The 226285-nt window shown below is 58.8% G+C and carries 222 protein-coding genes, 4 tRNA genes and 2 pseudogenes; 133 read left to right on the forward strand and 95 right to left on the reverse strand.

The genetic code is table 11. The annotated features are described in order from the left end of the window. From rpmG to LF599_RS05930, 43 genes are all read left to right on the forward strand, one after another. Nucleotides 1–150, forward strand: a complete 150-nt coding sequence (gene rpmG, locus LF599_RS05720; protein WP_269941391.1) for a 50S ribosomal protein L33 — start codon at nucleotides 1–3, stop codon at nucleotides 148–150. Between the two features lie 12 nt (nucleotides 151–162). Next, nucleotides 163–239, forward strand: a tRNA-Trp gene (locus LF599_RS05725). A gap of 84 nt (nucleotides 240–323) precedes the next feature. Continuing rightward, a complete protein-coding gene (gene secE / locus LF599_RS05730) occupies nucleotides 324–581 on the forward strand; it encodes a preprotein translocase subunit SecE (RefSeq protein ID WP_279522615.1) in 258 nt (85 codons plus the stop codon). A 33-nt stretch (nucleotides 582–614) separates the two neighbouring features. Continuing rightward, nucleotides 615–1172: a transcription termination/antitermination protein NusG gene (gene nusG, locus LF599_RS05735; protein ID WP_269941390.1), complete on the forward strand. Its 558-nt coding sequence runs from the start codon at nucleotides 615–617 to the stop codon at nucleotides 1170–1172. Nucleotides 1173–1215: 43 nt separating this feature from the next. Next, on the forward strand, nucleotides 1216–1641 hold the full coding sequence (rplK, locus tag LF599_RS05740) for a 50S ribosomal protein L11 (protein WP_279522616.1): 426 nt from the start codon (nucleotides 1216–1218) through the stop codon (nucleotides 1639–1641). Nucleotides 1642–1655: 14 nt separating this feature from the next. After that, entirely contained in the window at nucleotides 1656–2363 is a 708-nt protein-coding gene (gene rplA / locus LF599_RS05745) for a 50S ribosomal protein L1 (RefSeq protein WP_279522617.1), read from the forward strand. Nucleotides 2364–2515: 152 nt separating this feature from the next. After that, entirely contained in the window at nucleotides 2516–3037 is a 522-nt protein-coding gene (gene rplJ, locus LF599_RS05750) for a 50S ribosomal protein L10 (protein ID WP_279522618.1), read from the forward strand. 40 nt (nucleotides 3038–3077) lie between these two features. Beyond that, entirely contained in the window at nucleotides 3078–3464 is a 387-nt protein-coding gene (gene rplL / locus LF599_RS05755; RefSeq protein ID WP_279522619.1) for a 50S ribosomal protein L7/L12, read from the forward strand. Between the two features lie 287 nt (nucleotides 3465–3751). After that, nucleotides 3752–7885: a DNA-directed RNA polymerase subunit beta gene (gene rpoB, locus LF599_RS05760; RefSeq protein ID WP_279522620.1), complete on the forward strand. Its 4134-nt coding sequence runs from the start codon at nucleotides 3752–3754 to the stop codon at nucleotides 7883–7885. Nucleotides 7886–7969: 84 nt separating this feature from the next. After that, the gene (rpoC, locus tag LF599_RS05765) at nucleotides 7970–12124 is read left to right on the forward strand and encodes a DNA-directed RNA polymerase subunit beta' (protein WP_279522621.1); all 4155 of its coding nucleotides are present in this window, start codon (nucleotides 7970–7972) and stop codon (nucleotides 12122–12124) included. 215 nt (nucleotides 12125–12339) lie between these two features. Continuing rightward, the gene (rpsL, locus tag LF599_RS05770) at nucleotides 12340–12711 is read left to right on the forward strand and encodes a 30S ribosomal protein S12 (protein ID WP_269941384.1); all 372 of its coding nucleotides are present in this window, start codon (nucleotides 12340–12342) and stop codon (nucleotides 12709–12711) included. Between the two features lie 98 nt (nucleotides 12712–12809). Beyond that, nucleotides 12810–13280 (forward strand): 30S ribosomal protein S7, encoded by a 471-nt coding sequence (gene rpsG, locus LF599_RS05775; protein ID WP_272700323.1) that lies wholly within the window; start codon nucleotides 12810–12812, stop codon nucleotides 13278–13280. Between the two features lie 15 nt (nucleotides 13281–13295). Beyond that, the gene (gene fusA / locus LF599_RS05780) at nucleotides 13296–15368 is read left to right on the forward strand and encodes an elongation factor G (protein ID WP_279522622.1); all 2073 of its coding nucleotides are present in this window, start codon (nucleotides 13296–13298) and stop codon (nucleotides 15366–15368) included. Nucleotides 15369–15498: 130 nt separating this feature from the next. Further along, complete coding sequence (gene rpsJ / locus LF599_RS05785; RefSeq protein ID WP_014324026.1) at nucleotides 15499–15819, forward strand: 30S ribosomal protein S10; 321 nt, start codon at nucleotides 15499–15501, stop codon at nucleotides 15817–15819. A 10-nt stretch (nucleotides 15820–15829) separates the two neighbouring features. Further along, on the forward strand, nucleotides 15830–16462 hold the full coding sequence (gene rplC, locus LF599_RS05790) for a 50S ribosomal protein L3 (RefSeq protein WP_279522623.1): 633 nt from the start codon (nucleotides 15830–15832) through the stop codon (nucleotides 16460–16462). A gap of 12 nt (nucleotides 16463–16474) precedes the next feature. Beyond that, entirely contained in the window at nucleotides 16475–17095 is a 621-nt protein-coding gene (gene rplD / locus LF599_RS05795) for a 50S ribosomal protein L4 (protein ID WP_279522624.1), read from the forward strand. Beyond that, on the forward strand, nucleotides 17095–17388 hold the full coding sequence (rplW, locus tag LF599_RS05800) for a 50S ribosomal protein L23 (RefSeq protein WP_272700319.1): 294 nt from the start codon (nucleotides 17095–17097) through the stop codon (nucleotides 17386–17388). The genes rplD and rplW overlap by 1 nt, the downstream gene beginning before the upstream one ends. 3 nt (nucleotides 17389–17391) lie before the next feature. Next, complete coding sequence (gene rplB / locus LF599_RS05805) at nucleotides 17392–18222, forward strand: 50S ribosomal protein L2 (protein WP_279522625.1); 831 nt, start codon at nucleotides 17392–17394, stop codon at nucleotides 18220–18222. A gap of 11 nt (nucleotides 18223–18233) precedes the next feature. Further along, the gene (gene rpsS, locus LF599_RS05810; protein WP_014324031.1) at nucleotides 18234–18503 is read left to right on the forward strand and encodes a 30S ribosomal protein S19; all 270 of its coding nucleotides are present in this window, start codon (nucleotides 18234–18236) and stop codon (nucleotides 18501–18503) included. A 12-nt stretch (nucleotides 18504–18515) separates the two neighbouring features. After that, the gene (gene rplV / locus LF599_RS05815; RefSeq protein WP_269941382.1) at nucleotides 18516–18848 is read left to right on the forward strand and encodes a 50S ribosomal protein L22; all 333 of its coding nucleotides are present in this window, start codon (nucleotides 18516–18518) and stop codon (nucleotides 18846–18848) included. A 1-nt stretch (nucleotide 18849) separates the two neighbouring features. Then, on the forward strand, nucleotides 18850–19491 hold the full coding sequence (rpsC, locus tag LF599_RS05820; protein WP_279522626.1) for a 30S ribosomal protein S3: 642 nt from the start codon (nucleotides 18850–18852) through the stop codon (nucleotides 19489–19491). Beyond that, the gene (gene rplP / locus LF599_RS05825; RefSeq protein WP_279522627.1) at nucleotides 19491–19904 is read left to right on the forward strand and encodes a 50S ribosomal protein L16; all 414 of its coding nucleotides are present in this window, start codon (nucleotides 19491–19493) and stop codon (nucleotides 19902–19904) included. The genes rpsC and rplP overlap by 1 nt, the downstream gene beginning before the upstream one ends. A 1-nt stretch (nucleotide 19905) precedes the next feature. Then, nucleotides 19906–20097: a 50S ribosomal protein L29 gene (gene rpmC / locus LF599_RS05830; RefSeq protein WP_269941379.1), complete on the forward strand. Its 192-nt coding sequence runs from the start codon at nucleotides 19906–19908 to the stop codon at nucleotides 20095–20097. A 3-nt stretch (nucleotides 20098–20100) separates the two neighbouring features. After that, nucleotides 20101–20367, forward strand: a complete 267-nt coding sequence (gene rpsQ / locus LF599_RS05835; RefSeq protein WP_014324036.1) for a 30S ribosomal protein S17 — start codon at nucleotides 20101–20103, stop codon at nucleotides 20365–20367. 18 nt (nucleotides 20368–20385) lie between these two features. Then, on the forward strand, nucleotides 20386–20754 hold the full coding sequence (gene rplN, locus LF599_RS05840; protein ID WP_269941378.1) for a 50S ribosomal protein L14: 369 nt from the start codon (nucleotides 20386–20388) through the stop codon (nucleotides 20752–20754). A gap of 7 nt (nucleotides 20755–20761) precedes the next feature. Further along, entirely contained in the window at nucleotides 20762–21085 is a 324-nt protein-coding gene (gene rplX, locus LF599_RS05845) for a 50S ribosomal protein L24 (protein ID WP_269941820.1), read from the forward strand. 8 nt (nucleotides 21086–21093) lie between these two features. Continuing rightward, the gene (gene rplE, locus LF599_RS05850) at nucleotides 21094–21633 is read left to right on the forward strand and encodes a 50S ribosomal protein L5 (RefSeq protein WP_279522628.1); all 540 of its coding nucleotides are present in this window, start codon (nucleotides 21094–21096) and stop codon (nucleotides 21631–21633) included. Between the two features lie 11 nt (nucleotides 21634–21644). Next, nucleotides 21645–21830 (forward strand): type Z 30S ribosomal protein S14, encoded by a 186-nt coding sequence (locus LF599_RS05855; RefSeq protein WP_014324040.1) that lies wholly within the window; start codon nucleotides 21645–21647, stop codon nucleotides 21828–21830. 15 nt (nucleotides 21831–21845) lie between these two features. Next, complete coding sequence (gene rpsH / locus LF599_RS05860) at nucleotides 21846–22229, forward strand: 30S ribosomal protein S8 (RefSeq protein WP_269941377.1); 384 nt, start codon at nucleotides 21846–21848, stop codon at nucleotides 22227–22229. Between the two features lie 12 nt (nucleotides 22230–22241). After that, a complete protein-coding gene (gene rplF, locus LF599_RS05865) occupies nucleotides 22242–22778 on the forward strand; it encodes a 50S ribosomal protein L6 (RefSeq protein ID WP_269941376.1) in 537 nt (178 codons plus the stop codon). Nucleotides 22779–22788: 10 nt separating this feature from the next. Beyond that, nucleotides 22789–23148 carry a 50S ribosomal protein L18 gene (gene rplR / locus LF599_RS05870; RefSeq protein ID WP_269941375.1) on the forward strand — a complete coding sequence of 120 codons (360 nt, stop codon included), beginning with the start codon at nucleotides 22789–22791 and terminating at the stop codon, nucleotides 23146–23148. 16 nt (nucleotides 23149–23164) lie between these two features. Next, complete coding sequence (gene rpsE, locus LF599_RS05875) at nucleotides 23165–23656, forward strand: 30S ribosomal protein S5 (protein ID WP_279522629.1); 492 nt, start codon at nucleotides 23165–23167, stop codon at nucleotides 23654–23656. Between the two features lie 12 nt (nucleotides 23657–23668). After that, the gene (gene rpmD / locus LF599_RS05880; RefSeq protein ID WP_269941374.1) at nucleotides 23669–23842 is read left to right on the forward strand and encodes a 50S ribosomal protein L30; all 174 of its coding nucleotides are present in this window, start codon (nucleotides 23669–23671) and stop codon (nucleotides 23840–23842) included. Then, a complete protein-coding gene (gene rplO, locus LF599_RS05885) occupies nucleotides 23839–24285 on the forward strand; it encodes a 50S ribosomal protein L15 (protein ID WP_269941373.1) in 447 nt (148 codons plus the stop codon). Before rpmD ends, rplO begins: the two co-directional genes overlap by 4 nt. A gap of 32 nt (nucleotides 24286–24317) precedes the next feature. Then, a complete protein-coding gene (gene secY / locus LF599_RS05890) occupies nucleotides 24318–25619 on the forward strand; it encodes a preprotein translocase subunit SecY (RefSeq protein WP_279522630.1) in 1302 nt (433 codons plus the stop codon). A gap of 2 nt (nucleotides 25620–25621) precedes the next feature. Then, complete coding sequence (gene map, locus LF599_RS05895) at nucleotides 25622–26392, forward strand: type I methionyl aminopeptidase (RefSeq protein WP_269941372.1); 771 nt, start codon at nucleotides 25622–25624, stop codon at nucleotides 26390–26392. Nucleotides 26393–26523: 131 nt separating this feature from the next. Beyond that, nucleotides 26524–26637 carry a 50S ribosomal protein L36 gene (gene rpmJ / locus LF599_RS05900; RefSeq protein ID WP_014324049.1) on the forward strand — a complete coding sequence of 38 codons (114 nt, stop codon included), beginning with the start codon at nucleotides 26524–26526 and terminating at the stop codon, nucleotides 26635–26637. Nucleotides 26638–26649: 12 nt separating this feature from the next. After that, on the forward strand, nucleotides 26650–27021 hold the full coding sequence (gene rpsM / locus LF599_RS05905) for a 30S ribosomal protein S13 (protein WP_269941371.1): 372 nt from the start codon (nucleotides 26650–26652) through the stop codon (nucleotides 27019–27021). Between the two features lie 78 nt (nucleotides 27022–27099). Further along, nucleotides 27100–27486 carry a 30S ribosomal protein S11 gene (gene rpsK / locus LF599_RS05910; RefSeq protein ID WP_014324051.1) on the forward strand — a complete coding sequence of 129 codons (387 nt, stop codon included), beginning with the start codon at nucleotides 27100–27102 and terminating at the stop codon, nucleotides 27484–27486. A 15-nt stretch (nucleotides 27487–27501) separates the two neighbouring features. Further along, nucleotides 27502–28128, forward strand: coding sequence for a 30S ribosomal protein S4 (gene rpsD, locus LF599_RS05915; RefSeq protein ID WP_269941370.1), 627 nt, complete (start codon nucleotides 27502–27504; stop codon nucleotides 28126–28128). Between the two features lie 12 nt (nucleotides 28129–28140). Next, entirely contained in the window at nucleotides 28141–29181 is a 1041-nt protein-coding gene (locus tag LF599_RS05920) for a DNA-directed RNA polymerase subunit alpha (protein WP_279522631.1), read from the forward strand. Then, a complete protein-coding gene (gene rplQ, locus LF599_RS05925) occupies nucleotides 29171–29650 on the forward strand; it encodes a 50S ribosomal protein L17 (RefSeq protein ID WP_279522632.1) in 480 nt (159 codons plus the stop codon). The genes LF599_RS05920 and rplQ overlap by 11 nt, the downstream gene beginning before the upstream one ends. Before the next feature lie 77 nt (nucleotides 29651–29727). Then, nucleotides 29728–30612, forward strand: a complete 885-nt coding sequence (locus LF599_RS05930; protein ID WP_279522633.1) for a selenium metabolism-associated LysR family transcriptional regulator — start codon at nucleotides 29728–29730, stop codon at nucleotides 30610–30612. Here LF599_RS05930 and LF599_RS05935 read toward each other — a convergent pair. The 4 genes from LF599_RS05935 to LF599_RS05950 all read right to left on the reverse strand — a co-directional run bounded on the left by LF599_RS05935 (nucleotide 30609) and on the right by LF599_RS05950 (nucleotide 34342). Further along, nucleotides 30609–31442 carry a menaquinone biosynthetic enzyme MqnA/MqnD family protein gene (locus tag LF599_RS05935; protein WP_279522634.1) on the reverse strand — a complete coding sequence of 278 codons (834 nt, stop codon included), beginning with the start codon at nucleotides 31440–31442 and terminating at the stop codon, nucleotides 30609–30611. The two genes, LF599_RS05930 and LF599_RS05935, sit on opposite strands and share 4 nt — an antisense overlap. After that, entirely contained in the window at nucleotides 31442–32512 is a 1071-nt protein-coding gene (gene mqnC / locus LF599_RS05940; protein WP_269941366.1) for a cyclic dehypoxanthinyl futalosine synthase, read from the reverse strand. The genes LF599_RS05935 and mqnC overlap by 1 nt, the downstream gene beginning before the upstream one ends. An 89-nt stretch (nucleotides 32513–32601) precedes the next feature. Further along, nucleotides 32602–33696, reverse strand: a complete 1095-nt coding sequence (mqnE, locus tag LF599_RS05945) for an aminofutalosine synthase MqnE (RefSeq protein ID WP_269941365.1) — start codon at nucleotides 33694–33696, stop codon at nucleotides 32602–32604. A 4-nt stretch (nucleotides 33697–33700) separates the two neighbouring features. Further along, entirely contained in the window at nucleotides 33701–34342 is a 642-nt protein-coding gene (locus tag LF599_RS05950) for a TetR/AcrR family transcriptional regulator (protein ID WP_279522635.1), read from the reverse strand. A gap of 123 nt (nucleotides 34343–34465) precedes the next feature. On the opposite strand from LF599_RS05950, the gene LF599_RS05955 reads away from it, so the two are divergent. Then, nucleotides 34466–35293, forward strand: a complete 828-nt coding sequence (locus LF599_RS05955; protein ID WP_279522636.1) for a 1,4-dihydroxy-6-naphthoate synthase — start codon at nucleotides 34466–34468, stop codon at nucleotides 35291–35293. Here the strand turns inward: LF599_RS05955 and LF599_RS05960 are convergent. From LF599_RS05960 to LF599_RS05990, 7 genes are all read right to left on the reverse strand, one after another. Continuing rightward, complete coding sequence (locus LF599_RS05960; RefSeq protein ID WP_279522637.1) at nucleotides 35290–36195, reverse strand: DMT family transporter; 906 nt, start codon at nucleotides 36193–36195, stop codon at nucleotides 35290–35292. The two genes, LF599_RS05955 and LF599_RS05960, sit on opposite strands and share 4 nt — an antisense overlap. A gap of 171 nt (nucleotides 36196–36366) precedes the next feature. Beyond that, nucleotides 36367–36636, reverse strand: a complete 270-nt coding sequence (locus LF599_RS05965; protein WP_279522638.1) for a hypothetical protein — start codon at nucleotides 36634–36636, stop codon at nucleotides 36367–36369. A 140-nt stretch (nucleotides 36637–36776) separates the two neighbouring features. Beyond that, entirely contained in the window at nucleotides 36777–37304 is a 528-nt protein-coding gene (yjgA, locus tag LF599_RS05970; RefSeq protein ID WP_279522639.1) for a ribosome biogenesis factor YjgA, read from the reverse strand. Beyond that, a complete protein-coding gene (locus LF599_RS05975) occupies nucleotides 37304–37921 on the reverse strand; it encodes an ABC-type transport auxiliary lipoprotein family protein (RefSeq protein ID WP_279522640.1) in 618 nt (205 codons plus the stop codon). The genes yjgA and LF599_RS05975 overlap by 1 nt, the downstream gene beginning before the upstream one ends. Before the next feature lie 12 nt (nucleotides 37922–37933). Next, nucleotides 37934–39085, reverse strand: a complete 1152-nt coding sequence (locus tag LF599_RS05980) for an MlaD family protein (RefSeq protein ID WP_279522641.1) — start codon at nucleotides 39083–39085, stop codon at nucleotides 37934–37936. A 3-nt stretch (nucleotides 39086–39088) separates the two neighbouring features. Beyond that, nucleotides 39089–39892 carry an ABC transporter ATP-binding protein gene (locus LF599_RS05985; protein WP_279522642.1) on the reverse strand — a complete coding sequence of 268 codons (804 nt, stop codon included), beginning with the start codon at nucleotides 39890–39892 and terminating at the stop codon, nucleotides 39089–39091. Between the two features lie 9 nt (nucleotides 39893–39901). After that, nucleotides 39902–41041, reverse strand: a complete 1140-nt coding sequence (locus LF599_RS05990; protein WP_279522643.1) for an ABC transporter permease — start codon at nucleotides 41039–41041, stop codon at nucleotides 39902–39904. A gap of 162 nt (nucleotides 41042–41203) precedes the next feature. Between LF599_RS05990 and LF599_RS05995 the strand changes: the two genes are divergently transcribed. The 9 genes from LF599_RS05995 (at nucleotide 41204) to LF599_RS06035 (ending at nucleotide 52305) form a co-directional block, all read left to right on the forward strand. Continuing rightward, nucleotides 41204–41677, forward strand: a complete 474-nt coding sequence (locus LF599_RS05995; RefSeq protein WP_269941357.1) for an Lrp/AsnC family transcriptional regulator — start codon at nucleotides 41204–41206, stop codon at nucleotides 41675–41677. A gap of 18 nt (nucleotides 41678–41695) precedes the next feature. Continuing rightward, nucleotides 41696–44716, forward strand: coding sequence for a proline dehydrogenase family protein (locus LF599_RS06000; RefSeq protein ID WP_279522644.1), 3021 nt, complete (start codon nucleotides 41696–41698; stop codon nucleotides 44714–44716). A 376-nt stretch (nucleotides 44717–45092) separates the two neighbouring features. Continuing rightward, nucleotides 45093–45674 carry a TetR/AcrR family transcriptional regulator gene (locus LF599_RS06005; protein ID WP_269941356.1) on the forward strand — a complete coding sequence of 194 codons (582 nt, stop codon included), beginning with the start codon at nucleotides 45093–45095 and terminating at the stop codon, nucleotides 45672–45674. Between the two features lie 17 nt (nucleotides 45675–45691). Continuing rightward, nucleotides 45692–47818 (forward strand): SulP family inorganic anion transporter, encoded by a 2127-nt coding sequence (locus tag LF599_RS06010; RefSeq protein ID WP_279522645.1) that lies wholly within the window; start codon nucleotides 45692–45694, stop codon nucleotides 47816–47818. A gap of 20 nt (nucleotides 47819–47838) precedes the next feature. Next, complete coding sequence (locus tag LF599_RS06015) at nucleotides 47839–49056, forward strand: response regulator (protein WP_279522646.1); 1218 nt, start codon at nucleotides 47839–47841, stop codon at nucleotides 49054–49056. Nucleotides 49057–49077: 21 nt separating this feature from the next. Then, a complete protein-coding gene (locus LF599_RS06020) occupies nucleotides 49078–50826 on the forward strand; it encodes a sensor histidine kinase (protein WP_279522647.1) in 1749 nt (582 codons plus the stop codon). A gap of 1 nt (nucleotide 50827) precedes the next feature. Beyond that, nucleotides 50828–51178 (forward strand): response regulator, encoded by a 351-nt coding sequence (locus tag LF599_RS06025; RefSeq protein WP_279522648.1) that lies wholly within the window; start codon nucleotides 50828–50830, stop codon nucleotides 51176–51178. 16 nt (nucleotides 51179–51194) lie between these two features. Next, nucleotides 51195–51845, forward strand: coding sequence for a sensor histidine kinase (locus LF599_RS06030; RefSeq protein ID WP_279522649.1), 651 nt, complete (start codon nucleotides 51195–51197; stop codon nucleotides 51843–51845). A gap of 31 nt (nucleotides 51846–51876) precedes the next feature. After that, nucleotides 51877–52305: a response regulator gene (locus LF599_RS06035; RefSeq protein ID WP_269941354.1), complete on the forward strand. Its 429-nt coding sequence runs from the start codon at nucleotides 51877–51879 to the stop codon at nucleotides 52303–52305. Between the two features lie 76 nt (nucleotides 52306–52381). On the opposite strand, the gene LF599_RS06040 is transcribed toward LF599_RS06035, so the two are convergent. The 19 genes from LF599_RS06040 to LF599_RS06130 form a co-directional block, all read right to left on the reverse strand. Further along, on the reverse strand, nucleotides 52382–52882 hold the full coding sequence (locus LF599_RS06040) for a GNAT family N-acetyltransferase (RefSeq protein WP_269941353.1): 501 nt from the start codon (nucleotides 52880–52882) through the stop codon (nucleotides 52382–52384). Continuing rightward, the gene (locus LF599_RS06045; protein WP_279522650.1) at nucleotides 52882–54807 is read right to left on the reverse strand and encodes an ATP-binding cassette domain-containing protein; all 1926 of its coding nucleotides are present in this window, start codon (nucleotides 54805–54807) and stop codon (nucleotides 52882–52884) included. Before LF599_RS06045 ends, LF599_RS06040 begins: the two co-directional genes overlap by 1 nt. 62 nt (nucleotides 54808–54869) lie before the next feature. Beyond that, entirely contained in the window at nucleotides 54870–55520 is a 651-nt protein-coding gene (gene rpe / locus LF599_RS06050) for a ribulose-phosphate 3-epimerase (protein ID WP_279522651.1), read from the reverse strand. 80 nt (nucleotides 55521–55600) lie between these two features. Next, nucleotides 55601–55927 (reverse strand): hypothetical protein, encoded by a 327-nt coding sequence (locus LF599_RS06055; protein WP_279522652.1) that lies wholly within the window; start codon nucleotides 55925–55927, stop codon nucleotides 55601–55603. 17 nt (nucleotides 55928–55944) lie between these two features. Continuing rightward, complete coding sequence (gene ahbA, locus LF599_RS06060; RefSeq protein ID WP_279522653.1) at nucleotides 55945–56394, reverse strand: siroheme decarboxylase subunit alpha; 450 nt, start codon at nucleotides 56392–56394, stop codon at nucleotides 55945–55947. Between the two features lie 283 nt (nucleotides 56395–56677). Further along, complete coding sequence (gene ahbD, locus LF599_RS06065; protein WP_279522654.1) at nucleotides 56678–57829, reverse strand: heme b synthase; 1152 nt, start codon at nucleotides 57827–57829, stop codon at nucleotides 56678–56680. 1 nt (nucleotide 57830) lies between these two features. Then, nucleotides 57831–58811 (reverse strand): porphobilinogen synthase, encoded by a 981-nt coding sequence (gene hemB, locus LF599_RS06070; protein WP_279522655.1) that lies wholly within the window; start codon nucleotides 58809–58811, stop codon nucleotides 57831–57833. 189 nt (nucleotides 58812–59000) lie between these two features. Next, entirely contained in the window at nucleotides 59001–60194 is a 1194-nt protein-coding gene (gene ahbC, locus LF599_RS06075) for a 12,18-didecarboxysiroheme deacetylase (RefSeq protein ID WP_269941348.1), read from the reverse strand. A gap of 154 nt (nucleotides 60195–60348) precedes the next feature. Next, the gene (locus LF599_RS06080; protein WP_279522656.1) at nucleotides 60349–61515 is read right to left on the reverse strand and encodes an OmpA family protein; all 1167 of its coding nucleotides are present in this window, start codon (nucleotides 61513–61515) and stop codon (nucleotides 60349–60351) included. Nucleotides 61516–61618: 103 nt separating this feature from the next. Next, nucleotides 61619–61954 carry a hypothetical protein gene (locus LF599_RS06085; RefSeq protein WP_279522657.1) on the reverse strand — a complete coding sequence of 112 codons (336 nt, stop codon included), beginning with the start codon at nucleotides 61952–61954 and terminating at the stop codon, nucleotides 61619–61621. A gap of 9 nt (nucleotides 61955–61963) precedes the next feature. Next, nucleotides 61964–63178, reverse strand: coding sequence for a YIP1 family protein (locus LF599_RS06090; protein ID WP_279522658.1), 1215 nt, complete (start codon nucleotides 63176–63178; stop codon nucleotides 61964–61966). Nucleotides 63179–63266: 88 nt separating this feature from the next. After that, entirely contained in the window at nucleotides 63267–64481 is a 1215-nt protein-coding gene (locus LF599_RS06095) for a glycosyltransferase family protein (protein WP_279522659.1), read from the reverse strand. Next, nucleotides 64478–65551 carry a glycosyltransferase family 4 protein gene (locus LF599_RS06100; RefSeq protein ID WP_279522660.1) on the reverse strand — a complete coding sequence of 358 codons (1074 nt, stop codon included), beginning with the start codon at nucleotides 65549–65551 and terminating at the stop codon, nucleotides 64478–64480. Before LF599_RS06100 ends, LF599_RS06095 begins: the two co-directional genes overlap by 4 nt. An 85-nt stretch (nucleotides 65552–65636) precedes the next feature. Continuing rightward, on the reverse strand, nucleotides 65637–66260 hold the full coding sequence (gene fliS, locus LF599_RS06105; protein WP_279522661.1) for a flagellar export chaperone FliS: 624 nt from the start codon (nucleotides 66258–66260) through the stop codon (nucleotides 65637–65639). A gap of 12 nt (nucleotides 66261–66272) precedes the next feature. Further along, nucleotides 66273–68015 (reverse strand): flagellar filament capping protein FliD, encoded by a 1743-nt coding sequence (gene fliD, locus LF599_RS06110; protein ID WP_279522662.1) that lies wholly within the window; start codon nucleotides 68013–68015, stop codon nucleotides 66273–66275. A gap of 160 nt (nucleotides 68016–68175) precedes the next feature. Continuing rightward, complete coding sequence (locus LF599_RS06115; protein ID WP_269941335.1) at nucleotides 68176–69063, reverse strand: flagellin N-terminal helical domain-containing protein; 888 nt, start codon at nucleotides 69061–69063, stop codon at nucleotides 68176–68178. Nucleotides 69064–69355: 292 nt separating this feature from the next. Further along, entirely contained in the window at nucleotides 69356–71029 is a 1674-nt protein-coding gene (locus LF599_RS06120; RefSeq protein ID WP_279522663.1) for a CgeB family protein, read from the reverse strand. A 110-nt stretch (nucleotides 71030–71139) separates the two neighbouring features. After that, a complete protein-coding gene (locus LF599_RS06125; protein ID WP_279522664.1) occupies nucleotides 71140–71913 on the reverse strand; it encodes an AsmA family protein in 774 nt (257 codons plus the stop codon). Between the two features lie 68 nt (nucleotides 71914–71981). After that, complete coding sequence (locus LF599_RS06130; protein ID WP_279522665.1) at nucleotides 71982–72968, reverse strand: zinc dependent phospholipase C family protein; 987 nt, start codon at nucleotides 72966–72968, stop codon at nucleotides 71982–71984. Nucleotides 72969–73053: 85 nt separating this feature from the next. Here LF599_RS06130 and LF599_RS06135 point away from each other — a divergent pair, with 85 nt between their 5' ends. The 3 genes from LF599_RS06135 (at nucleotide 73054) to dnaA (ending at nucleotide 76379) form a co-directional block, all read left to right on the forward strand. Then, nucleotides 73054–73581 (forward strand): hypothetical protein, encoded by a 528-nt coding sequence (locus LF599_RS06135; RefSeq protein WP_279522666.1) that lies wholly within the window; start codon nucleotides 73054–73056, stop codon nucleotides 73579–73581. Nucleotides 73582–73672: 91 nt separating this feature from the next. Further along, nucleotides 73673–74407 carry an FAD-dependent thymidylate synthase gene (gene thyX, locus LF599_RS06140; RefSeq protein ID WP_279522667.1) on the forward strand — a complete coding sequence of 245 codons (735 nt, stop codon included), beginning with the start codon at nucleotides 73673–73675 and terminating at the stop codon, nucleotides 74405–74407. Nucleotides 74408–75017: 610 nt separating this feature from the next. After that, entirely contained in the window at nucleotides 75018–76379 is a 1362-nt protein-coding gene (gene dnaA / locus LF599_RS06145; RefSeq protein WP_279522668.1) for a chromosomal replication initiator protein DnaA, read from the forward strand. Between the two features lie 281 nt (nucleotides 76380–76660). Here dnaA and LF599_RS06150 read toward each other — a convergent pair whose 3' ends face one another. From LF599_RS06150 to LF599_RS06210, 13 genes are all read right to left on the reverse strand, one after another. Continuing rightward, a complete protein-coding gene (locus tag LF599_RS06150; protein WP_279522669.1) occupies nucleotides 76661–77104 on the reverse strand; it encodes an arsenate reductase ArsC in 444 nt (147 codons plus the stop codon). Nucleotides 77105–77201: 97 nt separating this feature from the next. After that, a complete protein-coding gene (locus LF599_RS06155) occupies nucleotides 77202–78782 on the reverse strand; it encodes a hydantoinase B/oxoprolinase family protein (RefSeq protein ID WP_279522670.1) in 1581 nt (526 codons plus the stop codon). Nucleotides 78783–78830: 48 nt separating this feature from the next. Next, the gene (gene tsaB, locus LF599_RS06160; protein WP_279522671.1) at nucleotides 78831–79619 is read right to left on the reverse strand and encodes a tRNA (adenosine(37)-N6)-threonylcarbamoyltransferase complex dimerization subunit type 1 TsaB; all 789 of its coding nucleotides are present in this window, start codon (nucleotides 79617–79619) and stop codon (nucleotides 78831–78833) included. Nucleotides 79620–79627: 8 nt separating this feature from the next. After that, entirely contained in the window at nucleotides 79628–80686 is a 1059-nt protein-coding gene (gene rseP / locus LF599_RS06165) for an RIP metalloprotease RseP (protein WP_279522672.1), read from the reverse strand. 73 nt (nucleotides 80687–80759) lie between these two features. Next, nucleotides 80760–81962: a 1-deoxy-D-xylulose-5-phosphate reductoisomerase gene (gene dxr, locus LF599_RS06170; RefSeq protein ID WP_279522673.1), complete on the reverse strand. Its 1203-nt coding sequence runs from the start codon at nucleotides 81960–81962 to the stop codon at nucleotides 80760–80762. Between the two features lie 15 nt (nucleotides 81963–81977). Next, nucleotides 81978–82787, reverse strand: coding sequence for a phosphatidate cytidylyltransferase (locus tag LF599_RS06175; protein WP_279522674.1), 810 nt, complete (start codon nucleotides 82785–82787; stop codon nucleotides 81978–81980). 101 nt (nucleotides 82788–82888) lie between these two features. Continuing rightward, a complete protein-coding gene (gene uppS / locus LF599_RS06180) occupies nucleotides 82889–83596 on the reverse strand; it encodes a polyprenyl diphosphate synthase (RefSeq protein ID WP_279523081.1) in 708 nt (235 codons plus the stop codon). 20 nt (nucleotides 83597–83616) lie between these two features. Further along, on the reverse strand, nucleotides 83617–84171 hold the full coding sequence (frr, locus tag LF599_RS06185) for a ribosome recycling factor (protein ID WP_269941325.1): 555 nt from the start codon (nucleotides 84169–84171) through the stop codon (nucleotides 83617–83619). Nucleotide 84172: 1 nt separating this feature from the next. Beyond that, nucleotides 84173–84892: a UMP kinase gene (gene pyrH / locus LF599_RS06190; protein WP_279522675.1), complete on the reverse strand. Its 720-nt coding sequence runs from the start codon at nucleotides 84890–84892 to the stop codon at nucleotides 84173–84175. A gap of 114 nt (nucleotides 84893–85006) precedes the next feature. Further along, entirely contained in the window at nucleotides 85007–85816 is an 810-nt protein-coding gene (tsf, locus tag LF599_RS06195; protein ID WP_279522676.1) for a translation elongation factor Ts, read from the reverse strand. Then, on the reverse strand, nucleotides 85816–86625 hold the full coding sequence (gene rpsB / locus LF599_RS06200) for a 30S ribosomal protein S2 (protein ID WP_269941324.1): 810 nt from the start codon (nucleotides 86623–86625) through the stop codon (nucleotides 85816–85818). The genes tsf and rpsB overlap by 1 nt, the downstream gene beginning before the upstream one ends. A gap of 182 nt (nucleotides 86626–86807) precedes the next feature. Continuing rightward, a complete protein-coding gene (locus LF599_RS06205) occupies nucleotides 86808–87917 on the reverse strand; it encodes an SPL family radical SAM protein (protein ID WP_269941323.1) in 1110 nt (369 codons plus the stop codon). Further along, nucleotides 87910–88872, reverse strand: a complete 963-nt coding sequence (locus LF599_RS06210; RefSeq protein WP_279522677.1) for a hypothetical protein — start codon at nucleotides 88870–88872, stop codon at nucleotides 87910–87912. Before LF599_RS06210 ends, LF599_RS06205 begins: the two co-directional genes overlap by 8 nt. Nucleotides 88873–89135: 263 nt before the next feature. Between LF599_RS06210 and LF599_RS06215 the strand changes: the two genes are divergently transcribed. The 5 genes from LF599_RS06215 (at nucleotide 89136) to LF599_RS06235 (ending at nucleotide 95020) form a co-directional block, all read left to right on the forward strand. Beyond that, nucleotides 89136–91196, forward strand: a complete 2061-nt coding sequence (locus tag LF599_RS06215; protein WP_279522678.1) for an elongation factor G — start codon at nucleotides 89136–89138, stop codon at nucleotides 91194–91196. A 361-nt stretch (nucleotides 91197–91557) separates the two neighbouring features. Further along, nucleotides 91558–92280, forward strand: a complete 723-nt coding sequence (locus tag LF599_RS06220; protein ID WP_269941320.1) for a lysophospholipid acyltransferase family protein — start codon at nucleotides 91558–91560, stop codon at nucleotides 92278–92280. Nucleotides 92281–92287: 7 nt separating this feature from the next. Beyond that, nucleotides 92288–93943 carry a ribonuclease J gene (locus tag LF599_RS06225; protein WP_279522679.1) on the forward strand — a complete coding sequence of 552 codons (1656 nt, stop codon included), beginning with the start codon at nucleotides 92288–92290 and terminating at the stop codon, nucleotides 93941–93943. 76 nt (nucleotides 93944–94019) lie between these two features. Then, nucleotides 94020–94490 carry a lipoprotein gene (locus LF599_RS06230; protein ID WP_269941319.1) on the forward strand — a complete coding sequence of 157 codons (471 nt, stop codon included), beginning with the start codon at nucleotides 94020–94022 and terminating at the stop codon, nucleotides 94488–94490. Nucleotides 94491–94552: 62 nt separating this feature from the next. After that, on the forward strand, nucleotides 94553–95020 hold the full coding sequence (locus LF599_RS06235) for a hypothetical protein (protein WP_279522680.1): 468 nt from the start codon (nucleotides 94553–94555) through the stop codon (nucleotides 95018–95020). Nucleotides 95021–95242: 222 nt separating this feature from the next. On the opposite strand, the gene LF599_RS06240 is transcribed toward LF599_RS06235, so the two are convergent. Together LF599_RS06240 and LF599_RS06245 are read right to left on the reverse strand one after the other, a co-directional pair. Continuing rightward, a complete protein-coding gene (locus tag LF599_RS06240; RefSeq protein WP_279522681.1) occupies nucleotides 95243–96559 on the reverse strand; it encodes an L-cysteine desulfidase family protein in 1317 nt (438 codons plus the stop codon). Between the two features lie 2 nt (nucleotides 96560–96561). Further along, entirely contained in the window at nucleotides 96562–97083 is a 522-nt protein-coding gene (locus LF599_RS06245) for a hypothetical protein (protein WP_279522682.1), read from the reverse strand. A 188-nt stretch (nucleotides 97084–97271) separates the two neighbouring features. Between LF599_RS06245 and LF599_RS06250 the strand changes: the two genes are divergently transcribed. The 3 genes from LF599_RS06250 (at nucleotide 97272) to LF599_RS06260 (ending at nucleotide 100525) form a co-directional block, all read left to right on the forward strand. Continuing rightward, on the forward strand, nucleotides 97272–99038 hold the full coding sequence (locus LF599_RS06250; protein WP_279522683.1) for a chloride channel protein: 1767 nt from the start codon (nucleotides 97272–97274) through the stop codon (nucleotides 99036–99038). A gap of 110 nt (nucleotides 99039–99148) precedes the next feature. Beyond that, nucleotides 99149–99670, forward strand: a complete 522-nt coding sequence (locus LF599_RS06255; RefSeq protein WP_279522684.1) for a hypothetical protein — start codon at nucleotides 99149–99151, stop codon at nucleotides 99668–99670. Nucleotides 99671–99979: 309 nt separating this feature from the next. Then, complete coding sequence (locus LF599_RS06260) at nucleotides 99980–100525, forward strand: hypothetical protein (RefSeq protein WP_279522685.1); 546 nt, start codon at nucleotides 99980–99982, stop codon at nucleotides 100523–100525. Between the two features lie 310 nt (nucleotides 100526–100835). Here LF599_RS06260 and LF599_RS06265 read toward each other — a convergent pair whose 3' ends face one another. The 5 genes from LF599_RS06265 to gcvH all read right to left on the reverse strand — a co-directional run bounded on the left by LF599_RS06265 (nucleotide 100836) and on the right by gcvH (nucleotide 105857). Continuing rightward, nucleotides 100836–101279 (reverse strand): YhcH/YjgK/YiaL family protein, encoded by a 444-nt coding sequence (locus LF599_RS06265; RefSeq protein ID WP_279522686.1) that lies wholly within the window; start codon nucleotides 101277–101279, stop codon nucleotides 100836–100838. Beyond that, entirely contained in the window at nucleotides 101276–102640 is a 1365-nt protein-coding gene (locus tag LF599_RS06270) for a dihydrolipoyl dehydrogenase family protein (RefSeq protein WP_279522687.1), read from the reverse strand. Before LF599_RS06270 ends, LF599_RS06265 begins: the two co-directional genes overlap by 4 nt. After that, a complete protein-coding gene (gene gcvPB, locus LF599_RS06275; RefSeq protein ID WP_279522688.1) occupies nucleotides 102630–104072 on the reverse strand; it encodes an aminomethyl-transferring glycine dehydrogenase subunit GcvPB in 1443 nt (480 codons plus the stop codon). Before gcvPB ends, LF599_RS06270 begins: the two co-directional genes overlap by 11 nt. Next, a complete protein-coding gene (gcvPA, locus tag LF599_RS06280) occupies nucleotides 104069–105403 on the reverse strand; it encodes an aminomethyl-transferring glycine dehydrogenase subunit GcvPA (RefSeq protein ID WP_279522689.1) in 1335 nt (444 codons plus the stop codon). Before gcvPA ends, gcvPB begins: the two co-directional genes overlap by 4 nt. Before the next feature lie 73 nt (nucleotides 105404–105476). Then, complete coding sequence (gene gcvH / locus LF599_RS06285) at nucleotides 105477–105857, reverse strand: glycine cleavage system protein GcvH (RefSeq protein WP_269941310.1); 381 nt, start codon at nucleotides 105855–105857, stop codon at nucleotides 105477–105479. A gap of 390 nt (nucleotides 105858–106247) precedes the next feature. Here gcvH and LF599_RS06290 point away from each other — a divergent pair, with 390 nt between their 5' ends. The 8 genes from LF599_RS06290 (at nucleotide 106248) to amrB (ending at nucleotide 115848) form a co-directional block, all read left to right on the forward strand. After that, on the forward strand, nucleotides 106248–106865 hold the full coding sequence (locus tag LF599_RS06290) for a class I SAM-dependent methyltransferase (RefSeq protein ID WP_404823738.1): 618 nt from the start codon (nucleotides 106248–106250) through the stop codon (nucleotides 106863–106865). Between the two features lie 14 nt (nucleotides 106866–106879). Then, nucleotides 106880–107299 carry a nickel-responsive transcriptional regulator NikR gene (gene nikR / locus LF599_RS06295; protein WP_269941813.1) on the forward strand — a complete coding sequence of 140 codons (420 nt, stop codon included), beginning with the start codon at nucleotides 106880–106882 and terminating at the stop codon, nucleotides 107297–107299. Between the two features lie 167 nt (nucleotides 107300–107466). After that, a complete protein-coding gene (folE2, locus tag LF599_RS06300; RefSeq protein WP_279522691.1) occupies nucleotides 107467–108237 on the forward strand; it encodes a GTP cyclohydrolase FolE2 in 771 nt (256 codons plus the stop codon). Nucleotides 108238–108416: 179 nt separating this feature from the next. Further along, nucleotides 108417–108743 (forward strand): flagellar basal body rod C-terminal domain-containing protein, encoded by a 327-nt coding sequence (locus LF599_RS06305; protein WP_269941309.1) that lies wholly within the window; start codon nucleotides 108417–108419, stop codon nucleotides 108741–108743. Between the two features lie 160 nt (nucleotides 108744–108903). Continuing rightward, entirely contained in the window at nucleotides 108904–110322 is a 1419-nt protein-coding gene (locus tag LF599_RS06310) for an NAD(P)/FAD-dependent oxidoreductase (protein ID WP_269941812.1), read from the forward strand. A 374-nt stretch (nucleotides 110323–110696) separates the two neighbouring features. Beyond that, the gene (locus LF599_RS06315; protein WP_279522692.1) at nucleotides 110697–111713 is read left to right on the forward strand and encodes a sigma-54 interaction domain-containing protein; all 1017 of its coding nucleotides are present in this window, start codon (nucleotides 110697–110699) and stop codon (nucleotides 111711–111713) included. Nucleotides 111714–111945: 232 nt separating this feature from the next. Continuing rightward, a complete protein-coding gene (locus LF599_RS06320) occupies nucleotides 111946–114906 on the forward strand; it encodes a tetratricopeptide repeat protein (RefSeq protein WP_279522693.1) in 2961 nt (986 codons plus the stop codon). A 132-nt stretch (nucleotides 114907–115038) separates the two neighbouring features. Further along, the gene (gene amrB, locus LF599_RS06325; protein WP_279522694.1) at nucleotides 115039–115848 is read left to right on the forward strand and encodes an AmmeMemoRadiSam system protein B; all 810 of its coding nucleotides are present in this window, start codon (nucleotides 115039–115041) and stop codon (nucleotides 115846–115848) included. 191 nt (nucleotides 115849–116039) lie between these two features. Here the strand turns inward: amrB and uxx1 are convergent, their stop codons facing one another. The 12 genes from uxx1 to LF599_RS06385 form a co-directional block, all read right to left on the reverse strand. Further along, nucleotides 116040–116243, reverse strand: a complete 204-nt coding sequence (gene uxx1, locus LF599_RS06330; protein WP_269941305.1) for a UXX-star selenoprotein family 1 — start codon at nucleotides 116241–116243, stop codon at nucleotides 116040–116042. Nucleotides 116244–116415: 172 nt separating this feature from the next. Further along, complete coding sequence (pnp, locus tag LF599_RS06335) at nucleotides 116416–118629, reverse strand: polyribonucleotide nucleotidyltransferase (protein WP_279522695.1); 2214 nt, start codon at nucleotides 118627–118629, stop codon at nucleotides 116416–116418. A gap of 255 nt (nucleotides 118630–118884) precedes the next feature. After that, nucleotides 118885–119154 (reverse strand): 30S ribosomal protein S15, encoded by a 270-nt coding sequence (rpsO, locus tag LF599_RS06340; RefSeq protein WP_269941304.1) that lies wholly within the window; start codon nucleotides 119152–119154, stop codon nucleotides 118885–118887. Nucleotides 119155–119220: 66 nt separating this feature from the next. After that, the gene (gene truB, locus LF599_RS06345; protein WP_279522696.1) at nucleotides 119221–120162 is read right to left on the reverse strand and encodes a tRNA pseudouridine(55) synthase TruB; all 942 of its coding nucleotides are present in this window, start codon (nucleotides 120160–120162) and stop codon (nucleotides 119221–119223) included. After that, entirely contained in the window at nucleotides 120163–121131 is a 969-nt protein-coding gene (locus LF599_RS06350) for a DHH family phosphoesterase (protein ID WP_279522697.1), read from the reverse strand. Next, nucleotides 121106–121447 carry a 30S ribosome-binding factor RbfA gene (gene rbfA / locus LF599_RS06355; RefSeq protein WP_279522698.1) on the reverse strand — a complete coding sequence of 114 codons (342 nt, stop codon included), beginning with the start codon at nucleotides 121445–121447 and terminating at the stop codon, nucleotides 121106–121108. The genes LF599_RS06350 and rbfA overlap by 26 nt, the downstream gene beginning before the upstream one ends. An 11-nt stretch (nucleotides 121448–121458) precedes the next feature. Next, nucleotides 121459–121752 carry a DUF503 domain-containing protein gene (locus LF599_RS06360; RefSeq protein ID WP_279522699.1) on the reverse strand — a complete coding sequence of 98 codons (294 nt, stop codon included), beginning with the start codon at nucleotides 121750–121752 and terminating at the stop codon, nucleotides 121459–121461. A gap of 75 nt (nucleotides 121753–121827) precedes the next feature. Beyond that, complete coding sequence (infB, locus tag LF599_RS06365; protein WP_279522700.1) at nucleotides 121828–124779, reverse strand: translation initiation factor IF-2; 2952 nt, start codon at nucleotides 124777–124779, stop codon at nucleotides 121828–121830. 4 nt (nucleotides 124780–124783) lie between these two features. Further along, nucleotides 124784–125020: a YlxR family protein gene (locus LF599_RS06370; protein WP_279522701.1), complete on the reverse strand. Its 237-nt coding sequence runs from the start codon at nucleotides 125018–125020 to the stop codon at nucleotides 124784–124786. Between the two features lie 20 nt (nucleotides 125021–125040). Further along, nucleotides 125041–126402, reverse strand: a complete 1362-nt coding sequence (nusA, locus tag LF599_RS06375) for a transcription termination factor NusA (RefSeq protein ID WP_279522702.1) — start codon at nucleotides 126400–126402, stop codon at nucleotides 125041–125043. A gap of 52 nt (nucleotides 126403–126454) precedes the next feature. Next, on the reverse strand, nucleotides 126455–126880 hold the full coding sequence (locus LF599_RS06380; protein WP_269941301.1) for a ribosome maturation factor RimP: 426 nt from the start codon (nucleotides 126878–126880) through the stop codon (nucleotides 126455–126457). A 148-nt stretch (nucleotides 126881–127028) separates the two neighbouring features. Next, nucleotides 127029–127104, reverse strand: a tRNA-Gly gene (locus LF599_RS06385). Between the two features lie 140 nt (nucleotides 127105–127244). Between LF599_RS06385 and LF599_RS06390 the strand changes: the two genes are divergently transcribed. The 11 genes from LF599_RS06390 to fliW all read left to right on the forward strand — a co-directional run bounded on the left by LF599_RS06390 (nucleotide 127245) and on the right by fliW (nucleotide 137646). Beyond that, complete coding sequence (locus tag LF599_RS06390) at nucleotides 127245–128021, forward strand: flagellar hook-basal body protein (protein ID WP_279522703.1); 777 nt, start codon at nucleotides 127245–127247, stop codon at nucleotides 128019–128021. 16 nt (nucleotides 128022–128037) lie between these two features. Next, entirely contained in the window at nucleotides 128038–128820 is a 783-nt protein-coding gene (flgG, locus tag LF599_RS06395; RefSeq protein WP_279522704.1) for a flagellar basal-body rod protein FlgG, read from the forward strand. 42 nt (nucleotides 128821–128862) lie between these two features. Next, nucleotides 128863–129861, forward strand: a complete 999-nt coding sequence (gene flgA / locus LF599_RS06400; RefSeq protein ID WP_279522705.1) for a flagellar basal body P-ring formation chaperone FlgA — start codon at nucleotides 128863–128865, stop codon at nucleotides 129859–129861. Between the two features lie 15 nt (nucleotides 129862–129876). Next, nucleotides 129877–130572, forward strand: coding sequence for a flagellar basal body L-ring protein FlgH (locus tag LF599_RS06405; protein ID WP_279522706.1), 696 nt, complete (start codon nucleotides 129877–129879; stop codon nucleotides 130570–130572). Nucleotides 130573–130618: 46 nt separating this feature from the next. Continuing rightward, nucleotides 130619–131776, forward strand: a complete 1158-nt coding sequence (locus tag LF599_RS06410; RefSeq protein WP_279522707.1) for a flagellar basal body P-ring protein FlgI — start codon at nucleotides 130619–130621, stop codon at nucleotides 131774–131776. A gap of 1 nt (nucleotide 131777) precedes the next feature. After that, nucleotides 131778–132515 (forward strand): rod-binding protein, encoded by a 738-nt coding sequence (locus LF599_RS06415; RefSeq protein ID WP_279522708.1) that lies wholly within the window; start codon nucleotides 131778–131780, stop codon nucleotides 132513–132515. A gap of 78 nt (nucleotides 132516–132593) precedes the next feature. After that, a complete protein-coding gene (flgN, locus tag LF599_RS06420) occupies nucleotides 132594–133073 on the forward strand; it encodes a flagellar export chaperone FlgN (RefSeq protein ID WP_279522709.1) in 480 nt (159 codons plus the stop codon). Next, a complete protein-coding gene (gene flgK / locus LF599_RS06425; RefSeq protein WP_279522710.1) occupies nucleotides 133073–135208 on the forward strand; it encodes a flagellar hook-associated protein FlgK in 2136 nt (711 codons plus the stop codon). The genes flgN and flgK overlap by 1 nt, the downstream gene beginning before the upstream one ends. Nucleotides 135209–135222: 14 nt before the next feature. Then, on the forward strand, nucleotides 135223–136884 hold the full coding sequence (flgL, locus tag LF599_RS06430) for a flagellar hook-associated protein FlgL (protein WP_279522711.1): 1662 nt from the start codon (nucleotides 135223–135225) through the stop codon (nucleotides 136882–136884). A 100-nt stretch (nucleotides 136885–136984) separates the two neighbouring features. Next, nucleotides 136985–137227 carry a carbon storage regulator CsrA gene (csrA, locus tag LF599_RS06435; protein ID WP_207262444.1) on the forward strand — a complete coding sequence of 81 codons (243 nt, stop codon included), beginning with the start codon at nucleotides 136985–136987 and terminating at the stop codon, nucleotides 137225–137227. Next, nucleotides 137227–137646: a flagellar assembly protein FliW gene (fliW, locus tag LF599_RS06440; RefSeq protein WP_269941290.1), complete on the forward strand. Its 420-nt coding sequence runs from the start codon at nucleotides 137227–137229 to the stop codon at nucleotides 137644–137646. The genes csrA and fliW overlap by 1 nt, the downstream gene beginning before the upstream one ends. 12 nt (nucleotides 137647–137658) lie before the next feature. Here the strand turns inward: fliW and flgM are convergent, their stop codons facing one another. Together flgM and LF599_RS06450 are read right to left on the reverse strand one after the other, a co-directional pair. After that, nucleotides 137659–137967 (reverse strand): flagellar biosynthesis anti-sigma factor FlgM, encoded by a 309-nt coding sequence (gene flgM / locus LF599_RS06445; protein WP_279522712.1) that lies wholly within the window; start codon nucleotides 137965–137967, stop codon nucleotides 137659–137661. Nucleotides 137968–137994: 27 nt separating this feature from the next. Then, entirely contained in the window at nucleotides 137995–138405 is a 411-nt protein-coding gene (locus tag LF599_RS06450) for a DVU0524 family FlgM-associated protein (RefSeq protein ID WP_279522713.1), read from the reverse strand. 163 nt (nucleotides 138406–138568) lie between these two features. On the opposite strand from LF599_RS06450, the gene LF599_RS06455 reads away from it, so the two are divergent. The 9 genes from LF599_RS06455 (at nucleotide 138569) to LF599_RS06495 (ending at nucleotide 150225) form a co-directional block, all read left to right on the forward strand. After that, nucleotides 138569–139420 (forward strand): NAD(+)/NADH kinase, encoded by an 852-nt coding sequence (locus tag LF599_RS06455; protein WP_279522714.1) that lies wholly within the window; start codon nucleotides 138569–138571, stop codon nucleotides 139418–139420. A gap of 2 nt (nucleotides 139421–139422) precedes the next feature. Continuing rightward, nucleotides 139423–141186, forward strand: coding sequence for an ARMT1-like domain-containing protein (locus LF599_RS06460; protein ID WP_279522715.1), 1764 nt, complete (start codon nucleotides 139423–139425; stop codon nucleotides 141184–141186). A 24-nt stretch (nucleotides 141187–141210) separates the two neighbouring features. Further along, nucleotides 141211–142620, forward strand: coding sequence for an MltA domain-containing protein (locus tag LF599_RS06465; protein WP_279522716.1), 1410 nt, complete (start codon nucleotides 141211–141213; stop codon nucleotides 142618–142620). Continuing rightward, nucleotides 142613–143257: a DUF4254 domain-containing protein gene (locus LF599_RS06470; RefSeq protein ID WP_269941284.1), complete on the forward strand. Its 645-nt coding sequence runs from the start codon at nucleotides 142613–142615 to the stop codon at nucleotides 143255–143257. The genes LF599_RS06465 and LF599_RS06470 overlap by 8 nt, the downstream gene beginning before the upstream one ends. Before the next feature lie 9 nt (nucleotides 143258–143266). Next, nucleotides 143267–144700 carry an Asp-tRNA(Asn)/Glu-tRNA(Gln) amidotransferase subunit GatB gene (gene gatB / locus LF599_RS06475; protein ID WP_269941283.1) on the forward strand — a complete coding sequence of 478 codons (1434 nt, stop codon included), beginning with the start codon at nucleotides 143267–143269 and terminating at the stop codon, nucleotides 144698–144700. A 189-nt stretch (nucleotides 144701–144889) separates the two neighbouring features. Beyond that, a complete protein-coding gene (gene mtnA, locus LF599_RS06480) occupies nucleotides 144890–145930 on the forward strand; it encodes an S-methyl-5-thioribose-1-phosphate isomerase (RefSeq protein WP_279522717.1) in 1041 nt (346 codons plus the stop codon). Between the two features lie 154 nt (nucleotides 145931–146084). Then, entirely contained in the window at nucleotides 146085–148409 is a 2325-nt protein-coding gene (locus LF599_RS06485; protein WP_279522718.1) for a methyl-accepting chemotaxis protein, read from the forward strand. Nucleotides 148410–148526: 117 nt separating this feature from the next. Then, complete coding sequence (der, locus tag LF599_RS06490; RefSeq protein WP_279522719.1) at nucleotides 148527–150044, forward strand: ribosome biogenesis GTPase Der; 1518 nt, start codon at nucleotides 148527–148529, stop codon at nucleotides 150042–150044. 87 nt (nucleotides 150045–150131) lie between these two features. Further along, nucleotides 150132–150225, forward strand: a tRNA-Ser gene (locus LF599_RS06495). A gap of 167 nt (nucleotides 150226–150392) precedes the next feature. Here LF599_RS06495 and LF599_RS06500 read toward each other — a convergent pair. The 15 genes and pseudogenes from LF599_RS06500 to LF599_RS06570 form a co-directional block, all read right to left on the reverse strand. Next, nucleotides 150393–151574, reverse strand: coding sequence for a tyrosine-type recombinase/integrase (locus LF599_RS06500; protein ID WP_207262423.1), 1182 nt, complete (start codon nucleotides 151572–151574; stop codon nucleotides 150393–150395). 591 nt (nucleotides 151575–152165) lie between these two features. Further along, nucleotides 152166–152372 (reverse strand): hypothetical protein, encoded by a 207-nt coding sequence (locus tag LF599_RS06505; RefSeq protein ID WP_207262422.1) that lies wholly within the window; start codon nucleotides 152370–152372, stop codon nucleotides 152166–152168. Nucleotides 152373–152569: 197 nt separating this feature from the next. Next, nucleotides 152570–153605, reverse strand: a pseudogene (locus LF599_RS06510) (IS481 family transposase). Between the two features lie 93 nt (nucleotides 153606–153698). Continuing rightward, nucleotides 153699–154127, reverse strand: coding sequence for a hypothetical protein (locus LF599_RS06515; RefSeq protein ID WP_279522720.1), 429 nt, complete (start codon nucleotides 154125–154127; stop codon nucleotides 153699–153701). Nucleotides 154128–154256: 129 nt separating this feature from the next. Then, nucleotides 154257–154535: a hypothetical protein gene (locus tag LF599_RS06520; protein ID WP_279522721.1), complete on the reverse strand. Its 279-nt coding sequence runs from the start codon at nucleotides 154533–154535 to the stop codon at nucleotides 154257–154259. A 102-nt stretch (nucleotides 154536–154637) separates the two neighbouring features. Continuing rightward, nucleotides 154638–155021 (reverse strand): hypothetical protein, encoded by a 384-nt coding sequence (locus LF599_RS06525; RefSeq protein ID WP_279522722.1) that lies wholly within the window; start codon nucleotides 155019–155021, stop codon nucleotides 154638–154640. Continuing rightward, the gene (locus LF599_RS06530; protein WP_279522723.1) at nucleotides 154990–155214 is read right to left on the reverse strand and encodes a hypothetical protein; all 225 of its coding nucleotides are present in this window, start codon (nucleotides 155212–155214) and stop codon (nucleotides 154990–154992) included. Before LF599_RS06530 ends, LF599_RS06525 begins: the two co-directional genes overlap by 32 nt. Nucleotides 155215–155280: 66 nt before the next feature. Then, nucleotides 155281–155529, reverse strand: coding sequence for a hypothetical protein (locus LF599_RS06535; RefSeq protein ID WP_207262418.1), 249 nt, complete (start codon nucleotides 155527–155529; stop codon nucleotides 155281–155283). Further along, entirely contained in the window at nucleotides 155522–156199 is a 678-nt protein-coding gene (locus tag LF599_RS06540) for a hypothetical protein (RefSeq protein ID WP_279522724.1), read from the reverse strand. The genes LF599_RS06535 and LF599_RS06540 overlap by 8 nt, the downstream gene beginning before the upstream one ends. Before the next feature lie 331 nt (nucleotides 156200–156530). Beyond that, nucleotides 156531–157100 (reverse strand): hypothetical protein, encoded by a 570-nt coding sequence (locus LF599_RS06545; RefSeq protein ID WP_279522725.1) that lies wholly within the window; start codon nucleotides 157098–157100, stop codon nucleotides 156531–156533. A 280-nt stretch (nucleotides 157101–157380) separates the two neighbouring features. Then, nucleotides 157381–157761, reverse strand: coding sequence for a hypothetical protein (locus LF599_RS06550; protein ID WP_279522726.1), 381 nt, complete (start codon nucleotides 157759–157761; stop codon nucleotides 157381–157383). After that, nucleotides 157761–158186 carry a hypothetical protein gene (locus LF599_RS06555; RefSeq protein WP_279522727.1) on the reverse strand — a complete coding sequence of 142 codons (426 nt, stop codon included), beginning with the start codon at nucleotides 158184–158186 and terminating at the stop codon, nucleotides 157761–157763. Before LF599_RS06555 ends, LF599_RS06550 begins: the two co-directional genes overlap by 1 nt. Next, on the reverse strand, nucleotides 158186–158434 hold the full coding sequence (locus tag LF599_RS06560; RefSeq protein WP_269941268.1) for a hypothetical protein: 249 nt from the start codon (nucleotides 158432–158434) through the stop codon (nucleotides 158186–158188). Before LF599_RS06560 ends, LF599_RS06555 begins: the two co-directional genes overlap by 1 nt. Further along, entirely contained in the window at nucleotides 158434–158658 is a 225-nt protein-coding gene (locus LF599_RS06565; RefSeq protein ID WP_279522728.1) for a hypothetical protein, read from the reverse strand. The genes LF599_RS06560 and LF599_RS06565 overlap by 1 nt, the downstream gene beginning before the upstream one ends. Nucleotides 158659–158739: 81 nt before the next feature. After that, a complete protein-coding gene (locus LF599_RS06570) occupies nucleotides 158740–159312 on the reverse strand; it encodes a hypothetical protein (protein ID WP_279522729.1) in 573 nt (190 codons plus the stop codon). Nucleotides 159313–159507: 195 nt separating this feature from the next. On the opposite strand from LF599_RS06570, the gene LF599_RS06575 reads away from it, so the two are divergent. Beyond that, nucleotides 159508–159660 carry a hypothetical protein gene (locus tag LF599_RS06575; RefSeq protein WP_279522730.1) on the forward strand — a complete coding sequence of 51 codons (153 nt, stop codon included), beginning with the start codon at nucleotides 159508–159510 and terminating at the stop codon, nucleotides 159658–159660. A 117-nt stretch (nucleotides 159661–159777) separates the two neighbouring features. Here the strand turns inward: LF599_RS06575 and LF599_RS06580 are convergent, their stop codons facing one another. Continuing rightward, nucleotides 159778–160416, reverse strand: coding sequence for a hypothetical protein (locus LF599_RS06580; protein WP_279522731.1), 639 nt, complete (start codon nucleotides 160414–160416; stop codon nucleotides 159778–159780). A 202-nt stretch (nucleotides 160417–160618) separates the two neighbouring features. On the opposite strand from LF599_RS06580, the gene LF599_RS06585 reads away from it, so the two are divergent. Beyond that, nucleotides 160619–161101 carry a hypothetical protein gene (locus tag LF599_RS06585; protein WP_279522732.1) on the forward strand — a complete coding sequence of 161 codons (483 nt, stop codon included), beginning with the start codon at nucleotides 160619–160621 and terminating at the stop codon, nucleotides 161099–161101. 115 nt (nucleotides 161102–161216) lie between these two features. Here the strand turns inward: LF599_RS06585 and LF599_RS06590 are convergent, their stop codons facing one another. Then, nucleotides 161217–162473 (reverse strand): replication initiator protein A, encoded by a 1257-nt coding sequence (locus LF599_RS06590; protein WP_279522733.1) that lies wholly within the window; start codon nucleotides 162471–162473, stop codon nucleotides 161217–161219. Nucleotides 162474–163474: 1001 nt separating this feature from the next. Here LF599_RS06590 and LF599_RS06595 point away from each other — a divergent pair. From LF599_RS06595 to LF599_RS06625, 7 genes are all read left to right on the forward strand, one after another. Next, a complete protein-coding gene (locus LF599_RS06595; protein ID WP_279522734.1) occupies nucleotides 163475–163966 on the forward strand; it encodes a hypothetical protein in 492 nt (163 codons plus the stop codon). 1059 nt (nucleotides 163967–165025) lie between these two features. Beyond that, the gene (locus tag LF599_RS06600; protein ID WP_269941260.1) at nucleotides 165026–165418 is read left to right on the forward strand and encodes a hypothetical protein; all 393 of its coding nucleotides are present in this window, start codon (nucleotides 165026–165028) and stop codon (nucleotides 165416–165418) included. Nucleotides 165419–166004: 586 nt separating this feature from the next. Then, entirely contained in the window at nucleotides 166005–166205 is a 201-nt protein-coding gene (locus tag LF599_RS06605; RefSeq protein WP_269941259.1) for a hypothetical protein, read from the forward strand. 1542 nt (nucleotides 166206–167747) lie between these two features. Beyond that, a complete protein-coding gene (locus LF599_RS06610; protein ID WP_279522735.1) occupies nucleotides 167748–168905 on the forward strand; it encodes an efflux RND transporter periplasmic adaptor subunit in 1158 nt (385 codons plus the stop codon). 46 nt (nucleotides 168906–168951) lie between these two features. Next, nucleotides 168952–172080 carry an efflux RND transporter permease subunit gene (locus tag LF599_RS06615; protein ID WP_279522736.1) on the forward strand — a complete coding sequence of 1043 codons (3129 nt, stop codon included), beginning with the start codon at nucleotides 168952–168954 and terminating at the stop codon, nucleotides 172078–172080. 110 nt (nucleotides 172081–172190) lie between these two features. Further along, nucleotides 172191–172865, forward strand: a complete 675-nt coding sequence (locus LF599_RS06620; RefSeq protein WP_279522737.1) for a response regulator transcription factor — start codon at nucleotides 172191–172193, stop codon at nucleotides 172863–172865. After that, nucleotides 172862–174136, forward strand: coding sequence for a sensor histidine kinase (locus tag LF599_RS06625; protein ID WP_279522738.1), 1275 nt, complete (start codon nucleotides 172862–172864; stop codon nucleotides 174134–174136). The genes LF599_RS06620 and LF599_RS06625 overlap by 4 nt, the downstream gene beginning before the upstream one ends. Before the next feature lie 250 nt (nucleotides 174137–174386). Here LF599_RS06625 and LF599_RS06630 read toward each other — a convergent pair whose 3' ends face one another. The 3 genes from LF599_RS06630 to ccsA form a co-directional block, all read right to left on the reverse strand. After that, nucleotides 174387–174845, reverse strand: coding sequence for a peroxiredoxin family protein (locus LF599_RS06630; RefSeq protein WP_279523082.1), 459 nt, complete (start codon nucleotides 174843–174845; stop codon nucleotides 174387–174389). 202 nt (nucleotides 174846–175047) lie between these two features. Then, a complete protein-coding gene (locus LF599_RS06635) occupies nucleotides 175048–175410 on the reverse strand; it encodes a hypothetical protein (protein ID WP_269941246.1) in 363 nt (120 codons plus the stop codon). An 81-nt stretch (nucleotides 175411–175491) separates the two neighbouring features. Further along, nucleotides 175492–175929, reverse strand: a complete 438-nt coding sequence (ccsA, locus tag LF599_RS06640; RefSeq protein ID WP_279522739.1) for a cytochrome c biogenesis protein CcsA — start codon at nucleotides 175927–175929, stop codon at nucleotides 175492–175494. A gap of 589 nt (nucleotides 175930–176518) precedes the next feature. Here ccsA and LF599_RS06645 point away from each other — a divergent pair. The 9 genes from LF599_RS06645 (at nucleotide 176519) to LF599_RS06685 (ending at nucleotide 183899) form a co-directional block, all read left to right on the forward strand. Next, nucleotides 176519–176977, forward strand: coding sequence for a Spy/CpxP family protein refolding chaperone (locus LF599_RS06645; RefSeq protein ID WP_269941244.1), 459 nt, complete (start codon nucleotides 176519–176521; stop codon nucleotides 176975–176977). A 61-nt stretch (nucleotides 176978–177038) separates the two neighbouring features. After that, nucleotides 177039–177737, forward strand: coding sequence for a response regulator transcription factor (locus LF599_RS06650; protein WP_279522740.1), 699 nt, complete (start codon nucleotides 177039–177041; stop codon nucleotides 177735–177737). After that, a complete protein-coding gene (locus tag LF599_RS06655; protein WP_279522741.1) occupies nucleotides 177703–179034 on the forward strand; it encodes a sensor histidine kinase in 1332 nt (443 codons plus the stop codon). The genes LF599_RS06650 and LF599_RS06655 overlap by 35 nt, the downstream gene beginning before the upstream one ends. A 78-nt stretch (nucleotides 179035–179112) precedes the next feature. Further along, on the forward strand, nucleotides 179113–179694 hold the full coding sequence (locus LF599_RS06660; protein ID WP_269941240.1) for a TetR/AcrR family transcriptional regulator: 582 nt from the start codon (nucleotides 179113–179115) through the stop codon (nucleotides 179692–179694). Nucleotides 179695–179732: 38 nt separating this feature from the next. After that, a complete protein-coding gene (locus LF599_RS06665; RefSeq protein ID WP_279522742.1) occupies nucleotides 179733–180659 on the forward strand; it encodes an NAD(P)-dependent oxidoreductase in 927 nt (308 codons plus the stop codon). A 74-nt stretch (nucleotides 180660–180733) separates the two neighbouring features. After that, complete coding sequence (locus LF599_RS06670) at nucleotides 180734–181249, forward strand: SRPBCC domain-containing protein (RefSeq protein ID WP_269941237.1); 516 nt, start codon at nucleotides 180734–180736, stop codon at nucleotides 181247–181249. A 114-nt stretch (nucleotides 181250–181363) separates the two neighbouring features. Then, nucleotides 181364–182035, forward strand: coding sequence for a type 1 glutamine amidotransferase domain-containing protein (locus LF599_RS06675; RefSeq protein WP_279522743.1), 672 nt, complete (start codon nucleotides 181364–181366; stop codon nucleotides 182033–182035). A gap of 65 nt (nucleotides 182036–182100) precedes the next feature. Then, nucleotides 182101–182751, forward strand: coding sequence for a nitroreductase family protein (locus LF599_RS06680; protein WP_319023434.1), 651 nt, complete (start codon nucleotides 182101–182103; stop codon nucleotides 182749–182751). Between the two features lie 41 nt (nucleotides 182752–182792). Continuing rightward, the gene (locus LF599_RS06685) at nucleotides 182793–183899 is read left to right on the forward strand and encodes an NADH:flavin oxidoreductase (protein ID WP_279522744.1); all 1107 of its coding nucleotides are present in this window, start codon (nucleotides 182793–182795) and stop codon (nucleotides 183897–183899) included. 99 nt (nucleotides 183900–183998) lie between these two features. On the opposite strand, the pseudogene LF599_RS06690 reads toward LF599_RS06685, so the two are convergent. Continuing rightward, a pseudogene (locus tag LF599_RS06690) lies at nucleotides 183999–185077 on the reverse strand (IS481 family transposase). A 1055-nt stretch (nucleotides 185078–186132) separates the two neighbouring features. Here LF599_RS06690 and LF599_RS06695 point away from each other — a divergent pair. The 21 genes from LF599_RS06695 (at nucleotide 186133) to LF599_RS06795 (ending at nucleotide 205088) form a co-directional block, all read left to right on the forward strand. After that, nucleotides 186133–186405, forward strand: a complete 273-nt coding sequence (locus LF599_RS06695; protein ID WP_279522745.1) for a hypothetical protein — start codon at nucleotides 186133–186135, stop codon at nucleotides 186403–186405. Between the two features lie 14 nt (nucleotides 186406–186419). Next, the gene (gene fabG / locus LF599_RS06700; RefSeq protein ID WP_279522746.1) at nucleotides 186420–187136 is read left to right on the forward strand and encodes a 3-oxoacyl-ACP reductase FabG; all 717 of its coding nucleotides are present in this window, start codon (nucleotides 186420–186422) and stop codon (nucleotides 187134–187136) included. Nucleotides 187137–187149: 13 nt separating this feature from the next. Then, nucleotides 187150–188364, forward strand: a complete 1215-nt coding sequence (locus LF599_RS06705; protein ID WP_279522747.1) for a beta-ketoacyl-[acyl-carrier-protein] synthase family protein — start codon at nucleotides 187150–187152, stop codon at nucleotides 188362–188364. Continuing rightward, nucleotides 188364–189851 (forward strand): phytoene desaturase family protein, encoded by a 1488-nt coding sequence (locus LF599_RS06710; RefSeq protein WP_279522748.1) that lies wholly within the window; start codon nucleotides 188364–188366, stop codon nucleotides 189849–189851. Before LF599_RS06705 ends, LF599_RS06710 begins: the two co-directional genes overlap by 1 nt. 20 nt (nucleotides 189852–189871) lie before the next feature. Then, nucleotides 189872–191074 carry a beta-ketoacyl-[acyl-carrier-protein] synthase family protein gene (locus LF599_RS06715; protein ID WP_319023439.1) on the forward strand — a complete coding sequence of 401 codons (1203 nt, stop codon included), beginning with the start codon at nucleotides 189872–189874 and terminating at the stop codon, nucleotides 191072–191074. Then, nucleotides 191067–191324 carry an acyl carrier protein gene (locus LF599_RS06720; RefSeq protein WP_279522749.1) on the forward strand — a complete coding sequence of 86 codons (258 nt, stop codon included), beginning with the start codon at nucleotides 191067–191069 and terminating at the stop codon, nucleotides 191322–191324. Before LF599_RS06715 ends, LF599_RS06720 begins: the two co-directional genes overlap by 8 nt. Before the next feature lie 20 nt (nucleotides 191325–191344). Continuing rightward, on the forward strand, nucleotides 191345–191935 hold the full coding sequence (locus LF599_RS06725) for a hypothetical protein (RefSeq protein ID WP_279522750.1): 591 nt from the start codon (nucleotides 191345–191347) through the stop codon (nucleotides 191933–191935). A gap of 4 nt (nucleotides 191936–191939) precedes the next feature. Beyond that, nucleotides 191940–192710 (forward strand): lysophospholipid acyltransferase family protein, encoded by a 771-nt coding sequence (locus LF599_RS06730; RefSeq protein ID WP_279522751.1) that lies wholly within the window; start codon nucleotides 191940–191942, stop codon nucleotides 192708–192710. Between the two features lie 25 nt (nucleotides 192711–192735). After that, nucleotides 192736–193137 carry a hypothetical protein gene (locus LF599_RS06735; RefSeq protein WP_269941807.1) on the forward strand — a complete coding sequence of 134 codons (402 nt, stop codon included), beginning with the start codon at nucleotides 192736–192738 and terminating at the stop codon, nucleotides 193135–193137. Nucleotides 193138–193320: 183 nt separating this feature from the next. Beyond that, the gene (locus LF599_RS06740) at nucleotides 193321–193701 is read left to right on the forward strand and encodes a 3-hydroxyacyl-ACP dehydratase (protein ID WP_279522752.1); all 381 of its coding nucleotides are present in this window, start codon (nucleotides 193321–193323) and stop codon (nucleotides 193699–193701) included. Then, nucleotides 193698–194327 carry a LolA family protein gene (locus LF599_RS06745; protein WP_279522753.1) on the forward strand — a complete coding sequence of 210 codons (630 nt, stop codon included), beginning with the start codon at nucleotides 193698–193700 and terminating at the stop codon, nucleotides 194325–194327. The genes LF599_RS06740 and LF599_RS06745 overlap by 4 nt, the downstream gene beginning before the upstream one ends. A 26-nt stretch (nucleotides 194328–194353) precedes the next feature. Next, nucleotides 194354–196687 carry an MMPL family transporter gene (locus LF599_RS06750; protein ID WP_279522754.1) on the forward strand — a complete coding sequence of 778 codons (2334 nt, stop codon included), beginning with the start codon at nucleotides 194354–194356 and terminating at the stop codon, nucleotides 196685–196687. Nucleotides 196688–197321: 634 nt separating this feature from the next. Continuing rightward, nucleotides 197322–197708 carry a hotdog family protein gene (locus LF599_RS06755; protein ID WP_269941218.1) on the forward strand — a complete coding sequence of 129 codons (387 nt, stop codon included), beginning with the start codon at nucleotides 197322–197324 and terminating at the stop codon, nucleotides 197706–197708. Next, nucleotides 197705–198166 carry an acyl-CoA thioesterase gene (locus LF599_RS06760; RefSeq protein WP_279522755.1) on the forward strand — a complete coding sequence of 154 codons (462 nt, stop codon included), beginning with the start codon at nucleotides 197705–197707 and terminating at the stop codon, nucleotides 198164–198166. Before LF599_RS06755 ends, LF599_RS06760 begins: the two co-directional genes overlap by 4 nt. Then, a complete protein-coding gene (locus LF599_RS06765; protein ID WP_279522756.1) occupies nucleotides 198166–199545 on the forward strand; it encodes a lipid biosynthesis B12-binding/radical SAM protein in 1380 nt (459 codons plus the stop codon). The genes LF599_RS06760 and LF599_RS06765 overlap by 1 nt, the downstream gene beginning before the upstream one ends. After that, the gene (locus LF599_RS06770; protein ID WP_279522757.1) at nucleotides 199542–200711 is read left to right on the forward strand and encodes a DUF2062 domain-containing protein; all 1170 of its coding nucleotides are present in this window, start codon (nucleotides 199542–199544) and stop codon (nucleotides 200709–200711) included. The genes LF599_RS06765 and LF599_RS06770 overlap by 4 nt, the downstream gene beginning before the upstream one ends. Beyond that, nucleotides 200708–201613: an LpxL/LpxP family acyltransferase gene (locus tag LF599_RS06775; protein WP_279522758.1), complete on the forward strand. Its 906-nt coding sequence runs from the start codon at nucleotides 200708–200710 to the stop codon at nucleotides 201611–201613. Before LF599_RS06770 ends, LF599_RS06775 begins: the two co-directional genes overlap by 4 nt. A gap of 5 nt (nucleotides 201614–201618) precedes the next feature. Beyond that, nucleotides 201619–201870, forward strand: coding sequence for a phosphopantetheine-binding protein (locus LF599_RS06780; RefSeq protein WP_279522759.1), 252 nt, complete (start codon nucleotides 201619–201621; stop codon nucleotides 201868–201870). 1 nt (nucleotide 201871) lies between these two features. Next, nucleotides 201872–203059, forward strand: coding sequence for a beta-ketoacyl-[acyl-carrier-protein] synthase family protein (locus LF599_RS06785; protein ID WP_279522760.1), 1188 nt, complete (start codon nucleotides 201872–201874; stop codon nucleotides 203057–203059). Beyond that, nucleotides 203056–203913, forward strand: coding sequence for a beta-ketoacyl synthase chain length factor (locus tag LF599_RS06790; protein WP_279522761.1), 858 nt, complete (start codon nucleotides 203056–203058; stop codon nucleotides 203911–203913). Before LF599_RS06785 ends, LF599_RS06790 begins: the two co-directional genes overlap by 4 nt. A gap of 5 nt (nucleotides 203914–203918) precedes the next feature. Beyond that, the gene (locus LF599_RS06795) at nucleotides 203919–205088 is read left to right on the forward strand and encodes an AMP-binding protein (protein ID WP_279522762.1); all 1170 of its coding nucleotides are present in this window, start codon (nucleotides 203919–203921) and stop codon (nucleotides 205086–205088) included. Between the two features lie 378 nt (nucleotides 205089–205466). Here LF599_RS06795 and LF599_RS06800 read toward each other — a convergent pair whose 3' ends face one another. From LF599_RS06800 to LF599_RS06820, 5 genes are all read right to left on the reverse strand, one after another. Beyond that, on the reverse strand, nucleotides 205467–206075 hold the full coding sequence (locus LF599_RS06800; protein ID WP_279522763.1) for a hypothetical protein: 609 nt from the start codon (nucleotides 206073–206075) through the stop codon (nucleotides 205467–205469). A gap of 306 nt (nucleotides 206076–206381) precedes the next feature. Continuing rightward, entirely contained in the window at nucleotides 206382–207245 is an 864-nt protein-coding gene (locus tag LF599_RS06805) for a hypothetical protein (RefSeq protein ID WP_279522764.1), read from the reverse strand. A gap of 14 nt (nucleotides 207246–207259) precedes the next feature. Continuing rightward, a complete protein-coding gene (locus LF599_RS06810) occupies nucleotides 207260–207637 on the reverse strand; it encodes a hypothetical protein (protein WP_269941205.1) in 378 nt (125 codons plus the stop codon). Nucleotides 207638–207648: 11 nt separating this feature from the next. Further along, complete coding sequence (locus LF599_RS06815; protein WP_269941204.1) at nucleotides 207649–207984, reverse strand: hypothetical protein; 336 nt, start codon at nucleotides 207982–207984, stop codon at nucleotides 207649–207651. Nucleotides 207985–208702: 718 nt separating this feature from the next. Next, nucleotides 208703–218992 carry a VCBS domain-containing protein gene (locus LF599_RS06820; protein WP_279522765.1) on the reverse strand — a complete coding sequence of 3430 codons (10290 nt, stop codon included), beginning with the start codon at nucleotides 218990–218992 and terminating at the stop codon, nucleotides 208703–208705. Nucleotides 218993–220045: 1053 nt separating this feature from the next. Between LF599_RS06820 and LF599_RS06825 the strand changes: the two genes are divergently transcribed. Beyond that, nucleotides 220046–221032: a hypothetical protein gene (locus LF599_RS06825; RefSeq protein WP_279522766.1), complete on the forward strand. Its 987-nt coding sequence runs from the start codon at nucleotides 220046–220048 to the stop codon at nucleotides 221030–221032. Here LF599_RS06825 and LF599_RS06830 read toward each other — a convergent pair whose 3' ends face one another. Beyond that, a complete protein-coding gene (locus LF599_RS06830) occupies nucleotides 221033–221464 on the reverse strand; it encodes a Fur family transcriptional regulator (protein WP_279522767.1) in 432 nt (143 codons plus the stop codon). Between the two features lie 197 nt (nucleotides 221465–221661). Between LF599_RS06830 and LF599_RS06835 the strand changes: the two genes are divergently transcribed. Then, nucleotides 221662–221753: transfer RNA gene (locus LF599_RS06835), tRNA-Ser, on the forward strand. Between the two features lie 178 nt (nucleotides 221754–221931). Here LF599_RS06835 and LF599_RS06840 read toward each other — a convergent pair. From LF599_RS06840 to LF599_RS06855, 4 genes are all read right to left on the reverse strand, one after another. Next, nucleotides 221932–223665 carry a SulP family inorganic anion transporter gene (locus LF599_RS06840; protein WP_279522768.1) on the reverse strand — a complete coding sequence of 578 codons (1734 nt, stop codon included), beginning with the start codon at nucleotides 223663–223665 and terminating at the stop codon, nucleotides 221932–221934. Nucleotides 223666–224232: 567 nt separating this feature from the next. Then, a complete protein-coding gene (locus LF599_RS06845) occupies nucleotides 224233–224931 on the reverse strand; it encodes a molybdopterin-dependent oxidoreductase (RefSeq protein WP_279522769.1) in 699 nt (232 codons plus the stop codon). A 183-nt stretch (nucleotides 224932–225114) separates the two neighbouring features. Beyond that, nucleotides 225115–225456, reverse strand: coding sequence for a DsrE family protein (locus LF599_RS06850; RefSeq protein WP_269941195.1), 342 nt, complete (start codon nucleotides 225454–225456; stop codon nucleotides 225115–225117). A gap of 36 nt (nucleotides 225457–225492) precedes the next feature. After that, the gene (locus tag LF599_RS06855) at nucleotides 225493–226143 is read right to left on the reverse strand and encodes a peroxiredoxin-like family protein (protein WP_279522770.1); all 651 of its coding nucleotides are present in this window, start codon (nucleotides 226141–226143) and stop codon (nucleotides 225493–225495) included. Nucleotides 226144–226285 lie beyond the last annotated feature (142 nt).

Raw genomic sequence — 226285 nt, forward strand, 5'->3', positions numbered from 1 at the left:
ATGCGAGTCAACATTCAGCTGCAATGCACCGAGTGCAAGCGTAAGAACTACGCTACGCAGAAGAACAAGAAGAATACTACCGGACGTCTGGAAGTGTCCAAGTATTGTCCCTGGGACAAGAAGCACACTCTCCACAAAGAGTCCAAGTAGATTCGATAGAGCAGGGGCATAGTTCCAACGGCTAGAACGCCGGTCTCCAAAACCGGATGTTGGGGGTTCGAATCCCTCTGCCCCTGCCAACTAAGTCTTTGAAAGCGGTGCGGGGTCTTGCTCGTAAAACGGCAGGACCCCGCCACACGCTCAATAATTTGGGATAAAGAGATATGGCCAAAAAGAAAGGCAAGAAGGCCGCTGAAAAGCAGGCCGTACAGTCCCAGGCAGCCGGTCTGAAGGGCAAACTCACGGAACTCAAGGAGTTCTTTGAGGAGTCCAAAGTCGAGATCAAAAAGGTAGTCTGGCCGACCCGCAAGGAGACCGTCACCACGTGCATCGCCGTGCTGGTCGTTTCCGTGGTCATCGCTCTCTACTTGGGCGTTGTGGATTTGGCGCTCTCCAAGATCGTCGAGACCATCCTCTCCTAGGACCAAAGCTACTTGCAAAGGCTGGAACGCAACATGGATGCCATAATGGAACACGCAGCGCCTCGTGCACGCTGGTACATAGTTCACACCTACTCGGGTTTCGAGCAGCGCGTGGAACAGACCGTGCGTGAAATGATGCGCACCGGACAGGACAAGGGCCTTATCGAAGAAGTCGTCATGCCCACCGAAAAGATCGTCGAGATGGTCAAGGGTGAGCGGAAGACTTCGACCCGCAAGTTCTATCCGGGCTACATCATGATCAAGATGATCCTGACCGACGATTCCTGGCATCTCATCCAGTCCATCCCGCGCGTGACCGGATTCGTCGGCGGCAAGAACCGCCCGACTCCCATGCGTGATAGCGAGGCGGAGAACATCCTCAACATGATGGAGAGCCGCCAGGAAAAGCCTCGTCCCAAGTTCAACTTCGAACGCGGCGACGAGGTCCGGGTCATCGATGGCCCGTTTTCCGGGTTCAACGGTGTTGTGGAAGAAGTCAATTACGACAAGGGCAAGCTCAAAGTATCCGTCTCTATCTTCGGGCGTCAGACTCCTGTGGAGCTTGATTTTGTCCAGGTGGACAAGGGATAGCCCGGATTGTCGCTAACAGCGAAATTTCTCATCGAGGAATACAATGGCTAAGAAAGAATTAGGAAAGATCAAACTGCAGATTCCCGCTGGCAGTGCGAACCCTTCTCCGCCGGTCGGTCCGGCCCTGGGTCAGCACGGCGTGAACATCATGGAGTTCTGCAAGGCGTTTAACGCCAAGACGCAGGACCAGAAGGGTCTGATAATCCCGGTTGTCATCACCGTGTACGCGGACCGTTCCTTTGATTTTATCACCAAGACCCCTCCGGCTGCCGTGCTTCTGTTGAAGGCCGCCAAGCTTGAGAAGGGTTCCGGTGAACCGAACAAGGTCAAGGTCGGCAAGGTCACCAAGGCGCAGATCAAAGAGATCGCCGAGTTGAAGATGGCCGATTTGAACGCCAATGACATCGAGCACGCCATGCTTCAGATTGAGGGCACCGCCCGCAGCATGGGCCTCGAAGTCAAGGCCTAGTGAGGTGGAGAAGTATGCCTAAGCATGGAAAAAAATACCGCAACGCCGTTGGTGATCGTGACACCGCAGTGCGCGTCGATGTGGAAGAGGGCGTGAAGGCCGCTGTGGCCGGTGCCTATGCCAAGTTCGACGAGACCGTGGATGTGGCCATCAACCTGGGCGTCGATCCGAAATACTCCGATCAGATGATCCGTGGCGCCGTCAGCCTGCCCAACGGACTGGGCAAGGACATCCGCGTCGCCGTCTTCTGTCGGGGCGAGAAGGAAAACGAGGCCAAGGAAGCCGGTGCCGATTTCTACGGTTCCGATGAACTGGTCGAGAAGATTCAGTCCGGCTGGCTCGATTTCGACAAGGCCGTGGCTACACCCGATATGATGGCCGTGGTCGGCAAGATCGGCCGCGTGCTCGGTCCCCGTGGGCTGATGCCCAACGCCAAGACCGGCACCGTGACCATGGACGTGGCCAAGGCCGTGTCCGAACTCAAGGCCGGTAAGGTCGAGTTCAAGGTCGACAAGGCCGGCGTGCTGCACGCCCCCATCGGCAAGGTTTCCTTCGGCGCTGATAAGCTGCTTGAGAACCTCAAGGCTCTGCTGGATATCGTCGTGCGCATGAAGCCCTCCTCCGCGAAGGGTACTTACATGAAAGCGCTGGCCGTTTCCTCCACCATGGGCCCTGGCGTCAAGATTGACCCCTTGACGGTTCGCAAGTTTCTCGAAGTTTAATTAACCAATGAAATGCCGGACCCCTTCGGGGGTCCAGTAGATAATCGCACGGAAGGTTGAGTCAGAGAAGGCAGGTGGGGCTGTGTCCCCTTAATCATCCTGCTCAGACAACGCTTTGACCTGCTTTCCGGGCCTAAGACGAGGAGTGGTAGATGAACAGGCAAGAAAAAGCCCAAATCATCGAGCAGCTGCACGAAAAAGCTTCGCGCGCCAGCATCGCCGTCGTCACCGACTTCAAGGGCATGACCGTTGAGGAAATGACCCAGTTGCGCTCCAAGTGCTACGAAGTCGGCGTCGATTACCAAGTCGTCAAGAATACCCTGGCCCGGTTGGCTCTCAATGACACCGATCATGGTGTATTGAGCGAACACCTTAAAGAGAACTGCGCCATTGCGCTCGGGTACGAAGATCCCGTTGCCCTTGCCAAGGCGCTGTCCGATTACGCCAAGACGAACAAAAAGTTCGCCATGCGTTTCGGTACCCTCGAAGGCCAATTTCTTGACAGCGACGCCGTGAAGGAACTCGCCAAGATGCCCAGCAAGCCTGAGCTCTTGAGTTCCCTCCTCGGCACGATGCAGGCCGTACCTCGCAATTTCGTCTGTCTGTTCGCCAACATCGAGCGCAAATTCCTGTATGCCTTGACCGCCATCAAGGAACAGAAGGAAGCCGCGTAAACCCAAGGTTCAAAGCGAATCAATTTCAAGGAGATTTATCATGGCTGATATCACCAAAGAGCAGGTTGTCGAATTCATCGGCAACATGACCGTCCTGGAACTTTCCGAATTCATCAAGGAACTCGAAGACGTGTTCGGCGTTGAGGCTGCTGCCCCCGCCGCTGCCGTCATCGCCGCTCCGGCCGCCGGTGGCGAAGCCGCCGCCGAGGAAGAGAAGACCGAGTTCGACGTTGTCCTGACCTCCGCCGGCGGCAACAAGATCGCCGTCATCAAGGCTGTCCGCGCCATCACCGGCCTGGGCCTGAAGGAAGCCAAGGCTCTGGTCGACGAAGCTCCGAAGGCCCTGAAGGAAGGCGTCTCCAAGGATGAGGCCGACGAGGCTGCCAAGCAGCTGCAGGAAGCCGGCGCCGAAGTTGAAGTCAAGTAACTTCAACGCGTTAAGCTAACATAGCAAAGAGCGCTCGCCCTCTTGAAAAGGGCGTTGCGCTCTTTGCTCTGTATGTATATATAATCGTTTAATCGCCTTTCGACATTGGGTTTCAGCGCTGTATGATGCGAATCTGCTCCTCGTCGGTGTGCCGGGTTTTTGGTTCCGGCTACAGCTTATCTACCCAATTTCCGCATCGGTCTTTCTGACAGGCCGCTGCGCCAGACAGAGGGTAAGGGCTCCCCGCCCCGCGCCCCAACCATCAACCGCTCATGCATGAGGGTACAATGGGTCAACTGAGAAAAAAATTCGGCAAAATCGTCAACACGCTCCCCATCCCGCATCTGCTGGAGCTCCAGGTGGATTCGTACAATCGTTTCCTCCAGGCAGATACCCCGCCGGCCAGCCGGGGCGACTTCGGGCTTGAGGGTGTGTTCAGGTCCGTTTTTCCCATTGAAGATTTCAACAAGACCGCTAGCCTTGATTTCGTGTCCTATGAAATCGGCGAACCAAAATACGACGTCGATGAGTGCATCTCCAAGGGTCTGACCTTCGAGACGCCCATCCGTATCACCGTCCGTCTCGTAGTTTTTGACGTGGATGAAGAGACCGACAACCGCACGATTCGCGACATCAAGGAACAGGACATATACTTCGGCACGCTTCCGCTGATGACAGAGAAGGGCACCTATGTCATCAACGGCACCGAGCGTGTCATTGTTAACCAGTTGCAGCGTTCCCCGGGCATCATTTTCGAGCATGACTCGGGCAAGTCCCACTCCAGCCGCAAGGTCCTTTATTCGAGCCGCATCATCCCCATGCGCGGGTCCTGGCTCGATTTCGATTTCGATCACAAGGATATCCTGTACGTGCGCATCGACCGTCGCCGCAAGATGCCCGTGACCATTCTGTTGAAGGCCATGGGACTCTCCCGCGCCGATATTCTCGACTACTTCTACGACGTCGAATCCTATACCTTGCTCAAGAGCAAGGTCATGCGCAAGGTCGTGGCTGAGCAGTACCGCAAGGAAACCGCCTACACCGATGTGGAAGTCGACGGCAAAGTCATTCTCAAGAAGGGCGTCGACATCACCAAGGGCGCCTGGAAAAAACTCGTTCGCCACGAAGTGAAGGCTATCGAGGTTGATCCAACTTCCCTGATCGGCCTGTTCCTGGCCCGCGATATCGTGGACAAGAACGGCGAGGTCATCGCCGAGGCCGCCGAGGAACTGAGCCAGGATCTCATCGACCGCCTTCGCGACGCCAAGATCAAGGATCTGGATGTTCTGCACACGCATGGCATGGAGGTATCCTCCTCCCTGCGCGACACGCTGCTGCTCGACAAGACCACGGACATGGAGACTGCACAGATTGAGATCTACCGCAGGCTTCGGCCGAGCTCCCCGCCCACGCCCGAGATTGCGGCCAGCTTCTTTGAGAACCTGTTCCGCTCTTCCGACTACTATGACCTTTCCAGCGTGGGTCGGTACAAGCTCAACTCCCGTCTGAACCAGGATGTGGACCTTTCCATCCGTACCCTGACCAACGAGGACATTCTCCTTGCGGTCAAGGAACTGATGCGCCTCAAGGATACCCACGGTCCGGCCGACGATATCGACCACCTGGGCAACCGCCGTGTCCGCCCTGTTGGCGAATTGGTCGAGAACCAGTACCGCATCGGCCTCGTCCGCATGGAGCGCGCCATCAAGGAGCGTATGTCCCTGCAGGAAGTGGCCACCCTGATGCCCCATGATCTCATCAACCCCAAGCCGGTTGCCGCTGTGCTCAAGGAATTCTTCGGAACCTCCCAGCTCAGCCAGTTCATGGACCAGACCAACCCGCTCTCCGAGGTCACTCACAAGCGCCGACTGTCGGCGTTGGGACCCGGCGGCCTGACCCGCGAGCGTGCGGGCTTCGAAGTGCGCGACGTGCATACTTCCCACTACGGCCGTATCTGCCCCATTGAGACCCCGGAAGGTCCGAACATCGGTCTGATCGTTTCCCTGACCACCTACGCCAAGGTCAATGACTACGGTTTCATTGAGACTCCGTATCGTAGGGTGGTGGACAAGAAGATCACCAACGATATCTCCTATATGGACGCCTCCAAGGAGGCCAAGGAAGTGGTGGCCCAGGCCAACGCTCCCCTGGACAAGAACGGCGTCTTCATCAACGCCCGCGTCAACGCGCGTCTGGCTGGCGATGTCCAGCTGACCGCGGCCGAGGACGTTACCTGCATGGACATCAGCCCGAGCCAGACGGTTTCCATCTCCGCCGCGCTGATTCCCTTCCTGGAGCACGATGACGCCAACCGCGCGCTCATGGGCTCCAACATGATGCGTCAGGCCGTGCCGCTTCTCCAGGCCGAGGAGCCGCTCGTCGGCACCGACATGGAAGGCCCGGTCGCCCGTGATTCCGGGGCCTGTGTCCTGGCCCAGGAGGATGGCGTGATCCACTACGTGGACGCAGAGCGCATCATCATCAATTACGATAATGGATTGTACCCCAACTCCGGCGGTTCCAAGCATTACGAACTGCAGAAGTGGCACAAGTCCAACCAGAACTCCTGCTTCGGCCAGACGCCTCGCGTTCAGGTCGGGCAGCGGGTAAAGAAGGGCGATGTCCTGGCCGACGGTCCGGGCATCGATCACGGCGAGCTTGCCCTGGGCAAGAACCTGCTGGTTGCCTTCATGCCCTGGTGCGGCTTCAACTACGAGGACTCCGTTCTTATCTCCGAGCGCATGGTCAAGGAGGATGTCTATACCTCCATCCACATCGAGGAGTTTGAATTGGTCGCTCGCGACACCAAGCTCGGACCCGAGGAAATCACCCGAGACATCTCGAACGTTTCCGAAGAGATGCTCCGTAACCTCGACGAATGCGGCATTATCCGCATCGGCGCCCGGATCAAACCGGACGACATCATGGTCGGTAAGATCACGCCCAAGGGCGAGACCCAGTTGACCCCCGAGGAGAAGCTGCTGCGCGCCATCTTCGGCGACAAGGCACGCGATGTGAAAAACACCTCCCTGAAGGTTCCGCCGGGAATCTCCGGCACCATCGTCGACGTGAAGGTCTTCAACCGCCGTTCCGGCGAGAAGGACGACCGCACCAAGGCTATCGAGGACGCCGAGCTGTCGGCCTTCGACGTCAAGGAGCAGAAGCACATCGCCGCCCTGACCGACGCCATCCGCGAAAAGGTTTGGACCGTGCTGGAGGGTGCGAAGCTGAAGAAGGACCTCGCCGGTCCCAAGAAAGCCACCCTGGGCAAGACCGGGGAGGTTATCGACCGCGAGGCCGTGGACTCCGTTCCGGTCAAGAAGCTCATCGGCCTGTTCGACCGCGAGGTCAACGATCAGCTCAAGCTGGTCGTGGCCGACTACGAGCAGCAGGTCGCCTTCATCAAGAACATCTATGATGTGAAGCGCGAGAAGGTGACCGAGGGCGACGATCTGCCTCCGGGTGTCATCAAGATGGTCAAGGTCTACGTCGCGGTGAAGCGTAAGCTCTCCGTGGGCGATAAGATGGCTGGCCGTCACGGTAACAAGGGTGTCGTATCCTGCATCCTGCCCGAAGAGGATATGCCGTTCTTCGAAGACGGCACTCCCATGGACATCGTTCTGAACCCCCTGGGCGTTCCCTCCCGTATGAATATCGGGCAGATCATGGAAACGCACCTGGGCATGGCCGGACGCAAGCTTGGCCAGCAGCTTCAGGCGACGCTTGAAGAGGGTGAAAACTCCATCGCGGCCATTCGCGAGGAGGTCAAGTCCATCCTCGACACCGGCGACATGAATGAGCTTATCGACAGCATGTCCGATGAGGAGTTCGTGGAAGCGGTCAAGAAGCTCAAGAACGGCATCGTCGCCAAGACTCCGGTTTTCGACGGCGCCGAGGAAGAGGGCATCTGGAACTGGCTGGAAAAGGCCGGACTCGCTTCGGACGGCAAGTTCATCCTGTATGACGGCCGTACCGGCGAACCGTTCCACAACCGGGTCACCGTGGGCATCATGTACTATCTCAAGTTGCACCACCTGGTTGATGAAAAGATCCATGCCCGGTCCACCGGCCCCTACTCCCTGGTTACGCAGCAGCCTCTGGGCGGTAAGGCTCAGTTCGGCGGCCAGCGACTCGGTGAGATGGAAGTCTGGGCCCTTGAGGCCTATGGCGCCGCCTATCTTCTGCAGGAATTCCTGACCGTCAAATCCGATGACGTGCAGGGCCGTGTGAAGATGTACGAGAAGATCGTCAAGGGCGACAACTTCCTGGAAGCCGGTCTGCCGGAATCCTTCAACGTCCTGGTCAAGGAACTCATGTCGCTGGGTCTTGATGTGACCCTGCACTACGAGGACCGCAAGCGTCCCGGTCAGCCGCAGCAGCCCGCAGCCGTTCCGGCGGGGCCTCAGCCGCTGGTGGACTAGGCCCGGACAAAACAAGGTAATTGGCCCGGCCGGCCTTATTCGGCCGGCCGGGCATGATATAACTTTTTACGATAGGGGATATCCATGACGTTGGACGATCTGTTCACCTTGCGTGGAGCGCCGAATGCGGCTGCCCAAGGCCGTAACCTGAAGGCTATCCAGATATCCATCGCCTCGCCCGAGACCATTCGCGAGTGGTCCTACGGCGAGGTCAAGAAGCCCGAGACCATCAACTACCGAACCTTCAAACCGGAGCGTGATGGTCTTTTCTGCGCCAAAATCTTCGGTCCCGTGAAGGACTACGAGTGCAACTGCGGTAAATACAAGCGCATGAAGCACCGTGGCATTGTCTGCGAAAAATGCGGCGTTGAGGTCATCGCTTCCAAGGTTCGCCGCGAGCGCATGGGTCATATCGAACTGGCCGCGCCTGTGGCGCACATCTGGTTCCTGAAGACGCTGCCGTCCAAGATCGGCACGCTGCTCGACATCACCATGGCCGACCTGGAAAAGGTCCTGTACTTCGACTCCTACATCGTGCTTGATCCGGGCGAGACCCCGCTCAAGACGCACCAGGTGGTCAGCGAGGATCAGTACTTCCAGGTCATCGACCATTTCGGTGAAGACGCCCTGACCGTGGGCATGGGCGCGGAAACCGTTCGCACCATGCTCCAGGCCCTCGATCTGCCGACCCTGCGCGCCGAATTGCGCGAGGAGTCCCAGACCACCCGGTCGCAGACCAAGAAGAAGAAAATCACCAAGCGACTCAAGATCGTCGAGGCCTTCCTGGAGTCCGGCAACAAGCCCGAGTGGATGATTATGGAAGTGATTCCCATCATTCCGCCCGAGCTGCGTCCGTTGGTTCCTCTGGATGGCGGCCGTTTCGCCACCTCCGACCTCAACGATCTGTACCGCCGCGTCATCAACCGTAACAACCGGTTGAAAAGGCTGCTTGAACTCGGCGCGCCCGAGATCATCATCCGCAACGAGAAGCGCATGTTGCAGGAGGCCGTCGACGCATTGTTCGACAACGGCCGCCGCGGCCGCGCCATCACCGGCACCAACGGCCGTCCGCTCAAGTCCCTGTCCGACATGATCAAGGGCAAGCAGGGCCGGTTCCGCCAGAATCTGCTCGGCAAGCGCGTCGACTACTCCGGCCGTTCGGTCATCGTTGTCGGCCCGAAGCTGAAGCTGCACCAGTGCGGCCTGCCCAAGAAGATGGCCCTGGAACTCTTCAAGCCGTTCATCTATTCCGAGCTTGAGAAGCGCGAAATCGCCACCACCATCAAGTCGGCGAAGAAGATGGTCGAGCGCGAAGACCTGGTCGTCTGGGATATCCTGGAAGACGTGGTCCGCGAATACCCGATCATGCTCAACCGCGCCCCGACCCTGCACCGCCTCGGCATTCAGGCCTTCGAGCCGCTGCTCGTCGAGGGCAAGGCCATCCAGCTGCACCCGCTCGTCTGTTCCGCATACAACGCGGACTTTGACGGTGACCAGATGGCTGTGCACGTTCCGCTTTCGGTCGAGGCGCAGATCGAGTGCCGCGTGCTGATGATGTCCTCCAACAATATCCTCAGCCCGTCCAACGGTTCGCCGATCATCAACCCGTCGCAGGATATCGTCCTCGGCTTGTATTACCTGACCACGCCGCGTTCCTTCGAGAAGGGCGAGGGCATGATCTTCTCTTCTCCGGAAGAGGTTATCTCCGCCTACGACTTCGGTGCGGTGGGAATCCACGCCAGCATCAAGGTGCGCATCAACGGCGAGATCGTCGAGACCACAACCGGCCGCATTATCGTTTCCGAGCTGCTGCCTGAGAAGGTCCCGTTCGAGCTGGTCAACACCGTCCTGAACAAGAAGAACATCGCTGCCCTGGTTTCCGGCGCCTACCGTCTGGCGGGCACCAAGGCCACGGTCATTCTTTGTGACCGCATCAAGGACCTGGGTTACGAGTTCGCCACCCGCGCCGGTGTGACCATCGGCGTCAAAGACCTCAAGATCCCGGACAACAAGCCGAAGATGCTGGCCACGGCCAACGCCGAGGTGGACGAGATCGAGAACCAGTTCCAGGACGGCATCATCACCCGTACCGAGAAATACAACAAGGTCGTCGACGTCTGGACCAAGGTGACCAACGACATCTCCAACGAAATGATGAAGGAGATGTCCACCGACGTTCTGACCGATCCGAAGACGGGCAAGACCGAAGTCAATTCGAGCTTCAACCCGATCTACATGATGGCCACGTCCGGCGCCCGAGGCAACCAGGACCAGATGCGTCAGTTGGCCGGTATGCGCGGACTCATGGCCAAGCCTTCGGGCGAGATCATCGAGACCCCGATCACCGCGTCCTTCCGCGAAGGTCTCTCGGTCCTGCAGTACTTCATCTCCACCCACGGCGCACGAAAGGGTCTGGCCGATACCGCGCTCAAGACCGCCAACTCCGGTTACCTGACCCGTCGTCTGGTTGACGTCGTCCAGGATGTGACCGTGTCCGAACTGGACTGCGGCACCGTGGACGGTCTGGAACTGACTCACTACATCAAGGGCGGCGAGATCAAGCAGCGCCTGGCTGAGCGCGTTCTCGGCCGCGTGACCATGTTCGATACCTATGACGAGGAGACCGGCGAGCTGGTCATCCCCGCCAACACCATGATCGACGACGAATACGCCAAGAAGCTCGACGCTTCCGGCGTGAACTCCATCGTCATCCGCTCCGGCCTGACCTGCAAGGCCGCGCACGGCGTCTGCGCCATGTGCTACGGCCGAGACCTGGCCCGCGGGCATCTGGTCAACGTCGGTGAGACCGTCGGCATCATCGCCGCACAGTCCATCGGCGAGCCCGGTACTCAGTTGACCATGCGTACTTTCCACATCGGTGGCACCGCATCCAAGGAAATCGAGTCCTCCAGCATCGAATCGCAGCACAACGGCCGCGTCATCACTTCGCGTATGCGCACCGTCGTCAACTCCGAGGGCGACAAGATGGTGCTCGGCAAGAGCTGCCAGGTCGGCATTGTCGACGAGCAGGGCCGCGAGCGCGAGAAGTACGTGCTGCCTTCCGGCGCGCGTCTGCTGGTCGATGAAGGGCAGGAGGTCAAGAAGGGCACCCCGCTGGCGGAATGGGATCCATACATGGAGCCGTTCATCGTCGACGTGTCCGGTACCATCAAGTTCAAGGACATCATCGAAGGGAAGACCGTCCAGGAGGACCGTACCTCCAAGGCGTCCTTCACCATCATGGAATACCGCACGACCAACTTCCGTCCGGCCGTGACCCTGTTGGGCGAGGACGGCAAGGCCGTGCATCGGCCCGGTACGGATATCGATGCCAACTTCGCCATGCCTGTCGGCGCCATTCTCATGGTCAAGGACGGCGACACGGTCCGAGCGGGTGACGTCATTGCGCGTAAGCCGCGTGAGTCCTCCAAGACCAAGGACATCGTCGGTGGTCTGCCGCGCGTTGCCGAGCTCTTCGAAGTGCGCAAGCCCAAGGATCTGGGCGTGCTTTCTTCCATCGACGGTATTGTCACCTTCGGTGCCGAGACCAAGGGCAAGCGCAAGGTCGTCGTTACTCCCGAGACCGGCGATGCTCAGGAATTCCTCATTCCCAAAGGCAAGCACATCACCGTCCAGGAGTCCGACTTCGTCGAGGCCGGCGATCTGCTGACCGAAGGCTCCCCGGAGCTGCACGACATCCTGCGGATCAAGGGCGAGAAGTTCCTGGCCCGCTATCTTGTCGAGGAAATCCAGGACGTGTACCGCTTCCAGGGCGTCAACATCAACGACAAGCACATTGAAATCATCGTGCGTCAGATGCTCAAGAAGGTCTCCATTCTGAATCCGAATTCCACGTCTTTCCTCATGGGAGAGCAGGTGGACAAGCAGCGGTTCATGGAGGAGAACTCCAGGGTCATTGCCGAGGGCGGAACGCCCGCCGTGGCCGAAACCCTGGTGCTTGGCATCACGCAGGCCTCGCTGTCCACGGACTCCTTCATTTCGGCAGCTTCGTTCCAGGAGACCACCAAGGTCCTGACCGAGGCGTCGCTGAAGGGCAAGTCCGACCAGCTGCGCGGCCTGAAAGAAAACGTTATCGTGGGTCGGTTGGTGCCCGCCGGAACCGGTTTCCGCAAGTACACGGATGCCGAGATCAGCGTTCCCGACCAGACCGAACGTCCCGACAAATTCCTGGAGGAGTTGGAGGAAAGACCGCTTCTCGTGGACGTGCCGTCGGCGTAGCGCTGCTGGAATTATAACTCCGCAGCAATTGATATAACAGATTGAAAAAGTTGGAGAGGCCCTGCCTCTCCAACTTTTTTGAAGGTCTTGACCGAAAAGTACACCCAATCTCCGGGCGAAACACCTTGACAACGTCCGGTTGAATGGAGTACTTCCGGTCCTCTTTGCGCATGATTTGCGCACAGGTAGCGTATTAACTAATGATTGGAGGATGAATGCCCACTATTAACCAGCTCATCCGTAAAGGCCGCGAAGCGCAGCCCAAGCGGAAGAAGACCCCGGCCCTGATGGAATGCCCTCAGCGCCGCGGTGTTTGCACCAGGGTGTACACCACGACCCCGAAGAAGCCGAACTCCGCACTTCGTAAGGTTGCCCGTGTGCGTCTGACCAACAGCATGGAAGTCACCGCCTATATCGGTGGTGAGGGCCATAACCTGCAGGAACACTCCGTGGTTCTGATCCGCGGCGGCCGTGTAAAGGACCTTCCCGGTGTCCGTTACCACATCGTCCGCGGTACTCTCGATACCTCCGGTGTCGACGATCGTCGCCGCGGCCGTTCCAAGTACGGCACCAAGCGCCCGAAATAAGGTTATAGCTTCATTTTCATTGCCCGGGGAGGGATGACAAAGTAGGGCGGAGGCTGCCCGAAATAATGTCCCCCCGGCCGAAACTCAAGGAGAAAGAAATGCCTCGCAAAGGTCCTGTCGCCAAGCGGCAGATCCTGCCGGATCCCGTATACGGCAGCAAGCTCATCACTCGCTTCATCAACCGTCTGATGCTGGACGGCAAGAAGTCTACTGCGGAAAGAATTTTCTACAAGGCCATCGACATCCTGGCCGAGAAGACGAACGAAGATCCCCTGCGCGCTTTTGAAAAGTGCCTCGAAAACATCCGTCCGGCCCTGGAAGTCAAGTCCCGCCGTGTTGGCGGCGCCACTTACCAGGTGCCCATGGAAGTTCGTCCCGACCGTCAGACCGCCCTGGCCATTCGCTGGGCCATCGCCTACGCACGCGGCCGCGGCGAGAAGGGCATGGTCGCCCGCCTGTCCGGCGAGCTGCTGGACGCTTACAATAACCGTGGCGGCGCTGTGAAGAAGCGTGAAGATACCCACAAGATGGCTGAAGCCAACAAGGCTTTCGCTCACTACCGTTGGTAGTCACGGAGTAGTACAGTGGCGAGACAAGTACCCAGAGAGAAACAACGCAATATTGGTATCATGGCCCACATCGATGCGGGCAAGACTACCACTACTGAGCGAATTCTGTTTTACACCGGCGTGTCCCACAAGCTCGGTGAGGTCCATGACGGCGAGGCCACCATGGACTGGATGGTTCAGGAGCAGGAACGCGGCATCACCATCACTTCCGCCGCGACCACCTGTTTCTGGCGCGATCATCGCATCAACATCATCGACACGCCCGGCCACGTTGACTTTACCATGGAAGTCGAGCGTGCCCTGCGCGTTCTGGACGGCGCTGTCGCCGTCTTCGACTCCGTTGCGGGCGTCGAGCCTCAGTCCGAGACCGTTTGGCGTCAGGCTGACCGCTACCACGTTCCCCGCATGGCGTTCGTCAACAAGATGGACCGCATCGGCGCCAACTTCTTCCGTTGCGTCGACATGATGAAGACCCGCCTCGGCGCCAAGCCGGTTCCTCTTCAGCTTCCCATCGGAGCCGAAGACGATTTCGATGGCGTCGTCGACCTCATCGAAGGCAAGGCCTACATCTACGATCACAAGGACCACGGTGCCAGCTTCACCACCACCGAGGTCCCGGCCGAGCTTCAGGACCAGTACGAAGAGATGCGCGCCGAGATGATCGAAGCCATCGCAGAAGAGGATGAAACTCTCCTCGAAAAGTACATGGCCGAAGAGGAGCTGACTCCGGAAGAACTGCGCGAGGGCGTGCGCAAGGCCACCACGAGGCTGGCCATCTGCCCCGTGCTGTGCGGCACCGCGTTCCGCAACAAGGGTGTGCAGCCTCTGCTCGACGCCGTCGTCGATTATCTGCCCAGTCCCTTGGACATCGAAGTCATGAAGGGCACCGACCCGAGGACCGAAGAGGTCGTCGAGTGCCCCTGCGACGACGACGTGCCCATGGCCGCCCTGGCCTTCAAGCTCATGACCGACCCGTTCGTCGGTCACCTGACCTTCCTGCGTCTCTACTCGGGCAAGATCGAGTCCGGCGCCACGTTCATGAACGCGGCCACCGGCAAGAAGGAGCGCATCGGTCGTCTTCTGAAAATGCACGCCAACAAGCGTGAGGAAATTAAAGAGGCATACGCCGGCGACATCGTTGCCGCCGTCGGCCTCAAGAACATGGCCACCGGCGATACCTTGTGCGACCTCAAGCGCGCCGTGGTTCTGGAGTCCCTGGACATCCCGGAGCCGGTTATCGAAGTGGCGATCGAACCCAAGACCAAGGCAGACCGCGACACCCTGTCCGCCGCTCTCGTCAAGCTGGCCAAGGAGGATCCTTCCTTCCGCGTCAAGGGCGACGAGGAGACCGGACAGACCCTGATCGCCGGAATGGGTGAGTTGCATCTCGAAATCATCGTTGACCGCCTGCTGCGCGAGTTCAACGTGAACGCCAACGTGGGCGCTCCCCGCGTGGCCTACCGAGAGACCATCTCCGCGCCGAACAAGGTTGATGTCAAACATGCCAAGCAGTCTGGTGGCCGTGGTCAGTACGGCCATGTCGTCATCGAAATCGAGCCCAACTCCGAGAAGGGCTACGAGTTCGTTGACGAGATCAAGGGCGGCGTGATTCCCAAGGAATACATCCCCGCCGTTGACAAGGGCATCCAGGATGCCATGAAGAACGGCATCATGGCCGGTTTCCCGGTCGTTGATGTTAAGGTCAAGCTCGTTTTCGGCTCCTACCATGAAGTCGACTCCAGCGAGCAGGCCTTCTACATCGCCGGTTCTCTGGCCATCAAGGAAGCCTGCCGAGGCGCCAAGCCGGTGCTGCTCGAACCGATCATGTCGGTTGAAGTTGTTACCCCCGAGGACTACCTCGGCGATGTCATGGGCGACTTGAACGGCCGCCGCGGCCGCGTGGGCGAAATGGAAGCCCGCACCGGCGTGCAGGTCATTCGGTCCTTCGTGCCGCTGTCCGAGATGTTCGGTTACGCCACTGATCTTCGTTCGAAGACTCAGGGCCGGGCCACCTTCACCATGCAGTTCGATCACTACGAGCGGTTGCCGAACAACTTGGCCGAAGAATTGATGAAAGGAAACGATTAAACGTAGAGCCGAGGATTTTCCCTTTGCTTGACAGTGCGGTGGCGTGGGTGTATTCATCCCGTCCGCCGCATGGTTCGGCGCCTTTTTCTTTCGGGCGCGGTAAAGATAAATCCTTTGAGGAGAAAGCACTATGGCTGCTTCGATGGCGAGCGATCGCATCAGAATTAAACTGAGAGCATACGATTACCGTATTCTGGACAAGGCTGTCACCGAAATCGTTGACACCGCCCGGAATACTGGTGCGGCTATTGCCGGCCCCGTGCCGCTGCCCACCGACATTCATCGTACCACCGTCCAGAAATCCGTTCACGTGGACAAGAAGTCCCGCGAGCAGTTTGAAATGCGCATTCACAAGCGTCTTCTGGATATCCTTGAACCCACTCAGCAGACTGTTGACGCTCTGGGCAAGCTTTCGCTGCCCGCCGGCGTGGACGTCGAGATCAAGCTCTAGGAGTATAGTTATGGCTAAGACTCTCGGATTGCTTGGCAGAAAGCTGGGCATGACCCGCATTTTCAAGGACGATGGTACCATCTGCCCCGTGACCGTTATCGAGGCGGGACCTTGCCCGGTCATGCAGATCAAGACCACTGACAAGGAAGGCTACAACGCCTTGCAACTCGGCTATGATTCCATTCCCGAGCGCAAGGTGAACAAGCCCATGAAGGGCCACATGGCCAAGGCAGGCAAAGACCTGTACCGCCTCCTCAAGGAATTTCCCCTTGAGGCCGTGGAAGGCTATGAACTGGGCCAGGAGATCACCGTCGATATCTTTGCCGCCGGTGAAAAGGTCAAGGTTACCGGTACCTCCAAGGGTAAGGGGTTCCAGGGCGTCATGAAGCGTCACAACTTCGCTGGCTCCCGCGCCTCCCATGGTGCCGAGAAGGTGCATCGCGTTCCCGGTTCCGTCGGTAACGCGACTTTCCCCGGCCGTGTTTGGAAGGGCAAGAAGATGCCCGGCCAGATGGGTAACGCACGCGTGACCTTGAGCAACGTGGAAATCGTCGATGTCAGGCCCGAGGACAATGTTCTCGTGGTGAAGGGCCAGGTTCCCGGCCCGAACAATGGCCTCGTCATGATCCGCAAGAACGGCTAAGAGGTATACGTCATGGCAAAAATTCAAGTTGTAGATCAGAATAACAATAAGGTGGGCGACATCGAGCTGGCTCCCGAGGTTTTCGAGGTTGAAATCATGCCTGAAATCCTCAACCAGGTCGTCCGCGCCCAGCGCGCTTCCCAGCGCCAGGGCACCCATGCCACCAAGAACCGTGCCCTGAAGACCGGCGGCGGCCGCAAGCCGTGGCGCCAGAAGGGCACCGGCCGCGCCCGCGCCGGCTCCACCCGTTCGCCCCTGTGGCGCGGTGGTGCCACCGTGTTTGGCCCGCAGCCCCGCGACTACACCTTCAAGGTCAACAAGAAGGTGCGCAAGCTGGCCCTGAAGATGGCCCTGTCCTCCCGCGTCTCCGAAGCGAAGATGACGGTGGTCAAGTCCATCGATCTCCCCGAGATCAAGACCAAGGCCTTCGCTGAAGTCGCCAAGAACCTCGGCCTGAACAAGACCTTGATCGTCGCCAAGGATGCCGATTCGACCCTGACGATGTCTGCGCGCAACATGCCGCACATCAAGGTCATCGAGGCCGACAAGCTGAATGTTTACGACGTGCTGCTGTACCCCGAGCTGGTTATGCTCGAGTCCGCCGCCCAAGACGTTCAAGAGAGGTTGAAGTAATGGATTATTCGAAAGTCCTGCTCAAGCCCGTGGTCTCCGAGAAGGCCAACGACGCCAAGGAGCAATCCAATCACGTCTCTTTTTACGTCCACCCCGATTCCAACAAGATCGAGGTGAAGAAGGCCGTTGAAGCAGCCTTCGACGTCAAAGTCGAGTCCGTGAATATCGTGAGCAAGAAAGCCATGCCCCGCAAGAAGTTCGGCCGACTCACCGGTGGTCGCATCCCCGGTTACAAGAAGGCCTACGTCAAGCTTGCCGCTGGTGATAAAATCGAAATCTTCGAAGGAGTGTAACCCATGGCAACCCGTAAGCTGAAGCCTACTTCTCCGGGACGCCGGTTCCAGACCGTTTCCGATTTTGCGGAGATTACCCGGACCACTCCCGAGAAGTCGCTGACCAAAGGCCTGACCAAGAAGGCCGGACGCAACAACAACGGCCGCGTGACCATGCGTCGTCGCGGCGGCGGCAACAAATCCCTGTACCGTTTGATCGACTTCAAGCGGAACAAGATCGGCGTGCCCGCCAAGGTTGCTGAGATCGAGTACGATCCGAACCGCAGCGCCCGTATCGCCCTGCTGCATTATGCGGACGGCGAGAAGCGTTACATCCTGGCCCCTGTCGGCCTGACCCAGGGCGATGTCATCGCCGCTGGCGAGGGTGCCGACATCAAGCCCGGCAACGCTATGCCTCTGACTCAGGTCCCGACCGGTACCATCGTGCACAACATTGAGTTGTACCCGGGCAAGGGCGGCCAGTTCTGCCGCGCCGCCGGTACCTATGCCCAGCTGATCGCCAAGGAAGGCAAGTACGCTCTTCTGCGTATGCCCTCCGGCGAGGTTCGCAAGGTGCTGGCCACCTGCTGCGCCACCATCGGCCAGGTTGGAAACATTCATCACGAGAACATCAAGATCGGTAAGGCCGGACGCAATCGTTGGCTTGGCCGTCGCCCGAAGGTCCGTGGTGTGGCAATGAACCCGATCGATCACCCGTTGGGTGGTGGTGAGGGCCGTAGTTCCGGTGGTCGCCATCCGGTGTCCCCGTGGGGTACCCCGGCCAAGGGTTACAAGACCCGGAACAGGAAGAAGGCTTCCTCGAAGCTCATCGTCAAACGCCGCGGCCAGAAGTAGGAGTATAACCAATGCCTAGATCTCTTAAAAAGGGTCCGTTCCTCGACGGTCACCTGATAAAGAAAATCCAAGTGGCTGCCGAAAATCAGGATCGCCGCGTGATCAAGACCTGGTCCCGCCGTTCCACGATCGTCCCCGAGATGGTCGGTATGACTTTCGCAGTCCACAATGGCCGTAAGTTCATCCCCGTGTTTGTGACCGAAAATATGGTCGGTCACAAGCTGGGTGAATTCTCCCCGACCCGTACCTACTTCGGCCACGTTGCCGACAAGAAAAAGTAGGGGGAGTAAATAATGGAAGCCAAAGCAGTTGCCAAGTTCATCCGCGTGTCTCCGCGTAAGACCCGCATCGTTGCCGAGAACATCAAGGGCAAGGGCGTCGAAGATGCCCTGAACATCCTGCGGTTCACTCCGCAGAAGCCCGCCGCCATTCTCAGCAAGGTGCTGTATTCCGCCGTTTCCAACGCGGAGCAGATGCCTGGTGTTGACGTTGATTCTCTGATCGTCGATTCGGTCGTTGTCAACGAAGGTCCTACCTGGAAGCGTATCCAGCCGCGTGCCATGGGCCGCGCCTACCGCGTCCGGAAGCGTACCAGTCACATTACCATCGTAGTCAAGGAACAGTAGTATGGGACAGAAAGTACATCCTTACGGTTTTCGTCTGGGGTATAACAAGAACTGGCTGTCCCGCTGGTACAGCAAAAAGGATTACCCTGCGTTCGTCTTCCAGGACGACCAGGTCCGCAAGTTCGTCAAGAAAAAACTGTATCAGGCCGGCGTTTCCCGTCTCGAAATCGAGCGGGCCGGCGGCAAGATTCGCCTGATCATCCACACCGCGCGTCCCGGTATCGTCATCGGCCGCAAGGGTGTAGAGATAGAAAAGTTGCGTGAAGAATTGCGCAACAAGTTTCAAACCGAGTTCACCATTGAGGTCAACGAGATCCGTCGACCGGAGGTTGAAGCTCAGCTCGTAGCTGAGAACATTGCCCAGCAGCTCGAACGTCGTATTGCCTTCCGCCGTGCCATGAAGCGCACGGTGGGCCTTGCCAGGAAATTCGGCGCCGAGGGTATCAAAGTCGCGTGTGCCGGCCGTTTGGCCGGAGCTGAAATCGCACGTGGCGAATGGTACCGTGATGGGCGTGTGCCCCTGCACACCCTTCGTGCCGACATCGACTACGGTTTCGCCGAAGCGGCCACCACTTACGGCGTCATCGGTGTCAAGGTCTGGATCTTCAAGGGTGAGATTCTGGACAAAGAGGTACAACAGTAATGCTCGCTCCAAAAAGAGTTAAATTCAGAAAGCGGCAGAAAGGCCGCCTCAGAGGCAAGGCCCAACGGGGTAACATAGTGTCCTTCGGCGATATCGGCCTGAAGGCATTGGAGCACGGAAAGATCACCAGCCAGCAGATTGAGTCCGCTCGTGTCGCCATCATGCGTCACATCAAGCGCGGCGGTAAGGTCTGGATCCGCATCTTCCCTGATTTCCCCGTCACCTCCAAGCCCGCGGAAGTCCGCATGGGTAAAGGTAAGGGCGCTCCCGACGGATGGGTTGCGCCGGTGAAACCGGGCCGCATCATGTACGAAGTGAAGGGCGTCGATATCGAGCTCGCCAAGGAAGCCCTCAAGCGCGCTTCCTACAAGCTGCCGATCAAGACGACCATCGTTGTGAAGGAGGGTCTGTAAGATGACTTCCAAAGAACTTCGTGAATTGGATGACGCCAAACTGGCTGAGAAGCTGAAGGAATCCCGGCACGAGCTGTTTTCCATGCGTTTCAAGCATGCGACCGCTCAGCTGGAGAACACCAAGGCTCTCTCCGGCGTCAAGAAGACCATCGCCCGTATCCTGACTATTCAGCAGGAACGACAGGGAGCTTAAGAAATGGCTGAGTTCAAATACCAAGGCAACAAGCGCCTGCTCACCGGCCTGGTGATCTCCGACAAGGCCGACAAGACCATCGTCGTCCGTGTCGAGACCCTGGTGAAGCATCCGCTGCTGAAGAAGTACATCCGCCGCCGCAAGAAATTCATGGCCCACGATCCGGCCAATGATTGCGGTGTTGGCGATACGGTGCAGATTGTCGAATCGAGGCCCATGTCCAAGCGCAAGCGCTGGCACCTGGTTAAGATCCTCGAAAAAGCCGTCTAGGGATTAGGAGGAAATCACATGATTCAGGTTGAATCCAATCTCGATGTCGCTGACAACTCCGGGGCCAAGAAGGTCGCCTGCATCAAGGTGCTCGGTGGTTCCAAGCGCCGCTATGCCAGCGTCGGAGATATTATCGTAGTGTCCGTCAAAGAGGCCATGCCCCATTCCAAGGTGAAGAAGGGCTCGGTCATGAAGGCGGTTGTCGTTCGCACGAAGAAGGAACTCGGTCGTCCCGATGGCTCCTTCATCAAGTTCGACAACAATTCCGCCGTGCTGCTCAACAACAACCTTGAGCCCGTCGGGACCCGTATCTTCGGTCCCGTGGCTCGTGAGCTGCGCGCCGCCGGTTTCATGAAGATCGTTTCCCTCGCTCCCGAGGTTCTGTAAGGAAATGATGATGAAGACTAAAATCCGTAAAGACGACAAGGTCATGGTCATCGCCGGGAAGGATAAGGGAAAGGTCGGTAAGGTCTTGAAGATCTTCCGTAAACAGGACAAAGTCCTGGTCGAGAAGGTCAATATGGTCCAGCGCCATACCAAGGCCAACCCCTATGCCCAGCAGCCCGGCGGCATTATCGAGAAGGAAGCCCCTATCCATGTATCCAATGTGGCTGTGGTCTGCGATGCATGCACCAAGCCCACGCGGGTAGGGTACAAGAAGACTGAAGACGGTAAGAAGGTGCGCTTCTGCAAGAAGTGCAACGAGACCTTCAAATAGGTATCAGTATGACACGTCTCGAAAAGTTGTATAACGAAAAGGTCGTCCCCGAACTCCAGAAGGAGTACGGCTACACCTCGGCCATGGAGATCCCCAAAATTGTGAAGATCTCCCTGAACATCGGCCTCGGCGTCGCCAGCCAGAACAGCAAGCTCATTGATGCCGCTGTTGACGAGCTGACCGCCGTTTCCGGTCAGAAGGCCGTGGTCACCCTGGCCAAAAAGTCCATCGCGCAGTTCAAACTGCGCGAGGGCCAGCCGGTCGGTTGCCGCGTCACCCTCCGTGGCGATCGCATGTGGGACTTTTATGACAAGCTCGTGAGCTTTGCTCTGCCCCGGGTCCGCGACTTTCGCGGTATTCCCGACCGTGGTTTCGACGGTCGCGGAAACTTTACCTTGGGTATCAAGGAACATACCATCTTCCCTGAGCTTGACATCGACAAGGTGGAGTTGGTGAAGGGCATGAACGTGACCGTGACCACCACGGCCAAGACCGACAAGGAAGGCAAGACCCTTCTTGACCTCCTTGGCATGCCCTTTAAAAAGTAGGAGGACGGAAAGTGGCCAAAACAAGCTTACGCGTTAAGGCAAGCCGCAAACCCAAGTTCAAGGTCCGCGCTTACAATCGGTGCCCGATTTGTGGCCGTCCTCGGGCTTTTCTGAGGCGGTACGGCATTTGTCGTATCTGCTTCCGCAACAAGGCTCTCGCCGGCGAACTGCCCGGCGTCCGCAAGGCGAGCTGGTAATTAAGGAGAATTGAAATGGCTGTTGTTGATCCTGTAGCCGACATGTTGACCCGCATCCGGAATGCGTACTGCGCCTATCACACTGATGTCGCCGTACCGGCTTCCAAGATGAAGTCCTCGATCGCGGGTATCCTGAAGGAAGAAGGTTATATCACCGACTACGCTGTCGAGGACAGGGACATCAGTATTACCCTCAAGTACGCCGACGGCAAACCGCTTATCACTGGCCTTCGTAAGGTCAGCAAGCCCGGTCGCCGCGTGTACGTTGGTGCTTCTGATATCCCCCGAGTCCAGAACGGCATCGGTATTTGTATCGTGTCCACCTCCAAAGGGCTGCTTGAAGGCGCCAAGGCCAAAGAGGCCAATGTCGGCGGCGAGCTGCTCTGCGAAATCTGGTAAAGAGGTTCCGTTATGTCTCGTATAGGAAAGAATCCCATCGACATCCCCTCGGGTGTCGAGGTGTCTGTCGGAGCCTCCGAAATCCAGGTCAAGGGTCCCAAGGGCTCCTTGAATACTCCGGTCGATCCGTCCGTTGAGTATAAGGTGGAGGATGGCAAGGTGTACGTTTCCCGCGTGGATGATTCCCGTCGCTCCTGCGGCCAGCACGGTCTTCGTCGGACCCTGCTCGCCAACTGCGTGGACGGCGTGACCAAGGGCTTTAGCAAGACCCTGGAAGTCATCGGCGTTGGATACAAGGTGTCCGTGCAGGGCAAGAAAATCGTGCTCAACGTCGGATATTCCCATCCGGTCGAGTTCGATCTTCCCGCAGGTCTGGACGCCAAGGTGGAAGGCTCTAAGCTGACCATCGAAGGCATCGACAAGCAGCTTGTCGGTGAAGTTGCGGCTCGGATTCGTCGTGTGCGTCTGCCGGAACCCTACAAGGGCAAGGGCATCAAGTATCTCGACGAAGTCATTCGCCGCAAGGCCGGTAAGTCCGGTTCCAAGTAGGGGTAAAGTCATGAGCAAAAGCAAGAATGCACAGCGGCTTCTTCGCAAGCCCCGCATTAGAAAGAAGATCTCCGGCACCGAAGCCCGGCCCCGTTTGGTCGTCTATCGCTCCAACCAGCATCTCTATGCTCAGTTGGTCGATGACGTGAACGGTGTGACGCTCGTCTCGGTCAGCACCCAGGTGCTGAACAAGGACGGCGAAACTCTGAAGGCCAACAAGGACTCCGCCGCCAAGGTGGGCAAGGCTGTCGCCGAAGCCGCCCTGGCCAAGCAGATCGAGACCTGTGTCTTCGACCGGAACGGATATATCTATCACGGCAAGGTAAAAGCTCTTGCCGACGGCGCCCGTGAAGGCGGGCTGAAATTCTAGTCACCAGGAAAGAACAATGGAACAGAATGAAAGTGGATTGATTGAAAAAATCGTCTACCTCAATCGCGTCGCCAAGGTTGTCAAGGGTGGCCGCCGTTTCAGCTTCAGCTGCCTGGTGGTCGTCGGCGATGGTGAGGGAGGAGTCGGTTACGGGCTTGGTAAGGCCAACGAAGTGCCCGAAGCCATCCGTAAGGCCAGCGAGCGAGCCAAGAAGAACATGATCAATGTTCCTCTGCTGGACGGCACCCTGCCGTATGAGGTTCTGGGACGCTATGGTGCTGGCCGGGTTGTGCTCAAGCCTGCCAGCCGAGGCACCGGCATCATCGCCGGCGGCCCCGTTCGTGCGATCATGGAGGCTGTCGGCGTCCATGACATCCTGACCAAGGCCATCGGCACTAACAACCCGCATAACGTGTTGCGTGCCACCATGGCCGGATTGGAGTCCCTGCGTAGCGCTGAAGAGGTTTCCTCCCTGCGCGGCGTGTCGGTATCCACTCCCAGAAAGTAGAAGGATAGCGCCGTGATTAAAGTCAAGCAGATCAAAAGCAAGATCGCATGCAAGCCCCACCAGGTGAAGATCCTGGAATCCCTGGGCCTGCACAAGATCAATCAGGTCAAAGAGCACGATGACAATCCTGTCATCCGCGGAATGATCTACAAGGTCAGACACCTGGTGGAGGTTACTGAATCATGAGACTTCATGAACTCTACGCCTTCCCGGAAGAATACAAGAACCGCAAGCGCATAGGCCGGGGCTCTGGCTCCGGTTCCGGCAAGACTGCCGGAAAGGGCCACAAGGGTCAGAACGCCCGCTCCGGCGGTGGCGTTCGTCCCGGCTTCGAGGGCGGCCAGATGCCTCTGGCCCGCCGTCTGCCCAAGCGCGGGTTCAAGAATCCCTTCCGTGAAGAATACGAAGCCGTGAACGTGGGCCGTCTGATTGCCCTGTTCGAAGGCAAGGACGAGATCACCCTGGCCGACATGTACGAGCGCGGCGTCGTCAAAGACGGCGCTCCGGTCAAAGTGCTGGGCACCGGTGAAGTCGAGAAGGCCGTGACCATTGAAGCCCATCGCTTCAGCGCGTCCGCTGCCGACAAGATTGCCAAGGCCGGCGGTACCGCCAAGGCCATTGAAGCATAAACTCACTATTGATTCGGAAGGGTACTGATACGATGTCAGGAGTTGATAATATTGCCCGGTTGCCGGAGCTGCGGAAAAAGCTGCTCTGGACGTTCGCACTGCTCGCTGTCTACCGGTTGGGCATACACATACCTATTCCAGGCGTCGATAGTGCTGCGCTTTCCGAGTTCTTCGCTCAGGCGCAGAACACTCTCTTCGACATGTTCTCCGGCGGTGGACTCAAAAGGATGTCCATTTTCGCCCTGGGTATCATGCCGTACATTTCGGCCTCGATTATCCTTCAACTTCTGACCGTGGTCAGCCCCGAGCTGAAGCGGCTCCAGAAGGAGGAGGGCGAGGCCGGCCGCAAGAAGATCACCCAGTACACCAGATACGGCACGGTGCTTATTACCATCGTGCAGGGTTTTGCCATCGCAACCGGTTTGGAGTCCATGAGTTCGCCCACGGGCGCGCCCATGGTTCTCTATTCCGGGATCGGCTTCAAGCTGATGACGATCCTTACCCTGACCGCGGGCACCGTGTTCCTGATGTGGTTGGGTGAACAGATGACCGAAAAAGGCATCGGAAACGGCATCTCCCTTATCATCTATGCAGGTATCATCGCCGGCCTCCCGGCCGCAGTGATAAACACCCTGCAACTGATGACCGTTGGCGAGATTTCGCTGTTCATCCTGCTCCTTCTTATCGTCGTGATGGTGGCCACTCTGGCCTTCATCGTGTTCATGGAGCGCGGACAGCGCCGTATTCCGATTCACTATGCCAAACGTCAGCAGGGGCGGCGCATGTTCGGCGGCCAGACTACGCATCTGCCGTTGAAGATCAACACCGCAGGTGTTATTCCGCCGATCTTCGCCTCTTCTATTCTCATGTTTCCTGCAACGCTTGCCCAGTTCTCTAGCAACAAGTATTTGCAGGACTTCTCCGCCTACTTCCGGCCTGATTCCGTCTTGTACAACATCCTGTACATCGGCATCATCATCTTCTTCTGCTATTTCTATACGGCGATCATGTTCGATCCCAAGGGAATTGCGGAGAATATCCAGAAGCAGGGCGGCTTCATCCCGGGCATCCGCCCGGGTAATCGCACCCGCGAATACATCGACAAAGTGCTTGCCCGCATCACCCTGTGGGGCGCACTGTATGTCTCCGCGGTCTGCGTCTTGCCCATGTTCCTGATTAGCAAGTTCGGCGTCCCGTTCTACTTCGGCGGCACCTCGCTGCTGATCGTGGTCGGCGTGGCCATGGATTTCATGGGCCGGATCGAATCCTACATGATCTCTCGCCAGTACGAGGGATTAATGGGGAAAGGTAACAAACTTAAAGGCAGGCGCTAGTTTTGAAAAAGTTCCGGGGCGTCTTCGTCAAGAACGATAAAGAGATTGGCCTCATGCGTGAGGCCAATCGTATTGTTTCCAAGATACTCGACGAGCTGGGAGAGAACGTCCGACCGGGCGTTCCCACCATGCTTTTCGAGGAAATTTGCCGGAAGCGGTGCGACGAATTCGGCGTCCGTCCGGCATTCCTCGGGTACCAGGGCTTTCCATATGCCCTGTGTTGCTCGGTTAATGAAGAAATTGTGCATGGTTTTCCGTCCAAGACCCGCATCATCGAAGAGGGCGACATCGTCAGCTTCGACATGGGCGTAGTCTACCACGGATTTTACGGCGACTCCGCCCGCACCTTCGGGGTGGGCCAGGTCTCCGAGGAAAGCCAAAAACTCATGGATGTTACCCGTGAGTCTCTGTATAAGGGTATCGAACAAGCCGTGCCCGGTAACAACCTCTATGACATTTCCGCGGCAATCCAGTCATATGTTGAAGGGTTCGGTTTCGGTATAGTCCGTCGTTTTGTAGGACATGGGATCGGAAGTCATCTCCACGAGAAGCCTGAGATCCCCAACTTCGTTCCCAAGGGCATCTCCGGCGTTCCTCTCAAGGCCGGAATGGTGCTTGCCATTGAGCCGATGGTCACGGTTGGGTCGTATGAGGTTGACGTTCTAGAGGACAAATGGACGGCTGTGACCAAGGACCGGAAGTACTCCGCGCACTTTGAGCACACCGTCGCTGTGACCTCCGATGGACCAAGAATACTGAGCGTGTCCGACTAGCTCCTGCGGGGGCCTGAAATTCGGGCTTGCACTTTATTCGAAAAGGCTGTAGAAAACACAGCTTCGTTTAAAAGGCCACCCCCCGAGAGGGGGGTATGGGCATTATTGTTATTTAGACATTGGAGATGGTCATGAAAGTCAGACCTTCTGTTAAGAAAATGTGTTCCAAGTGCAAAGTAATTCGGCGCAACGGTGTGCTGCGGGTGATCTGCGAAAATCCCCGGCACAAGCAGCGTCAAGGATAGAGGGTAATAACTATGGCACGTATTGCTGGCGTTGATCTGCCGAGGAACAAGCGCATCGACATCGCGTTGACGTACATTTACGGCATCGGCCGGACCATGGCCCTGCAGATTCTCGACTCCACCGGAATCGACTGGAAGACCAGCAGTGATGACCTCACTGCCGAAGAAGTCAACCAGATCCGCGTCGAGATCGAAAACAACTACAAGGTTGAGGGTGACCTCCGTCGTGAGATTACCACCAACATCAAACGGCTGATGGACATTGGTTGCTATCGCGGCCTGCGTCATCGCCGCGGCCTGCCCGTTCGCGGTCAGAAATCCAAGACCAACGCCCGTACCCGCAAGGGTCCCCGTCGTTCCGTCATGGGCCGCAAGAAGAAATAACTCGACATGCGACTATCGCCAGCGCGTTCCTGAACGTGCGGGCGTTTTACAAGACTTTTATTCAACGGAGAAAAGGCAATGGCTAAACCCCGTCGCTCTGGGAAGAAAAAAGAAAAGAAGAATATTCCCGTCGGTATTGCCCACGTCAAGGCCACGTTCAACAACACGATCGTGACCTTTACCGACGTGAAGGGCAATGTCGTCAGCTGGGCTTCTGCCGGTGCTCACTTCAAGGGTTCCCGCAAGTCCACTCCTTTCGCGGCTCAGATGGCTGCCGAGGCTGCCGCCAAGCGCGCCCAGGATTCCGGCATGCGTACCGTCGGCATTTACGTCAAGGGCCCCGGGTCCGGACGTGAAGCCGCCATGCGCGCCATCAACAACGTCGGCTTCAAGGTCACTTTCATCAGGGACATCACTCCGATTCCCCACAACGGTTGCCGGCCGCCCAAACGCCGCAGGGTCTAATTAAGGAGAAAAATCGTGGCAAGATATACTGAAGCAAAATGCAAGCTGTGCCGCCGTGAGGGGGAGAAGCTCTTCCTCAAGGGTGATCGCTGCTACACCGACAAGTGCGCTTACGAGAAGCGCCCCTATCCTCCGGGACACGCCGGTCGGATGCGCCACAAGATGTCCGACTACGCCATCCAGCTTCGCGAGAAGCAGAAGGTCCGCCGCATGTACGGCGTCCTGGAAGGACAGTTCCGGATGTATTACCACCGTGCCGACGCCATGAAGGGCGTGACCGGTCACAATCTGTTGTTCCTTCTGGAACGCCGACTCGACAACGTCATCTACCGCCTCGGCTTCGCCAACTCCCGCGACCAGGCTCGCCAGTTGGTCCGCCACGGCATCTTCAAGCTCAATGGCCGCCGCGTGAGCATCCCGTCCATGCAGGTCAAAGCCGAAGACGTCATCGAAGTTCGTGAGGAAGCCCGGAAGATCCCTGTGATCAACGAGGCCCAGGAAGTCATTGCTCGCCGCGGTTGCCCCGAGTGGCTGGAGTCCGACGGCGCCAACTTCAAGGGCACGGTTAAGGCCATGCCGAGCCGGGAAGACATCCAGTTCCCGATCAACGAGCAGCTGATTGTCGAATTGTACTCCAAGTAAATAGGGGACTACATGCTTATTGAGAACGGCGACAAACTCATCAACACCCGCAATTGGAGCGAATTGGTCAAGCCCGAGGCTCTCTCGCGCGATCCCAAGTCCTCCAAGACGTACGGTAAATTCATCTGCGAACCCCTGGAGCGCGGCTATGCCACCACCATCGGCAACGCCATGCGCCGGGTTCTTCTCTCCTCCATGCAGGGGTGTGCCATCGTGTCCGCCTCCATTGAGGGAGTGCAGCATGAATTCACTACGATGCCCGGGGTTCTTGAGGATATGACCGAGGTAGTGCTTAACCTCAAGCAGGTTCGCATAGCCATGACCACGGACGAGCCTCAGCGCTTGGTCCTCGAAGCCGACAAAAAGGGGCAGGTCACGGCAGGTATGATCCAGGAGAATCAGAATGTCACCATTCTGAACAAGGATCAGCTTATCGCCACCCTGACCGAGAATCGCCCCCTCAAGATGGAGTTGGAAGTCCGCATGGGCAAAGGATACGTTCCGGCCGACATGCATGAGGGACTGACCGACGAAATCGGCTCCATGGTCCTCGACGCCAGCTACTCCCCCGTCAAGAAGGTCGCATACTCCGTCGAACAGGCGCGTGTCGGCCAGATGACGAACTATGACAAACTGATCCTGGAAGTGTGGACCGACGGTTCCGTCACTCCCGAGGATGCCTGTGCATACAGCGCCAAGATCCTTAAGGACCAGCTCTCGGTGTTCATCAACTTCGATGAATCCGCTTCCGAAACTCATGAGGAAGAAGACGATTCCATCGATCTGAACCCGAACCTCTTCAAGTCCATTGACGAGCTCGAACTCTCGGTTCGCGCCACCAACTGCTTGAAGGCCGCCAACATTCAGCTTGTGGGCGAACTGGTCCAGCGTACCGAACAGACCATGCTCAAGACCAAGAACTTCGGCCGCAAGTCTCTGGACGAAATTCGCCGTGTTCTGGACGGCATGGCCCTCAAGTTTGGCATGTCGGTCGAGGATTTTGACAAGAAATACCAGGAATGGTTGAAGAGGAAAGAGAAAAATGAGGCATAGAAAGTCCGGTCGCAAACTGAATCGGTCCAATTCGCACCGTGCCGCCATGTTCAAGAACATGGCTCGCGCGCTCCTGACCTACGAGCAGATTCGCACCACTGAAGCCAAGGCCAAAGAGCTCCGCCGCATTGTCGACAAGCTCATCACCATGGCGCTGCGCAATGACCTGCATACTCGCCGCCAGGCTTATAAGGTCCTCGGCAGCCATCAGATGGTTCAGCGTCTCTTCGACGAAATCGGCCCGCGCTTCGAAGGCGGCGTCGGCGGCTACACCCGCATCGTCAAGCTGTCCCAGCCCCGCAAGGGCGACTGCGCTCCGATGGTCATCATCGAACTGACCAAAAAGGCCGATAAGTCGGCTTCTGCAACTCCGGCCAAGGAAGAGCCCAAGAAGGCTCCCGCCAAGGCCGAGAAGAAGGAAGAGCCCAAGGCTCAACCTGAAGCCGAAAAAAAGGCTGACGAAGAATAAATAAGAAAGGGCAGGCTCCGCGCCTGCCCTTTTTTTGTTTCCTATTATAGATTTTGTCAATTTATAGGATTGGTTACATGGACATCAGAAAGCTTGAAGCATTTTGCAAGGTGTACGAACTTCAGAGTTTTTCCAAGGCCGGGGAGGCCATGTTCCTCTCGCAGCCGACAATCAGTTCCCATGTGGCCAATCTTGAGGACGAGTTGGGCGTCAAGCTGTTCGACCGGCTTGGCCGCAAGATCATGCCTACTCAGGCCGGTGACGTCCTTTACGAGAGCATGGTAAGTGTCTTCCGCAGCCTGGATCGGGCCAAAGCGGCCATCGAGGTCCTGCGTGACCGGGTTGTGGGCGAACTTCAGGTCGGTTGCAGCACCATCCCCTCTCACACCATTTTGCCGGAGCTTCTCAAGTCCTTTTCCGCAAAATTCCCAGAAGTTTCGTTCATCGTCCATACAGCGGACTCGTGCGAAGTCATCAGGCGGGTGGCCAGCGGCGACTGGCCTGTCGGCATTGTCGGCAAACGGCCCGAAGAAGAGGAGTTGACCTCCACGCTGCTGGCCCGCGACGAGACCATTCTGGTGGCTTCGCCCGACGCTCCCTGGCTGCCTGCTGAACGTGAGCCGTCTTTGGACCGGCTGGTCGAACTGCCGTGGGTCATGCGGGTCAAGGGGTCGGCCACGCGGATGGTTTTGGAAGACGCCTTGAAAGGCGCCGGTTATTCCCTGCAGAATCTGAACGTTCGTTGCCGGGTTGAAGGTACGTGCGAGAGTCTGGCGCACGCCGTGCACGGCGTGGGCGTTTGCTTCACGTCCAAGCTGGCGGCCCAGTCGCTGCTCGACAGCGGCGAGGTGGTGCGCATCAACGCCCCGGCCCTGGAAGGGCGCAGAGAGTTCTATCTCATCCACCACGGCGGCCGGTACATGTTCCCGGCGTTGAAGGCATTCGTCGGTTTTGTTCGCTAGATCGCTTCCGGCAGGAAGACTAGCTCCGGAACGCGGTCGATGATCCCGGTTTCCACAAGGCTTTCGTAGAAGGTCTTCATCCCTATTTGCTCCTCGGCGCCGAGATCGTAGACCAGGCCGTCGAAGTAGGAGCACATTTCCTTGTCGTTCAGGCAGCTCTCTTCGGCAGCCATCACGCAGACGTCGCCGATGTTTTCCACGCCCCAGCGTTTGCCTTTCAGGAGCATCTCCGCTGCCTTTTTAACTTTTTCCCGATCCCGGTCCCAGCTTTCACGCTGCACGATCCAGACGCCGAAGATGAAGGGCAGTCCGGTCAGTTCGCGCCATGCCTCACCCAGGTCGATTCGGTGGGGATAGTCCGGGTGGTACCGAAGGTTCAGCGCCTCGTCGCCGATGCACAGGATGGCTTCGGGACGTTCGCCTTTGTCGAGGATTGCAGTGGCGTTGTCAGTCACGAAGCCGGTTTTGATCTTCCACAGCTTGGCTTGCAGCACGCGGAGCAGGGCGGCGGAGGTGTGTGACTGAGAGCTTACCAAGATGGTTTCGGCGTCCAGTTCCTCCACCGGGCGGCGGCTCAGGAGCAGCACGGATTGCACGGGGCCCCGGCTGCCGATGGCGATGTCCGGGATGAGGTAGTATTTATCCGCGTGGCGGGCGTATTCCACGCTGGAGGCAGCGGAAAGGTCGAGCTTGCCAGCATCCATGAGCCTGTTCAGTTCGGCGGGTGGGCCGGAGGTCACTTCGCAGTCGAGGGGAAGGATGCCGGATTCCAGGGGATGATAGATGGGCAGGACATTGAGATAGCCGATTTTTCCGAGACGAACGGACATTACTTTGTCTCCATCAGTGTGTAGTCCATCGTGCGTTGCCGGGGAATGAACCCGGCGCCCTCGACGAGGCGGTGGATTTCCTCGCATGAGAGGCGGAAGGCGACGCCTGCGGCCTTGACCACGTTTTCCTCGATCATGGTCGAGCCGAAGTCGTTGCCGCCGAAATAAAGGGCCAACTGAGCGATTTTCGGCCCCATGGTCACCCAGGAGACCTGGATGTTGTCCACGTTGTCGAGAACGATGCGGGAGACGGCCAGGGTGCGCAGATATTCCACGCTCGTGAGCTTGCGGCAACGGGAGAGGGCGGTGTGGTCCGGCTGGAAGGTCCAGGGAATGAAGGCGGTGAATCCGCCGGTCCTGTCCTGAACTTCCCGCACACGGAAAAGGTGTTCCAAACGTTGCGCCGGTGTTTCCAGGTGGCCGAACATCATGGTCGCGGTTGTGCGCAGCCCCTGGTTGTGAGCTTCTTCCATGACGCCGAGCCATTGGTCGGACGGACATTTGTTGGGAGCCACTCGGGAGCGGACCTCGTCCACCAGGATTTCAGCCCCGCCGCCGGGAATGGAGTCCAGTCCGGCAGCGCGCAGCCTATGGATGACCTCGGCCACGGTGATGCCTTCCTTTTCGCTCCAGAAGACTACCTCGGGCGGAGAAAAGGCGTGGATGTGCACGGGGTGATTCGCCTTGATCCAGCGGAGCATTTCCTCGTACCAGGTCAAGGGCAGGTCCGGATGGTGCCCGCCCTGCATCAGGATTTGGGTGCCGCCGAGGGCGACCGTCTCGTCAATCTTGCGCCCGATTTCCTCGAAGGAGAGAACATACCCGTCCTTGTCGCCCGGTTCGCGGTAGAATGCGCAGAACTTGCAGCAGCAGACGCAGACGTTGGAATAGTTGATGTTCCGGTCCACCACATACGTGACCAGCGGCTCAGGATGCTTGTTCAGCCGTACCTGGTGCGCCAACTGGCCGAGGGCGTGAAAATCCGCTTCGGCATACAGCAGTTCGGACTCCTGGAAATCGATGCGTTCGCCGTCCAAAACTTTTTCGAATATCTTCTTCAGTTCACTCATGGTGTTTCTCGCAAGCGCTAGCCTGTCGTCCCTGCCCGCCCCGAAGTATTTCAGAAGGCTCGCGTCGGGTGGAGGAGGCGAAGGTGTTGTTACACTTCGTTGAAAAAGCCGTCGCGTTCGACGGGAGTGCAGCCGCAGCCCCGAATCATGTCTTCGAGTTCGGATCTGGTCAGTCCCTGTTCGGAGGTGGCTCCGGCCTCATGCCCGATCTTTTCCTCGATGACGGTGCCATCGAAGTCGTCCGCCCCGAATTTGAGTGCGGCCTGGGCCTGCTTGACGCCGAGCATGACCCAGTAGGCCTTGATGTGCGGGATGTTGTCGAGGAGCAGGCGGGACACGGCGATGGTTCGCAACTCTTCAAGTCCGGTCAGCGGGTTATCGATCTTGAGCTGGCTGTTTTCGGTCAGGAAGGGGAGCGGGATGAAGCAGGTATAGCCGCCGCCACGATCCTGGGATTCGCGGAGCCGGATAAGATGGTCCACGCGGTCCTCCAGGGATTCGATGTGGCCGAAGAGCATGGTGGCGTTGGTCTTGAGACCGAGTCCGTGGGCTTCTTCGTGGATGGCCAGCCATTCGTCCGCCGTGGCCTTGCGCGGGCAGAGCCGTTCCCTGACATCCGGAGCGAAAATCTCGGCTCCGCCGCCGGGCAGCATACCGAGTCCGGCTTCCTTGAGGTGAGAGAGGACCTCGCGGGTGGAGATGCCCTCCAGGCTCGCGAAGTGGGCGATTTCCACGGCGGTGAAACATTTGAGAATCGCGTCCGGATAGCGGTCGCGGACAGTGCTGAGGAGGTCCTCGAAATAGGCCAGGCCGAGCCTTGGGTGGCAGCCGCCCACGACGTGGACCTCGCGCGGCGGAAGCGGGGCCGCTTCAAGCTTGGCAAGGACATCCTCGCGGGTGAGGACGAAGCCGCCGCTTTGCCCCTCCTCGCGTTGGTAGGCGCAGAAGACGCAGCCGTTGACGCAGACGTTGGTGTAGTTGATGTGGCGGTTGACCACATAGAACGCCTTGTCGCCATGCAGGCGGGTGCGCGCGCGATGGGCCAGCGCGCCCACGGCCAGCGGTTCCGGGCAGCGGAAGAGACGCAGGCCGTCCTCGAAGGAGAGACGTTGGCCCGTCTCGACCTTGTCCCGGATGTCGGCCAGATTCATGTTGTCGAAATAGTCGCTTTTGAACAGGTTCATGCGGTTACTCCTGTGAAGGGGTGTCGGCCAGGCCATGGCGCAGGAATGCGGCCAGGGCGCGGGCGCGGGCCTGCAGGTTGGCTGCCGGGGCGAGCCCGTTGTCCAGTGAGGGCACGGCGTATCCCTGGAGGAAGCGGTCCATGACCGCGTGCAGGGTGAAGACTGCCATGTCCACGTCCAGAGAGACCGGAAGCTCTCCGGCCTTGATGCCGTTCTCGATGAGCTGGCGGAGGTACTTGGCGTTGGCCCCCCGGATTTCGCCGAGAAAGCGTTCGCGCAACGGAAAATTCTCGTTGAAGAGCATCTTCAGATAGATGCGGTAAAGGTTGGGGTGCTCGTCCACGAACTTGGCCCCGGCCAGAAAACTCTGCTCAATGCGCTCGAAGAAATCGAGGTCGGGCGTGGCGCGGATGGCTTTGAGCGGTTTTTTGAAACCGGCCACGGCGTGGCCGAAGATGTGCTCGAACAATCCCTGTTTGGTGCCGAAATATTTGAACAGCGATCCCTTGGCGATACCCAGACGGTCCACAATGCGGTTGATGGACGCCTGATGATAGCCGTGCTCGGCGAATTCTACCGTCGCTTCGTCCAGAACGCGACGTTGCTTTTCTTCCGGCAGGTTTTCAAAGGTTTTTTTTGTTGTCATACTATACGTACTTGCGCTTTTCGTTTGCTTTCGTTAGTGGTGACCAAGTGGTCACTTTGATTACAGGCACGCGGCAATCGTGTCAAGTATGGTGGTGAAAATCAGTAAAAGCGGTATGTTGTGATGCAAGAAACACTGACTCTCGGCTATTCTCCCTGTCCCAATGACACATTCATCTTTCATGCGCTTACAACCGGGCTTGTCCCATGGCCGGGCGGGCTCGACGTGACTCTGGCTGACGTGGAGGAACTCAACGGACTGGCGGCGCAAGGCGCGTTGGACGTGGTCAAGGTATCCACGGCTGCCGCCGCGTCCATTCTAGATGATTACGTGCTTTTGCGCGCGGGCGGAGCCATGGGCTACGGGGCCGGTCCCGTGCTGGTGGCGGGGAGGTCAAGGCCGTTCGCGTCCCTGGACGGCTGCAAGGTGGCCATTCCGGGCGAGCGGACAACGGCCAATCTGATTTTCGGCCTGTGCTGTCGTGAGGTCAACATATCGGTCACGCGCTTGCCCATGGTCTTCGACGAGGTCATGCCCGCCGTCGAGGCGGGGCTGGCGGACGCGGGCGTGGTCATTCACGAGGGACGATTCACCTTCGCCGGGCGCGGTCTGTACCGGGTGCTTGATCTGGGGGCGTGGTGGGAGGCGCATACGGGACTTCCCATCCCGTTGGGTGCCATCGCCATCAAGCGGTCGCTGGGCGAGGAAACGGCTCGGCGCATGAACGAAGCCATTCGCCAGAGCCTGCTGTACGCCCGCCGCAAGCCCGAGGCCGGGCGTGACTATATTCGGGGGCACGCCCAGGAGTTGAGCCCCTCGGTCATCCGTACCCACATAGAGACCTTTGTTACGGACTACAGCTTGGATGTCGGAGAGGCCGGGATACAGGCGGTTTCGCGTCTGCTGACCGAAGCAGGCTGTGGACGCGAGGATATTTTCATCCGGATTTAGTCGGTCGAAGCGGCTTTTTTCGACTTGGCGTCCTGGCTGACATAGACACCGGCGATGACCAGGGCCGAGGCCGCGTACTGCATCCAGTTGAGTCGTTCTCCCAGCAGGACAAACCCCATGCCCAAGGTGATGACCGGGATGAGGTTGATGAACGCCGACGCCTGGGCCGTGGGAATCTTGGACATCCCGTAGTTGTACATCCCATAGGCGCCGAGGCTCACGAATACTCCCAGATAGAGTACGGCGGCGACTCCGGTGAAGTCGAAGGCCGTGGGCAGCTCGGTGGAGGGCAGAAACAGGAGCGGGAAATAGAACGCCGAGCCCACGAACGCCTGGACCATGGTCAGGAACCACGGGCTGTAGCGGGGAGTGAGCTTCTTGAGGGAGATCATGTAGCCGCAGGCGCAGACCATGGCCAGAAACTCAAGGAAGTTGCCGAGCGTCGGGTTGGAGGCAGTGGCCGTTGGCTCGGCTACGCTGGACAGGATCACCGCGCCGACGATGGCCAGGCAGAATCCGGCGACGGTTCGCCATTTCAGCGGCTCCTTCAACGTCAGGCGGGCAGCCACGGCCACCATGAGCGGCAGCAGGGCGCAGATCATTCCGGCCTGAGAGGCGTCCGTGTAGGTCAGGGCCATGGCTTCGAATACGAAATAGAGCCCGGGCTCGCAGATGCCCATGAAAGCAAGCAGCTTCCAGTCGCCCGGCTGATAGTCGATCCTTCGCAGGTTCTTGAAGACCAGCAGAAAGCAGAGCGAGGCCACGAACATGCGGCCGAAAATGACCACCATGGGATCGAAGCGCTGAAAGGCGATCTTGAGAACTATAAACGAACTGGCCCACAGCAGCACAGCGGCCCAAAGTGCCGCCAATGCGCGCGTTTTCCCTTCGATAAACACCATGAACATACTCCTGACAATGTGATCGAACCATCTAACATTGTTCATCTGTGAAGGGAATAGCGGCCGCCATCACATATTCGGATGAAGCGTATCGGCGGTTTCGGATTTTGAAACGAGAAAAGGGCCCCGCTTTCGCTGGACCCTTTTCTCGGTGTTCTATGAAATATGACCCTAGTGGGGGCAGACGGCGAGCACGTTGACCGGCTTGAATCCGTTGGCCGGGTCTTCCGCGTAGCGGCAACCCAGATGAGAATCGTCGCGTTTGTGCAGGATGTCGGTCTCGGAGCCGATATAGTGCGGGCAACTGTTGTTGTTGCAGATGAGGATGACCCCCCAACCCGTTTCAGGCGGCGCCAGCCAGGCGTCCAGCCGCTTTCCGCAATGCGGGCAATCCCTGTCGGGCAATTCCGTGACGATGCCGGCGTATTCGTGGATAACCATCTATATCATCTCCTTGGATGCGGCGATCAGGCCGTCGTTGATTCAATAAGCAAAGATAATCCTTGAAACCCCGCCGTCAAGGCCCTCATCCGATTTTTCGGGTCTCCGGCGGCTGGATATGAAGCATTTTGATCGTCCGGTCAGTTCTCGTCCGGCAGACTGCGGAGAAGGCGAAACAGGGCGCGGGAATTCTTGGGGGGCTTGCCGTTGGCGTTTTCGCGGCGCGCGCCGAGGGTCAGTTGGCGGAGTTGCCGTCCCTCTTCCGGGTGGTGTTCGAAAAGGGTCTGGAGCAGGTCGTCGTCGCCGCCGACGAGGCGGTCGCGGAGGGATTCCACCCGTTTGAACTCGTTGGTTTTGATGGAGTGGCCAAGTTTGGCGGCCTCCACCAGCTCGCATACGTGGGTGGTGTCGAAGGTGCGCATGAGCTTGCCCACATACTGCATGTGGCGTCGTTTGGCCTCGTGCTTGGTCATGGTCTTGATGAGCAGCAGAGCCTTTTCCACCTCGGGAGGCAGGTCGGCTTCCTTGACGATCTTGTCGCCCAGCGCCGCCAGGTCGGCTCCGAGTTGTTGCAGGGCGATCATGTCGCGCTTGAGTTGGGAGCGGCTTGGGCGATCTTCGAACTCGTCGAATTCCTCAGGACGATAGGTGCTTTTTCTCTTGGCCATCAATCTTTGAGCGGCGCGGCGGCCATGTCGGTTTCAAGGTTTGCGTAAATATTTTGGACGGCCACGGTCATGGCTTGGACCAGGGCGTCCGGGTCGGTCGAGGACATCGGGATGCGTTCCTTGTACGACCCTGAAAAGACGATCGCGTTGTCCTGGGTGGACTCGTCCACCGCGAAGAACTGCATCTCGACCACGGCTGCGGGCTGTTCGGCGGAGTAGTCGCCGTACAGGGCGTTGACCGCCCCTTCCACAGTCAGCCCCGGCACGACCATGCTGCCCGGTTCGATGACATGCTTGAACAGGCCGGACGCGCTCAGCCAGCGGCGTAGTTCCGTGGTCAGCATGTTGGATGGGGGAACGAAGAACTTGTTGTAGAAGTCGGATTCGATATGCCCGTCGGCCCCCCTGTAGACCAGCTCGCGGGTATTGTACAGGTCGGAGGCCGACAGACGGCGGACCAGAAGGATGATGTCCTTGGGGGCGTCGGCCTTTTGAGCGGTTCGCACAGGGGATATCTGGTAGAATCGCTTATCCAGGGGCTGAGCGCCCAGCTTGACGCAGGCGGACGCTGCCAGGGCCGCGATCAGCGCGGCGGCGAGTATGACGTATCGTTTCATGGCGGACACCCTTTAGTTGTTCTCGGGGTGAGGTTTGCTCGGCGGAGTGCCGAAAAACAGACCGGACGGATACCGCTTGGCCTCGTCCGTGAGTTCCTTGACGTTCAGCATTATTTCCCTGGTGTCTTCAAGGATGGAGCGGATGTTCGTCTCCTCGGAGGCGACAACCCCATTGAGGCGATTGACCAGGATGTGGACCTTGCCCACGGCTGCGGCCAGGGCCGCCGACGCCTTGGAAATGTTGTCCAGGGTGGGGGCTATGTTGTCCATGGCTTCGTCCATGCGGGGGTCGGCCATGGCCTTGCTCAGGTTGAGAGTGGCTTGCTTGAAGCCCGCGATGGCCTGTCTGGCTTCGGCGGCCGTTTGGATGATGTCGTCCGCCGATTCCTCGGTGATCCGGTTGACGTTTGCCAGGACCGAAGCCGTGTTCGGGATGATGGTTTCGGCTGCGGGATCAGCGAGGATCTCGTCCGAGCGGGCCAGGATGCTTTCGGTGGATCGGAGGATGTCGAGGATTTTGGCGCCCGCTTCCTTGCCCCCCTCGGCCTTCATGAAGTTGTCGAGGGTGTTGACGATGGATTTGACGTCCGTGATGATGGATTCGATGTCTTCCTGTTTCAGGCCGCTCAGCGTCTTGCTGATGGTGGTGAAGGCTTCCTCGATCCGGCTCAGGGTGGACGGCACCGACGGGACATAGGCATATCTCGGGGTCCATTTGATGGGCAGGGGCGGATTGGCCTTCGGGTCTTCGTAGATCGTGTTCAGGAAAAGCTGGCCGGTCAGGCCCAGGGAGGTGGTCCGGATGCGCATTCCGCGTTTGGTTTCTCGTTCGATATGGGCGTTGAATTCCTTCTCGGTCATTTCCTCGAAGAGGTCCGGGTTGACTTCACACCGGACGTAGACGTAGCGCACTTCGTGGGTGTGGGAAAGTTCGTAGATGTTCGTCACGAAGTTGATCTCGGCCACGCGGCCTACCTGGACGCCGCGCAGTTTCACCGGGGAGCCGACGGACAGCCCGTTGACGGATTCGTCGAAGTAGGTTTCCAGGGGATAGGACGTCTGGAAGTAGCGTCCGGCTCCGAGGATGATGACGACCGCCAGGAGCATTCCCGTGCCGAGGACGATATAGAGTCCGAGCTTGAAGTAATCTTTTTTGCGTACCATGGCCTATCCTTGGGCTGACGGTTGTTCGGCCGGATCGTGTTCGGGGACGCCTATGTTCGGCTGCCGGTGGAAGAATCGTTTGACGAACAGGTTGTCCGATGTGTCCCGCAACACGCGGGGATCGCCTTCGGCCACGATGGATTTGACCGCTTTGTCGAGCATGATGACTCGGTCCGCTATTTTGTAAATGCTTTCCAATTCATGGGTAACAATGACGAAGGTGATGCCGAGGTTTTTTGAAAGATCGAGGATCAGGTCATCCAGGACCGCGCTGGAAATGGGGTCCAGGCCCGCGCCTGGCTCGTCCAGAAAGAGGATGCCTGGATCGAGCGACATGGCCCGGGCGATGGCGGCCCGTTTTTTCATGCCTCCCGACAGTGCCGAGGGCATCTTGTAGGCCGCGTGCTCCATGTCTACCATGGCCAGCTTTGACAGGGCGACGAGTTCGATGGCCTCGGGCGGAAGGTCGGTGAATTCCTCCAGCGGGAGCATGACGTTCTGGAGTACGGACATGGACCCGAAAAGCGCGCCCATCTGATACATGACTCCGAATTTGCGCATGATGGCCTGACGCGCGTCGTCGCTGGCCGAGGTTAGTTCATCCTCGCCGAAATGGACCTGGCCGGACATGGGCTCCACCAGGCCGATCATGTTCTTGAGCAGGGTCGACTTGCCGCAGCCCGAGCCGCCGAGGATGATGAAGACTTCGCCTCTGTGGACATCGAAGGTGACGTTGTCCACCACTACGTGGTCGCCGTAGCCGCAGGTCAGGTTGCGCACGCTGATGATTGGGGTTTCGTCCGTCATGCCGCCCATCTATATTCCCAAGTAGTAATACACCACGGCGAAGAGGCCGTCGGCAAAGGCTATGAGGATGATGCCGGAGACCACGGCGCTGGTGGTGGACAGGCCCACGGCGCTTGCGCCGGAACGTGTCTGGATGCCCCGCAGGCAGCCCACGCCCGCCACCAGGAAGCTGAAGACCAGTCCCTTGACCATGCCGCCCCAGAAGTCGGTCATGCTGAGGTAGGAGAAGACGCGCGAGGTGAATGTCACCAGGGGGTAGCCCATGGAGAGCATGACCACCGCGCCGCCCACCAGGCTGGCCAGGTTGAAGAACATGGTCATCAGCGGGACCATGAGAATCGTAGCGATAATCTTGGGAACCACAAGAAAACGCATGGGGGAAAGCCCCATGGTTGTCAGGGCGTCCAGTTCCTCATTGATCTTCATTGTTCCGATTTCGGCGGCGAAGGCCGAGCCGGAACGGGCCGCCAGGAGAATGGAGGTGACCAGCGGGCCCATCTCCCGAAACATGACCAGGCCGAGCATGTTGGGGACGAATATCTCGCCGCCGAACCGTTGCAGGCTGATGGCGGACTGGAAGGACATGATAAGCCCCATGAGGAAGCCTATGAGCACGATGATGAACATGGACTCCACGCCCACGTTGATGCAGGCCAGGGCTACGTCTTTCCATCGGATCTGGCGCGGGTGGGCGATCACCTGGCCGATCAGGGAAAAGGATTCGCCCACGAAGGCGATCATTTCGCGGGTGTTGCGCCAAAGATCTCCGGCCGAAGTCCCGTCGTCGGCGTCGCGCCTTTCCGTGTCACCGTCGCGCCGTTCCGGAAGAGTGGATTCCCAGGTCAGGGAAATCAGTCCCCTGTCCTCTTCGCTCAGGTTGGCGAGATCGATGGCGGCCTTTTTCCCGGCGCAAAGTTCTTTCAGTTTGAGGAGCAGGGCCACGCCCGAGCCGTCCATATAAGTCACTCCGCCGCAGTCGGCGATCAGCCTGGCAAATCCTGCGGAAGACGCGCCCTTGACGGCCTCGTTCCAGACCGAGGCCGTGCCCGCCGCATCCAGGCGGCCGGACAGGGCTATGGTCAGCCCGTCGCCCTGGACGGCGATGGAGACCTGCGCGTCGGTCCGGTTGTGGTTGTCTTTGGCTTTCATGAGGCTCTGTGTCCTTTTTGGGGCTATGGGGTTGGCCCAACCCTGTCTATTTGTAAGATTATCCGAGGACGCGGAAAAAGAAAAGCTGTATGTGCGGCCGCGTTCTTTGGGGGGGCGGAAGATGCTTGACAAGATTGTGGAAGAATATTATTCCTTTATTCTATGAATAACAGAAAGATTGACAAATTGGATTTGGAGATTCTGAATATCCTTCAGGAAGACGGAAAGGTATCCAATGCCGAGATCGCCCGGAAGGTCGGCAAGGCTCCTTCGGCCGTTTTGGAGCGCGTGCGCAAGCTGAGGAAGAGCGGAATCATCAAAGGCTATGAATGTATTGTCAACCACAAAGCTCTGGGGCGGGGCTTGACGGCCTTCACCTCCATCCGGGTGGAAGAGGGCGTGGGCGCCACCGAGGTCGGCGAGAAGCTGGCCGAGTTCCCCGAGGTTCTGGAGGTTCATTACACGGCAGGGCGGGATTCGTATTTGGTCAAGGTTCGGGTCGAGGACACCGAGGCGTTGCAGACGACGCTGGCCAAGTTCGGGACCATCGGGCCGGTCAGGGACACCAACTCGACCATCGTGCTAACCACGGTCAAGGAGTCGAGGATTATACCGCTGCCCCACGAAAACGACTAGACGCACAAGGAGTCAGCAATGTCCGCAACACCGACCTCCCTGGATCCGAGAATAATCGCTCGGGGCAGGGAGTTTTTTTCGTCCATTTCGGGAGAATCTCCTTCGGTTTTCAATAAGGGCTGGTGGACCGGAAAGGTCATGGACTGGGCCATGAAAAACGAAGATTTCAAGGTTCAGATGTTCAGATTTGTTGACGTTCTTCCGTACCTGAACACGTCCGATTCCCTGTCGCGCCATATCGAAGAATATTTCGCGGGCGAAGATTCCAACATTCCCGACGTGCTCAAATGGGGCGCCACCAAGACCAAGTTCGGCGGCGGCCTTGTGGCCAAGGTCCTGAACAAGACCATCCGCTCCAATATCGAGTCCATGGCCCGCCAGTTCATCATCGGCCAGGAGGCCAGGGAGGCGGTCAAGGGCATCAAGAAACTGCGCAAGGACGGTTTCGCCTTCGTCCTCGACCTGCTTGGCGAGGCCACGGTCTCCGAAGTGGAGTCCGAGGCCTACCGCGACGGTTATCTGGAAGTCCTGGACGCCATACATAAGGAATTGGACAAGTGGAAACCGCTCGACGCTTCCTCCGGCGACCAGGATTGGGGTCATGCGCCCAAGGTCAACGTGGCGGTCAAGCCGTCGGCCTTCTATTCCCAGTCCAAGCCCGTGGACGTGGAGGGCACCGTGGACGGCATGGTCCGCAGTATCGAGCCGGTGTACAGGAAGGTCATGGAGATGGGCGGTTTCATGTGCATCGACATGGAGCAGCTCAAGTACAAGGAGGCCACGGTCGAGCTCTACAAGCGGCTGCGGCTCAAGTACCCGAACTATCCGCATCTGGGCATCGTCTTCCAGGCCTATCTCAAGACCGTGGACGAGGATGTGCGCCTGTTCATCGACTGGGCCCGTGAGGCCGGTCTTCCGGTGTCCATCCGGCTGGTCAAGGGGGCCTATTGGGACTACGAAACCGTGCTGGCCAAGCAGAACGACTGGCCCGTGCCCGTCTGGACCCACAAGCCCGAGTCCGACATGGCCTACGAGCGCGTGTCCCGCTACATCCTTGAAAATCATGACATCTGCCATTTCGCCTGCGCCTCGCACAACATCCGCACCATCTCCTCGGTCATGGAGAACGCGACGGAGCTGAAGGTGCCGGAGGACCGCTACGAGTTCCAGGTCCTCTACGGCATGGCGGAACCCGTGCGCAAGGGGCTCAAGAACGTGGCCCGGCGCGTGCGTCTGTACTGCCCCTACGGCGATCTCCTTCCCGGCATGGCCTACCTGGTCCGGCGGCTGCTCGAAAACACGGCCAACGAGTCCTTCCTCAAGCAGACCTTCGCCGACGAAGCGGATATGGAGCGTCTGCTTGAAAATCCCTCGGAGACCTTGCGCCGTCAGCTTGAGGGCAAGTGCAGGACCGGACAGGAAGAGCGCGAAGGGCTGCCCCGGTTCAGGAACTTCCCGCCCGCCGACTTCACCGTTCCGGCGGAGCGTGAAGCGTATCCCGCGTCCATCGCCCGAATTCGTTCCGCCATGGGCGGACGGGTTCCGCTTTTCATCAACGGCCGGGACGTGACCACCGACGACGTGCTGGATTCCTACAATCCGGCAAACCCCGGGGAGATTGTCGGTTCCGTTTGCCAGGCGGGCGTGGCCGAGGTCGACGCCGCCGTGGAGGCGGCCAGGGTGGCCTATCCGGTCTGGCGCGACGTTCCGCCCGAGGAGCGGGCGCAGGTTCTGCTCAAGGCCGCTGCGCATCTCAAGGCCAACGTCCACGAAATGGCCGCGCTCCAGGTCCTCGAAGTGGGCAAGCAGTGGGATCAGGCTCAGGCGGACGTGGGCGAGGCCATCGACTTCCTCGAATACTACGCCCGCGAGATGATCCGCCTGGGCAAGCCGCGCCGCATGGGCCGGGCTCCCGGCGAGATGAGCCACCTCTTTTATCAGGGCAAGGGCGTTGCCGCCGTCATCGCGCCCTGGAACTTCCCCATGGCCATCTCCGTGGGCATGGTCTCTGCCGCCATCGTCTGCGGCAACCCCGTGGTCTACAAGCCGGCCGGTTCCTCGTCCTGCGTGGGACGTGCCCTGGTGGACATGTGGAAGGCCGCAGGTCTGCCCGACGGGGTCTTCAACTACTGCCCCGGCCGGGGTTCGGTCATGGGCGATCATCTGGTGGACCACCCCGACGTGGCGGTGATCGCCTTCACCGGCTCCATGGAGGTCGGCCTGCGCATTCAGGAACGCGCCGCCGTGGTTCAACCCGGCCAGCAGCACTGCAAGCGGGTTATCGCCGAAATGGGCGGCAAGAACGCTATCATCGTCGATGACGACGCCGATCTCGACGAGGCCGTGCTCGGCGTGCTTTATTCCGCATTCGGCTTCCAGGGACAGAAGTGCTCGGCCTGCTCCCGGGCCGTGGTTCTCGACGCCATCTACGACCGCTTCGTGAGCCGTCTCGTCGAGGCAGCCAAGTCCGTCAAGCTCGGCCCGGCCGAGAATCCGGCCAACTACATGGGGCCGGTGGTGGACGAGGCCGCCCGCAAGAACGTCATGCGTTACGTCGGGATCGCCGAGGAAGAGGGCAGCGTGCTCGTCAAGCGCGAGGTTTCCGACGATCTCAAGGCCTCCGGCGGCTGCTACGTGCCCCTGACCATCGTTGAAAATATCACAAAGGAACACCGCATCGCGCAGGAAGAGGTTTTCGGCCCGGTGCTCTCGGTCATGCGTGCCGCAGACATGAATGCGGCCCTGGAGATCGCCAACTCCACCCGGTTTGCTCTGACCGGGGCCATCTACTCCCGCAGTCCGCGCAACCTGGAACGGGCGTCCAGGGAGTTCCGCGTGGGCAACCTGTATCTGAACAAGCCTTCGGTGGGCGCGCTCGTGGAACGCCACGCCTTTGGCGGTTTCAAGATGTCCGGCGTGGGCTCCAAGTCCGGCGGCCCGGACTACCTGCTCCAGTTCATGGACCCGCGCCTTGTCTGCGAGAACACCATGCGCCGGGGCTTTGCCCCCATCGAGGAAGGCGACGACTGGCTGAGCTAGTCTATTCGTCATTTGAAAAGCCAAGCCCTGCCCGATCTACCGGGCGGGGCTTTTTTGTCGGAGTTCCTTTTGGTTGCCGGTCCCTGTCGTCCGTGACGATCTTTCTTTTCCTCCTCGTTTCATAGGATCTCCCGGCCGTGGTGCACTGAGGTGCTTTAGGCAGAAAAAACGGCTCGCCAAGGGGCAATTTTTTTCATTTTTTTTCTGTTAGGCCAATTCCGATGCCTCGACTTTTTCAATGATATTATGGCCCTTGCTTGTGAAACTGAGTGTTTACTCAGTTTAGCCCGTTTCTTTGACTTTGTGCCGTTTTATCCAGTATTAGAGAAAAAACTGAGTGGACACTCGGTTAGATTGGGAAAAAAGGATCAAAGGCATGAAGAAGAAGGAAGCCATCCTCAAGGTCGCCACGTTCATGTTCGCTCACAAGGGGTTTGCGGACACGTCGGGGCAGGAACTTGCCCGCCTCACCGGGGTGGCCGAGGGGACGATCTTCTATCACTTCAAGACGAAGGAGGGCTTGCTGCTCGCGATCCTTGAGAAGACCAGGGACGAGATAGTGGACCAATTTGAACGGTTCTTGGAGAACAGGCCGTTCAAGTCGGGTCTTGAGATGACGGAGGAGGTCGTCTCTTTCTATCTTTATCTGGCCGGTCTGATGGAAGATAAGTTCCTGCTCCTTCACCGTCACTTTCTCTACCAGTACTCCGAGTCGAATCCGGAGTTCAGGGCGAACCTGGAGGATATCTACAATTGCCTCGTGGACATCTTCGAGAAGGCTATCGTGACGGGGCGGGAGGACGGCTCCATCAGCTTGGAAATCAATCCCAGGAAATCGGCGCTCATTCTGTTTACGATGGCAGATGGTCTGGTTCGATTTAAAAACTACAACCTGTACGATGCGGGCGCGCTGTTCAACGAACTGATGCGCACATGCCGCAGGATGTTGCAGGCATAATCCAAGGAAGAGGCTGAATGCTTTCACGGATAATCCCTTTCATCGGCTGGTTCAAAGGGTACAACATGGCGGCGCTCCGTGCCGACGCCATCGCGGGGCTGACCGTTGCCCTCGTGCTCATCCCCCAATCCATGGCCTATGCCCAGTTGGCGGGTATGCCTGCCTACTACGGCTTGTATGCGTCCTTTCTTCCCCCCCTGGTGGCGGCCCTGTTCGGCTCCAGCCGTCAATTGGCCACAGGGCCGGTGGCCGTGGTTTCGCTCATGACGGCTGCCTCCCTTGAGCCTTTGGCCACGGCAGGCAGCGAGGGATATATCGCCTACGCCATTTTGCTGGCCCTGATGGTCGGCATCTTCCAGCTCCTGCTCGGCGTGCTCAAGCTCGGCCTGGTGGTCAACTTCCTGTCCCACCCCGTGGTCAACGGTTTTACCAACGCCGCGGCCATCATCATCGCTTCTTCCCAGCTTTCCAAGATGTTCGGCGTTTATGTGGACAAGGCCGACCATCATTACGAGACCATCATCCGCGTGGTCGAGAGCGCGGTGCATTACACCCACTGGCCTACGCTGGCCATGGGAGCGCTCGCGTTCGGCATCATGATCGTGCTCAAACGCGTCAATCCGAAGATTCCCAACGTCCTCGTGGCGGTCGTGGTGACCACGGCCCTTTCCTGGGGACTGGGCTTCAATCACGACGCCAAGGCTCCGCTGGAGTCCATCCGCGTCCCCGCAGTCCACGAAGCCATCAACGGTTTCAACACCGCAGTGGCCGGGATCGATGATCTGGCCACGCAGCGCACCGCTCTGGGCAAGGCCATGAAGGAAGCCGAGAAGGGTGGGGACCCGGTCGGGATTCTCGACATCGAGCACGATCAGAGCGTGGTCAACGTCAAGATGGCCCGTCTCAAGCTCCAGGCTCACGAACTGCGCTCCGAGCTTCGGGAGACCCTGCTTACCGGGGTTGAACAGCCCGACGGCAGCCTGCTTTTCTTTGCCAAGGACGCGATCCCGGCGGGCATGACCTCCGACGGACGCACCTGGCGGGTCAAGGTAGGCAACGGCAGGCTCGACACCGCTGCCCTGAAGATGATGGGCGGCGGGGCGGTCGTCGGTTCGGTGCCTTCCGGCATCCCGGCCATCAGCGCGCCTTCCCTCGATTTCGAGGTCATGTTGCACCTGGTCCCGTTCGCGGCGATCATTTCCCTGCTCGGCTTCATGGAGGCTATCTCCATCGCCAAGGCCATGGCCGCCAAGACCGGACAGCGTCTCGACCCCAACCAGGAGCTCATCGGCCAGGGATTGGCCAACATCCTCGGCGCCTGCGGCAAGAGCTACCCGGCTTCGGGCTCCTTCTCGCGTTCGGCGGTCAACCTGCAAGCGGGCGCGGTCACCGGCATGTCCAGCGTGTTCACCTCGCTGATGGTCGTCATCGCTCTGCTTTTCTTCACCCCGTTACTCTACCATCTGCCCCAGGCCGTGCTGGCCGCAGTCATCATGATGGCCGTCATCGGGCTTATCAACGCTTCGGGTTTCATTCACGCCTGGAAGGCGCAGTGGTATGACGGGGCCATCTCCATCCTGTCCTTCCTCTGCACCCTGGCTTTCGCCCCGCATCTGGACAAGGGCATCATGGTCGGCGTGGTCCTGTCCCTGCTTGTCTTCCTGTACAAGTCCATGCGCCCCCGCGTCGCCACCCTGTCCCGTTCCGAGGACAAGTCCCTTCGCGACGCCACGGCCTTCGGCCTCAGGGAGTGTCGCCACATAGCCCTGGTCCGCTTCGACGGTCCGCTCTTCTTCGCCAACGCGAGCTTCCTTGAGGATCAGATCACCGAGCGGATGATGGGCAACGACAAACTTCGGCACATCATTATCGTGGCCAACGGCATCAACGACATGGACGCCTCTGGCGAGGAAGCCCTGTCGCTGATCGTGGACCGCGTCCGGTCCAGCGGTCTGGATATCTCCCTGTGCGGCGTGAACGAGTCGGTCATGGCCGTGCTGGAACGCACCCACCTGCTGGAGAAGATCGGCAAGGATCACGTCTACGCCACCATGGAGAACGCCATCTGCGCCACGCACGAGAGTGCGCACCAGGATGGTCAGGAAGATAACTGTCCTCTCACCACTGTTTGCCGCCTGGCCTAAGGCGAGAAAAGGGAGTCAATATGTCTGTCATTACCGTTTTCAACGGATTGTTCTGCGAGGCCGGAGTGGTGGTCAAGCGCGTCGTTGACGCCACGGACTGCCGCCTGGTCACCGATCAGGAGATCGTGGCCGACGCCTCCAAGCTGTCCGGCCTGGCCGAGGACCGCATCGCACGGGCCTTTCAGGCCAAGGCCTCGGTCTTCAACGCCTTCAGCCATGAAAAGGAGCAGGCCATCGCCTGGATGCGCCTGGCCGTGGCAAAGAGGCTGATCGACGGCGAGAATATCATCATTCCCGGGTTCGCTTCCCAGTTGCCCGATCCCGAGATCGGCCACATCCTCAAGGTTTGCCTCATTTCCGACATGAAGGCCCGCCTTGGCGTGGCCGAGCGTGAGGAGGGCTTCGCGGAGAAGCACGCCATGAAGCTCATCCGCAAGGACGACGAGGACCGCGCCGCCTGGGTCAAGGCACTGCGCGGCACCGACGACCCGTGGGCCGGCACCCTGTACGACCTGGTCCTGCCCGTGGCCGCCACAGGCGTTGAACGTTCCGCCGACCTCATCGTCGAGCAGCTCTCCAACGCCGTGGTCAAGGTCACGGACCGTTCCCGCGCAGCCGTGAAGGACTTCCTCTTGGCCGCTCGGGTCGAGACCGTGCTCGCAAGGGAGGGCCACAACGTCCTGGTGAGCGCAAGCAAGGGAACCATCACCCTGACCATCAACAAGCATGTGCTCCTGCTGGAGAAGCTGGAACGCGAGCTCAAGGGCATCGTCTCCGACGTGGAAGGCGTCCTGGCCGTGGAGTGTCAGGTGGGCAAGGGATTCCATCAGACCGACATCTATCGCAAGATGGACTTCGAAGTGCCTTCCAAGGTCCTGCTGGTGGACGACGAACGCGAGTTCGTCCAAACCCTGTCCGAGCGTTTGATGATGCGTGACATGGGGTCGGCCGTGGTCTACGATGGCGAGTCCGCCTTGAATCTGGTCCAAGAAGACGAACCCGAAGTCATGATCCTCGACCTGAAGATGCCCGGCATAGACGGCATCGAGGTCCTGCGTCGCGTAAAGCGTGAACATCCCGACATCGAGGTCATCATCCTGACCGGCCACGGTTCGGAGGACGATCGCAAGGTGTGCATGGAATTGGGCGCGTTCGCCTATCTGCACAAGCCCGTGAACATCGACGTCCTGAGCGAGACGCTCAAGGCGGCCAATGAAAAGATCCGGGCAGGAAAGTAACCGCTAAAGCCGGGTGGCGTCATGGCATTGTTCGAGAAGATACGACCGCAGTTCTGGGATACGGATGGCAACGGCGGAGCAGGCAAGAGCCTCTTCGATTACCGGCGCATCTGGCGCTTCGCCATCATTTTGCTGGCATTGGTGGCGCTCATCCCTCTGATGGTGATGGCCTTCATCGACTACAACGTCACCCGGCATTCCCTGGAGTCCGAGAACCTGCTTCGCGCGGCCAGGACCACCTCCAACACCCGGCGGTCCGTGGCCTACTTCCTGGAGGAGCGGTCCAAGGCTCTGGAGTTTCTGATTAAGAACCAGGGCATCGCGGCCTTGCGCGACGAGGATAACCTGGCCAAGGTCATGTCCTCCCTCCAACAGAGTTTCGGCGGGTTCGTGGATATCGGCGTGATCGACGCCAAGGGCCAGCAGATCGCCTACATTGGTCCGTATGACCTGCTCGGCCGCGATTACAGCGGCCAGGAAGGGTTTGCCACAACCATGACCCACGGCTCCTACATCAGCCGCGTTTTCCTCGGATTCCGCGACGAGCCGCATTTGGTCATTTCGCGCAAGGTCAGGGATGAACGGAACGGGCAGGACTACATGCTCCGGGCCACCCTGGACACGAACCAGTTCAATTCCATCCTGACTTCCCTGGATCTGCCGGGCGGCGGCGATGCCTTCGCGGTCGACCGCGACGGCATCATCCAGACCCCGTCCAAGCAGCACGGCGCATTGTTGACAAAGGTGGACCTGACCATTCCCGGCTATTCCGATAAGACCAGCGTGCAGCAGGTCCGGGACGGGAACGGCGAGGAGTACACGGTCGGTTACGCCTACGTTCACGACACCCCGTTCATCGTTCTCGTGGTCAAGCGCACCCGTGAGCTGATGAAGCCGTTGCAGACCATACGCATGGAGCTGCTCTGGATACTCATAACGAGTATCGTCGTGATCCTGCTGGTCATCGTGGGCGTAGCCACTTATATGGTCAACAAGATCTACATCGCGGATCAGACCCGGGCGCGCACCCTGCATCGCATGGAGCACACCAACCGCATGGCTTCCATCGGACGGCTGGCGGCGGGTGTGGCCCACGAGATCAACAATCCGCTGGCCATCATCAACGAGAAGGCCGGATTGATCCGCGACCTGTTCGTCTACAGGCAGGAGTACGCCAACGACGATCGGCTGCTCGGGAATATCGATTCCATCCTCAGTTCCGTGGCCCGGTGCGGCAAGATCACCAAGCGGCTGCTCAGCTTCGCCCGGCATATCGACGTGGAGATGGATGAGATCGAGTTCAACGATTTGGCCAATGAGGTCATCGATTTCCTGCGCAAGGAAGCCGAGTACCGTTCCATCTCCATCGAGATGGACGTGCCGGCAAACCTGCCTCCGTTCATCTCCGACCGGGGCAAGTTGCAGCAGATTTTTCTCAATCTGGTAAATAACGCCTTTCAGGCCATGAGCGATGGCGGTCATCTGTATATTTCCGCCAGGGAAACGGCCTGCGACCATCTGATTTTTGTGGTGGAGGACGACGGGTGCGGCATTCCTCAGTCCGACATCAAGCGCATTTTCGATCCGTTCTTCTCCACGAAGAAGAAGTCCGGGGGCACGGGGCTCGGCCTGTCCATCACCTACGGTCTGGTCCAGGAACTGGGGGGGACCATGACTGTCGAGAGCGAGGTGGGCAAGGGCACGACTTTCACCATAGTCATGCCTCTCAAGGGGGCCAAGCCCGAAGACAACAGGAAAGACAAGGCATAGTATGAAAGTACTTTTGGTAGACGACGAAGTGGAACTGGTTTCCGCCATGGCCGAGCGGCTCGGATTCCGCGGCCTGGAAGCGGACTGGACGGACAACGGTGAAACGGCCTTGGAGATGGCCGACGCCAATGATTATGACGTGGCTGTTCTGGATATGAAAATGCCCAGGCTGAGCGGCCTGGATCTTATGGAGCGAATGGCCGCCAAGCATCCGGACATGAAGTTCATTTTTTTGTCCGGTCACGGCTCCGAATCGGATTTCAAGGCGGGCTGCGCGGCGGGCTGTAATTATCTTATCAAGCCCATCCAGCTCGAAGACCTCGTCGCCCTGATCCAAAAGGCGACGGAGTAAGGACAAAGGAGTGACCATGAGCCAGACCCTCTGCGAGACCCGCGACGGGTTGCGTTTCTTCGGGCGTGTCAGCGCATCCGTATCCCATGAGATCAAGAATGTGTTCGCCGTCATCAACGAGGCGGCCGGTTTGATCGAGGATTTCACGCTCATGGCCGAGCGCGGTATGCCCCTCCGGCCGGAGCGGCTGAAGAGCGCGGCCAACTCCATCCAGGGACAGATACAGCGAGGCGACGCCATCGTCAAAAACATGAATGCGTTCGCGCACTCCACCGACGAGGATGTTCGTGAGCTTGATCTGGTCGAGGCCCTGAACCTGGCTGTGGCCCTGACCTCCCGTTTTGCCGATATGCGGCAGATCAAGCTGTCCATGGGCGACTGTGAGCCCGTGTCCATGGCCGCGTGTCCCTTTGATCTGACGCGGCTGCTGCACTCCTCCTTCGCGGCGGCCTTTGACTCCATGAAACCGGGCGACTCGCTGATTGCCGCTGTCGCGCCCGTTGAAGGCGGCGCATCGTTCTCCCTTTCCGTACCCGGAAAGGATGCGCCGCTGAGGAATGACGAACCGTTCGCCGATCTGGCCCGGGCCATGGGCGTTCGTGTCGAGGTGAACGAAAGGACCGGGGCCAGTGAATTGCGGCTTGCCGCTACGGGCGCTCCCGCGTAAGACAACTTCATACCTGATCGGAGAAGTAAAAATGGCAGAAAAAGTACTGCTTATCGATGATGAAGTGGAATTCCTCGAAGCTCTGTCCGAGCGGATGGAGATCCGGGGCATGGATGTGACCACGGCCGAAAATGCCGACAACGCCGTCAACGCGATCAAATCGGGCGACTACGACGCCATAGTGCTGGACCTTCAGATGCCGGACATGAACGGCATCGAGATGCTCAAGGTCATCAAGAAGGGCAACCCGGACATGCAGGTCATCCTGCTCACCGGCCAGGCCACTCTTGAAGCGGGCATTCAGGCCATGAAGCTCGGAGCCATGGACTTCATGGAGAAGCCCGCGGACATCGACGCCCTGACCGACAAGATCAAGAAGGCTCAGGCCAAGAAGATGGTCATCGTGGAAAAGAAGACCGAGAAGAAGGTCAACGAGATTCTCAAGTCCAAGGGGTGGTAGCCTCTCGGGCGGACAGCAAAAAAAGGCTGCCGGGATTCTTCCCGGCAGCCTTTTCGTTTTTTCGAGGAGCGGTCTGTCAGTCCTCCAGCTCCAGGGTCATGGCGTGCCATACGGCTCCGCCGTGGGAGGAGCTGGACAATCCGTCGTCCGCGAAGCCGAAACGGGCGTAGTAGGGGACGAGCGGTTCCTTGCAGAGCAGCTTGATCGCGGCCTTGCCGAGGTCGCGAGCGTGTCCGATGAAGTTGGCAAGAAGTTTTCCGGCGATGCCTCGCCGCTGGAAATCAGGGTGCACGGAGAGCGAGAAGATGACCAGGTTGCGGCCTTCCGGATCGTGCCCGATGAGCTGCTTGAATTCCTCGTCCGTGATGTCGTCTTTATTGGTGGAGCCGGAGTTTACCTGGCCGACCACCCGGCCTTCGCATTCGGCCACCAGGAATCCGTCCGGGTATTGCTCTATGCGGTTGCGCAGGCTGCTGGCCCATGCGGCTTCGGAGGGCGGGAAACAGTTGGCCTCGATGGTGTGACAGGCGGTCAGATCGTCCATGTCCGCGTGGCGGATGGTCAGGGCTTTCAGCATCAGTCCAGCTCCACGCCCTCAAGGGCGGTTTCGAGTTTTTCCCAAGTCTCATAGGCGATTTCAAGATCCGACTCAAGGGATTCCAGGCGTTGTTGATCCTTGGCCATCATTTCACCGGAATTCTTGTAATAATCGGCCGATGACATGCGTTTCTGCAACTCGCTGAGCTCGGACTCCAGCCTCTCGATGAGAGCGGGCATTTCCTTGAGCCTGTCCCGTTTTTTCCCGAGTTCGAACTTTTCCTTGTAGCTCAGTTTTCGCTTGGACGACCTTGGCTTTTCCACGGGGGCGGCCTTGCAGCTTTTTGCCGGAGCCGGAGCTTCCTCCGGACGCTGGCGGAGCCAGTCGTCATATCCGCCCACATACTCGGCCACCAGGCCGTTCCCCTCGAAGCCGATGGTCGAAGTGACCACGTTGTTCAGGAATTCCCGGTCGTGGCTGACCAGCAGCAGGGTGCCTGAATAGTCCATGAGCAACTCTTCCAGAAGGTCCAGGGTCTCGGCGTCAAGATCGTTGGTGGGTTCGTCCATGACGAGGACATTGAAGGGCCGGGTGAACAGCCGGGCCAGAAGCAGCCGGTTGCGCTCCCCGCCGGAGAGCACGCCCACAGGAACCTTGGAACGGTCCGGGGTGAACAGGAAATTCTTGAGGTGGGTCATGACGTGGACGCGGTTGCCGTTGATGTCCACGAAGTCGTTGCCTTCGGCCACGTTGTATCGGGCGGAGCGGGTCTCGTCGAGCTGCTCCCGAAGCTGGTCGAAGTAGCTGACTTGCAGGTTGACCCCGTGACGGATCGAGCCGGATTGCGGTTTCAGCTCGCCGAGCAGTATCTTGAGCAGGGTGGTCTTGCCCGCGCCGTTCGGTCCGATGAAGCCGACCTTGTCGCCGCGCATGATCGTGGCGGAGAAATTCGAGATAAGCGGAACGTCGTCGTAGCCGAAGCACAGGTCCTTGGCCTCTATGACCAGCTTGCCCGTGCGCTCCGCGTCCTGGACGGTCATCTTGACCGAGCCGACGCGCTCCCGCCGAGTCTTGCGCTCCTCGCGCATTTTCAGGAGGTCGCGCACCCGGCCCATGTTCCTGGTGCGGCGGGCCTTGATGCCCTGCCTGATCCAGGTCTCCTCCTCGGCCAGCTTGCGGTCGAAGTTGTGGTTCTGCTTGGCCTCGGCCGACAGGGCGTCGTCCTTGCGTTGCAGATAGGTCTCGTAGTCGCATTCCCAACTCGTCAGCCGTCCCCGGTCAAGTTCCACGATGCGAGTGGCCAGACGGCGCAGGAAGGCGCGGTCGTGGGTGACGAAGAGCAGGGCCGTATTCCGCCGCAGAAGGAAGTCTTCCAGCCAGGCGATGGAATCTATGTCCAGATGGTTGGTGGGCTCGTCCAGGATGAGCAGGTCCGGAGTGGAGACCAGGGCGCGCGCCAGGAGCACGCGGCGTTTGGTTCCGCCTGACAGGGAGGCGAACAGCTCGTCTCCGTCGAGCTTGAGGTGGGAGAGCGCCGCTTCGATGGTCTGGTGGTGCGGCCATCCCCCGGCGTCTTCCAAGGCTAGCTGGGCGCGTTCCAGACGGTCCACAAGGGCTTGGTCCGGTTCCGGTGAATCGGCCATGGCGCGGGCGGCGTCATGATAGGCTGCCAGGTGCGCGCCCACATCGCCGAGCCCCTGGGCCGTGATGTTGTAGACCGTGCCCGCCAGCTCCTGCGGCACTTCCTGGGGAAGCATGGCCACTCGGGAACCGCGCGCATAGTCGATCGAGCCGGAATCCGGCTGGGTCACGCCTTCGATGATGGACAGGAGCGTGGATTTGCCTTCGCCGTTGCGTCCGCGCAGGCAGACGCGTTCCCCAGGCTCGATCTGCATGGACACCTTGTCCAGCAGCACCGTTCCCGTGAAATTGATGGAAATATCTCGTAAACTGACCAGGGCCATGATGTCGCTCGAATAAAAAAAAAGGGGCTGCCGGACAGCCCCCTGTGAGAAAGTTGCCTTTGTTACTTGCAGGCGTCCTGGAACGCCTTGTGCCGTTCGCCGTAGGGCGGGTGCTTGAAGAACGCCGAACCGGATACGAGAACGTCCACACCAGCCTGGGTCAGTTCGCGCGCGTTGTCCAGGGTCACGCCGCCATCGATCTGGATCAGGGTGTCGGCTCCGGCCCCGTCGATCAGGGCTTTGAGGTCGCGGACCTTGTCCAGGCAGAAGGGGATGAACTTTTGGCCGCCGAAGCCCGGGTTCACGGACATGAGCAGGACCATGTGGAGTTGCGGCAGAAGGTAGCGGATGCTCTCGGGCGGAGTGTGCGGATTGAGGGCCACGGCGGGCTTGGCCCCGGCCTCGGTGATCTGGGCGCAGACCCGCTCCAGGTGGGTACATGCCTCGGCATGGACGCAGATCAGGTCGGCCCCGGCGTCGGCGAAGTCGCCGATGTACCGGCCAGGGTCGTTTATCATCAAGTGGCAGTCGAAGAAGAGATTCGACTTGGCGCGCATGGCCTTGATGATCGGCGGGCCAAAGGTGATGTTGGGCACGAACATGCCGTCCATGACGTCCAGATGGACCCATTCAAGACCTGCTGCTTCCAGGGCTTTCAGTTCGGATTCCATGTTGGCGAAATCCGAAGAGAGCATGGAGGGGGAAAGAATCATTCGCGTCACTCCGCTTGGTGTTTTTGCTGGCAAAGGTGTACCCGCTCGCGGGCGGGACCGCAAGGTTTTCCGGGGCGCGGTCAGGGTTGGTCGGCGATCAGCCGTTCGGCTGTGTAGCCGAGCAGTCCGCCGAGGATCAGGGCAAAGCCGAGGACCTGGAGCACGCCGAGTGCATTCCCGGGGTGGAGCAGGATGCCGAGCGGCAGAGACGTGAGAATGGCGATGAACATGCCGGTTGCCCAGCTTTCGAGCGGCATACGGGCGTAGGCGATGATGATGCCCAGTCCCAGCCAGTGGAGCAGCACGGCCGCCACGGCCTGCCAGTCGGAGTCCAGGAAGACCATGGGGATGGCGTTCAGGATGCCGGCGGCCAGCCCGAGCAGCAAAATCTTGTACAACTTGTGCATGGCCCCTCCATCTTCCCTTACTTGTCCATCTTGAAGTCGACTTTGATCTTGAACAGCTTGTCCGCAGGAAGGTTGAGAACCTTGATGCCCGTGGCTTCGGTGATGGAGGCGAGGATCGCCTCGACCGCGTCCATGTCCGGCGCGATCAGCGCGAACCAGACATTGAATTCGTTCTCGCGCAGGTAGTTGTGCGTCACTCCGTCGTGCTTGTTCACCTCGGCCACGAACTGGTCGAGTTTTTCCTCGGGCACGCTCGCCGCGCACAGTGTGGATTGCCAGCCCAGCGCCTTGGAGGTGAAGTTCGCTCCCATGCGCCGGATCAGACCGGACTCCTTCATGGCCCGTATCCGCTGGAGCACCTCGGCTTCCGGCAGGCCCACCTGTTTGCCGACCTCTTCGTAAGGCCGGGACGCCAGGGGGAAGTGGGACTGGATGATGTCGAGTATCTGCTTGTCGTATGCGTCCATGGGGTATGCCTCCGGCGGCCAGAGGGGAAACTTTTGAAAAAGTTTTCCCTCTGGACTCCCTTTCAAAACTTTTTATCGCGCCTTCGGCGGGTGCGTCGGTGCGCGGCCAATTCTCTTTCAAAAAATAGCTTCAGGTCAAGCTGTCCGACCTGACTTCCCAGCCCGTCCCTGCGAAGCGATATAAAAAGTTTAGGAAAAGGGAGAGATGGGAGTCCGAGGTAGGGAGGGAAGAACCCTTTACAAAGGGTTTTCCTCTCCCTTCCCCCGGCCGCCGGAGGCGCGGTTACGCCTTCGGCTTTTTTTTCGGGATGTAGGAGCACAGAGGCTCCTCTTTCAGGTAGTGGCCCTTCATGGTCTGGGCGCGGGCGCGGCAGCCGCCGCAGACCCTTTCGTATTCGCAGTGGCCGCACTTGCCGTCATAGACATCGGGATTGCGCAGGTTGAGAAACTCCGGGGAGCTTTTCCATATCTCCGGGAAGGGGATTTCGCGGACGTTGCCGCAGTCCAGCTCCAGATAGCCGCAGGGCTGGACCTGTCCCCGGTGGGAGATGAAGCAGAAACCGACGCCGCCGAGACAGCCGCGCGAGACCGCGTCCAGGCCGAAGTTCTCGAAGGTGACGGGGATGCCGTCCTCCTTGGCCCGCTGGCGCAGGATGCGGTGATAGTGGGGCGCGCAGGTGGCCTTGAGCTGCATGTCCGTGGTCTTGCGGAAGTCGTAGAACCAGTTGAGCACATCCTCGTATTCCTCGGCGGTGATGATCTCGGTGCCGAGTTCCACGGCCCGGCCCGTGGGCACGAGCAGGAAGATGTGCCAGGCGGAAGCGCCGATCCGCTCGCAGAGATGGAAGATGTCCTTGAACAGATGGAGGTTGTTCTTGGTCACCGTGGTGTTGATCTGGAACTCGATGCCCGCGTCCTTGAGATACTGGATGCCGCGCATGGAGGCGTCAAAGGCCCCGACCTCGCCGCGGAACTCGTCGTGCTGGACGGATTCGGGAGCGTCGATGGAGATGGAGCAACGTTCGATGCCCGCCGCCTTCATCTTCTGCGCGGTCTCGGGGGTGATGAGCGTGCCGTTGGGGGCCATGACGCAGCGCAATCCCTTGCTCTTGGCGTAGGCGATCAGTTCATAGACGTCGGCTCGCATCATGGGCTCGCCGCCGGTGAAGATGATGATCGGGGAGCCAACGTCCGGGAAGGTGTCGATGAGCGCCTTGGCCTCGTCGGTGGACAGTTCGCCCTCGTAGGGCTCGGGGTGCGCCTCGGCTCGGCAGTGCTTGCAGGCGAGGTTGCAGGACCGGGTCACTTCCCAGGCGATCAGGCGGCAGATGGGCGTGACGCCGTCGTCGAGGTACTTCTTGGGCGCATGTTCCGCGCCGGGGTGCATCTTGCCGTGGGGGTGGCCGCCGGGATGGCCTTTGGGATGTTCGCTCATATTATTTCAATACCTTGAGTACGTCTTCGGTGAAGTAGGTGATTATCATGTCGGCCCCTGCGCGCTTGAAGGCGACCAGGGATTCCATGACCACGGCCTGTTCGTCGATCCATCCGTTGAGGGCGGCGGCCTTGATCTGCGAGTATTCGCCGCTGACCTGGTAAACGGCCACCGGGGTGTCGAAATTGTCGCGCACCTGCCGGACTATGTCGAGATAGGGCAGGCCCGGCTTGACCATGAGAATGTCCGCGCCTTCCTCGAAGTCGGCCACGGCCTCGCGCATGGCCTCGCGTCCGTTGGGCGGGTCCATCTGGTAGGTCTTGCGGTCGCCGAACTGCGGCGCGGACTCGGCGGCGTCGCGGAAGGGACCGTAGAATGCGGAGGCGTATTTGACCGCGTAGGACATGATCGGGACGTTGACCAGCCCCTCTTCGTCCAGGGCGGCGCGGATGGCGGCCACGCGGCCGTCCATCATGTCCGAGGGAGCGACCATGTCGGCCCCGGCCTTGGCCTGGGCCACAGCGGCCCGGGCGAGGAGGTTGAGGGTCGGGTCGTTTTGGACGTATTCGTTCTTCACCAGCCCGCAGTGGCCATGGGAAGTGTATTCGCACAGGCAGGTGTCGGCGATGACGATGAGCTCGGGCCAGCGGTCCTTGAGGAGCCGGATGGCCTGCTGGACGATGCCGTTGTCGTCGTATGCGCCGGAGCCGGTTTCGTCCTTGGCGGCGGGGATGCCGAAGAGGATGCACGCCTTGAGGCCTAGGGCCACGGCGGAGGCCACCTGTTTTTCCAACTCCTTGAGGGAGAGCTGGTACTGGCCGGGCATGGAGGCGATTTCCTTGCGGAAGTTCGCATCCTCGGTTTCGACCACGAAATAGGGCATGATAAGGTCGTTGGCGGTGACCGTATTTTCGCGGACCATCTCGCGCAGGGCGAGGGAGGTCCTCAGGCGGCGGCCGCGGTGGAAATCAGCAGGTATCATAGTTACTCCGGACAAGCGTTTTCAAATTGAATTTGAAGATTTCTATACGCTTTTTCAGCGGGCTCGCAAACATGTGCAAAGAGCGGAAGCCGCAGGGCCTGCATGGCTGTTCGCGGCGGAAAATCAGGAAGGGCGGCCGGGGGAATCTCTTTTGAGGAGTTCCCCGGGCCGCCCTGGACTTCGTGTTATTTACAGCTTTTCGCCGGTGATTTCTTCGTCGGTGAGGTAGCAGGCGGGGTCCTGGGCCCAGAAGTCGCCGTAGTAGGCTTCGGCGCGGGCGCGGAAGTTGCCGCCGCAGATGTTCAGGAACCGGCAGCCTGCGCAGCGTCCGCCCACATGGGGACGCTTGTCCTTGAGCTTGTTGAGCAGCTCGATCTTCGGATCGGTCCAGATCTCGGAGAAAGGACGCTCCAGGACGTTGCCGAAGGTGTGGTGGCGCATGAACTGGTCGGCGTGGACTTTGCCGTCCCACGAGATGCAGCCGATGCCGCGTCCGGAGGAGTTGCCCTCGTTCCACTTGAGCAGTTCGAGCACTTCCTTGGCGCGTTCCGGGTCTTCCTTGAGCAGGCGGTAGTAGACCAGGGGACCGTCGGCGTGGTTGTCCACGGTGAGGACTTCCTTGGGCAGTCCCTTGTCGAACAGGGCGCGGGTGCGGTCCATGATGAGGTTGACTACGTCGCGGGTTTCCTGGTGGTTCAGGTCCTCGTTGATAAGCTCGGAACCCCGGCCGGAATAGACCAGGTGGTAGAAACAGATGCGCGGGATGTCCATCTGCTCGATGAGGTCGAACAGGTGGGGAATCTCCACGGCGTTGCGCTTGTTGATGGTGAAGCGGAGGCCGACCTTGAGGCCTTCGGCCTTGCAGTTCTCGACGCCCTTGAGGGCCTGCTTGTAGGCGCCCCGGACGCCGCGGAACTTGTCGTGAACGTCCTCGTTGCCGTCGATGGAGATGCCCACATAGGACAGACCGACTTCCTTGAGCTCGCGGGCCTTGGTCTTGGTGATGAGCGTGCCGTTGGTGGAGATCACCGCGCGCATTCCCTTGGACGTGGCGTATTTGGCCAGGTCCACCAGGTCCTCGCGGACCAGGGGCTCACCGCCGGAGAACAGCATGACCGGCGCGCCGAACTGGGCCAGATCGTCGATCATCTCCTTGGCCTGATCCGTGGAAATGGGATCCTTGTGGCCGCTCGGGTCCACGGCCTGGGCGTAACAGTGTACACATTTGAGGTTGCACCGCTGGGTCATGTTCCAGACCACGACGGGCTTTTTGTCCTTGGAAAATTGAAGCAAATGGGACGGGAGCTGCCCGGATTCGCGGTTGTAACGCAGGGCGTCGGAAGCTTCAACGGCGCCGCAGTACAGTTTGGAAATGCCTATCATTAATATACCTCTCAGGTGAAATGAAGGTCTCTCAGGTAGCACACAAAATGCGCGGTGTAAAAGACGAAAAAAGAGGCCGGGATTGGCCCCTTGTTTCATTTGGCAAAGCGAAGGTAATAACTGTTGCTAAAAAGTCAAGAGCGTATTGCGTAGTCTAATCGGCGAATCTGATCTCAACCCTTCGGTTTCGTTGCTGATCCTTGGCTGTCGTGCCGGATGTCAGTGGGCGCGATTTGCCGAAGCCGACGGCTTCGATGCGTTCGGGAGCCACATTCCACTTGTTCACCAGGTATGCCTTGACCGCTTCGGCTCGTTGCCGGGAAAGGGTCAGATTGTACTGGATGGAACCTGCTGCGTCTGTGTGGCCGCCCACCAAGATCTTGCGTCCCGCGTAATCGGGCGATTTCAACGTCTCGCCCAAGGCGTCGAGCACGGCGTTGGATTCCGGCTTGACCGTGGCCTTGTCGAAGTCGAATTGGATGTTCAGGTCAAGGCCCGCGACCTCGGGCCTGGGGGTGCCGTCTTCGTCGGCCTCGGACTTGGCTCCGGGAATTGCCGACCCCGCGTCGGGCCGGGCGGCCGCGCCGGTCGTCGAGGATTGTTCGGGCGGAAGGTTTTCGCCCTGCGCGTCCTGAGCGGAGTCCGGCATGAGGCTGCTCTTCACCGCCTCCGGGGTGGAGGCGTAGGGGTAGTTCGCGTTGGGATCGGGCAGCCACGCCTTGAGAGGAGTGGCCATATCCTTGGCGATGGAGCGGATAATCATGTTGAACGGACTGTCGCTCATGCGGGTTTCATGGACGAAATAGACATAGTCGTCCGGGTTCCGCTGCTCTATGCGTCCGGACTGGAGCATGGTCCACAGCAGGGTGCCGCTGCCCGCGGCATAGATGTTCACCTGGATGGTCACGGCCGAGTCGTCGAGCGTGGTCCCGTCGTAGAAATAGGGGACGCTGCCGAGGACAAGCAGGTCCGCCCCCCGCCGGCGGGCTGTCTCCAGGGCTGAGGAAAGTCCCTGATAGCCGTAGCCGGGGGCCAGCTCCATGGTCGAGAACAACCGCTCCTCTGTCCAGGCATTGAAGAATATCCGGGTGAAGGAGGCGGACAGGGCCGCGTGGTCCGAGTTCTCCTGCTGGATGACGAAGGGGTGGAAATAGGCGGTCAGTGGCGTGTACTGCTTGCCCCTGGGGTGTATGGAGACCTGAAGCGCCGATTTCCTGACGGGCGCGTCCGTGTAGATTTTGGTCTGGTCCGTCAGGGACAAGTCCACGTGAGAGCACGCGGAGACAATCAGCAACATGCTGAAAAGAAGTGTTTTTTTCATATCATTCACCGGCTGATGGTTGAAGCCGCCCGGTATGTCCCGCCGGAATTGCGACGGAGCCGGAATCCTCGGCGGGATCAAAGCAATATGTATGCCGGTGAATCTATTGGAGGGTCTGGGTGGGCGAGGGGGCGGATTCGATGGATTCCAGGAGCTGTTCGCGCGATTCCTGGAGCCCCTGCCGGAGGAGCAGTTTCTTGCCGGTGGAGAGCTTTCGGAACTCGGGCCGGTCGGCCAGTTCCGAAAGCCGCTCCATCTCGACGATGATGCTGCGGATGAGTTTGTGGATGTCGCGCTCTCTGGGGTTGAGCTGGGAGGCCAGCAAGGCCAGATCGCGTATCTCGATGGCCAGGCGCTTGAAGTTGCGTGGATCGGTCTGGCGAGCCAGTTTGCGGTGGGCCTTGGCGGTCTCGATTTTGCGCTTGAACCATCCGATCATAAGCTTTCCTTAAATGGTCGCCACCTGGCCCTGAAGCATGAGCAGGGCCATAATCATGCCCAGGAGCAGGGGCAGCAAAAGAACCGGGATGATCTTGCTGTAGCTGGTCCTGTGGATGTGCTTGAGGCCGATGGCGGTGAGGACCAGCCCCCACACGGCATAAAGGAACATCCAGCCCGCCATGAATCCCACGGAAAACATGGGAATGATGCCGGTCATCATGGGCGCGTAGGCATAGGCCACGGCTCTGAATGAACCCTCGAAGCCCTTGTCGCCCGCTTTGAGCACGCTGAGAATGGCGTGGTAGAAGCCGGAGATGACGAACAGGGACAGGGCCACGAAAGCCGGGGTGAGCAAAAGTTCGAACAATCCGTTGGTGGCGTCGTAGGGCACGGCCTGCAACCCCTGGCCGGAAACGTCCACACCGGGCGTCAGCCCGACAACGCCCCAGGCGTACTGGGCCACGGTCTGGATCATGGAGACCAGGATGGCGAAGGTCAGGGGCTTGGACAGTCCGTTGCCCACGGGCATGACCGAGAAGAACAGGCGCGGCGAGAGCAGGACCAGCTTGAGGGTCAGGAAGAGGCCGTGGAAAAAGCCGTAGCGGTCCAACTGCTCGAAGGGCGGCGGCACCTGCATGGACATTCCGTCCTCATCCTCGCTCATGAATTCTTCCTGCATGGGGTCCGGGAAGTCCTCGTTGAATTCTCCGGTCCAGCCGGGAACGGGTTCCTGCTCCTGGTTGTGTTCCTCCGCGTCGTAACGGTGGTCGTCGCCGGGTTCGTCCCGTACGGTGCGGCCCTTGTCGGGCGGAGTCATGGTATGCAGCCGCTGCCACAGGGCGTCGTTGGAATCGTCGTTGGAATCGTCGTCGGGGTCGGGCAGGTTGGGGAAGGCTTTTTCATGCTCCCTGTCGGCCGCCGTGGGGCGGGGCGACGCTTCGTGGTTGGGAACGCCGTTGTCTTCAGGCGCTTGTTTGGCCTGGGGCATGGGTTCGGGAGCCTGGCTGACCGCCGGTTCGGGTGCGGCGGGCGGCTCTGGGGCGGCGGAAGGTTCATGGGGAGCGGCCGGTTCGGATTCCTCCAGGAGAAACTCCTCTTCCGGCAGGTCGCGGAATTTGAACTTTGTCTGGCATTTGGGACAGGTCGCCACCTGCGAGCGGGCGGGAATCCTGTTCTCGTCCACCTCTCGGGTGAACCTGCATTCGGGACATGTTATTTGCATTGTCGTTCCTTGAAGGACGTGTATTTCACGATGTACGCTCTATACACTTTGTAGGTCAGAATCAAGCGGTCTGCAATCGGCTGCACCGTCAGGCCGGGTTTTCCTCCAGGAGGAGCATGGAGAGTGACCCCATGAGAAGAGAGGCTTCGGGCAGCATGGCGCGAGGCACGGTCGGGTAGTCCTCGTTGAGCACATGTTCGACGGCTCCTCCCCCGGTTTCGTCGAACCGCTTGAGCTTAGCGGCCAGTTCCTCGGGGGATTTGCGCAACCGGCTGTAGTGCAGGATGGGCGCATCCAGGACCAGGGCCGTGCGTCCAGTGATGCCGGTCAGCCGTTCGTGCACGGGGCGGTTGAATCGCACGGATTCTCCCTTGCGGAAGAGCCGCAGTTGCAGGTCGGGCCACAGCCCGTAGCCCGCCTTGCACCTGGTTTCGTCCGGGTACAGGGTCATGCGCGGGAACCAGCACGCCTCAAGCCGCTTGACGAGCATACAGGCGGTGAGCAGTCCCCAGACGTCTTCGCTGAACGATTCGTCGCCGTCCAGAAAGAGCGTCCATTCCCCTTCGCAGTGGTCGAGGGCGTGGTTGCGCTGAGAGGCGAAATCGTCCAGAGGGCGGGCCAGATGGCGTATCGGCGCGGCGCAGGCGAAGTCGCGGTCGGGCGCGCATTCGGCGTCCCATACCACCACCACCTCGCGGACCCATTCCGGGAACTGGGCGAAAAAGGTGTCTAGGCCGGGTTCGTCCGGGTGCAGGATGGCTCCCACGGAAAGGTCCGGGGCCTGGACGCCCACGTGGCTCAGGTACGAGCTGTTGATGGCCTGATGCGGCCGGGCGTTCATGAACAGCCTTTGCAGATGGCGGTATTCCGTGCGCTTGTCTTCGGGCAGGGCTGGGTTCAAGGCCATGGTGGCGTTGTCCGGGCGCACTCCGCTCATGTTCAATATATAGAGATGGGCCCAGGGCGATGTGTCGGCCAGAATCGAGGCGCGCGAGTCGGGATCGCTCCATTCGGGGGTCGCGGTCAGGAAGGCGCGAGCCTTGGCGGGATCGGTTTCGCAGACGAGCAGGCTTGTGCCCTCGGGCAGTTCCCGGGCCAGGGCCAGGGCGTGTTCGCCGTCTTCCAGCCCGAACAGGATCAGCGTTTCGCTTTCACTTTTTTCCAGGAGGCGCAGCGTCCGTTCGGCAAACGTCGCTGTTTCCTCCGCGCTCGGGACCGTGGCGGCGGGCGGGGCGTTTCCATCGCCCCGGAAACCGAATTCGAGAACGGCGTCGGTGTATCGTCTTATCATGTCATGGTTCATTGCGTGATTCCTTTGCGCCGGAGCAGTTCCAGGTAGAGGGCCTCAAGCCGTCGGGTGATGGCCTGCATACGGTAAAGGCGTGCGGCCTTGTCCCGACCGGCCTGTCCCATCCTTCGCGCTTCGACCGGATGGGAAAACAGGTAGTTGAGGGCTTTGGCATACTCTTCCGCGCTGTTGGCCACAAGTCCGGTGACGCCGTGTTCCACCAGTTCAAGCTGCGCGTTGTCGCGCAATCCTTCGCTGGGGTGGGTCACGACGGGGAGGGAGCAGGCCATGGCTTCGGCGATGGCCAGGCCGAAGGATTCGCCCGCATCGTTGCCGTGGGCCAGGACCGAGACACCGTTCAGGAAGGCGGCGATCTCCGCGTCGGTCTCCACTGGATCGTGGAGGACCACGTTGCGTTCCAGGCCGTGTTTGCGGACGAACTCCACGGCTTCGGGGATGGCCCCGATGATGTGGTAGCGGAAGTCGGGCACGTCCCGCACGAGCAGCGGGAGAAAATCCAGGGCCATTCGCGACCATTTGCCCGGATCGGGACGGGATATGCGTCCGGCAGCGGGAGCGTCGTAATCCCGGTCCGGCCTGGTCACCTTCGCGAAGAAGTCCGTGTCCACCGGGTTGTACAGGTAGGTGTACCGGCCCGGGTGCGGGCTGATGCCCGTGGCGTGGGAGAACCGCGTCAGGCAGAAGCGGGAGACGAACAGGGTGTGGTCGATGACCGAGGCCTGGGGGCTCGGGTCGTGGCGGCCGAATACGTTGGTCTCCACCACTGCGGGCACACGGGCGCGCTTCAGGGGGACGAGCAGCTCTGGCTCGGGCCATCCGGCGCGGTGAACGTGCACGATCTGCGGTTTGAATCGGCCTAGCACGGAGAGGAGGTCTCCCCCGACGAATGTGTCCACGCCGGAGGCGCGGATTTGTTTCGCGCGCACGCCGTTCGCCGGGCTGTAGACAGCCGGCGTGAACCGGGACTGGTCGAGGTTGGTCACGAAAAACTGCATGACCTTTTCCGTGCCGCCCAGGCCCAGGGATTTGATAACGTGAAGAACGCGGACAGGGGATGCATCCATGGCGGAAAAGTGACACATGCCGCATGTGTTGTAAATGACCGTCTATGGGCCAAGGAAATCGGCCCCCGCGAAGGGGGCCGGTCGTTTATCGATTGGCGTTGTTGTAGGCGTTGGCCGCCCGGAACTTGGCGGCCGCCGCTGCGGTCCGGAGTTGGGACGGCGCGGACGGCGCGGACGGCGCTGGTGTCGGTTTCGGCGCGGGGGTGGATTGCTTGGGAGTCTCGGTCCTCTGCGGAATCGGTGCTGCCGCCTGGACGGGCATGACCGGCTTCGCCAGGGGAGGCTGGGTCGGCTTGGGCGTGGTTCCGGTGGACACGGTATCGCCGGGGGCGGCCTTGCCGTCATGGATGGGCACGACCTGGGCATAGGCCGAGCGGAGTCCGTCCAGGATCTTGATGACGTCGTCGATCATCTTGTTGTCCAGGCGGATGTTGGCCTTGACCAGTTGGGTCGTGCAGAACATGTAGAGCTGGCCGAGCTTGGGGGTGATGTCTCCGCCCTTTTCCTTGTTCAAGCTCTCGGACAGCTCATGGATGATCGCCATGGCCTTGGATATGTAAATGCCCTTCTTGGCATAGTCCTTGTTGTCGATTTCCCGCTTGGCCCGCTTGAGAAATTTAATCGCCGCCTCATAGAGCATGAGGAGGAGTTCCCCCTGGGTAGTGGTTTCGACCTGGGTTGCCAGATATGCCTTCGCTGGGTTGGCCATCAATTACTCCTTCTATTCAAGCTGTGCCAATGCCGCTTCAAGCTGTCCCTGCTGAAGCTCGTACTGGCCGAGCAGGGAGTCGAGACGGGCGTACTTCAAGCGCAGGTTTCGTTCCAGTTTTTCGATCCTGGTCTCCTCGTAGGCGATTTTGTCGTCGATGGAGTCCATGATGTCGTTGTAGTTGTTTTGCAGGACCGCCAGCGGGCCGCCTTCATAGGTAAATTTGTTGTACGGTTTGGTCAACTGGGTCAATTCGTTGATCATCTCGGTGGCTTTGCCCGCCTTGACCGCAACTTTTCCGCTGTAGGTTCCGGCTTCGGTGTTGTTCAGTCGCAGGGCCATACCTTTCGCCGAGCCGGTCAGTCCGGTGATCTCCCAGCCCGATACGGAGGCTTCTTCGCCGTTGATGGTGGCGCTGACGATCTGCGAGCCGTCGCTGACGATTTCAATGTTGTAGTCGCCGGGCATGGTCGTGCCGTCGATGAGCGAGGTGAAGGTGAAGTCCGTGGTCCGGCTGACCCCGGTAGGCTCAAGGGAGAAAAGTTCGGCCACTGCCGTGGGGTCGGATTCGAGAGCCTCTTCAAGTTTCTCGTAATCGATGGTCAGCAGGCCGTAGGTGGCCGAGCCTTGTTCGGCGTCGGTCATGATACCGAGTTGCGACATGGCGGAATACTTGTCGCCCGAGAGAGTGTCCTCGTCCCATGGCGAGAAGCCGAGGCCGATGTTGGCCGTGATGTTTTTCAAATTCTGGGAGATGATGTCTATGCCGTAGTTGCCGGTCAGGATGGACCCCTTGGTCTCGGTCGTGTCCGTGAGCGAATTGCCGCCGGTGCTGGTGCCGCCCTTGGTTTCGTCCACCTTGGTCAGGGCGATGATTTGGGCCCGGATGGTGTTGACCGAATCCACGAAGTTCGTCACGTTCTGCGCGATGGAGTTGATGTCCGTGTTCACCGTCAGGCTGACGACCGAGTTCGGGGCGGCTTCCTTCAGGTCCAGTGTGATGCCGGAAATGATGTCGTCGATGGTGTTGGAGTCGCGCTCGATCCAGCCCGCATTGGAGGTAGGGAAGCCGTCCACACGAATCTGGCTGTTCTGTGCGTTTTGGGTCTCGGTGAAGCTGCCCGCGCCGAAGGTGAGCGAGCCCGCGTTGGAGATGACCAGTTGGTTGTCCGCGCCCAGTCCTTTGCCCGACAATTGCAGGTGGTAGGCGCTGCCGTCGAATATGGTCGTGGCCTGGATCAGTCCTCGGGAATCAGGGTGGTTGTTGATGAGGTTGACGAAGCCCTCAAGGGTGGTGCCGGCCGGGATGTCATCGATGGTATAGGATTCTCCGCCGTAGGAGAATGTGAACGCGGTGTCCGACGAGGCGATGACCGTGTCCAGGGAGTTGGCGCCGGAAGTGGTGATCAGGATGTCGTTGGTGGCCAGTTGGTTGATGACCACGGTGTGGGTGGACTCCAGGGCCTCGGCGTCGGCCGTGGCGGTGAGCAGGTTGGTGTTGGAACTGGCCACGCCCTTGGATATGAATTCGTTCAGGGTGTCCATTCCCTCAAGGGTGGTCTTCAGGCTGAGCAGTTGGGTGTTGAGTTCCTGGAACTGTTCGTTTTTGGTCTCCCAGGTTGCCTTCCAGTTCTCCAGGCGCGTGATTCTGGTCCGCTCCACATCGACGAGTCCGTCGATGAGGGAGTTGAAGTCGGTCCCGTTCCCCAGACCGGTAAAGTTGATCGAACCTGATGTGTACGTGCTGTCTGCCATGTTGCATCCTTGATCGGAAGTTTTTTCCCATTCCATTAGGTATGAAATGGATTGCAATCATGATGCCACGCTGAAAATATGAGAAAAGCCTGAAAAAACAAAGGGCCGGGCCCTTTGGGAGCCCGACCCGAAAGTCGCCTTGCAGCGATGCTTTTGCCGCCTAGCCGAGCAGGGACAGGGCCATTCTCGGCATGCTGTTGGCCTGGGCCAGCATGGAGACCGCGGACTGGGTCAGAATCTGGTTGCGCACGAATTCGGTCATCTCGGTCGCGACGTCGACGTCGGAGATGCGGGATTCGGACGCCTGGACGTTCTCGGCCTGGATTTCCAGGACGGTGACGGTGTTTTCCAGGCGGTTCTGCAGCGAACCGAGGTTGGCGCGGATCTTATCCTTGGAGATGATCGCGTTGTTCAGGACGTCCAGCGATTGCTGAGCCAACTGCTGGGTGGAGATGGAGCGTCCCGAGGTGCCCGTTGCGCCGAGGCCGACACCGAGAGCGGAGGCCGTGGCCGTGCCGATCTGGATGTAGTAGTAGTCTTCCGCGCAGTCGTTGCCGGTACCGAAGTGGACCTTCAGCTTGCCGGTGGCCTGGAGGCCGGAGCCGTCGTGGGTCGAGCCGGACAGGGCGCCGTTGAGCAGGTAAATGCCGTTGAAGTCGGTGGAGTTGGCGATACGGGTGATTTCCGAAGCCATGGCCTGGTACTCGGAGTCGATGATCAGGCGCTGGTCGGAGTTGTAGGTACCCGTGGAGGCCTGCATGGCCAGTTCCTTCATACGGATCAGTTTTTCATCGATAACGCCGAGGGCGCCGTCAGCCGTCTGGATGAGGGAGATGGCGTCGTTGGCGTTGCGGATGCCCTGCTGAAGGGAGCTGATGTCCGAACGCATCAGTTCGCGGACTGCCAGACCTGCGGCGTCATCCGCAGCCTGGGTGATGCGCAGACCGGAAGACAGGCGACGGGTGGACGTTTCCAGGTTTCCGTAAGAGACACCCAGGTTGCGCGCAGCGTTCATCGCCATCAAGTTGTGGTTGATAACCAGGGACATAATTTCCTCCTTGAAATTGTTTTGGCTTCCATGCCTAGGTCATATCCCGGCGATATAAGGTTTTGCCGGGTAACCTTCTTTTGTTGACCACTTCATCGGCGATGACAGGAAAAACTTTAGGCTTCATGAACGATTTTTATCTTCTGTATTTCACACAGATGGCTATACTTTTCGACGGGTGCGGGACAGACGCGGCATCAAAGGACGCGACAAAGTCCCCTGCGCCGCCGGAATGCGGCGGTTATACAGGCTAAAGAGGGAAAAATGTCGTTTAATCGGAGTGTTGCGCTGGTCAGCAGAACGTGTCGCGCATGATCGATAGGAGCTTTTTCAGACGGTTCTCGTAGGTGTGTTCGGCCAGAATGCGCCGCAGGGCGGCCCGGGCGATATCTTTTCGCGATGTCTCGTCGGCCGCGAATCGTTCCACCATGTCGGGAATATCCTCCACGCGCCGATAGACCGCGGCTTCGCGATCCAGGTCGAAGAGATCCTCCATCTGTTCGCGGTGGTCTGTCAGAAGGAATCCTCCGCAGGCCGGGACGTCGAAGACCCGCTGGTTGACCGCGCCCTTCATTTGGCGGCTGGTGCAGTTGAAATTGATGTCGGCGCAAGGGTAGAAACGCGGAAGGTCTTCATAATAGCCGAGAGGCGGCAGGAGCCTCGCTCCGGTGTTTCCGAGGAGCCCGGCCCAGCCGTCGTCGCCCACGATGAGCGGGGCATAGGGGAGGGTGGCCCGTACACAGGCCAGCCGGTATTGCCGGGTTGCCTCCCAGGTGAGCAGGGATTCGGCGGCCAGACGTTGCTCGCGGACGGGCAGGCCGTGCAGCGCGTTAAGCCAGTCCGGCCGCTCGGCTCCGAGAAATCGTTCCACCGAGGTCTCGCCTGAGTCGCCGAACGCAGCGGCCACGGCTTCGTATTCCCCGGCCAGGGGAGCGGGCAGGTCGGCAAGAGTGAGGCTTCTGGCCACCGGGCCGGTCATGGAGCTGCCCACAAAGGATATCCCGGCTTTCCATTCCGGACGCCCGGAGCCCGCGTTGGGATGAAATCTGTGCGGGTCCGTGGCCAGTGGCAGGTAGTGCACATGCTTGAAGCCTTTGTCACGCATATCGTCCAGATTGCCCGCGTCAAAGGTGAAGATGGCCGTGTTGTCCGCACCGGGATGGGTGTAATCGAAGAGGATGAGGTGCGGGTTGTCCACGAACCAGGACGCGAGCGGCAGGCCAAGGTCGTCGAGCAGGCCTGCCAGCTTGCCTTCGCGGTCCAGGCCGAAGTGGTTGACCGTCAGCACGAAGTCCGGCCGGAAGTCCACCACCGCCTTGAGAAGTCCCTCGATGAATTGGCTGCTGCCGGTTTCGCGGTCGTCCAGCCGTAGGGGGCGGCATGGTATATCAAGACGCAGCAGGGCGGCCTGTATTTCCCGGCAGAGGAAATAATCGGAGTCGAAGAAGAGCGTGCGCGGACGGGACGACCGGAATTTCGGGTAGCGGGCCATGGACCAGAAATCGGTGGGCGCGCCTTCCTTGAGTGTTTGGGCCAGCGCGCCGTAGTAGGCCCGGTCGAGCCTCTGGTACAGGGGGAGGACCACCGGAACGAGGGGACGGCCGCCGTGCTCCTTCCGCCACGCCGTCAGCCTGTCAAGGGCGCGGGCCGGGTTCGGGGCGTCGATGTGCAGGCAGGATTCGGGAGCGCGGCCGTCGAGCGCGCCGGTCAGGGCGAGCAGTTCGGTCTCGCGGTCCGCCACGGCCACGGGCAGCCCCCGTTCGAGCAGCAGGTTCAGGCAATGCCCAAGGCCCGCGCCAAGGAGCACGGGCAGGCCGTTGTCGGGCACGGCCCGGGCCAACTCGGATTCCCGCTTCAGGCCGCTTCGGCCCCAAAGGTGCCAGGTCTTGCCCTGGGTGCGGATGCGCAGGTCCGCAAGGGCGTCGTCTTCGAGGACCGGTTCGGCCGTATACGGGATGGAAGGCATGATTGGGACCTTTACTGTATTTGCCGCGTGTCCGGCAAGGGCGGCCGCCGAAGAAAAGGGCCGCCCCGGCGTTTGCCGGAGCGGCCCGTGACTGCTCTAATCGTCGCGCGTTATTCGGACCCGCCGAACAGCCCCTTGATGGCGCCGCCAACGGATTCGCCCGCCTTGCCCGCGCCCTCAACGGCCTTGCCGAGGGCCTTGGAGAGCTGCTTGCCGACTTCGGTTACGGCACCGGAGACGTCGCCGGTCATTTCGCCGAGGACCTGGGCGAAGGCTTCCGCCGGGGTGGTCTCCTTGTCCTTGCCGATATCCTTCATGTGGATGTCGGGGAGGGGGATGCCCATGCCCTTGTCTCCAAAGGCGTCGAGCATGGAGCCGCCCAGGTTGATCTTACCGTTTCGGACGATGAAGTCATTGATCTGGATCGTCTTTTCGGCTCCGGTCTTTTCTTCCTCCGCCTTGGCCTCCTGCTTCTTTTCGCTGGCCACGGTCTGCTTGATGTTGTTGACGATGGTTTGGAAGTTGTCGGTGTTGCCCCGCTTCTCATAGCTGATGACCGGGCTGTCCACGAAGACTTCCTCGATGATGATCTTGTCCTTGGTCAAGGAGCTGGTATCCACCTTGATGCGGATGGTTCCGCATTCGATGGCGCTGGGCATTTTGAACCCGTCGGGGTTGCCCAGGTAGAAATCGGACAGGGTCCCCGATCCGGATAAGACGGAGATATCCGCGGAATCGAGCCGGACTTCGGTTTTGGTGATGGGCGGGCCGAACTCTTCAACGGCGGTCTTCACCAGGCTGCCGAGGTTGAGGATGACGAGCACTACGGCGGCGATTACGCCTGCGATGAGAACTCCGGTGCCTATAAGGATGAATTTTTTCATTACGGCTCCTGGTTGAGGATGGAAATTATTGGCAAACTATACCGTATCCCAATTGTTTGGGCAATAGGTCATCGAAAATGTTGCGGGAGCTTCGGAAACAGGTCCCCGGCCATGTGGCGCATGTCCCGGGTACCTGTGCCGTGCCTTCCCGAATCGAGGGACGGGCCGGGTTCGGGCAGGACGTCTTCGGCCCGATCGAACACCGCTGGTTCAAGGCGGCGGCACAGCTCGGCGGCCCGGTCGGCGGCCCGGTCCATGAGTTCGGCCAGGCTGTCCTCCCTGGGGTCGCCGGAGACAGGGTCGAGATAACGGATGGGACCCTGAACGCGGTCGGCCTGATCGAGCCAGCGGGGGGAGTAGAACAGGGCCGCGATTTCCCTTGCCGTGTCAGGGAGCCATGCCGACGCCGCGAACAGGGTTTTGGACAGCGCGCTGGACGGGAAAAGCGATTGGAAGCGGGCAAAGACCCCGAAGGCCGAGGCCAGCGCCGGAGCGGCCTTGGCTTCCCGGACGTCGGCAAGGTCGGCCAGTCCGGCCAAGGGCAGGGCAGTGTACAGGGGCGGGCCGAGGACGGCGAGCTGGTTCCGGATGCGGTAGAGCGGGCGGCCGATCATCTCGGGGCAGGCGGTCATGTCCATGAGCGATTCCAGGGCGCGGTGGCGCTGGCGGGCCAGGGACTTTTCGCGGCGGGAAGCGGCGTAATAGTCGCCGGTCAGATGCCAGACCATGGGGTGCATGACCGTGTCCGCCCACAGATGGGAGGCCATTCCCACCAGCAGGGCGGCGGCCAGGCCCCGGTCAGGGGCGGTTGCCGCGTGGCGGGCCTGGAGTCGGAGCAGGGCGTGGGTGTCCTCGCCTTTCGCCCCGTGAATGCGGTGGGCCATTTTGGCCATGGGCAGGGCGCGTGGCGTGGCCCCGAAGAACAGGGCGTCGTGGAACACGGCCCCGAGGAACAATCCCTGGGGACGGGCCGCGATTCCCGGCGCGAATCGTGTGTCGGCAAGTCGCGCCGCGGTCTTTTCGGCGGTTTTGAAGTGGACGAGTTCCTTGGGCATGGCGTTCGGTTTATGGTTTGCCTTGCGGCCATCCTACTTGATACTGTCCCCGTGGCAATAAAAACATTAAACGGTCGAGGAGAGCATGGCCAAATATCTCATCAACGAAGAGTACGAAGTGAAGGATGGCGGTGCGGTCAAGGCCTATGGCCGGGGCGAGCGGCGCGAGGACTATGCGGACACGTGGAAGGATACCGGTAACGTCGTTCTGCTCGGGCTGCCCGGTTCGGGACGGCGCGAGTTGGCCCGGTTGCTGGCCGAGCGCACCGGCAAGCCCGCGATTGTCCCCGAGGATGCGCAGGGTGCGGCCGAGGCGTTGCGGGGGAGCGGAGCGATCATTGTTCTTGAAGACCGCCTTGTCGACGCTCCCGAGGTAGGGTCGCTTATCCATTCCGCAGGCAAGGTCTTTTATCTCATGGCCGACACCCGCCTGCTTTCGAACAGGGTGGCCGAACGCGACGGGGTCGCGGATGCCGATGATTTGTGGCGCACCCTTTCGGCCCGGCTGGCCGAAGTGGAACCTGTCTTCTACAGCGTGCTTCATTTCATCCTTCAGGCCTCGGAACGACCGCAGGACCTGCTGGACGACGCCATGGAGAAGATCGGCTACTAGCGGTGCGCGGGGGGCTGGTGACAGTCCCGCCGGTTTGCGGTAAGCAGAGACACCTTTTCACCTACCTACATATATTATTGGAGCCCAAGACATGCCGGAAAAGCAACTCAGGGTCGAGTTTCTGTCCATGACCCCCAATGCCCTGTCCCTCATCTACGCCGCGTTTCGCCAGTGCTACCACGCCGGATTCGTGGCCGACATGTGGCCTCGGCTGCTTTCCGGAGAGATCGATCCGCAGGTCCAGGCGGACTTCGTGTCCAAAACCATGGAGTCCGGACACGACAGCCCCATCGAGCACGTGTCCATGACGTTCGCCGTCGAGGGCATTTCCCGCGCTTGTTCCCATCAGATCGTCAGGCACCGCATCGCTTCCTATTCCCAGCAAAGTCAGCGGTACGTGGCCGAAAACGACATGGACTACATTCTGCCTCCCGCCATCGCCAAAATCCCTGAAGCCAAGGAGCGGTTCGAGGCGTTCATGGCCGAGGTGCAAAGCGCCTACTCCGACCTGCGGGACATCCTGGTGGCCCATGGGCGGCAGTCCAAGGCCAACGAGGACGCGCGGTTCGTATTGCCCCAGGCTGCCGAGACCAAGATCGTCATGACCATGAACTGTCGCAGTCTGCATCATTTTTTCCATCTGCGCTGTTGCAATCGCGCTCAGTGGGAGGTGCGGGCCATGGCAAACGCGATGCTGGCCGTCTGTAAGGACAAGCTGCCCGCCATTTTCGCCAACGGCGGAGCGCGATGCGAGCAGCTTGGATATTGCCCGGAATCACCAAAATTCGCCTGCGGAAAATACCCCACACGCCACGAAGCCGACTAATGAATTTTCCATAGACCGGGAATTTTTCCCGCCGCCGGGAGGCCTTGTCCTCCTTGCAGTTTCGGTCGTTTTGTGAAAAATATTATTTAATTCAGATTGTTGTGCGTGTTCGTAACGGTCGATTCCCCGGCAGCCCTTGTGTTCCGGGGTTTTTGGGGGATATCGAAATGACGGTTGCAGACGTTTGCTTTATACAGGAATGATTGTTATTTTTTTATATCAAATTATTACAATAGGTTGTGTCGACATATCCTGAATTACTCCTGATTGCGTAGGAAACAGGATGTCACAAATTGAAAATAAAGAAGGCGAAAAATAGTGAAATCGTGGAGAATTAGACAAAAAATCGTCCGAAGCATGTTTAAAAAGTTTTCAACAGTTGTTTAAAATATGGCATTCTAGAGATCTTCGAGCCCCTGAAAACCCTTGTTACACCGATGTTTCAAACCGGACGGGCCTGAAACGTCGGCGCTCTGTGGCTTTTTAAATAAATAAATATATTACAGTATGTTATTTGTTCAGTGAACTGTCGATAACCTGTTCTGGTCTTCGGCGTTTCATTGAATAATGCGAATTGTTTCTTCCACCCTGATACATTATCTCCCACAACATGATCGACACTGCCTGGAAGCAAATACTCTACTCTCTTGAGAAGAGCCTCAACGCTGGTCTCTTCACCGTCTGGATTAAACCCCTGAAAGGTCGCGTGGACGGCAATCGTCTCACCCTGACCGCGCCCAACGAGTTCGTGGCCAACTGGGTGCGCGACCGCCTGCTCCAGGTTATCCGCGAGTCCGCTGCCGAGGTGCTCGGCGTGGAACCGCGAATCACCATCAACATCGCCGCGCGGCAGCCCGGCACGAAAGTGGTGGCCCCGGCCGGCCGCAAATCGGCCGTCGCGGAGCGTGCCCCCCGGCACATGGGCCTGCCCCTTGGACAGACCCTCAAGCCCGTGACGGTTTCAAACTGGCGGTTCTCCTTTGACGATTTCGTCGTGGGCCCCTCCAACGAACTCGCCTGCGCGGCCAGCAAGTCCATCGGCTCCACTGCCTTCAACTCCGACCATCTGTTCCTTAGCTCCGGTCCCGGACTGGGCAAGACGCACCTGCTGCAATCGGTGGGTAACGAGCTGTGCCGCACGTCCAACCGCAAGCACCTCAAGGTAGCCTGCCTTTCCTCCGAAGAGTTCGCCACTCGCTGGGTGTTGGCCTTCAAGGGCGGTCAGGTGGATCAGTTCAAGGCTCAGTTCCGTGAGTCCCTCGACGTTCTGCTGCTTGAAGACGTCCACTTTTTCCAGGGCAAGGAGAAGATGCAGGAAGAACTGCTCTGCACTCTCAACGCCCTGCGCGATCGCGGTTCCAAGGTGGTCCTGACCAGCTCGTTCATGCCCAAGGAGTTTTCCAAGGTGGATGATCGATTGGTGTCCCGGTTCTGCTCGGGCTTTTTGGCGCACATCAACAGGCCGGACATGGAAACCCGCCGCCGCATCCTTCTGGACAAGGCCCGCCGGTTGCAGGTCGCCGTCCCGGTGGAGGTCTCCGAGCTGCTGGCAGAGCGGATCACCACTGACATCCGCCAGTTGGAGAGCTGCCTGAACAACCTGGTTCTCAAAGCGCGTCTGCTCAATCGCGACGTGACCATGAATCTGGCTTGGGAAGTGCTTGAGAACTACGCGGTTCAGAATGCCTCTCCGGATTTTCCGCACATCATTCAGTTCATCTGTAAATGCTACGGCTTCTCCGAAGAGGAGTTGCGCTCCAAGAGCCGCAAGCGCGATATCGTCCTGGCCCGCAACACCGCCTTTTATCTTGCCCGGAAGCATACCGAGCTGTCGCTTAAATCCATTGGCGAGCGTTTGGGCCGCAGGCATTCCACTGTGCTCAAAGGTATCACCAAGGTGGAACGGGAAATTTCCCTGCAGACGCCTCTGGGACGTCAGATCGAGAACACTACCCAGCGGCTCACTCCGTAATACGCCCCCCGCATATTCTCCCGGCAACGCCTTCGGCATCAGTCACATGGTCGAGCCGCGCCAAGGGAGAATATTTCAGGCCGGTCTGCATGACCGGCCTTTTTTTTGTTTCATGCCGCATGGGGCGGACTTGGCAGAGCCAAGTTCATGTGCATGCGTGTGGTGAAAATTAGTTGAACCGAACGGCAGTTGCGGAGGCTGGGCAAGGTCTGCCGAGTCGATTCCGCGGAGCCGCCCGGCCTCGTTCCCGGTTTGCACGCGGCAAGGCTACGCCTTGGACGTCATGATCCGAGGGGGGTGGTCTGATCGTGGAGGAAGCGGATGACCTGGGTGCGGATATCGTCGCGGATGGCGCGGGCGGCGGCCAGTTGTTCCTCGGACGACCCGGTGACAAGTTCGGGATCGGGGAAGGCCCAACTGAGGCTGACGGTGTCGCGCGGCAGCGGCGGCAATTTCGAGAGGGTGTCGGGACCGCAGGTGCTGATGACGTAGTTGTAGGGCGGATTGTCGCGGAGCTGGTCACGGACGTTGTCCGCAACGTTGTTCGCAAGGTCGAAGCCGTCTTCGCGCATGACGTTCATGACAAGGGGGGTGACAGCGGTGGGAGCGGTCCCGGCGCTTTGAACCTCGAAGCGGTCCTGGCCGAGGCTGCGCAGAAATGTTTCGGCGATCTGGCTTCTTCCGCTGTTGTGCACGCAGATGAAGAGCACGCGTATGGGGGGCATGTCGGCAACTCCTTATGGGAATTGCTCTAGCCCCGCAAAGTTACGGACGTAGGACGGTCTGGTGGCTGGAGTGTATCAACTTTTCGGTAACAGGACGTCATGAATTGTTCGGTTCGCCGTATCCACCGCCTCCGGGAGTCTCCATACGTACGCGGTCACCGGCCCGCACGGCGCGGTGGAATTTGCCCGGTTCGGTTTTCGCGACGCCTCGGCTGATGACGACATTTTCGCCGGGTGATCCCGGCTGGCCGCCGTTCACGCCGAAGGGGGCGTGTGCGCGGCGTTCGGATAGAACGGTGATTTCAGCGTCAGCCAGCATTTCCAGCTCGCGGACCAGCCCGTCGCCGCCGTCGTATTGTCCCTGGCCGCCCGTGCCGCGCCGGATGGCGTATTCCCGGACCCGGAACGGATAGGCGTATTCCAGCGCCTCGATAGGAGTGTTCAGGGTATTGGTCATGTGCGAATGCACGGCGGATTCGCCGTCGTGGGCAGGACCTGCGCCCATGCCGCCCCCCAGCGTCTCGTAGTAGGCGAAGGGGGTGTTTTGATTGCGGCCGCCGATGGTCAGGTTGTTCATGGTCCCCTGGCTCGCGGCGGGCATGGTTCGGGGCAGGGCCTGCGCCAGCGCGCCGAGCAGCACGTCCACCAGCCGTTGAGAGGTCTCCACGTTGCCTCCGGCAACGGCGGCCGGAAATGCGGCGTCCACCACCGAGCCGGGCCGGGTCATCACGGTAAGCGGGCGCATACACCCGGCGTTGGCCGGGATGTCCCGTCCCGCAAGGGCGCGGAATACGTACAGCACGGCGGACAGGGTGATGGCCCTGACCGCGTTGACGCTGCCGCGCACCTGATCGTCGCTGCCCGAAAAGTCCAGCTGGACATGGTCACCTTCCACGGTCATGGTCAGGCGGATGGCGATGTCCGTGGTTCCCTGGCCATCGTCCTCAAGAAAGTCCTCGAAAGAATAGGTCCCGTCCGGGATGGACGATACGGCCCGCCGGGTGATGCGTTCGGAATAGTCCATGAGAGCGCGGGCGTAGTGGGCGCAGGTGTCGAGTCCGTATTTCGCGATGCATTCGGTCATGCGCCGGACCCCGGTGACGTTGGCCATGAATTGGGCCGAAAAGTCGCCTTCGCGCTCAAGCGGGGTGCGCACATTGTTGAGGATGAGGCGCATGAGCTCCGTGTCCGTCTTTCCGCCCCGAACGATGCGCACCGGGGGGATTATCAGCCCCTCTTGGAAGAGGGAGACGGACAGGGGCATGGAGCCGGAGGCCATGCCGCCCACATCGGCGTGGTGCGCGCGGTTGGCGACGAAGAATGCCGGTTCGTTCTCTTCCGAGGCGAAGACCGGAGCCACGATGGTGATGTCCGGAAGATGGGTGCCGCCCTTGAACGGGTCGTTGAGCATAACCATGTCGCCCGGGGCGAATCCATCCTGTTCTTCCATTGCGGCCATTGCGGCTTTGACGGACAGGGGCATGGAACCGAGGTGCACCGGAATGTGCGCTGCCTGGGCGATCATGTCGCCATTCGCGTCGAAGACCGCGCAGGAGAGATCCCGGCGTTCCTTGATGTTGGGCGAAAAAGCCGTGTGGGTCAGGGTGACGCCCATCTCCTCGGCGATTGAGGAGAAGCGGTTCTTGAAGACTTCCAGGAGGATGGGGTTGGTCTGCATACCCGAGACTAGCCGCAAGGGGGCTGGTCTGGCAACCTCTTCACGGGCTTACGCTTGGCGCAGGGCTTCGAGCTTCCGGCGGGCCTCATCCGGATTCAGGCCGCGTTTGGCCGCGATCTGGTCCAGGTTGGCCTCGGCGTCGGAGGGGCGCACGTAGACGGGGTCGATGGATTCACTGGAGAATTCGGCCAGATCCGCTGCGGCCAGGAGACGTTCCGGCGCGGGGTTGTCGAAGGCCGTGTTGAGCAGAACGTAGCCGGGATTGGCTCCGGTGAGCTCTTCGAAGAAGGGGGCGTTCTTGCGCAGGCCGGTGCCCATGAGGTACGCCTTTTCGCCGAACTCGGCCATGCGCGAAGCGGCCTGTTCAAGGGAGAGGGCGTCCAGGGGAGCGATCTCGGCCAGATCCGGGCAGCGGAAGGACTGCATGTAGACCAGTCCGCGCCGGGCGTACGTCAGGACGTGCAGCGGCCCGTCGAGCAACGGCCCGGGGCCGGAGGCGAGCAGGGGCAGGTAGTCGATACCCGCCAGGGGCAGGCTCAGCCCGGCGGCCAGTCCTTCGGCGGCGGCCAACACAAGGCGCAGGCCGGTAAAGCTGCCGGGACCGCGCACGCACGCGATGCGGGCAAGGGCCTTCGTGGTCAGGCCGAACTCGGCGAGCACGGATTGGAGTCCCGGAACGAGGAATCGTACGGACTGGCCTGGTACGGTCCATTGGCGCGAGGCGAGCAGCCAGTCGCCGTCGGGGCCTGGTTGGCCCAGCGCGAGCTGGAGTCGTTCTTCGGCTCCGGCAAGTACCAGGGTCAGGTCGTGAGGCGTGATGGTCTTGGGTGCGGCCATTGATTTTCCTAGCCCAGGAGCCGGCGGACATCGTTGAAGATGGCCAGGGACATGAGCAGAAGCAGAACGAGCAGGCCCACACGCATGGACATGGCCTTCCAACGTTCGCTGAGCGGTCTGCGGAAGACAATCTCCAGCCCGAAGAAGAGGATGTGGCCGCCGTCCAGAACGGGAATGGGCAGGAGGTTGATGATCGCCAGGTTGATGGAGATGAGCGCCATCATGCCGAGCAGATCGAAGAAGCCGTTTTGTGCCGACTGGTGGACCATCTGGGCGAGCATGATCGGGCCGCCAACGGATTCCACCGGGATGAGCCGTTCGATGATGGAGAGGAATCCCTTCACCACCACCTCGGACATGTACCAGGTATGCGCCAGGGCGGGCCAGATACCGAGGCCGTCAATGGGCTCGTAACGCATCTGTCCGGCCTGATTGATGCCGACCATGGGGACGGTCACATCCTCGCCGAACAGGTTCTTGAAGGTGTTCACCTGGGGGGTGACGGTCAGGGACAGCGTTTCGCCGGTCCTATCCACCACTACCTTGAGGGGTTTGCCTTCGGCGGCGCGGATGGTCTCGACCATCTGCGTCCAGGAGTTTACGGGCACGCCGTCTATGGCCGTAATGACGTCATCCTTGACGAATCCGGCTTCGGCGGCCGGGGAGTCGGGCAGGACGCCGCCCACTACGGGCAGCATGACGGCCTGTCCCTGGGCCAGGGCCAGGAACCAGTAGATCAGGAAGGCCAGCAGGAAATTGAAGAAGGGACCGGCGGCAACCACGCAGAGGCGTTGCCAGGCCGGGCGGTTCTGGAAGAGCTGGTCATCGGGGAAATCGGATTCCTCCTCGCCCTGCTCACCAGCCAGGGCCACATAGCCGCCCAGGGGGATGATGGAAATCTTGTAGTCGGTCTTGCCAGAGGTGAAGCCTGCCAGCTTCGGCCCGAAGCCCAGCGAGAAGGCCTTGACCCCCATGCCGAATATCCGGGCCACAACAAAGTGGCCGAGCTCGTGAAAGAAGATAAGTCCGCCCAGTACCAGGACAATGGCGATGGTGCTCGTGATCATGTATTCCTCGTGTCGCCGCGTTGGTGAAAAAAGCGTGCGGCTCCGATAACTATAACCATTTTCGGATGGCTGGCTAGAGGCGCGCCTCGGTTTCCCGCCGGACCTCCCGATCGAGGGCCAGCACCGTCTCCGGCGTGGATACGTCCACAGGGGCATGACGGTCAAGTCCGGCTTCGATTATGGCCGGGATGTCGGTGAACCCGATGCGTTCCTTCAGGAAGGCGTCAACCGCGATCTCGTTGGCCGCGTTGAGTACGATGGGGTGGCTCGGCCCGGCGTCGAAGGCCTCGCGGGCCAGCCGCAGGCAGGGGAAGGCGTCAAGGTCGGGCTCTTCGAAGGTCAGTGTGCCCACCGAAGCGAGTTGGAGACGCGGCACGTCCACCGTGACCCGTTCGGGGTAGCAGAGACAGTGGGCGATGGGCACCTGCATGTCGGGGTTGCCCATGTGGGCGAGCTGGGAGCCGTCCACATACTCCACCAGGGAGTGGACGATGGATTGGGGATGGACCACCACGTCCACCATTTCGGGCGGCAGGCCATAAAGATGGCAGGCCTCGATGAGTTCGAGTCCCTTGTTCATCAGGGTGGCCGAGTCGATGGAAATTTTCGCACCCATGTTCCAGTTGGGATGGGCCAGCGCCTGTTCGCGAGTAACGGTTTCGAGGAACGCCCGGTCTTTGCCCCTGAACGGGCCGCCTGAAGCCGTCAGGATGAGCCGTTTCAGCTCCTCGTCCCTGCCGTGTCCGGCCAGCCCCTGGAACAGGGCGTTGTGTTCGGAGTCCACGGGCAGGATCACGGCTCCGGTTCTGCGGCAGGCCGCCCGGATGAGGTGGCCGCCCAGCACCAGGGATTCCTTGTTGGCCAGAGCGATCATCTTTCCCGCCTCGGCCGCGGCCAGGGTGGGCTCGAAACCGGCGGCACCCACAATGGAGGAGAGGACCAGGTCCACCTCGTCCATGGCGGCCAGCCGGACATACGCGCCGGGTCCGACCAGCAGCTCGGGGGCATAGCCCTCGGGCAGGTTTTGGAGAAATTCCTGCCCGGCCTCTTTGGTCAGCACGGCAGCGTATTCAGGTCGGAATCTGGCGCACAATTCGGCCAGCTTGCGTCCATTGCGTCCGCCCGCCAGCGCCTTGACCGTAAACCGTTCGGGGTGCTTGGCCGCGACTTTGAGCGCCGAGTCGCCGATGGAGCCGGTGGCCCCGAGAATGGCGAGCCTGCGCGGGAACGACGGAGTGGCGACCGATGCGGGCCAGGAAGATATGTAGGTTTTCATGGTCGGTCCCGGGAACTAGGCGAAGAAAGGCTGGAACATGGCGATCAGCCCGTAACAGGGGGTGACGAGAAGCAGGCTGTCCACCCGGTCGAGCAGGCCGCCGTGGCCGGGGAGGATGACGCCGGAGTCCTTGATGTCCAGGGAGCGTTTCAGGGCGGACTCGAAGAAGTCGCCGAACTGGGCGGCGATGTTCAGGGCCATGCCGAGCAGCAGCCATTTCCACCAGACCACGTCGGGCAGACCGAAGATCAGGCCCCAGGCAAGGGTGGCGGCGGTGCAGGCACACAGGCCGCCGATGGAACCGGCCCAGGATTTCTTGGGACTGATTCGCGGCCAAATCTTGCGCTTGCCGAACCATGTCCCGGCGTAGAAGGCGGCGGTGTCGGACACCACGGCCGCTCCGAGGACCAGCAGGATTTCCACCCTGTTGTAATGGAGTAAAAAGTGCAGATTTAGCGGGATGTAGAACAGCCCGGCCAGGAAGATCGCCGCATGACGGTAAGATGCGGCCACGTCCTTGTTGTAGCGCAGAAGGAAGATCATGGCCGACGCCCAGAAGGCCGCTGCCAGAATGATCGCCGGATAGCGAAGATCGTCGGTGGTGTATGCGCCCATGAGCAGAAAGGTGCAGGCCGCTCCCAGCGATTTGAAGGCGGTCATGGACTGTACGGGCCGGAACATGGAGTAGAACTCCCACAGGGTCAGGACACTGAAAAGGGCGAGAACCGCGAAGAGAACCCATCCCTGGAAGAACAGGGCGAGAGCCGGAAGTATGGCCAAGACGCCACTGGTGGCGATTCGTTGCTTGTGAGGGGAGTTTTCCATAGGTGAATTCAGCGGTTAGTGATGTTTATGGATTTAAGCGAATCCATTCCCTCTACGCTATTTGCCGGGCGGGGGCAACAGGGAGGGCCGTCCGTCGGCGGCTAGGTATTGTCCACCTGCTCCCCCGTCTTGCCGAAGCGTCGCTGGCGGCCGTTCAGGTCCTCAATGGCCTTGTCCAGCTCGGCCGGGGTAAAGTCCGGCCAGTAGATGTCCGTGAAGTAGAACTCCGCATAGGCGGACTGGAAAAGGAGGTAGTTCGACAGGCGCAGCTCCCCGCTGGTGCGGATGACCAGATCCGGGTCCGGCTGACCTCCGGTCCACAGCTCGGCGGCGAAGGTCTCCTCGGTGATCGCTTCGGGGGGAACCCCCTTGGCTGCCAGGTTTCTGGCCGCACGGACGATCTCCTCCCGTCCCGAGTAGTTCAGGGCCAGGTTGAGGGTCATTTCCGAGCATTTCGCGGTCTGGCGCATGACGTGCCTGAGCACCTGGCGGACCGCCATGGGCATGTCGTCGATCTCGCCCAGGACGTTGAGCCGGATACCCTGTTCCTTGAGGCTTGCCTCCTCCCGTTTCAAAAAGGTGGTGAGGAGGTCGAAGAGCGTTTTGATCTCGTCCTTGGGACGGGACCAGTTCTCCTTGGAGAAGGTATACAGGGTCAGGTGTCGAACGCCGAGCTCGCGGCAGCGGGTGACCACGGCGCGGGCCGCCTCGGTCCCGGCCCTATGGCCGTCGGATCGTTGCAGCCCGCGCTGTTTGGCCCACCTGCCGTTGCCATCCATGATGATGGCTATGTGGGTGGGGATTTGCATATTGCTCAAGAAATGTCCCGCTAGATTTCGAGGATTTCTTTTTCCTTGGCGGCCATGACTTCGTCGGCCTTCTTGACGTATTCGTCGGTCATCTTCTGGACATCGCCTTCGCTGCGGCGCAGGTCGTCTTCGGAGATTTCCTTGTCCTTTTCCATTTTCTTGATGACGTCGTTCATGTCGCGCCGCACGTTGCGGATGGCGATCTTGGCGTCTTCGGTGTATTTCTTGGCCACCTTGACCAGCTCCTTGCGGCGCTCTTCGGTCAGGGGCGGGATGGTGATACGGATGATCTTGCCGTCGTTGACCGGGTTCAGGCCCAGATCGGAGGTCTGGATAGCCTTTTCCACGGCACCGAACGCGCCCTTGTCCCAGGGCTGGATGGTGATGGTCTTGGAGTCGGGCACGGATACGGAGGAGAGCTGGCTGATGGGCGTGGGCGTGCCGTAGTAGTCCACCTGGATGGAATCCACCAGAGCGGTGGTGGCGCGGCCAGTGCGCAGCTTGCCGAATTCTTTTTCAAGGGAGCCGATGGCTCCGGCCATTCTCTTTTTGCCGTCGTTGAGTACGGTTTGCATATTAGTCTCCTTGAACAGTCGTTCCGATGGTTTCACCGTTGGCGGCCCTGCGGATATTGCCTTCCTTGTGGAGGTTGAAGACGATGATCGGCAGGTTGTTGTCCCTGGCCATGGAAATGGCGGTGGAGTCCATGACGCCCAGCCGCTTTTCCAGGGTCTCCATGTATGAGACCGTTTCATATTTGACCGCGTCGTCGTATTTGGCGGGGTCCTTGTCGTATACGCCGTCCACCTTGGTGGCCTTGAAGATGGCGTCGCACTTGAGCTCAAGCGCGCGCAGAGCGGCGGCCGAGTCGGTAGTGAAATAGGGGTTGCCGGTTCCTGCCGCACAGATGACCACCCGGCCCTTGTCCATGTGCCTGAGCGCACGGCGGCGGATATACGGTTCAGCAACGTCGGCCATGGAGAGGGCGGTCATGACCCGGGTGTCGCAGCCGTTTTTCTCAAGGGCGTCCTGAACTGCCAGGGCGTTCATGACGGTGGCCAACATGCCCATGTAGTCGCCTTGGGCGCGGTCCATGCCCTTGGCCGAGGCGGCCATGCCGCGAAAGATATTGCCGCCGCCGATGACGAGAGCCATCTGCAGGCCGGTGGCGGCCACCTCGGCAATCTCTTTGGCGAATTGGCCGATTGCGCCCGGCTCGATGCCGAACTGCTGTTCCCCGGCGAGAGCTTCGCCGCTCAGCTTCAATAAAATCCGCGAATAACGCGTCTTGGTCATTGTTACCCCTGGGTGTCGAATGGTTGCGATACGGTCTCGCCACAAGGCGATAGCATGTTTTCCGGACAAAAAAAACGGGCCGTGAGGCCCGTTTTCAATTTTTCGGCAGTTCGGTTACTCGGCCTTTTCACCGAGCGCCAGTCGGTGGAAACTGGCCACGGCACCGCCTTTCAGGATCTGCTTGATGGTCTGCTTGTCGTCCTTGATAAAGGCTTGCTCGACCAGGCAAACGTCCTTGTAGAACTTGTGCAGGCGGCCGGAAACGATCTTCTCGGCGATGGCTTCGGGCTTGCCCTCGTCCATGGCCTGCTTGAGGTACAGGGTCTTTTCCCTTTCCAGAATTTCGGCAGGCAGCTCGTCGGGAGTGATGCAGGCCGGATTCATGGCGGCCACGTGCATGGCCACGTCCTTGGCGACATCAACGTCGTCGGTGCCGGTCAGCTCGACGATGGCGCCCAGCTTGTTGTTGGAGTGGATGTACACGCCGAGCACGCCGTCGGTGGCAATTTTGGCGAAGCGGCCAACGCCCATGTTCTCACCGAGCTTGGCGATGAGGTCGGTAACGTCGGTCACCGCTTCGGGCAGGTCGGAGGCGTCGCCGGAGGTCACGTCCAGACCGGCGATCTTTTCGGCCAGGGCCTGGGCAAAGGCCTGGAAGTCGTCGCCCTTGGCAACGAAGTCGGTCTCGCAAAGCAGCTCGGAGATGACGGCGGTCTTGCCGTCTTCGGAAACGTAGGGAGTGACCAGGCCTTCGGAAGTGGCTCGGCCGGCCTTCTTGGCGGCTTTGGACAGACCCTTCTCGCGGAGGTACATGACGGCCTTTTCCTCGTCTCCTCCGGACTCGGCAAGGGCCTTCTTGCAATCCATCATGCCGGCGCCGGTTTTTTCGCGCAGGGCCTTAACTTGTGCAGCAGTGATCGACATTATTTGTTCTCCTCGGTAGCGACCTCGGCGGGAGCTTCGGCCTTCTCTTCGGTTTGCTCGGCGGGAGCGGTCACGTCCTTGGCGGTGGACTTGGCTTCGGCTTCGGCCTTGGCCGCGAAGTCCTTCTGCATGGCGCCGCCTTCGATGCAGGCGTCGGCCATGTGGGTGGCGAACAGCTTGATGGCGCGGATGGCGTCATCGTTGCCCGGGATGATGTAGTCCACCATGTCGGGATCGCAGTTGGAGTCAACCACGGCGACGACGGGGATGCCGAGCTTGCGGCATTCCTGGATGGCGATCTGCTCGCGCTTGGGATCAATGACGAAAACGGCCTGAGGGGCTTCGGTCATGTCCTTGATGCCGCCCAGAGCCAGGTTCAGCTTCTTGATCTCACGGTTCATGCCCACTGCTTCCTTCTTGGTGTAGCGGGAGATGGAACCGTCCTCGAACATCTGCTCAAGGGTCTTCAGGCGGTCGATGGAACGCTTGATGGTCTGGAAGTTGGTCAGGGTGCCGCCCATCCAGCGGTGGGTGACGAAGTACATGCCGGCGCGCTCGGCCTCGGCCTTGACGGATTCCTGAGCCTGGCGCTTGGTGCCGATGAACAGAACCTTGCCGCCCTTGGCGACGGTGTTGACGATGAAGTCATGGGCGGTGGCAAACATCTTGACGGTCTGCTGCAGGTCCATGATGTGGATGCCGTTGCGGGCGCCGAAGATGTAGGGGCGCATTTTGGGGTTCCAACGGCGGGTCTGGTGGCCGAAGTGGACGCCGGTCTCCAGCATCTGCTTCATAGTAACGTAAGCCATGATGATCTCCTGGGTTTTTCGTCCATCCCGCGGTCCAGTAAGGAGCCCGTGCCATCACGGGCCACCCGGAGTTATGGGCGGGATGTGTGAATTTAAAGTCGGGGGTAGTTAACGCATTGCTCCGCGATTGGCAAGGGGGAAATCGTGTTTTTCCCCGGTTTGCAACGTTCTCGGGAGCTTCATCATTCGCCGAAGGCGCGATTCATGAGCCGTTTGCCCAGCCCGCCGAAATCCTGTGGCGCATAGCCGAAGACCTCGCGCCAGACTTCGGTGGACTCCATGCAGAAGTACAGCTGTTCCTCCATGCCGTGGGCGCGCAGCCGGTCGACCATGAACTTGAATTGCTCAACGCGCAGGGGCCGCAGCAGGCGGGCCTTGCCGTCCAGCCCGGGGACAAATTCATTATATATGTATGTGGTCTCCGGGAACTTGTCTTCGATGATCGGGTTGAGCTGAGGCATACAGCGGAAGGAGCCCATGGACATGTAGGCGATCTGTTCCGGCCTGACGTAGTCGAAGATGCGGTCGATGATCTCCGCGTACCCTTCACGCCAGCCGTCGAAACGGATGATCGGGTCGAAGTGCAGGCATACCTTGAAGCCCGCTTCGGCGCAGGTTCGCGCCGCCTCCAGCCGTTCCGTCAGGGTGGAGACATCGAACTCCTCGTGCTCGTTGACGAACGGGGCGTTCAGCGACCAGGCGGGCAGGACTCGGTCCGTGCGGGTGGTCCCGTCCATCCAGGAGAGGTCCACCACTTTGGACTTCAGTTCCAGGACCACGTTGTCGTAGTCCTCCAGGAAACGCACCAGGTCTTGGCTGTAGCCGGTCAGGTGTTCGAGGGCCAGGGAGTCGGTGAACTCGCCGGTGCCCACCCGGAAACGGGTGGTCCGGTCCGCGCCGAATCCGTCCGCCAGCTCCCGGAACAGGTCGTCCTGATTGGCCCATATCTTGAGCACCCGGTCCTGGAAATACGCTTGAAGTATGCAGTAGGAGCAGGCCATGGGGCAGTTCTCGCCGATGTGGATGATCCGATAGCCGCAGCAATGGTAGGCGCGGGTGCCCGGGCAGAACCTCAGGAACTTTCCCTTGTATTCCTTGAGGTACAGGGCCTGGGTTTCGCCTTGCTCGAAGATCACCCGGTCCTGGTCTGGCGGAATCACGGTCCAGGGGATATCTCCCTTGCCGCCTTCGGCCAGCCGTTCGCGGACGCGCTGCACCATGGGAACGTTCGTCATGGATTCATCCACGAACACTTGGCCGATCTTGCGCAGGTGGGCGGGCAGCCTATTCATCTTCGCCGCCCGGATTGAAAACGGTTTGCCAGGCCGGGGAATCGGCCATGGCCCGCAGTTCCTCGATGGCCTTGGCGAGCTGGGCCTTGTCGGCGATCCGCACGGACAGCTCCGCGCCGTTGGTCTCGAAACTGTCGGGTTGGATCAGCCGCCAGGATGTGCCGCTCGTCACGGTTCGCGCCGCGGCGTCGAAACAGTCGCGCAAGCGGGTCAGCTCGGGGTATCGGGCCTGACGCGCAGCCGCGCACAGCCGCGCGATGGCGTCCTTGGGAGACAACCCCTGGTCGGGCAGGGCGTCCATTCCGGCGCGGGTCATGACCTCCGCCACGGAACATCCGGCCATTCGACCGGCTTCAAAGAGCCATGTGAGCAGGTTGACCGCGTTGGAGCGGGACCAGGACATGGCCGAGAAAAGCGGCAGGACCGCGTCGCGGTCGGCGTCGGACATGCGCCCGAGAACGGTTCCCGCGGCAAGGGGCAGGAATCCCCGGCCGAGCAGCGCTTGCCATTCGGCGGGCAGTTCGAGCCAGTCCATGAACAACCGGGCGTCCTTGGATTTCGGCCGCACCCCGAGGCGGGGCAGGATATCGCGTTTCAGGGCTTCGGTGTCCATGAGCGGGCGGAAGTATTGTAACGCCTTGAAGCGCATGGCGTCGTCGGGCTGCCGATGGGCGTTGTCCGCCAGATAGAGCAGGCCGAGCCCCACAGCGTCCGCGTCTTCGACCAGACGAGCCAGGACGGGCCTGCCGAGTTCGGCCAGAACGGTCAGTCGGGCCGCGCCCGCGGCCAGTTCCAGCCCGTCGCTTCCCGCATAGGCCAGGACCGGCGCGGATTGCCCCAGCTCCTCAATGGAGTTCCTGAGTGATTCGGTAATATTGTCGGCCCAGAACAGGTGGCTGCCCTCGGCCCGGATGGCCTCGGCGGAGGCCGTGAAAATCTCGTTCGTCAGATGCAATGTGGACTCCTGAAAGTTTCTCTCTTTGTCGCTTCAACGGATTGATATTGTTTGCGAAAGAGGGTATTTTAAGGCGAAGCTTGTAAAAAAGTGACTGTATTTCAAGTGTTTGAAGTAAAGTTGGAGAGCACGTCACGACTTGACATTCTCGCGTTGGTCTTCCTATAGGACTAAACCCGTTAAAAACCAAGTGCCGTGCTTTTCGCGGGGCAGACGGCTCCGCGATTCCGATAAGGACAACCAGAAACGATGTGGAGTGAAGTATGCCTGACCTCAAGACCCAAAGAACGTATGCACTCGTCGGTCACGGCGGTAGCGGCAAAACCACCGTCGCCGAGATGCTGCTTTTCAACTCGGGAGTTGTAAACCGCCTCGGCAAAGTCGAAGAGGGGAACACCGTACTCGACTTCGAGCCCGAGGAAATCAAGCGTCGCGGTTCGATCCAGCCCGGTTTCGCCAGCTTCAAGTGGAACAAGAACGACCATTTTCTCATCGACACTCCCGGCGACTCCAACTTCGCGGGCGATCTCTCCTACTCACTCACAGCGGCCGACGGCGTGGTCATGGTCATCGACGCCGTGGACGGCGTCAAGCCGCTGACTCGCAAGGTCTGGGCCCGGGTTCAGGACATGGGCCTTCCCTCCATGATCGTCATCAACAAGATGGACCGCGACCGGGCCGACTTCGATATGGCCTTCCACGGCATTTCCGAAGCCTTGGGCGCGCGTCCGGCACTGCTTTACTATCCCATCGGTTCCAAGGAGAATTTCAAGGGCGTGGTGGACATGATGTCCGGCAAGGCCCTCATGTTCGGCGACGACGGCGCGGTCGCCGAGGGGGAAATCCCCGGTGATATCGCCGACGAGGTCGAGACCATCCGCGAGACCATGATCGAGAACATCGCCGAGAGCGATGAGGACCTCATGGAAAAATACTTCGAGGAAGGCGAGCTTTCTCCCGAAGACATCACCAAGGGCCTTCAGGCAGGCGTCGCTTCCGGCGAGCTGGTCCCGGTTGTGGTGAGCGCGGCGTTGAATTGCCAGGGCGGCCAGATGATTCTGGATACCGTCCAGAATTTGCTCCCCGGACCTCTGGACCACAAGCCGTGGCAGGGCGAGGACGGCAGCGAGCTGGCCAGTTCCTCGGACGAGCCCCTGGCCTGTTTCGTCTTCAAGACCCAGGCCGATCCCTTTGCCGGGCAGTTGACCGTGATCCGTGTCCTTTCCGGCGAGCTTTCCCCTGATTCGCAGCTCGTGAATACTTCCAACGGCGAGAAAGAGCGTGTGGGACAGCTCCTGGCCATGAACGGCAAGGAACAGGCTCCGGTGAAGACCCCCATGGGGCCCGGTGCCATCGTCACCCTGGCCAAGCTCAAGAACACCCACACGGGCGACACCCTGGTGGAGAAGGGCGAGTTCAAGCTCGCCAGGCCCGAAAAGGCGCCGCAGCTCATCACTTTCGCACTTGCGCCCGAGGAAAAGGGCGAAGAGGACAAGGTCTATGCCGCCGTGGCCAAGCTCCTCGAAGAGGATATCACCTTGACCCTGTCCCGCGACGAGGAATCCGGCGATATTCTGCTTTCCGGAATGGGCCAGAACCACATCGAAATATCGGTCGAAAAGGCCAAGCGCCGCTACAAGACCGCCATCGTGCTCAAGACCCCCAAGGTTCCGTATCGCGAGACCTTCAAGACCGGCGCGCGGGAGATTCAGGGACGCCACAAGAAGCAGTCCGGCGGGCGCGGCCAGTTCGGCGACTGCTGGATTCACGTGGCCCCCAAGGGCTCCGGCGAAGGCTACGAATTCGTGGATCAGATCGTGGGCGGCTCCATCCCGCGCCAGTTCATCCCCGCCGTGGATAAGGGTATCCAGGAAACCGCCGCTCGCGGCGTGCTCGCCGGGTATCCCGTCATCGATTTCCAGGTGACGCTCTATGACGGCAGCTACCATAACGTGGATTCCTCGGAAATGGCCTTCAAGGTGGCCGGTTCCCTGGCCTTCAAGAAGGCTTGCGAAAAGGCCAAGATGGCCCTTCTCGAACCGATCATGCTCGTCACCGTGGCCGTGCCCGACGCCTTCATGGGCGACGTCATCGGCGACCTCTCCTCGCGGCGCGGCAAGGTGCTCGGCTCCGACTCCCAGGCAGGCCTCACCGAGGTCAAGGCGCATGTGCCCATGGCCGAAATGCTTCGCTATGCCCCGGACCTCAACTCCATGACCGGCGGACAGGGAACCTTCTTCATGGAGTTTGCCGCCTACGAGGAATGCCCGCCCCAGGAAACCGAAAAAGTCATCGCCGCCCATAAAAAGGCCGTCGAAGAATAATCTCGTTATTGTCTGTGACCCCAAAGGGCGACGGCTTGGCCGTCGCCCTTTTTTTTTGTGGGGATGCCTCCGGCGGCCCCCCAACCCCTTCCTTTCCTGAACTTTTTCGTGCCGCTTTGCGGAGGCGTGGGGGGCTGGATATTTCTATTTTGCGGATTGTTGGGGTTAGGCTTTCTTTTGAAAAGAAGTTAATCTCCTCGTTGACCTTCGACCGCGCGGATGCGCCTCTAAAAAGTTTCGGAGGGTGAGAGGGGATAAGGGGGGCCAGGAGGCTTCTCCGGCAATGCACGGATTTTTCTTTTCTTGTTTCATGCAGTGTTTTGGTTTAGTTACGGGGGAGTTTGCACAATAAGGACGGATCATGCTTCGACGACTGTTTTTCATCATACTGCTCGTTCCCGTAACTGTTTGGTATTCATTAAAAATGCTTAAGGTGGACCCGGAGACCTCCACGCCTGCCGAGTACGACCGCTGGGGGTTGGCCTGGGGCGCGGCCGCAGTGAAGCTTTCCGGCATCCGGATTGAAGCGGACATGGGCGAGGTGGACCCGAACGGGCATTACGTATTCATCGGCAACCATCAGTCCAATCTGGACATTCCGGTCCTGTTCAAGCTGTTGAAGGGTAACCGCATCCGGTTCGTGGCCAAAAAGTCCCTGTTCGAGATTCCTCTTTATGGCAAGGCCCTGGCTCACGCGGGCCATATCTGCATCGACCGGGAGAACCGGCGTGCGGCCATGAAGTCTCTGAATGAGGCGGTGGAGACCGCCAAGAGCGGCATTTCGCCGGTCATTTTCCCGGAGGGAACGCGGAATACGAAGCTGGACGAACTGATGGAGTTCAAGATTGGAGCCATGATTCTGGCGCTCAAGGCGGGGCTGCCCGTGGTCCCGATCGTCATGACCAACACCGGGCGCGTCATGGGGAAGGGCGATTTCTTCATCGACAACCGGCCTGTGGTTCGGTTCAAGGCCTTGCCCGTCATCGATCCGTCCAGGTACACCCTCAAGGAGCGTGAGCAGTTCAAGAACGATTTGTATGCCATGATGAATCAGGCGTACAAGGAACTGCTGGCAAAAGGGTAGGTGCGATATGGCTGAACAGTCCTTTACATTGTATCCGCTGGGCGGGCTCGGCGAGATAGGCATGAACTGTATGCTCTACCGGAGCGGGAAATCCCTGGTCATGGTGGACTGTGGCCTGATGTTTCCGGAGGATTACCATTTCGGCGTGGACGTGGTCATTCCCTGCTTCGATTTCGTCATGCGCCACAAGGACCAGCTCAACGGCATCATCGTGACCCACGGCCATGAGGACCACATCGGCGCGCTGCCCTGGCTGTTGCAGAATGTGGACGTTCCCGTCTACGGCTCCGAGTTCACCCTCGGGCTGGTGGAGAACAAGCTCAGGGAGCATGACCTGGACCGTTGGGCCGATCTGCGTCCCGTGCGTCCCTATGACCGTCTGCTGCTCGGTGATTTCCGTTTCCATTTTTTCCCGGTCTGCCACTCCATCATCGAGGGGTTCGGCCTGGGCATCGAGACCCCGGCCGGGAGGGTGGTCCATACCGGCGATTTCAAGATCGACCGCAATCCTTTGGGCGGCCATGCCACTGATCTTGGCGCATTCCGCAAATTTTCGGAAGAGGGCGTGCGGCTCATGCTCTCCGACTCGACCAACGTGGGCAACGAAGGGTTCGCCCTGACCGAGCGGGAGATCAAGGTCTCCCTGCGCGAGATATTCAACACGGCCAAGGGGCGTATCCTGGTGTCCCTTTTTTCCAGCCACATCCAGCGCATCCAGGAAATTTTCGACCTGGCCGACGCAGAGGGCCGCAAGGTGGCCGTGTCCGGCAAGTCCCTGCACCGAAATATCGAGCTGGCCCGAGAGCAGGGCCACCTCAAGGTGCCCAAGGGGACGTTCATCGAGCTGGATTCCCTGGACCAGTATGGGGATTCCCAATTGGTCCTCCTCGTGACCGGGTCGCAGGGCGAGCCGTTGGCGGCCCTGTCCCGCATCGCCATGGGCGAGCATCGGCAGCTCTCCGTCCGGCCCGACGACCTGTTCATTCTTTCTTCGCGGTTCATTCCCGGCAACGTCAAGGCCATTAATCGGGTCATCAACAATCTGTATCGCCTCGGGGCCGAGGTCCTGTATGAAAAGATGCATGGCATCCACGCTTCGGGCCATGCCCATGCGGGCGAGCTGACCCTTATGCTTGAAACCGTGCGGCCCGAATATTTCATTCCGGTGCATGGCGAGTATCGCCATCTGGTCAAGCATGGCAGGCTGGCCGTGGACTGCGGTGTGGAACAAGAGAAATCCCTGGTGGTGGAGAACGGTCAGCCCGTGACCTTCCACGATGACGGGACTATCGAGTTTCTGCCCCGCATCGCGGCGGAAAAAATTCTGGTGGACGGCAAAGGCGTGGGCGACGTGGGCCAGAGCGTGCTCAAGGAACGCCAGCTTCTTGCGGGTGAGGGCATGGTCATCGTGGTCCTGGTGGTGGACGAAGCCTCGGGCGAGATATCCATGGGGCCGGACATCATGAGCAAGGGGTTTGTTTTCGAGCAGCAGTACATGCACCTGTTGGACGATGCCAAATGCATCGTTCTGGATGTGCACGAAAATATCGCGCCGGGCGATACGGTCAAGCTCAAGGAGCGCATCCGCTCGGCCCTGCGGCGGTTTTTCCGCAAGGTGCTCGGCCGCGATCCGGTGGTCGTTCCCTTGGTCATTTCGATCTAGCGTCTGGACTTCTCGTTGCGCTTGGGATAGAGAGGCCGATAAACTGCAAGTGATGTTTTTCGAGGGGGCTTTCGACATGAAACGGATTTTGACGGCAACGGTCATGACGGTCATGGTTTTTCTGCTCGCCGCTTGTGGGGCTCAGAAAAACGATCTCGACACGGGTTATGGGCTGGTCCGCCAGGGCGACTGCGCCGGGGCCCAGGTCTATCTGGACAACACCATCGCGCAGCCCCGCAGCGCCATGGACATGGCCTACGCCTATTTTCTCAAGGGCCGGTGCGCCGAGCAGGCTTCCGATTATGAAACCGCCTACGAAAATTTTTATGCGGCAAAGGTCTTGGTCTGCTACGCGGTCAGCACCAGCACCCACGTCAATTGGGATACCTACGCGCGCAGCGAGTATTGTCAGAAGATAATACCCGAGAAGCTTGAGGCTCTTTCGGCCAAGATCGGTGATCCGGCCAAGGTTGAAGCCATCAAGGGCAGGGTAAACGGAATACTTCGAGCCGACTACCTCAAAAGATTTGACAAGAAGCCGAACTAATGTTGACGACGCCCCGCCTCGCGGGGCGTTTTTTGTTGTCCACCTTTAACCGGGAGAACGGCATGGCGTTGGCGGATTATACGGCGAATGTGGAACATCTACAGGAAAAACTCGGCAAGGCCTTCGGGGTCAGGCCCTGGCTGCTGAACATGCCGGGGCGGTCCGTGGCCTGCAAGATCGACCAGCATTACTATTTCGCAATCATGCCCGGCTTTCTCGAAGCCCTCGGCCGCGTGGGCGGTATGTTGCCCGCCAAGGTCCTCGAAGCCTTGATTAAGACCGGCAACCTCATAACCAGAGCCCCGGAACGCGATCCGCACATTCCCCTTACCGTGAATTGGGGAGCCCGGGCCGTCACGCTTGCAGGCGCATTCGTGGATGCCGATTTCATCGACCGCGCCGTCAAGACATACGGCGGTCTCGGCTGCATTCTCAACGTCTCGAATCTCAAAATTTCCACAGCCGATCGGGAGCGCGTCGAAAGCCTTTTCAAGTATAAAACCCCGCCCCAGCGGCTCGCGTATTTTTAACGCCTTCGGAGGCCGCGCGGGGATGCCTGACGACCTGTCCCGTTTGTCGGGGGGAGTCGGAAGCTTCTTCCGAGAGAATTTGGTGTGAACGCCTTCGCGGGATTTGCGAAGCGGCGGGGTGAATTTTTCGGCAAGGAAGACAATGTGGCCGGGGCATGAAAAACGCCGTCCGCAGGTGAGACCTGCGGACGGCGTTTTTCGTGGTCTGGTCGACTTCGACTGCTAGACGTCGGAGAATCGTTTTTCGAGCATGATCTGAAGGATGGTCTGGTCGGTTTGGATCATGCCGTCCACGGCGAGGGTGCCGACGTTTCGCATGGTGTCTTCGGAGGAGAGGCCGATGATGCCGTCGGTGTGGTGGACGTTGACGCCCTGGAGCGAGAAAAGGGCGGCCTGGACCGCAGTGCCCGCTGCCGTGGCGAGTTTGAGGGCGCAGCCGGTCTTTGCACCGTCGCAAATGATCCCGGCCAGGTCTTCGAGGAGATTCTTGATGGCCCCGGCGATGTGATGGGCGTCGCCGCCCAGGAGGTAGGTGATCCCGGCGGTGGCTCCCGCTCCCGCAGCCACGGAACAGCCGCAGATTGCTGATAGCCGTCCTGTGTGCGCTTTGACGAAGGCGGTGACGATGTGCGAGAGGGCCACGGCTTCGAGCACGGCCCTGGTCTCGACGCCCTCGACGTAATCCTTGACGGCCCAGATGGGCAGGATGGCGGTCAGGCCGTGGTTGCCGGACCCGGCGGAGGACATGGCGGGCAGGGACGCGCCGGACATGCGCGCGTCGGCGGCGGCCGAGGCGAGGATACGCGCGGCGAGCATCATGTCCTTCTTGATGAGCCCCTGTCGGCAGAGCCGCTCCAGGGTCTTGCCCACGCCCAGTCCGAGGCCGTACTTGAGGCCTCGTTTGGCCAGGCGCATGTTCACGTCCACCCCCTTCTGGAGGAAGGCGTAGTCGTCCTCGTCCAGTTGTTCGGTCAGGGCCATGAGTTCGTTGAGGGTCAGGGTCTTGAGCCATGCTTCCATGGCCGCCACAGGGGAAGGCTCTCCGTCGGTGCGGGTGCGGATGAGCGGACTGTCCACCGGACGGCCGTTAAGGGTCAGGGAGACGATGTTGTCGTGCAGGCCCTCGATGACCGATTCGGCCACGTCATCTCCGGCCTTGGCCTTGGTGCGGATGAGCAGCCCCTGATGCTCCTTGATGAGGGTGACGTCTATCCGGCCTTCGGCCAGGGCCCGCTTGGCGGCCTTGACGTCCTCGTCGGTGACGGTCTGGAGCACTTCGAGACGCAGGGCGGGATCGCCGCCGCTCGCGCCCAGGGCCGCGGCCGTGTCCAGCCCGGACAGCCCTTTGGCTCCGGGAATGGATACGGCCAGGCCGTTCTTGTACACGTTGGGGTCCACGGCCACTTCAAGGGCGTCGTATGCCTTGGACGGGAGCAGGGACACGGCCGCGGCCGCCCCCAGTGCGATAGCCACCGGCTCGGTGCAACCCAGCGCGGGGGCGACCTGGATGGAGAGGACGTCCTTGACCGTGAAACTCATGGCTAGCTCCTTGTCGTGCTCTTGGGACAGTTGGCGCTGAGGTGGCAGACCTCGCAGCCGCCGGTGTAGGGATAGGGGGTGAGGACCGCGTATTTGCGGTTGACCGAGCCTTCTTCGTTCCAGGTCAGGCCGAGGGTGTCGAAGGCTTCAAGCACGCCTTTGCCCGGGCGGGGCAGGGGAGCGCATTTGCCTTCCTGAAGCTCGGGGACGAATCCCTGGGCGGAGCTCATGACCATGGTGATGGCCAGGGCGTGGAAGAGCAGCCCGTGGGTCGGGGAGTCCTGCCAGATACCCTCGATGGCTTCCTCCGCAGCCTGGTCCAGGAAGATGAGCACGAATTTGCCTTCGCCCTCGGTATTCTTTAGTTCATATGCCTTGAGGCTTTCGGCGGCCCATTTGTCCCAGAATTCCTCGAATTCTTCGAGGATGTCGCCGTCGATGCGGGTTTCACCGGCGACTTCCATGAAATACATCATGTCGAAATCGGGATTGGGGGTCATGGGGGTGATGTCGTATTTTGCCATATGGTTTTCTCCGTAAAGGGGATTGAGTTCATCAGGGAGGCTTTGCTTACCCTTTTTCCCGATTCCGCTCAAGTTTTCCGGTCAATTCGTTGCGCTCGCCGGGAAAGTGAGGTTAGTATCGAAGGCAAGGAAGATAGGCCCCCATCGTACGTAGTCAACACCGTCCCCCGGAGCGATTTGGAGATTCAATGGCCCCCGAACGAAGTGAACCGCTCTTCCTCAAACTCAGGCGGCCCAATGTACGCTTTTTGTTCCTGGCCATCATCATTGGCGTTCTGGCCGGGTACGGCGCGGTTCTGTTCAAGCTGATCCTCAAGTACATGCAATGGGTGTTCTATCAGAACACCGATGACTGGCTGTCCTTTGCCGGGACCGTCCCGCTATGGATGAAAATCGTCATGCCGACGGCTGGCGGATTGGTTGTCGGCCTGGTGGTCAGCTTCTTCGCGTCCGAAGCCAAGGGACACGGCGTGCCCGAGGTCATGCAGGCCATCGCGCTGCGCGGCGGGCGCATCCGCAAACGGGTGGCCGCGGCCAAAATTTTCGCCTCGGCAGTGACCATCGGTTCGGGCGGCTCGGTGGGGCGCGAAGGGCCAATGGTCCAGATCGGCTCCTCCATTGGGTCGTCCGTAGGGCAGATGTTCAAAATCCCCAGGGTGCACATGAAGACCATGGTTGGGTGCGGAGCGGCGGCAGGAATCGCCGCCACCTTCAATGCGCCCATTGCCGGAGTGCTCTTCGCGCTGGAAATTATCATCGGTGACTTCGGGGTCATGCAGTTTTCGCCCGTGGTCCTGTCCTCGGTCATGGCCACGGCCATCTCACGCTATTATTTCGGTGATTTTCCCCATTTTGACATTCCGTCCTACTCCATTGTCTCCCTCTGGGAGTATTTCTTTTATCCCTTGCTCGGCGTGGTCACCGGCTTTGTTGCGCTGGCCTTCACCAATTCGCTGTATTGGCTCGAAGACCGGTTCGACGCCATCCCCATCCCGGAATGGAGCAAGCCCGCCATCGGCGGGGCCGTGCTGGGCTCCCTTTTCGCCGTCTGGCCGCAGGTCTTCGGCGTGGGGTACGGGGCCATGAACACGGCTCTTGTCAATCAGACTCCCTTCGCGCTCATGTTGGTGCTTATTTTCGTCAAGATCGCGGCCTCCAGCGTGACACTGGGTTCGGGCGGTTCGGGCGGAATTTTCGCCCCCAGCCTGTTCATGGGCTGCATGACAGGCGGGGTCTTCGGCCATGTGGTCCATTGGCTGTTCCCGGCATACACGGCCATGCCCGGCGCATACGCCCTGGTGGCCATGGGCGGCCTGGTGGCGGGCACCACTCATGCGCCCATCACCGCCATCCTCATCATTTTCGAGATGACCTCGGACTATTCCATTATTCTGCCGCTTATGCTCACCTGCATCACGGCTACGGTCATGAATTCGACCATCCAGAGGGCGTCCATCTACACCACCAAGTTGCTCAGGCGCGGCATCGACATCGAGGCGGGCCGGGAACGCCACCTGCTTTCGCACATGCTGGTCAAGGAGGTCATGGTCCGGGACTTCGTGACCATACCGCAGTCCATGTCCCTGTCGGGCATCATCTGGACATTCAAGACGCAGAACGCGCCATATCTGCACGTGGTGGACGAGGAAGGGCGGCTGACTGGGATCATCTCCTTCCGCGATCTGCGGGCCGTGCTCAACGAGGACGCGTTGAACGACCTGCTCATCGCGCACGATCTGGCCACGCTCAATCCGGTGACCGTGACCACGGACGACACACTACAGGACGCCTTGGACAAAATCACGGACTGGGGCGTGTCTCAGCTTCCCGTTCTCAGCTCCGGCAGGGAACCGAAGCTTGTGGGCACCCTGACTGAGCTGGCTATCGACGCGGCATACAATTCCGCCACGGTCAGGGCGGAGATCGCCGAGGACCACGAGCGGAAGCCGTCCTAGCTCCCCCCGGCCCGGGGGTCCCGATTGCCGTTGAGGCCCTTCGCCCTTTGTGCTAGCTTCCGTTTGCCGGTGGCGAGAGCCGGACAATCGCATTTTGAGGAACCGACCGCATGAACGACATCCGTATTTCCGTGACCCTGTCCTTGGATGAGAAGTATCCCGAGGACGGCTATATCGACTTCAACCTGTCCGTGGACGGGCAGTACCTGCATGAGATCGGGGTATATGTCGATCCCGTGGATCTGGTCACGTCGGCCACCATGTCCGGCGAGTTTTTCATCTATACCTGCGATTGCGGCAACCCCGCCTGCCAGGGCATCGACGACGGAGTCATGGTTTCCCACACTGCGGATACGGTCATCTGGCGGCTCAAGAATCCCATCTCGTGGCCGCCGGACGAGCCTCGGCCCGACTGGGAACACGACGTGGAGTTCGTCTTTCCCCGCGACCTCTATCTCCAGCAGGTGTCCATCGCTCTGGACCACGCCAAGCGCATAGCTCGCGGCTTCAAATTGCCGGGCAACCTGTGGGTCGGCCCCGATCTGTCCATGGAAGGGCTTCTGGCCCTGGAACTGCCTCCGCAGGAGGGTGGTTTCTTTGCTCTGGAACCCCAGGGTCGCGCCCTGCACTGATCCATCGGGTCGGTTCGGAATACCGAATTTGCGTATTCCTGAAAAATAATCTATTGTCCGCTTGAATGCTCCGGCTGCTTCTCCGGTGGTGCGATCCACCAGGAGGAGCGGACATGTCTGTTTGCAATCCCACTCAAAGTCGATTTAATCGAGCGCGCCTGTTGCGTGCGCCGCCCTTGTCGCGCGGAGAAAGACCGCTCGGGGGAACGACTGTGTTCAGGTCTCGGGCCGCATGGCCCGCGGGAGGAGTACCTGCTTTCGGGGCGAGCGCAAGTTCGCCGCAATCATAGCCGAAAACAGGATGTGCTCATGTACGTGCCAATCAAGATTTATCCCAATCGGCGGAGTCTCAGGGGGTGTCTTTTCATCGCCGCCTTCTGTCTCGGGCTGGCTGTGACCGGGTTCCAGCTCGTGAACGACAAGAACCTCAAGCTCGCAGTGTATTGTTTCAGCATGGTGGGGTTTGCCGTGGCCATGATAAACGCCGCCGCGGTCATGACCCGACAGCCCATGGTCAAGATTCTCGATGATCGATTCTCGGTGTATACGCCATTCGGCTATGCGTTGATCCGGTTCGGCGAGGTGCTCGCCTTTCGCAGGAGCCGGATACCGTTCCGCCGTTCACTGCGCATTCACATCAATGGTTCGGCCCGGCCGAAATTCCCGTCCGCCTATTGCAGGCTGCTTTATGCCGTGGTCAGCCTGAATTTCACCAACACCGTCTCCATTCCCGGTTTCCTTCTCGGAGCCGACCCGGAATCCGTCATGCAGATGCTCGAAAAACGGCGTATCGCCGCTGTGCGCCTGGACGCCATCGGCGAGTACAATCCAACGGCGTTGACCTCGTTGGGCTGATAGCGGCTGGGTAGACGGACCCGCCATGCGGGTCCGTCGTGGCGCCTCTGGCCCCCCTATCCCCTCTCACCCTCCGAAACTTTTTGTATGCGCATCCGCGCGGGTGTGGGTATGCGAAAAGATGAACCTCTTCCCGAAACGACTTTCGAGCTAGAAAAATACGTTGGGGAAAAACCGAATCATTTGCCGACCCCGCGAAGCGGCGACAAAAAGTTTAGGAAAGAAAGGGGTTGGGGGTCCGGGGGAAGGGGAAGGAAAACCCATTTCAAAGGGGTTCCTTCCCCTTCCCCCGGCCGCCGGAGGCACCGCGTCAGACGCGGACCTTCATGATGATCTTGTGTATCTCACCGTCGGAGATCATGGGCATATGGGCGTCTTCGGGGAAGTAGACGGCGATCATGCCGGGCAGGACTTCGGCCCAGTGGGTGGGCGCGTCGGCGTAGAAAGCCACGTCATTGCGCGGGTCGGACGCCTCCACCGAGGGGCCGAGGTCGCGCCGCGCTTTCCAGCCTATATTGTCCGTGCCGTCGATGACGTAGGCGAGGTCTATGTAATGATCGTGGGTCTCGATGAGCGCGTCCTCGGCCTTGCGTCCCGGCCCTTTGGCCATCACCGCATAGAGCCCGTCCTCCAGGTCCATTCGGCCCAGAGGCAGTTCGGCCAAATCCGGCCTGCGCAGGAAGGCGAAGGCGGCGGGGAAGCGGGGGTTGAGTCCCGCATAGAGGTCGGTGTTTTCGAGAATATCGAGGATCATTGCACTTTTTTCCTCTCAGCCTTGAGGGCCATGAGCAGGGCTTCATCCAGAGACGGATGCGGGAAAATGACCGAATGTATGTCGTTCAAAGTCCAGCCTTGATGGACGATCATGGCCGCCGGGGTGACGAGCCGGGATACGTCGTGGCCCACGGCCGTGACGCCGACCACCTTGCCGTCGGACCAGACCACCTTGACGAATCCCTGGGTGGCCGCATGAGCCTGGGCCATGGGATTGGCCGCAAGCTGGGCCACGGAGACTTCGGTGGTGTCGAAATCGGCCAGGAATGCTTCATTCTCCATGGTTCCGACGCGCATGGCTTCAGGCGAGCCGTAAAGCACGCTCGGCACCGGGCCGACGGCGTAAGGAGTCTCGATTTTGCCTGCGGCGTGGAGAGCTACATAGTGGGCTTGGTGCGATGCCGCATGGGCCAACTGGATGTGGCCGTTGGCGTCGCCTATGGCGTAGATGTCCGGTGCGGCCAGGAAATGGTCGTCCACTTGAATCTGGTTGAAGAGCAGCTCTATGCCCGCTTCCTCCAGGCCGATTTCCTTGGTCACGGGGCCGCGTCCGACAGCCACCAGAGCCTTGTCGGCAACGATCTGCTCGCCCGAGTTCAGGGTGAGCAGAGCCCGCCCGTCGCGGGTGACCACACCGGCCACGCGCTCGTTCAGCCTGATATCCCATTTCCAGCGTTTGAACACGCCGGCCAGGGCCTTGGAAACTTGGGGGTCCTCCAGGGGAGCCACGCGGTCCATGGCGTCCACGACGGTGACTTTGGCACCGAAGCGGTGGGCCACCTGGGCCATTTCCAGGCCGATGAAGCCCGCGCCGACCACGATGAGCGATTCGGGCATGGACTCCATGGACAGGAACATGTCGGAGTCGAGGACGCAATCGCCGTCGGGCTCCAGGCCGGGGAAGAAGATGGGCCGGGAGCCGGTGGCGACCACCAGTTTCTTGTAGGCGAGGGTCTTCTCCCCGTCGGCCGAGGCCACGGCCACCTGGTGGTCTCCCGCCAGGCGGCCCGTGCCTTCGATCAATTCCACGCCGAGTTTCTTGAGCTGCATTCCCATGGCCTTGCGGGTGCCCGCCAGGTGCTTCTGCACCCTGCTTTGCAGGGCGGCGAAGTTTACGGTCACCTCGCCCGAGGCGACCTTCATGCGGGTCTGGTTATGCAACTCTTCGACGGCGGAGGTGGCCCCGAGCCAGAGCTTGGTGGGGATGCACCCGCGGTTGAGGCAGGTGCCGCCCAGGAAGTCCTTTTCGACCAGGGCCACGGACAGGCCGAGTCCGGCGGCTTCAACGGCTGCGTCGAATCCGCCGGGACCGGCCCCTATTACTACGAGATCATAAGTCATCTGTCAGTTCCATGGACCGGGCGGCCTTGGTCTCGTCCAGCCTGGTCACGGGCAGGTTTACCGGAGCCGAGGTCAGCGCTTCGGGGTTGGTGTCCACCAGCTCGGCCAACTCGATGAGATCGTCGCAGAACTTGTCGAGCGTTTCCTTGTTCTCGGTCTCGGTGGGCTCGATCATGAGCGCCTCGGGAACGATAAGCGGGAAGTAGATGGTGGGCGCGTGGTAGCCCCTGTCCAGCAGTCCCTTGGCGAAGTCCAGGGCGTGTACTCCCTTGTGCGCCTGGGGAGTCGCGGAGATCACGAATTCGTGCATACAGGTGCGGTTGTAGGGAACCTCGAAGTGGCTCGAAAGCCGTTTACGCATGTAGTTGGCAGCCAGGACCGCGTTTTCGCTGGCCCGGGTCAGTCCTGCGCCGCCCAGCCGCAGTATGTAGGCGTATGCCTTCAGATACACGCCGAAGTTGCCGTAGAAGGGGGCCACGTAACCGATGGATTTGGGGAAGTCGTAGTCCAGGAAGAACTGGCCGTCCTCGCGTTTGCGGACCCTGGACACGGGCAGGTAATCCACCAGCCGTTCGGATACGCCGACGGGACCGGAACCGGGGCCGCCGCCGCCGTGGGGGGTGGCCAGGGTCTTGTGGACGTTCCAGTGAACGATGTCGAAGCCCACGTCGCCGACACGCATCTTGCCCATGATGGCATTAAGGTTCGCGCCGTCGTAGTAGAGCAGGGCGTCGACCTTGCGCAACATGCGCACGACTTCGGGCAGGTTCTTCTCGAACAGGCCCAGCGTGTTCGGGCAGGTCATCATCATGCCCGCCACTTCGTCGTCCAGGACCTTTTCCAGGGCCGCGGGGTCGACGATGCCGTCTTTGGATTCCACGGAAACGATCTCGAAGCCCGCGATGGCGGCGGACGCCGGGTTGGTGCCGTGAGCCGAGTCGGGCACGATGACCTTGGTTTTCTTGTTGCCCTTGTCGCGGTGGTAGGCGGCCATGAGCATGACGCCCGTGAGCTCGCCGTGCGCGCCCGCCATGGGGTGCATGGTGTAGGCGGCCATGCCGGTGATCTCGCACAGCAGCCGTTCGATTTCATACATCACCTCAAGCGCGCCCTGGCACAATCCGCCCGCGCCCCGCAACTGGGGCAGGACCGGATGCAGCCGGGTGAAGCCGGGCAGGCCTGCGGCCACTTCGGTGAATTTGGGGTTGTACTTCATGGTGCACGACCCCAGGGGATAGAAGTTGCTGTCCACGCTGTAGTTGAGCTGGGACAGCCTGGTGAAGTGGCGGACCACGTCGAGCTCGGAAACGGAGGGCAGGCCGATGTTGCCTTCGCGCAGCATGTCCTTGGGGATGTAGGCTTCTTCTGCCATGCCTTCGCAGGGCCAGCAGCCCTCGCGCCCGGCTACGGATTGTTCAAAGATGGTCTTCATTTCAGCGCACCTCGCAGCATCTCGGCGAATATGCCGATCTGTTCTTCGCTGGTCTTTTCCGTGCAGGCCACCAGCAGGCCGTTTTCCAGTCCCTCGAAGTACCGGCCCAGGGGGAAGCCCGGGACGTAGCCGCGCTCGGTCAGCTTGTCGATGGCTTCGAAAGCGTTCACGGGCAGGGTCACGGCGAACTCGTTGCCGAAGCTCCCCTTGGTGAGCATCTCGACGCCGGGGATGGCGGTCAGCCGCTCGGCGCAGATGTGGGCGCGTTCCATGGAAACCCTTGCCACCCGCTTGAGGCCCATCTCGCCCAGGGCGCAGATGTGAACCAGGGCGCGCAGGGCGCACAGGGACTGGTTGGAGCAGATGTTGGATGTGGCCCTTTGGCGTCGGATGTGCTGTTCACGGGCCTGGAGGGTGAGCACGTAGCCGGTGCGGCCATTGGTGTCCGTGGTCCGGCCGACGATGCGGCCGGGCATCTGGCGGACCATTGTCTTCGTGCAGGTCATGATGCCCAGGTACGGGCCGCCGAAGGAGAGGGGCAGGCCCAGGGACTGGCCTTCGGCCACCGCGATGTCGGCGCCCATTTCGCCCGGCGTCTTGAGCAGGGTCTGGAGCACCGGATAGACGGACATGATGGACACGGCCTTGACCGCCTTGGCTGCCGCGAACAGCTCGGTCAGGTCGTTGACCGAGCCGAAGAAGTTCGGGTTCTGCACCAGCACGGCGGCGGTGGAATCGTCGAGTGCGGCCTTGAGGCCCTCGATGTCCGTCTGGCCGTCCTTGTGCGGGATGGTGACGAGATCCACGTCCAGATTGGTGGTGTAGGAACCGAGCATGACGCGGTAGATGGGGTTGAGCGCTTCGGAGACCACGATCTTGCGGCGTTTGGTCTTGCGCACGGCCATCATGGTGGCTTCGTACAGGGCGGTGCCGCCGTCATAGACGGAGGCGTTGGCGCAATCCATGCCCAGCAGCCGGGCCACGGCGGTCTGGTATTCGAAAATGGCCTGCAGGGTGCCCTGGGAAGCTTCGGGCTGGTAGGGCGTGTAGGCCGTGTAGAATTCGCCGCGCATGGTCAGCGCGTCAACGGCGGCCGGAATATAGTGATCGTAAAAACCCGCGCCAAGGAAGCTTACGCTGTCGGTGGCGTTTTTGGCGGCCAGGGCTTCGAGCTTGGAGAGAACCTCCATTTCGCTCAGTCCCTCGGGAATGTCGAAACTCTTCGGACGCATGTCGGCGGAAATCTCGGCAAAGAGATCGTCCACGGAGCCCACGCCGATGGTGGCGAGCATCTCGCGCACTTCGTCTTCGGTATGCGGTACAAACGGCATGATGAAACCTGCTGTTTTAGGATGAGAAAAAAGAAAAGGGCCGAGACGCGCGCCCCGGCCCGACAGCTCGAACCTAGTGCGCTTCGGATTCGACCACGGCGGCGTAGCCTTCGGCGTTCAGCAATCCCTCGGGAGTGCCTTTGACCCGGAATTTGAGCATCCAGCCCGCGCCGTAGGGCTCTTCGTTGACCTTTTCCGGCGCGTCCTCAAGCTCGGCGTTGACTTCGATAACCTCGCCGCTCACCGGCGCGTAGATTTCGCTCGCGGCCTTGACGGACTCGACCGAGCCCATTTCCGCGCCCGCCTCGAAGGTGTCGCCCACCTCGGGCAGTTCCACGAAGGTCAGGTCGCCCAGTTGCTCCTGGGCGAACTGGGTGATGCCGACGGTTGCGACGTCACCTTCGACCATGACCCACTCGTGGGTTTTCGCATACATCAGATCTTCAGGGATCATATTCTTCTCCTTGCTCCGAAAAGGGGTTTATCGATTCTATGATCGGTAGTCTTTAGCATGGGATGAAAATGTTGGAAACAGTAAAAATAATGACACTTTCGAGGTTGTTACCGAAATTTATAGACAAGTTCGCCATAGCGCCAAAAAGCTGACGAACAGGCTTTGTGGTCATGGGCAATAGCTCCGTATTTTCAAAGGATTGTCTATGAGGTTGTACTCGATAAGGTCATACACGTTTTTATCCGTAGGTGTAAAAAGTATCACGATATCTGTTGACCATGGCACGAAGCGAGAGTAGTCTCCCTCTTGCGTATGAGCAATACATCTTTAAACAACTTTTCGGCTGGTTCTTTCGCTGCTCCCGATCCGGGCTCCCGCGTGGAGGTTGAGGTGGGCGGCCGCGTCTGGCTTCTCGACCGCGCCGCGGACATGGAGGCGTTGTGGGACGCCATGGACGACGGTGACCTGGACGAGGACGAACGGCTTCCGTACTGGGCCGAGGTCTGGCCCGCCAGCGTACTGCTCGGGCGGCATATCCTGCGCAACGCGGAGAAGCTGCGCGGCCGCGCCTGTCTCGATCTTGGCTGCGGGCTCGGCCTTACCGGCATGATCGCGGCTTCGGTGGGCGCGCGGGTGGCGGCCTTCGATTACGAATGGCCCGCCGTGCGTTTCGCCCGTCACAACGGCGAACTCAACAATGTTCCCCAGCCCTTGTGGCTGCTCATGGACTGGCGGCAGCCCGCCTTCAATCCGCACGCCTTCGATTTCATCTGGGGCGGGGACGTGCTGTATGAAAAACGTTTTTTCGATCCCCTGATTCGGTTGTTCCGCCACGCCCTTGCGCCCGGCGGACGCATCTGGATCGGCGAGCCTGTGCGCACCGTGTCCCGGCCCGTCTGGGAGCGGCTGCGCGCCGAAGGGTTCGCCGCCGAGAAATTGGTCGTGGAAAAGGTCGCCCTGTGCGGCCAGAACGCCACGGTAAACCTTTGGGAAATCACCATTCCCTGACATTGGAGGACACTATGGGCAAGACCATTCGATTCGGTGTGTCTCTGGATTCCGATTTGCTTGAAAAATTTGACCAACACTGCGCGGAACGCAGCTATCAGACCCGTTCCGAGGCCATTCGCGACCTTATCCGCAACACGCTGGTGCAGCGTGAATGGGAGCAAGCCGAGGGCGATCTCGCCGGGACCCTGACCCTGGTTTACGACCACCACAAGTCCGGGCTGTCGCAGCGGTTGACCGAGATTCAGCATGAGGCGCATCACGTTATTCAGTCATCGCTGCACGTGCATCTCGACCATTACAACTGCCTTGAAGTCATCATCCTCAAGGGTGACGCCGAGGTTATCAAGGACCTCGGGCAGAAGCTCATATCCACCAAGGGCGTCAAGCACGGCAACCTCGCCTTGACAACCACGGGCAAAGACTTGATTTAAGGATCCTCCGGCGCGGGAAAGGGATGAGCCTCCCTTGAACGAGGGGCTTTTTCCCACCTTTGCCGATCCCCTCTTCCCCGAACGTTGCGGCGTCGCCCTTCGGGTCGGGGAGAGCGGAGGAGCGCGTTTTATCCAGTGCAAGGATCGAGGAAGAAAGGGATAGATTGATGGAAGATGTACAGAAAAGTCAGGCTACTATCGCCATGCCCATCGACAGGGTAGGCGTCAAGGGGTTGCGGCTGCCGATCATAGTCCGGGACCGCGAGTCCGGGATTCAGCATACCGTGGCCCAGGTTTCCATGTCCGTGGACCTGCCCGCCGAGTTCAAGGGCACGCACATGAGCCGTTTCGTGGAGGCTCTGGAACATTGGGAAGGGACGCTCGACTACAATTCCTTCCGGACGCTGCTCGACGACATCGTGGATCGGCTCCAGGCCCGCAGCGCCCACCTGCGTTTCGTATTTCCCTATTTCCTGCGCCGCCGGTCTCCGGTTTCCAAGGCTGGGGGCCTCATGGATTACACCTGCCGGGTGGACGGCAACCTCAAAGAAGGCAAGCTGACCTTCACTCTGGGCGCGGACGTGCCGGTCATGACCGTCTGTCCCTGCTCCAAGGCCATCTCCGACGAAGGCGCGCACTCCCAGCGGGCCGAGGTGCGCATCCGCACCCGTTTCGACGGCTTCCTCTGGCTGGAGGACCTTATCGAGATCGGCGAGCGCGCCGGGTCCTGCCAGGTCTTTTCCCTGCTCAAGCGCGAGGATGAGAAATACGTCACCGAGACCGCCTTCGCCAATCCGACCTTTGTGGAGGACGTGGTCCGCGAGGCGGCCAAGGGGCTCGACGAACACCCCCGCGTGCATTGGTACAAGGTCGAGGTCGAGAGCTTCGAGTCCATCCACAACCACTCGGCCTTCGCGGTCATCGAGAGCGGGGATTAGCGCGAGCCGGGCGATTTGGGCCCATGGGGAAATCCCGCCTTGGCCTAACGCCGTCGTGGGTGCGTTGAACACGTTTCATGGGCGGCCTGCGGGATGTTACCGCCCCGATTTGCATCCCCGGCTTCGGGCGCGTATACCGAACAAAGGCTGCTTCCCCTGGTTCAAGGGAGTGATTACCCATGTCCGACGTCAACATCTCGGCCCTGACCGCGCTGTCCACCGTGCAGGAGGTTTCGGCCAACAACATCGCCAACGTGAATACCGACGGCTTCAGGGCTTCGTCGGTTTCCCTTGAGTCCGGTCCGGAAGGGCGGGGCGTCGAGGTGGCGTCCATCACCGAATCTTCCGTGCCCGGCGTTATGGTCGATGGCGTGGAGACCTCCAACACCGACATTGGCCGCGAGATGACGGACATGATTGGCACCGGGCACGCCTTTTCCGCGAACACCGCCTTCGTCCGCGCCCAGGAGGAGATGACCGGCCATCTCCTGAATCTGATCGCCTGACGGCGGGGCGGCCCTGTCTTCCCGGAGCGGCTTCTCCTGTCCAGCGCCCGGTCCAGTGCCTTCCGGCGCGTGCTTGACATCTCATTCCCTCATATCATACGGTCTATCATGGCCCGTCTGCGCGCCTTCCCGATTTTCACGGGGAGACACAGAGCGGGCCATACTTGCGACAGACGAGGAGACCATGACCAATACCGTGAAGACTGATTTCGACGTCATTATCGTGGGGGCGGGCCCGGCAGGGCTGTTCGCCGCCTACTACCTTAGCGAGCATTCCGACCTGAACGTGTTGCTTATCGACAAGGGCAAACGTTCCCTGAAACGCAATTGCCCCATCTCCGGCGACCAGGAGTGCATCAAGTGCCGCCCCTGCAACATCCTGTGCGGCGTGGGCGGGGCCGGACTGTTCTCCGATGGCAAGCTCAACTACATCCACAAGCTCGGCAAGACCGACCTGACCCAGTTCGTCGGCACCTCCGAGGCGATTCAGCTCATCGAGGAAACCGAGGAAATCTTCAACAAGTTCGGCATGGACGGCAAGGTCTTCCCCACCGACATGGAGGCGGCCAAGCAGATTCGCAAGCAGGCGCGCAAGGACGGCATCGATCTGCTCGTCATCAAGCAGAAGCACCTGGGTAGCGACAATCTGCCCGGCCATATCGCTGGCATGGCCGATCATATCCGCGACAAAGGCGTGGTTTTCCATACTTCCGAGAACGTCACCGACGTGCTCGTGAACAAGGGAAGGGTAACGGGCGTCGTCACCAGCCGGGGTGAATACACCGCCAGAAACGTTATTCTCGCCCCCGGACGGGTGGGAGCCGAATGGGTCGCCCACGAGGTCCGCAAGCACGGCATCCAAGTGTCCCAGCGCGGCATCGAGGTGGGCGTGCGCGTCGAGGTTCACAACGAGATCATGCAGGACATCTGCTCGGTGATCTACGACCCGACCTTCTTCGTGCGCACCAACAAGTACGACGATCAGACCCGCACCTTTTGCACGAATTACGGCGGTTACGTCGCGCTCGAAAACTATCAGGATTTCGTCTGCGTCAACGGCCACGCGCTCATGAACAAGAAGTCCGACAACACCAACTTCGCCTTCCTCTCCAAGGTCGTGCTCAACGATCCGGTGGAGGACAACCAGGCATACGGCGAGTCCATCGGCCGTCTGGCCACTCTTATCGGCGGCGGCAAGCCCATCCTCCAGCGGTTCGGCGACCTCAGGCGCGGACGTCGTTCCACCTGGGATCGCATCGGCAACGGCTACATCGAGCCGACCCTCAGGAACGTGGTCCCCGGCGACATCGCCATGGCCCTGCCCGAGCGCATCCTGACCAACCTCATGGACGGCCTGGAACAGCTCAACAACGTGGTGCCCGGCGTTTCCAACGACGAGACCCTGCTCTACGCCCCCGAGATCAAGTTCTTCGCCACTCAGGTCGAGACTCGCGAGCATCTCGAAACCAGCGTGGACGGCCTTTTCGTGGCCGGAGACGGTCCCGGCGTGGCCGGAAACATCGTCGGCGCGGCCGCCACCGCCCTCATTCCCGCCAAGGAAATCATCCGCCGCTTGTAAGTGCGAAGCGGGTGCGTCCGAATACGTGAAAGGCCCGGTCGATGCCGGGCCTTTTTTGTTTTGGAGCCCAGTTCCCGTCTCTTCCAAACTCGCGGCCTTTTCATGGGCAGGGGAGGGACGGCACGTTTCAGGCTAATGGCAGGCGGAAAGACGCCCTGAAAAGTCTTTGCGGATGCTTTGCTACGCGGAATCCTGTCCAACGTGAGTCGGAAAAAAGCGGCTGGCAGGGTGGCGATTTTCCAGAATATCTTTGTATAAAACGGTTATAGTCGTTGACATGCTGTCAGTAAATTGACAGAGAAGATGTATATTAATGATATGGCTGCGGGGCGGGGGTCCTGTTGGCCGTGCATCCATGCGAATCCGGAGGAGAAATGTCGCTCAACCTGGACGGCATCATTGGGAACAGTCCGGCCCTGGCCAAGGTCTTCAAGGTCCTGAAAAAGGTCGCGCCCACGGACAGCACCGTGCTGGTCACGGGCGAGTCGGGGACCGGCAAGGAGCTTCTGGTCAGGGCGTTGCACCGCAACAGCGGGCGTCGCGACATGCCGTTCGTCCCCATTAACTGTGGGGCGATTCCGAGAGAACTGCTCGAATCCGAGCTCTTCGGCCACGAGAAGGGAGCCTTTACCCACGCCATCCGCTCGCGGCCCGGCCGTTTCGAGCTGGCCGACGGCGGGACCATCTTTCTCGATGAAATCGGCGAGATGGACCTCTCGTTGCAGGTCAAGATTCTTCGCGCCTTGCAGGAGAAGGAGATCGAGCGGGTGGGCGGCACTTCCATCAAGAAGGTCGACGTCCGCGTGGTGGCGGCCACCAACCGCGACCTGGAAGGCGAGGTCGCCGCAGGTCGGTTTCGCGAGGATTTGTTCTATCGCCTCAATGTCATTCCCCTGAACCTTCCGCCCCTGCGTGAGCGGGGCATGGATATCCTGCTTCTGGCCGAGCATTTTCTCGGCCGCCATTGCGGCAGCAAGGCGCGCAAGCCGCTTTCCCTTTCCGAGAAGGCGCGGCAGATGCTTCTGACCTATTCCTGGCCCGGCAATGTGCGCGAGTTGGAGAACTTCATGGAGCGGCTGACCATCCTGTGCGATGGCTGCGAGGTGAAGCCCGAGGATTTGCCCGAAAAAATCTTCACGGACATCGGGGAGAGTCCGCTCAGGGAGGAAGAGAAGATCGAGCCGGTCCATCCTGTCGGATTCGCCTGGCCCTCCCTCAAGGACATGCGGGACAAGGATCTCAAGCTCAAGGATTTTCTGGAGGCCATCGAGGGCCGTCTGCTGGCGGAGGCCCTGGAGCAGGCCGACGGGGTCAAGAACAAGGCTGCGGAATTGGTTGGCATAAAGAGAACCACCCTCATCGAGAAGTTGAAAAAGAGGGATTTGCTGTAACCTGCGGAGTAGTGCAAGAGTTGCCCGTTTCGCGGGTAGCACGACAATTGCATAACTGCTTGCCGTGACAGTCGAAAGTGTCAAAAGAATAGTCTGGCCCCTGGCGGCCGCCCTTGTCTTGGGGTTGATCCTGGCTGATCCCGCCCAAGCCTTGCGGGTGGCTTTTTCTTCTCGGGGTGAAACGGAAAATCTGACTTTTTCTTTTGATTCCGACGTGTTGCCGCAAGTATCTGTGGCGAGAACCGGCAAAACCGCATTGCAGGTCCTGTTGCCCGAAGGCATTTGGGGCCGCGAGAACCGGCCTGAAGTCGGGGGCATTGCGGGCAGGTTGGTCAAGTCCGTCGCCACCTCCGGCAATGGGGTGGAAATTGCCCTTTCCACCGACGCTTTCGGATACATTCGCGTTCCCGGCCAGGGGACGTCCCAGTTCGTTCTCCAACTTTATTCCGATCCCATCGGTGCGCGTTGGCGGTCGCCCGACACGCCTCCGGCTCCGGCCGGACAGGCCACCCGGCCCGCTCAAACGGCGCAACCGGCACCGGCGGCGGCACCCGAGCCCAAGGCTCCATCGGCGGCCGAGGTGGCCGAAACCCTGTCGGCGGTTCGCCCCGATCAGCCCGTATCGGACAAAGCCGAGGCCGACCTGCCTTCCGAAGAGCCCTCCGCCGAGCGTAAACCCTTTTTCGCCGTTCCCTATTCCGTTCGGAATGAGGTCGCGCCCCCTGAAACCACGGTCCCTGAGGCCACACCCCCTGTCGCGCCCGGCGAGACCGTGACGGGGGATTATCCGGCGGCCAACGAGTTGCGTTTCAAAGCGGTAAACAAGTCCGCTGAGGAAGTGAAGTTTGCGGAGCTGGCCGGTGGAACCGAAAAGCGTTTTCCGGTGTCCGCCCCTTCCGCACCAGCGTCCGGAGCCCGGCCCGTTGCGGAATCTCCTGCGCCGGAGACCCCGGCCGCCAATGAGGTGGTCGGCAACGTGACCCCGCCCCCGGCCGTTGAGGCCGATTCGGGCGGCACCCGTGGTGATGTAGCTCCGCCTCCGTCCGCACTTGAGCCTGAGACGGCTCTGGTTGGCGATGCGGGATCGATCTCCGATGAAGTTCAGCCCTCGCCCACGGCTTCCGGCGGACCGGCGGCGGACGTCCAGGCCGACGGTGCGCAGCAGGTCGGAGCCGATGGACAGCCGTTGGAGGAAACGTCGCCCGAGGAGCAGGAAAAGGCCCGCATCCAGGCCATTCGCGATCAGCTCTACGAGGCGCAGTCCATGATGTTCAACGGCGCGTTGAACGAGGCGTTGCCGATTTACGAGGATATCATCAAGCAGCCCAAGCTGCCCGAGGACGTGCGCGATGAGAGCCTCTACGCCATCGCCGACATAAAGAAGCAGATCAACTCGGGCGATCTGGCGAACAAATTCGACGAGGTGGCCCAGGCCTTTATCGAGGCCATGAACGCCAACCTGCGGTCCGACAGGGTGCCGCGCGCTCTGCTCAATCTCGGGTTGCTCAATCTGCAGGTGGGCAATTTCCCCGAGGCCCGCGCCTATTTCAAGATTCTTCAGGACAAGTACCCGGACGACGACAACATTCCGTCCATCAGCTATTACTGGGGCGAATACTGGTATCGCAAGGGCGATTACCGGAAGGCCGCCGACCAGTTCCAACATCTCATTCAGACCTATCCCGAGCACCAGCTCGCCAAGCAGGCCGCCTATTATTTGGCCGATTCGCTGAACCGGACGGGCTATCTGGACCAGGCTTTTCAGATCGTGGACTACATCGACAAGCGGTGGCCCGACTATTACATGGAGAACATGGATTTCCTGCGGCTGGCGGGCGGCGTGGAGACGCAGCTCAAGAAGTGGGAGCAGGCCAAGAACCATTATTTCACCTTCTACAACCTCAATCCCGATGCGGACGGCGCGGATGTGGTCCTGGCCCGTCTCGGGGACATCTACCTGCGCATGAACGACAAGGGCGCGGCCAAGCAGGTGTACGAGAAGGCGGTCAAGGATTATCCGGACAAGGAGGGCGGCCTCATCTCCAAGATGCGGCTGGCCGAGGAGGGCATCTACGACGATCCGGCCATGCACGAGATGGTGGATGTCTTCAACCGGCCGTACAATCTCAACCCGAAGCGGGTCTATACCGAGATCGTCAGCCGACATCCGGACAGTCCGCTTGCGCCCATCGCCCAGCTCAAGCTGGCCATGTGGTACGCCTTCAACAAAAAATATCCCGAAGCCCTGTCCTCGGCCCAGGATCTCGTCGAGAAGTATCCCGACAGTCCGCTGGTGGACAAGGCCCGGATTCTGGGCGACTCGGTTTTCGTTCTCGCAGTGCCGGGGATGCTTGCCGAGGAGCGCTACGGCCGCATTGTTCGCTACTGGGAGACTTACGATTTCATCGGCAAGAAGGATTCCAAGGTCGACGACAACACAAGGCTCGCCATCGCCACCAGCTACTGGAAGGTGGGGCAGCCCGAAAAGGCCCTTGAGCTGCTCAAGCCGTATCTTGTGAAGAAACAACTTGCCGGCGTCTCGGATCAGGCTCTCGGCCTGGCCGTGAACATTTACCTCGATCAGCTCGCCTGGCAGGACATTTCCGATCTCGTGTCCATGGCCTCCAAGCACTGGAAGCTCAAGCCCGAACAGCAGCGTCAGCTCGAATACGCGCGGGCCATGTCCCTGCAGAATCTCGGAGACGGCAAGCGCGCCGTGACCCTGTGGGCCGATCTGGCCAAGGACGCCACCGTGGACCCGGCATTCCGTGCCTACGCCATGTATTACATGGCCAAGGACGCCATGGAACGGCAGGATTTGCGCCGGGTTTTCGTCTATTCCCAGGAGGCCCTGGCGTTGCTGTTGCAGAGCGACGGCGATCCCGAGAAGGTCAAGGACGCGGTGCTCATGTCCATCTACGCCACCGAGCGGTCCGGGCGTTACGAAGAGGCGCTCAAGTGGGCCAGGGAGTATGACAAGTACATTTCCGTGGACAATCCCGAGTGGGCCTCCACCCGGTTCAAGCTCGCCCGCATCTATCGCAAGGCCGGGGCCATCGAGGAATGGAAGCAGTTGCTTCAGGATATCATCGAGAAGAAGCCCGATTCCCTTCAGGCCCAGCTAGCCAAGGCCGCTCTTGACACGCACAGCCTCGAACGACAGGCCAGCCAGTACGCTCCCAACCCGGGGTAGACCGGCGGGCAGGCGTTTTTCTCCCTTTCCCTCAATTCTTGTCGGTTTTTTTGCCGTTTGGGTATGGTTGGAGGTCGATTTGTGCTATTCAGCAGGCGTGAATGGTTAAACAACTGTTTGTTGAGGTGGAGCATGGACAGAAATCCCATTGTTGCCGGACGGTTTTACGAGGCACAGCCGGAAGAGCTGTACGCCACGGTTGACGAGTATCTCGGATTGGCCGAGGGCAAACGGCAGGAGCACACCCTGCTGGCCATGGTGCCTCACGCCGGGTACGTGTACTCGGGAGCGGTCTGCGGCAAGACCCTGGGCACGGCCAATCTCGCGCCCACCGTGCTGTTGCTCGGTCCCAACCATACGGGGCGGGGAGAGCGGTTCGCCCTGTGGCCCGACGGCGGCTGGGCGATTCCAGGCGGATTCCTGTCCATCGACACCGCCCTGGCCGCGGCGCTGCTTGATGCCGACAAGGATGTCCAGGCGGATACCTCGGCGCACATGGGGGAGCATTCCCTGGAAGTGATCCTGCCGTTTCTCTATCGCCTCAATCCGGACACAACCATCGTGCCCATCAGTATCTCTGCGCCTGCCTTGGACTCTCTGGAGCGGGTGGGGCGAGCCATCGGTCGGGCCTTGGCCGCTTTTCCGAACCCCGTGTCCATTGTGGTCAGTTCTGACATGAGCCATTACATTTCCCACGAGGACGCCCACAAGATGGACGGCATGGCCCTGGAACCGATGATGACCCTCGATCCCGCCGTGCTCTACGACACGGTGCGCTCCCGGCATATTTCCATGTGCGGAGTGCTGCCCATGACAGTGGGATTATATGCGGCACTTGAACTTGGCGCGACCCATGCCGATCTGGAGGCCTACGCCACTTCAGGCGAGGTATCCGGCGACTTCCAGCAGGTCGTGGGTTACGCGGGCGTGCTGGTCGGTTGACGGGACGCCGTCCGGCCGTATTGAGCAGGGCATTGCAAGGGCTGGCGGAATCACGAGCCGGGTAGGCCGAGGCTGCGCGCGGGGAGGGAGCGGAGTGCTTCGGTCCGGGGGCAGCCGGTCATTTCGGGCTGGAGCCATTTTGTGAGTATATGGGGGAGTGTGGCCCGGCAGCCTGCCGGGGATCAGACGTGTCAGGAGCCCCGGTTGAATCCTACGGTGGTTTCCCCATCGTGGACGATGACCGGGATGCGACGCAGTCCGCCGGAGAGTTTGAGCATTTCCTCCAGGTTGGCCTCGGAGGCCAGGATGTCCACGAAGCGCGCCTGGGGGTGCGCGGCCAGTGCGCGTTTGGTGTGCGGGCAGGTGGATTTGCCGTATATGATTGTTTCGCTCATAACTCTTTCCTTGTTTTTTCCAAGAATACCACCAGGCCACGATGCCCACAACCCTTTGCCTATCAGCGGGGGATGGAGACTTGGAAACGCCGTTGAGTCGTTCTAGCCGCATAAGAAAAGCCCTGTCCGGACGTATCTGGACAGGGCGTTTAATCATTGCTGACTGCCGAGCCTAACGGCGGCGGCGTCCACCGCGGTCACCGCGGTCGTTGCGTCCGCCTCTGTCGTTGTTGCGCGGAGCGGGACGCTTGAAGTCGTCCAGGTTGACCTCCTGTCCGGCCTCTTCCATGAGCCAGGCCTTACGGGACAGGCGGATGCGTCCGCCGGGCTCCAAGGAGATGCACTTCACCATGACTTCCTGGCCGAGCTGAACGATGTCTTCCACGCGTTCCACACGGTCGAAGTCGAGCTGGGAGATATGCAACATGCCTTCCTGGCCGGGCAGAATTTCGACGAGTGCGCCGACCTCAAGGATCTTGCGCACGACGCCCTTGTAGTTCTTGCCGGGTTCAGGCTTCTGGTCGTAGTAGAGCACCATTTCCTTGGCCTTTTCCATGGAAGCCATGGTCGGGGCGAAGATGGAGATCTTGCCGGAATCCTCGATGTCGATGTCGGCTTCGGTCTCGGCGGTGATGGCCTTGATGTTCTTGCCGCCGGGTCCGATGACGGAGCGGATCTTTTCGGGATCGATGTAGACCACGGCCATTTGCGGGGCCAGGGTGGACAGTTCGGCACGCGGCTTTTCCAGCACCTCGGCCATGTGGTCGAGGATGTGGGTCCGGGCTTCCTTGGCCTGGTACAGGGCCTTCTTGAGGACTTCCTGTGGGATGCCGCCGATCTTGATGTCCATCTGGATGGCGGTGATGCCGTCACGGGTGCCCGCAACCTTGAAGTCCATGTCGCCCAGGGCGTCCTCGTCGCCGAGGATGTCGGTCAGGACGAAGTACTGGTCGTCTTCCTTGCAAAGACCCATGGCGATACCGGCCACGGGATCGGAGATGGGCACGCCCGCATCCATGAGGGACAGGGTTGCGCCGCACACGGAAGCCATGGAGGAGGAACCGTTGGACTCCATGATTTCGGAGACCACGCGGATGGTGAACGGGAATTCCTCGGGGCTGGGCAGCACCGGAGAAAGGGCGCGTTCGGCTAGGGCTCCGTGGCCCACCTCACGGCGGGAGGTGCCGCGCAACATGCGGGCTTCACCGACGCAGTAGGGCGGGAAGTTGTAGTGGAGCATGAAACGCTTGGTGGCGTCGCCGAGCAGGGAGTCGTAACGCTGCTCGTCACGGGTGGAACCCAGGGTGGCGACGGCCAGGGAGCAGGTTTCGCCGCGGCGGAACAGGACTGAGCCGTGGGTCTGCTGGAGAACGCCCACTTCGATGGACAGCGGACGGACGGTGGTGGTGTCACGGCCGTCGATGCGCAGACCTTCCTTGACGATGCGTTCGCGGACGAACTTCTTGGTCATGTCGCCGACGATGTTGTCGACCTCGGCCAGCTTGGCGGAATCGTCGGGGAATTTCTCGGCAACGGCTTCCTTGGCCTTCTTCTTGGCAGCGTCCTTGGCGGCGTAGCGGACCAGCTTCTCGGGGGTGGTCAGGGCCTTCTTGAGGTCATCGGTGATGATCTCGCCGAGGTACTCGGCCACTTCCTCGTCGCGCTCGGGAGCGGTCACTTCGATCTTGGGCACGCCGACCTTGTCGCGGAGCTCATCCTGAATGTCAAAGAGCGGTCCAACCTGCTCGTGGCCCCAGGCCAGGGCGTCGGCCACCATGTCTTCAGAGACGAAGTTGCCGCCGCCTTCGACCATGACCATGGCCTCGCGGGTTGCGGCGAAGATCAGGTTCAGGGACGAACGCTCCTCAATGCCCTTGTAGGTGGGGTAGAGGACGAACTCGCCGTCCACGTAGCCCACGCGGGCGCCGACGATAGGGCCGAGGAAGGGCATCTTGGAAATGTGGCAGGCGGCGGAAGCGCCGGTCAGGGCCAGAACGTCCGGGTTGACGTGCTTGTCGGCGGACAGGACGGTGGCGATGATCTGCACTTCGTCGGAGAAGCCCTTGGCGAACAAGGGACGGATGGGACGGTCGATGAGCCGGGAGACCAGGGTCTCATGCTCGGAGGGACGGCCCTCGCGGCGGAAGTAGTTGCCCGGCACGCGGCCGGCGGCGTAAGCCATTTCCTGATAGTTGCAGGTCAGCGGGAAGAAGCCCCGGTCTTCAGCCAGGGGCTGGGTCACGGCGGTGACCAGAACAGTGGTGCTTCCGGAAGAAATGGTCACCGCGCCGGAGGCTTGGCGAGCGTATTTTCCGGTTTCGATGGTGATGTCGAGATCGCCGACCGTCGCGGTAACGCTGGTGGCGTCGAAAGGAATCATCGTCATGGAGATTCTCCTGCCTTATGAATTAAGGCAATAAAGGTGGATCACTTTCTGCGATAATCCCTCGAGTGGGGTTAGCCGGCTTGGGGAGGAGCTTTTGGGGCCATGGGAACCTCGGGTTCCCAAAAACGCCTTCCGCAGCCAACTAATCTGTGGGTGGGGATTCGTTCGGGGCCGTGGAAAGACGGCTCCGACGCAGAAAGTGACGTACGAGCGGGGGAGGTTTTACCCTCCCCCAAACATCAATTCTTCAAAGAACTACTTGCGCAGACCGAGGCGGCCAATCAGGTCGCGATAGCGCTGGATGTCCTTATTTTGCAGGTACTTGAGCAGTTTCCTGCGCTGTCCGACCAGTTTCAGCAGGCCGGTGCGGGAGTGGTGATCCTTGGTATGGGTCTTGAAGTGGGTGGCCAGGTAGGTGATGCGCGCGGTCAGCAGCGCAACCTGGACTTCCGGGGACCCGGTGTCACCTTCGCAGGTCTTGTACTCGTCAATGATCTTCTGTTTTTCTTCAGCAGTCATCACCACAGCGATATCCTCCTAAGTTGGATGTTGCTTTTAACGTTGTGCCGGACGCAGAGGTCCCGTTACGGATCAGTCCCGGTTCCAGAGTCCCCGGAGAATGGCCCATCTGGGCTTGTCGTCCTGAAGCTTGGCCTCCACCAGTGCCAGGGGGGAGCCGTCGGGACCGAGCAACATGGCTCGATCGCCGAGTACGCCCGCCAGCATGGTACCGGGTTGGTCGGTCACCGGCAGCCAGGACCCGTTCATGACGAGTCCGGCCAGCGGTTCGGTCAACCGATACCTCGGCCAGTGAGGCAGGGTGTCCGCAAGCGGAATCACCCGTTCCGGAAATAATTCCGGGTGCTCCAGAACGTCCTCCAGGTCAAAGGCCTGATCGAGCCGGAAAGGCTCGCTGGCTTCTCTGACCAGGCTGGTCAGCGCCGCGCCGCACCCCATTCGTGTCCCCAAGCTGTGGACCAGGGATCGTATGTAGGTGCCCGCGGAACAGCTGACCCTGAATGCCGCTTCGGGCGGATTCACGTCCAGCGCTTCCACATGAGAAATCACGATGGGCTTCATTTTGACCGGTGTTTCCAGACCTTCGCGGGCCAGGGCGTACAGCGGCTTCCCCTCGTGTTTGGCAGCCGAATAGGCAGGAACCTCCTGCTCTGTCAACTCTTTCCAATACAAAATTTCACGTTCGACATCTGCCGAAGTGGCCTCCACCGGGCTTTCCTTGAGTATTTCCCCTTGGATATCAAGCGTGTCGGTGGTTATTCCGAGCCGAAATGTTCCGGAATAGGTCTTGGTCCCGCCGGAAAGGTACGGCGCAAGCTTGGTTGCCTGTCCGAGAAGGACCAGGAGCACTCCCTCGGCCATGGGGTCCAGGGTGCCGCCATGACCGATCTTGAACTGCTTGAGGCGGTGTTTGATGTCGTTCAGGCAGTCGGTCGACGTGGGGCCGGACGGCTTGTTCAGGATAAGCAGGCCGTCGAGTTGGAACGGGCTGCGTTTCTTGGATCGGCGTCCCATCTATCCACGCTCCAGTTGTTCCGCAACGGCCTTGACGAGTTGCTCTCTGGCTTCGGCTAGGGGGGCCTGGATGGAGCCGCCCGCCGCGTTCTTGTGTCCGCCGCCGCCGAATCGGGCGGCCACCTGCTGAACATTGTCGTCCCCGTAGGAGCGCAGGCTGAATTTGTAGAGGTCCGGTCCTTCCTCGCGCAGTATGGCGGCCACTCGCACGGTTTTGAGACGGCGCAGAAAGTTAATCAGATTTTCGGTGTCCGCATTGGTGGTCCCGGTGCGCTTGAACATTTCCTTCGTGATTACGGTCGCGCAGATTTGTTTGTCCTGGAAAAGTTCCATGGTGCTCATGGCCTCGGTCCACAGCTTCATGCGGTTCTCGGACCATTGCTTGGTAATGCGCTCGTTCATCAGGGCGATATCGAGTCCGGAGCGGAGCATCTGCGCGGCCAACTCCAACGACTCGGGGGTGGTGTTGCCGTAGGTGAAGAAGCCGGTGTCCGTGGCTACCGCCAGGTAGACGCATTCGGCCAGAGGGCCGGTGAGGGGCACATCCAGCGCCTCGGCGAGCAGGGCGACCATATTGCCCACGGCAGGCTGGGTCGGGTCCACCCAATTGACCGCGCCGAACTCGTCATTGCCCAGGTGATGGTCAATGTTGATGAATCCGGTTTCGTTCGATCGGGCGGCCAGGGATTCCCCCATGCGCTCGCGGCTGCCGCAGTCCAGGACAAAGCTCCAGGCGGGCAGGGTGTCGGGCAGCTCGCTCGCGATGGGCGTCGGCGCGTCGACAAAGGCATAGCGCGAAGGCAGGCCGGAGGGATTGTAGAGCTTGACCCGTTTGCCCATGGTGGTCAGGAGATGCCCAAGGGCACAGATGGAGCCGATGGCGTCGCCGTCGGGACTGTAGTGCGAGGCGACCAGAAACTCGTCGTGGTCTCTGATTACGTCGCTAATCCTTCGGATGGGACTTTCCATAGACCACGTCCTCAAGAAATTCATCGAACTGGAAGCGAAGTTCCGGGGTGTATTGCAGCTTGAGGATGCGTCCGAGCCGGGAGCGGAGGAAGCCCGTGGCCTTCTCCAGACCGGCCTGGACTTCCCGGCGGTGCTCGGCGTCGCCTGAAACAGTGTAGAATATTTCGGCGATACGCAGGTTGGAATTCATGCGTACGCCGGACAGGGTGACGAACTGCAGGCGCGGGTCCGCCGCCTCCTCCACGAGAAGGGTGCTGATTTCGCGCATGATCTGGTCGCCCATGCGTACGGCTCGTCTCGAACCGGATGCTTTCATTGCCTTATCCTCTATTCGGTATCCGAAAAGATTTCCGTGTTGCAGCGTGTCAGTTCCACCGGGGAGATTGCCTCCACCATGGCCAGGGCCTTGGACAGGGTGCTCTCCACCCGTTCCGTGGCATTGGCTGTGGTGACCACGCCCAGAACCAGCTTGTCATGTACGTCGAGAGCGTCGGTCTCGGCAACGGAAACGTTGAACTTGTTCCGCAGCTTTTGCTTCAGGCTCAGGGAAACCTTGCGTTTGTCCTTGAGGGAGCGGTTGCCGTGCAGCCTGAATTCGAGGGAGAGGACGCCGATAATCATGCCGGTTCCTGTTGAAAAAAAGAATGCGGGCGGCCCATTTGCCAATGAGCCGCCCGCGTCATTGGGTTCTCTATGCTAGTCGATGGTACGGGCGACTTCCTTCGTATCGAAGGCTTCAATGGTGTCGCCGACCTTTACGTCGTTGAACTTTTCCAGTCCGATGCCGCATTCGTAGCCCTTGGCCACTTCACGCACATCGTCCTTTTCGCGGCGCAGGGAAGCGATCTGGCCGGTGTAGATGACCACGCCGTCGCGCAGCAGTCGAGCCTTGCAACCCCGGGATATCTTGCCGTCGGCCACCATGCAGCCCGCGATCACGCCGACCTTGGGCACGTTGAAGGTGGCTCGCACTTCGGCCTGGCCCAGGTACACCTCTTCGATGTCCGGGGCGAGCATTCCGCTCATGGCGTCCTTCACTTCCTGCACCAGCTTGTAGATGATGTCGTAGAAGCGGATTTCCACGCCTTCCTGCTCGGCGATCTGCTTGACCTTCAGGTTCGGGCGGACGTTGAAGCCGATGATGATGGCCTCGGACGCACCCGCAAGCAGGATGTCGGACTCGGTGATGGCACCCGCGCCGCCGTGGACGACGCTGATCTTGACCTCGTTCGTGGACAGCTTGTTCAGGGCCTCGGTCACGGCTTCCAGCGAACCCTGCACATCGGCCTTGAGCACCAGGTTCAGGGTCTGGGCCTCGTCATTGGGCTTGGAAGCCAGGAAGGACTCCAGAGTGACCTTGGTCTTGGCGGACAGAATCCGCTCACGCTGTTTCATTGCGCGGCTCTGGGCGATGCGGCGGGCGACCTTTTCGTCGTCCACCACGAATAGCTCATCACCGGCTTCGGGCAGGCCGTCAAAGCCCTGGATCTCCACGGGCATGGCCGGACCGGCGGATTTGATCTTCTTGCCCTGGTCGTTGAACATGGCCCGGACCTTTCCGAAATGGATGCCGGACACGAAGCTGTCGCCCTGGTTGATGGTGCCTTCGCTGATGAGCATGGTGCCCACCGGGCCGCGGCCCTTGTCCAGGCGCGCCTCGACGATGTGTCCGCGGGCGTGCTTGTCGGGGTTGGCCTTGAGCTCCATGACCTCGGCCTGGAGCAGAACCATTTCGAGCAGCGCGTCAATGCCTTCTTTCTTCTTGGCGGAAACGTGGGCGAAGATGGTGTCGCCACCCCATTCCTCGGGTGCCAGGCCCAATTCGGCCAGCTCGCGCTTGACGTTGTCCGGGTTGGCCCCTTCCTTGTCCATCTTGTTCACGGCCACCACGATGGGTACGCCGGCCGCCTTGGAGTGGGAAATGGCCTCTCGGGTTTGATCCATGACGCCGTCGTCGGCAGCGACAACCAGGATGACGATGTCGGTCACCTGGGCACCGCGCATACGCATGGTGGTAAACGCCTCGTGACCGGGGGTATCCAGGAAGACGATTTCGCCCCGGGCGGTCTGGACGTGGTACGCGCCGATGTGCTGGGTGATGCCGCCAGCTTCGCCGTCCGTCACGTTGGACATGCGGATGGCGTCGAGCAGGGAGGTCTTGCCGTGGTCGACGTGACCCATGATGGTCACGACCGGCGGACGCGGCTTGAGATCTTCTTCCTTGTCTCCCTCGGTGGGGATGAGGAATTCCTGCTCGTCGAAGGACACGTTCTCAACCTCGTAGCCGAACTCGCCGGCCAGAAGGGAAGCGGTATCCAGGTCCAGAGACTGGTTGATGGTGGCCATGACACCGAGACCGAAGAGGGCCTTTATCAGGTCCTGGGCCTTGATGCCCATTTGGCGGGCCATGTCGGCAAGGCGGATGGCCTCGTCAAACTTGATTTTACGCTTGGCCGCCTTCATCGGCTGCGCCTGGGGCTGGTCGTGATGCACGATGGGCTGCTGTCCTCGGCGGCCCTTCTTTCTGCGACCCTTGCGTCCCTGCGGGAAATTATCGCTGTACAGCTTGTTGGTGTGATCCTGTCCTCCATCGTTGGCGAACTCGACCACACGGCGATCCTTCTTGCCCTTTTTCTTCTTGCTGCGACCGTCGGCCACACCGGGATCCGGAACGGGAGCGGCGCCATTCGGCTTGGGCCCCGCACCGGGCCGCGCGCCGGGCCGAGCGCCCGGCCGAGCGCCGGGTCGAGCGCCGGGACGGCCAGTAGACCGACCTGCGCCGCGATTGGCGGGACGTCGTTCCGCCTGGGCCTCTTTGGCCGCCTCGCGGGCCTGTACTTCGGCCTCGGTGGGCATGGAGATAATCCGGACCTTGGGGGCCTCGGGCTCTCTCTTTTTCTTTTTCTTCTTCTTGGGCTCGGCCTTTTCCGCCTTTTCCTCCCGTGCGGGAGCGGCGGCGGGTGCGGCTTCCGCCTTCTCCTCGGCCTTTTCCGCGTGAGCAGCAGGTTCGGAAGCGGCTTTAGCCTCGGGCGCAGGTTCGGAAACGGCTTCGGCTTCAGGCGCGGCCTCAGGTTCGGGCTTGGCTTCGGCAGGGGCGGGTTCGGGAGCGGCCTCTGCTGCCACGGCTTTAGCGGCCGGGGCCTCTGCGACCTCGGCGGCTTCCTCTTCGGGGGCCTGTTTCGGCTCCTCGACGGCGGGCTTTATGATTTTGACCTGAGGAACCGATTTGCGCCGGGCCGGCTTGGGAGCGGGCTTCTCAACGGTTTTCTCGGCTTCCTTTTCGGGAGCCTTCACGGTTTCCTTCTCGGCAGGCGCGGCCTCGACGGATTCAGGCGCACCAGTCTCCTGGGCGGCTTCCTCGATTCCGTCAGCCGATTCCTCGGTAACGTGCGCGGCTTCTTCCTTGGAAGATTTGGATTTCTTGCGCCTGCGCCGGATGATGACGCCGGACTCGCCCACTCGGCGGACCTCTCTTCTTCCGGCGCCGCCTTTCTTCAATTCCGCCTTGAGGCGGTCCACATCTTCGTCTTCCACGACAGTCTTCTGGCTTTTCGCCTGGACGCCGATCTCGCGAAGCTGCTGAATGATCTCCTTGTTGCTGAGATTGAGCTCAGCAGCCAAGTCTTCTACCCGAACCTTTGCCGTCATCTAATCACCTCGCACGTTTCTTCATCAGGCCCGCCATGATCTTCGGGAATCGTTCCCGGCATTGGGCCTGGCCGCATACGTAATATCCACGTCCCGGCCAGATCATGGCCGGGTCCGGAATCGGCCCCGCGTCGGGGCCGTCCGTTTCTCCGGGGCGCACGTACCGCAGAAGTTCCCGCTTGGGGAACCGCTTGCGGCAAACGACGCACATGCGTTCAGGCTCGTGCCCTTGCTCGCTCATGCGCCGTTTCCGTCCGGAGTTTACTTGTTTTCCTCGCCTTCGGCGGGAGTCTCGTTATTTTCTTCGGCTTCTTCGCCGAGTTCTTCCGCCGCAACCTCGGATGCCTCTGCGGTAGGGGCCTCATCGGGCTCGGAAGCGGGCTGCTCGATGTCCAGATCCGGCGCGAGCATATTGATGGCCAGGCGGATGTCCGCGATCTTTGCCTCGGTCATGCCCTTGATGTCCAGAAGTTCTTCGTCGTCGGTCCGCACAATGGAGTCGATGGACTCGAAGCCGGCGGCGAAGAAGTTTTCCATGGGAACTTCGGCCACGCTGGCGATTTGGTCCATGCCCTTGCGTGCGGCATTGAGTTCGCCGTACCGGGATTCGGTGAAAATGTCTATTTTCCAGCCGAGGAGCTTGGCGGCCAGCTTGACGTTCTGACCCTTGCGGCCGATGGCCAGGGTGAGCTGATCGTCGGGGCAGACCACTTCCAGAGCTTCTTCCTCCTCGTCCACGGTGATCCGGGAGATCACGGCGGGGGAGAGGGCGTGCTGGGCGTACATGGCGATGTCCGGAGACCAGACAACGATATCGATGCGCTCGCCCTTGAGCTCCTGCACCACGTTCTGGATGCGGGAGCCGCGGATGCCGACGCAGGCGCCAACCGGGTCCACGTCGCGCTCGCGGGACATGACGGCCACCTTGGCGCGCAGTCCGGCATCGCGGGCGACACCCATGATCTTGACCGTGCCGTCGGCAACCTCGGGCACTTCGCGCTTGAAGAGTTCGACCATGTAGTCGGGATGCGAGCGGGAGACGATGACCTGCGGGCCACGCGACTCCTTCAATACATCAATGATATATGCCTGCACCCGGTCGCCGCGCTTGTAGCGCTCTCTGGGGATCTGCTCGTCCTTGGGCAGCAGGGCCTCGGTCCGGCCGAGGTTGATGATCCAGCCGGTGCGGTCGCGGCGCTGAATGATGCCGCTGGCAATTTCGGACACGCGGTCCTTGTATTCTTCGTAAATGATTTCCTGCTCGGCGTCGCGCATCCGCTGGATGATGACCTGCTTGGCGCTCTGGGCGGCAATGCGGCCGAGTTCCTCGATCTTGAGCGGGAAGCCCATTTCGTCGTCCAACTGGGCGTTGGGATCGTGGGCGACGGCGTCTTCGAGAGAAATTTCGCTGACGGGGTCATGCACCTCGTCCACGACAACCTTGAATTCGAAGACCTCGATCTCGCCGAGCTCCTCGTTGAAGGCCACTTCGATGTCCATGGTCTCGCCGTATTTGCGGGCCACGGCGGATCGGACTGCCTCCTCAAGGGTGTCGATCAACAGGTCGCGGTCGATGCCCCTGTCCTTGCTGATCTGGTCGATGGCTCTTTTCAGCTCCGACATGATAAACCTCCGCTTGCGCCGGTTGGGCCTCTCCCCCCGGCAGTGATATCAACTAAAATTCGTGGACCAAGGTGATTTTCTTGATGGCGGTCCAATCGAAGTCAACGGTTTCGTCGTCGATCTTGACGGTGACGGTTTCGCCTTCGACCCTGGTCAGCTCACCCTTGTACTTGCGGCGGTCGTCCATCGGCTCATGGAGCAGGATGTCGACCTTGCGGCCCTCGTAGCCGGTCAGTTGGTCCGGATTGAAGAAGGGGCGCTCCAGTCCGGGCGAAGAGACTTCGAGATTGAAGGCGCCGGGAATGACGTCCTCCACCTCAAGCATGAGTCCCACCTGACGGCTGACTTCGGCGCACTGGTCGATGTTCACGCCGCCCGGAGCGTCGATGTATATGCGGACGACGCGCTTCTTGCCCGTAGAAGGGGAGGTCAGGCCCCAGAAGACGTAGCCGAGGTTCTCCACCTCGGGTCGGATCATATCCGACAACATTTCCTCAAAAGTCTGGCGCATCGTTTCAATTCTCCCGCCGGAAAGGCATTCCAGTCCGGCAAATAAAAAAAAGGTGAGCCCGAGCTCACCTACGCGAACCCCGCAGGGTCCTTTTATTGAACTCTGCGAAAGGCTTTGGAGCGGGTGACGGGGGTCGAACCCGCGACACCAAGCTTGGGAAGCTTGTACTCTACCAACTGAGCTACACCCGCTCGGAAACGAAGCTATTTATACATATGCACAGGGGTTGTCAACAATCTTGATGCAGAATCTAGCCGGACCGGAAAAAAAGGCCCCCCTCCGGCATTGGCATGTATAGTGCAAAACTTCCGCCGAACAGGAGGAACACCCTATGCGGGACAGTACGCAAAGCGCCATATTCGGGGCTTTATCCAATGAATTGAGGATGTCGTCCATCGCCAATAATTTGGCGAACGTGAACACATCGGCTTTCAAGAAGGACAAATTGGCCTTCCATGACACCTTTGTCCGTTTCGCCCACGACTATCTCGTGGATTCGAAGACCTCCATCCGGGGGAAGGACATGTTCCCGGAAGGGCATATCATGGCCAAGGCGCGTCTTTCGGCCCAGCAGCCCGACTTTCAGCAGGGCAGCCTTGAGCGCACGGGCAACCAGCTTGATTTCGCGCTTTCCGGCCAGGGGTTCTTTTCCGTTCAGGGCGACGATGGGATGCTTTACACGAGAGCCGGGAATTTCGTCACCGATTCCAATGGGATGCTTCGCACTCTCGATGGACATCCGGTTCTGGTCAGCGGCGGTCCGCTGATTGTTCCTCCCGGGGGGCGCATTGAGGCGGACGGCGACGGCAATGTCCTCGTCAACGGCCAGCCTGCCGGCGCCTTCGACCTCGTCGATTTCGAAGACCCTACAGCACTTGAGCGGGCCGGGTCCAACTATTTTGTTGATCCCGGCGGCGCAGGGCAAATCCCGCCCGAGGAGCTCGCCGTGGCCCAGGGATTCATCGAGAAGTCCAATGTGGAGGTCGTCACCGAGATGGTTTCCATGATCGAAACGCAGCGGGCTTTCACAATGTATACGAAGATGATTCAGACCGACAGCGATCTGGACACCAAACTGATCACTCAGGTGGGCCGTCCCACCGCCTAGCTAGGAGGATTGCATCATGATGCGTTCCCTGTGGACCTCTGCGACCGGCATGATCGCCATGCAGACGCAGATCGACACTCTTTCGAACAACCTGGCCAACGTCTCCACCACCGGCTTCAAGAAGAGTCGGGCGGAGTTCGAGGACCTCATGTACCAGACGCTGAAGATCGCGGGCAGCCAGAATGCCGACGGTACCCGGACTCCGGTGGGTATGCAGATCGGCATGGGCGTGCGTCCCGTGTCCGTGCACAAGTTCTTTACCCAGGGCGACTTCCAGAACACCGGCAACCCCCTGGACATGGCCATCGAAGGCGAGGGCTTTTTTCAGGTCATGATGAACGGTGAGGAGGTCTACACCCGCGACGGTTCCTTCGAACTGGACGACGAAGGCCGTCTGGTCACGGCCGGAGGACACGCGTTACAGCCGGAATTCACCGTCCCGCCCGAGACGGCCAGCGTGTCGGTCTCCGAGACCGGGACCATATCGGCCCTGGACAAGGACGGCACCGTGCTCGCCCAGGCCGACATAGACATTTATCGTTTCCAGAACCCGGCCGGGCTCATCGCCACCGGGCGGAACTTCTATCGCGAAAGTGAAGCCTCGGGCACGGCTGTGGCCGGGACCCCGGGCGACGAGAACTTCGGGACCATCGCCCAGGGCTTTTTGGAAGGGTCCAACGTGGAGATGGTGGACGAGATGGTCGGCCTGATCGTGGGCCAGCGCGCCTTTGAGATCAACTCCAAGGCCATTACCACCTCTGACGGCATGTTGCAGACGGCCATCAACATCAAGCGATAGCGGCTGATCGGGGAGATCGCGCCGCAAGGCAGGTTCGTATTTATGTGGAAGAAGCGGAGTCGTCGCGCCAGGGGCGTTCGGTACGTTCTGGCGGCGTGCCTGGCCGCCGTGCTGTTGGCCGGGTCCGTTCCGGCCGGAGCGGCCGGAGGCAACCGATGGAAGGGGCTGGTCAGAAGCGTGGCCTGCGTCAAGGGGCCCGATGTCCTTTTGGGCGAGATCGCGGACCCGGTGGACGCTGTGGCGCAACGCCAGTGGCCGACCCTGTCGACCGTCAAACTCTGGAAAGCCTCGGACCGGCTTGGCCACGTGGTCACTGTGCCCAGGGACAAGCTCAGGCGGATTCTTGAATATTACATGGGCGAAGAAGCGGGCAACCTGGCGCTGCCGAGCCAATTGACCGTGCAGACCGGCGGCCGAGTGGTGGATTCCTCGGAATTGACGTCTCGGATCGTCGCCTTTTTGACGCCCAAGGCCAAGGGGCTGGGCGGCGACGTGAAGCTCAACAATCTTCAGATGCCGGACCATATCTTTTTCCCCAATGATTACGACCGTCTGGTTGTCGACATGAAGGGCGATTTCAAGCCCGGCCGAAATGACATCATGCTGTGTGGCGTGACGCCGGACGGCAAGGTGATTTCCCGTCGGTCGGCCGTGGTGTTCGCCGATGTGTGGAAGGCCGTTCCCGTTGCCGCGCGGCCCATGAACCGGAACGAGCGGGTGACCGCCAACAAGGTTTCCTTCCGCCGCATGAACCTGGCCTACAACCGCGACGTCTGGGACGGCACCGGCGGACCCTGGCGCATGACCCGGACCCTCGGGCGCGGGCAGGTGTTCACCCAGTCTCACCTGGAGCCGGTCCCGCTCGTGGAGCGGGGCGAGATGGTCAACCTGGTTTTCAACGGCCGGGGCATTCGTTTGTCCATCAAGGCCGAGGCCATGGGCGAGGCGGGCGCGGGCCAGCAGGTGGAGGTCCGCAACACCCAAAGCAACAAAATCGTTTTGGCAACGGTGGTCGACAGTGAAACCGTGGTCGTCAGATAGACAAGGAGCAACGTCATGAGACGCTATTTCATTATGATAATGGCCTCCATCCTGCTGGCTGCGGGCTGCGCGCCAAAATATCAGGACGAGCCCATGCCCGTGCTCACGCCGCCTGCCTACGAGGAGCAGAATCCGGCCTCCAACCCGGGTTCCCTGTACGACTCCAACAGGTCGGAGTTCCTGTACGACGACAACCGCGCCAGCCGGGTGGGCGACATCGTTCTGGTCCGCGTGGAGGAATCCGCCTCCACCAAGATCAAGTCCGAGACCTCGGCGGACAAGTCCAACGACATCAATACGTCCGTCACGGCCATGCCCTCCACGGGCCTGATCGGGGCCATCCCCCTTGCCGATACCCTGGGAGCCAAGGCGGGCATCGGCATCAAGGCCAACCAATCCTCCGAGTTCGAGGGTAACGGCGAGACCAAGCAGGAATCCGAGTTTGAAGCCACGGTGGCCACCCGCATTGTGCGCAGGCTGCCGGGAAACATCCTCCAGGTGGAAGGCGCGCGCCGGATTCGGGTCAACAACGAGACCCAGTTTCTGGTGGTTCGCGGGCTGATCCGCCAGCGCGACATTTCTTCGAGCAACTCGGTCCCGTCGACCAGTCTGGCCGAGGCGCAGATAGAAATCTACGGACAGGGCGTGCTGGCCGACAAGCAGCGTCCCGGCTGGCTGTCGCGCATTCTTGACAACATTTATCCCTTCTAGCCGCGAGGCTGGATAACGCATTGAAGAGGTTTGAGGAGTGAACGTCATGACCCTGAATGAACGCACCAACCCCGTAGACTCCGGCGAAGCGGCCAGGACATTGGTTCTGGCGGCTTTGTTCGTCCTGCTCGTCCTGTACCTGGCGGCCGTGCTCGCTCCGGTCGAGGCCCGGGCGGCTCGGCTCAAGGACATCGCCTCCTTCAGCGGGGTGCGGACCAACGAGTTGGTGGGCTACGGCCTGGTGGTCGGCCTCGCCGGGACCGGCGATGGCACCTCCAGCACGTTCACCATGCGATCCATGTCCAACATGCTGGAAAAAATGGGTGTGGAGACCGATCCCGACGACCTCAAGCCCAAGAACGTGGCCGCTGTAATGGTCACGGCCAAGATGCCCGTTTCGGCAAAGCCCGGTTCGCATCTCGACATCACCGTCTCCTCCCTCGGCGACGCCAAGTCCTTGCTCGGCGGGGTCCTGCTGGTCACGCCCCTCAAGGGTCTGGACGGGCGGGTTTACGCCGTCGGCCAGGGCTCCCTGACCATCGGCGGCTTCACCGTGGGCGGCGAGGCGGCGGACGCCCAGAAGAACATCCCCACCGTGGGCCGCATTCCCAACGGGGCGGTAGTGGAGCGCGGCGTGCCGTTTCAGTTCAACAACCAGGACCACATGACCGTGAACCTGGACGTGCGTGATTTCGGGACCACCATGCAGGTGGTCAACAAGATCAACGCCAGCATGGGCGGTCAGTTCGCCCGGGCCAAGGATATTTCGACCATCGACCTGGAACTGCCTGACCGGTTCCGGGGCAACATGGTTCCGCTCATGGCCTCTCTGGAGAATCTGGATATTTCGCCCGACGGCAAGGCCAAGGTCGTGGTGGACGAGAAGACCGGCACCGTGGTCCTGGGCCAGGATGTGCGCCTGAGCCGCGTGGCCGTCGCCCACGGCAATCTCCAGATCGTGGTTTCCGAGACCGAGCAGGTCAGCCAGCCCGGTCCGTTCTCCGACGGCCAGACCGTGGTTACCCCAGAGACCGATATTCAGATTCAGGAGCAGAACAATCAGCTCATGCTCATGGAGGGCGCGACCCTTCAGGAGTTGGTGGACGGTCTGAATTCCATCGGGGCCACTCCGCGCGACCTCATTTCCATTATCCGCACCCTCAAGGCGGCAGGCTCCCTACATGCCGAAGTGGAGGTAATCTAGCATGATCGACAGCACCATGGACCCCAGGCTGGCCGCGAGCGTGGCCGACACCAAGGACTTGGACCGTTTCAAGTCCGAAATGCAGGGGCTGCGGAAGAATCTGTCCGGGGGAGATCCGGACAAGATGGCCAAGCTGAAGAAGGCCTGCCAGAATTTCGAAGCTGTTTTCATCGGCAAGCTCTGGGAGCAGATGAAGCAGTCCGTGCCCAAGGAGGGATACCTGCACTCCAAGCAGGAGGATTCCTACATGTCCATGTTCAACCGGGACTTCTCGGAGAAGATGGCCGAGGCGGGCGGCATCGGGCTGGCGGACATGATCTTCGATCAGCTCAGCCGCAAGCTTAAGGAGGCCAGCCACGACACCCTGTCCGGCGGGGTGGATATCGCGCCGGTCAAGGCCGAGCCCATTCCCCTGAACCGGGACGCGAAGGCCATCGCCTTGAATCGTCCCACGGGTATGACCCTTGAGGACTGGGGCGGCAGCGCTGTGATCGAGAACTCCAAGGGGACGGTCTTGGACGCCGCCGTGGAAAAGACGGAGGAGTCCGCTCCCGCCGGGCGGGTTCTGAGCGACGTGGAGGTCAAGGCCCGTTTGGAGGAGTTGGCCCGCAGACTTGAGGCCCGGCGCACTGGCGCAGACGTTGCGGGAGCAACGGTCGGCGCACGACGGAGCGGCTATGGGACGGAAGCCGCCGACAACGACGCCGCGATTGGCCGGAAACTTGCAGAAATAGGATGAAAACCCGGGAGCCATAGCTAGGGTTGGATTAAGTTTTGTTTAGAAAATACAGAATATTAAGAGTGACGAGGTAGCAGGATGATCCGTCTGATAGAGGAAAATTTGGTCCGGCAGAACAAGGCCATGCTGCTCATGCTTCTCCTGTTGGAGGAAGAATTTTCCCGCCTCACCCAGCTCAAGCCCCAGTCCGTCTCCCAGGTGGAGTTGTCCATCCAGGAACTCATGCGTCAGATCGTGGCCGAACGCAGTTCTCTCCGCCGTATGGTCATCGCGGTCGAGCCGTCGGCCAAGCGTGTCAGGGATCTTTTCCCCGGCCTGGATCGCGAGAAGGGCGATTCCCTCCGCGAGCTGCTGGCCCGTCTCGACGCGGCCGAGCAGAAGTGCGGCGTGCAGGCGGCCAAGAACCAGCAGATGGCCATGGCCCTGTTCGACCAGAGCAAGGGGCTGCTCAACTTCATGCATAACCAGATCAAGCCCAAGTCCACCACGGCATACGGCCGGTCCGGCCGGTTCGCCAAGGGCATCAATGACGCGCGCCTGTTGAGCGGGAGGCTGTAATGTCCTTCGGCGCCAACTCCATCCTCGATATGGGCCGGTGGGCCCTGTTCGCCTCGCAGGTGCAACTGCAGGTTACGGGCGAGAACATCTCCAACGTGAATACCGAGGGGTATTCCCGCCGTTCGGTGCTCCTGCGCGAAGGCAACTACATCGACTATTCCCCGGGCCAGCTCGGTACCGGCGTTGTAGCCCAGGAGGTGGTCAGGCATTTCGATGAGATGGTCGAGTCCATGTACCTGGAGCAGTCTTCCCTGACCAGCATGTGGGGCAACCTCTGGGAACAACTCAAGGGCGTGGAGAACCTGCTCAACGAGTCGAGCGGCACCGGGGTGAGCGACGCCCTGTCCCAATATTTCAATTCGTGGAACGAAGTGGCCCAGCGGCCGGACAACTACGGCGCGCGCCAGACCGTGGTTAATGACGCGGCCACCCTCATCACCACGCTCAAGTCTGTGGATACCAATCTCTCCCTCATGCAGGAGCGGATCAACAGCGAGGTGGCGTCGCAGGTGAACGAAGCCAACTCCCTGATGAACGACATCGCCGACCTGAACCAGCAAATCCAGGTCCATAACATCGAAGGCCAGAACAACGCCAACGCACTGTTCGACGAGCGGGCGCGCAAGGTCCGCGCCCTGGCCGAACTCGTGGACATCAAGACCATCGACAACGGCGGCGGCAATTACACCGTTCTTACCGGGTCCGGACAGACTCTGGTGGACGGGGAGAGCGCCTTTTCCCTGGAGTTCCGGGCTCCGGCCAAGACCGAGGACCTGCGGCCCGATTCCGGGTTCGAGGGCAACGTGTATTTCGACGGCAACGACGACTACGAATATACCATCGAGTTCGTTTCCTCTAATGCGGGCGATCCGGTGGGGCAGGTCGGGTCCGGCGCCAACGCGGCTCAGTTCCGCGTTTCTCTTGACGGCGGCGTGACATGGCTTAAGGACGAGGCGGGCGATGTACGGTATTTCAGCGCCCGCGAGTACGACGACCGCGTCAATGTCGAGGGCCTTCAAATATGGTTCGGCTCCACGGACGACGCCCAGGGATCGCCCTCCGGCTCCTTTGTGGACGGCGACCGATTCGTCATCAGCCCGCATCAGGGGCTCTATTGGGTGCAGAACACCTCCCATGCCGAGGAGATAACCCCGCAGCTTCATTTCAACGGCGAGTCGAACACCCAGCGGCTCACGGGCGGCAGCATCGCCGCGCTCCTGTCTTTCCGGGACAACTACGTGGGCAAGTATCGGTCCAAGCTCGACGAGCTGTCGGAATCCGTCATATGGGAGACCAACCGCAGGCATAGCCAGGGCGCGGGATTGCAGGCGTTCACCTCGGTCGACGGCACCTATCAGGTGGATTACGTGGACAAGGCCCTTGCCAGCGATTCCACCGGACTGGCCTTTGGCGACCGGCTCCAGGCGGGCAGCTCGTTCATGCATGTCTACAACGAGTCCACAGGCTTGCAGGTTTCGACGGCAGCCCTGGATTTCGACGGCAGCGGGGCGACCTTTGACCCGGCCGTGCATACCCTGGAGGACGTTCGCGACGCTTTTAACCGAACCTATGCGGGAACCATCAACGCGACCATCGTCAACAACAAGCTCCAGCTAGAGGCCGAGGACGGCTACACCTTCGCCTTTGGCACCGATTCGGCCGGGCTGTACGCGGCGTTGGGGCTGAATACCTTTTTCAAGGGAGACGACGCCAGCTCCATGGCCGTCAACGAGAAGATTTCCGGGGACCTTGATTTCCTGGCCACGGGGCACGTGAACGGCGCGGGCGAGATGAATCCCGGCGACAACACCACCGCGTTGGCCATGTATGGATTGCGCGAGGTCAATGTGACCATGTCCACGGCCATGGAGGGGACCACGTCGCAGACCATCCTCGACTATTACAACGGCATCGTGGGCAACGTGGGCACGGACACCAACCGCGCCCAGTTCAACCAGAATTTTTATCAGGCTTTGGCCAATGACCTGGATGAGCGGCAGCAGCAGATTTCAGGCGTCAACCTGGATGAGGAGATGAGCGATCTCATCAAGTACCAGGCGTCCTACACGGCGGCGGCCAAGCTCATCACCACGGCGGACGAAATGCTTCAAACCATCCTGTCGCTCAAACCGTAGGCGGGGGAAAGGCCATGCGCGTAACACAACAGATGCTCTTCAACAGGTACGTGTACAACCTGAACTCGTCCCTGACCTCGCTTGTGGACCTCAACGTCAAGGCTCAGACGCAGAAGGCCATCAACAAGCCGAGCGACGATCCCACCGGCATGACCCGCATTCTGGATCATCGCGACACCTTGCGTTCGCTGGACCAGTATTCGGAGAACATCTCCACGGCCAAGGGGTGGCTGGGCAGCGCGGACGAGGCGCTCATGCAGGTCTCGACCATCCTGACCCGGGCCAAGGAACTGGCCACCCAGGCGGCCACCGGCACAGTGGACGACAACAACCGTGAGCAGATCAGCTACGAGATGCGTTCCCTGTTCGAGCAGTTGGTCGGCCTGGCCAACTCCGACTTCGAGGGCAATTCCATTTTCGGCGGGCACAAGACGGACAGCCCCGCCTTCAAGCAGATCATGTGGCTGACCACCAACGACGACGACTTCGGCCGCAACGCGGAGTTCACGGTCAACGGCTCATCGAACACCACGGTTCTGGTGCAGTATTTCGATACCTCCGGAGCCACGCCCGTGGGCGGCGACATGAATCTTTCCGATCCCAATCTGGGCGTGCGCTACTCCACGGACGGCGGCCGCACCTGGCTGAATGGCTCCATGGCCTTCAATAGTGGCGAGGGAACGCTGAATTTGCCGGAGAGCGGCACCAGCGTGACGTTTCACGGGGACGCCACCGTCAAGGTCAACGATCCGGATGATGAATCCGTGTCGGACGGCACCTGGATGTGGATTCGGCCTTCGGCGCAATACATCGGCGACGACGAGGACGCACCGCCCCAGGTGGATGCCCTCGGGCCGGGAGTGGGTCTGATCGAGGCCGAGGCGTCAGGCTCTTTCCTGGATGCCAATGTGACCATCCGCATCGACAACCAGTCGGACGTGGCCATGAACGAGGACATCCAATATTCGTACAGCCTGGACGGCGGTATAAACTGGGTGACCGGCAACGTGGCCCAGGCCGATTCCTCGGCAAGCGAAACCGTGCTCAGCGTGGCCAACGGCGGCATCCTGACGTTGACCTCCAATGGCTCAAACATCTTGCAGCCGGGCCAACAGTTCATCATTCGTCCGCGCACGGCCGCGATCAATCTGGACGTCTCGTCGAGCGAGCAGGTCCAGGTCAACAACGTGGGCAAGGATATTTTCGGGGGCATTTACATGGACCCGGACGCCGTGCTCGCGTCCAACGGCTCCATCCTCACTCTGGGCACCCTGAACGCCGACCGCGTGTTCCATGACGGCGGCGCGAACATGGCCCTGACCATCCAAGGCGACGACGAGTATTCCAAGAACCTGTTCGAGGTCATGGGCAATCTCGTCGCTTTCACCGAGACCAACAACCAGACCGGCGTGCAGCAGTCCCTGGCCAACCTTGTGGAGGCTCAGGAGCATATCATGAACGCCGTGGCCGAGGTGGGAGGGCGGGAAAACCGTCTGTCCATCAGTTCGACCATTGTGGACGGCCTCAAGCTCAACGAACAGACGCTTCTCAGCTCCATTGAGGACGCGGATGTGACCGAATTGATGACCGACCTGGCCCAGCAGAAGCTCGTCTACGAGGCCGTGCTTCGCTCCACCTCGATGATCATGCAGCTTAATCTTTCTAAATTTATATAATTAATGGAGTGGTCCTCTTTACTTGTGGATGGACCTCATGTAGTCGGCAAGACGTACTCCGTGAAAGTCGGACAAGCCGAAGGAAACACTTGGTAACGACATGTTGATTCTTACCCGGAGACCGGGAGAAAGCCTCTATCTGGGCGACAATATCAAGCTGAAGATCCTGAGCGTTCAGGGCAAGCAGATAAAGATCGGCCTGGACGTGCCCGAAGATATGACCGTCTATCGGGAGGAGGTCTATTTGAAGATCAAGGAACAGAACCGGCAGGCACTGGAAATCAACCAGCAGGACCTGCTCGCGGCGGCGGCGCTATGGCAAAAGAAAGAACGCAAAAAATAATGACCCGGCTGGGCGAGCGGGTGATAAGCTCCGACTCGATCCTTTACTTTCCCCGCGGGCTGGTGGGACTTGAGGACAAGCGCGAGTTCACGCTGCTTCCCGTGAGGGAAGGGGATTCGCCGTTTTTGCTGTTGCAGTGCATCACCGACTCAGGCCTCGGCCTGCTGGTGGCCGACCCCTACAGCTTTCTCGACGATTATGATGTGAAGATTGAAAACCCGGAACGCAAGACCTTGAAGGTGGAGAATATCCGCCAACTGGCCATCCTGGTGACGGTGACCATTCCGCAAGACAAGCCGGAAGACACCACCCTCAATCTCCAAGGGCCGATTGTCATCAACACGGAGACGAGGATAGGTCTTCAGATTCCTCAGACGGAAGCGGGCTATCCCACGCACTTCCGGCCGATCGGGTCCTGATACCCTCTGTTGCTAAACCAGAAGATCGAGGTCGTCGCGAATGAGATTCGCGGCGGCCTTTTTCAGGTCGGGCATATAAGTCCCGTCCTGGACCTGGCGCTTGAGCTGGTCCACCTTTTCACGGCGGACATCCGGCGCCTCCTTCGCGGTCTGCAAAGCGGCGCCCCGCAGCCGGGCCTCCGAAGAGAGAACCACGCGGTCGGCGGCTTCTCCGGACGTCTTCACGCTTTCCCGGGCGTTGCGGACTTCCTTGGCCTCCGGCCGGTCGATCTTCTTGTTTGCGTAAGGGTTCTGATCCCCTACAATATTACGAATAACCATGTTGTACCTCCCGTGGGGACGGGACTATCAAAGCATGGTGCCATCCACCTTTGACAATGCTATTTCCCACAGCCTTCGCAAAACCCTGCTCCTTTCGGAGCCGTCGATTTCCCTCGGACCCTGGGGCGTCTCCCCGATTATCTGAACATCGCCTCCGTCGAGGGGGTACTCGAAGACGTACCGGCAGCCGAATTCGTTTTCAAGCTGTTCCAGAACGGCCCGGACCACCGGGGAACGATCGGAGTTGACGATCAGGTTTTCAATGATCTCATGGGCGATGCGCTGTACCAGCTCCCGGCGCTTGGCCTGCCTGGCGACATCGTCCTGGGGCTCCACACCCCCCATCGCCTGCCTGAAGCGCGCAAGGCGCTTGGCGTTCGTGAGCTGCTTTCCGTAGGTGCGCAGCATATTTCGAACATTGGCAGACGATGTATTCACGGTATTTTCCCTCTCTGAATGATACGATCGTCTCCGTGAAAAAAAACTTTAGGGGTAAAAGGGAAAAAAATCCAGGCAAGCCGGTCGGCGGGGGGAGGAAAAGGTTGGGTTCAAATGGAAAAAGGTTGAATGTTTTTCCAAATTTAACTAAAAAATATTCACCATGAACCGTGCCATAGAAAAAATGCTCATAGTGACCAAGCCGGGCGACGCCGCAGCCGAAGCGGTGCGCGCCGCCATGACCGGATTTCTCGCCGAAAGGGGGGTGGCGTTCGAGACCTGTGAGCACAGCCCCGACTCGTGCGGCGACGAAACGGATGTGGCCGGGCCCTTCGACCTGGCTGTGATCCTGGGGGGCGACGGCACTTTCATTGGCGCTGCACGCAGGCTCTTGCGCCTCAATGCTCCGCTTATGGGTGTGAACCTCGGACGGGTGGGTTTTCTCACTCAACTCGAACGCGACCATTGGCGCCCCTGGCTGACGCGGGTGTTGGACGAGGGATTCAAGGCCGCGCCGCGACTGGTCCTTGACTACACGGTGTCGCGCGGCGGCGAAATCGTCCGCTCCGGGCTGGCTGTCAATGATCTGGTCATCAGCCGGGGAGAGCTTGCCCGGCTCATTCGCCTTGCCGTGGCCTATGACGGCATCGACATTTCCTCTCTGCGTGCGGACGGGCTCATCGTGTCCACGCCCGCCGGTTCCTCGGCATACGGCGCGTCGGCCGGCGGTCCTCTGGTCCATGCCGGATTGTCGGCTTTCTGCCTGACCCCCGTCTGTCCCTTCCTGAATAGTTTCAAGCCCATGGTTTTTCCGGCGGAGGGCGCGATTTCCGTACGGGTGGAGGACCAGGTGGGCGAGGTCAGCCTGACCGAGGACGGCCAGTCCGTGGTCAGGCTTGGCCCGGGCGACGTGGTGACGGTGAAAAAGTCCGCCGTCGATCTCCTGGTGGTTGACCTGGGCCCGGGCGCGTATTTCGAGAAACTGAAGAAACACGGTTTCCTGACCGAGAGGTGAACATGGGTTTGGCCAAGAAGTACGATTCGGTTCTGGACGTCAAGTATGGGCAGGACCCCGCACTGGACGCGCTACTGCTCCATTTCATGTCGGAAAACCATCTGGAATACACCATCGACCCGCTCAAGAACGCGTCGAGCGAGCAGCTTCGCTTCATGATCGCCCTGAAGGAGGGCGAATTCTACGCCCCGTGTTCGGATTGGATGTTCTTCATGCTCCTGAATCAACGGCTGCCCGAACGGTTGTTGCAGAAGTACATCGAACAGTGGAAGCGGTTCATTCATCTTTCCCGGGACTTTTGCACGGACAGGGAGCTGGCCAGCCGGTTCATTCAGCTCGCCAGACACAAGTTCCGCATGGTTTTGGCCTCCCCCATCCTCATGCCCTCGCGGCTAATGAAATGGTTCATCACCATTTTCATGACACAGTCCGGCATCGACGATCCCTACCTGCATATCCGCAGGGGATTGAACCGACGGGCCGCCGAGATGGTCGGGAGCAGCGAATTCGATGAAATGGTCCACGCCAGCCCGGCGGAGGCCGATCTGAAGGGCAGGATCGACGATATCCGCTTCCTGCTCGACAGGTTGGAGATCGAGCGGCTCATGCGTATCGCCACCTTCACTGACCACTGGAACCCGGAGATGTTCTCGCTGGACGGGCTGCGCGCTTCGGGGCTGGCCGAGGAAGTGCGCGAGGGGTCCGATCTCCTCAATCCCATGTTCGAGTATCTGGGCCGCGACGGGGAGCAGCGGCACCGTATCCTTTATCTGCCCAACAGGGCGGGCGGCATCCTGTTCGACCTCAAGGTGGTCAAGGCGCTTCTCCGGCTGGGCCACCGCGTGGTCCTGGCCCTGAAGGAAGGGTTCTATTTCGACTATCCCACTTTCTGGGACCGCGACACGGACCTGGAACTGGCCAAGGCCTTCGAGGGAGCGCACTTCGTCAGCGAGGACAAGCTGTCCAAGAACGAGCTGTTGGGCATCATGGCCCGTCATCCCTTCATCGTTATATCGGACGGCACACGCGAGAAGTTCAACCCCTATCGGATGTCCGTGACCTTCGCCCGAGCCTGGAAGGAATGCGACTTCGTCTTAGCCAAGGGCGAGGACCTGTACGACCGGCTGATTCTCAACTCTCACGAGTTCACCCGCGACATCATTAATTTCTTCAGGGACGAGGAGGGCGTTTTCCGCGTTCACTTCCGGGCCAAGCCCGACCGGGTGCGAACCTTTTCGGAGCAGTATATCCTGCGCAAGGCCGAGGAGATCATCCTTGAGATGCGCCGGGCCAGGGCGCAGGGCAAGACGGTCATGTTCTACTCCGGAATCATCGGCTCGGTGCCGGGGCAGACCCAGGCGGCCATCGAGGTCATCACCACCTACGTCAACCATCTGCGCAACCAGCTCGACGACGCGTACATCATCAATCCCGGCGAGCACTTCGAGGAGGGCATGGACGCCGACGACCTGATGTTCATGTGGGAGAAGGTTCAGCGTAGCGGGTACATCAATGTCTGGCGTTTCCAGACGTATTTCGATATTGAAAAGAGCTTCGAGCTGATGGGCCGCAAGGTGCCTCCCGTCTGGACAGGGAAGGACTCCACGTACTCCACGGGCTGCACCAAGGAGATGCATATAGCCCTGGACGTGCAGAGGTCTCATCCCGAGTTGCAGATAATCGGCCCGAACCCCGAGAAGTTTTTCCGGCGGAGGGAGTACGGGGTGGGCAAGTTCTGTGACGTGGCCATCGACTCGTGCGGATAGGAACGCGAAACGGCCCGGAGCCTCATGCTGCATTTTTTTACCGATACACGTAAGCCCCTGTGGAAGGCGGCGCGTCTTCTGCTGGCCGTGGCCTGTCTGGCCGCGCTTCTGTCCTGCGTGCGGTCCGGTCCGATCTTCGGCCACCGCCCGGATGTTTCCTCTGTTGATGGGAAGGCCGAGGCCCTCGAGCCCGCAGAGGCGGCGGGCGATGCCGGGGCAGGGGACGAAGCCTGCGCCGAAGCTTTCGATCCAGCGGAGACGCCCGGTTTGACCCGTTCGCGGTCGGTCGGTCGGTTGAGCCTGCGCCCCGTGCGCGAACCTTTGGCCATTCCGGCCTGCGACATGTTTTTCCCGCTGTCCAACGTGGAAGGCGCGCAGAACATGGCCCGTTTGGACATTCGCAGTCAGGGGCTGGATTCGTGGAGGGCGCTTGAGGACCCGGTTCAGCGCAGTCTCGAATATGCCCTGAACATGCCTGCGGACGAGCCCGCCCTGGCGCGGCCTGGTATGTCTCTTACCTGGGGACAGGTGGTGCGGTCGTTGGAGGAATTTCTCGATCTGCTCCCGCTCCTGGACGCCGATCCCGACCTGTTGGCCGAGCGGTTCGTCTGGTATGGTATGCGTCAGAAGCCGCTCATGACCGGCTATTACACCCCGGAGATCGAGGCCAGCCTCACCCGGCGGCCGGGTTACGAGTTCCCCATCTACGGAGTGCCCGAAGATCTGCGTTATGGCCCGGTGCGCGGGCGCAGCCAGTTCTACCGGGTGGAGAGAGGACGTGTCCTGCCCTATTACCGGCGGGGCGATATGGATGTGCGCAAGGTCCTGGCCGGACGCGGGTTGGAGATAGCCTGGGCCAAGGACCCCGTGGACGTTTTCTACATGCAGGTGGAGGGGTGCGGACGGCTCCGGCTCCCCGACGGGACCACCCGCAACGTGCTTTACGGGGCCAAGAACGGCCACGGCTTCCGAAGTCTGGGCCGCATCCTCCACGCGCGCGGGCTTTTGCCCAACGGGCGGTTGGCCAAGGAGGACGTGCAAAAATATTTCGCCAAGCATCCCGAACGGATGTTTGAGCTGATGGCCGAGAACAGGAGCTACGTTTTCTTCCGTCTGGAAGACTCGCCGCCCGAAGGAACCATTGGAAAGCCGTTGACGCCGATGGTTTCACTGGCTACAGACCGAAAGCTCCTGCCGCTCGGCAGCCTGCTGGCCTTCGAGGCCGAAATCCCCGAGGCGCGGGACGGCCGTCCCGCGGGCAAGCGCAAGGTCGCGGGCATTGGATTGGCCCAGGATACCGGCACGGCCATCCGGGGCTCCCGCGTGGACTACTACATAGGCGAGGGCAACGCGGTGGCGCCCATCGCCAGCAATATCAAGACCGAGGCCACCGTTTACCTTCTCATAAGCAAAGAAGCACTTATCAATGGCTGACATTACACACGATTCCATCAAGACTACCCTTCGGGACGCCGTGGCACACCAGATTCGGTCCGTCATGGACTGGCATTACGGCGAGCCCGTGTACGAAGGCGATCCCGCCGATGATTTGAGCGGCCTCCAGGGCCTGCGCGAGCTGGTGGCCCGCCAGCACTGGTGCAATTTTCAACTCTGGCACGTCGAGGACCGCGCCCGCCGCAAGGATGTGGACGCCCACGTCATTGCGGACTGCAAGTACGCCATCGACAAGCTGAACCAGAAGCGCAACGATCTCATTGAGCGTGTGGACGGGTGTCTCGTCTCCATGATCGGGCCGCTGTTGCCCGAGGACGCGCCCGAGCGCTACAACACCGAGACCGTCGGCGCGGCTTTGGACAGGCTGTCCATCCAGTCGCTCAAAATATATCATATGAAAGAGCAGTGTTCGCGCAAGGACGTGGATGCCGAGCACATCCGCCAGTGCGACAGCAAGGTGGGCGTGTTGAAACGCCAGCACGCCGATCTGGAGCGGGCTGTCCTTGAGCTGATCGACGAGTATTTCGCCGGGACCAAGAAACCCAAGGTCTATTTCCAGTTCAAGATGTACAACGACCCGAAGCTGAACCCGGAACTTTACGGAAACAAGAAATAGGGGAGCCCCATGTCCCGGTACGAAACCGTCATCGGCCTGGAAGTCCATGCCCAGTTGAAAACCAAGAGCAAGATTTTCTGCTCTTGTTCCACCACATTCGGAAATGACCCCAACGAAAACGTCTGCGCGGTTTGTTCCGGTATGCCCGGCGTGTTGCCTGTGCTCAACGAGAAGGTCGTCGAGTACGCCGTCAAGGCCGGATTGGCCACCAATTGCGAGATCAATCTCAAGTCCGTGTTCGCGCGTAAGAACTACTTCTATCCCGATCTGCCCAAGGGATACCAGATTTCCCAGTTCGAGCTGCCCATCTGCGAGCACGGTCATGTGGACATTGAGGTGGACGGCAAGAAGAAGCGCGTGGGCCTGACCCGTATCCACATGGAAGAGGACGCGGGCAAGAACATTCACTCCGCCGCCGACAACGCCAGCTTCGTCGACCTCAACCGGACCGGCGTGCCGCTCATCGAAATAGTTTCCGAGCCGGATATGCGCTCGGCCGAGGAGGCTGTGGCCTACCTCAAGGAATTGCGTTCCGTGCTTCTCTACCTCGGTATCTGCGACGGCAACATGGAGGAGGGCAGCTTCCGCTGCGACGCCAACGTTTCCATCCGGCCCTTCGGCCAGGAGGAGTTCGGCACGCGCGCGGAACTGAAGAACCTCAACTCCTTCAAGCACATCCAGAAGGCCATCGAGTACGAGGTGGAACGCCAGATCGATCTCGTCGAGGACGGCGAGGAAGTGGTCCAGGAAACCCGGCTGTACAACGTGGACAAGGGCACCACCCATTCCATGCGCGGCAAGGAAGAGGCCCACGACTATCGGTATTTCCCGGACCCGGACCTGGTTCCGCTGGTGCTGGATCAGGCGTGGATCGACACGTGGCGTTCGGAACTGCCCGAGCTGCCTTCCGCCAAGCGCGAGCGGTTCATGACTGAATATGATCTGGCTGATTACGATGCTGCCCTGGTCACCAACGACCTGGCCGTGGCCGACTATTTCGAGGCCGCGGTCAAAGCCTACTCCGGCGATGCCAAGAAGGTCACCAACTGGGTCGTGGGCGATCTGCTGCCGTTCTGTCATGAGAATTCGGTCGAGGCCTGCGAGGTGAAGCTCACCCCGGCAAAGCTGGTCGCGTTGCTCGGTCTCGTGGACGACGGGACCATCTCGGTCAAGATCGGCAAGGACATCTTCCGCGACTTGTGCGCGTCCGGCGACGATCCCGCCGAGTACGTCAAGGCCAAGGGGTTGGTTCAGGTGTCCGACACCTCCGAACTCGAAGCCATGGTGGACAAGGTCATCGCCGAACACCCGGATGAGGTGGCGGCCTACAAGGGCGGCAAGACCAAGCTCATGGGATTCTTCATGGGGCAGGTTATGCGGCTTTCCAAGGGCCAGGCCAACCCCGGCGTGGTGACCAAGCTGTTCGCCGAGAAACTCTCGTAGGAATGACTTTGGCGGCATAGGCGTATGCCGCCTGTTGTCGCCGGTGATCGGATCTTTCGGGACAGGCCAGGGCGTATACGGGCAAGAGAATACCCTTTGTCCTCACTGCGCCGCGATAAAATGTTATGACGGGATCCCGAGGGGGAAGCTTTCCAATAGTTTTCCCCCCGGCCGCCGGAGGCAATAAAAGTGACCGAACATATTCAGTATTCTCCAGAGAAAGATGCTCTGATCCTGCTTGACCAGCGGTATCTGCCCAACCGTGAGGACTGGTTCGAGTGCCGGACCACCGACGATATCTGCTACGCCCTTGTGGTCATGGTGGTGCGCGGCGCGCCCGCTATAGGCGTTACCGCAGCCTACGGCTGCTATCTTGCAGGACGCGAGGCGCAGGGCATGGACGGCGATTGGAAGGCGAACCTGTCGGCCAAGCTGGACCAGATTCACGACGCAAGGCCCACGGCGGTCAACCTCCGTTGGGCTGTGCGCGAGATGCGCCGCATCTGGGATGAGGCGGGCGACATTTCTCTTGAAGACCTGCTCGGCGTTTGGCTTGCCCGCGCCAAGGAGATTCACGCCGGCGACATCGAGATGTGCGAGCTGATCGGCAAGTTCGGCGGCGAGCTCATCGAAGACGGCGACACCGTCATGACCCACTGCAACGCCGGGGCCTTGGCCACGGCCGGGTACGGCACTGCGCTGGGCGTGATTCGGGGCGCCATCGACCAGGGTAAGAAGGTTTCGGTCATCGCCAATGAAACCAGGCCGTTCCTGCAGGGCGCGCGATTGACCGCGTATGAGCTGCACAAGGACGGCATCCCGGTGAAGGTGGCTTGCGACAACGCCTGCGCGCTCCTCATGAAGCGCGGGCTGGTGGACAAGGTCGTGGTCGGCGCGGACCGGATTACCGCCAACGGCGACGCAGTGAACAAGATCGGCACTTTCGGGGTAGCCATCATCGCTAAGAGGTTCAATATCCCGTTCTACGTCGCTGCACCCGTGTACACCATCGATATCGAGACCCCCACCGGCGACGACGTGCCCATCGAGGACCGCGATCCACGCGAGGTGACGCATATCGGCGACCACCGCATCCCGCCCGAGGGTGTCGAGGTCTATAATCTGGCCTTTGACCCCACGCCCAACGATCTGATAACGGGCATCGTCACCGAAAAGGGCGTGCTCTATCCGCCTTACGACGAGGCCATCAGGAAGCTGTTCGGGAAATAATTCCGTTTCGGGAAATATATTCCGGGAGCGGAGCCGCATCGCGGCTCCGCTCCTTTTATTTTGCGGGACCATTTTATTGTTCTGATTGACACTATTCCATTGGGGTATCTATATAAGGGGCTGCCAACCATACAGATTCAAGGACGGACTCCCCATGAAGATGAAAAGCGTGAACACTGCCATCGCTCTGTTGATCTCCTCCAGTATGGCCGTTGCGATTCTGGCCGCGGTGCTTTGGGTCAACCACGACACCCGGCAAACCGTTTTCAATGAAGGCAAGGAATCCATGGGCAACATGGTCGAGCAGACCATGGCCGCATTGGAAAACTACATCGCCCAAACCGACGAGATGGCCCATATGCTCGCTTCGCAGCAGGCCGTTGTCGACGCCCTGGCCGGCGGGGACGCCATGCCCGCTTCCCTGCTGTTCAAGGACCTATTGTCCTCTTCGGACAGCTACTGGGCCGCTTTCGCCTTTGACAAAAACGGACAGGTGGTCGCCGGGTACAACGCCAAGAAGCAAAATCTGGTCGGCGCGGACCGCAGTACCCGCGAGTATGCCAAGGTCGTTCTTTCGGGCAAGGCCGACCGCTATCTCTCCAACGACATTCTCGTCTCCAAGAGCGGCGACGGAATCATGATTTTCGCCGCGGCCAGTACGGTTCGCGACCGGGACGGCCGGATCGTGGGCGGGGTTGGCCTGTTCCCCAAGTGGGGCAACTTTACTTCCAAGTTTATCGACCCCTTCCGCGTGGCGGGCAGTGGGTATGCGTTCATCCTTGATTACAAGGGCAGGATCATCGCCCACGCGACGAACAAGGAACTGCATCTTCAGGATATTTCGGATCGGGATTTCGCGCGGATTGCGCTGAAGACCAAAAAAGGCGAGACGACCTATCTTTGGGAAGGCCAAAAAAAGTACATGGTCTTCGATACCCTTGATACGACCGGCTGGACCGTGGTCATGAGCGCCTACGAGGATGATCTGGCGGCAGCGGCGTTAAACCAGCGCAACAAGCTGGCCGTGGCCGGCGTGGCCTTGGGCGTGCTGCTGGTGGGCATGTTGGTCTTCGCCGTGCGCAGGATCATCATTTCCCCGGTTGAGAATATTCTCGACTTCGCGTCCAAGGTGGCCGGAGGCGATTTGCAGGTGCGTCTCGAAGGCCGGTACAAGTTCGAGTTCCGGTCCTTGGCGGAACAGATCGAAACCATGGTTCAGGAGTTGAAGGCCAAGCTGGGCTTCTCCGATGGCGTATTGGCGGGAATAGCCTTGCCGTGTGCCCTGGTTGGCTCGGATCATACCGTGCTCTGGGTCAATCGGCAGATGTGCGATTTGCTCAAGCGCAACGATCCGCCAGAGAGTTACGCGGGGGTGAAACCCGGCGCGTTCTTTTTCGGCGATTCCGATGTCACAACCCTGTCCGACCGGGCAGTGGAGCAGCAGAAACGGCTGGATGAGGAAATGGAGTACGAACGTGTCGACGGCATGACCCTCAACGTACAGATCACCTCCACGCCGTTCTATGATATGGACGGCCAATTGCTCGGATCGTTGACCATTTGGATTGATGTGACCGAGATCCGGGGGCAGCAGAAGGTCATCAAGACGCAGAATGAGCGCATCTCCGTGGCAGCCGGTCAGGCCCGGGAGATTTCCCTGTCCCTGTCCAGCGCGGCCGAAGAACTCTCCGCCCAGATGGAGGAGGGCAAGCGCGGGTCCGAGAATCAGCGTGCCAGGGCGGGCGAGACCGCTTCCGCCATGGAAGAGATGAACGCCTCGGTGCTTGATGTGGCCCGCAACGCGAGCCAGGCTGCGGAAGACGCGGATCAGGCCAAGACCGGCGCGCAGCACGGACAGGAGATGGTCGACCAGGTTATCGAGGCCGTGGGCGAGGTGCAGAAGAGGACCGAGGAACTCAGGCTCTCCATGGAGGGACTCGGCGCCGAGGCCGAGGATATCGGCAACGTGCTTGGCGTAATCACGGACATTGCGGACCAGACCAACCTTTTGGCGCTCAACGCGGCGATCGAGGCGGCCCGGGCCGGAGACGCCGGGCGCGGGTTTGCCGTGGTGGCCGACGAGGTCCGCAAGCTGGCCGAGAAGACCATGGCCGCCACCAGCGAGGTGGGCGAGGCCATTCACCGTATTCAGGACATGACCGGGCGCAACATCGGGGCCACCAAGCAGGCGGCCCAGGCCGTTGAACGCAGCACCGACCTGGCCCGCGAGTCGGGGAATGTGCTGCTTGAGATCGTCGGCCGCGTGGAGACCGCTTCGGACCAGGTGCGGATTATCGCCACGGCCGCCGAGGAGCAGTCCGCCACCAGCGACGAGATCAATCGGGCCACGGACGAGATCAACAACATCTCCATGGATACGTATCAGGTCATGCAGGAGGCCAACGAGGCCATCCAGGAAGTGGCCGCAATGGCCGTCCGGCTCAACACCGTTATTGAGGACATGGCTGCTTCGGATTAACCCTGCGGACCACAATGGACTCGACAATCGATTGAGGATAAGGTAACCCCGCGCTTCCCGCCCATGGGATGCGCGGGGTTTATATTTTATAGAGTCTTCAACCGTCCGGAGCAGAGCATGTTGCCGATCGTCGCCTTGGTGGGCCGCCCCAATGTGGGCAAATCCACCCTTTTCAACCGACTTCTCAGAAAGTCGAGATCCATCACCCACGATATGCCGGGGGTGACGCGCGACCGCATCTACGGTGAGTGCATCATGGGCGAGACCCGGTTCGACCTTATCGATACCGGCGGCATGGTCCTGGAATCCGAGGCCACGCCCGAGCTGTCCAAGGACTTTGAGGACGAGATTTTCGAGCAGGCCCGGGACGCCATTGACGAAGCCAACGCCATCGTTTTCGTCGTGGACGGCAAGGAGGGGCTGACCCCCCTGGATCAACAGGCTGCGGAATTCGTGCGCAGGTCCGGCAAGCCGGTGCTCATGTTGGTCAATAAGGTGGACGGCAGCGAATTCGAAGCCCACATGACCGCAGAGTTTCATTCCCTGGGCATAGATTTTCTGCCCGTGTCGGCGGCTCATGGCTACAATCTGTCCGAAGTGCGCAATCGAGTCCGTCGATTTGTTAAAAGCCTCGGTCTGCCTACGGATGTGGACGACGGCGTGGAGAAGGGCTTGCGCCTGACCATGCTCGGCCGCCCCAACGCGGGCAAATCCTCGCTGGTCAACGCCATCATCGGCAAGGACAGGCTTATCGTCTCCGATGTGGCCGGAACTACCCGTGACTCCATTGATGTAACCTTCGAGAAGCAGGGCAAGCGGTATACCTTTGTCGACACGGCTGGTGTGCGCAAGCGAGCCAACATCCAGGACCATCTGGAGAAGATCAGCGTCATTCGCGCGCTCAAGAATTCCAAGCGGTCCGACGTGACCATTCTGACGATCGACATCACGCTGGGCGTGGGGCGTCAGGACAAGCGGCTTATCGAGTTCCTGGCCAAGGAAAAGACCCCGTTTATCGTGGTGGTCAACAAGGCGGACCTTATTCCCCGCAGTGAGACCAGCCGCGCTCTGGAGGCGTTCCGGGAAGAGCTGCGCGTGATTCCGCATGTGCCCGTGGTCATGACCAGTGCCGTCAAGGGCGTGGGCATCGGCAAGCTCCTGCCCCTGGCCGAAACCTTGCGGCGGGAGTGCGAGATACGCGTCGGCACCGGCGAGCTTAATCGCATCATGCAGGCCGTGGTGGAGAAGCTCCAGCCTCCCGTGGTCAAACGCAAGCGGCCCAAGTTCTATTATGTCACCCAGGCGGACGAGGCCATTCCCACTTTCGTGTTCTTCTGCAACGATCACACCCTCGTCAAAACGTCCTACGTGCGCTACCTGGAGAACCAGTTCCGCAAGATGCTCGGCATCAAGTCCGCGCCCGTGAACATCGTTTTCCGCTCCAGCCACGACAAGAAGGAGTGGGAGAAGACCCGCGGCATCTCGGCCTTGGGCAAACGCGGCCCGGGCCGCGAACGCATCGGCGGAGCCAAGACCCGCAGACACGAGCTCAAGTACAAGGCGCTCAAGAGCAAACGCCGCCGCGATGAAAAAGAGGCCCGGGAAAAGGACGGAGCCGGGAAAAAAGGCAAATAGGGACTATCTTTATTGACAATCCCCGCAGGAAAAGGGTAGACGGACTTTCCTCAATGCGTACCGTGGGTTTGCGGGCGCATGAATATTGGAGAAGTGGCCGAGCTGGCTGAAGGCGCACGCCTGCTAAGCGTGTTATGGGCGTAAAACTCATACGAGGGTTCAAATCCCTCCTTCTCCGCCAGAAATCAAGGGGTTACAGTGAAAACTGTAACCCCTTTTTCTGTGTAACAAAGGGGCCAAAAACAAAAAGTGTGGGACAAAGTGTGAACATTTTTCCGGGAAACACATTTTGTAGGCCATAAAAAAGACCCCCGAAGGGGCCTGTTTGGAGCGGATCTGGTTGAGCCGTTATTTGACGACTTTGAGGTATTTCGGCTTCCGAGGTCCGTTTTTTGATATTTCCTCCAGCTTGTTGGCAACACCCTCGTCCACCCGCATCTTCTCCAGGTAGATCTTGGTTGTGGACGGCCGCTGATGATCAAGCATTTTGCCGATTCTTTCCTCGGGGACTTCGGCATTGTCGAGCATGTGTGACCCCCAATGCCGCAGGGCATGACCGGTCACGTGTTCGATTTCGATCTTGAGGCGCTTTTCAAGCCGCTTCTTGATGTTAGTGAACAGGTGCTTGATGAGCGATGCGTTGCGCTGATACCGGTTCCCGGACAGGGGGTTGACGAATACGAACGGGCTGTCGGTTTCCCGTTCCCGGAACCGGCGCTTGAGGATCTCGTATACCGTGTCGTTGAGGTGTATCCAGACCGTGGTTATTGTTCCGTCCCGCTTCCCATGTTTGAATCCGGCTTTTCGTTCCGTCAGCTTGACGTTCGTCCATTCCAGCGTCCTGATGCTCCTCCCGCGCTGGATCGTGTTGCACATGATCTCGATGTAGTCCGACTCGTCACCGGGACTGGCCTCGCCACGGTACAGCTGCACCGTTTCATACGTCGGCACGGGCCGGGAGTATTCTTCCACGGTGAACGGCTTGATGTCACGGGTCGGGTTGTCGATGTATTGCTTTGTCCGCCTGATCCCGTCCATCAGCCCCCTGGTGATGGCGTGGGTCCACACAGCACCGATCTCCCGGCAATGCCGGTTGCCGGTTTTGTTGGAACACCCCTCCTGCGCAGAGGCGTGATACATATAGCGCTCGATCAGCGGTGACGGGACATCATCAAGTTCCGCGTCGATGCCGTCAGGGTGGTGCTGTGCGAGAAATTCAAGGAATCGAGCATAGATTCCGACCTTCCCACCATACGTCCCTTTCCCCCACCTCGGCTTACCCCAGTCAAGGTAATCGTTTGATGCGCTTAAGAAGGTTATGCGGGTCGCCCTCTCCGCTTCCAGTGCTTCCAGCTCCCGCATCCGGAGGATTTCCGTCTCCTTCTCGTTCGCCCACTCCTTCGCTTCCCTTACGGTCGCAAACCCTTGCTTGCTTGCAAGTTTCGTTCGGCCTTCTCGGAGCCATGCGCGGTACACGATGCCCCGTTTCTTGGTCTTGACCCTTTCCGTGTCTAGCGTGAATCTCGCCATAGTTAACCCCGTTCCTCCCTATAAGATACGCTTCAACATCTTCCGGGCAGAACAACGCAGACCTCAGCGTCCTTCCGCTCGTCATGAACGTGTGCGGCCATGTCTGCCAGATATTACCCCGCCTGATCATGGCTTTGGTTACACCCTTCAAATGGTCCCTCAACAATGTGTCGACGTCAACGAGCACTCCCTGCAATCCCCCAATTTCGTCGTTAGTCAAACAGCCACGGGAAATCGTACCACGCCGATTCGGCAAATCAACAACTATTTCAACAAGTTGACGATTCCTTGTTTTTGCATTACGCATAAACGTATTGAAATAAGTGTATATTTTAAGATTGTGCAAAAAATTGCATCAAAAAAAAGTTTCGCGATGTGCAGATTTTGCACCGCATGGCGCAAAAAAAGTGGAAGCCGGCGGCCTGTTTCCAGGGATGTTCCGCGGCTTCCGGGAGGTGAGATGAGAATGGGTGGGGACATGGCCCCAAGGAATCCAATCCTCGCTCGTCGAAATATCCAGAGTCAAGTTTTCGCGGGAAAAAGATTTAAAAAGATGAAGGCCCCGAAAGGGACCTCCTGTTGCTGGTGAAATCAGATCTCGCCCCTGGCCCTGGCCATCTCATCGGCCTCGGCCTCTGCAAGGTCGAACATTGAATAATGGATTTCCCTGTTCAACGGGCCGCCTGATCCACGGTCTTCCCTGAGACGGGCGGAGACAGATACGTCGATCTCGTAGAGCAGGGCGGCGGTTTCAGCGTCGTCGTATTCTGTGGTGGTGTCGTCGAGGTAGTCGATCATGCCGTTGCCTCCAGTAGATTTGAAGGGGAGGACAGACGGGGGACGGGGACGGTGTAGGCTCCTCGGAACGTGCCGGCTGACTCAGTGGTGGCAGGGAGGTCAGACTCGTGGCAGACGCCGACGATTGTGGCGATGAAGTGTAGTGGTTCATACTTGATCTGACAGTCTGTCCCTTTTGACGGGCCGCAATTGTCAGATTAATTCAGCTTTGAAACGTATTCCGTCCAGAGCTGCTTTCCTTCGAGCATAGTTGCCATGGGCGTCCTCCCGCAACACATTTTCCCCTGATGCGATCGTGTTGTACTCGGCAATCCATGCGTCAAGATCAGCCTGTAAAGAATCCAATGAAGGATAGAGTTTGCGCCGGAAGGTCACACGGTAGAATTCGTCCAGAATAGTTTTGTGGAATCGTTCGCAGATGCCGTTGGTTTGCGGATGTCTGGCCTTCGTTTTAGTATGCTCGATGCCGCACACGCCGAGAAAAAGCTCGTAGTCGTGCTTCTCTACGTTGCCGCAGTATTCCGTCCCCCTATCCGTCAACATCCGCAGGATGCCCATGCCTTGCTCCTCAAAGAATGGCAGGACTTTGTCATTGAGCATGTCTGCGGCAGTGATCGGCGTCTTGGTCGTGTACAACTTGGCCGCTGCCCATTTTGAATACGTGTCGACGAAGGTTTGCTGGTAAATGCGGCCAACGCCTTTGATCGTGCCGACGTAGAACGTATCTTGGCTCCCAAGATATCCTGGATGTGCTGTCTCGATCTCGCCGTGAGCAAGATCGTCGTCGTTCTTTTTTTCAAGCGCCTGCACCTGGGCTTCAGTCAGAATCATTCCCGATTCTGCGGAGAGCTTTTCCAATGCTCGCAAACGCAGCTTGAAGTTGTGCAACTCGTGTCGAAGCCAGATCGACCGCACGCCGGAAGGCGAGACAAACGTCCCGAGCTTGCGGAGTTCATTGCTGGCTCTGGTTTGTCCGTAGGCGGGAAAGTCGGTGGCATATGCAACTACAGCATCTTCGATGGCCGAATCGACCCTGTTCTTCAGATTCGGCTTGCGCCGATTCTTGTCGAGCAAGGCCTCAACTCCGCCATCCTCCTTGGCTGCCTGGTATCGGTAAAAGGTGTCTCGGGAAAAACCCATAAGCTTACAAGCCTTCGAGACATTACCAAGTTCTTCCGCCAGATTGAGCAGGCCGACCTTGTGTTTTATGACGTTGTGATTGAAATTGGACATGAGGTTCTCCTTTGAGCACAGGGCTCAGTTTGATGGTCTTCAACATTTCCATCAAAAGGGAGAACCTCTCGATTTTCAAGAGGAACTGTCAGATCAAATCGAAACTACTTCAGAGAAGTGATCGTATCCGATCTTGTCTGCCAGGATCATGACGTAAGTCGTGTCGGTGTGTCGTTCGTGCGGCCTGACGGCGAGTCGGAACTTCTCCGGGGCGGCGTTCTTTGCGAACCTGAGCGTCGTTTTGAAGTCGACTTTGACCGCCCCGGCAACGGCATCGACACCGCCGTCTCCCCTGTATTTGTCTGCGTTCCTGACCTTACGCTCCGTGCAATATCGGGCCATTCCGGCTACGGGGCCATGGAGATAGATTTGCCCGGCAGCCTCGCCGATCTGTCCGGCAAGGTTCGAGCGGAACTTGCTTGTCTGTTTTCCGTTGCCGTCCTTGATCTTAGAGGCGGTATCCAGGGTGCATTCCCTGGCGTTTTCTGCTATCAACTCGGCCGCTGTTCCGGTGAACTCCACGACGGTCCGTCCGGAGTCGTCTGTGCTGACCTGGATTTCGTTGTTGCTGATAAGTTGGGCTGGTAATGTGGCGCGGGAGGCCTTGGCCTTGGCTACAGCCTCCTCGACGGTGCGGCCCTTGTCGATGACCTAGCCGTTGCAGACGTCTATCACGTCTGATTCCAACGACGACTTGACCGGAGCTATATCGTCGCCGCTGACCCTAACCCTGACAGTGTTCAGCGCCCTGGTCTCGACCAGGCAGTCGTGTCCGAGCCGCATCAGCTCCCTGGCGATCCCGTCGGCCTCGCCCCTGTCTTCGTAGATGCCGGCGCATCCGTCGATGGTGCCGCCGTTGGTCGTCATGACAACGTGGACTTCACGTCCTTCCCCAGCCGATCTTCTTCCTTCTTCCGTTCTTGTGTGCATTCGCTCCTCCAAGAGCTATGCACACGGGCCTCCACGACGCCTCCTTGGGGGACCCTGCGGCACTGTTTCCGCAGTGGCCCCCCGTCGCCGTGTGTCGTTCTGTTAGTGAATCAGTTCGTCGATCAACTCAATTCCGATTGCCGCGCCAGTTGCCACGAGAAGTTCTCTCGTGTGTCTGTAGACAGCTCGTTTAACGTCGTCGGCGGCGGCCGGGATCAGGGCGTCAATCACATACGGCAGATACGCCGTGACCATTGCGCTGATCTCGTCGTTGCACCGCTCCCCGGTCATCCCGTCGTACGCAGACAGCGAGACGATCTGGCTATCGATGTGCGCCAGCACAGCCGCGAACGCGCAGATAGCGTCCCACGTGTCCGTTGCGGCCTTGACCTCGCCGCTCTGATCGACGAGCAGGTACCGTCCGGCGTAGCCGGTCGCGTCGAGCGACAGGCCGTCATCTGTCTTGATAATTCTCTTTGACCCCATTTTTTTCTCCTTCCTCGTTGCGGCTTTTCCGGTCGCCAGGCCAACCCCTTGGCCCAGGCGCTGTCGCCATCATGAGTTGATTGGACACCCTCGAAATCCAGAAAGTCAATGGCGTAACATCAAGAAATTGCTTGATAAAGCGCTGTTTCAAGTGGTCGTCAACATGGCGCACGTAAAACCCGGTGAGCGCCATGGGTTTTCCGCCGGTGACACGCCGAAAAAAGACGTGCCACCGGCGGTTTTGAGCGGATTTTTGGGCTTAGAAGGGCGGATCGCTGGGATCCATGTACGGCAACGGGCCGATCAGCTCGGGCTCGGGGCAGGTCAGGTCGCAGCGCCACAGGGGCCGTCCACATTTGCCGATGGCGTACAGGTCGCCGTAGCCGCCGACAATGTGGAGCGGGAGCAGCTTGTCGTATTCGTACCACCCGACACGTCGGCGGATATCGCGAAGGTCGTTGAGGTCGGGGTGGACGGCGATGCCGTTCTGTGTAGAGCGCCTAGTCATCGGACACCCCCATGGAGCAGAGTAGGGATGTCTGTCCTGCGTTCGGACAACGCTTACGCGTGGCCGTGCGTGGCCGGGGATAGTTTGCCGAGTTTCTGTCGCATGGGGCGGTGAAGTCGAAGTAGCCGGCATCATACAAGACGCGCCGCGCCTCGTCTTCGGTAAGCCAAACGCCGTTGGCAACCGTGTCGGGCCGACCCTGGGCGAAACCGTGTATGAACCAGTTCCCGTCGCTGACTCCTACATATGCACCAGCGAGCAGGATGCAGTCGGCAGACCTGACGAGCGCATTGCGCTTGGTCCTGAACAGCCTTTTTCCGGTTTTGTAGATGACTGGAGCACGGCGGGACTTTTTTTGGGAGTCGCAAGGAGCGAACTCGTCGAACGCCGGCAGCAGGTCGATGAACATTTCGGGCGTAATGTCCATCTCGATGTCGATGATTCCGCTGCTTGTCTCGACGCAACCGGACAAAATCACGTTTTCGGCACCGAAGACAACTTCAGCACCAGCAAGGAGATTTCCGCCAAGCTGCTCGACGAAGATCTTGTCCTTGGTGTGTTCGATGCGCTTCACGACCCCGTATTTGAAGAGAGGGTGAAGTCGTTCGCAGTAGTTGATGTTTTTAGTTATTTCGCCATTGCCGTTCTTGATGGTGCGGTCCTTTCCCACACTCGCTCCTTGACGTACAGACACCCTGTATTAGGTGCAGCCTTCTCGACAGATTCTCGATCCGGGATTTTCGAAACATATAGCGGACAACCTCTTTATTGTCAAGAAAAATATTTGTCGGAGTCTTTCATAATCGCTCACTCTCTAGTGCATGTCAATATAAAAAGGCATGATAAAAGCACACCGGTTAAAGTGGGCCTCCTTACACTTTCTTTTAATAATAGTGATAATCATTTACGTGCGTTATGACATTTTGCAGACAAAATGAAAGACCCCCGAGGGGGTCTTGTGGCCTGTAAGCGTGGTGGTGTTCCGCCGCTCCCAGGTAGTTCTATGATCTCGCGCTGATCCCAAAAAGGATACGGCGCTCCATAGGCCGCCGCACAAAATGTCCGGCCATAATCGCCAGCGGAAGCACGACACAAGCCGCAGCCGCCAGCGCGATCTCCTGCCCGTTCCCGGCCCCTGTCAGCCGGTCTGCCAACAAGATCGAGATGAACAGCGTCCCGCAGACAACAACATCTAACACTGTCGCCGCGATGACACGATCAAGCGCCATCTTGCGATACGCCCCCAACGGGCGAGTCGCATTCGGCATCCGCTCGAAGATCAGCTTATCGACATTTCGCTGGGCTGCCAGGATCTTGAGCGACAGTTTGCCGCTGGCGACCATCCCGGTCAGGGCGAACCCGAGGATCCACCAGCCATTCTTCGTCGTCTCCGGTTCGATGTACGCCGCGATAGCGACGCACAGGGCCTTGACGACGTATGACATGACGAGCGCCATATTCCAATTCTGATACGTGACCCGATCCTTCAGTACCGCCTCGGGTGCGACATTGACGTGTTCAGGGCTTCCGACGACACTGCACAGCCATGCGGTCAACTTCTCCAAACTCATTTTTCAACATTTCTGTTTCTGTTATCCAAAAAACTGTCTCTGTATGATCAAGTTATATTCGTCGCGATTCCAGGAAAGCAAGTTTTCATAACGTCTTGCGGCAAATGTGCGCAGTCGAAAGCCCCTGGCGCTCACCGGGTTTTGTTGGCGGCAAAAAAAGATGAAAAAGTTTTAAAAAGATGGGGCGTGGAAGGTTGAAAATGTGGCGTTGGAATGGCAGTTGGAACGAGGAGTAGAGCCCCTGGAAGGGGCCTTGGGTGGGTGTTGTTGGGTGGACGGACTACTTGAGGCGGCCATGATCTCCAGTCATCAGGGGGGATCTGGACAGGACAAGGGCCAGGAGATTCGATGCGGCGGCGGCACCGCCGGCGACGGCGACGAGGAGTCCATTACCGTCGGTGACTGCCGACAATGTTGCGGCCAAGGCCGTGAACGTCGTTGCCGTGGCCATGGCGGAGGTGGTCGCTGGGACAACCCTGGGGACGAACCAGTGGCCGAAAATTGCCCAAACGTATGCGGCGGCGACAATGGCCGCCGGGACCATGGCTAGGGCGATGGAGGTCTCGGAGCCTGGGGTTAGAGTCAGCCGGTACAAGCCGATCAAGACGGCGGCGATGGCCAGGGCCGCCAGGGCGGCGATGCGGAGTCGTGCTGTTCCCATTATTTACCTCCCTGACTCATCAGCTCGTCTCGAGTCAGCGGCGCTAAGAGTATAGCGGACAAGGGGACTAGGGCACCGGCCGCCGAGTCACGGGCTACGGTCCGGACACAGGCGTCCCAAAACTCGGACAGATTCATGCCGTGCGTCTTGGCGGCTGATTTTGCCATCTCAAGCAGGGGGCGGGGGAGACGGGCTCCAAACCCCCGGAAATCGCTTCGCTCGTATCCGGTGACGAGTTTCGTCTCGGCACTGCGGACGACGTACCAGCCGCACAGGATCAGAACAGTCGTGATATTCAACCCTTGCCTCTTCCAGGCCTCGACGATCTCCGCCGTTTCCACATCGAACGTCAACTGTGTCAGCGTCGTCCCTACCGGGATTTCCGGAACGTATTTTCCGGTATTTCTGTTCGTTTCGTTCGTCATTATTCGTCTCCCCACAGTCTCTCAACGTGATAATTAGGTGCGCAAATCGTCGCAATACGCAAGCGGCCGCGGCGGTGATCGCCCTCGACGAGTAGCACGCAGTCGTCGAAGGCGACGCGGTTGTCGTTGTCCTGAATTTCGAGGACCAGCTCGTCAAGTGCCATGTCGTCGGTCGAAGCGATGGCCTCGGCAACGTCGGCGACGGACAGGGGCCAGAGGTCCGATATCGTGATTCTTGTGTCCTCCATTACGCTACCGCTCCAAGCCGCTTTGACACGTACAGCTGCACCTGTGTCGTGAAAAACTTGACGTCAGACAGTGTGCTGTTCCCAGGCACAACGAGCGCAAGGCTGCTGTCACTGTCGTATACGCCCCAGATTGCTCCATCGCGCTCGACGACGTCAGCTTCAAACTGTTTTTCTGATCCGTTCTCCGCGATTTCTGCGCCCGTCATATCACTAAAATCCGGCATCTTCATTCTCCTGTTTTTCCCGTTCTTTTGCCCCCGTCCTCCTGCCCGGTTCGTCCGGGCCGGGGGCTTTGCTTGTATGCCCTACAGTTCCCGCTCAACAATCTCGGCCGGTACGTAGCTGTCGACTCTGTACTCGAGCCAGTCTTCGTATTGCTCGGTGTCGTCGTCATACTTGCTGATCAACAGCCAGGCGTCGTATTCGCGGGTCTCGATGTTCGCGAGTCGCGTCTTCAAGTTGACCGCGTATTCGCCGTCGCTCAGGTCCTCTCCGCAGACCAGCCGCTCGACGATCTTGATCTGTGTCCGATTCCCGAAGTCGTCAACTTCGGCAACCCGCATCACGAGACCACCTGCCGTATCCTCGCGGGGTTCGATCTCCCACTTTCCGCAGTCGCCATTTGCCATAAGCTGCCTATCATCGTCCCAGGACCAGACCTCGCCGTCCGGGCGGCCGAGTTCGCCGAAGTGGGGAAGGTCGAACGTCCTGACCGCCTCGTCCAGCCTCGGGATTTCGGTGACGTAGCTATCACGCTCGTCGGCAGACTGTATTTCGTCGTAAGCGTTCAGGGCGTCGCACAGCTCGTCAAGGTCCGTTGCTCCGTTGATTTTCGCGATCATCCGTTCGACCATCTTCTTTCCGTTTTCCTTCGTCATCTCGATTTCTCCGTTTTTGTTGTTTCTTCACACCGTTCGGGAACCATTTTCCCATCAGGCATAACATTGTTATATTCACTGAGTTTCACAGAGTCAAGTTTTTCGGCTAAATAAAAGTTGATTTTGCGAGATATTTCTCTGTGTTATACTGCTGATGAAAAAGAAAATTGCGTGAGCGCCAGGAGCTTTTGCGAAATGATGGAAAGCAAAAAAGGATCAAAAAAAGGATATTTTGCCCCCTTCACTCTTTGTCATTGTTCCCATTTCTATGGGGAAGCGTGGGGGAAACACGCAAAGACGTTCAAAACAGCAAAAATGGCCGTTTTTGATCAAAATGACGCGTTTTAGCTAAAATGATCGTTTTCGCAAAAAACGCTCGACGAGATCTCGGGGGAAGTAAAGGCAGGAACACCCAAATAAAGGATTAAATAAGTTGGCAGGAAGGGTCTTTCCCTTCCTGCCAACTTATTCCTCCTCGACGTCTGCAAATTCTGCCAGTTCGGCCGCTGTATAGTAGGCGGCGTCGAACTCGTACGCGCAGGACATCAGCTCGGCTGATCTGTCGATGGCGACCCGGCGCTCGTTGTCAGAAACGGTGTCGCCGTTTCTCGTTGCCCGTACGAAACCGTCGTCGTCTGACCGGCGGCGGATACCTGGCTCTACGGTCGCGTCGGGGTTGGCGTACAGGTACCCCATGCGCCAGAGGCTCCGATCAACGTGCGACAGCATTTTGTCGATCAGCCAGTGGGCGTGGCGCGGTGTACATCCGGCCCAATTCATCACCGCAGCATGAGCGCCAGGTTTCTTGGTGCCGTCTGCCCGTTCGGGGTACGTCCGAACACAATCCGCCTCGAGGAACATGGCCAGGACGCGGCGGTATCGCCAGTCTAAATCCTGTACCACAGTCCGCTCGAGATCGATACGGGCGGTGATCCTGTCCGTCACGTCCGGGCCGAAACAATCTCCGTCTGGCGTCAACCCAAGTTCACCGTCTGCGGCCGCACGGCCAGACACCGAACCGCACGACCCCTCGAGATCGCGAACCGCAACGAGATATTTCAGGGCCTCTTCCGCATTGTGAAATCTGATATTTTTGTCGCTCATGCATGAATATTCGTAGTCTGTAAGAAGAGTTGCACAAAACTGACAGCGCCGAAGGCGAAACACGTGAAGAACGTTGCCTGTAAAAGAAGAAAAAGAATAAAAAGAGTGGGTTATAATACAAGAAAATGGAGAAATCTCTGGGCTCCTGGCGGAAATAGAGCGATTGTGAGGGGGAGAGGAAAACAGAAAAAAGGGGAACGAAATGGAAATCGTGATTGCGATTATCGGGGCGATTGTGGTGTTCGGGGCGCTTGTCAGCAACGGTGGCGGCATGACGACGAACTGGTCGGCCGGTGAGGATGATGGTGGGGACGGATGGCAGTCGATGTCCGGGGATGACGGGACCGGGATCACATCGACGGATGATATGTTCTGCGATGATGACGCTGATTTGCTTAATAATGACGACGTTTACTATTCTCCGATTTACAGCCATCTCCCCTGTAATATTCACTACGACTCTTCGTCCGATTTCTTGTCGGACGATGACGATTTTATGTCCTCGTCGACCTCGGCGTTCGGCGATGACTGGCCGAGTTCCTCTATCGACGACGATTTTTGCGGCACGTCGTCGATTGGGATTGATGACGATATCTGTGGATGTGGGTGTTCGTCGTTTGACGATGGCATCGGGTGCTCGTCCTTTGATGACGATTTCGGCTGCGGATCGTCCTGGGACGACTGATATACTTGGTGGGATGGTGGCTGGTGAAAATGGAAGGAAATGAAGAAAGAAGAAGCCCCCTGTCGGGGGCTTTCTTGTGTGCGGTGGTCGGTGGTGTAGGGCGTGGTGGGGGCGGTTAGCCCTGGGCCTTGTTTGTTGCTGCGACCCAAGCTGTCAGGCGGTCGTAGTCGATGCCGCCCTGGGCGCACTGTTCGCGTATCGACTCGTCGCCGTCGTTGCAGATGTACCTCCAAGTCCGAGAGAACATGGATATTTCTTCTGCGGTGAATCCATCAAGCGCCTCGGCCATTGCGGCGTTTTTTGACAACCCGGCGGCGACCGTTTTCAGGTTGTTGCGCTTTGCGATACCGACGAGATAGCCGATCGGCTTCGACTGGGCTTTGCGCTTGCAATGCTCGATCAGGGCAACGGCCTCGTCGGTCGACAGGGGTGCGAGGAGGTCGGTGACAGTCTTGTCGTTGCGGGATTCTTCAGGGAGGGCTTCCAGGACCTCAGAGGACAGTGTTTTGACTGGCGTTTCGGGCTTTAGGGGAGATTCCGTCCGGGTCTTCTTTGCCTTTTTCTTAGCCTTCTTCTCGAGTTCGTCATTGACGGAAAACCGTTCGCCGACGAGCGAGAATGTCAGGTTGAAAACACCGTGGCGAACCTTCTCCGCTACCATCTCGTACCGTCCGCATGTCGCCTTGTTGACTTTCGCAATAGCGGCTTCAACGCGCTTGATGATTTGCGATGCCGCGCGTTCCGACATATGCAGGCTTTTCCCGAGGCCCCTAGCATCAATCGTCCATTCATCTTGCGACATCGTCCATTTCTCGAGCAGCTCAAACAGACGTCTAGCGAGGGGTTGTGTCAGTTTGCGGTATTCGGTGAACGACAAATTGCGGTAGAACTTCGTTCTTCGCAGTTGCCGGAGGAATATCTCGTCGAGGGCGATCACTGGGCGGCCAGTTTCGTCGATCTCATACGACAATATCGAAAACGACTTCGATACGCGGTTCTGCCTCCCAGCCTGGTCCCTCTCGTAAAAAGATTCGTGGAATTCGATCCTTGCCGTCGAATAGCGATACAACGACTCCCTGACCCTGTCGTAGTCGGCCTTGCCGGGGCGATTCTTGCCAACCCCTTTAAGGATGTCGAGGAAGGTCGGCGACAACACTTTTTCCCACTCCCCATTTTCGTCGACGCTGTTTTGCGCGGAATGAAGCAGGAAGATCAGGACGGCGTGGTCAACGTCTACCGGAACGGAAGTCGCAGAACACACTATCTCGAACTTGCCGTCAGCCGACTGGAACGACCTCTCGTTGTACTGCCGATCAAGTGCGAAGAGGCCGCGCTCCAAGAAGTTCGCATCGATCTTCACGATATCTGTCATCTCATCTCCTTGAACACTCGGGCTTGTAGGTTTTTGCCCCCTTCGGCCCGTGTTCAAAGTCATAATATTTGCTCCGTCCCCATAAAGTCAAGTTTTTACGACATAATTAAAGTTGAAAAAATACCGAATATCTTTCGGTAGTTTATCTCACTTCTTCGGTACTTTGTCTCACTTTGTTTCGGTATTTTATCTCACTTCGTTCGGTGCTTTGTCTCACTTTGCCGCCCGGAAACCCGCGCACAACAACGGTTCCAGCCCCCTTTAGAGACATTATAAAAACAAAAAATAGAGACAATGACAGAAGAAGGTGGTTTGTCGTCGTCGGTTTTTTGATGTTTGGCTAAGGAATGAAGATGGTGGAGATGTACATGTCTGAACAGTTCGGCAATACCGCTGAATCATCCAAAAAACAGGCCGCCACGGCCTTTTGGCTGTCAACCGTGAACACGTCCACATGAAAACAACGAAGAACCCGTCAGAACGGAAACCATGCCCCATTCTCGAAAAAACCGAAGCGCCCACATTCCTTTTTCATCAGCCACCCAAAAAATCGAAGACCAGCTCGAAACGGTCACCGAGTTCTCCCAAAGGGGGAACCACTGTTTTAGATTGGGGGGGGCGGCGCGGCTGCGGCCCCGGCGGCGTGATTCCGTCATTTTAGCCGTAATATTTCGATATTTCTCGCATTTCACGGCCAAAAAAGTTGGAATCCGATTTTCCGGCGTCGTAGACTCCGAGTGTGGGCGGCGAACAAAAAGAGCCGCAGGAGTTGATATGGCTGACAAAATCGGAGTGGAACTGGATTGGGGATTGCTCGAGCCGACGATTGCCGTCGCTGTACGCAGAACAAGGGCGACAATTGTTGAAAAGTGTGGGTCTGCGCAGGACGGAGACGATTCGCCGCAGATTTTATGGAATTTCTCTGGCTTAACCGCCATAAATACGATGCGAAAATTGCCGCACAGAATACATGGGCGGGGGCGTTTTTGCGGAACCGGTCTATGCAGATCGTCGACGGATACCGCCGCGACGCGAACCGGTTCGTATCGTTCGACTCGATGACCACCTCCGGCGGCGATGTTGGATCATCGGCATACGAAGTCCAGGACGATTCCGCTGACACCCATGCCGTCGCCCTGGGCGCCGACGAGATCGAGGCCGCCCTGGGCGACCTGGCCCGGAGGCTAAACGGCAATCCCGTCGCCCAGCTCGTACTCGTCGAACTCGCCGCCCCGTCGCCGGAGGTCCGTGCCGCAACCGCAGCATTCGAGGCGCAACACGGTCTCCGCGTGACGACGACTCCCAGCGACGTGATCTGCGCTGTTTACAATCTGCGACTGTCGATAGTGTCGATTGCGCTGGCTCGTGTCCGGGCGGTTTTGTCCGGCCAGGCTTCGGCCGCCGTCGAGTCTTCCGCCGCCGCTCATCGTCCCGTCACCATCCACTCCCCGATCACCGTCACCAACCACATGGAGGTCTGCCGTGCCGCATAGCCACAATCCAAACAGCGACCGCCCAGGATGTTACGCGTCTGCGATCTGCAACGCCAACAAAGCAATCTGCGCCCGATGCGCTCACCTTCAACAGTGCCGCCGGTCGATGCCGGAGCCGAAATCGGCTGTCGACGGGTTCTAAAACCACGTCATCCCGCTCGGCGGAATTATGGCTGGCCCAACCGAGTACGAGCGTATAGCCCAGGACGACAAGACCACTCCCGGCCGCCGGGGACACGAAGCCTCGAGGTCGCGCCAGGCTTCGCTTTTCTGACCGCCGTCGCCGAGTCTCTGGGCGGCAAAGGCAAAGGACCACCGCCCCTTCGGTGGCGGCGAAAGGATCGGGAAAGGGAAATAAAAAGGAAATGAAATGAAAAAATAAAAAAGCTTGCAGACGCAGGATCAGCCGGGGGCTGTCGCCCCCGGAAAGGCAAAGGAAACGTGGATGAACTCCAGGAGGCGCTGGATGAAAATGATAGTTGAAACAAGTAGAAGAAAGGGCGGTTTTGGTCCTGGATGTTGCCCTGAAAAATCTCGGATGGTGTGTGTTCGACGTGGACGGTCAGATCGTCGATTGCGGGACCGTGCAGACAAAGCCGCCGAATGGTGCGGCCAAGTACGGCGTCCTTGAAGCAGCGCCCGGGAGTTGTCGTCTGAACTCATCTTCCTTATTAGCCGATTCTCTCCGACGGAAGTCGTCGCCGAAATGCCCTTGGAAGGGGCAAAAACATGAACGCTGTTCAGGCGATTCGCCTTGCGACTGGAGCTGTGATCAGGACGTGTGTCGGGGCTGGGCTGACGCCCCACACGATAAGGGCAAGGGACGGTATGATCGCATTTCTCGGGGCCGGAAAAGGTTAAAAGGACGAGATGATGTCGGCCGCCAGAAGCCTGTGGCCATCAGCGTCGTGGCCGAATGCAAAATGCAGGATGGAACATGCCGCCGATGCCGCCGCGGCGTATCTAGCTTGGAGGTAAAAAAGGCGAGTGACGGAGATGTGTTGACCGATTTTTGTGGTGTGAGCACAATGCGCATTGGACTTGAAAAAAGGAGGGTCAATGGGCGACATCACGGACGTTTGCAAATACGAGCTGATAGGTGATCTTGTCTGCCATCCGACACGCCACGGGCTAATGACGGCGCTTTTCCATTGCGCGAAATCAAATGGTCCTGTTTCCCTCGTGTCGTACGGTGCGTTGATGGTTGACAGCCGCAAGTTTGGCGAACTTTGCGGCGGAGAATCTATTACCAGTGTTCCGGCAGACAGGATCGAAATCGTGCGAATTGGCGGAGTCGCCGATTTTCTTCATTTGCTGACAAAAATGGTCGATTCAGGCGGAATATCCTATCTTTGGCCTACTGCCGTTGTCGTCCAAATACATGTGCGCGACTGGGACAGGATTCCTCTCGGCGAAAACGCAGAAGGGGTATGCGTGTGGGTAAGAAATTAAGTCACCTCCCAGGCCTGTCACAATGCCCGTCGTGCGGCGTCGAGCCTTGCACACCGCACCGCCATGGATGCGAGGTCGAACGTTGTTCGGTGTGCGGCCTTCAGCGGTGCCAATGCGATTGCCCCGGCCATGACCCCAGGTTTGCACGTTGGACAGGTATCTGGCCCGGCGAGGCGGAGGCCATCGTCCTTGGCTTCGTCCTTCCGGGGTCGCTCTTGGCCCCAGGCATCCAGCCCGACCTCAACCGCCTTTATGCAGAAGGGTACCACCGTGTCTTCTTCGTCAAGCCCGACTCCGCATAGCTCCGACATTTTATCCATTCCCATTTCTGTACCGCCTGTCGGCGGCACAGTAACACGTTCCGCTACGCTACAAGTGTTTCCCCCGCCCGGAACCGCACCCGGAGAAGGGGGGCGTTTCTTTTTTTTATCTTTTTCTCCTTTTTTTGGCATCCACCGGTCCTTTTTGGCCAGAACGGCCTCCTTGGCGGCGAATAAAGAAAAACGCGGCCAAGGAGAAAAGTATGGCAAGAATTATGGTTTTGCATGTCAAGGAACTGGCCGAGGTTTAGCGGTTCAGGAAGCATGTGAAATCGGCGATGGTGGACGACGGAAACGGCGGAAAGGTTCGGAAGACGGTTTGGGACTACGAGCTGGTCGGCAAGAAGAAGGTTGTACGGCCGGAGCTGGCTGACTGTTCGCACGGGCCTAGCGACGTGATCGTTGGACACTACGGGCAGCGGTACCTGATGACCGACGAGGGAAGCATCACAAGGGCGGAGGTGTAGCCATACCATGTTTCCCCCCGCATCCCCCGATGACTAGGGGAAGTAGAAACCAAGTGAAGGTGGGCGAGTATCCTTTTTTGATCCTTGCCCTTCTTTTTTTGTCCTTTTTCCCTTTAATTTCTTTCCTTCAAGGCCATTTCCCCCGGCCTGAAAGTGGCGATCTGCAGTCAGCAGGTGGTATGATCATGGAAACAGATTGACTGGTCGGTAGACCAAAGGAGGCACTATCAATGGAGAAGTTACGAAGCATGCTTATTCCCGTATGCAAGAACGCAACGTCGTTGCACCTACCGCCCTGGCATGTGTTGCCATAGGCGAGAAAAGCCCTGGACGGCTGGGCGCTACCAGGCACTATCTTCTGGGGTACACGGCAGTGACAGTGCCGTTGGAAAATGGGTTGAGGCTCGTTACCGTTTACACCGGCCGACCCCATGATCACATCGGAGCGGCACACGAGCCGTGTCGCAGAACACGCGACCCGACCTGCTCCGTGATTTGATAGGGCGGAAGTTCGTCCTTGGCCTCTCGCGTGGCTTGAGGCGGTCGCACCAACGTTGCTCAAAAGCGGGAAGAGCACCCGCCATGGAACACCACCCGAGAGCGAGGCATATCTCGATTTTGGCCCCCATCCGGGGGCCTTTTCGTGCATAAGATCAGAATAGGATAACTAGGTAATGTCTCAACACGTGGCGTAATTGGGGGGAGACACTCCCCCTTCGCGTAAGCCCTGGCAGCAGGATTTCTATTCCCCCGCCGTTTTTTTTGCGAGCACGACGCAAGCAGCTGTCGTGCCCACCGCAGGCGACAGTGAGAGGGATGGTGGCTTTGACTCTAACTCAAGGGATGGTAGGTTCTGCCTGGGATATTCCCACAGACTATGCTTCGGGAAATAGTACCGCCCAGTGGTCCAACAAAGCGAATTCATTTGTGTGGAGATTGGATATCGGAGTTTTAAGACTTCATACAAAATATTAAATTGCGTGAGCTGCTATAGCTAGAAGGAGAGTTGCCTCCATCATAACTGAGCTGACATGCCATGTTAGGGGGAGCAATAGCGTGGATTTTTATCCGTTCGGTCCATAGGTGCTTCATCGGTAATCCCCAATTAGTGGCGGGCACTTCGAATAACCGTAAGAAGGCAGTCAAGTTTAAGCTGACCGTGTTAGGCTTCGCCCCTTCGTCATTGCGTTCCTTGATGACTTCGGCAATATGCTTGCTTCGGATAGGGGGGGACGCTGTTATGACCTACCCTCACCGGATTCGCCGCGGTGTACGCCTACTTTATAACCAAGCCTGTGCGACCAATACGTAGGGGCTCCCGGATTCCCGTCCCAGATTCCCTTCCTTTGTTCGTCGTGATGAAGACGCTCCCCTGACAATGGTAGCTCGTGCCTGCTCCTGATTGTTTTTTCGGGGTGGAGCCTTCGTTAACCCGTTCTTAACCCCGCTGCCTGTTAGTGATCGAGGCATGAAGGTTGGGCTGAGGAGTTTTTTCCGGGCAACGATGCTTATTTCATCAATTTTCAGGGAGCGATAATACCAATGAAAATGACACAACGTGGGGCGGTTCTGTCCCTTTTAATTATTTCCGTCCTGTTCGCCCTCGGCGGCTGCAACAGTGAAACCAAGGCTGAAGCCAAGGCGGCACCGCAGCATACGCCCACCGTGGACGTCGTTACGGTGGAGGCGACCCCCTACAGCAAAGTAACCGAGTTGCCGGGCCGCATTTCTTCGGTCAGGAACGCCGAGGTCAAGGCCCGTGTGGCCGGTATACTGCTGTCGCGTGATTTCGAGGAAGGCAGCTTCGTGGAGAAGGGGCAGGTCCTGTTTCACATCGACCCGGCTCCCTACATGGCGGCCCTGGCCCAGGCCAAAGCCGATCAGGCCAAGGCCAACGCGAGCATGGTCGATTACGAGGCTACCCTCAATCGCTATGATCCCCTTCTCAAGACCGGGGTGATCAGCCAGCAGGACTATGATACCGCCGCTGCCAACTACAAGGTCGCCAAGGCGCAGAAGGAAGCATCGGAGGCCGCGGTCAGGACCGCGTCCCTGGATTTGAGCTACGCCACGGTCGAGGCCCCAATTTCCGGCAAGATCGGTGCGGCTTACGTCACCGAAGGCGCCTTGGTCGGCAAGAACGAGGCCACTGCCCTTGCTAAGATCCAGCAGCTTGATCCCGTTTACGCGGACATCAACCAGCCCGTGTCCGAATACCTGCAAGTGCGGGCCGCCATGAATGCGGGCAAGGATTCCGGCAAGAAGCCCGAGGTCTCGGTTCACATCGAGAATGTGAACTACACGGTCAAGGGCCGCCTTCTCTTTTCCGATGTGACCGTGGATGAAAAGACCGGCCAGGTTTCCCTGCGTTGCGAGTTCCCGAACAAGGACGGCATGCTGTTGCCCGGGATGTTCACCCGCATCCAGATCAAGATGCCCGCTGACGGCACCACCATCTATCTTCCGCAGCGGGCAGTCAGCATGTCCCAGGTGGGCGGCGCCAACGTCTTCGTGCTCGACGAGCAGAATACGGTGCAGATCCGTCCGGTCCGGACCGGCGGGATGCGAGGAAACATGTGGCAGATCGTGGAAGGCCTCCAGGCAGGCGAACGAGTGATCACCAACGGTACCAACATGCTCGAACCGGGTATGAAGGTTGCGCCGCGACAGGACGCACCCGCCGAGGTTGCGGCTCAGTAGCGTCCCTCCTTTCTGAAGCAAGTATAATCAAGAAGATGTGAAGCATATGTCAGATTTTTTTATCAACAGACCCAACTTTGCCTGGGTCGTGGCCATTTTCATATCCCTGGCGGGTATCCTGGCCATACCATCCATGCCCATGGAAAAGTACCCCTCGGTAGCGCCGCCGCAAATCTCCATCCAATTGGTGTATCCCGGCGCCTCGGCCCAGACCTTGACCGACACCGTCGTGAGCCAGATCGAAGAGGAGCTCAACGGCGCCAAGGGGTTGCTGTATTACGAATCAACCAGCTACTCCAACGGAACGGCTGAAATCACGGTCACATTCGAGCCCGGAACCGATCCTGACTTTGCTCAGGTCGACGTGCAGAACCGGCTCTCCAACGCCGAGTCCAGCCTGCCGCAGGCGGTGGTTGACCAAGGCATCGGAGTGGAGCAGACCAGCGCGGGCTTCCTCATGGTCTATGCCCTTACGTATACTGAGAATCACGGCCAGGACCCGCAGGCCCTGGCCGACCTGATGGCGCGCAACGTGAACAACGAAATCCGCCGCGTGGAAGGCGTCGGCAAGGTCCAGTTCTTCGCTGCGGAAAGCGCCATGCGCATCTGGGTGGACCCCCAGAAGCTGCTCAGCTACGGCTTGTCCATCAGCGACGTGAACCAGGCCATCACGGCCCAGAACGTCCAGGTCCCGGCAGGCAGCTTCGGCTCCCGACCCGGCAACCTGGACCAGGAACTGTCGGCCACCCTGCTTGTGCGCGGTATGTTGCAGACCCCCGAAGAGTTCGGGCGCATCATTCTCCATGCTGATGTGGACGGTTCCGTTGTCCATCTGTCCGATGTGGCGCTGGTCGAGGTGGGGCCGGAATCGTACAACTCCCAGTCCCGGCTCAATGGGCATGAGGCTGCCGCCGCAGCCGTGCAGCTTGCTCCGGGTGGCAACGCGCTCGGGACCGTTGAACGCGTCCGCGCCCGTCTCGATGAAATCCAGCAGACCCTGCCTGACGGGGTCAAGGTCGTCATCCCCCTCGATACGTCCAAGTTCGTCGACGTCGCCATTGAGAAGGTGGTCCATACTTTGGTCGAGGCCATTGTCCTGGTCTTTCTGGTCATGTTCCTGTTCCTGCAGAACTTCCGCTACACGCTCATTCCGTCCATCGTCGTTCCCGTCTGCCTGTTGGGGACCTTCGGCGTAATGTATGTCGTGGGCTTCTCCATCAACATGATGACCATGTTCGGCATGGTGCTGGCCATCGGCATCCTGGTGGACGACGCCATCGTCGTCGTGGAAAACGTGGAACGCATCATGGCGACGGAAGGGTTGCCGCCCAAGGAGGCGACCACCAAGGCCATGAAGCAGATATCCGGGGCCATCGTGGGCATCACCCTGGTACTGTCGGCGGTGTTCTTCCCCCTGGGATTCATGTCCGGCTCAGTCGGTGTCATTTATCGGCAGTTCGCCATCTCGGTGGCGGTCTCCATTCTGATTTCCGGCTTCCTGGCCCTCACCATGACTCCCGCTCTGTGCGCGACCATACTCAAGCCGATCGTCAAGGGCGACCATGACGCCACAAGCGGATTCTTCGGCTGGTTCAACCGCAAGTTCGACAGACTCGGTGACCGATACCAGGGACTCACTTCCCGGCTGGTCGGCAAGACCGGACGGATGATGCTCATATATCTTATTCTGGTCGCGGCGCTCGGCTACGTGTACATGCGCCTTCCCTCGGCATTCGTACCCAGCGAGGACCAGGGATACATGGTGTGCAGCGTCCAGCTGCCTCCGGGTGCCACCTATCCGCGGACTCTGGCCCAGGTGAAGAAGATCGAGAACTTCTTTGCCAACACGCCTGCCATTGAAAACGCTTTTACCGTTCTCGGCTTCAGCTTCTCGGGCCAGGGCCAGAACGCGGCAGCGGCGTTCCCCATGTTCAAGGATTGGTCCGAACGCGGGGAGGGCGAAGGCGCCACCGATATCATCCTCAAGGCTAACATGGCGTTCTCCGCCTTGGACGACGGTTTTGCGTTCGCCGTGAACCCCGCCCCCATCGATGGATTGGGCAACACCGGCGGTTTCTCACTGCGGCTGGAAGACCGGTCCGGCGTCGGCCGCGCCCTGCTTGGCCAGACGGCGGGCATGATCTTGGGTAAGGCCAACCAGTCCCCGGTCCTGGCATATGCCCGGCTCGACGGCCTGCCCGACGCGCCCCAGCTTCGGGTCGAGATAGACCGCGACAAGGCCCAGACCCTGGGGGTGAGCTTCGGCGACATCAAGACCGTCCTGGCGAGCGCTTTCGGTTCGGCCACGGTCAACGATTTCGCCAACAACGGCCGTATGCAGAACGTCGTGGTCCAGGCGGACGCCAAGTTCCGCCGCAGCCCGGAGAGCCTGGCCACCCTGTATGTTCCCAACGCCAACGGCGATCAGGTGCCGCTCACCTCGGTGGTCAACACCAAGTGGGAAATCGGCCCGGTTCAAGTCGTTCGCTACAATGGGTACCAGAGTTACAAACTAACCGGTAACGCCGCCCCGGGCTACAGTTCCGGCGAAGTCATGGGCGAGATGGAAAGAATTATGCAGGACTTGCCCAAGGGCATCAGTTATGAGTGGACCGAGCTCTCCTATCAGGAAAAGCAGTCCGGCTCTCAGGCTCCCATGCTCTTCACGCTGGCGCTGCTCGTGGTCTTCCTGCTGCTGGTCGCATTGTATGAAAGCTGGGCCATCCCGTTGTCGGTCATGCTCATTGTCCCCATCGGCGCTCTCGGGTCCGTCCTCATGGTCACGGCCCTCGACATGAGCAACGACGTGTACTTCAAGGTCGGCCTCATCACCATCATCGGTCTGGCATCCAAAAACGCCATTCTGATCGTGGAGTTCGCCAAGGACCTCTATGCACAGGGAATGGGGCTCAGGGAATCAGCCGCCGAGGCGGCTCGGCTGCGCTTCCGCCCCATCATCATGACCTCCATGGCCTTCATCCTGGGCGTCATCCCTCTGGCCATCGCCACCGGAGCCGGTGCCGCCAGTCAGCGGGCCATCGGCACGGGGGTTATCGGCGGCATGATCAGCGCTTCGGTACTCGGCATCATCTTCGCGCCGGTCTTCTTCGTGGGAGTGCTCTCTCTGGTAAGACGATTCCGGTCCGGGCGGAAGGCCGATACAGGCACTGAGTAGGTGCAGAGCAGCCTGCCTGAAGCTTAGGCTTTGTCAAAACGGCTTCGACGGGATAAGCTGGGTGCAGCGTCCCGTCGAAGCCACAAGATTTATGATATCAAGAGAAGACCATGAATATATATGCCCTATTGGTGGATGACGATCTCGACCTCGCCGCCTCGCTTATGGAATACCTGGAGTTGGAGGGGGTCACCTGTGACCATGCCGCCAATGGCGTGCACGGCCTGCAACTGGCGCGCGAAAACAAATATGACGTCATCCTGCTCGACGTCATGCTCCCCAAGCTCAACGGGCTCTCGGTCTGTTCCCGGTTGCGCCGCGACGGCTTCGACGTGCCGGTGTTGATGATCACCGCCCGGGATACCCTGACCGACAAGATCGAAGGCTTTGAGGTGGGGTCGGACGACTATTTGGTCAAACCTTTCGCTCTCAAGGAATTGCTGCTCCGAGTAAGAGCTTTGGCCAAACGGCGGAGTACCCAGCCCCGGCGGTTTGTGGTGGAAGACCTGGAGGTCGACACCGAACAGCACGAGGCCATCCGCGCCGGTGTCAGGCTGGCGCTTTCTCCCAAGGAGTGGGAGTTGCTGGAGTACATGGCAAAGATGAGCCCGAACGTTGTTTCCAGGGACGAAATGCAGCGGGCCATATGGGGAGAAGACCTGCCCGAGAGCAATAGTTTGAAGGTGCACATGCACAAGCTGAGACAGAAGGTGGACAAGCCGTTCCCCGTGCCCTTGATCCAAACCGTTCCGGGCGTGGGATTCGCCCTGAGGAAGCAATCTTGAAGTGTAGGCCAAGTCTAAAGAAATCCATCATTTTCTTCTTTGTGGTCACCTGCGTTGTCCTGGTGGCCGGCTATACGTTTTTTCTCAGCCATTACCTGACTCGCGGCTTGGAGCTCTTTGTCGAGTTTCGTCTGGAGGAGGCATCTACGAACTACCTCAAGGAGTATGCCGGCAACACCCTCACCCCCCTTCCCGGCGGAGGGCATATCACCGGCTACGACAGCTACGCTTCCCTGCCCGGGGATATTCGTGCCCAATTCGAAGAAACAAAGCTGAAGTCCAAGCCTTTCCTCTACGCGTACGCCAATAAGACCCATTACAATATTCACACGATGCAGCGGAAAGACGGCAAGACCATCTACATGGTTTACCGCTCCTTCGAAGGCGACTTCAGCCAGAGTTCCCATCAAAAATTCGATTTCTATTACTTTTATACGCCCGCCATCGGCGGTCTGCTGGCGATCGCCATGGTCCTTGTCCTGGCATTCTACCTTTTCAAGCGAATAGCCACGCCGGTGGAGTCCCTGAACGAATGGGCGTTGACTCTTTCCCCGGAGAATCTGGACCGGGAACCTGTCCGGTTCAAGTACGACGAGTTCAACAATGTCGCCGAACTGTTGCTCGCCACCTCCCGGCGTCTGATGGCCGGTGTGGACCGGGAAAAACGGTTCCAGAAGTACGCCAGCCATGAGTTGCGTACGCCCATCGCCGTCATCCAGAACAATCTTGAGTTGATGGAGTTGCAGGGCATAACCGAGGACAATCGGTTCAAGAGCTCCCATGCGCGTATGACCAAGGCGGTCCGCAACATGAAGAACCTGACCGTCGCCTTGCTGTGGCTGTCCAGGGAGACGGACGCCCCCATGCCGGAGGAAGACGTCGATCTGGACGCCTTCATCCACGAGATCATCGATGAGAATGCCTATCTGCTGGAAGGGAAGGCGACAACGCTGGCCACGGATTTGCAGCCCGTTACCCTGCGGGCTTCCCGGGTGCTGGCTCGGATTATCCTGACCAACCTCGTGCGTAACGCCTTCCAGCACTCATGCGATGGCGACGTCCGTATCAAAATCAGGCCGGGAGTCATTGAAGTCGCCAACCACGTCTATACGCCTTCTGGCGAATGCGAAACCGCAAACCCCGACGGGTATGGCCTGGGCCTGCAACTCAGCCAGCAACTCGTCCGTAAAATCGGTTGGGAAATCGATGTCACAGAGAAAGACGGCCAATTCCTCGTCCGCGTTCTCACTCAACCATGTGACATCGCCTAACGCCTCTCAGAATGAAAACGTGGGGCTGTTTCTCTCCCCAAATGCAAGTAGCATGGGGCAGCTTTTAGGGACCGGCTAGCCCATATTTTCTCGCTACCCGTGGTCCAGAGGAGTGGATTCACTTTGTTGGACCACCGAGTAGCATTTTTGAGTGGTACCCAGTTAGGGCTTTAGGTTCATTCGGCCCAAGTGTACTTTTGACTAAATAAATAGGTTTCTATGGACCCGTAGTCCTTGCAAATGGTCTTGGCTATTTTCCTTCAAGCACCTTGATAAATTCCGTGGTGTCCGGGATGTCGGCCATGGAGTTGGCATAATGGACAGCGCGGATAATGCCGGAAGTGTCAATGATCATCTGGGCTGGCATCCGACCCAGTTTGAGGAATTTGACTTCTTGGCCGTAGCGTTGAGGGACCGTGTGTTTCGGATCGGGCAGGCCGATGAAAGGCAGAGCTTCCTTTTCCCAGTATTTTTTGAAGTTTTGCCTCTTTTCCGGGCCAACGATCAGGACTTCAATGTTTTTTTCTTCCAATTTGTCTACTTCCTGGCGCAACTGCGCCATGTGCTTGCGGCAATACGGTCAGACAAAGCTTCTGTTGAAAACAAGTAGGACGTTCTTTTGTCCCTGGAATTGGGAGAGGGAGACCTCTTGCCCGTGGATGTCTGCCAGAGTGAAATCTGGCGCGGGTTCGTTAACGTTTATACGCATTTTTGTACTCCATTTGTTCGATATTGTTATATGTTTTAGATATGGACTAGGCTTGAGCAAGGCCACTTGCTGGTCTTGCTCAAGATAGTCCTATGCCTCGTAAAATAACAAATCTTGGTAAGAAAATATAAGCAGGGGGCTAGAGAAAGCGATCACCTTGGCCTCTGGGGCGGGTGATCGCTTTCGTGTTCTCAACAGTTGATTACTCGGCCAGCAGTTCCGGTTTGACGAAGTCTGTGATGTCGTTGCCGAAGTGAACGAACACCTCTTTTTCGCCCTTGACCGGAATCCAGTAGCCGTCCAGGTATCTGCCGGTTTGGTTGCTCAAGCTTCCTTTGCGTGTGGCCTGGCCGGATTTGAGCATTTTATTGCCCAGACAACCGGGACAGACGCGTTCGCTTGGGTATAGGGAATGGCATTTGATGCCAGTGGTGACACCTAGCTCTTCCGCTCGCTGGTTTACAGCCAGAATGTCGCGGCACGCATGGATAAGCAGTACGGGTTCGGGGTACAGTCCCCACATGGTGTCAAAAGCTTCCAAAACGGATTGATCTACGGATTTCATTTATTTCTCCTTTATATAGTTGATAGCTCAAATTTTCTGAAAACAATGGTTTGTTATCAAGAGGTAGATGTCGATGCCTCCTTAGGTTGCTGCCCAATAAAGCTCCAAAACAAAGGACATCACCACTGCATTGAAACCATAGACAGTCATGTAGGAAGGGATTTTACCGCGTAGCCCCGTTGCCAGCCTGAAAGACAAAATGAGTAGATAAAAAAGCCAAATGACAGCTGGAAAGAGTATCCGTGGCGAAGTCAGATCAATCATTCCATATTTGGCATCCTGAAGAGCTATGCCCATGAGGAGCCCCAGGCCCATCGCGACAAAGCCGAGGGTCAGGGAGACAAAAAGACTACGGTCCAGTTCATGGAGACTCCAGCGAAACTCCTCACCCAATCTGTACGCCTTGGTCTTAATCGCTCTTTCTCTCTTCAGATAGGCGTAGGCGATCACAGATGTGATTCCGAAAAGCAAATATCCCAGAGAACAAATAATAATATGAAGAAGCAAAAGTGCTGACATTGTTACTCCTCCCTTGTCGATTGGCTACGACGCTCGGCTAATCCTTTCACTGCATCAGAATTCCTGCCTTCGCTTCCCACTGCGGCTTTTTTTCGCAACCACAGTTTGTGCGCGATCTTGCCCAAAATGCCTGTCAGAAAAGCTGTACCAATAAAAACACCCATTACTTATTCCAGACTCCGCGAAGATGCCCTACAGCAGGTGGATTCTCTCCGTGGACGTGCATGATCTTCACGTATTTTTTCCAGCCGGGACAGACAGCGGTGTGCCAAATCCAGAGACGTCCGAGGAACGACGAAGGCGCCTGCTCCGCTCTCTTTCTGAACTTGCAGCTATCGCACGACATTCTGGGCCTATCATTTCCTTTTTTCATTATGAACTCCTTATGGGGAAAGCCGCACTCCGTAGCGGCAATGAGGAAACAGTACGCAAGTTAAACCGAAATTCTTCTCTGAGTTGCAACGAGATGTAACAAGTTGTTTCAGGCGCTCAGATACAATTGGATACAATTCGTTTCAGATGAGAAAAGTCTTGGACCATTGCCTGCGATACTCGAAAGCATACTTTGCACCCCAAAAAGGAGAAGCACATGAAAAGGATGCTGATTATCGGTATATTGGCTGGCGTTGCCATGCTCGGTGCCTGTACCAAATTTGCCGCGATGAAGGGGCCCTTCGATGGCAATGAAGTCAACGCTGCTTTTGTTGAGTATGTTGTGGATAAAGCCGACGACAGGCTTGATTTGACTGACGAGCAGTGTGATCAGTTCAGAGCTATGGTGGAAAAAATGGCCGCCAGAGCGCTTGATCAGCGTCCCGAAGTCGATGCGTTGCGCGAGAAAATGGCAGACGAAGTGCGCAAACCGCGACTCGACATGGATACGATGGAAGCTTTAATGAAAGAGCGTATGCAGCTCTTCCGCATTATCATGGAAGAAGAGAAGGATGACTTTGTCGCTTTTCATGCAAAGCTGTCGGATAGTCAAAGGGATGCTTTGGCACAACTGCTTCTCAATCATGGCAAGAAGGGGTGGCACAGCAGCCACTAACCAGCTATTATGGGAATTGCCTCGGTTAACGGGGCAATTCATTTTTACATCACGCGAGGACATGATGGCAGATACTATTTTGGTCATCGAAGACGACGCCGATCTACAGCAACTCCTGAAAGAATATCTTGCCGGGTTCGGTTATACCGTCCATACAGAAGGAGTGCCAGAGGTCGGCCTGGAAGCCTTCAAATCTCTTACTCCCGACTTGGTCATTCTGGATGTCATGCTCCCCGGAATGAACGGCTTCGAGGTCTGCCGCCGCATTCGCCAGGACTCCCAAATTCCGATCATCATGCTTACCGCACGCGGTGACGTCATGGACCGGGTGGCCGGACTGGAAATCGGAGCCGATGACTACTTGCCCAAACCGTTTGAACCTCGTGAACTCGTCGCCCGCATCCAATCCATACTGCGCCGCAGCCGGCAAGGTACGACGTCCGGAAGAGGGGAGTTCGGCTCACTTCGCATCGATTTCGATGGCCGTGCCGCGCTACTCAATGGGGAAGACATTGGCCTGACCACCAATGAATTCAATGCCCTTGCTGTTTTGGTCCGCACCCCTGGAAAGACGTTCAGCAGGGACGATCTCATGCAAGAGCTGCGAGGCCTGGACAGTGAATCCTTCAACCGCTCCATAGATATTACCATGAGCCGAATTCGCCAGAAACTCGGCGACGACCCCAAGCACCCTCAATACATTAAAACAGTATGGGGGACCGGCTATGTTTTTATCGGGCAAGGAAATGAAGATGGTTAGGGTTTGCCGCAAGATCAGACAATCCCTGTTCACCAAATTGGCCCTGGTGCTCATCATGGGGGTTGTCGCCATCAATGCGGTCACAATGCATCTCTACACCAACCAGAAACGTGAACACGACACCACGTTAAATCAGGGCTTGATGCAATATGCCCGTCATCTTGCCAAGCATGTTGGTACTCCGCCGGACAGGAACAAAGCGGAGGCTCTCACGCTCCAACGTCCGATGCGTATCACCTATGCGGGAAAACAATCATGGGTGGTAGGCGAGACGGAGAATCCGTTTCCAGAGAGATTTCTGGTGCCGCGCTTCACTCAAGATGGGATTGAAATACTAAATCTTCATGAGAATTACAGGCTGCGTGTCTCACTTGCCCCAAACGAGCATCTGACATTTGACCTATTTGCCACAGAAGCCGAACAGTCTGCGCTGCGGCAATTCGGGTTCTATTCTCTCATTGGCTCTTGCCTGATCATGCTGGCGGTCTATTTTGTGTTGAGGCACCTTCTTCGGCCTATTGAATGGTTGACGGAAGGGGCCAAGTCTGTCCGGGATGGAAAGCTTGATACTCGTGTGCAGACGCGAGGCTCCGGTCAACTTAGAGATCTGTGCGAGACCTTCAATCAGATGGCGACTCGACTGGAAGCCCTTGTGACAGGGCAACGGGATCTGCTGCTTGGAGTGAGCCATGAATTGCGAACCCCGCTCACCCGGCTCAAATTGCGATTCGAAATGATGGACACCGAAGTCGACACTTCATCCATTAAGCAAGATGTGCGGCAAATGGAATCCATGATCACCTCGTTGCTGGAAACTGCGAAGATGCATCATGGAGCCGATGGCATCCGGCTACAGTCGACGGATATGGCTCAACTTGTTGTTGATGTTGCGTACGGGTATCGAACCCGGCCTCCCGGGATTGTATCGGATGTCCCTGAAGAGCCAATCATGGCAACGGTCGATCCCGAAAAAATGGCGATGGCTTTAAACACTTTGTTGGACAACGCACTTAAGTATTCTGCCCCTGACAGTCCTCCTGTCGAAATATCGCTACGGGAAAGGAACGATGGGTTCAATATCATAATCAAAGATCACGGCATTGGCATCCCGGAAGAATCAATAGACCACCTTTTTGATCCTTTCTACAGAGTGGACGAATCGCGCACCCGTGCTACAGGCGGGTATGGGCTGGGGCTTTATCTATGCCAAACAATCATAAAAGCCCATAAAGCGCATATTGACGTTGAAAGTTCTTTGGGCGTGGGGACAACGTTCCGCGTAATCTTTCAATCGTGACGTGAGAAGTTATGCAAAAGTGGCTTGGGGTGAGAAAAAGGTTGACAGAAACTATAAGACCGGTCTAATTTTCTTTCCATGAAGCTGACTGCACGAGAAAAAATTATTGCTACCGGAGTTGAGATGGTTGGTCTCAACGGTTTTAACGCAACTGGTGTCGACTCTGTCTTGAAAGCTGCCGGAGTCCCCAAGGGGTCATTTTATCACCACTTTGGTACCAAGGAAAATTTTGGCATGGAGGTTATCAACCTCTTCGCCGAAAGCTATGAACAAAAGCTTAAGTCTTATCTGGGTGATGAATCTGTCCAGCCTCTTGATCGCATTCGTAACTATATGGAGCACAGCGTAGAGCACCTTGCCGAGAAAAATTTCACCCAGGGGTGCCTTATTGGCAATCTTGGGCAAGAGTTGGCAGATCAAAATGAGCGTTTCAGGGATAGATTGGCCGAAGTTTTCGCCGATTGGATGGCAATGTTCACTGATTGTCTTGGAGAGGCTCAAGAAGCCGGAGCATTAAATCCAGAACTTGATCCTGAGGCTGTGGCCAGCTTCCTTCTGTCCGGATGGGAGGGAGCGATTTTGCGGGCAAAGGTTATGCGCTCTTCCAAGCCGTTGCGTCATTATGTGGATACTCTGTTTGCAACAGTTTTGGTGGAATAATTTTTTTTATCAACAAACTATAAGACCGGTCTAATTGCATGTCTGTCGAAGATCAGAGAAATTTAAGCCGGAACGAGGTGAATATGAAAACGTTAGGTTGGATTGGACTTGGTCAAATGGGCTCAATCATGTCGGCGAACCTGATCAAGGCGGGGCATGCTGTCAACGTCTTCAACAGAACGCCGCGGAAGGCGGAGCCGTTGGCTGAACTGGGTGCCAGGGTCATGGCGTCACCCAAGGACGTTGTTGAAAATTCGGATGTCACGTTTCTGATGCTGACGAATGCGGCGGCGATCAAGGATGTTTTGAACGCTGAAGATGGCGTGCTTGCTGGCGTGAGCCAGGGGCGCACCATCATCGACATGAGCACCATCGCCCCCGAAGACTCTGAGTCGTTCGCACGATTGGTCGAAGCCAATGGCGGGCGATATCTTGATGCTCCGGTTTCCGGCTCGACAGGAGCTGCCGTTATCTCCGGGTTGGTTATTCTCGCTGGGGCCAAGGAGCCGGAACTCACTGAATTCATGCCATTGTTCGATGCTCTTGGGAAAAAGGTAATTCCCTTTGGTTCGATCGGAAAAGGGAGTGCGGCAAAATTGGTTATCAATCTTTTGCTCGCTATCTCTTGTCAGGCGATCGGCGAAACCATGCTCTTTTCGGAGAAACTTGGGTTGGACCGGGAGTCCGTCATGGAATTGATTTCCAACTCAGGCATGAACACCCCCATGTTCCAGACCAAGAAGGACATGTTCCGCACCCAGGAGTTCCCTTCACAGTTCATGCTGGAACTCATGGCTAAAGACCTTGGCCTCATAACTAACGCGATCAACGCCGTCGGGATGCAATTGTCATTGTCTCAGATCGCAGACTCAACTTTTGCGGAAGCACGTGACAACGGCAAAGGCAAAATGGATTTGGCCGCCATCTACCTTGAACTCAAAGAGAAAAATTCCGGCAACGCGTAGTCGTCTGCCTAGAAGTGTCTCAAAACAAATAATCTGCGTGAACAGCGCATAAAAACTTCCAAAAGGAGTCATCCATGGAAAGCATCATCTGGCCCGAGGAGTATACTCCCGGCTTTACCGACAACTATTGTTCCAATGAAGTCATCATCGCAGGACTCTCCGTTGCCGATGTCTGGCCGTTTCTGAACAACACCGACAACTGGCCGACATACTACAATAACGTCGCGGACATCCGTTTTTATGACGGCTTCGGTCCCGAATTGAGTCCCGGCGCACGTTTTCACTTCTCGACCTTCGGCTTTCCTATTGAAGCGGAAGTAACCGAGTATGTTCCTGCCGCAGATGGCAAGCCCGCAAGACTGGCGTGGCATGGCTGGGCAGAGGGCGATGAGGAAACCCGTCTCGACGTCATTCACGCCTGGCTGTTGGAAGATCTGGATCAGGGGCGTGTTCGTGTCCTGACCCAAGAATCACAAATCGGCAGGCCCGCTCAAGAACTGGCCACGACCAAGCCCAACCCGATGATCAATGGACATCAGGATTGGTTGGACGGCTTGATCGATGCCGCAAAGGCGGTGAAGGGGTTGTAGACCATCATGTATCCCAACTGCCTGAAAATCATAGGGCGTATAATTGTAGCGGCAGCATGCGTCCTTCTTTTTACCGTTCATGCGCAAGCAGCAAATCCCCTTGGAGGTTCCAATATGAACAAAGATTCTAAGAAAACAGTGTTAATGGTCGTTACCAGTGCGGACCGCCTTCTGAATGGAAGAGAAACCGGTGTATGGCTTGAGGAGTTCGCCGTACCGTATGAACTCCTGACAAAGGCTGGATTCAGTGTTGTGGTTGCAAGCCCCAATGGAGGGGCAATCCCCCTCGATCCTCACAGCCTTGATGATGCATCCAAAGCCAAATGGACCGAAGCGCAGAAGATTCTCACGAATTCTAAACCGCTTACGAGTGTGAAGTCCAAGGATTTCATTGCGGTCTTTTTGCCTGGCGGTCACGGCACAATGATCGATTTTCCCGGCAATGCCGAGTTGAAGCGCGTGCTGCATGACTTCTCCAAGGAAGGCAAGGTGATCGCCGCAGTCTGCCATGGTCCTGCCGGACTGGTTGGCGCAAAGGGTGCGGACGGTTCTCCGCTCGTATCCGGCAAAAGGTTTACCTCCTTTACAGATGCGGAAGAGAAGGCTGTCGGCCTGGATAAAGTTGTTCCCTTTTTGCTGGAAACCAAGCTGCGAGAAGAAGGGGCCGATTTCGTCGTGGGTGATAATTGGGCATCGCATGTAGAGGTGGATGGCAACCTTGTCACAGGGCAGAACCCCGCCTCCAGTGCCGGAGTCGCTCAAGCTATCATTAAATTACTCAATTAGCCTACATCAGCAATGGTTTAACGGTTGAAGCCCCACTATTTGTACTCTCCACAGGAGCTATAGCCATGAAACAAACGCAAAGCCTCACCGGGCGTCGTGTCATCATGAAGATGATGTTCGCATCTGTCCTGGGAGCAATGATACATCCTCCCGCAAAAGCCTTTGCCGCACTGCGGCAGTGGTGGACGCCAACGCCTGCCATGGACGCCATGACGGCAATCCGTACCCGGAGGAGCGTACGAGCATATACTGACGAAGATGTCTCAGATGCACAGGTCAAGGAACTGCTCGGAGCAGCCATGAGCGCGCCGAGTGCTGGCAATGAGCAGCCATGGGAATTTGTGGTCATCCGAGACAAGGACACCCTGGCAAAAGTTGGGGGACTTAATCGGTTTGCCGGTTACGCCAAGAATGCACCTGTCTGCATACTTGTCTGCGGGAATCTGGATCATGACAAATATGGTGGATATTGGTTTGAGGATGTTTCCGCTGCTACGCAAAATATCCTACTGGCGGCCCATGCAATGGGACTCGGAGCCGTTTGGACCGGTATCTATCCCATGGAGGATCGGATTCTCGGCTTTCGCAAGCTGGTGGGGGCACCAAAGAACATAGTTCCCTTGGCGCTGGTTGTCATTGGACACCCCAAAAACAGTCCGAAACCAATTGATCGATTTACTGAGAAAAAAGTCCATCAAGAGCGGTGGTCGGCATAGCTCGCCCGACTGCATGAATACAATACAGTAAGGAATTACACATGAAAAAGATATTTGAAGAGATAAACATTGGTCCCCTCACGCTGAAAAATCGTCTGGTTCGTAGTGCAACGTGGGAAGGCATGGCCACGGAAGACGGGCACATGACCGAGCCTCTGTTCAAGACCTACGAGCAACTCGTAAAAGGTGGAGTTGGTCTAATTATTACAGGGTATAGCTATGTTCTTGAAGAAGAGCATCCCAACCCTAACATGATGGGTATCTATGACGATGCCTTTGTTGATGAGTACAAGCCCCTGACTTCCATGGTTCATGATCATGGCGGCAAGATCGTCATGCAGATCGTCTATGGCGGCAGTTGTACGACCCGTTCGGCTGAAGGTCGGGTCATCTGGAGCCCTTCCGGTGTAACGGATTTGGCCACAGGAGTGACACCCACAGAAATGACCAGGGAAAACATACGCACCGTGGTGCAGGCCTTCGGCGATGCCGCTGTGCGGGCAAAATCCGCAGGTTTCGACGGCGTGCAGTTTCACGGAGCCCACGGCTACCTGCTCAGCCAGTTCATGACGCCGTATTACAATCGTCGTACCGACGAGTACGGCGGCAGTTTGGAGAACCGTGCGCGAATTTTTCTGGAAGTCTACGACGAAGTGCGAAGCCGTGTCGGAGAAGGTTATCCAGTCATGATCAAAATCAATGGTGAAGACTACATCGACGGGGGCGTGACCCTTGCCGACAGCATGCAACTCACCAAGATGCTGGATGAAAGAGGCATCGATGCCATTGAAGTCAGCGGAGGCGTGGCCAGCGCTGGCAAGAATATTCCGCCCCGACCGAAAATCAATTCCCCGGAGAAGGAAGCCTACCACATTGCCAACGCAGCCCAGATCGCAAAGGAAATCGAAGTGCCGGTTATGGTCGTTGTCGGAGGCCGTACTCCGGATGTAATCGAAAAGTCCCTGAATGAGAGCGAAATTGCGTGCTTCTCTCTTGCAAGACCTCTTGTGTCTGAACCCGATTTACCCAATCGTTGGCTTTCCGGGGACAAGGCCAAGGCTCGTTGCATCTCCTGCAACGGATGCCTCAGCCAAATCGAAGGGGAACCTTGGTGTGTGCTGGATAGAAGGGGGGAGCAACGCTCCTAGCTTACGATGATAATAGGCTGCTTGGAATTTTGACATTAAGTGTAGTGGTTCATACTTGATCTGACAGTCTGTCCCTTTTGACGGGCCGTAATTGTCAGATTAGCTTAGCTTTGAAACGTATTCCGTCCAGAGCTGCTTCCCTTCTACCATAGTTGCTATGGGCGTCCTCCCGCAACACATTTCCCCTTGATGCGTCCGTTCCGTGTTGTATTCGGCAATCCATGCGTCAAGATCAGCCTACAGAGAGTCCAATGAGGTGTAGAGGGTTCGCCGAAATGCGACCTGATAAAACTCATTGTGTATAGTCTTGTGAAAGCGTTCGCAGATGCCGTTGGTTTGCGGATGTCTGGCCTTCGTTTTCGTATGCTCGATGCCGCACACGCCAAGGAAAAGCTCGTAATCATGCTTTTACACTCTGCCGCAGTATTCCTATCCGTCAATATCCGCAGGATGCCCATGCCTTGCTCTTCGAAAAACGGCAGAACTTTGTCATTGAGCATGTCTGCGGCAGTGATCGGCGTCTTGGTCCTGTACAGCTTGGCCGCTGCCCATTTTGAATACGTGTCGACGAAGGTTTGCTGGTAAATGCGGCCAACGCCTTTGATCGTGCCCACGTAGAACGAGTCCTGGCTTCCGAGATACCCAGGATGCTCAGTCTCGATCTCGCCGTGGGCGAGATCATCGTCTTTCTTTTTCTCAAGTGCTTGCACCTGGGCTTCGGTCAAAATCATCCCCGACCCTGCGGAGAGTTTTTCGAGTGCCTGCAACCGCGGCTTGAAATTGTGCAAATCATGACGAAGCCAGATCGACCGTACGCCGGAAGGCGAGACAAACGTTCCGAGTTTGCGGAGTTCATTGCTGGCTCTGGTCTGTCCGTAGGCGGGAAAGTCGACAGCATAGGCAACAACGGCATCTTCGATGGCCGGATCAACTCTGTTCTTCAGATTCAGTTTGCGCCGGTTCTTGTCGAGCAAAGCTTCAATACCACCGTCTTCTTTGGCAGCTTGGTATCGATAAAAGGTGTCCCGAGAAAAGCCCATGAGCTTACAGGCTTTCGAAACGTTGCCGAGTTCTTCCGCTAGATTGAGAAGGCCGACCTTGTGTTTTATGACGTTGTGATTGAAACTGGAAATGAGGTTCTCCTTGAGCAATGGGCTCAGTTTGATGGTCTTCAACATTTCCATCAAAAGGGAGAACCTCTCGTTTTTCAAGAGGAACTGTCAGATCAAATCGAAACTACTTCAATTAATGTTCGATCTCGCAATCAAGATGCTCACCCTGGGCGTTGTCAACATCTTCGACTACACCCCGGAGCTGACGTACTCCGACGCTTGCAATACGCTTCACGACAACCTTTTCGGGAACGTCGGCTCCTTCAACAATGTCATTGATGCGGTTGATGACATTTGCCGCATCGTGACCGGCAGGTATTTCGACGAGTCGTCTGGTGACGGTTTCGAATCATCCTCGCACGTTCTGCAATCAACGCACCGCATATCTCGGATTCCGGCGACCCACCGTAACAATCTATGGATGCGTTTACGATTGCGATCTGAACGCATTTGTCAATGCGTTCAGGACAAACAGAATCTTCTACTGGCCGTGCCAGGAGGACTGATAGTTGCTCCCCCCCCCCCCCCCCGCTGATAGGGGCGGTAAGAAGCCAGAGTGAAGGTGGGCGAGTATCCTTTTTTGATCCTTGCCCTTCTTTTTTTGTCCTTTTTCCCTTTAATTTCTTTCCTACAAGGCTATTTCCCCCGGCCTAAAAGTGGCGATCTGCAGTCAGCAGGTGGTATGATCATGGAAACAGATTGACTGGTCGGTAGACCAAAGGAGGCACTATCAATGTAGAAGTTACGAAGCATGCTTATTCCCGTATGCAAGAACGCAACGTCGTTGCACCTACCGCCCTGGCATGTGTTGCCATAGGCGAGAAAAGTCCTGGACGGCTGGGCGCTACTAGGCACTATCTCTTAGGGTACACGGCAGTGACAGTGCCGTGCGAAAACGGATTGAGGATCGTGACCGTCTACAATGGTCGACCTCACGACAACATCGGAGCGGCACACGAGCCGCGTCGCAGAACACGCGATCCGACCTGCTCCGTGACGTGATTTGACGGAGTGAATTTTCCTCCATGGCTCCCCGAGTGGCTCGGGGCGACCGAACCAACGTTGCTCACAAGTGGGAACACCACCCGCCAGGGAACACAACCCGACGAGCGAGATATATCTTGATTTTAGGCCCCTTGATGGGGGCCTTTCCTTCTTTTTTGAAGCGAGTTTCCAATGAGCGAAAGCGAGAAACCGACAATGGCGGCGATATCATCAGCGCCGCACAAATTGTGGTAATCCGGTATGCGGTCTGGTCCGAACTCTATGAGTTCTTCGGCGACTTACGGGAGAAGAAAGCAAATCACAACATGACATCCCCCGCTCGCATGTTCGCTAATATGCAATTGACGGGTGGCTTGTTTGCCGATATTTATAAAAGTTCAGTTTCTTAAGAGGGTAAATAATTATGATAGCTTTTGTTACCGGCGCAAGTAAGGGGATCGGCGCAGCTACTGCCGTGAAGCTTGCCGAAGCTGGTTTTGATATTTGGTTGAACTACCGAAGTGATACTTCGGAAGCCCAAAAAGTCGCAGAGCAGATAGTGGGGTTGGGGCGTCAATGCACCTTGCTACAGTTTGATGTAACTGCCCATGAGGCTGTAGAAAATACTCTTGCTCCGATGCTGGAGCAGGAAGTCCCCTTTGCCCTCGTCAACAATGCCGGATTCGCTAAAGACGGGCTGATGATGCTCATGAGTCCTGCGGCTTGGGAAGATGTGTTGCGGGTGCACCTGAATGGTTTTTTTTACGTGACCCAAGCTGTGGTCACGAAGATGTTGCGCAAGCGCCAGGGGCGCATCGTCAATATTGCCTCTACCTCAGGCGAGACGGGCGTTCCCGGCCAGACGAACTACTCGGCGGCGAAGGCCGGACTCATCGGCGCGACCAGATCGCTTGCCATGGAAGTCGCCAAACGAAACATTCTCGTCAATGCCGTCGCTCCCGGCTTCATTGACACCGCCATGCTCGATGGCCTGCCCAAAGAGGAAATCGTTGGTCGAATTCCGTTGGGCCGGGTGGGTAGGCCCGACGAAGTGGCCGATGTAGTGACCTTTTTGTGTTCGCCCCAGGCTACGTACATCACGGGTCAGGTTCTTTCCGTCAATGGTGGTATCTACACCTAACTTCATTTTATATATGTTTGAAGTCGTTATCACAGGGATCGGAATTGTTTCCGTCTTGGGGCATTCCGTGGACTCGGTTGCGGAGGCCCTGCATTCCGGCCGTTCCGGAATTGTTGCGGACCCTCTTCGCAACGAACTGGGATTTGCCAGTCCGTTGACGGGGCAGATTAGGGATTTTGATCCAGCCGCACGACTTTCGCGCAAGCAGCGCAAGACCATGACCCTACACGCCATTCATGCCCATGCTGCGACTATGGACGCTCTGGAAATGTCCGGTCTGCAACCCGAGGACTGGGCCAATGACCAGACTGGGATTATTTTCGGCTGTGATTCGAGTTGCCTGGCCGCCCTTGAGCAGGAAGCATTGTTGCGAGAGCGAGGGGATACCGGACTGCTCGGCAGTGGAGTCATCTTCCGTTCCATGACTTCCAACGTCACCATGAATCTCAATTCCCTGCTGGGAACCAAAGGGGCGGCCTGGACCTTGAGTTCCGCCTGCTCCAGCGGCGGAAATGCCGTGGGGCAGGGCGTTGCTCTGATTGCCGCCGGGTTGCAGGAACGCGTCATCTGCGGCGGTGCGCAGGAAATTAATTGGCAATCCATGTGCAGTTTCGACGGGCTAGGCTCCTTTGCTGCGGATCCAGGCGACCCTGCAAAGGGCAGCCGACCGTTTTCGCAGGATAGGGATGGACTGGTCCCCAGCGGCGGTGCTGCCGCAATTGTGCTGGAGCGGCGTGATCTGGCCGAGGCTCGCGGTGCGAAAATCTTAGGACGGGTGGCAGGCTACGGTTTTTCCTCGGACGGTGAGCATCTTTCCGTCCCCAGCGATACGGGACTTTGTCGGGCGGGCCGCATGGCGCTGCAGGGTGCGGGGCTTGTTCCCGGAGAGATCGACTACGTCTGTGCGCATGCCACGGCGACGCCGACGGGGGATCGCGCCGAGGTCGCCAATCTCCGCGCTTTGTTTGCGGAGTGCACTCCGGCCATTTCTTCTACCAAATCCATGACCGGCCATGAGTTGTGGATGTCGGGCGCCAGCCAGGTCGTCTACTGCACGCTCATGGCGCGGGACGGCTTTCTTGCCCCGAATATCAACCTGGACACGCTCATGCCCGAGGCGGAAGGACTTGATGTCCTCCCGGACGTTCGGGAAACAGCGCCCCGGAACGTGCTGTGCAATTCTGCCGGGTTCGGCGGTACCAACTCTTGCCTCGTTCTGAGGTTCTGATGCCTCGGTTCGATCACATCGTTGTCGGCGGTGGCATATCCGGTATGACGGCAGCCTTGCTGCTGGCCCGGAGCGGGGCCCGGATTGCCTTGGCAGAGGCGTTTCCCCGCCTTTCGCCAACGGTGCGGGGCTTCCGTCGCGGAGGTGTCCAGTTCGACACAGGGTTGCATTACGTGGGCGGGTTGGGAGACGGGCACCCGTTGGACGTGTATTTCAAACACCTCGGCATTGCGCCGCTTATTGGGAAGAAGCCCTACAGACTGGAGGGTTTTGACCGCTTTGTGGCGGAGCCTTCCGGGCGCAGCTATGCTGTCCCGTCAGGATTCGAGGCCTGCAAGGCGTATCTGAACCGTTGTTTTCCTGCCGAAACGGTTGCTATTGAATGCTATCTCGATGCTGTCGACCGGAACATTGCCACTTCTCCCTTTCTCAATTTTACTCGTCCCTTTGATTTAAATGGAACGCTGCATGGCGAAACCACGACACTGCGGACATTTCTTGACGATCTGACGGACAACGAGGAACTCAAGGCGGTCCTGAGCTTTCATACCCTACTCTATGGTGTTCCGCCCGAGGACGCGCTTTTTTCGACTCACGCCCTGGTCGCCGGGTCCTACCTGCTTTCAACCCACGGAGTGGAAGGGGGCGGTCATGCTCTAGTGCGTGCATTCGAAACGCGACTGGCCGAGGCTGGGGTCGACGTTTTTCTCGGTCACTCTGTCCGTTCCGTGGGGATTGATGCGGAACGCCGGGTGACAGGCGTCGTTCTGGACGATGGGCGGGAGTTCGCCGCACCGTCCTGCCTGTGGACCGCTCACCCTCGCGGTTTGATTGAAGCAACGCCAGACGCGGCCTTTCGTCCTGCTTTCAAAAAACGGCTGGCTCTGCTGGAGGACACCGCTTCAGCACTCATGCTTTTCGGCGTCAGTGAAGCGCTCATCCCCAGTCTTGACGGGCAGAATGTCATACTTTGGCCAGGGCGCTCGCTGTCGGATGACCTGAAAGGGGTGTTGCCGGTTCAGGAAAGCATGATTTTCCTTTCTGCTTCCGAGGATCCGGGATCGGGGAAGATGGGGGTGACCGCGATTGTCTCTCAGGCTTTTTCCCCATTTGCCCCGTGGGCGGATTCCCTTCCTGCGTCCCGGCCCGAGGACTACCGGCAGCGTAAAGCCGAACTGCTGTACTCTTTCGAGCGGGAGGTCTTTCGTAGGATGCCGGAACTTTCGGAGACCGTACGTTTTGTCCAGGGGGCTACGCCGCTGACGTTCCGAGATTTTTGCGCCGCGCCTTCGGGCAGCCTGTATGGGCTCTGCCATTCCATCAATCAGTTTAATCCTGCTCCGGTAACCAAGGTGGAGGGGCTTACCCTGGCCGGGCAAGGAATCGTTGCACCCGGCATTCTGGGTGCAGTCATTTCCGCCTATCTGACCTGCGGGATCATTCTGGGCCATGAATCTCTTCACTCCGAACTGAGGCAATACGCATGAGACGAGTCGTCATAACGGGAATGGGAGCCGTATCTCCCTTTGGCACAGGAGTGGAATCCTTGATGCGCGGGCTTGCGGCCGGAGAGAGTGGTGTCCGTCCTATGGCGGCGCTACGCGAAATTTCGGGGTTGGTACCGACCATTGCCGGGACCGTGCCCGACTGTGACGAAAAATCCATTCCAAGGAAATTTCGCCGTTCCATGTCGCCGATGTCCATCTACGCCACCCTGGCCGCCCGGGAGGCCGTAGCCATGGCCGGTCTTGACGAGGCGACGCTGACCGATGCCGGGACCGGGCTGTGCCTAGGCTCCACCGTGGGCAGTGTGCAGGCCATGCAGGCTTTTTTCGCCCGCTATCTGGACGGCCTGAGTATTGAAGGCACCAAGGCAACGGAATTTTTCAAGATAATGAATCATAGCTGTGCCACTAATCTGGCTCAGTTTTTCGGTATTACAGGGCGGGTCGTCGCGCCCTCGGCAGCTTGCTCCACCGGTTGCCAGTCCATCGGCCTTGCGGCGGAGGCTGTGGCCATAGGTCGGCAGGAGGTCATGCTGTGCGGCGGGGCGGATGAACTCCATCCGCTGACCGTCGGCACCTTTGACGTTATCGAGGCCGCTTCTACTGGGTACAATGAGGTGGCGGAGCAGACGCCGCGCCCCTTTGACCGGGATCGCGACGGCATTGTCTGTGCGGAGGGGGCCGGTTTGCTGGTTCTGGAGTCTCTGGATCATGCCTTAGCTCGCAATGCGACTATCCTTGCCGAGATATCGGGATTTGCCTCTACTTCGGACCCGTCAAACCTGGCTAGCCCCAGCGATGAGGCCATAGCCCGGTGCATGTCGCGAGCCCTGGACGATGCGGGGGTGTCTCCGGCCGAAGTTGACTATGTCAATGCCCACGCCACGGGTACCCGGCTTGGCGATGCTGCCGAGAGTGCGGCAATAGCTTCGCTGCTTGGAGCTGGACCCAAGGTGAGCAGCCTCAAGGGACACCTTGGGCACACGATGGCTGCCAGCGGTGGTATTGAAACAATTGCTACTATTTCAATGATAAATATTGGACTTGTGTTCCCTACAAGAAACTTGCTAGACATTGCGACGGACTGTGTCGGACTGTCGCACGTCCTTGAAACGGAAAAATGGCCGATAACCACAGCCCTGAAGAACAGCTTCGCGCTGGGCGGCATTAATACTTCAATTGTTTTGCGGAGATATGATGACTGACGAGGAAATCACAGCACGTATTGACGACCTGCTCGCCGAGGAATTCGAACTTGACCCTGTTGCCATGAAACCAGAGGCTCAGTTCAAGGACGACCTGGACCTGGACAGTCTGGATGCCGTCGATATGGTTGTGGTCTTGGAACAGGCGTTTCATTTCAAAATTAAAAAGGACGAGGCGTTCCAATCCATCAGAACTCTAGGCGACCTGCATGCCTTTGTTCTGGAAAAGAAAAAATTTATGACCGATTAAAATCAAGAAGGTGACTCATCATGCGTAAACTCGGTTTTTGCCTCTTGTGTCTTATTCTGTTCGCTTTGGCTGGCTGTCAGTCCTCGCTCATGGCTAAAACGGCAGATGGCGTCAAACCATATGAGTCGAATCCGGATAAAGCAGTTATCGTTTTCATGCGTCCTTCCCAGTATGGGGGCGCAGTGCAGGCCACTGTTTTTCAATATGACGAGATTCCTCAGTTTGTCGGGATAGTCTCTTCGGAATACAAGCTTGCCTATCAAGTTGCTCCTGGCAAACATATATTCATGGTCATGGGAGAGAACGCGGACTTCCTTGAAGCGAATCTTGCTGCTGGGTATATTTATTATGTTGAGGTCGAGGCACATTTCGGTTTTGCCAAGGCCCGGTTTTCGCTTGAACCCATCCCTCAAACCTTGTTCGATACCGAAGATTTTAAAAAAGACGTCAACAAGTGTAGTTTCGTTACCAATACACCGGCATCGGAGCTTTGGTTTAATGATCATCGTCAGGATGTCATAAAAAAGCACGATTATTATTTTGCCAAATGGCAGGCCAAGCCATTAGAGAAAAAGAACAAACTCGTCGAAAGTGACGGACGAAAATTGTAAGTTGATGGAAGGCCGGAATATTCCGGCCTTCCATTGTATGAACATGCAACGGATTTGGGTTAATATCTTTATTTACGGAACGAGCTGTGCTTTGACCGTTATTGGCCTTTTGTTTTCTCCTTTCGTCTTCTCCTGGCTCAGATTCGTTCGATCGCTTTCCTCCGATTGTTCTGTGCGAAAATTGGTTTGGCTGTATGGCCGTATGTGGGTGCGCTTGGTCGGCCTCGTTGTGCCGGTGCGCATGGAGTTTGCCTCACCGCCAACGCCCTGTGTGTTTGTCGCCAACCATTCCTCGTTTTTTGATATGTTTTTTATGGGCGCGCAGCCGGAATGGAATATCTGTTTCGCGGTTCGCAGCTGGCCGTTTCGCATTCCGTGGTATGCGCCATTTATGCGGGCTTCTGGGTATATTAGGACAGAAGGTAGTTCCCTTGAGGATGTTCTTCGGCAGTCGAAGGCCACGCTGAAAAAAGGCGCTTCGCTGTTGTTTTTTCCTGAAGGAACACGATCGACGGACGGGGAAATGCACCGTTTCCATTCTGGCGCCTTTCGTATCGCCCTGGAAAATGGCGTCCCAGTGGTCCCGCTCTGTCTTACCGGCACGCATGCGTTGCTTCCCAAGGGAAATATGCTCATACAGCCAGCAAAAGTAATAGTGCGCTTGCTTCCGCCGGTGTATCCCGATAACTACAGGCAAACGGCTTGCGGACATCTTGAGATGAAGAAGGACGTCAAGGCTTTGATGTCCCAAGCGCTTGTTGCCATGGAAACATAGACAGTTTTTACAAGGAGCTAAGGTGATGAAACGTACCCGTTTGATTTTAATTTTCTGTGCACTGGCGGCAGTCCTGCTGCTGGTCTCCTGCCGCACCGCCCCCATCTACAATATCAATGACGCAGCCATCCCGCAGGCCGCACAAGGTCCAATGACAATGCAACAGGTACAAAATGCCATTGTTAAAGCCGGTACAGGGCTCGGTTGGAACATGCGTGTGATCAAACCCGGTCTTATCGAGGCGACTCTGAATATCCGAGCGCACCAGGCTGTTGTCGATATCACTTATGACCAGCAAGACTACAGCATCAACTACAAAAGCAGCATCAACCTTAAATACAACGGGACTAAAATTCATAGTAACTACAACGGATGGATTCAGAATCTCAGCCAGGCCATCAATAATAACTTGGCGGTCATTCAATAGTGTTTATCGGCCTGCGGAGAATCTTCTCCGCAGGTCTTCGGTCCATCCTGCGATAGCTTTCTACATCATCTCTGCGCCAACATGAGGGGGCCTCGATCCCACCCGGTGCGCCTTCTTTTAATTATGGAATCCATGATGCATCTACCTGTACCCGCCGCAACACTTATCCCCCATCGGGGGGCCATGCTACTTGTGGACATTCTTGTCGCCTCGGAGCAGGGAACCGGGTGTGTCGAGACGACACTTCCCGGTGATGGGCCCGCCGCAGGTGAGGGAGGTACAATTTCCCCGCTCGTGTTCGTGGAGTTGCTGGCCCAGACCTATGCTGCCATTCGAGGATGGGAGCTGGCGGCAGCAGGTCTGCCTATCCCGGAGGGCTATCTGGTGGGTGTCCAGCGGTTTGTCGTTCTGGGCCGTGCCCGTGGCGGAGAGAAACTAGTCGTCGATGTCGAGACCGTTGGTGAATTCGAAGGGTTTTATGTGGTGGAAGGCCGGATTTCGCAGGGTGGCGACGTGGTCGCAACCGGCAACGTCAAACTCTGGATACCCCCGGGGGCGAGATGATACAGCGGTTTGTTTTTCTTTTTTCCCTTCTTCTGCCGGTCATGGCCTACGGGGCCGATGCTGTTCCTAATCAGTCGCTGTTGAATGGAATGCAGGCACGGGCTGCGTCGGTCGTCAGCATCCGAAGCAATTTTATCGAGGAAAAGCACCTCAAGATGTTTGACAGTGTACTTGTTTCCAAGGGCGTTTTCGCCTTTCGCCGCCCCGACTCGCTTCGCTGGGAATACACCTCCCCGTTCCGGTCGGGTTTTCTTCTCTCCGGCGGCAATGGGGTGGAGTGGGATGATACCTCGGATGCAGTCCGAGAAGTGTCTGTCCATTCATCGCCGCTTGTCGCCATGATCGCACGGCAGATCATGGCCTGGACGACCTTTGACATCTCATGGCTCGAAGAGCGGTATCTTATCTGTCAGGTCAGTGCGCATCCGCTGGTTCTGGAACTGCATCCTCGGAGTGAGCTTGCCAAGGAGTTCCTTGCCAATCTGGTCATCACGTTCGCCGAGGATGGGGTGGTTCTCCACTCCCTAGAGTTGCATGAGACTGACGGCGACTTTACCCGCATCTCCTTTGACCAGCCTCAGCTCAATACCTCGTTGCCGGATACAACGTTTACCGCGGTCCAATGAGATATGGCAATGGTCCGCAGCGGGCAATGGGCTTTTCCGGAAAAAGGCGGTGGGTGCCGGTTCTCCTGACGTTGGCGATTATGGCGGCGTGTCTTACTTTGTTCGCAGTCACTCCGGTCAGGACCGATATTTGCGCCATGTTGCCGGTGGGCGAGCAGGGGCTGCTTGCCCAGGATTTTGATCGGCTTACCCATTCCAGTCTGGCCAATAACGTCTTCATTTCTCTCCATGCCGCTCCGGAAGTGAGTCGTGCAAAGCTTATTCAGAGAGCAGAGCAAATGACTGATGCTTTAGCCGGTCATGGACTTGCTTTTGTGCGTCCGTCGTCCGTCAATCCCTTGCGGGCCATGACGTTTCTTCTGGATAACTCGGCGAACTTGATGACAGCGGCCGACCTTGATGCCGTGAAGCCTCAGTTGAAGCCGGAGGCGGTGCGGACCGCTTTGTCTCGGAACGTGCGGCTACTGGCCGAACCGCAGGGCATCGCCCTGAAATCCCTCGTCCGTCGGGACCCGCTTGGGTGGCGGAGCCGCTTGGGGGCGCGGTTGAAGCATTTGGCCGGATTCACTGAAGCCCATGTGGAAAACGGCCATATTTTCAGTAAGGACCGCCGTTCGATTCTGTTGACGGCCAAGCCGGAAACGCGTCTCTCCGATGCTGATGGTGCTGCTCGACTCGTAGCGGAATTTCAGTCTGTGAAGCGGGCGCTACCGTCCGGCATTACGGCCGATATGGTGGGCGGCCAGGTACATACCAACGCCAACGCTTCGGTCATCAAGCAGGATCTTGTCGTCATTTCCGTTGCTGCTGCGGCATTCCTTGTCCTACTCTTTTTTCTCTTTTTCCGTTCACGGCGGGCGCTCAGCGTTTTTGCCGCACCGCTGGTAGCCATGGCAGCGGGCTTGGGCGGGGCGGCGTTGTTCGGCCAGACCGTCTCGGCCATCGTCATCGGTTTCGGTTCGGTGCTGGTCGGCATATCCATTGATTTTGCCATGCATGTATACTTTGCCATGCGTCGGCAGCCGGAGCGTCCGGCTTTGGCCGTCCATGCCGTGGCCCGGCCTGTCATTTATTGCGCGTTGACTTCCTGTGCGGCATTTGGAGCCTTATTTTTATCCGATATCCCCGGCATTCGACAGTTGGCGGTCTTTGCCATTGCCGGGCTGGTCGCTTCGGTGTTGTTTTCGCTGCTGGTATTGCCGGCTTTTGGTGCCGGAGCGTTGCCTGAGAGACGGAAGCGGAGCATTCCCCTGCCGTCCCTGCCGGTTGTCGTAACCTTGCCGCTCTGGGGCGCGTTGCTCCTTGGTTGTTTGTGGTGCGCACTGCCGACCTCCCTGGACCCGGATTTGCGCAGTATCGGCTACCGGCCTGCATCCGTCCGTGACGCCGAAGCACGTTTTACTGCCGTCTGGGGAGATATGCGGAGCCGTGGGGTGGTCTTTGCCGAGGGCCGTTCTGTTGAAACGGCCCTGTCCGCCAACGATAAAGTATATGACGCCTTGCGTGCGGACCTGCCTGATGTCGCGGCTTCCAGCCTGGCTCCGTTGGTTCCCTCCAGGGGGACTCAGAAGGGCAACCGTGCTCGGTGGGACGCATTTTGGGCTAGAGGGCGAAGAGAGCATACGATTGAAGTCCTTCTTGCGGAGGCGGGGGATCTGGGCTTTTCCTCCGCGGCGTTCACGCCTTTTCTCCAGGGGCTGAACCGGATGCCGGAACCGATTACTCCGCATTCTCTTGATCAGGGCTCTTTGGGATTTCTTCGGGATATTTTTATGCCGGATTCAGGGTTGGACAAAGCCACCGTGTTGACCTTTCTCCCTGATTCGGAGCAGGTTCGAGCGTATTTTTCCCCGGAAAGAGAACAGAAACTTGGCGTCCGGTTGGTTTCCAACGGCCGGTTCAAGGCCATGCTGGAGTCGGCCATGAAGACGGATATCAGGAGTTTCATCTCCTTTTCCGGTCTGTGCGTCGTTCTGTTGATTTTTCTTTTGTATCGTAACGTTCGCCGGTCGTTGCTGGCTGTTCTTCCCGCTGTTACAGGTGTGGCGGCCGTTTTTGGCGGTCTGGGACTGACGGGAACACCGCTTAATTTGTTCCATATCACGGCTCTGCCGCTTGTTATCGGACTTGGGGCCGACTATGGCATCGTTCAGGTCAATCGAGAGCATGAGTCTCTGGACCTGGATACCACAACGGCCGTCTTCGCCTCCGGGGTGACCACGCTGGCCGGATTTGGGGTGCTTATTTTAGCCCGCCATCCCTCGCTGCACGCCATGGGAATCACCGTGGTGCTCGGTGTTGGAGTTGCATTGGCCACAGCCCTGCTGTTGCTCCCCAACCTGCTGCGGAGGGCGGAATGAATCGTTTTATACCCCTTATGCTTGTTCTGCTTCTCGCGGCCGGGTGCGTCCGGCCGATGCCTCCTGCTGTGCCAATGGTATGTCCTCCGCTCAAAACGCAGTGGTACGACAATGGGGGCGTCTATCGACTGCGTCATAGTGGCGTGCTCCGCATCGGCGAAACGGTCCTGCCTCTTTCGGGGTTTATGGTGCTGGATACAGTACATCACCGTGCCAAGGTAGCCGTCCTCACCGGTCTGGGGATGACGCTTGCCTCGTTGGATGTGGAGGTGGGGCGTTGGACTGCCCTCTCTGCAAGCCCGGTGGCGCGGCATATTCCCCATTTTTTGGATCAGTGTGCCCTGTCCATACGGCGCATGTTCCTCACTGGATTCCCGACGGCTTCGTCGTCGTGTGCCGTTGGCGATGGCCAGCCCCGGTGGCTAGCCGGGCAGGGAGAAGATCGGTGTGAGGTTTTCCTGGGACCGTCTGCCGGTGAGCTGACTAAGCGGGCAGCCAAGGGGCGGCGTCGCTGGTCGGTGACATATAGGGGGCAAGGTACAGAAGGATTGCTTTCCCTGCCGGAGGAAATCGTTTATGCCGATCCGGGCCGACGGGTAGTCGTTACGTTGAAACTTAAAGAAGCATCCTTACAATGATCTCGTTCGAAACTGCTGTGCGGGCCGCAGGTAGCCCTCTTCACCTTACTGAGAACGGTTTTGAAAAAACGTTTGTTTTTCCGCCGGATTTTGTCGGTTTTGATGGCCATTTCCCCGGCGCGCCTATTCTGCCCGCCATGGTCCAGCTTATGGCGGGTGCTCAGGCTGCGGCGGAGGCTCTGTCCCAACTTCGGGCTGGACACTATACCGTCTCCGGTGTGACGCGGGGTAAATTCCTCAAACCAGTTGAACCGGATGAACAACTGGTGGTTATGGGAACGCTGACCGAAGATGGGGCCGCGCCGTCTGCCGTGGTGCGTATACTTTCCGGCGAGGATGCCGTCTCTCTTTTTCGTGTGACTTTCAGCGAGGTTAAGCCATGAGCAGAAATGCGTATTTCAAGGTCGTTAAGGACGCTCCGGCTCCATTGCGTGACGAGGTGGAACGCCGGGTTCGTTTCGAGGAGGTAGATCCCCTCGGCATTGTCTGGCATGGTCGCTATCCCAGCTATTTTGAGGACGGTCGGGTCAGCCACGGTCATCGTTACGGCATCGGTTACCTGGACTTCCACGCGCACAGGGTGACCGCCCCGGTCAAACAGATGCATGTGGACTATATTCTGCCACTCGCCTTTGGCGATACCGTACGAATCGAAACCCTACTGCACTATAACGAAGCGGCACGACTCAATTATGAGTTCATCATCCGCAATGCGGCCGGGGAAGTAACCACGACCGGGTATACCGTGCAGCTTTTTGTGGATGCCGAGCGCGAACTGATGCTGACGCCGCCTGATTTCTACACGGCATTTTTGGCACGATGGACGGGCGGACAACTCTGATGGCCCGGGTGCTGCTCATATCTACCAATACAACCACGGAACCCTACCCGGTCTATCCGCTTGGCATGTCCGTGATAGCGGCGGCGCTGGAGCTGGATGGACATAACGTGCGTCAGTTCGATTTTCTGGCTGCGGGAAAGGAACTGGAACCACTGGCTGCGGTCTTGACCGGGTTTCAGCCGGATTTGACTGGTATTTCCTTGCGCAATATCGACAACGTGGATTCTCTTTCTTTTGCTGAAAACTGGTATCTGAGCCATGTCCGGGAAGTCGCCCATTTCTTGAAGCAGGATGGATATACCGTGGTCGTCGGAGGCCCCGGATTCTCCCTTATGCCGGAGATTATTCTCGATTACTTAGGAGCGGATTTCGGTGTCGTGGGCGAGGGGGAACAAAAGATGCGGCGGCTGGTGCATATGTTGGAAGCCGGGGATGTGCCGCCTCGGGTCATGAAGCCGGAAAAGGGCCTTGGGTCGAAGGAAATGATCACTCCTGTTCGCGATGAAGCCATTCTGGATTTTTACATGAAGCAGAGCGGCATCGCCAGCGTACAGACCAAACGGGGGTGTGAGAACCGTTGCGCGTATTGCTCCTATCCGTCCATCGAGGGCGGGTGGTTGCGGCCGCGAGCCGTTGCTGATGTGGTGGATGAGATAGAAACGCTGTACCTGCGAAACGGGGTGGATTCTGTTTTCTTCACCGACTCCGTATTCAACGACTCGCACGGCTACTACCTTGAGTTGGCCGAAGCCTTGGTTCGAAAGCAGTTACCCATCAAGTGGAGTGGCTTTTTTCAGCCTACTTCTGTGGATGCGACGACACTGGACCTGCTTAAACGCTCCGGCCTGCACGCCATGGAGGTGGGGACGGACGCGGCAACGGACGAGACGTTGGAGGCGATGAACAAGCCGTTCTCCTTTGCGGATGTTCGCGAGTTTAACGCTGCTTGTGTTGCGGCGCGCATTCCCTGCGCTCACTTCGTCATTTTCGGCGGGCCGGGAGAGACGCTGGAGACCGTCCGGCAGGGCATCGCCAACCTCAATGCCCTGGAGCATTGTGTTGTTTTTCCCTTTTCCGGCATTCGACTGTATCGAGGGACACCGCTCTATGCCCAGGCCCGGCGAGAGAGGCTGGTGGCCCCTGCCGACACACTGCTTGAGCCAAAGTTTTATTTTTCTCCCTTCGTAGATCCGGCCCAACTCAATGAGATGCTCAAAAAGGGCTTTGCTGGACGTCGGGACCGTATCTTTCCTCCCTCGGACGGGCAGGAGCGAATGAACGTTCTGCGTCGGTTTGGCTGTCGCGGCCTGCTGTGGGATACCCTTATCTCCTTTCCCAAGGAATCGGCTGCGCCTCATCTCTGTGGGGTTTCGTCATGATTGATGTCCTTGTTGTCATACCGGTCTATAACCATGGCCAAACGTTGCGTCAGGTGGCCGAGCAGGCCCTTGATATTTTTACCGACGTACTGGTGGTGGACGACGGCAGCACGGATGGCGGGATCGAGACATTGGTTGGGCTCCCGGTCCGGTTAGTGCAGCACGATACGAACCGAGGCAAAGGCCAGGCCATCCTAACTGCGGCGGAAGAGGCGCGTCGCCTGGGCAAGACGCATCTCATCACCCTGGACGCCGACGGGCAGCACTTTCCATCGGACATCCCGGCTTTTCTGGCGGCGATACAGGAAGATCCCCGGGCCGTCGTGGTTGGTGCCCGTGATTTTAGCGGCGAAAATATTCCGGGCGCATCGGTGTTCGGGCGTCGTTTTTCCAATTTTTGGCTGCGAGTGCAGACCGGAGTCTGTCTTTCCGATGTCCAATGCGGATTCCGGGCTTATCCCTTGGCTATATTCAGCGCCGTTACGCTTAATGAGCGCCGTTTTGCCTTTGAGGTGGAAGTGCTGGTCCGGTCGGCCTGGGCAGGCTATCCATTGAAGGATGTGGACATTCACGTCCATTATCCCAAGCCGGATGAGCGGATTTCCCATTTTCGCGCTCTGCGGGATAATGTGGAGATATCCTTGCTCAATACCCGCCTGACGGCTCGCTCTTTTCTTCCTGTCCCGCACCGTCGATACACCGAGGACGAGACCGGGCGGGTCAGTCCCGTCCACCCCATTAAATCTCTGCGTTTGTTGCTCGAAAAGAATGAAACACCGTGGCAGCTTGCGTTGGCGGCCGGGCTAGGGATGCTGCTCGGCACACTGCCCCTCATCGGATTGCATTGCCTCGCCATCGTCTTTGTCCTTGGCTATTTCCGGCTCAGCAAGATCATGGGGTTGGCCGTAAGTCAGCTTTGCATTCCCCCTTTTGTCCCGGCGTTGTGCGTGGAGGCCGGGTACTACCTGCGGCATGGACAGTTCTTGACCGACATATCTATGCAGACGCTTGGTTACGAGGCGTTGGAGCGTATCTGGGAATACGTTCTCGGTACGTTGGTACTTGGCCCGGCCTTTGGTCTGCTGACCGGGGTTGTCGTCTACGGGCTGGCCAGGATCGTCCGATCCCGGCTCAGCCGAGATCGGGCGGAGGAGTCTCTTCCGTGAGCGTTCGCGATTCGGCATGGTCCAGTGCGAGTCTGGCCTCGGGCTTTGCGCACCGACTTTTCTACCACGCAATTCGGCTGGCGGGGCGGCCGTTGGCCTATGCCATGCTCTTTTTTGTCGTGAGCTTTTACACATTGCGTCCCGATGTCCGGAAGCGATCTTGTGACTATCGTCTTCGGCGGTTCGGCAAGCGGTCGTTTGGGCAATCCCTGCTTGATTGTTTCCGGCTTCAGATGGAGTTTGGCAAGATGTTGGTGGACCGGGCCGTCATGGGCATCACCGGTGACTTCAATATGACCGCTACAGGCGAGGACCGGCAGCGAATGACGGATCTTGCCGGGTTGGGGCGGGGACTTGTCTTGATTACCGGACATGTGGGCTGTTGGCAGTCTGGCATGTCCTTTCTTGATCATATCGATGCCCCCAAGGCGGTGGTCATGTACCGGGATGTTCGGGACGTGGACCGGCACTATTTCGAGTACGGTGAGTCCGAGGGGCCATCGTTCGACATCATTGACCCGACGTCTCCCATGGGCGGGACACTGCAAATGCTTGAAGTGCTCAAGCTGGGCGGTGTGCTTTGCGTCATGGGCGACAGGCCATTCGGCAGTGACCGGGGGACGGTCGGCGTGGAGTTCCTTGGCGGCTCGGTGCGGATGCCCATTGGCGCGTTCAAGCTGGCTTCTTCGCTCCAAGTCCCCGTGGTAGTGACCTTTTCCTGTCGCACCGGCCCTGGGTGTGGACGAATCTGGATTTCAAAGGTAATTGACCTCCCCGAACGTTTGGGGCGGAAGCCGGAAGCGTACAAACCCTATGCCCAGATGTTCGCGGACGGACTTTGGGAATTTGTCGAAACATATCCTTGGCAGTTCTATAATTTCTTCAACATGTGGGATGAATGATTCGAATGGATCTTAGAGAGAAAATTAAGAAGGTTTTGGTAAGGGAACTCGACCTCGTGGATATTGACCCGGCCACCATCGAGGACGATGCACCGCTGTTTGGCGACGAAGGACTTGGGTTGGATTCCCTAGACGCGGTGGAGCTCGTGGTGCTGGTTCAGAAGTTTTTCGATACCGAGATTCAGAACGCTGAGGAGGGAATGGAAGCCCTGCAGTCGGTGGAGAGTCTGGCTCGGTTTATCGAGAACGAGGGATAAGATGCTTGGCGAGGTGGCTATTCTGGGGGCGGGTTGCATCTGTGCGGCCGGTCCCACGCTTGATGCCTGTCTGGAGACCATGCTGGCCGGGAAGGGAGAGCCGGCTGCGCCTACGCATTTTATCTGTGAGCAGGCCGTCACCTATCCCGTTTTCGAGGTGCCCCAGAAGTGGGTAGATTCATCGAGTACATCTGCAGGGCGTTCCGGAAATTTACTGCATATGGCCGTTCATGATGCGTTGGATGGGGTGCCTGACGTCTTGAGCGTGCAAAACGAACTTCGGGTCGGGGTGTGCATCGGCACCTCGGTTGGCGCGTCGCTCGACTTCTTGGATTTTTATCGCAGCTGGAAAGCCGGTAAGAAACCGCAGCTGGCTCCCATCCTGCATTACCTGGCTGGGAATCTGGCCGAGGGGCTAGCTGTTCATTACGATCTGAGCGGTCCCTGCCAGACTGTGACCAATGCCTGTACTTCCGGTGCAGACGCCATCGGCATCGCCGCAGCCTGGATCCGTGCCGGTTGGTGCGACGTGGCCATCGCTGGAGGTGCGGATGCCTTGAGCGAAATCTCCTACAACGGTTTTGCTCGGCTCATGAATACCAGCCCGGAACCCTGCCGACCGTTCGATAAAGACCGTAGGGGGCTTAATTTGGGCGAGGGCGCAGGTGTGTTGCTTCTCGCATCTACCAATGTGGCAGAGCGCTTTGGAGCCCCCCGGAGAGGCCGTGTGGCGGGCTATGGAACCTGCGGTGATGCCTACAACCTGACGGCTCCGCATCCCGAGGCTCGGGGGCTGTTGCAGGCTCTGGATACGGCCCTGGGGCAGGCCGGGATAACCTGCGAGGATGTGGCCTGTGTCAACGTGCACGGAACCGGCACCAAGGCCAACGATTTGGTGGAGGGGCACGTCTTGCGCGATCGTTTCAGTCAATCTCTTGTTTTTGCGACAAAGGGGTTCACCGGGCATACGTTGGGGGCTGCCGGGGCCATGGAGGCTGCCTTCACTCTGGCCTGTCTGGAGCGTGGAGTGCTGCCGCCAAGCAAGGGGTTTGGCGAACCCGATCCGGCTATCGGCCTTTCTCCGGTAGCCTGTCCAACCGCTTTCTCGGGCCGATTCGGTTTGAGCCAGTCACTGGCTTTCGGCGGCAATAATTCCGTTCTCATATTGGAGAAGGAGGACCGGCGATGAAGCTCTCCATCCACGGGGTCGGTCTGGCTGCTCCCATCGGCGACGGTGCGTTGGTCCGCCAAGCCTTGGACGGCAAGGACGTGCCGCTGCCTGCGGCGTACGAGACTCCGACCGAGGCACTAGCCGAGTATGTCCCGGCCCGCAAGTTGCGGCGCATGGACCATTTTACCCGCATGACCTTGCTGGCGGCTTACCGTGCTTTGGAAGCTGCCGATACACTGTCCGTACTTCCCGACCGTATGGGGATCGTGCTCGGTACCGGTTACGGGCCGTCCAGGACGACGTTTGATTTTCAGGACTCCCTCATTGACGATGGGCCGGCGTTGGCTTCACCGCTCGCCTTTTCCCTTTCCGTTCATAACATCCCGGCGGGAGTGCTTTCCATGTTGTTGGATTACCCCTGTCCGCAGACAACACTCTGCCAGTTGCGGGGAGTTGTTCAAGCCGGAACCCAGACAGCGGCACTCTGGTTGGCGGAAGGTCGGGTTGATACCATCCTTTTGGGCTTTACCGATGAGACTACGCCGCTTCTTGAAGCCAACACTGAACGTTTGAACGCCGCTGAGGGACGTTTGGATGCACCGCCGGTGGGTGAGGGCAGTGCCTTTTTCCTCTTGGCCGAGGCTGGGGGGTTCGCCTCGCTGGAAATTGAGGCTCGTCCGGAAAATTTTAAAGCCGATACGGTCGTTATTGACCAGGGAGAATTCGGCACGTGTGACCTGACGGATCTCTGGGGGAAAAGTCCGACTTCCTGTGGCCTGGAGCTTGCTGCTGCGGCGTTGGGCGCCAGGGAACAAGAGCTGAAGACCGCCTGTCGGGAGGGTGACGTCTGGTTCAGCGTAATCGGAGAATAGATCGTATGCGCGCAATCAATCTTCAACTTGCAGATATCCGTGAGATAATTTCCAGCGTCCTTTTGGCTCATTTATCCTATGATGCCTGCATGCGCCTTGCGCCGGGCGGTTCGCTCAGTCCGGAGTTTGTTCCGACGTGCGATGCCGTGGACGACCTGGAGGGTGTGGGCGGAATCATCGCCCGGATGTTTCATACGAAGACTCTGACCAATCTGGGCGTGGTCTCTCTAGAGGAGTGGGCGGAAAGCATCTATCAGCAGTGGCTTGTTGCAGGCGATCGGATAACGTTTTTTACCTCCGGGAGCACCAACGAGCCCAAGCCTGCAACGCATGACTTTGGTGAGTACGTTCAGGAGGTTGAAAATCTGGCCGTGCTTTTTCGTGATAGGAAACGGATAGTCTGTTTCGTGCCGCGCCATCATATTTACGGCTTTCTTTTTTCCATTTTGCTTCCTCATGTCATGGGGTGCGAGGTCCGTTGGGAAGTGCCGCTGCCTGCTCCCGGATTGGTTCGTTCGCTGTGTGACGGGGACCTCATGGTGGCTTTTCCACTTTTGTGGGGCAAGCTCGCCGAGATGGGCGTGCATTTCCATGCAGATGTGCACGGCGTCACGTCCACCGGGCCGTGTCCAGCAAAGACCCTTGAAACGGTCAAGGCGAACGGATTGCCCCTGATGTATGAGATTTACGGATCATCGGAGACCGGCGGTGTGGGCTACCGCACCGACCCTCTGGGGTGCTACACACTGTTGGACCACTGGACCCGGACCGACGACGATGCTGTTCTGGCCCGGAAAACGGAAGATGGCGGCGCGACGGAGTGTCTTCTACAGGATCTGCTTGATTGGCACGGTCCTGCGACTTTTACTCCCCGTCGACGCAAGGACTGTGCTGTGCAGGTGGCGGGCGTCAACGTCTATCCTGCTAGGGTGCGGGAGGCGCTTTTGGACCATCCCTTGGTTGAAAAATGCGCGGTACGTCTCATGCGATCTGACGAGGGGACACGGCTCAAGGCGTTTATCGTGCCCTACGGTTCGGGCCAGGATATAGATGTCCTAAAGTTGGAATTGCAAAAATGGTCCAAGGCGCATCTTTCCAGATACGAACGGCCAGCGTCTTGGACCTTTGGTAAACACATCCCCGTGAACGGGTTGGGCAAAGAAAGGGACTGGTAGCCTGTCCATTGTAAACAAGTCCATCAGTGAATACAGAGATGAAACGACATCGAACCGGTTGATTGGAAAATCATCCTCTTCTATCAATTCAGTCAAAGCTCTTCAGGGAGACTTTCATCGGACTCAGTTTGACAGAGGTGTTCTGTGGCGTTCAAACCCTGTTAGGACAGGGATGGAGGCATTTGGGGGGGGGGAAGCAAGATGGAATAGGAAAACAAAAAGACCGAGAAGTTCCTGGCCCACAAATTGTTTGGGGGCTCACCTTGAAGGTTTTCAATATTTCTAGCAAAAGAGAAAGCCTCTTGATTCTCAAGAGAAATTGTTAAATCAAATCGAAACGAATTTTTCTCTTTGGTTGGGCCTTGTCCTTCCTTCTTCTTATTCGTTTGCCACAAAATTCAATACCTTTCGGACATGTTTTTCGCCATGGATTCGAATCTCTTCTCGAAAGTTTGAAATCAACCGCGCATCTTCTGGGGACAACTGCACAACTCCGATGACTTTGATCGTCGCAAAGTGCGTGATGCTTTCCGACGTCTTGACGGCGGCGTCCAGCGGCCAAAGATTCACGTCACTGAAATCATTGTCTGCGGGAAGTGGGTTAGGTTCCGGAACAATTCCTACAGCTGCCGTGACCGTTCTGAATCCGTTTCGAAGCACGATAGATATCCCCGCTTGAACGATCGTTCCAGGCGCAAGGCGCAAGGTTTGCGCTCCGGTCGCAAGATCACCTTTGAAGCACGTGTCGTTGACAAGCGGCCTGGACCGACCGGACAGGACGACGTTGTTGTGCTTGCTGACATAGCACTGTCCGTGGACGACGCACGCCCATGTTTTGACCTCCTCCACGTCCGGTAACCAGTCTTTCTCCAGGCCGCGGCCGTCCAGGAACCTGACATCCGGTCGAACGGTGACAGGCACAAGGCGGTCGGTGGAGGCTTCCGGTGCCCCGAAAACATCCCTGATCGTTTCCGTGCTCAGTTTCATTTTGTTCTCTCCTTGTTTTTGTGAGGTTCGGATTCGCCTCACGGCTAAGTTGTTTCACATCAAATATAAATATTTCAAGTTTTTGCTATGTGTATATTTCACGCTAAAGCCGGTTGCGAAAACTCCTGGCGTTGACCGGTTTTTGTCGATTCGGAAACGACAAAAATGGGTAACACGAAAAAAAAGATTTTATGCGCTTGAAAAAGTGATGGGGAAAATGGTGGGAGATGGGGGAAATGGGAAAGGACGAGGAAAAGAAAAGGCCCCCGAAAAGGGGGCCAAGGAGGGCTGACGGCTTGACGGGGATCAGTCGTCGGCCTGTTGGGATTTAGTGGGCTTGTGGTCTGGTTCGCGAACGTGGCGGACGACCAAGAAATCGTGGAATTTGCTTCCGTGGCCGTCGAGGCGGAACTGGCCGACAAGGAGACGGAGATGGGGGCAGCGTGGCGTTGTGTCGACTTCGTAGTGCGGCTCCCGGTCTCGCATGTACCCGCGAACTTTGACTGCCGTCCCACAATAGATGCAGCGTATTTTGATCGTTGCGTGGCCGTCTTCGGGGATCAGTTTTCGGACCTCCGTCAGGTCAGGGATGGATTCCTGGCCGGTCACCTCGAACCCGGCACGGTAGACGGTGGCGGGGGTGACGATCGGCGACCTGAGGCATTTTTTCGACAAGGCTTCGTAATACTCGATAGCGTCGATGGAAGCGACTCTGCCGGTGTATTTGGAGATGTGTCTTCCGTGGATCGTGTCGTCGAGGAGACACTGGCAAGACGCGTCTGTGGTCAGGACGGCAGGATGGCCAATATCGTATCCAGGGAGATCATGAAAATGGACGGTGCCGAACGACTGGAGGACGCGGAGCTTTTTCATCAGATCGACGATATTCTGGCCGTCCCAAATCAGGTTTTGAGGTCGGATTCCGCCTGGGATCAGGCCGTGGCCCTTGAGAGCATTGACGGCATGTCCGAACTCGTTTGTCGTCATCCCCGGGGTTGATATAGCGAGGAATCCTGCCCGGAGATTGATCTCTGATGCAAGGGCATCGGGGACCGAGAACAGTTCAGGCCACGAGCAAAGAATCTCCTGCTGAAAAGCATCGTTTTTGTTGATTTCGCCGTTCTCGAGCGACCCTGGGCGGCGTGATTTTCGTGTCATTTCGTTGTCCATTTTTCCCTCCGTTGCTATAGATCTTCAACCGCTTCACGCAGCAGGTCTCCAAGATTTTTCCCTCTCCGTCCAACACCTGACAAAAGGCGTTCACCAGTAAAAATGTCGTAAACAACCCCGCATTTTTCTGCTTTTATCACAGCATCTTCGTACGCACGAACAATCCTTGCAGGTGCCGAGTCGCTTGGTGTCCAGTCTCCGATCTGGAACGTCACGTAGTGCAATGTTCCGCCGGTCGGATTGAACTCGGCGACGACTTCACCACTTTCCTCGAGATACATGCAGATCCCGGAGAAAATCTCTGCTAACGAGTGACGCGAGTTCATGCCGCTCCCAATCAAGCCGGAGAACTTTTTCTCGTCGAGTAAAACGTCTTTTCTGCTGATTTCCATACTTTCCCCTGTCAGCACTCGCGGTTAACGACGAAACACAAAGCTGTATGCGGGTTATCAACGATCTCCTGCCACTTCCTAGCAGCTTCTTCTGCATCTAAAACAAGGCCGGTCTCGAGTATCGGTGCGACAACGTCAAACCCTCTGTAAACGTACCCCTCATAGCCTCCGAATTTGGCTTGTCTTACAAAAACATGGTGGAAAACTGAACCATTACAAGGGATCACGTCGCTAACCCAGAGATACCAGTAGCTGCTCGTGTCAGTGAGTTGTGCGACGACATCCTGTCGCTCTTCGTCCTCGAGGATATCAAGAAATTGATTGAGCATAAGATCTTTGATCCGCACATGCCCCCCGTCGGTTGCGGTTTCCGGCCAGAACGGCCACGAAGCAAAATCATAGCTCGATTCGCCGTGGCGTCAACGAGAAAAAAGAAATGAAAAGAGGAGTTTAGACTCTTATTTGTGGTTGCGGGTGGTTGCGGACTTTGGCGGTGGCCAGGGGGCGGATGGGGGTGGTGGAGGACTCTGGCTGCGGTTGATTGAAGATGGGTGAAATGAATGCTGGAAAAATGTGTGAACAAAGTGTGGAACGGGGCCATGCGGCAGGGTGCAGTTTTGCGCAGTTGTTCACACTTTGTACCACACTATTTCAATAACTTACTGAAATCATAGGGCTATGATCACGCCTGCTAAGCGTGTTATGGGCGTAAAACTCATACGAGGGTTCAAATCCCTCCTTCTCCGCCATGAGATCAAGGGCTTACGATGCACATCGTAAGCCCTTTTTTTATGCGCTGCGATGGGGTCGTCAACACGTGGGGAGCAAGGTGTGAAATTAAATGACAACACCGTTTGTCGGCCAAGGGAAAGGCTCGAACAGGCCCCTTTAAACGCACGGCTGGCGTCTTTGGGTAGATATGGCTTTTATGGGCGCACCCGTTTAGGGTGGGGGGAGTCCCCTAGAGTACAGGAACAAAAAAAGGAACCGCGTGCAAGACGCGGTTCCTTTTTTTGTTTGGTGTGATGCGGGTCGGCCGTGGAGGCCGGACCGCTTTGTGCCGATTTAGGAGTTCATGTCGTTTCCGGAGTTGATGATCGACTGAATCAGGGCGTTCAGTTCATCGCCGGAGGAGATCGGTTCAGGGGCGTCCGGGACGTTGTTCATGTCGGGGTTTACGCCCTGGAGGATGACGGTCATGTCGGAATGGCCGTTCAGATCGCTGAACACCAGGTTCAAATCCGTGTTGTTCGTTCCGGATGCGGAGATTTCAACCGAGATGGCGTTGGTCAGGTTGTCGAGAGCGAATGCGTCGTTTTCGCCCAGGTTGAAGTCGGTGATTGTCATGGTTCCATCGCCGTCGGTCAGGTAGTTCGGGTCTATGGTGATGGTGTCGGCTCCTTCGCCTAGGGTGACAGTGTCGTTCCCGGAGCTGATGAAGACGTTGTCGTCTCCTGCCAGACCGAAGATGACGTTGTCGCCGCCGTCGCCGTGCAGGGAGTCGTTACCGGAAGTGCCGACGATGACCGAGTTGTTGCCTGCAACCGTGATGGGGAATTCCAGCGTGGCCGTGCTGGTCATGCCGTCGGAATCCGCGATCTGGTATTCGAAGGTCTCAACACCCGGGTCGTCGACATTGTTCACCAGGGCAGAATCCACTTGGTACTGGAACGTCCCGTCCGCATTCAGGGTCAGGGTTCCGTATTCGCCCTGGATGGTGCCGGTGGCAGCGTCGTCGTGAACGGTCTCCGCCAGGGAGACATAGCCGTCGGCGCCCGTTGCGCCGAGCACAACGAGGTCCGTTCCGGTTCCGCCGGTCTCGGTATGATCGGTGTCTTCGGCGTCGTGGTCGTTCAGCAGGACGTTGCCGCTGATGCCCTCAGGCGTCACGGATGCCGCAATCCAGTCGGTACTCGTGACGGTTGCAGTGGCATTCAGGGATTCCAGATAGAAAGAGTCCTTTTTCCAGTGATTGGCTCCGATGGCGATGTACCGGATGTTGCCGGTGGCGGTGAACACTCCATCTGAGTACATGTCGTTGCCACCTTGGACCCAATTCCCGTCGTTTCTCATGATCCAGAACACGGGGGTGTCCTTGGCATTGATGTCTCCGAGTGTGATCGTGACCGAATCTTGCGGTGCGGCGAAGGAGATGTACATAGTTTCAGCCGTGTTGCCGTCGATGTTGGGATCGTCTCCGTAATGGCTGGATATTCCCAGGTCGTCTTCACCGACCTGGACAATGTTGGTCCATCCATTGGAGCTAATGGTGAAGCCGTCACCTTGATAGTAGGAACCTTGGTATCCGTAGGAGATCGTGCCATCGAAATCGGCGTCATTGATGCTCGTTTCGTTGGATGCGGTATGCCAGTAGCCGGGGGTGAGTTCCAATCCTGCATAGACATCGTTGACGGCCACGGGGGCGTCGTCCGCACCGTTGATCTGGAAGTTCAGGGTGGCTTTGCCGAAGCCGCCCTGCCCATCGGATACCTGATAGGTGAAGGCTTCTGTCCTGGTCTCGCCGGTCGCCAGTTCGTCAGCCGCAGGCTGATCGGCGGCGTATTCGTAGGTTCCGTCGGAGTGGATGGTCAAGGTACCGAACGTGCCGGTCATGACTGCGGTATCCGCGTCATCCGCACCGGCACCGACGTCCGAGAGCGAAGTGAAGGCTTCGTGCCCGACCTCTTCGCCGAGCGCGATGCCGACGACGGTCAGGTCGTCGCCGTCCGGATCGGTGTCGTTGTCGAGCACGTTGCCGGTGGCGGTGTTGCCTTCGGTGCTGGTCTGGGTCAGGAGGGCCTGCAGCAGACCATTCAGATCTCTCGGGTCACTGAGGTCCATACCGTCGCCGTGCTCATTGATCTCGTTGATGTACTGCATGTTTTGCGTACCCATTTCAATGCCGACGCCGGTAACGCTGGTCGTGCTGTGCAATGTCGCCAGCTCGTCCTGCCAATTGGTGGCGTTGTTGGGCGCGCCGTCCGACATGAAGATGACTTGGGTTTCAATGCCGTTCGATTCGTTTTCCACCCATGTGTTGGCCGTTTGCAATGCCGTTTGGTAGTAGGTCGCCCCGGAGGCGTTAAAGCCTGCGATGAAGTTGAGCGCCTCCTGGTAGTCGGTTGTCGCCGGGTCATCGGTCAGCGTGTAGGTACGGGCGACAGCGTTGTCGTCGAAGTCGATCAGGCCGACCTTTACCGAGCCGCCGCTGGTGTTGATCTGATCCTGCAATGTCTCCAGCATTTCATTGAGAGCCGCCTTGGCTTCGTTCATGCGGTTGTTGTAGGACATGGACCCCGATGTATCCACGATCAACAGGTAGTTGATCGGGTTGGATTCGAAGTTCGTACCACCCTCGGTCACAATGTTGGTATCGTTGACGGTGCCTGGCTGGTCGCTGAACAAGTCGTCCACGGCCTTGGGAGCGTCATTGGTGGAGAGAACGTTCAGCGTTACTTGCGCGCTGTCCGTCAAGCCGCCGTCGGTGACGGTGTAGTTGAAGTGCGCCGACCCGTCGTATCCTTCGTCGGGAGTGAAGAGCAACTGATCTCCAACCTGCTGGACCGTACCGACGACATTACCGTTGCCATCGGTGGCATTCGAGTCGAAGGATTCGATGGACAGCGAGTCATTGTCCGGATCGGTGTCGTTGGCGAGGACGTCGATGAGCAGGGTGTCGCCCTGGTCCATGGTCAGCGGTTCGGCTTCGGAGCCGTCGTCCACCGCGTCGGGCCTGTCGTTCACCGGGGAGACCTGGATGGTCACGGTGGCGGAGTCGGGCTTTTCACCGTCCGAGATGGTGTATTCGAACTGCGCCGGGCCATTGTAGTCGCCCACCGGAGTGAAGATCAGGCCGGTCTGCCCGATTTCGTTGGTGCCCACGACCACGGTGCCGATCAGGTTGTTGTCGCTGTCGTACACGTTCTCGTCAAAGTCGGTGATGGACAGGGAGTCGCCCTCGGGGTCGGAGTCGTTGTTCAGGACATTGACGAACAGAGTGCCGTCCTCATCCATGGTCAGCGGTTCGGCTTCGGAGCCGTCGTCCACCGCGTCGGGCCTGTCGTTCACCGGGGCGACCTGGATGGTCACGGTGGCGGAGTCGGTCTTTTCGCCGTCCGAGATGGTGTATTCGAACTGCGCCGGACCATTGTAGTCGCCCACCGGAATGAAGATCAGGCCGGTCTGCCCGAGTTCGTTGGTGCCCACGGCCACGGTGCCGATCAGGTTGTTGTCGCTGTCGTACACGTTCTCGTCGAAGTCGGTGATGGACAGGGAGTCGCCCTCGGGGTCGGAGTCGTTGTTCAGGACATTGACGAACAGAGTGCCGTCCTCATCCATGGTCAGCGGGGTGGTCTGGGAGCCGTCGTCCACCGCGTTGGGGCCGTCGTTCACCGGGGCGACCTGGATGGTCACGGTGGCGGAGTCGGTCAGGTCGCCGTCCGAGATGGTGTATTCGAACTGCGCCGGGCCATTGTAGTCGCCCACCGGAGTGAAGATCAGGCCGGTCTGCCCGATTTCGTTGGTGCCCACGGCCACGGTGCCGATCAGGTTGTTGTCGCTGTCGTACACGTTCTCGTCAAAGTCGGTGATGGACAGGGAGTCGCCCTCGGGGTCGGAGTCGTTGTTCAGAACATTGACGAACAGAGTGTCGTCCTCATCCATGGTCAGCGGGGAGGTCTGGGAGCCGTCGTCCACCGCGTCGGGACCGTCGTTCACCGGGGCGACCTGGATGTCGAGGGTGGAGGTGTCGGTCAGGTCGCCGTCGGAAACCGTGTAGGTGATCTGCGGCACAGTGCCGTTGAAGTTGTCCGCCGGGTCAAAGGTATAGGAGCCGTTGGCGTCGATCCGTATGGTGCCCACGTTTTCGATGGTCACCTGGTCGCCGGCGTTATGGATAGTTTCGTCTCCAGCCACCTTGAAGGAGGTGACCTGCAGGTCGTCGCCGTCCACGTCGGAAGCGTTGTACAGCACGTTGCCGGACTTGGTGGAGTCCTCGTCCATGGTCGCGGTTTCGTTGCCGTCCACTGGAGCGTCGTTGAGACCGTTCACGGTGATGACCAGGTCGGCGGTCTGGGCAACGGCATCGTTGTCCACGTTGTCGCCGTCGGTCATCGTGTAGGTAAAGGTTTCGGTGGGCGCGTCATCGGGCGTCAGAGTGTTGTCGGTGGCCGTGTAGGTGTAGTTGCCGTCGGCTCCGATGGTCATGACGCCGTGTTCGGTCTGGAAGGAGCCGTTGTATTCGCTTTCCGTGCCGTCCACGGTGATGGTTCCGTTCTGGAAGTCGATGAAGGTCGCCAGCCCGTCGGAGTCCGTGTAGGTCAGCGAGGTCAGGGACATCTCGCTCGGGGTGTTGTCTGCGTCAACGTCGTTGGACAGGACATTGGCCGAGACCGTGTAGTCGAGCCCGTCGGTGTTGGGTTCGTAGACCGAGGCGGAGTCGTTCACGGCGATCGGGTCCTGCTCGACCGGGCGGTCGGGCAGAATGTCGACGGTCACGGTGGAGGAGCCGTCGGGATCGGTCATTCCTTCGGAATCCACGGGGATGTAGTCGAAGGAATCGTTGTTGGCGAATTCGGCGTCGACATAGGACAGCTCCCAGGTGGCAGGGTAGGGGCCGTCGTTCTCTTCAGTGGTCGAGAACACCAGTTTGTCGAAGACCTTGCCTTCACCAAGCACGGAGCCGTCCAGAATCATGTTCTGATAGATATCGCCCGCGCCGCCGCCGTCGGTGGCTACGCCGTTTATCATTCCGTTGTTGACTTCACCGGAGGCGACCAACTCGTCGCCGTCCCAGGCCTCCCAGGTGGCGAACGCCTGCTGGGGGCTGCCCGGGTTGAAGTAGCCGCCCAGGCCGGAGAAGCCGATCTCGGCGTAGGACACGTCCGCGCCGTCGAAGGTGATGGTAATGGTCTCGTCGGAATTCAGGCCGTTACGGCTGCCGTTGGCTATGCCGTGCCCTATGTGGCCTGCGCTGGGGTCGGCGTACTGGATCAGCTTGCCTTCGCTGACTGTCGTGGTGATGGTAACATTGTCGGTGCCGTCGTCATTGGTGTCCAAGGTCAGGACGCGGGTTGCGCCGGAACCCTGGCCCCAGTTGTCGATGTCGGCGTCACCGAAGTTGCGCGAGCCGAGGAGTACGCCATCAAGGGCTTCCGAGTCGGGTACGTAAGTCAGCTCGTTGAGGTCATAGTGGGTGTTGTTCAGATTGCCGGATTCGACGGGATTTCCGTCGCCGTCGTAGAGCGTGCCGTGGTCGGGCAGGTCGGTAATCATGACGTCGAGGGCCTGAGAGTCGTCCTCGGGGTCGGAAACGTGGTCGTCGGCGGAGTCGTTGGCGTCCTCGCCCAGGAAGGGCACGGGCGCGCCATCCAGGCCGACGTGCATGGTGAAGTCCTCGCCTGTGGGCGGTTCGTTCACGTCGCCGATAGTAATGGTAATGTCCACATCCTGACCAACAGCACCCTGGGAGTCAACAGGGGAGACGGTCACGGTATACTGACTGCTTGTCTCGTAATCAAAGGTCTTGCCGTCCCCGGTCAGGATCTTGTCGCCGTCCACGATGAACAGGCCGTCGCCGGTGACGTCATTGCCGTCGGCGTCCAGGACCTTGTCGATGACGTAGTGGACTTCATGGCCTTCGACGTCGGTGGCGTCGAGTTGGGCCACGGCAACGGAGCCGGGCACGTTCTCATCGATGGTCAGGATTACATCGCCGTTTCCGTCTATGGAATTGACCGCCACGTTGTCGATGCCGAAGGATTCGTTTTCCAGCGCTTCGTTCAGGGTGGAGCCGAGACCCAGGCTGATGGTGTCGCCGGGGTTCTCCACGGTGATGGTCACATGGTGGATCTGGTCTTCGTAACCGGCGAAGCCGAGGTTCTCGGTGCCATCGGTCACGGCGGAGAAGGTCCAGTGAATGAGAGTACCGTCGGGGCCGGTGATGGTGCCGGAGCGGTCCGTGTTGTCCACGGGATCATCGTCGCGGAGGTTCCGTTCCAGGGGAATTTCCACTTCGTTGCCGTTTACGGTGAAGGTCAGCGTGTCGTAACCCCAGGAGGAGTTGTCACTCAAGGTCCAGGAGTCGATCTCGTAGACGTTGAATTCGATGGTCGCCGACTTGGCGTCTTCCGCGACTTCGAAGGTCTTTTCGATGGAGTCGCCCTTGCCGAAGCGGCCGAGGAAGTCGGTGAACGCGCCGGAGGTTTCGGTCACGGTGTTGTCGGACCAGCCGGAAGCACCGTCCTCGAAGTCCTCCACCGGAGCGGAGATATTAGTGATGACCGGGGCGTCGTTGGAGCCGTTTACGGTCACCGTGACGTCATGGGTGGCGGTGCCGTCCTGGGATGTGACTGTGAAGGTTTCGGTGAAGGACTCGCCGTCGCCCAGTTCCTGGACCACATCCAGGGTGTTGTCGATATCGTAGGACCAGGAGCCGCCGGCCTTGATGGTGAAGGTGCCGCCCTCGTCCGTGGTGATGGAGTAGTCGCCGTTCGCGTCGAAGCTGCCGCTGTACTCGCCTGCGTTGTGAGTCACGGTCGGAGCCAGGGTGGCTTCGTCCACGGTGTCGACCGGGGTGCCCACGGAGTGGTCGTCCGGGTCGGTCACGGTCAGATGGCCCTCTGCGTGCAGGGTCTCGGGTGCGGGCTCGACCACGAGGTTGCCGTATTGGTCGTACTGCGCGGAGCCGCTTTCCTCGCTGGCCTGGAAATCGTCGGTCTTGGTCTCGTCATTATTGGACCAGTCGACCTCGAAGAGGTTGCCGGTGGCGGTGTCGCCTTCGGTGTCCGTGTCGATGGTCGCGCCGTCGTTGGTGCCGACAACCTTGAAGGTCACGGTGGCGGGCTGGGAATCGGCCTCGCCGTCGTTGGCCACGTACTGGAAAGTGACCTCAAGAGAGTGACCGGCGGCCAGGTTGTTGTAGGCCGGGTCGTCTGCGTTGAACAGGACCTCGCCGTTCTCGGTCAGGGTCACGCCCGCAGGCAGGTCGCCGTGGGCGCTGTAGCTGACAATGCTGTCGTTGACATCGATGTCGTGGTCCGCGCCGTTGCCGTTGTCCTCGCCCACGAAGCCGAGAGACAGGGAAGAACCGGACTCTTCATTCACGTCGTCGAGATTGTCGTCTTCGGCGATGGGGGCGTCGTTCGCGCCGTTGACCGTCACGGTCACGGTGTGGGTGGTCCCGTCCTCGGATTCGACAGTGAATTCGCTGACGTACTCTTCGTCGGTGCCCATGCCCTGCACGGAGGCGTTGCCGACCTCGTAGTGCCAGTTGCCGGAGCCGTCCATGGTGAACTTGCCGCCGTGGGAGTCGGTGGCTTCGCTGACGGGCTTGAACGCGTTGTCGGTGTTGTCCACGTCGGAGGCGGTGAGCGTACCATCGGCTGTCAGCAGTCCCGCTTCGGAGACGTCCATGTCCTCGGTCATGGCGCCGGTGTCGGTGCCGCCGATGACGGCCGTGTCGTTGGTGCCGAGAATCTGGATGCTCAGGGTGGCGGTGCTTTCCTTGGCTCCGCCGTCCTGGTTGTCGGTCATGGTGTATTCGAAGACATCCTGGACCGGCTCGTCGCCGATATTCAGATGATTGGTGGCGTCCTGGTCCTCGACGTACTTGTAGCCGCCGTCCTCGTTCAGATAGAGGGTGCCGTACTGGCCCTGGAGCACGTAGTCGAACCCGTCGCCGGAACCGGCCGTGTTCTCGGTGTTTTGGCTTTCGACGCCGGTAACAGTGAACTCGGACAACGAGTTGTCCGCGTCGTGGTCGGCCACGCCGCCGAATTCGTCGCCCGCCAGCAGGTTGCCCGTGACCTCGGCCGCGCCCTGGTCGTCCGCGGATTCGGTGAAGGCGTTGTAGTCGTTTTCGGCCACCGGAGCGTCGTTTGCGCCGGAGATGGTGATCGTCAGAGTACCCGCATCATCGCCCGGGACACCGGCCTGGTTGTCGGTCATGGTGTATTCGAAGACATCCTGGACCGGCTCGTCACCGATATTCAGATAATTGGTGGCATCCTGGTCCTCGACGTACTTGTAGCCGCCGTCCTCGTTCAGATAGAGGGTACCGTACTGGCCCTGGAGCACGTAGTCGAACCCGTCGCCGGAACCGGCCGTGTTCTCGGTGTTTTGGCTTTCGACGCCGGTAACAGTGAACTCGGACAACCCGTTGTCCGCGTCGTGGTCGGCCACGCCGCCGAAGTCGTCGCCTGCCAGCAGATTGCCCGCGACCTCGGCCGCGCCCTGGTTGTCCACGGATTCGGTGAAGGTGTTGTAGTCGTTTTCGGCCACCGGAGCGTCATTCGCGCCGGAGATATTGATCGTCAGGGTCGCGGTGTTGCTGTAGACACCGTCCGCGTATCCGTTGGTGACGGTGTAAACGAAGACGTCCTGCGGATGGTCCTCCTCGTTGAGGGCCTGGACGCTTTCCCAGTCGTTCTGAAGTTCGTATTCGTAGGAGCCGTCGGCATTGATGGTCAAAATACCGAATTCGCCGTTGATGGTCGTCGAAGCGCCGGGGTCCATGTTGTCGTCAGTGTACAGGGAGCCGCTTTCTTCGGTGTTGTTCGAGGAAACGGAGGAGACGAACATCTGGGTGTCGTCCGCGTCGAGGTCTTCTCCGATGCCGGACTCGTCGCCGCTGATGACGTTGCCTTCGATCAGGCCTGTGTAGCCTTCGTCCTCCATATCCTTGAGGCCGAACTCGACCACGGAATTTTCGTCCGCATAGGCAACGGGAGCGTCGTTGGCGCCGTTTACGGTGAAGGAAATGTTGGCGTAGTTGAAGGCGCCGGAGTCGTCCATGATTCCGTAGGAGAACTGGTCGACGTTGTCTTCGCTGTCGTAATTCAGCGCGTTCAGGGCGTCGTAGGCCTCGCCGTCCTCGGGAGTGTAGAGTTCGTAGTCATAGGAGCCGTCGGCGCGGATGGTCAGGGTGCCGAACTGGCCGTTTACAGAGACTTCGCCTTCGGGGTTGGCCTGGGCGACGCCATAGGACTGGCCGTCCGAGGATTTGAAATCAGGGATGCCTTCGCCGGGCAGGTCGTGGTCGTAGGTCTGGGTGGCGTGGGAATATACGCCGACCACGAACATGGTCTGGCCGTCGGGAGAGTCGCCGCCGTCCACATCGGCATCGGTGGTGCCGCCAGCGTCGTCGCCAGCGAGCACATTGCCGTGGACGGCGATGTTGCCGGTGTCCTGGTAGTCGTGGCTTTCGTCGTCGTGGACGTCCACCTGGGCTCCTTCCTCGCCGAGGTCCGAATCGTGGACCGAAGCGTGGAGGGCGTAGCTTTCGGAATCGCCGGTTTCGACAGCCTGGACGTTCAGGTCGTCGTGGGCGATGGGCATGTCGTTGGACCCGTTGACCGTGATGGTAAGGGTGGCGGTGTTGCTCTCGCCGCCTTCATTGTCAGCGATGGTGTACTGAAAAACTTCATCATAGGTCTCGCCCTCGTCAAGGACGTCGGCCCATTCCTGATTCAGGGTGTAGTCCCAGTGCCCGTCGGCATCAATGACCAGCACGCCATATTTGCCCATGATTACGGTGTCGTCGGACAACACCTCAACCGGGGCGGTGTCCACGTTATCGTGATTTCCGCTCAGGAGTTCGATGGTGACCATGCGCAACTGGTCGTGATTGCCGCCGGCGTCGATGTCGTTATCGATGACGTTGCCCTCGATCAGGCCGGGGGTTTGCGGGGGATTGGGATTATCTATGTAGAATCCGCCGCCCGAGGACAGGGGGAAGAATTCGCTCATGAAGCCGGGCAGATCGCCGCTTTCGGCCTGCGCCAGGGCATTGTGGTACTCCTGTTCGTCCTGGACGAAGACGATGGTGCGTCCGATAACAAAGTCGGCGTCGCCCTGCTCGGCGATTTCGGCGAAATCGTCATTGGCGACGGGCGGAGTGTTGCCGATGACGCCCGCAATAGTCGGCAGGGACTGGGCGGCGTAAGCGTCGTCCTGGCCGCCCAGAGCGGTCAGACCGTCCGCCAGGGAACCTGCGTCGTCGTTGTACTCACCTGCGCCGGAGCCGCCGCCGTTGGCGCCAGCCGCGGTTTCCATATCCTCGGAAGTCTGGTCCGCATTCTCGAAAGCGAAAAGATAGACGTCGCCAGCCACCACCTCGCCGCTGACCATGATGAAGGAGGGCAGCGAACCGCTGTCGGCCAGCTCCTGGTAATTTTCGAGGACGATGGTGCCCCCGCCCTCTACGGCTATCTCAAGATCTCCGTCCCGCCCGACGAATTCAGCGGAGGAGAGGTCGAAATCGAACTGAACAGGGAGGTCCGGCGTGATTGCGTAGTTTTGGATGTTGCCGGTGCCGGGAAGCGTAATATGCAGAGTCTGAGTGGTAGGATCGGCCATGTTTTTCTCCGATTCGAATTATATGGATTGGAAATGTTTTTTTTAACTTGGGAAACAGTACTCTACACCGATGACAAGTTTTTAGTCAAACCGTAAAAATATTATTATACTAATAAGTTGCGATGTGGACAAAGTGGTTGATCCCCCGCAATCACCTGGAAATTCATCGACTGTTCTATTCGCCAAATGCAGGAGAATAGACGTATTTCGTTTTTCTTTTCAACAGGTGGTTGTTGAAAAATAATGTGGATAGGAATCGTTATCCCCAAGCTGTTTTCATCTGTTTCCCGTTTAATAATTCAAATTTATTGAATAAAAAATATTGTGACCTTTGTTGCCCTGCACCTTGAGGAAGAGGGGGCAGGGAGATAAGGGCCTGAAAAGTCTGGTCGGAACGGATTTTCCTGAAAGCCGTCAGGACGATGGAGAGTTGTGCGCCGTGCGGTTGTTTGGACCGCGCCAGGAGGGAGTGTCGCCAGTGGAATTGGTAGGAATTTGCAACGGATACTTCGAGAGCATTGGCCGGAAGGCATACGAATCGATCGGCGGCTCTCATAGGACCTCACGTTTGGAGGGCGTTATCCGCGTATCTGTTTATGGCGGCTATTACATATCTATTATGTCGACCTGGGCTACACGCGATTGTTGAACGTCAAGGGCGGCTGATTGGGGGAGATTCCTTTTGAAATCGCGGTGAGTCCGCGAAGGTCTCGGGATATTCCGGTCGACTTTTGCCCTTTGTGTCAGGGAAGCGGAAGGGACACACGATTCGTTTGGAAAGCCGATGCGCGGCCCTTGGCAAGGGCGATTCTTGTCTTAACAGGAAATTCGGAATGACATACGATCGTTGGGTTGGCGTTGAACCGGGGCGTCTACGAAGATGTGTTGGTATTACAGAATGTTGTGTTTTGGTGTCGCAGAATGGGTCGCGATGCCTCGACCAGGATGGCCTCGGTGTCGTCGTTTTCGAATGAGCTGGAAGGAATTGAAATTGCAATTGATCCGGATTAGTAGCAAAAATAGTCAATCTCTTGAACCGCAACCGGTGTGAAGATGGTCCGATTCCTGGCCCAGTCCGATTATCTGCGGGAGGTGCAGCGCACCTTTGGCGGCAGTGGGCACTTCGATTTTATGGAACTGTTGATCCGGATGTTGTCCGTGGTCCTTCCCATGATCGCGGTCTATGTCCTGTGGCGGTACAGGCTGCTTATTCAGCTTGTGGTTGGCCGGTGGGCGGCCCGTTTGTTCAGGCGGCGCAAGCGGCGCGCCGTGGAAAATTATTTGGTGTCGAAGGGCGTGGCCATCGAGGTCTGCATGTATTCCGGGGGCGGAGTGGGGCGCAAGCTGTGCGACGCCAGGGTCACCAGCGTGACCGGGGGGAGGATGCAGCTTCAGTTGCTCAATGCCAGGCCGACCCTCATCAACCTCAAGCACCAGCAGGTCGTTTGTTTCGTTAGACCTTTCGCCTATTCCGGCAAGCGGATCAACGCTTTCACCACGTTGGTGGCCCATGTGGCCAAGCGGGGAGTTGTTCTCAAGGAATTAAGCCTGTTCACGCCGGTGCGCTATCGGTTTATTCTACGGCGGCGGCATCCCCGCCAGAGAGTGGTTCACGAAGGCGCTGTCCGGGTCAAGGCGTGGAGCGCAAAGAAGGCGCGCACCTTCTGGTTGTTCCGGCCGGACATGCAGACCGTGAACAACCCGGCCCGATACGATAGCCGTACACGTCTCGCGGTGGAGAACATCTCGGCGGGCGGCTTGCGCCTGTTCATCGTCAATCCCAAGGGAGGACTTCCGCCTCTCGATCGGGGCAGCCAGCTCGTTCTGAGGGTCAGCGTTTGGAATCCCAAGACGCGCAAGTATTCGTTCTTCACGGCCATGGGCATTGTCCGCAGCCGTTTTTCCGGGCGTCGGGGGGCCATCGGGCTCGGCATTCAGTTCATGGCCGAGGGCAAAAAAAAAGGCAACCGATACACGTGGCGTACGGTGCACGGGGAAATTCCGGCTTTGGCGCAGTTCCTGGCCGGATTGGACGAATAGCTACTTTTTGCGGCACTCCGAGCAGACGCCGTAGAGGTACATCTTGTGGCGTTGCAGGGTGAAGCCGTGTTTTTCGGCGAGCTGTTCCTGGCGGTGTTCGATGATCTCGTCCACGATCTCGATGTTCTTGCCGCATCGTTCGCAAATGAGATGGTCGTGGTGATCCTTGCCGTAGCTGGATTCGTAACGGGTAACGCCGTCCGCGAAGTCCAGCGGCTCGATCAGCCCGGAGTCGCTGAGAAGCTTGAGAGTCCTGTAGACCGTGGCCTGTCCGATGGAGGCATCCCGTTTTTTGACGAGAGCGTAAAGTTCCTCCGAGGAGAGGTGGTCGTTTTTCTTGAGCAACGTGTCAAGAATGATGCGCCGCTGGGGCGTCATCTTCAGGTTTTCGTTGGCCAGATACTCGGCAAAAACATCTTGCGGGGCTTTCATGAAATATCCCGTCGTTTTGTTTAAAATTCAGTCAATTCCTTACATACGGGAAGCTTATGAAGGTGTCAAATAGGAATGCAATCGGCGGGAAATAACCATCTCACGGCCCGATCCCCTTTTGTTTCTTGACATTCCGGAAGACGGTTCCTACAAACGATTTCCTGCAAATCGGCGTTCCAACCCGCGCCGACCCACCCGGAGAGGTGGCAGAGTCCGGTTTAATGCGCTGGTCTTGAAAACCAGAGGCGGTGCGAGCCGTCCGGGGGTTCGAATCCCTCCCTCTCCGCCATATTTCTGTCCGACAAAGCTAAAGGACGTTCAGATAGCCCCTAGGAATAGGGGCTTTTCTTATGGCGTTTGCCATAGAGGGCGTCTTTCTGGGGATAGGAAAAAAGGCGGCCTTTGGTAGGCCGCCTTTTTGATGGTCCGGTATGTGTCGTTTGGCGTGGAGTCGGTTTCGCTTTGGACTACGGGCGTTGCATGGTCAGCCTGGGGGCTGTTTGTCTGGCTCTGGGGGTGGCTGTTGTTTCCGATTGCGCCGGTGCTCCGACGAGGCATTTCGCGCGGAACAGTGCGGACGGGTAGTCGGCACAGACGTTCTCGGGGCCGACGAGAGCCTTGGTTCCCATGGCGTGGAGCACGCGGCGAACGCCCTCGTTGATGTCCGCGAGGACAACGGTCGTGCCGGTCCGGTGCGCCTTCTGAATGACGTTTTCCAGCGCCTCAATGGCCGTCGCGTCGATGTGGTTGACGTGGCTCAGCTTGATGATGAGCACCTTGGGCGGCGTCCGGGTGAATTGCATGATGTCGATGAACCGTTGGGCCATGCCGAAGAAGAACGGGCCGTCGACTTCGTAGCTGGCGATTTGGTCATTGTAGTTGGAATCGGGAAGGGTGTCGGATTCCTTCCCCATGGGGACTTCGCAGACGCTGCCCACTTCGCTCATGCGTTTCATGAACAGCAGAGCGGCAAGCACCACGCCGACCTGCACCGCGACCGTCAGGTCGACGAATACCGTCAGCGAGAAGGTAATCAGCAGGACCAGGGAGTCGGCCTTCGGGGCGTGCAGCAGACGCTTGAAGCGGTGCAGTTCGCTCATGTCCCAGGCGACGAAGGTTAGGATGGCGGCCAGGCTCGCGAGCGGAATGTGGTACAGCAGCTTGGAGCAGAACATCAGGAAAATCACGAGAGTAATGACGTGAATGATGCCTGAGACCGGGGAATAGGCTCCCGCGCGGATGTTGGTGGCGGTGCGGGCGATGGCACCGGTAGCGGGGATGCCGCCGAACAGTGCCGAAGCGATGTTGGCGAAGCCCTGGGCCACCAGTTCCATCGAAGGGTTGTGCCGTTTTCCGGTCATGCCGTCCGCCACGACCGCGCTGAGCAGGGATTCGATGCCCGCGAGAAGCGCGATGGTCAGGGATTCCGGCAGCAGCACGCGGATGGATTCGAGGCTGAACGCGGGATATTGCAAATGGGGCAGCTCTGCGGGGATGCCGCCGAAATGGGAACCGATGGTTTCGATGGGCAGGTGCAGCACCCAGGTAGCCAGGGTGGCGAAGAAGATGCCCACGATGTGCGCGGGAAGTCTGGGGACAAACTGCCGCACCAGAATCATGATTGCGAGGGTGCCGAGACTGACGCTCAGGGCGGCTCCGCTGAAGGTCGGAAGCGCGTTGGCGCAAGCGGCGAGCCTGTCAAGAAATCCGGACGGCACGGAGGTCAGGCCGAGGCCGAAAAAGTCCTTGATCTGTGTGGTCACGATGAGCAGCGCAATGCCGGTCGTGAAGCCGGTGACGACCGGATAGGGGATAAATCGCAGGAACTGTCCGAAATTGAAGATGCCCATGAGCACCAACAGTGCGCCCGCCAGGAGCATGGTCACGACCAGCCCTTCGTATCCGTGCCGGGCGATGACGCTGGCCACGATGACAACGAAGGCGCCGGTGGGGCCGCCGATCTGGAAACGCGAACCGCCAAAGACGGAAATGATGAAACCGGCAACGATGGAGGTGAACAGCCCCTGTTCAGGGGTTGCTCCGGAGGCGATGGCGAACGCCATGGCCAAGGGCAGGGCCACAATGCCCACTGTTACGCCGGAACCCAGGTCCCGGGCAAGATTGTTGATGGAATAGCCTTCCCGAGTGGAAGACCACAGAGCGGGAATGAGATCCGCGCTGAAATACTTTGCAAAAGACATAAACGTCCCCAATGGCAGTGTTTCGCCGATGGGCACAGGCAGGTCCGGCCAATCCGACTCTGCGGTCGGGCCATGTCTGGAGGCTCATAAAAGGCAGGTTGAAAAAAACAGCCAACCCCAATAGTAGGGGTGAGTTCCGCTGTCAAGGCGAATCGTGTTTGGCGAATCGTTCCTGTTTACAGACGGTTCCGCCAGTCTGTTGTTTTCCCTTTCCGTTCAAAAGGGAAACCGTCCGGTTTTCGCGGTGGCTCAATGTTCGCCTGGAACACGGTTTCGTTTCATGGCGGGAATGTGTGTTTCCGGTGAAATCTCGTTGGTTTTCGGGGTGCCGATTCACTCGGTAACATATGGGAATGGAGCTAAAAGTCTGTCCGGCATGTGCTTCCGGCATTGAAGACCTTTCAAGACCTCTGTTGTCTTTGGGGAGCTGGGCCGCCGTCTGTCTGCTACATGGGGAGGGCACTCCGGGCTAAAAGGCGCGCGCGTGCACCGGAAATCGCGGCCGGAGTTCGTCTCCGCCCGGATTCACGGCTTTGCTGTTTGCCTTCGACCGGGATGATTCGGCCGTCAGCGGGAATACCGTTCCTCTTTCCACGGATCGGCGGAGTTGCTGTATCCGCGTTTTTCCCAGTATCCCAGTTCGTCCCGTGAGACGACTTTCAAGCCTTCCACCCACTTGGCGCTCTTGTAGAGGTATCTGTCGGGGACCACAGCCCGTACAGGGGCACCGTTGGGGCGGGGCAGCGGGTTGCCAGAGAGGGTGTGCGCCAGGAAGACGTCGGCCTTTCGCGTGTCAGCGAGCGGTATGCTCGTGGTGTAGCCGTGAGCAGCTTCGATGACGACGAATCCCTTGTCGATTTTGGGCCGTGCGCGGTCCAGGAGGGTGGAGAGAAGGACGCCGCGCCAGGATGAATCGAGCAGGGTCCAGCCGGTCACGCAGTGGATGTCGCAGGTGACGTCCGATTGCTCGAACTGCATGAATTCCTTGAAATCGATTGTGTAGGGGTGCTCGACTTCACCATGGACGCGCAGGCGGAAATCCTCGATGCGGGGGGAGCCGGGTTTGCCGCCCATGTCCTCGATGAGTTCAATGGCTGTCTGGCCCGGTGGGATCCGGGGCTTTCCGTCTGCCCGGAGCTCCTCGGCAAGGCTTTTTTGTCTGGCTTCCGTAACCGTGGCGAACAGGCCCGGCAGTCCGATGTTGACTACGGTTCCGGCCGCGACGGCCAGAAACAGGCGTCTGGAGAGTTTGTTGTCTTCTTTCATGAAATCTCCTTGGCGGAGTTGAGCGTTACGGAGACGTGGGCGAACGACCGCGTTCACCCTTCCCGGGCCGTGCGCATGGTCGAGAATCCACCACTCTCGTAAATTATCAAAGAGCGGTTTGAAGAACAAGAAGGAATCATTCCCGCTTCTCTGCACAGCGTTTTTCCCGTGCGAGCCGCATCCTTAGACGGTGATGAGTGTCTTCTCGTCGCGGAGGATCTCAGTCAGGGGATAACCCCAGAGAATGACCTCCATGTCGAGATCCTGGAGCGCCTTCTTGACGCCGAGCCGGTCGGCGCACGCCTCGCACGCGCTGAACTCGACGCCTTCCCGCTGGGCTTCGCGCACCAGGTCCCGGATGGTTTCGTTTTCGGCGACCAGCTTGGCGGTCGCACCCCAGACGATGACCCTGACCCGCTTCCACCAGCCGCGCATTGCGGACGCTTTGGCGTACATTAAAACCATCAGTTCCGAGGTCACCGGGTCGGCGTTGGTCCAGAGAATATTCAGTGTGTCTTTACTCATGGGAGTTCTCCTTATTTAGATTTGTCGGAGCGCGAACTATCGTTCGAGTTGGTCCAGGGCATCCAGAACGTCCGCCGGTTCGGCTCGCACGGTGTAGTCCGGGTCGACAAAGGCGTAGGCGATGGTGCCGTCGGTATCGACCACGAAGGTGGCGGGCAGGGGCAGAGTGAACCGGCCCGGTCCGTTGTGCTTTTCAAGCTCCAGGCCGAACTTGCCGTAGACCTCGCGCAGTTCGTCGGAAAGGGTGAAGGCGATGCCAATTTCATGAGCGTATCGGGAGTCCTGGTCGGATAGGACTTCATAGGCCAGGTCATTTCGTTCCGAAGTGGACAGGGAGCTGTCGGGAAGTTCGGGAGAGATGGCCACCAGGGTTGCCCCTCTTTTTCGGATCTCGCCCAGCACCTCTTGGTAGGCGCGCAGTTCGAGGTTGCAGTAAGGGCACCAGCCACCCCGGTAGAAGACGATGACCGTCGGGCCTTTTTCCAATAGCTCACCAAGGCTTTTGGGGATGCCGCTCTGGTTTGGAAGCGTGAAGGCGGGGAGCGGCTCTCCCTTTTTCGGGGCTTGTTGCGCCAGTCCGGCTTTGACGAGCCGGTCCAGTTCGGCGTCCATGATCTTGCGAGCGTTTTGCGGAATTACCTGTCCGCTTTGCGCCTTGGTTTCCGCGAGTTGTTTCTTGAGCGACATGGTGTTCTCCGGATTGTTCAGAGGTTGGGTTGACAGTGCAGCATTCAACTTGAATGCTCATTAAAGTTATAAATTGGGCAAAACCTTGTCAATCTCTTTTTGAATGCTTATTCAAGTTGAGTGACCGGGCGTTTCGTGGTCA

The organism is Pseudodesulfovibrio thermohalotolerans, assembly GCF_021353295.2.
Taxonomy (GTDB): domain Bacteria; phylum Desulfobacterota; class Desulfovibrionia; order Desulfovibrionales; family Desulfovibrionaceae; genus Pseudodesulfovibrio; species Pseudodesulfovibrio thermohalotolerans.

What these genes read in the sequence shown, in the direction of transcription:
- rplX (WP_269941820.1), top strand. Translation starts at nt 20,762, where the DNA reads ATGATGAAGACTAAAATCCGTAAAGACGACAAGGTCATGGTCATCGCC.
- LF599_RS06805 (WP_279522764.1), bottom strand. Translation starts at nt 207,245, where the DNA reads ATGGACAACGAAATGACACGAAAATCACGCCGCCCAGGGTCGCTCGAG.
- LF599_RS06265 (WP_279522686.1), bottom strand. Translation starts at nt 101,279, where the DNA reads ATGATCCTCGATATTCTCGAAAACACCGACCTCTATGCGGGACTCAAC.
- LF599_RS06670 (WP_269941237.1), top strand. Translation starts at nt 180,734, where the DNA reads ATGGAAAGCATCATCTGGCCCGAGGAGTATACTCCCGGCTTTACCGAC.
- rpmJ (WP_014324049.1), top strand. Translation starts at nt 26,524, where the DNA reads ATGAAAGTCAGACCTTCTGTTAAGAAAATGTGTTCCAAGTGCAAAGTA.
- LF599_RS06795 (WP_279522762.1), top strand. Translation starts at nt 203,919, where the DNA reads ATGCGCGCAATCAATCTTCAACTTGCAGATATCCGTGAGATAATTTCC.
- rplJ (WP_279522618.1), top strand. Translation starts at nt 2,516, where the DNA reads ATGAACAGGCAAGAAAAAGCCCAAATCATCGAGCAGCTGCACGAAAAA.
- LF599_RS06765 (WP_279522756.1), top strand. Translation starts at nt 198,166, where the DNA reads ATGGCCCGGGTGCTGCTCATATCTACCAATACAACCACGGAACCCTAC.
- LF599_RS06790 (WP_279522761.1), top strand. Translation starts at nt 203,056, where the DNA reads ATGAAGCTCTCCATCCACGGGGTCGGTCTGGCTGCTCCCATCGGCGAC.
- rpoB (WP_279522620.1), top strand. Translation starts at nt 3,752, where the DNA reads ATGGGTCAACTGAGAAAAAAATTCGGCAAAATCGTCAACACGCTCCCC.
- amrB (WP_279522694.1), top strand. Translation starts at nt 115,039, where the DNA reads ATGGACAGAAATCCCATTGTTGCCGGACGGTTTTACGAGGCACAGCCG.
- LF599_RS06470 (WP_269941284.1), top strand. Translation starts at nt 142,613, where the DNA reads ATGGCTGACATTACACACGATTCCATCAAGACTACCCTTCGGGACGCC.
- LF599_RS06235 (WP_279522680.1), top strand. Translation starts at nt 94,553, where the DNA reads ATGGCGTTGGCGGATTATACGGCGAATGTGGAACATCTACAGGAAAAA.
- rpsS (WP_014324031.1), top strand. Translation starts at nt 18,234, where the DNA reads ATGCCTAGATCTCTTAAAAAGGGTCCGTTCCTCGACGGTCACCTGATA.
- rplK (WP_279522616.1), top strand. Translation starts at nt 1,216, where the DNA reads ATGGCTAAGAAAGAATTAGGAAAGATCAAACTGCAGATTCCCGCTGGC.
- LF599_RS06175 (WP_279522674.1), bottom strand. Translation starts at nt 82,787, where the DNA reads ATGGAAAACTCCCCTCACAAGCAACGAATCGCCACCAGTGGCGTCTTG.
- csrA (WP_207262444.1), top strand. Translation starts at nt 136,985, where the DNA reads ATGTTGATTCTTACCCGGAGACCGGGAGAAAGCCTCTATCTGGGCGAC.
- LF599_RS06205 (WP_269941323.1), bottom strand. Translation starts at nt 87,917, where the DNA reads ATGAATAGGCTGCCCGCCCACCTGCGCAAGATCGGCCAAGTGTTCGTG.
- LF599_RS06755 (WP_269941218.1), top strand. Translation starts at nt 197,322, where the DNA reads ATGATCTCGTTCGAAACTGCTGTGCGGGCCGCAGGTAGCCCTCTTCAC.
- mqnC (WP_269941366.1), bottom strand. Translation starts at nt 32,512, where the DNA reads ATGAGTGAACTGAAGAAGATATTCGAAAAAGTTTTGGACGGCGAACGC.
- rplN (WP_269941378.1), top strand. Translation starts at nt 20,386, where the DNA reads ATGATTCAGGTTGAATCCAATCTCGATGTCGCTGACAACTCCGGGGCC.
- LF599_RS06620 (WP_279522737.1), top strand. Translation starts at nt 172,191, where the DNA reads ATGAATATATATGCCCTATTGGTGGATGACGATCTCGACCTCGCCGCC.
- ahbA (WP_279522653.1), bottom strand. Translation starts at nt 56,394, where the DNA reads ATGGACGCATACGACAAGCAGATACTCGACATCATCCAGTCCCACTTC.
- LF599_RS06635 (WP_269941246.1), bottom strand. Translation starts at nt 175,410, where the DNA reads ATGAAATCCGTAGATCAATCCGTTTTGGAAGCTTTTGACACCATGTGG.
- rpsQ (WP_014324036.1), top strand. Translation starts at nt 20,101, where the DNA reads ATGGCTGAGTTCAAATACCAAGGCAACAAGCGCCTGCTCACCGGCCTG.
- rpoC (WP_279522621.1), top strand. Translation starts at nt 7,970, where the DNA reads ATGACGTTGGACGATCTGTTCACCTTGCGTGGAGCGCCGAATGCGGCT.
- der (WP_279522719.1), top strand. Translation starts at nt 148,527, where the DNA reads ATGTTGCCGATCGTCGCCTTGGTGGGCCGCCCCAATGTGGGCAAATCC.
- LF599_RS05960 (WP_279522637.1), bottom strand. Translation starts at nt 36,195, where the DNA reads ATGGTGTTTATCGAAGGGAAAACGCGCGCATTGGCGGCACTTTGGGCC.
- rplE (WP_279522628.1), top strand. Translation starts at nt 21,094, where the DNA reads ATGACACGTCTCGAAAAGTTGTATAACGAAAAGGTCGTCCCCGAACTC.
- LF599_RS06720 (WP_279522749.1), top strand. Translation starts at nt 191,067, where the DNA reads ATGACTGACGAGGAAATCACAGCACGTATTGACGACCTGCTCGCCGAG.
- LF599_RS06845 (WP_279522769.1), bottom strand. Translation starts at nt 224,931, where the DNA reads ATGAAAGAAGACAACAAACTCTCCAGACGCCTGTTTCTGGCCGTCGCG.
- LF599_RS06650 (WP_279522740.1), top strand. Translation starts at nt 177,039, where the DNA reads ATGATGGCAGATACTATTTTGGTCATCGAAGACGACGCCGATCTACAG.
- LF599_RS06055 (WP_279522652.1), bottom strand. Translation starts at nt 55,927, where the DNA reads ATGCACAAGTTGTACAAGATTTTGCTGCTCGGGCTGGCCGCCGGCATC.
- LF599_RS06615 (WP_279522736.1), top strand. Translation starts at nt 168,952, where the DNA reads ATGTCAGATTTTTTTATCAACAGACCCAACTTTGCCTGGGTCGTGGCC.
- LF599_RS06370 (WP_279522701.1), bottom strand. Translation starts at nt 125,020, where the DNA reads ATGAGCGAGCAAGGGCACGAGCCTGAACGCATGTGCGTCGTTTGCCGC.
- LF599_RS06660 (WP_269941240.1), top strand. Translation starts at nt 179,113, where the DNA reads ATGAAGCTGACTGCACGAGAAAAAATTATTGCTACCGGAGTTGAGATG.
- LF599_RS05980 (WP_279522641.1), bottom strand. Translation starts at nt 39,085, where the DNA reads ATGGTACGCAAAAAAGATTACTTCAAGCTCGGACTCTATATCGTCCTC.
- rpsB (WP_269941324.1), bottom strand. Translation starts at nt 86,625, where the DNA reads ATGGCTTACGTTACTATGAAGCAGATGCTGGAGACCGGCGTCCACTTC.
- rpmG (WP_269941391.1), top strand. Translation starts at nt 1, where the DNA reads ATGCGAGTCAACATTCAGCTGCAATGCACCGAGTGCAAGCGTAAGAAC.
- LF599_RS06240 (WP_279522681.1), bottom strand. Translation starts at nt 96,559, where the DNA reads ATGAGTTTCACGGTCAAGGACGTCCTCTCCATCCAGGTCGCCCCCGCG.
- LF599_RS06560 (WP_269941268.1), bottom strand. Translation starts at nt 158,434, where the DNA reads ATGGAGGACACAAGAATCACGATATCGGACCTCTGGCCCCTGTCCGTC.
- LF599_RS05975 (WP_279522640.1), bottom strand. Translation starts at nt 37,921, where the DNA reads ATGAAACGATACGTCATACTCGCCGCCGCGCTGATCGCGGCCCTGGCA.
- gcvPB (WP_279522688.1), bottom strand. Translation starts at nt 104,072, where the DNA reads ATGAAGACCATCTTTGAACAATCCGTAGCCGGGCGCGAGGGCTGCTGG.
- flgG (WP_279522704.1), top strand. Translation starts at nt 128,038, where the DNA reads ATGATGCGTTCCCTGTGGACCTCTGCGACCGGCATGATCGCCATGCAG.
- LF599_RS05930 (WP_279522633.1), top strand. Translation starts at nt 29,728, where the DNA reads ATGGACATCAGAAAGCTTGAAGCATTTTGCAAGGTGTACGAACTTCAG.
- rpmC (WP_269941379.1), top strand. Translation starts at nt 19,906, where the DNA reads ATGACTTCCAAAGAACTTCGTGAATTGGATGACGCCAAACTGGCTGAG.
- LF599_RS06590 (WP_279522733.1), bottom strand. Translation starts at nt 162,473, where the DNA reads ATGACAGATATCGTGAAGATCGATGCGAACTTCTTGGAGCGCGGCCTC.
- LF599_RS06730 (WP_279522751.1), top strand. Translation starts at nt 191,940, where the DNA reads ATGGAAGGCCGGAATATTCCGGCCTTCCATTGTATGAACATGCAACGG.
- LF599_RS06840 (WP_279522768.1), bottom strand. Translation starts at nt 223,665, where the DNA reads ATGTCTTTTGCAAAGTATTTCAGCGCGGATCTCATTCCCGCTCTGTGG.
- secY (WP_279522630.1), top strand. Translation starts at nt 24,318, where the DNA reads ATGTCAGGAGTTGATAATATTGCCCGGTTGCCGGAGCTGCGGAAAAAG.
- LF599_RS06710 (WP_279522748.1), top strand. Translation starts at nt 188,364, where the DNA reads ATGCCTCGGTTCGATCACATCGTTGTCGGCGGTGGCATATCCGGTATG.
- LF599_RS06025 (WP_279522648.1), top strand. Translation starts at nt 50,828, where the DNA reads ATGAAAGTACTTTTGGTAGACGACGAAGTGGAACTGGTTTCCGCCATG.
- LF599_RS06565 (WP_279522728.1), bottom strand. Translation starts at nt 158,658, where the DNA reads ATGCCGGATTTTAGTGATATGACGGGCGCAGAAATCGCGGAGAACGGA.
- LF599_RS06550 (WP_279522726.1), bottom strand. Translation starts at nt 157,761, where the DNA reads ATGGGAACAGCACGACTCCGCATCGCCGCCCTGGCGGCCCTGGCCATC.
- LF599_RS06010 (WP_279522645.1), top strand. Translation starts at nt 45,692, where the DNA reads ATGCTTTCACGGATAATCCCTTTCATCGGCTGGTTCAAAGGGTACAAC.
- LF599_RS06685 (WP_279522744.1), top strand. Translation starts at nt 182,793, where the DNA reads ATGAAAAAGATATTTGAAGAGATAAACATTGGTCCCCTCACGCTGAAA.
- flgA (WP_279522705.1), top strand. Translation starts at nt 128,863, where the DNA reads ATGTGGAAGAAGCGGAGTCGTCGCGCCAGGGGCGTTCGGTACGTTCTG.
- rplF (WP_269941376.1), top strand. Translation starts at nt 22,242, where the DNA reads ATGTCTCGTATAGGAAAGAATCCCATCGACATCCCCTCGGGTGTCGAG.
- rpsL (WP_269941384.1), top strand. Translation starts at nt 12,340, where the DNA reads ATGCCCACTATTAACCAGCTCATCCGTAAAGGCCGCGAAGCGCAGCCC.
- dxr (WP_279522673.1), bottom strand. Translation starts at nt 81,962, where the DNA reads ATGAAAACCTACATATCTTCCTGGCCCGCATCGGTCGCCACTCCGTCG.
- LF599_RS05965 (WP_279522638.1), bottom strand. Translation starts at nt 36,636, where the DNA reads ATGGTTATCCACGAATACGCCGGCATCGTCACGGAATTGCCCGACAGG.
- LF599_RS06155 (WP_279522670.1), bottom strand. Translation starts at nt 78,782, where the DNA reads ATGCAGACCAACCCCATCCTCCTGGAAGTCTTCAAGAACCGCTTCTCC.
- LF599_RS06095 (WP_279522659.1), bottom strand. Translation starts at nt 64,481, where the DNA reads ATGAACCATGACATGATAAGACGATACACCGACGCCGTTCTCGAATTC.
- pyrH (WP_279522675.1), bottom strand. Translation starts at nt 84,892, where the DNA reads ATGACCAAGACGCGTTATTCGCGGATTTTATTGAAGCTGAGCGGCGAA.
- LF599_RS06760 (WP_279522755.1), top strand. Translation starts at nt 197,705, where the DNA reads ATGAGCAGAAATGCGTATTTCAAGGTCGTTAAGGACGCTCCGGCTCCA.
- LF599_RS06705 (WP_279522747.1), top strand. Translation starts at nt 187,150, where the DNA reads ATGTTTGAAGTCGTTATCACAGGGATCGGAATTGTTTCCGTCTTGGGG.
- LF599_RS06150 (WP_279522669.1), bottom strand. Translation starts at nt 77,104, where the DNA reads ATGCCCCCCATACGCGTGCTCTTCATCTGCGTGCACAACAGCGGAAGA.
- flgM (WP_279522712.1), bottom strand. Translation starts at nt 137,967, where the DNA reads ATGGTTATTCGTAATATTGTAGGGGATCAGAACCCTTACGCAAACAAG.
- LF599_RS06735 (WP_269941807.1), top strand. Translation starts at nt 192,736, where the DNA reads ATGAAACGTACCCGTTTGATTTTAATTTTCTGTGCACTGGCGGCAGTC.
- LF599_RS06850 (WP_269941195.1), bottom strand. Translation starts at nt 225,456, where the DNA reads ATGAGTAAAGACACACTGAATATTCTCTGGACCAACGCCGACCCGGTG.
- LF599_RS06485 (WP_279522718.1), top strand. Translation starts at nt 146,085, where the DNA reads ATGAAGATGAAAAGCGTGAACACTGCCATCGCTCTGTTGATCTCCTCC.
- LF599_RS06600 (WP_269941260.1), top strand. Translation starts at nt 165,026, where the DNA reads ATGGGCGACATCACGGACGTTTGCAAATACGAGCTGATAGGTGATCTT.
- LF599_RS05950 (WP_279522635.1), bottom strand. Translation starts at nt 34,342, where the DNA reads ATGACAACAAAAAAAACCTTTGAAAACCTGCCGGAAGAAAAGCAACGT.
- LF599_RS06405 (WP_279522706.1), top strand. Translation starts at nt 129,877, where the DNA reads ATGAGACGCTATTTCATTATGATAATGGCCTCCATCCTGCTGGCTGCG.
- LF599_RS06120 (WP_279522663.1), bottom strand. Translation starts at nt 71,029, where the DNA reads ATGCCTTCCATCCCGTATACGGCCGAACCGGTCCTCGAAGACGACGCC.
- LF599_RS06000 (WP_279522644.1), top strand. Translation starts at nt 41,696, where the DNA reads ATGTCCGCAACACCGACCTCCCTGGATCCGAGAATAATCGCTCGGGGC.
- folE2 (WP_279522691.1), top strand. Translation starts at nt 107,467, where the DNA reads ATGGAAGATGTACAGAAAAGTCAGGCTACTATCGCCATGCCCATCGAC.
- rplA (WP_279522617.1), top strand. Translation starts at nt 1,656, where the DNA reads ATGCCTAAGCATGGAAAAAAATACCGCAACGCCGTTGGTGATCGTGAC.
- LF599_RS06665 (WP_279522742.1), top strand. Translation starts at nt 179,733, where the DNA reads ATGTCTGTCGAAGATCAGAGAAATTTAAGCCGGAACGAGGTGAATATG.
- mqnE (WP_269941365.1), bottom strand. Translation starts at nt 33,696, where the DNA reads ATGAACCTGTTCAAAAGCGACTATTTCGACAACATGAATCTGGCCGAC.
- LF599_RS06410 (WP_279522707.1), top strand. Translation starts at nt 130,619, where the DNA reads ATGACCCTGAATGAACGCACCAACCCCGTAGACTCCGGCGAAGCGGCC.
- hemB (WP_279522655.1), bottom strand. Translation starts at nt 58,811, where the DNA reads ATGATACCTGCTGATTTCCACCGCGGCCGCCGCCTGAGGACCTCCCTC.
- LF599_RS06390 (WP_279522703.1), top strand. Translation starts at nt 127,245, where the DNA reads ATGCGGGACAGTACGCAAAGCGCCATATTCGGGGCTTTATCCAATGAA.
- LF599_RS06040 (WP_269941353.1), bottom strand. Translation starts at nt 52,882, where the DNA reads ATGCTGAAAGCCCTGACCATCCGCCACGCGGACATGGACGATCTGACC.
- pnp (WP_279522695.1), bottom strand. Translation starts at nt 118,629, where the DNA reads ATGACGATGATTCCTTTCGACGCCACCAGCGTTACCGCGACGGTCGGC.
- LF599_RS06595 (WP_279522734.1), top strand. Translation starts at nt 163,475, where the DNA reads ATGCAGATCGTCGACGGATACCGCCGCGACGCGAACCGGTTCGTATCG.
- LF599_RS06570 (WP_279522729.1), bottom strand. Translation starts at nt 159,312, where the DNA reads ATGACGAAGGAAAACGGAAAGAAGATGGTCGAACGGATGATCGCGAAA.
- LF599_RS06825 (WP_279522766.1), top strand. Translation starts at nt 220,046, where the DNA reads ATGGTCCGATTCCTGGCCCAGTCCGATTATCTGCGGGAGGTGCAGCGC.
- gatB (WP_269941283.1), top strand. Translation starts at nt 143,267, where the DNA reads ATGTCCCGGTACGAAACCGTCATCGGCCTGGAAGTCCATGCCCAGTTG.
- LF599_RS06125 (WP_279522664.1), bottom strand. Translation starts at nt 71,913, where the DNA reads ATGAAAAAATTCATCCTTATAGGCACCGGAGTTCTCATCGCAGGCGTA.
- LF599_RS06455 (WP_279522714.1), top strand. Translation starts at nt 138,569, where the DNA reads ATGAACCGTGCCATAGAAAAAATGCTCATAGTGACCAAGCCGGGCGAC.
- LF599_RS06115 (WP_269941335.1), bottom strand. Translation starts at nt 69,063, where the DNA reads ATGTCCCTGGTTATCAACCACAACTTGATGGCGATGAACGCTGCGCGC.
- dnaA (WP_279522668.1), top strand. Translation starts at nt 75,018, where the DNA reads ATGATCGACACTGCCTGGAAGCAAATACTCTACTCTCTTGAGAAGAGC.
- LF599_RS06535 (WP_207262418.1), bottom strand. Translation starts at nt 155,529, where the DNA reads ATGACTAGGCGCTCTACACAGAACGGCATCGCCGTCCACCCCGACCTC.
- rplB (WP_279522625.1), top strand. Translation starts at nt 17,392, where the DNA reads ATGGCAACCCGTAAGCTGAAGCCTACTTCTCCGGGACGCCGGTTCCAG.
- ahbC (WP_269941348.1), bottom strand. Translation starts at nt 60,194, where the DNA reads ATGATAGGCATTTCCAAACTGTACTGCGGCGCCGTTGAAGCTTCCGAC.
- nusG (WP_269941390.1), top strand. Translation starts at nt 615, where the DNA reads ATGGATGCCATAATGGAACACGCAGCGCCTCGTGCACGCTGGTACATA.
- secE (WP_279522615.1), top strand. Translation starts at nt 324, where the DNA reads ATGGCCAAAAAGAAAGGCAAGAAGGCCGCTGAAAAGCAGGCCGTACAG.
- LF599_RS06855 (WP_279522770.1), bottom strand. Translation starts at nt 226,143, where the DNA reads ATGTCGCTCAAGAAACAACTCGCGGAAACCAAGGCGCAAAGCGGACAG.
- ahbD (WP_279522654.1), bottom strand. Translation starts at nt 57,829, where the DNA reads ATGAGCGAACATCCCAAAGGCCATCCCGGCGGCCACCCCCACGGCAAG.
- LF599_RS06230 (WP_269941319.1), top strand. Translation starts at nt 94,020, where the DNA reads ATGAAACGGATTTTGACGGCAACGGTCATGACGGTCATGGTTTTTCTG.
- flgN (WP_279522709.1), top strand. Translation starts at nt 132,594, where the DNA reads ATGATCCGTCTGATAGAGGAAAATTTGGTCCGGCAGAACAAGGCCATG.
- LF599_RS06800 (WP_279522763.1), bottom strand. Translation starts at nt 206,075, where the DNA reads ATGAAACTGAGCACGGAAACGATCAGGGATGTTTTCGGGGCACCGGAA.
- LF599_RS06500 (WP_207262423.1), bottom strand. Translation starts at nt 151,574, where the DNA reads ATGGCGAGATTCACGCTAGACACGGAAAGGGTCAAGACCAAGAAACGG.
- fabG (WP_279522746.1), top strand. Translation starts at nt 186,420, where the DNA reads ATGATAGCTTTTGTTACCGGCGCAAGTAAGGGGATCGGCGCAGCTACT.
- LF599_RS05990 (WP_279522643.1), bottom strand. Translation starts at nt 41,041, where the DNA reads ATGAAAGCCAAAGACAACCACAACCGGACCGACGCGCAGGTCTCCATC.
- uppS (WP_279523081.1), bottom strand. Translation starts at nt 83,596, where the DNA reads ATGCAAATCCCCACCCACATAGCCATCATCATGGATGGCAACGGCAGG.
- rplP (WP_279522627.1), top strand. Translation starts at nt 19,491, where the DNA reads ATGCTCGCTCCAAAAAGAGTTAAATTCAGAAAGCGGCAGAAAGGCCGC.
- nusA (WP_279522702.1), bottom strand. Translation starts at nt 126,402, where the DNA reads ATGTCGGAGCTGAAAAGAGCCATCGACCAGATCAGCAAGGACAGGGGC.
- ccsA (WP_279522739.1), bottom strand. Translation starts at nt 175,929, where the DNA reads ATGTCAGCACTTTTGCTTCTTCATATTATTATTTGTTCTCTGGGATAT.
- LF599_RS05985 (WP_279522642.1), bottom strand. Translation starts at nt 39,892, where the DNA reads ATGACGGACGAAACCCCAATCATCAGCGTGCGCAACCTGACCTGCGGC.
- gcvPA (WP_279522689.1), bottom strand. Translation starts at nt 105,403, where the DNA reads ATGCCGTTTGTACCGCATACCGAAGACGAAGTGCGCGAGATGCTCGCC.
- LF599_RS06250 (WP_279522683.1), top strand. Translation starts at nt 97,272, where the DNA reads ATGGCCCCCGAACGAAGTGAACCGCTCTTCCTCAAACTCAGGCGGCCC.
- LF599_RS06770 (WP_279522757.1), top strand. Translation starts at nt 199,542, where the DNA reads ATGATTGATGTCCTTGTTGTCATACCGGTCTATAACCATGGCCAAACG.
- LF599_RS06360 (WP_279522699.1), bottom strand. Translation starts at nt 121,752, where the DNA reads ATGATTATCGGCGTCCTCTCCCTCGAATTCAGGCTGCACGGCAACCGC.
- LF599_RS06505 (WP_207262422.1), bottom strand. Translation starts at nt 152,372, where the DNA reads ATGATCGACTACCTCGACGACACCACCACAGAATACGACGACGCTGAA.
- LF599_RS05995 (WP_269941357.1), top strand. Translation starts at nt 41,204, where the DNA reads ATGAATAACAGAAAGATTGACAAATTGGATTTGGAGATTCTGAATATC.
- LF599_RS06245 (WP_279522682.1), bottom strand. Translation starts at nt 97,083, where the DNA reads ATGGCAAAATACGACATCACCCCCATGACCCCCAATCCCGATTTCGAC.
- LF599_RS06750 (WP_279522754.1), top strand. Translation starts at nt 194,354, where the DNA reads ATGGGCTTTTCCGGAAAAAGGCGGTGGGTGCCGGTTCTCCTGACGTTG.
- LF599_RS06085 (WP_279522657.1), bottom strand. Translation starts at nt 61,954, where the DNA reads ATGATCGGATGGTTCAAGCGCAAAATCGAGACCGCCAAGGCCCACCGC.
- rplC (WP_279522623.1), top strand. Translation starts at nt 15,830, where the DNA reads ATGGCTAAGACTCTCGGATTGCTTGGCAGAAAGCTGGGCATGACCCGC.
- LF599_RS05935 (WP_279522634.1), bottom strand. Translation starts at nt 31,442, where the DNA reads ATGTCCGTTCGTCTCGGAAAAATCGGCTATCTCAATGTCCTGCCCATC.
- LF599_RS06415 (WP_279522708.1), top strand. Translation starts at nt 131,778, where the DNA reads ATGATCGACAGCACCATGGACCCCAGGCTGGCCGCGAGCGTGGCCGAC.
- LF599_RS06350 (WP_279522697.1), bottom strand. Translation starts at nt 121,131, where the DNA reads ATGGAAAGTCCCATCCGAAGGATTAGCGACGTAATCAGAGACCACGAC.
- rpsC (WP_279522626.1), top strand. Translation starts at nt 18,850, where the DNA reads ATGGGACAGAAAGTACATCCTTACGGTTTTCGTCTGGGGTATAACAAG.
- LF599_RS06030 (WP_279522649.1), top strand. Translation starts at nt 51,195, where the DNA reads ATGAGCCAGACCCTCTGCGAGACCCGCGACGGGTTGCGTTTCTTCGGG.
- LF599_RS06260 (WP_279522685.1), top strand. Translation starts at nt 99,980, where the DNA reads ATGTACGTGCCAATCAAGATTTATCCCAATCGGCGGAGTCTCAGGGGG.
- thyX (WP_279522667.1), top strand. Translation starts at nt 73,673, where the DNA reads ATGCCGGAAAAGCAACTCAGGGTCGAGTTTCTGTCCATGACCCCCAAT.
- LF599_RS06080 (WP_279522656.1), bottom strand. Translation starts at nt 61,515, where the DNA reads ATGAAAAAAACACTTCTTTTCAGCATGTTGCTGATTGTCTCCGCGTGC.
- uxx1 (WP_269941305.1), bottom strand. Translation starts at nt 116,243, where the DNA reads ATGAGCGAAACAATCATATACGGCAAATCCACCTGCCCGCACACCAAA.
- LF599_RS06740 (WP_279522752.1), top strand. Translation starts at nt 193,321, where the DNA reads ATGCTACTTGTGGACATTCTTGTCGCCTCGGAGCAGGGAACCGGGTGT.
- LF599_RS06220 (WP_269941320.1), top strand. Translation starts at nt 91,558, where the DNA reads ATGCTTCGACGACTGTTTTTCATCATACTGCTCGTTCCCGTAACTGTT.
- rplV (WP_269941382.1), top strand. Translation starts at nt 18,516, where the DNA reads ATGGAAGCCAAAGCAGTTGCCAAGTTCATCCGCGTGTCTCCGCGTAAG.
- LF599_RS06255 (WP_279522684.1), top strand. Translation starts at nt 99,149, where the DNA reads ATGAACGACATCCGTATTTCCGTGACCCTGTCCTTGGATGAGAAGTAT.
- LF599_RS06100 (WP_279522660.1), bottom strand. Translation starts at nt 65,551, where the DNA reads ATGGATGCATCCCCTGTCCGCGTTCTTCACGTTATCAAATCCCTGGGC.
- LF599_RS06270 (WP_279522687.1), bottom strand. Translation starts at nt 102,640, where the DNA reads ATGACTTATGATCTCGTAGTAATAGGGGCCGGTCCCGGCGGATTCGAC.
- rpsH (WP_269941377.1), top strand. Translation starts at nt 21,846, where the DNA reads ATGGCTGTTGTTGATCCTGTAGCCGACATGTTGACCCGCATCCGGAAT.
- rpsK (WP_014324051.1), top strand. Translation starts at nt 27,100, where the DNA reads ATGGCTAAACCCCGTCGCTCTGGGAAGAAAAAAGAAAAGAAGAATATT.
- LF599_RS06675 (WP_279522743.1), top strand. Translation starts at nt 181,364, where the DNA reads ATGAACAAAGATTCTAAGAAAACAGTGTTAATGGTCGTTACCAGTGCG.
- fliS (WP_279522661.1), bottom strand. Translation starts at nt 66,260, where the DNA reads ATGGCCAACCCAGCGAAGGCATATCTGGCAACCCAGGTCGAAACCACT.
- LF599_RS06530 (WP_279522723.1), bottom strand. Translation starts at nt 155,214, where the DNA reads ATGGCGCTCACCGGGTTTTACGTGCGCCATGTTGACGACCACTTGAAA.
- rpsM (WP_269941371.1), top strand. Translation starts at nt 26,650, where the DNA reads ATGGCACGTATTGCTGGCGTTGATCTGCCGAGGAACAAGCGCATCGAC.
- LF599_RS06460 (WP_279522715.1), top strand. Translation starts at nt 139,423, where the DNA reads ATGGGTTTGGCCAAGAAGTACGATTCGGTTCTGGACGTCAAGTATGGG.
- rpsJ (WP_014324026.1), top strand. Translation starts at nt 15,499, where the DNA reads ATGGCTGCTTCGATGGCGAGCGATCGCATCAGAATTAAACTGAGAGCA.
- LF599_RS06580 (WP_279522731.1), bottom strand. Translation starts at nt 160,416, where the DNA reads ATGAGCGACAAAAATATCAGATTTCACAATGCGGAAGAGGCCCTGAAA.
- LF599_RS06745 (WP_279522753.1), top strand. Translation starts at nt 193,698, where the DNA reads ATGATACAGCGGTTTGTTTTTCTTTTTTCCCTTCTTCTGCCGGTCATG.
- LF599_RS06465 (WP_279522716.1), top strand. Translation starts at nt 141,211, where the DNA reads ATGCTGCATTTTTTTACCGATACACGTAAGCCCCTGTGGAAGGCGGCG.
- LF599_RS06020 (WP_279522647.1), top strand. Translation starts at nt 49,078, where the DNA reads ATGGCATTGTTCGAGAAGATACGACCGCAGTTCTGGGATACGGATGGC.
- LF599_RS06520 (WP_279522721.1), bottom strand. Translation starts at nt 154,535, where the DNA reads ATGCACACAAGAACGGAAGAAGGAAGAAGATCGGCTGGGGAAGGACGT.
- LF599_RS06810 (WP_269941205.1), bottom strand. Translation starts at nt 207,637, where the DNA reads ATGGAAATCAGCAGAAAAGACGTTTTACTCGACGAGAAAAAGTTCTCC.
- LF599_RS06575 (WP_279522730.1), top strand. Translation starts at nt 159,508, where the DNA reads ATGATGGAAAGCAAAAAAGGATCAAAAAAAGGATATTTTGCCCCCTTC.
- LF599_RS05920 (WP_279522631.1), top strand. Translation starts at nt 28,141, where the DNA reads ATGCTTATTGAGAACGGCGACAAACTCATCAACACCCGCAATTGGAGC.
- rplO (WP_269941373.1), top strand. Translation starts at nt 23,839, where the DNA reads ATGAGACTTCATGAACTCTACGCCTTCCCGGAAGAATACAAGAACCGC.
- LF599_RS06555 (WP_279522727.1), bottom strand. Translation starts at nt 158,186, where the DNA reads ATGACGAACGAAACGAACAGAAATACCGGAAAATACGTTCCGGAAATC.
- tsf (WP_279522676.1), bottom strand. Translation starts at nt 85,816, where the DNA reads ATGTCGATCACTGCTGCACAAGTTAAGGCCCTGCGCGAAAAAACCGGC.
- rplL (WP_279522619.1), top strand. Translation starts at nt 3,078, where the DNA reads ATGGCTGATATCACCAAAGAGCAGGTTGTCGAATTCATCGGCAACATG.
- rpsE (WP_279522629.1), top strand. Translation starts at nt 23,165, where the DNA reads ATGGAACAGAATGAAAGTGGATTGATTGAAAAAATCGTCTACCTCAAT.
- tsaB (WP_279522671.1), bottom strand. Translation starts at nt 79,619, where the DNA reads ATGGCCGCACCCAAGACCATCACGCCTCACGACCTGACCCTGGTACTT.
- rplR (WP_269941375.1), top strand. Translation starts at nt 22,789, where the DNA reads ATGAGCAAAAGCAAGAATGCACAGCGGCTTCTTCGCAAGCCCCGCATT.
- LF599_RS06780 (WP_279522759.1), top strand. Translation starts at nt 201,619, where the DNA reads ATGGATCTTAGAGAGAAAATTAAGAAGGTTTTGGTAAGGGAACTCGAC.
- LF599_RS06045 (WP_279522650.1), bottom strand. Translation starts at nt 54,807, where the DNA reads ATGGCCCTGGTCAGTTTACGAGATATTTCCATCAATTTCACGGGAACG.
- rplQ (WP_279522632.1), top strand. Translation starts at nt 29,171, where the DNA reads ATGAGGCATAGAAAGTCCGGTCGCAAACTGAATCGGTCCAATTCGCAC.
- yjgA (WP_279522639.1), bottom strand. Translation starts at nt 37,304, where the DNA reads ATGGCCAAGAGAAAAAGCACCTATCGTCCTGAGGAATTCGACGAGTTC.
- LF599_RS06005 (WP_269941356.1), top strand. Translation starts at nt 45,093, where the DNA reads ATGAAGAAGAAGGAAGCCATCCTCAAGGTCGCCACGTTCATGTTCGCT.
- LF599_RS06610 (WP_279522735.1), top strand. Translation starts at nt 167,748, where the DNA reads ATGAAAATGACACAACGTGGGGCGGTTCTGTCCCTTTTAATTATTTCC.
- LF599_RS06820 (WP_279522765.1), bottom strand. Translation starts at nt 218,992, where the DNA reads ATGGCCGATCCTACCACTCAGACTCTGCATATTACGCTTCCCGGCACC.
- LF599_RS06525 (WP_279522722.1), bottom strand. Translation starts at nt 155,021, where the DNA reads ATGGGGTCAAAGAGAATTATCAAGACAGATGACGGCCTGTCGCTCGAC.
- LF599_RS06305 (WP_269941309.1), top strand. Translation starts at nt 108,417, where the DNA reads ATGTCCGACGTCAACATCTCGGCCCTGACCGCGCTGTCCACCGTGCAG.
- LF599_RS06015 (WP_279522646.1), top strand. Translation starts at nt 47,839, where the DNA reads ATGTCTGTCATTACCGTTTTCAACGGATTGTTCTGCGAGGCCGGAGTG.
- flgK (WP_279522710.1), top strand. Translation starts at nt 133,073, where the DNA reads ATGTCCTTCGGCGCCAACTCCATCCTCGATATGGGCCGGTGGGCCCTG.
- rplW (WP_272700319.1), top strand. Translation starts at nt 17,095, where the DNA reads ATGGATTATTCGAAAGTCCTGCTCAAGCCCGTGGTCTCCGAGAAGGCC.
- LF599_RS06130 (WP_279522665.1), bottom strand. Translation starts at nt 72,968, where the DNA reads ATGCCCAAGGAACTCGTCCACTTCAAAACCGCCGAAAAGACCGCGGCG.
- LF599_RS06090 (WP_279522658.1), bottom strand. Translation starts at nt 63,178, where the DNA reads ATGCAAATAACATGTCCCGAATGCAGGTTCACCCGAGAGGTGGACGAG.
- LF599_RS06215 (WP_279522678.1), top strand. Translation starts at nt 89,136, where the DNA reads ATGCCTGACCTCAAGACCCAAAGAACGTATGCACTCGTCGGTCACGGC.
- LF599_RS05955 (WP_279522636.1), top strand. Translation starts at nt 34,466, where the DNA reads ATGCAAGAAACACTGACTCTCGGCTATTCTCCCTGTCCCAATGACACA.
- LF599_RS06035 (WP_269941354.1), top strand. Translation starts at nt 51,877, where the DNA reads ATGGCAGAAAAAGTACTGCTTATCGATGATGAAGTGGAATTCCTCGAA.
- LF599_RS06380 (WP_269941301.1), bottom strand. Translation starts at nt 126,880, where the DNA reads ATGATCCGACCCGAGGTGGAGAACCTCGGCTACGTCTTCTGGGGCCTG.
- LF599_RS06645 (WP_269941244.1), top strand. Translation starts at nt 176,519, where the DNA reads ATGAAAAGGATGCTGATTATCGGTATATTGGCTGGCGTTGCCATGCTC.
- flgL (WP_279522711.1), top strand. Translation starts at nt 135,223, where the DNA reads ATGCGCGTAACACAACAGATGCTCTTCAACAGGTACGTGTACAACCTG.
- LF599_RS06655 (WP_279522741.1), top strand. Translation starts at nt 177,703, where the DNA reads ATGTTTTTATCGGGCAAGGAAATGAAGATGGTTAGGGTTTGCCGCAAG.
- nikR (WP_269941813.1), top strand. Translation starts at nt 106,880, where the DNA reads ATGGGCAAGACCATTCGATTCGGTGTGTCTCTGGATTCCGATTTGCTT.
- fliW (WP_269941290.1), top strand. Translation starts at nt 137,227, where the DNA reads ATGACCCGGCTGGGCGAGCGGGTGATAAGCTCCGACTCGATCCTTTAC.
- LF599_RS06315 (WP_279522692.1), top strand. Translation starts at nt 110,697, where the DNA reads ATGTCGCTCAACCTGGACGGCATCATTGGGAACAGTCCGGCCCTGGCC.
- LF599_RS06545 (WP_279522725.1), bottom strand. Translation starts at nt 157,100, where the DNA reads ATGAGTTTGGAGAAGTTGACCGCATGGCTGTGCAGTGTCGTCGGAAGC.
- fliD (WP_279522662.1), bottom strand. Translation starts at nt 68,015, where the DNA reads ATGGCAGACAGCACGTACACATCAGGTTCGATCAACTTTACCGGTCTG.
- LF599_RS06135 (WP_279522666.1), top strand. Translation starts at nt 73,054, where the DNA reads ATGGCCAAATATCTCATCAACGAAGAGTACGAAGTGAAGGATGGCGGT.
- LF599_RS06785 (WP_279522760.1), top strand. Translation starts at nt 201,872, where the DNA reads ATGCTTGGCGAGGTGGCTATTCTGGGGGCGGGTTGCATCTGTGCGGCC.
- rseP (WP_279522672.1), bottom strand. Translation starts at nt 80,686, where the DNA reads ATGATCACGAGCACCATCGCCATTGTCCTGGTACTGGGCGGACTTATC.
- LF599_RS06225 (WP_279522679.1), top strand. Translation starts at nt 92,288, where the DNA reads ATGGCTGAACAGTCCTTTACATTGTATCCGCTGGGCGGGCTCGGCGAG.
- frr (WP_269941325.1), bottom strand. Translation starts at nt 84,171, where the DNA reads ATGCAAACCGTACTCAACGACGGCAAAAAGAGAATGGCCGGAGCCATC.
- LF599_RS06830 (WP_279522767.1), bottom strand. Translation starts at nt 221,464, where the DNA reads ATGAAAGCCCCGCAAGATGTTTTTGCCGAGTATCTGGCCAACGAAAAC.
- truB (WP_279522696.1), bottom strand. Translation starts at nt 120,162, where the DNA reads ATGGGACGCCGATCCAAGAAACGCAGCCCGTTCCAACTCGACGGCCTG.
- rplD (WP_279522624.1), top strand. Translation starts at nt 16,475, where the DNA reads ATGGCAAAAATTCAAGTTGTAGATCAGAATAACAATAAGGTGGGCGAC.
- LF599_RS06585 (WP_279522732.1), top strand. Translation starts at nt 160,619, where the DNA reads ATGGAAATCGTGATTGCGATTATCGGGGCGATTGTGGTGTTCGGGGCG.
- LF599_RS06715 (WP_319023439.1), top strand. Translation starts at nt 189,872, where the DNA reads ATGGGAGCCGTATCTCCCTTTGGCACAGGAGTGGAATCCTTGATGCGC.
- gcvH (WP_269941310.1), bottom strand. Translation starts at nt 105,857, where the DNA reads ATGATCCCTGAAGATCTGATGTATGCGAAAACCCACGAGTGGGTCATG.
- rpe (WP_279522651.1), bottom strand. Translation starts at nt 55,520, where the DNA reads ATGATTCTTTCCCCCTCCATGCTCTCTTCGGATTTCGCCAACATGGAA.
- infB (WP_279522700.1), bottom strand. Translation starts at nt 124,779, where the DNA reads ATGACGGCAAAGGTTCGGGTAGAAGACTTGGCTGCTGAGCTCAATCTC.
- rpsG (WP_272700323.1), top strand. Translation starts at nt 12,810, where the DNA reads ATGCCTCGCAAAGGTCCTGTCGCCAAGCGGCAGATCCTGCCGGATCCC.
- LF599_RS06725 (WP_279522750.1), top strand. Translation starts at nt 191,345, where the DNA reads ATGCGTAAACTCGGTTTTTGCCTCTTGTGTCTTATTCTGTTCGCTTTG.
- LF599_RS06680 (WP_319023434.1), top strand. Translation starts at nt 182,101, where the DNA reads ATGAAACAAACGCAAAGCCTCACCGGGCGTCGTGTCATCATGAAGATG.
- rbfA (WP_279522698.1), bottom strand. Translation starts at nt 121,447, where the DNA reads ATGAAAGCATCCGGTTCGAGACGAGCCGTACGCATGGGCGACCAGATC.